This is a genomic window from Providencia sp. PROV188, assembly GCF_027595165.1.
Classification (GTDB): Bacteria; Pseudomonadota; Gammaproteobacteria; order Enterobacterales; family Enterobacteriaceae; genus Providencia; species Providencia lanzhouensis.
Genome location: NZ_CP097291.1, coordinates 1,211,101 through 1,441,786, shown reverse-complemented (window position 1 = coordinate 1,441,786; position 230,686 = coordinate 1,211,101). Strand labels below are relative to the sequence as shown.

Sequence of the window (230,686 nt, the reverse complement as noted above, 5' to 3'; positions counted from 1 at the left end):
GGCGACGTACGCTACGAGGAACCCAGTCACGGCTACGCAGTTCATCGAGCATGGATCCGCGGATCCGCTGCACAGCGTAAGTGGCAAAAGAGGCACCTAATGAGGCATCGAAACGTTCTAATGCGTGGAGTAGACCGATGCCCCCCGCTTGGATTAGGTCATCGATATCAACGCTGGCAGGAAGTCGGACTTGCAGTTTTAGGGCTTCATGGCGTATTAGAGGGTAATAACGCTCCCATAGGCTATTTTTATTAATGACACCTTCGGCAGTATATAAATCACTCACAACCTGAATCACCCTTCAAGTTTTAACTAAAGGTAGCCATTATCTGTGTTACGCGTAATTTCAATCCGCAGAGTAAGGCACTAAATCAGCCGTTATTCTTTTTATCCTAAATAAATTTGATGGAGCCCAATATTTTTTGATTCTATTTTTTGCTTTTTCTTTTGACCTTTGCCCTTACTTTTGACCTTGTTTTTGACCTTAACAATGCCAAAGCGCGCCCTAAATAATTCGTGTTGCAGCTAGGCGACGAAGGAGATTATCCCTAGGAGCATACTGAAGTATGTGACTAGGGTAATTTAGTGCAGCCAACAACGCTGCGGCGCGAAGTATGACGGGCAAAAAAAAGACCAGCAAAGCTGGTCTTTAATAAACTATAAAAGTCTAAATTAACGTAACAGGCTCAGAACACCTTGTGGAACTTGGTTAGCTTGCGCTAACACTGCAGTACCTGCTTGTTGCAGAATCTGACCACGGCTCATGTTAGAAACTTCTGTAGCGAAGTCAGCATCTTGGATACGGCTACGTGCTGCGCTCAGGTTGTTAACAGAGTTGTTCAGGTTGTTGATAGTAGACTGCATACGGTTTTGGATAGCACCTAAGTCTGAACGCAGGCTATCAACAGTTGCTAATGCTTTGTCTAAAGTACCCAGAGGACCTTTATCATCCAGAACTTTTTTCTCTGCATCAGAGAGTTCAGCTACATTTTTAAATTCAAGTTTTGCAGTAACTGCTGCAGGGGACGCTGCAGAATCAGCAGGTGTAGCTGTTACATCAGCTTTTAGAACAACATTTTCACCATCAACGGTACCAGTTATGTAAGCTTTGGTTTTATCTACTGCACCTGTAGTAGCATCAGTTTGGTAGTATACTTTTGCCCCTTCAACATCTTTACCACCAAATTTGATTCCATCCAACCCAGCTTTAGCGGCTGTTAATGCATCAGCTTCTGCACCGTCACCTTTAATATCTGCTGCAAAATCACTTGCTGAAACAGCTGCGCCCATCTTGCTTGCACTTGCATCAAAATTATTCAGACCTAATACTTTGCTATCGATTTTTTTCAAGTTAATAGCGATAGTTTCAGAATCGTTAGTACCAACCTGAATTTTCATTGAAGTATCTTCGCTAAGAACTTTCACACCGTTAAACTGAGTTTGTTCAGAGATACGGTTGATCTCGTCCATACGCGCAGTAACTTCTTTATTGATAGAATCGATATCGCTCTTAGAGTTAGTGCCGTTTTGTGCTTGAACAGTCAGTTCACGAATACGTTGTAAGTTATCGTTGATTTCGTTAACTGCGCCTTCAGCGGTTTGTGCGATAGAAATACCGTCGTTTGCGTTACGTGCAGCTTGAGTTAAACCTTTAACGTTTGCAGTGAAACGGTTAGCGATTGCTTGACCCGCAGCGTCATCTTTTGCGCTGTTGATACGTGAACCAGAAGATAAACGCTCAATCGCAGTACCCAGTACGCCTTGTGAACGGTTTAAGTTGTTCTGAGTAGTCAGAGACAGAATGTTAGTGTTAATGACCTGTGCCATAATGTATGTCCTTTATTATTCAATATAATACAGTGTTAATACTCTAAATAATTCGTGCTGTATCTAGGCGGCCAGCGAAGGTATCCCTAGGAGCATACTGAAGTATGTGACTAGGGTGACTGAGTGCAGCCAACACCGATACAGCGTGAAGTATGACGAGTATTCTGTTAAGAAATTTTGTCAGCAAATACATTATCGGCGGCACCCAAAACCCCTTTAGCCATTTTTATAAAAATTTTTCACGTCTATTGGCAAAAGCGCACTGGAATCAGCTTTTTTCAAACTAAATTTTTTATTAAACCCTTCGATTATGGTTAATGTCCTTATCATTTTTATTCAATAAGCCTAATTACCTGCTTTTTACGGTTTAACTCCTTCCATTATTATTTCGCAGAATAGTCTAATATTTTTCCCCAATTCGCCGATAAAGGACTAAATACGAATTTATTTTCAGGGTTTATATTCAGGAGAGATTTATGGCAGGCATATCTACACTCGGTATCGGGGCTAACTTAGACTTAAATGTGCAAATGGATCAATTAGAGGCAATGGAAAGGCGCCGTCTCGACCCATTAACACAACAGAAAGCCAGCTATGATGCGCAAATCAGTGCATTTGGTAAAATGCAATCTTCATTAGAAAAACTGAAAAAAGCAGCGGAAGATCTCAAAAAATACGAAGATATCAGCACCACCAAAGTGAGTGGTGAATATAAATCTTTTGATGTGAAAACCGATGGTAAAGCGGTTGCTGGTGTACATGATATTAAAGTCACCCAACTGGCTAAAGCGCAAACTATTGCGACCAAAGGACACAGTGATAATAAAGAATTACTGGGTAGTGATGCCAAAGAGCGTACCATCACCATTACTCAGCCTTCTCAAAAAGAAGCAAAAGATAAGATTGTTATCAAACTTGACAATGAGAGCACCTCATTAGTTGAGATTGCTGATGCCATCAACAAATCGGATAAAGGCGTTTCTGCATCCGTTATTAAAGATAAAGATAACCAATACCACCTCGTTGTTACCGCGAAAAAAGCAGGTACTGATAGCCGTATGAGCATCAGTGTTGACGGCGATGATAAATTAGCGAAAGTACTGAATGTCGAGTCAACCTTGGTCGATGGTAAAGTCACGATTGTTGATGAAGCCAGTAGTGGTATGGAACAAAAAGTTCCACCACAAAATGCGCAATTAACTATCGATGGTTTTGACCTTGAGTCACAAACTAACGAAGCCAAAGACCTGTTTCCTGGTTTAACTCTGTCTTTAAAGAAAGAGAGTGAAGATGGCAAATCAGACCATTTAATTATCTCTGAAGATATTGAGCCAGCTAAAGCGAAAATCAAAGCCTGGGTGGATGCCTATAATGAGTTCCAAACCTTAGCCAAAGAGCTCACTAAATATACCCCAACCGAAAAAGGCACGGCACCCGATAAAACCAATGGCCCATTAATTGGTGATTCAACTTTACGCGGTATTCAAAGCACCTTACGTAACCAAGTTCGTACCCCACAAGATAGCGGTGAATTAAACCTGCTGAATAAAATGGGGATTAAACAAAAACTGGACGGTACGTTAGAGATCGACAGTAAAAAACTCGATAGCGCCATAAAAGATAACCCATCAAGCGTAAAAGTATTCTTTGCTGGTGACGGTGAAAAAACTGGATTTGCTACCGAAAACTTTAATTTCTTAAAGGATACCTTAGATAGCAAAGAAGGCACGCTGCATACCGCCACTGATGGCGTACAGAAGAAAAAGAAAAGCATCGATAAACGTATCGAGCAAACCAATAAACAAATTGAAAACACCATGGATATCTATCGACGTCAGTTCCAAAACCTCGATAAGATGATGAGTTCACTGAACAGCACAAGCAGTTCATTAGGCAGACTTTTAGGTTAACCGCATGTATCAACGTAAAGCTAATCAAGCCTATCAGCAGGTCAGTTTGGAGAGTGAAATCGCCAATGCGACCCCGTATCAACTGATCCAAATCCTGTTTAAAGGGGCCTTAAGTGCCCTTAAACGGGGGGAAATTTTTATGGAGCAGGGAAACATTGCTGAAAAGGGTAAAGAAATCTCAAAAGCAATCGACATCATTGACACGGGATTAAAACAATCGCTAAATTACGAGGCTGGTGGCGAACTTGCTGAAAATTTAGCAAGTTTGTATGAATACATGACGCGGCAATTGCTCCGCGCCAACATAGAAAACAACGTGACTTATGTCCAAGAAGTTTACCAATTACTCTCCGATATCGCCTCTGCATGGCAACAAATCGGTGCAAATGTGGATGAAAGATAACCAGGTGGACAATAAAAATCCTCTCTATTTACTTGAAATATATCGTAATGTCTTAATATTAAGTGAAAACTTAGTTTCGCTCGCACAATCAGGGGAATGGGAGTCATTAATCTCCCGAGAAACTGAATATGTCCTTGCCGTTGAGAATTTAACGGCTTTGACTCAAGAATATGAGCAGGAACAACCTATTACTGACGACTTTGTGCAGTTACTACACCAGATCATTGAAAACGAACGAGTGACAAAAGAACACTTACAAAATCATTTGAATTTTTTAAGTAAAGAAATCAAACAGCTCGACCAACAAAAGGTATTGAATAATAGCTACGGCCAATTTGATCAACCCGATGCTCCAAGGGTTATTAAACCTCTCGAGTAAACGGTAAAGTGTCAGGCAGTTAACCTGACGCTTAACTTAATAGGACAACCCAATTGGCACAAAGCACGCAATAGCAGCTCCCCGAATCACACTTGTTGGGTCTCGGGAAGCCGTAAAATAGATGAGAACTTACTGCTGTTTTAATCTTTGCTGCTTTTTGAGCTTTTTCAACAACATATTGCGCTTTAACGTGGATAAGTGGTCAATAAACACTTTACCGTTTAAATGGTCAATTTCATGTTGCATGACAATCGCTAAAAACTCGTCACTGTCGACAACAAACTCCTTGCCGTCACGGTCAAACGCCTTCACCTTCACACGCAAAAAGCGTGGCACATCTGCGTAAACATCCGGTACGGATAAACAACCCTCTTGATAGCTCGTCTCCCCTTCGCTCTCAATAATTTGTGGGTTGATAAATACCATTGGCTCATTACGTTCTTCCGAAATATCAATCACCATAATGGCTTTGGTTTCGGCGATTTGCGTTGCCGCCAACCCGATACCGTTGTCAGTGCTGTACATGGTTTCAATTAAATCATCGACCAATATTTGTACTGCTGCGAAATCCGTAACGGGACTGCACTGAATACGCAATCTTTCATCTGGAATTTCAATAATTTCTCTTACTGCCATAGCTAAAATCCTGTTAATTCAATTACTTTTACTCAAGCCCATGTGTTTTTACTTAAACCTATGCGTTAAAGTATCACCCTTTTTTTGCCCACAAAAGATGCAAAAAATGGCAAAGTGGCTTGGAGATGAAAATTTCACAGAAAAATAACATGATCTAAGACAAAATACATCTGAAATCACCAGAAAATTCTCCGTATAACCCCTTTCTACAGGCAAAATCCAACGTATTTGATTGAGATCAGACAATCCGTATAAACAAGTATTTGTAAATTTTTCATGGTAAACCGACCAAAATATAAATCTGAATTAACACTGATTAGATAGCTTAGCTATAATTTTATTTCGACTTTCTATTTAATACTGTTTTTAACAGAAAAATTACATGGGATAAGCCGAGTTTTGTTTGCTGATGCCTATTTTCTTTGAATACATAACCCAACGTAAGCTTACATTTTTAATAATTAATCATAATTCTTACCTTTGCTTTGCTCGCTGTTTAATTAATGATGAAGACCTGTTCGATTTTGTTACTCACATTTCTAATCTTAATAAATGGAGTTCTTATGAAATTAAAACCGATTATTGCCGCCCTGATTGTGATGTCCACCACTGCTGCTTTTACAGCTCAAGCTAACTCAACGGCGCCTGTTGCAAAGCAAGCTGTTAGCGCAAAAAAAGCCAATGCCTATGAAGAGATTATGATTGATAAAGTCTGGGTAACCACTCAAGCTGTCGATCAAGATAAAAAAGAGGTGCCTGCAACAGATAAACAAGTGGCAAACTTCTTTGGGCTTGCAGAGTATTACCCAGATGGTACTTTTAAGATGCTAACCCTTGAGGGTTCGCCAAAAATGCAGGGTGATTGGTCATTCAGCGAAGATGGTAAAACCCGCTCATTAACTGCAAAAGATGACAAAGGTGAAGTCCTGTTTACTCGTGTAGTTGAAAACGTGACCGTGACACCGGAAGAATATACTTACCGAATTTACCCATCACAGGATGATAAAACCAAATATTTTGATATCGTCCATAAAGTGAAGAAATAGCTTATACCATGATTGGGGAATGTATTTAATATTCCCCTATTTCTCAGTTATTAGCTTGATAAAAATTAATTTTTAAATTACTTTAAAGCATCCCAGAATTACACTTCATTCCCATCATCAATTCTATTGTACTAATCTTAATCCAACACGATTTTCCCGAACCAATTAAATTAAAAAACAGATTTTACCCACCAAAACATATCTCTTATTATTCTCTCCCGAACATAAGTATCGACTTATATAAATCTCGATATTTATTCCTTTTACGTTATATGGATATTTCGTTATGAAAAAAAAACTATTAAGTGCTGTTAGTATAGCTATAATTTCTTCATTATCTACTCAGTCATTCGCAATAGCTAATAACTATCAAGAGGCTATAAATGCCCCTTATGATTACCCTGAGCACCGATATGAGGATAATAGAACCACTTTTGAGTTCGAAAATGATAAAAAACTTAATGATAATATTAATAAATATACTGAGATAGCCGAAAGCATGGCGCCTGTTGTTGATGTTCTAGCGTATGCAATCGAAACATCATCACCATTAATTAAAAAATTATCCTCATTAAAAGAAAAAGAGCCTGCTATCTTACCCCCTATTACTTTAACTAACTCATCAATATCAGAAAATCCTCTATCCAGAGCCCCAAAGAGTAACCTTGCCCATTTAGAGAATAAAATCGAAGATAATAATCATGCAATTAATTTATTAAACATGTCTATTAATGATTTAAGCCAAGAAAATAATAATCAAGAAAAAAACATAGCTGAAAAAGGAAATTCCATTAAGAAATTACAAAGCTCTTTATCTGATTTAGAAAAAAAACTTTGATGATAGTGACATGAAGAATAAAAAATATGTTGATGATGAAGTTTTTAGAAGTGAAGCTATTACAACTTTATTAATTGATGACACAAACAAAAAACATGAAACAGATACCAAACAACTGAATATTGCCATAGAAAAGCTCGATAAAGACATTAGAGAAAGTGATCTAATTACAAGCCAATTAATTGAAGATGCAGAAAAAAATAGTAAAGCTCATGCTGATTTAATTTTACGTAATCAACAAATGCTTAATATCGACCGTTTTGATAAACTCGACAAACAAGAAAAACTTCAAACACAGCAGCTCAATCAAATAAATACCCGAGTTGACCAAATGGAAAGTAAAATCCACCAAACAGCTCGTGATGCAAATGCCGGTATTGCTTCAGTTGCTGCAATGACCAATATTCCTTACACCACCAACACACGTTTTAGCGCCGGATTAGGCTTAGGTAATTTTAAAAATGGTAACGCCATCGCAGCTGGAGCTCAGTATCAAGTTAAGCAAAACTTAAATCTGCGTAGCTCTATTTCCTGGAATAACTCGGATAGAGCCGTTCTCGGTGCAGGTATTGCTTACGGTTGGTAATCTTTAACCAATAACTATCTTTATTCTTCTCGCCATATTTATTAGCATCAATGTAAATTGATGCTAATTTTTATTTAACGATTAATTATCAATATCCCTATTCAATTTTCCAAAATTGAATTTAATTCACCGTTCTCACTTTTAACTCATACATTATGTCTTTTCTCTGTGCTGATTATCCATCATTTAATTGCAACAATTAAAATCCCTCTATACAATGCTCTGCTTTCTCAAATTCTTATTTATAAAGTCATCATTGTGAAACTACTTTTTTCTCTGTCATTAACGACTGCAATTCTTTCTGGGTTATGGGCATGGGTTGCTGATGTATTTGGCTTGATCAGTTGGGCGGGATTTTTAGGATGTACCGCTTATTTTGCCTATCCGAAAGATGGTGTGAAGGGTTTGCTGGTGACAGCATTAACAGCGCTAAGTGGTGTTGTTTGGGGATTAGTTATTATTCATAGCGATAAATTCACCCATGATCTGCCTAATTTTGCAGGCTACTTTGTGACCACAGTTATCGCTTTTGTCATGTGTTTTCAAGCCCAAAAATCGTGGCTTGCCTATATTCCAGGAACCTTTATTGGTGCCTGCGCAACCTTTGCAGCACAAGGAAATTGGCAATTGACTATCCCGTCGCTTATTGTCGGCGTTTTATTTGGCTACGCCATGAAGCAAAGTGGTCTCTGGCTAGTCAAAAAACTGGATAGAACTTCCTGATGTATAACGTAAACCTATTTTTAATCAGAAATATCTAAGCGACTTATAAAAATGAGGGTAATAATTACCCTCTTACTATCAAAAAAATTTACATTTTATTTATAGGATATTGATGCTGCACTGATTTTATTTGATGAACAGCTGGTTATTTTAATATTTGAATTTGATAAATATGCAGTATTCATCAGCTGGAACATTGCTCTACCATACTCGTTCCCAACCGATTCCAATATAGATATTTCCTTTGTATCCGCATCTCCATCACGTAGAGTTATTGTAAAAAAAGCCCTTTTATTAAATACATCTTGCTCACCTAATGTAATAGTAGAAATTCTTTTTTCTTTGTTGAGGTAGGCATTACAATTATCTGAAAATGCCTTATTTATAATATTCTGATTTGCCATTGAAAAACTTGAAGACAACACACAGACTAATAAAATTATTTTTTTCTTCATGATATAAATCCTATTTTGTGAAGTTATTTTTTAAATGATTTAGACACCCTGATGAATAAGAAAAAATAGTATGAACTGATAAATCTGGAAGAATAGCCATATACACAAAACCATCATCATCGAAATTTAAATTACAAAGAAAATAGTCATTAGTTTTATATTTGTATCCAGATGCTGTTTCTATTTCAACAGTCCAGTAATCAAAATGAGATAAAAAACCGGTCTCATATGGGAATGAATGTCCTAATTTAGTTGTGCTCATATTTTTTAGGTTACTGTAATCAGCAGTAATATTAAGCATACTATGAGGATAGTCTGTAGAGTGCGTGACACTAACAGATTTTAGCTCCTGCAAAGAGCAGTTCATCACATAGAAATAACCAGTATGGCTAGTTGCAAGTGATTTTTCTATTACGTTATCCATTTGCCTCCAATTTTTATTAAAAAATTAATTATGGCAACCACCTGAATTTGAGAATTTTATAAACAATCTAAAATCTTTTGCTATATTAATAATCACAATGCCATTATCCCAATGTCGTATATTACAGGCTTGTTTTCTATAAGATATAGTTTTTCCTGTTGACATTTTGAAATCAACATCCCAATAATCCGTATGACTCCATGCCATTACCGTGTATGTAAATTCACATCCAAACTCAGCCATTTCCAAATGCTCTAGCTTATCAATTCGTTGTGTCGATTTATTACCTTTCAATCCTGAATAATAACTAACAACAATAGAATTAATAGTTTCACCGCTACTATTTAATATAAAGAACGCACCTTTTTTAATAACACTTTCGTACTCCTTTTTATTGATAATATTATCTCGCCCGTGATTTTCACTAATATCATTATCATTCATAACATACCCATTATTATTGAACTCATAAAATAAACACTAGTTTAGTGTATTACCCATTCACCCTACATGAGTAAGAAATAGTTATATTAAAAATGACAAAAAGAAATAATAATAGATTAACTTATTTATTGATGCTTACTTCGCAATTTAAAAACAAATAAAAAACGCAGGCATTGCCTGCGTTTCGTATCAATACATAAATATTAAAGAATGATAATCACACAGGCATTGACATGATCTCTTGATACGCTGCTACCAGCTTATTACGCACCTGAATGCCCATTTGTAGGCTCAAGCTGGCTTTTTGCATATCGACCATCACATCATTTAATGAAACATCCGGCTTACCGAGGGTAAAATCTTGCACTTTCTGCGCAGATTGTACACGGGTTTCATTGATTTGGTTCACGGATGCCACTAAATGATCGGCAAAACCCACCGGCTCTACAACGGGTTTGGTATTATGTGCAGCTTGAGTTGCCACCACATTTAATTGGGAAACCACCCCTTCAATCGCTTGAATCGTCATTCTGTTCTCTTCGGTTAGTCGATAAGTTGAGCAAAAAATTGCCGTCACGAATTTTAGTTTGCCTACCCTACCACACCGTTTTTTACTTGAAGCCGATAAATAACACCAAAATTATAGGCTGATTCCGTCATTAGATTGCATCAAGACAATAAATAATAGCAGCGTAAAAAAATGAGGTTACGAAGAGGGAAATAAGATTGTTTCACCAAACGTATATTCATCCGTTTAGTTTGCATAGCAGGGAATATTTATGAGTACCGCATCTAAAGATACGGGGGAGGCCAAAAAAGGTTTTGCCTCACTGATCGAAAGCATCAAAGCCGACCCTAAAATACCATTAATTATTGCCGGTGCTGCTGCGATATCTATTATTGTCGCCCTGCTCCTCTGGTTTCGTAGCCCTGACTACCGTGTGCTACTGAGTAATCTGAGTGCAAAAGATGGTGGCGATATTGTCGGTCAATTGACCCAGATGAACGTCCCTTATCAAATCGCGGATAACGGCAGCGCTATTCTTGTGCCTGCTGATAAAGTCCATGAATTACGTTTGAAACTGGCGCAATCAGGTTTACCGAAAGGTGGCAATACCGGTTTTGAACTGCTTGATAAAGAACAATTTGGTATCAGCCAATTTAGTGAGCAAATCAACTATCAGCGCGCCCTTGAAGGCGAGCTGTCTCGTACCATCGAATCCCTCAGCCCAGTTCAAAGCGCCCGAGTCCATTTGGCTATCCCTAAACCAACCTTATTTGTCCGTGAACAAAAACTGCCGACCGCCTCGGTCACTGTCGGTTTATTGCCAGGCAGAATGTTGGATGAAGGGCAAATTAGCGCTATCGTTCACATGGTTTCCAGCAGCGTGACCGGCTTAACTGCCGCCAACGTGATCATTGTCGATCAAACGGGTCGCCTGCTGACCAACAACGACAACAGCCAACAATCTGCCAATAGCGCACAAATCAAAATGACTAAAGAGATGGAGGCTCATCTTAAAGAGCGCATTGAAGATATTCTGTCGCCATTAGTCGGTCGTGCCAATATTCACGCGCAAGTCACCGCGCAAATGGATTTTTCAAAAGTTGAGCAGACTTCTGAAGAGTACAAACCAAATCAAACTCCTGATGCCGCTGCGGTACGTTCTCGCCAGAATAGCGAAAGCCTACAAAACAGTAATGGCGGTCCAAGTGGCGTACCGGGTGCCTTATCTAATCAACCTGTTAGTGCACCAAGCGCACCGATTGATGCTAATAAAGAAAGCACCGATGGAAAAACCGCAGGGAATACCCGTAATGGTACTCTCAATACTCAGCGTGATGAAACCACAAACTACGAAGTGGATCGCAAAATCAGTCACACACAGCGCCAAATTGGTGTCGTTGACCGACTGTCTGTTGCGGTGATCGTCAATTACCAATCCCAAGAAGGTGAGAAAGGTCCAGAAATGAAGCCGCTCCCACCGGAAATGTTACAGCAAATTGATGCATTAACCCGTGAAGCGATGGGCTATTCTGCGCAGCGTGGCGACTCCATCAATATCACTAACTCCTTATTTACTGACGATACGCCAGTGGTTGAAGAGCCATCGTTATTGAATAACCCACAGGTGATTGGTCAAGCTTTAGATTACGGCAAAATCTTGCTGATTGCGTTGATTGCGTGGTTTATGTGGCGCTTTGGTATCAAACCTCAGTGGGTGAAATATCGCAAAACCCAACAAGCGCAAATTGATGCTGAAATGTCCATTGCCAATGCATCTCAAGTTAAAGCGCCGTTCGTGGTGGAAGAAGAAATTAGTGAAGATATGGACGAGAAAACCCGTCGCCGTCTTACTCGCCAACGTGTTAGCGCTGAAATTCAAAGCCAGCGTATTCGTGAAATGGCAGAGAAAGACCCACAAGTTGTGGCAATGGTTATCCGTCAGTGGTTAGGAAAATCCCAATGAATTTAACTGGAACAGAAAAAAGCGCCGTGATGTTGATGACACTCGGCGAAGATCAGGCAGCTGAAGTGTTTAAGCACCTGAATCCCAAAGAAGTTCAGCAATTGAGTATGGCGGTGTCCAACATGCGCCAAATCTCCAACAACGAACTGGCGGAAGTGCTCACCGAGTTTGAAGAGTCGGCAATTCAGTTTGCCGCCTTAAATATCAACACCAACGACTATCTGCGTTCGGTGTTGGTCAAAGCCCTTGGGGAAGAACGTGCTGCCAGCCTGTTGGAAGATATTTTCGAGAAGCAAGAGACCACCTCGGGTATCGAAAGCCTCAACTATATGGAGCCACAAACGGTTGCCGATATTATTCGCGACGAGCATCCACAAATCATCGCCACAATCTTGGTTCACTTAAAACGCAACTTAGCGGCCGATGTTTTAGAACTGTTCGAAGAGCGTCAGCGTAACGACATTATGCTGCGTATCGCAACATTTGGTGGTGTTCAGCCAGCCGCATTAGCTGAGCTGACCGAAGTTCTGAACAACCTGCTAGACGGTCAGAACCTCAAACGCAGCAAAATGGGTGGCATAAGAACCGCGGCAGAAATTATCAACCTGATGAAAAATCAGCAAGAAGAAAGCGTTATCGATGCCATGCGTGATTACGATGGTGAGCTGGCTCAGCGCATTATCGACGAAATGTTCCTGTTCGAAAACCTTATCGAAGTGGACAACCGCAGCATTCAGCGCATTCTGCAAGACGTGTCTACCGACTCGCTGGTTATTGCCCTCAAAGGCAGCAACCAAGCTCTACGCGACCATTTCCTCAACAATATGGCAGCGCGTGCAGCCGAGATTGTTCGCGACGACCTGGAATCTCGAGCACCAGTCCGTATGTCACAAGTGGAAACCGAACAGAAGGCTATTCTGATGATTGTTCGCCGCTTAATGGAGAAAGGCGAAATCGCGATTGGTGGTGGAGACGACGTGTATGTCTAATACATCCAAAAATAATCAGCAGTGGCAGCCTTGGCAGTTACGGGAACTTAATCAATGGGATCTGAATTCATCGGCTATTCCGCCGTTGAATGACGTTCCTGAGCCAAACACGCCGAAAGTCCCCTGCTTAGAGCCAAAAGAAGTGCTCGAGCAGATCAACTTGCTGGATAACATCAAAGAGGATGCCCAGAAAACGGGCTTTCAACAAGGCTTTGAAAAAGGTCAAAAAGAGGGTTATCAAGCTGGTTTTACGGAAGGCTTACGTTCTGGAGAGCAGCAAGGGAGCGAGCAAGCCCTCGCCCTTCAGCAACCGGTAATTGAAACGTGGCAGAAACTGTTATCAGAATTTCACTATTCGCTAGATACTTTTGACACCGTCGTTACCACCAAATTACTGCAAATCGCGCTAACTGCCGCGAAGCAAGTTTTAGGGCAATCTACCGTGTGCGATGGCACCGCGCTATTAGAAGAAATTAGCCATTTAATGCAACAAAAACCAATATTTGCGAGCCAGCCTGAACTGCATGTGAACCCGAATCATGTGGCGCTTATCGAACAACACTTAGGCTCATTGTTAGACTTGAATGGCTGGCGCTTAGTCGCCGACCCAAGCCTGCATATGGGTGGCTGTCGCGTGGTCGCTGAAGATGGTGAAATTGATATGACCGTAGCCACTCGCTGGCAAGAATTATGCCGCCTGTATGCACCGGAGAGCTTGTCATGACTGCGAGACTCGGCCGTTGGATAGCGTCTCTTGATGACTTAGAGTCACGCATGAAAGGCATTCCGATGGTACGCCGCTATGGACGTTTGACCAAAATTACAGGTCTCGTGATGGAAGCCGAAGGCATTAAGATGCCTTTAGGCGCCACCTGCTATATCGAACGCATTATTAATGGTGGCACTGACGAAGTTGTCTGCGAAGTGGTTGGCTTTAACGGCTCTCGCATGTTGTTGATGCCGCTCTCCGACCTCGAAGGTATTTCCCCGGGGGCGCGCGTGTATGCGCAAACTTCGGGAGAAGACGGACAAACGAGTCGCCTGCTGCCACTCGGCAATGAATTACTTGGGCGCGTATTAGATGCCCAAGGCACTCCATTAGATGGCAAAGGACCACTGGAAACCAAACAACGGGCGCCGCTAATCACACCATCCATCAACCCGCTAGAGCGTACACCAATTCACGATATTTTAGATGTGGGCGTACGAGCGATTAACTCGCTGTTAACTGTCGGTCGCGGTCAACGTATGGGGCTGTTTGCAGGCTCTGGCGTCGGTAAAAGCGTCTTACTCGGCATGATGGCGCGTTTCACTCAAGCGGACATTATTGTCGTTGGGTTGATCGGTGAGCGTGGGCGCGAAGTTAAAGACTTTATTGAAAATATCTTAGGTGCTGAAGGGTTACGCCGTGCCGTTGTCGTCGCCGCGCCGGCTGATGTTTCACCGTTACTGAGAATGCAAGGGGCATCTTACGCTACCCGCATCGCAGAATATTTCCGTGATCAAGGTAAAAGCGTATTGCTTATCATGGATTCACTCACACGCTACAGCATGGCACAGCGTGAAATCGCGCTTGCTGTCGGTGAACCTCCGGCAACCAAAGGCTATCCACCGTCCGTGTTTGCAAAATTACCTGCATTGGTTGAGCGTGCTGGTAATGGTAAAAACGGCGGTTCGATTACAGCCTTTTATACCGTATTGACCGAAGGGGATGACCAACAAGACCCGATTGCCGACTCCGCTCGCGCTATTTTAGATGGGCACATTGTTCTGTCACGCTCATTGGCAGAATCTGGGCACTACCCTGCCATTGATATTGAAGCATCCATTAGCCGTGCAATGACGGAGCTTATCGCTAAAGAACATTATCGCAAGATCCAGCGCTTTAAACAGCTCACATCCAGCTATCAACGCAACCGTGACCTGATTAACGTCGGCGCTTATGCCATGGGCAGCGACCCAATGCTCGATACCGCAATTCAGTATTACCCAAGAATGTCGAAGTTTTTACAGCAAGATATTGATGAACGTTGTGATTATCAAACCGCTTGTGAACAACTGGCTCATGTTGTTCCCAATGAATAACGAGGAATGCGATGTCCAATAGTCATGCATTAGCGACCTTACTGAGCTTAGCAGAAGATGCCTCAGAGGAAGCGGCTAAAGTCCTTGCTCAAGTCCGCCAAACGCACACGCAAATGGCGGAGCAATTGCACATGTTGGAAAACTATCAGTCGGAATATCGGCAGAAATTAAACCAAACGTTGCACACGGGCATGGACTCGGACAAATGGCAAAACTATCAGCAATTTCTTGTGACCTTGGAGCTAACTATTGAGCAGCAACAGCAACAGTTAACGCTCTGGGAACAACGTGTCAGTGACGCCAATCGTCATTGGCAAGAAAAACAGCAACGCGTCAATGCGTTCGATACCTTGATCCAGCGTGCAGAACACACTCAAAGCCAACGTCAAAATCGCTTAGAGCAGAAACAGATGGATGAATTTGCTCAACGCGCGACTTTACGGAGAACCCAATAAATGGACGTCAATGCAAACCTGTTACCGGTCCCCCCTACCGCTAACTCCGCGAAGGAACAGCCGCGAGACAAGCAGATTGATGAAAATCAAGCACCTGCCGTACCCTTTCAGGCAGTTCTTGAAAACCAGCAATTACCAGAAAAAAATAGTGATAGCGCCCCAACGTTTAATGGCACTGCTAACGAAACGCCTTTGAATCAACAGATCAGTGAGCAAAAACAATCTGATGCAGCCACTGCCGCCTCAGAAAAATCCACTGACGCGCCATTAGCAACGGACAAAATCGCGACCACAGAAAATCAGTTAACTCAAAAACAACAAGCTGAAAATACCTTAGCGCAGCTGAATTTCCGCCGTGACCTCAATGCACAATCACCACTACAAGCGGAGCTATTAACGGGTAAACAAAGCGAGGAACACGCCTTAATTAGCCAATTAAAACAAGCCATGGATGAGCGTATTCAAACGGCCGCTAACCCGCAAACCAGTGCGGAGAAATCCTCTGCAACTCCGTTCACTCAAACACTGCAACAACTGACAGATGTGGCGCGTAACGTGACGCCATTTGATGATAAAACCTTGGCTGGAGCACAATTGCAGCTCGCCGGGGAAGCCGATGAACCGACACTCGCTTTAATGAGCAAAAAAGAGGTCGGTGAGCGTCGCGATCAAGCGTTATTTGCACTGGATAATCCACGCACAATCCCAACAAAAGATCTGAATCAAGATGCGATGTCGCTCGGTAAAAAAGCGCCAGGCACAGAATCATTGTCACAAATCGCCAGTGCAACGGCTGAAAATACCCAGAATCTTCAAAACAGTGCTAAAGGGGCTTTTAGTGTTCAAACTGAAAGCAGCGCATTTAACAATACAGCGACGCCTTCTGTAACGCATGTAGCCGGTATTATGGCGACACCATCTGCCACACCAATGCCAACGGCAACGCCTGCAATGCCAACGCCAACCATGAACCTTGCTGCGCCATTTGGTACTGAAGCTTGGCAACAACAACTTAGCCAACAAATGCTGTTTTTCTCTCGCCAAGGGATTTCTCAAGCGCAAATTCGCTTACATCCTGAAGAGTTAGGTTCCCTAAATGTGCATTTACGTATCGAAGATAATCAAGCCGTGATGCACTTTGTTTCTCCACATAGCCATGTTCGTGCTGCAATGGAAAGCATGATGCCAGTCCTGCGCAGTGCATTGCAGGAAAGTGGTATTCATTTAGCGCAAGGCTCTGTGGGGCAAGATAATTTTAGCGGTCAATCAAACGCGGAACAGCAATCTCGCCAACATGATGGGCAAATTCAGCCAACCCATCCAACAATGGGCACGGTTGGTATCAGTGAATCTCATGCCAGCGTGAGTGGGGTTAAATTGCCAACACATCAAGGTGGAATTAATACCTTTGCCTAAGAAATAATCTAATGGCGGTAATTTCAGGTCTAAAGCGTCGAGTTACCGCCTTTTTGTTTCGTTTTTCACTCCTTTAACTCTTCCCAATCTAGGGATAATGCTAGAGATCATAAAGTATAAAACTCCGTATGGGTTTGGCATTTACAACAGGAATTTTGCAACATGTCGTCTTCACGCAATCAATCTAAACGTTCGAACAAAGGGTTAATTTTACTGTTTGCCCTCATCGCCTTAGCCGGTGCAGGTTTCGGTGGTTACAGCTGGTGGACGACAAAACAAGAGGCGCAGGAGACTGCGAATGGGGAAGAAAAACGCCCCAATATGCCTCAACCGATTTTTATGGAGTTAGAACCGTTTACCGTTAACCTGCCAGGGGTAAACAATGCGGCAGATCGCGTGCTCTATATCCACATCACCTTACGTCTAGCGAATGAAAAGTCGCGTAAGCAACTTCATGAATACCTACCAGAAGTGCGTAGCCGCCTACTGTTATTGCTGTCAGAACAGCAATCTAAAAACATGGGCACTAACGAGGGTAAGTTGCAATTAATGAAAGATATTAAGGGGACACTCACCCCTACCCTGATCCCAGGCGATACCGATCAGGATATTTCAGACGTGTTATTTACTACTTTTATTCTGCGATAAGACCCATGAGCGATAATATTTTATCTCAGGCTGAAATTGATGCGCTACTCAATGATGACGCGCCATCAAGCGAGCAGCCATCCACGGATCTTCAAGGCAAAGACAACGTTCGCCCTTATGACCCGAATACCCAACGTCGGGTATTTCGCGAGCGTATGCAGTCCTTGGAAATTATTAATGAGCGTTTTGCCCGTCAGTTTCGTATGGGGTTGTTTAACATGTTGCGCCGGAGCCCGGATATCACGGTTGGCGCCATCAAAATCGAACCTTATCATGAATTTGCGCGTAACTTGCCAGTTCCAACCAACCTAAACTTGATCCACATGCCACCGCTTCGCGGCACCGCATTGTTCACTTTCGAACCTGCGTTAGTGTATATCGCCGTGGATAACCTGTTTGGGGGAGATGGTCGATTCCCTGTCCGTTCTGAAGGCAAAGAATTTACCAATACAGAGCAACGTATTATCAACCGTATGCTGAAGCTGGCTTTAGGCGCTTACCGTGATGCGTGGAAGCCAATTGCTGACGTGGAAGTCGAGTATGTGCGTTCTGAAATCCAAGTTAAATTCACCAACATCACCACTTCCCCGAACGATATCGTGGTGACAACCCCGTTCTTAGTGGAAATTGGTAATACCGTCGGTGAGTTCAGTATCTGTATTCCTATTGCCATGATTGAACCATTGCGTGAACGGTTAATTAACCCACCAATGGAGCAAGGGCATCAAGAAAATGAAGCGTGGGTAACCAATTTAGTCACGCAAGTAAAACGTTCAGAACTTGAACTGATTGCCAATTTGGTTGAGATCCCGCTGCGTATTTCTCGCTTACTGCAATTGCAAAAAGGGGATGTGCTCCCTATCGAGAAACCTGACCGTCTTATCGTCAATGTTGATGGCGTGCCAGTATTAACCAGTCAATACGGTACCCAAAACGGCCAGTATGCGCTGCGTGTGGAACATTTGATTAATCCTGTTTTAAACACTCTAGATGAGGAAAGTACCAATGAGTGAGGCGAAGAATTCTCTTGATGCATCAACCAACCACAATGAAGAGGATCTGTGGGCTGAGGCGCTGGAACAGCAAAAACAAGCGGAATCCGCCTCCGCAGGTATGCAAAATTTTGATAATTTCGACGGACAAAATCCATTAAATCAATTATCTGATGTCGATATGATCATGGATATTCCAGTTCGCCTATCGGTGGAACTGGGTCGCACCAAGATGACGATTAAAAAATTGCTGAGCCTGTCTCAAGGTTCTGTGGTTTCTTTAGATGGCTTAGCCGGTGAACCATTGGATATCCTGATCAACGGCTATTTAATTGCCCAAGGTGAAGTGGTCGTGGTGTCTGACAATTATGGTATTCGTATCACTGACATCATCACACCATCAGAACGTATGCGCCGCTTGAGCCGTTAAAAATGTCTGACGAAACAGCCACACCTTTGCAAACCGAGGCATCCTTGCAGACACCAGCTTCACAGATTGATTCGGCGCACACTCAAAAGCCTTTTTTGACCAGCACCGTCAGCAGCGAAGGTAACTCTGCACAAGCTATCAACCAAAATGATAGCTTAGCACAGATTTCAGGGGCACTTGGCGGGATCATTTTACTGATCTTACTGGGTGCATGGCTGTTTAAGACATTTGGGTTTGGACGTAATCCGCTTGTTAAGCAGCAACTGATTAATGTGAAAGGTCGTTGTACTCTGGGTGGCAAAGAGCGCGTTGTCGTGGTGGAAGTGAATAACGAATATTTAGTGCTGGGCGTCACATCACAATCCGTGAATTTGCTGCACCAGTACCCTGCACCACTAGAAAATGATGTTGTGAACTTTGCCTCTGAACCGTTAACGTTTCAGTCGATTTTCAAGAAAAAACAGGATGCTGCTAACGCTGTGGCACCTGAAAAACAGTAACCGGAAGCGCCCATGTCACCTTTAAAACCTGCTGTCATTATCAGCGCTCTGTTACTTGTTCTGCCACAATCTGCCTCTGCGGCATTGCCTGCCGTGATCAGCCATACATTGGCCGATGGTGGTCAATCCTGGTCGTTGCCCGTTCAAACGTTACTGTTTTTAACCTTGCTGGGTTTTATCCCTGCAATGTTACTGATGATGACCAGTTTTACCCGTATTATCATCGTATTAGGGTTACTCCGTAACGCCCTAGGTACACCGTCAGCGCCACCAAACCAAGTCTTATTGGGCTTAGCTTTATTTCTCACATTCTTTGTGATGTCCCCGGTTGCCGATCAGGTTTATCGCGAGGCATATCAACCTTTTAGCGAAGATAAAATTAGCCTAGAAACCGCATTAGAAAAAGGCACTGCGCCACTGCGTACCTTTATGCTAGGGCAAACTCGGGAATCTGATTTAGCGCTGTTTGCGCGTATCGCCAAAGTGGGTGATATCCAAGAGGCCAAAGATGTGCCAATGCGCATTTTAATTCCGGCGTTTATTACCAGTGAGCTAAAAACGGCATTCCAGATTGGTTTTACTATCTTTATCCCATTTTTGATTATCGACTTAGTGGTTGCCAGCGTATTGATGGCGTTGGGGATGATGATGGTGCCACCTGCAACGGTTTCATTGCCGTTTAAGCTAATGCTATTTGTGTTAGTCGATGGCTGGCAGTTACTACTCGGTTCCCTTTCCCAAAGCTTTTTTAATTAGGAGCACATATGACACCTGAATCTGTAATGGCAATGGGAACGGAAGCGATGAAAATCGCATTGATGCTGGCGGCGCCTTTGCTGTTAGCTGCTCTAGCAGCGGGTTTAATTATCAGCCTGCTACAAGCGGCTACCCAAGTAAACGAAATGACATTATCGTTTATTCCTAAGATTTTATCGGTAATTGCGGTATTAATCATCGCGGGACCTTGGATGCTAAACCTGCTTACGGACTATATCCGCACATTGTTTAGTAACTTACCGTTTATCATTGGCTGATCATGTTAACCATTACCAGCGAAACCCTCACGCTATGGTTAAGCCAAGGTTTTTATCCTTTTGTTCGCCTGTTAGCCCTGTTTGGTACCGCCCCGTTTTTTAATGAAAAACAGGCTATCAGTAAGGTACGTATCGCCCTCGCCTTTTTTACCGTTTTAGTCATTTCTCCACAATTGCCTGTCGCAACCATTCCACTATTTTCAGCGATGGGATTATGGGTGTGTGTACAACAAATCGTGATTGGTGCCGCCATGGGATTAACCATGCAGATGGCTTTCGCCGCGGTACGTCATGCGGGGGAAGTGATTGGTTTACAGATGGGGCTGTCATTCGCGACGTTCTTTGACCCGACCGGCGGTCCCAATATGCCGATCCTTGGACGAATTTTAAATTTAATCACGCTGCTGCTGTTTTTGTCGTTCGATGGGCATTTGTGGCTGATTTATATTCTGACAAACTCATTTGAGCTGATCCCTATCCAAACCGCCCCTCTTCACCGTGATGGTTTTTGGGTATTTTTGCAATTTGCGAATACCATTTTTATCAATGGGTTAATGCTCGCCCTGCCGTTTATTACACTGTTTTTAATTCTCAACTTGTCCCTCGGTATTCTAAACCGAATGACGCCTCAGTTATCGGTGTTTGTGGTAGGTTTCCCTCTCACATTAACTATTGGTATCAGCATGTTGGGGCTGATTATTTCTATCCTACCACGCTATACAGAACGCCTGATCCATCAAGCGTTTGAGCAGCTGTCGTTGATGTTTAATTTGTGGGTTTGATATGACCTACGGACTTCTAAGCAGCAGGTCACTCAATTAATGTTAGCCATTCATTTTACTCAATCTACTAGCTTTCAAAAAAGTCATTTTCGTCTTCTAGCTCTAATATAACTATCTCCACCGACGTATTACTTCGCTCTTCTATTTCGTAAGCTCTGCGATATTCTGGATCTTGTATCCATTCACTATGTAACTCAGCATGCGTTTTCATTTCTTCCTCCAAAAATATTGAAATAAAGCATAATTAGTTAGTTTGATAAATTTTGAATTTTTATTAAAATGACATAACATTAAATCACCTTTAATTTACATATAAAAACGAATCTAAAATTTTAGTTTGAAAAAAAATAATAAATATTGCTAGATTTATTTCACTTAAAATTAGCGCTTTCCGATATAACCATTAAATTAGGGAACATATTTATGATGTTAAATAGAATCACTATATTTATTAATCAATTAATTTACCCTGCTATTGGTACACGTTACTCTCGCCAAAATTACGAGCATACAATCAAATTAATAGGACACTTAATTGAAAATGATCCTGACAATCCACTAGTAGAAATCATGTATACTATCATTGAAGATTATGAAGAAAATGCTGCTCAATCTTCTAACTTTAACAATATGTTGAAAACTGAACCAAGCCAGAATCTCATAGCTTAATAAAAATTAAAATCCATTTAATTCTTCATCAAAGAATATTTATTTTCTATACATTAACCATACTGTTAATAATTATTAAATTTTCTCATCATCAATTACTGAGGGAATATTAATTTCAGTCCGTTTTACCCTATTTCTATAGGGTCGCCATTCATAGCAACAACAATGTTTGAATTCTCGACACTTACCATTCCCTGTTCCAGCCTAGGTCTTCACTTAATGTTGAACCTCGCTCTACGACACGAAGCTCCAATTCTAAGGAGGCAAGAATTTTAAATAACGTTCCAAGTCTTGTTGACTCCGGTTTGCTTTCAAAATCAGAGACCGTGGCCTGCTTAATTCCCACTAGTTCAGCAATTTCTGCCTGAGTCAATTTACTTTTTTTACGATGTTCACGAATTGTAGTAGATAGCATAACGGGAGTTGTTATTTTCATTTTACCTCCGACATAGTCATTTTTTATCCCCGCAAGAGATAAAAGAAAATTATCCCTTATAGGGGATAAATCAAGAATATCCTCCGTAAGGGATAAAATACGTTCTATGGTGATAAATATAAAAAAGTTATATCGGGTAATTAACTGGATGCGCTATTCATGTTTTTTATATTTATACATCTAAGCTGCCTGTATGGCAGTGAAAATTAACTCGTCTAGCTGCGCTGCTGCATGACTTTCCTAAACTGCCTGTACGGCAGTGAATATCCGTTCTCGCTCTCGCAGCCAATTACTCTGTTTCTAAGCTGCCTACACAGCAGTGAACAACAGTAGCTTGTTTATTAAATAACAAAAACAAAGGTCAAATTCATCGTGACAAATACTATAAGCCAACAACAGAAAAATAAACTCTGTTATTTCGAACGAGAAAAGCGGAAATATAGATTGGAATATAAATATTAAAACGCTAAAAAATTAGGCGAGAAAAATCAGAAGGGAAAATTGAAAATAATCTCAGAAGAAAACCCGCACCCGATACACATGCCACTGCTACAGGGTGCGGTAAAAATCAATTAACGGCCACCAAATAATGACATGCTGTTTAGATCTTTGAAAATATCTTGAGAAGCTTGGAACATCGCCTTCTCTTTATAATAATCCGTTGTGGCTGCGGTCCAGTTAGTCTCTAACAACTCACTTTTACGTGCCGAATTCTGGATTGAACGGGTATCCGCTAAGAAATCAAGTTTATCAATTTCTTGCAGCTGCAAACCCTGCTTCGCTTCGATATTGGAAATTTGATCCAATGCCGCTTTGATACCACGGTTAGCCGTGTCCATACCCGCTTGCGCTCTATCTAAATCCGCTTGCGGTGCATTTTCTTGTGGAATGCCCAGCGCTTTGATGCCTTCGTTCAATGCTTTAAACACATTGACCATACCCGCACCATCAGTTTCAAACACTTGTGCGCCTGTGAAATAGGTAGTCATTTCACGCTCACTCGCAACGTTCTGAGTGATAGGCTTATCGCCACCGTGATACAGCACCTCACCGTCAGCATCAATTTCAAATGGCGGCTTATCGGATTTAAAACCTGCAAAAATATAGCGACCATTACCGTCGGTGGTGTTACCCAGTGCAACCAATTGATCTTTTAGACCAGTCAGTTGCTCAGCCAGTGAGTTTCGGTCTTTATCACTCAGAGCACCTTGGTTAGAGGCTTGAATGATAGTAGTATCGATTTGCGTCGTGACATCCGTCATTTGAGTCAGAATACTCATTTGCAGCGTCATACCAGTTTTAGCGAAACCACGGCTGGTCACATACTGCTGGTTACGGTTTTCAGACTGGTTAATACGCACGGCTTGGGATGACGCTTGCGGGTCATCCGAAGGCTTATTTACGCGGTGTCCTGAAGCTATTTGGCTCCCTGCCTCCATCCAACGAGATTGGGCGCTATTCATGTCCTGCAAGCGTTGATGGAAAATCATATTGGTACTTAAACGCATCGCTTAAATCCTTATTAAATTCTGATTAAAACCCAGTATTTTTAATTAATTAGAACGCACGCATTAATGCATTGAATAAATCATCAACCGTCTTTAATACCTGAGCATTAGCATTAAAGAATTGCTGAATTTTTTGCATCTGAATGCTCTCTTCATTCATGTTGACCCCTGAAATTTCTTGCTCTTGGCGATAGAAACTTTCGGTCATTTTATTCTGGGTTTCAGAATCAATTTGCGCTTGCTTAGTGCGGCTTCCCACATCATTGACTAATGTTGCGTAAAAATCAGAGAACGTCGAGCCACCATCAATCAGTTTTTGATCTTGCAGCTTAACTAACTCTTTGATGTTTTCGTTGTCTCCTGGGCCACCATCTTTGCTGCCTGCTTTTGCAAACTGCGAAGAATCCGTCACTAGCGTTGACATACTGTTAATCACGCCATTCATCGGTTTAACGACGAAAGTATCTCCTTGTGCAGGAGAATTGGTCGTGATTTTGAGTTCAATACCTTCAAATTTCAGTGAGCCTGGAGTGCTAGTATCAACTTTGACGTCAACGCCATCCGGTAAACGGGTCACATTCCATTTGCCGCCATCAAAACGCATTTCATAGTTTTTGCCCGTCACTTGAGAAACATCGCTGTAACTCAGGTCAAAGTCAGTTTTGCCGGTATTGTAGGTGTTGCTGACCACAGAGCCTTTACCAATCGCGAAAAAGTCTTTGCCAGTTTCGCCATTAGAGTCAAAGCCTTTTTGATGAATTTCATTAAATTTAGTCGCGAAAACTAACGCTAATTTATTGATTTTTTGATAAGCAGGGTCGAGAACTTCTTGGCGTGAACGCAAAATACCGCTCAATTCACCGCCTTTGAACGCTTCGTCAGGGATTTCACGAACTTGGTCATTCGCCCCCACAAAACCAATACTAAAACGGCTGTCATCTTTTGAAGATGGCACCGCTTCTAAGCGGTTAGCTTTTTCGCCCGTGACTAACGGTAAACCGTTGGCAAAGGTCACGTTGTAGTTACCATTTTGCTCGATAACTTTAACGCCAACTAGCGAGTTAACTTCATTCACTAAGCGGTCACGCACATCCAGCAGGTCATTAGGCTCTGAACCACTGACGGAGCGCACGCGCGCGATTTGTTGGTTTAATCCCGCAATTTTTTCTGCGTAGATGTTGATATCTTTCACCTTATTTTCAATTTGGCGGTTGATATCACGTTCCATCTCTTGCAGTTGCTTATCAGCTTCTTTGAATTGAGAAACTAACGCGTTGGATTGACCTAAGAAAACATCAAGCAGCGTTTTGTCGCTCGCATCACTGCTAGCTGCATCCAGCGCAGTAAAGAAGCTTCCGATGCTACCAGACAAGTCTTCGACATCGTTTGTCAGCAAATCATCAACTTTGTTGCAGTTTTTCACATACGCTTCGAAATCACCGCTACGCGCGCGGGATTGGCTATATTGCGCATTAACAAATTCATCAAACTCACGGCGAACATGGCTGAAATAGGTGCCGTTACCAAAATAACCATTAGGTGTCATCGTACCGGGATTCTCCCCGAAAACAGCACTTTGGCGGTGATAGTAACCTACGCCGGCGTTCGCTAAGTTGTTAGAAATAACACTTAACCCGCCTTGCGCAGCGTTCACACCACTGAGCGCATTATTCATTACATTGTTCAGCATAAGCTTTTCCTATTCTTGGGACTGAGCGCTTTGATTGGCTGACTCAATCTCAGCGCTAGCCACTCAAAATTTTTCACTTATTTATTTATCGGAAAATTGGCGCAAATGTTTAGCGCAAACTTTGATTTATTGCGACACTTTAAAAGATATCGTTTAAGTCGATGTTATAAGCTTGAATAGCCCGTGACGCCGAGGTATTCGCCACACTGCCCGAACCACGAATCTGGTTAATTAACGTGATCAGTTTGTCTGAATATCCGGGGTCAGTCGCATATCCCGCTTTATGAAGTCGACGTGCGGCAATTTCAGGGGTTGCGGCGTGTTTAACGTCTTTATAGCGAGGATTTTCCGTTAACAGGCTGATATAGTCGGAAATCGCCTCTTCATAGGAACCATAAACACGAAAATCATCGCGCATTTTGATAGTTTTGCCGTTGATCACTTCCGTGGTCATAATATTCGTGACCGGTCCTTGCCAATTTTTACCCGCTTTAATACCGAATAAGTTATGGCTGGTTTTGCCTTCCGCCGTCAAAATTTCGCGTTTTCCCCAACCGCTTTCTAATGCCGCTTGCGCCAGAATTAAGAAATGAGAAATACCGCTTTTTTCACTGGCATTTTTAGCAGGCTCAATCAGTTGATTGATAAAATTGCTGCTATTGAGTGATAAGGATTTGATTTGCTTAAATGGCGATGCCAGTGCATCCCCCATGGCAGGAGCGAATCGTCGTACCATTTGCTCTAAAGCAAACGGCGGTAACGATTGTAGATCCTGCTCATTGAGTGGCATAAAAGCGCCTTGTGCAGGTGAACTTGGCGATTGGTCACGGGTCAGTTGCTGATACATCATTTCCCCAAAACCAAGCCCTTTTTGGGCAAGATCTTGGGCAATTTGCTGGTCGTACATACTGGTCATCATGCGCGTTTGGTCACTGGAAAACATGCCATCCTGCGGTAATGCTGAACGCATACTCTTGAGCATCATTTCCACAAATGTCGCTTCCAGTTGCTGCGTCACTTGACGCAGCCCTTGTTCTGGCGATTTGTTTAATTCGCCTTTTAAACTGGTGAGCGACTGGACATCATACGCAGCCCCTTGTAATAACTGCATATCGCTCATTAGATGATCTCCAATTTCGCACGTAAGCAGCCAGCACTTTCCATCGCTTGCAGAATAGACATCAAGTCTGTTGGCGTTGCCCCTAACGTATTGAGCGCTTGGATAACTTGGTTAAGCTGAACGCTTGCATTCACTTTCTGTAACGCCCCACCTTGCTCTTTCACGCCAATATTTGTGTTACGAGTGACCACCGTTTGTCCACCAGCAAATGGCGTATTCGGTTGGTTAACTTGGGTTTGACGGTCAACCGTGACAGCTAAGCTACCGTGCGCGACCGCACAACTGTCTAAGGTAACACTGCGGTTGATCACCACAGAGCCGGTGCGTGAATTCAGGATAACTTTGGCTTCTGCCATCGGTGTGCGCACGTTCAGCTCTTGAACTCGTGATAAAAAGCGGACTTGGTCCGTGTTATTTGCAGGAACGAGTAATTGAACAGTTCGTGAATCTAATGCGCGTGCTGAACCCATTCCACCCAGACGGTTAATCGCATCTGAAATGTCTTGCGCTAATGCGAAACTGTCTTCGTTAAGTTGCAGGTTGATAGCACCACTTTGCCCAAAGCTACTGGCCAGTTCACGCTCAATCGTTGCACCATCCGTAATACGCCCACCATTAAGCTGATTGACTTTTACACTGCTTCCACCCGCGCTAGCCCCTGCGCCGCCCACTAAAACGTTACCTTGCGCCATCGCGTAAATTTGCCCATCAACCCCTTTTAATGGGGTCATCAGCAAGGTTCCACCACGTAAGCTTTTTGCGTTACCCATTGAGGAAACAACAACATCCACCGATTGACCAGAGCGACCAAATGGCGGCATTTTCGCCGTGACCATAACTGCGGCAACGTTTTTCAGCTGCATGTTGGTGCCTGGTGGAACGGTAATGCCCATTTGGGACAACATGTTATTTAAACTTTGAGTGGTAAAGGGCGTTTGCATGGTTTGGTCACCCGTTCCATCCAATCCAACCACTAAACCATAACCAATTAATGGGTTATCTCTCACCCCTTGTACTGTGGTGAGATCTTTAATTCGTTCGCTGTAGGCAGGAGCAACAAATAGGCTCCCGAAAAGGCAAACAAATGAAATGAGAACGAATAATTTGTTTTTCATTGATTTTTCTCGGCTATTAGCTGACGGATATTCACTTAGTAAGGGGATACATTTAAGAAGAAACGCTGTAACCACCCCATTGTTTGGGATTCGTTAATATAGCCATCACCAACGTATTCAATCCGAGCATCAGCCACTTGCGTGGAACTTACATTGTTATCTGCGCCAATCGTGCGCGGGTTCACCACGCCGGAGAAACGAATAGATTCCGTTCCCTGATTAATCGCAATGCGTTTTTCACCCACGACATGCAAATTGCCATTTGCTAATAACTGGTCAACGGTCACTGTAATTGTGCCTTTAAAGGTATTGTTGGCATTTGCGCCACCTTTACCGTTAAAATCGCTGTTTCCCTTCACATCAATTTCTGTGTTGCTACCGCCTAACCAACCTTGCATAAATCCAGGCAGAATCGCTGCCAAAAATCCGGTTTTTCCGCTACGGTTTGCATTTGCCGACGAGTTTTTACTCGCACTCACGTTCTCTTGTAGGTTGATCGTTAAGATGTCGCCAACGTTACGTGGTCTTCTGTCTTCAAATAGCGGCTGGTAGCCGTAGTAAGCAGGTTGAGCACTTTGAAAAATAGCACCGTTAGGAGCGGGTGCTGTGGGTGCAGTCGGTACTGCACTGGTTTGTGTGTCCACCAGCGGGCGTGGCTTAATATGTGCACAGCCATTTAATGTGACCGCCACTGCCGCAACCAAACAGACGGATTTTATGGTCTGTAACACTGTTTTTTTCCGCTTAGGAACAATACCGTTTTCAATCATCATGCGACTCTTTTGCTACTGGATACCTTTGTCATCACGAAAGGCAGTTCACAATGTTATTCATGAACTGCCATCCTTACTTACAGCTGTGTCAGACGTTGCAGCATTTGGTCTGATGCAGAAACTGCCTTGCTGTTAATTTCGTATGCGCGTTGAGTTTGGATCATGTTCACCAACTCTTCGGCAACGTTAACGTTTGAGGTTTCTAACATGCCTTGATACAGCAACCCTGCGCCATTAGTACCCGGAGCACTCTCATTCGGTGCACCTGAACTTGCGGTTTCCATATACAGATTTTCACCCATGCTTTCTAAGCCAGCATCGTTAATAAAGGTGGTTAACGTGATTTGACCGATTTGCTGTGGTTGGTTATCCCCATACACGGTGACAGAAACCGTACCATCACGGGCAATACTCAAGCTGTTGGCGTTTTCTGGGATCATGATCGCCGGAACCACTTGATAACCGCTCGATGTCACTAACTGACCATCTTGGTTACGCTGCAAAGCACCATCACGGGTGTAAGCATCAGTACCATCTGGCATTTGAACGTGTAAAAAGCCTTGACCTTTGATAGCGATATCCGTGGTCGTGCCAGTTTTGTTTAAGTTACCTTGGCTATGAATACGTACGGTCGCCACTGGGCGCGCACCTGTACCCATTTGTAAACCTGATGGTAATGAAGTTTGTTCTGAACTCATCGCACCCGGTTGACGGATGTTTTGGTACAGTAAATCTTCAAATACCGCACGTTGGCGTTTAAAGCCATTAGTGCTGACGTTTGCCAAGTTGTTGGAAATCACGTCAAGGTTAGTTTGTTGAGCATCAAGCCCTGTTTTTGCAATCCATAAAGAGCGGATCATAGTCATTCCTTACTAACATTTGCCGACTAGCGGCTAGCTGTTAGTGATTAACTGATAGTAAGTAGTTGATTGGCACGCTGCGCATTTTCGTCTGCGCTGTGGATCACTTTCATTTGCATTTCAAAATGACGAGCATTGGCAATCATAGAGACCATGGCTTCAGCGGCATTGACGTTACTTCCTTCAATCACGCCAGAAGTCACGATAGCACGCTCGCTCATGGGTAATCCTTCGCCATTCGCTGCTTGTGCCTGAGGAGATAAATGGAATAATCCATCTTCGCCACGGACTAAGTCTTGCGGCTGCGCTTCAACCACTTTGAGGCGGCCAATCTGTCCCAACATGGTTGGTGGATCGGTTGCCAGCAAAGCCGTAATGGTGCCATCGTTACCAATGGTTAATTCCGCGTTAGGTGGCACGTTGATAGCCCCGCCATCCCCTTGCAACACACGCTCACCAATCATTAATTCACCGTCTGGCGAAATTTGGATGTTACCGTTGCGGGTATACGCCTCCGTGCCATCGCCTAAAGCGACTGCCAAAAAGTGTTTATCATTCAACGCAACATCCATCGGTCTACCGGTATAGTTCAGTTGACCTTGGCTCATATCCGCACCCGGTGTTGATGCAACAACTAGCGTACGCGTCTGCTCGGTATCACCGTGAATAGGCACCGCGCGCATCGCTGACAGTTGAGCTTTAAAGCCCGCTGTTGAAACGTTCGCAATGTTATTCGAAACAATACTTTGGTTTTCAAGCGCATGACGCGCCCCGCCCATTGCGGTATAAATGACATGATCCATCGCCAGCCTCTAGGATTAACGTAAGTTAACCAGTGTTTGTAACATCTGGTCTTGGGTCTTAATGGTTTGGGCATTGGACTGATAGTTACGCTGCATTACGATCATGCTGATCAGTTCTTGGCTCATATCCACGTTGGACGATTCCAGCGCACCACTGGTCAACTTACCGAATTGACCTACACCCGGAACGCCATCCATTGGGTTACCAGAAGCATTTGATGCCGCCCAAACGTTACCACCTTGGGAAACCAAACCGTTCGGGTTAGCAAATGCGGATAACGCAATTTGACCCACAACACGTTTTTGTTGGTTGGAGTAGTTAGCAACAATCAGACCGTTATCTTCGATTTTGAAGGTGGTGTATTCACCGGCTGGGTAGCCGTTCACATCGATAGCACTGACTGAAGATTCGCTCACTTTTTGTTGACGAGTTTTGCCCAAATCGACTTGTAGAGTACCATCATTCGCACCATTTAAGCCTTTGAATGGGAAAGCAAACGTTGTTGGTAATTGAACCGTAGTATCTGGGTCACCAGGGTTTGGACCTTTGACTACTTTTTCAGTCATTAGCTTACCGTTACCGTCAAATTCTAGCTCCCCCAGCTTTTCAGCTTTGGTTTCACTAGAATCTTTAGCGTATGCACTCCATTTGTTATCTGCATCCTTCACAAAATAAACAGAAATTTCATGGGTGTTACCTTGGCTGTCATAAGCTGTCATGGTCGTGCTGAAGTTATATGTCGCGATATCATCAGGCTTGTTTGGATCAAAAGGCTTATCTTTAACTTTATCTTCTGAGTTCAGGTTGATGGTTAACTTAGCTAAATCAGATTGCTTCGCATCCATCATATCCGTTGGGATATTCATTCCAGCCGGAACACCGCCGCTTTGCACAGTGATGTTACCTTTCTCATCCACGCTTGCCGGATACCCAGTCACTACCATGCCTTGGTTGTTGACTAAGTTACCGCTTTTATCACGCAAGAATTGACCGTCACGGCTGTAATAAACATCACCGTTTTGGTCTTGAACGCGGAAAAACCCGTTACCGGAAATCGCAACGTCGGTTGCTCTATCAGTACGGGTAATTGGACCATCTTTGAAGTTTTGAGTGACCGCTGCGACGTTCACACCTAGCCCAACACCGGAGCCGGCAAACATATCAGCAAACGAGGTTGTTGCCCCTTTAAAACCGTTAGTTGCGGAGTTGGCAATATTGTTACCAATCGAGTCTAGCCCCGCTGATGCTGCATTTAAGCCACTGACTGCTTGTGAAAAAGACATATTTTCTCCATGAATATTTGGGGAATAAAAGTTTGGGGAATAAAATTAAGATGCGGGATACACTTTAAAGATGCTGCTTAGTGGCACACTTTGCCCTATTCCAACATCCAGTAATGGTGCATCTGAGCCAGGTGTGACACCATTGACACGGGTATAACCGAGTTTGGTGACCTCAATTTCAGACCCCATCCTGACGGCTTTCACATCAAAGAAATATTTCCCTTTCGGATCGGCAACCACATTACCGTTGTTATCGCGACCATCCCATGCCATATCGTAAATATCGGGTTTCACTTCTGAGTCATAGGTGATAGTGCGGATTACGGTGCGGTTTTTGTCTCGAATGGTAATTTCAACGCTATCGGCCATCTTCGGTAGGAAGAAGCCAAATGGCGATGAAATGTAATCAGTTTGCGGCTCTTCAGTACCTTCTCCGCCTTCATTACCCTCTGTTGCGCCAAAATTACTGAGCCCAAAATTAGATGGGCTATTCGCGCTAATCACATCGTCAGGTAATGGGTTCGCTGGCTTAGCTACATTGCTATTTTCGCCACTACTCTCTTTTTTCAGGGGTGCCAGCACAATTTCATTGCGCGGGATAAGCACCCCTTTGCCCACGAGTTGCGTTGCCTGTAATGACTGCCCAGACCCTATCTGTTGCGAAATCCCTGTCACACTATCACTGAGCTTATTCATGCTCTCAAGTGTAGCGATTTGAGCTAGTTGCCCCGTTAAATCCGCGTTATCCATTGGTTTGGTCGGGTCTTGGTTTTTCATCTGCGTGACAATCATGGTTAAAAATGTGTCACGCATATCATCACTTTGACTTTTCTTTGGAATGTTACTGGCTGCAGCTGCTGGCCCAGCAACTGTGTTATCCAAAGAATCATTCATTGATGCAGAAATTCCCATTGCGCGCCTCCGTTACTGACCTAGCGTTAAGGTTTTCTGTAGCAATGTTTTTGCGGTATTCATGACTTCTAAGTTGGCTTGATAGCTGCGCGATGCGGAGATCGTGTTGATCATTTCACCTACGGTATCGACGTTAGGCATCTTCACGTAGCCTTTTTCATCTGCAAGAGGATGACCGGGCTTGTATTCCATACGCGGAGGAGCAGGATCTTCGATTAATTCACTCACACGAACGCCACCGACTTGATTGCGACCTTGTGGCGCCATTTGAAAAACCACTTGCTTCGCACGGTACGGTTCACCATCAGGACCCACCACACTTTCTGCGTTCGCCATGTTACTCGCGCTAACGTTTAGACGCTGAGATTGCGCGGTTAATGCAGAAGAGGAGATATCAAAAATACTGAGTAGACCCATAACCCTTACCCTTGTTGTAGAACGGCCAACATACTTTTGACTTGGCTATTGATGAATGTAAGATCGGCTTGATATTTCAATGTGTTATCAGCAAATTGGCTGCGCTCAACATCCATATCAACCGTATTTCCATCCATTGAAGTTTGATAAGGCACACGATATTTCAGATCCAATGCAGCAGGCTTCATATCATGTCCTTCAATATGCCCTTTGGCTGTCACTGCCAGTGAAATACCCTTTCCTTTCACCACGCCTTTATCCATCGCTTGTTGTAATTGACGATTAAAATCAATATCACGCGCTTGATAACCAGGGGTATCCGCATTGGCGATGTTAGAAGCCAAAACAGTCTGTCTTGCTTCTCTTATGGACAAAGCCCGTTGCTGAAAAGCAAAGGTGGCATCTAATTTATCAATCATGGTTTCCTCAATGGATTTAAGTTAATTCCTAATCGATTTAGACGAAAATTAAGAATTTTTTAATTGCAGTTTTTATAAACGCAAAGTTTGAATATAGAAATTCGATGCTCATATTAGCTGGCAGATAAAAAATCTAATGGCGAGATAAAGGCAAAATAATTGACCTATTTGCCTCATTCATTATTGACGATGTAGGTAAACTTCAAGGGTAAAAAGGTATGGGATGAAAAAGGAAATGGGATGATGAAAACTGTTTTTTCAATTAAATATATTTTAATTATCAGTATATTAAATCTATTTTCTTTTTCTGCGCAAGCATCTCTCCCACAAGATATTGACCAGTATTTCCGTAAAATTCATGGAAAGCAAAATAGCGTTTCAATTGAAATAAAAACCCCAATTGATAAATGGCCAAATTGTGATAAGCCGCAAATTGGCTTACCAAGTGGGGGTCGTAATATGGGAAATATCTCACTTCCTGTGCAATGCGATAAGAAAAAACAGTATTTACAGCTGACGGTGAATGTCACTGGGCAATATTATGTTGCCACCCGTAATATTCAACGGGGAGAAACCATTGAATTTGTGGATATTGGCACCAAAAGAGGGCTTATTCACCAATTGCCATCTGGGGCATCTACCGACAAGATGGCGCTGCGTGGCACGTTAGCCCTTCGCAATATTACCGCAGGGCAGACGTTTACTAGCTCAATGGTTAGGCGCCCTTGGGCTATTAAGGCGGGTCAAACCGTGTATGTATTTGCCACTGGCAATAACTTTTCCGTTAAATATGAAGGTCGAGCCATTAATAATGCCGCCATGGGTGAAAATATTCGAGTTCGACTTATCAATGGGCAAGTGGTTAATGGTGAAGCTCAAGAAAATGGCAGTGTTCAAGTAGCGCTTAACTAACTTAATTTAAAATTAAATCATCAAGTTATAGCGTGATAATTTTCTGTTTTTGAAGTGAATTACAGGTATAATTTTTGCAATTCGTCTGAAGTAGTTAAACATGCAGTTAATTATCAGAATTTATATCGCGATTTAAGTGAAATTACCTATCTCATTGGTAATTTGAAAGCTAACCGAATATTAAAGGTTCATTAATATCTGCCGATAACCTTCTATATCAAAAATATCGGGAACAGGAAAAATACTATGGCTATTGAGCAAACATCTGCAATCTCTGCCTTGACTCAGGTAACCACTCGCGATCCACAAGAAACCGCAGCGCTGGTTCGTGAGAAAAAAGTCTCCGCAAATGAAGCCGTTAAAGAAAGCTCTTTTGCACCGAGTGAGTTACAAAAGAAATTACTTCAACCTCAAGCTTCTGATATTGATGTCGCTAAAGTTGAAAAAATCAAACAAGCCATCAAAGACGGCACGTTAACCATGGATGCAGGTAAAATCGCTGATGGTATTTTACGTGATGCCCATGAATGCATGCTTTCTATGAAATAAACTGAACGACTATGAACGACGAATTATTACTACTATTAGAACAGCAGCTTGGTCATTTGCAATCACTGGAAATTGTGATGAAGAATGAAGAGTTATTATTGGGTTACCATCGTGTGCCACCTTCTCCATTTCAGGAAACGACGGAGCAAAAACGTTTTTTAGTTGCCGCTATCAGTCATGGTGAGAACCACCGTTTACAATTGGAAGAGCAAGCAAAAATCGTTGCACCTTATGAAGGTAACCCAGTGCTCAACCATACTTGGAATACGATTAAAGACCTAACGACCCAACTAAAAGATTTAAATTATCGTAATCACCAAATGCTTCAACTGCATATTGAGCTGAATGCACAACGTCTAAATTTTGTGAAAAAGCATAATAATCAGTCAACTTACGGTGCCGATGGCTTAGAATCTAAACGCCCTGCGTTAGGAAAGAAAATTTCAATTTAGATTTCTGACTAAACCTGTTTTCCTCGCCCCCATTTTTATCTGGTTAAATGATCAGAGTCTTTTGGTTTATTAAATTTAGTCTTTTGGTTTATTAAATTTAGCCTTTTGGTCGATTAGATTTCACCTTTTTTGCTTTTATTCTCGCCTCAATACGTTTCACAACATCTCCATCTGTAACCCCGATTTTCTCTAGTCCTTTAGCAAATTCCAATAATTCCTTCAATGTGTCTGCCATGTTCTTTACACCATGATTATGTATAAGGTATCGATGCACATTAATGATTAATATCTAACATTTTTCGGCTCATGTTAGTGAGACTTGATGCTGTTCGCAGCGTTCGGTTTAAAGTCTGCAAAGACCTTAACTGTGCTTTTGTATAAAACTAATGCACGAAAAAATAGGCAGTGAGTGAGGAGTTATGACACTCATCTCACTACACTGCCTATTGTGATACTTATTTGCGTTTCGTTAACTTGAAATCAATCGACTGTTTATGACCCACTGATCATCGATGTCATTCTAATCTTACGGTGATCTGTCATTTCTAAATTGGACATCACCACTAATTGCGGCAAACTACGACGCAGGAAGCGAGATAAAATCAGCCTCAGGGCATGATTCACTAACAATACGGTTGGCGCCCCCATCGCTTCTTGATGCCCCACTGCTTCTTCAGCTTGAGTTTGAATAAACTGGGCTAAGTTTGGCTCTAAGCCACCGCCATTCTTTGCGGCTTGTAGCAGGATTTGCTCTAACTTCGCATCCAACCCAATCACTTGGATCTCTTCAGCGCTACCAAACCATTGCTGGGTAATGGCTCGTCCTAAAGCAATACGTACCTGAGAGGTAAGGTAATCAGTGTCTTTTTGTTCACCATTTTCACCTGCCATTTCAGCCAGCGTTTCAATAATGGTGCGCATGTCGCGGATCACCACATCTTCCATGAGTAGGTTTTGTAAAACGCGGTGCAAGATGGTCAGTGAAATGGTGTCAGGGATCAAATCATCCGCCAGTTTTGGCATCTCTTTTTTCACTCGGTCATACAACATCTGGGCTTCTTGGCGACCGAACAGAGTGCTCGAATATTGCAGTAAAATTTGGTTAAAGTGCGTTGCTACCGCGGTACTTGCAGAAACGACGGTATAACCTTGGATTTGTGCTTGTTCACGTAAATCGTCATCGATCCATATTGCAGGCAGACCAAACGCAGGTTCTTTAGTCATATCTCCTTGTAAAGTTCCCGCCGCATTACCCGGATCAATCGCTAAGTTACGTCCAGGTTGAGCTTCTCCGCGCCCCACCTCAGCCCCTTTGATAAGAATGCGATATTCACATGGGGATAACTCTAAGTTGTCGCAAATATGTACCACCGGAGGTAAGTATCCGACTTCCTGAGCAAATTTCTTACGTAACCCACGAAGTCGACCCAATAGCTCCCCTTGTTGATCGTTATCAACCAACGGAATTAAGCGATAACCGACTTCCATTGCCAGTAAATCTTCTAACTGCACATCATCCCATGTTGCTTCGACCACTTTATTGGCTTCTTGGAAATGTTGCGCTTGGCTATCATCCATCACTTTTTCTGGGTTACGTGAGCGTTTTACCAGATACCAGCCTAATGCAGCCAATGCCGCAGTAAACAGTAGGAAAACAAAGTTAGGCATCCCTGGAATAAGACCAATCAACCCTAACACCCCAGCACTGAGCCACATCACGCGCGGATTATTGAACAGTTGAGTGACCATCTGCTCACCGACATCTTCATCGGTTGCAACGCGAGTGACGATAACCCCCGCTGCCGTTGAAATGATCAATGCTGGAATTTGGGCAACTAGACCGTCACCAATGGTTAATAAGGTATAAACGCTCGTTGCATCACCGAGGGTCATATGGTGCTGACCCACACCAACAATCAGACCACCGATGACGTTTATCACCATGATCATAATTCCGGCGACAGCATCACCACGGACGAATTTACTCGCACCGTCCATTGAACCGTAAAAATCGGCTTCTTGAGTGACTTCTGCTCGGCGTTTTTTCGCTTCATCATCATTAATGATACCGGCGTTTAAGTCGGCATCGATGGCCATTTGCTTACCGGGCATACCATCAAGCACAAAGCGAGCACCCACTTCGGCGATACGCCCCGCACCCTTGGTGATAACCATAAAGTTAATCAGAACCAAGATAATGAAAACAACGATACCAATGGCAAAGTTACCGCCAACCAGGAAGTGACCAAAAGCTTCGACAACACGCCCAGCAGCATCAGGTCCAGTATGACCATCCAGCAAAATAATACGCGTTGAAGCGATATTCAAAGATAGGCGCAATAAGGTTGCGAACAGCAAAATGGTGGGAAATGCGGCAAAATCCAATGTCCGTTTGGTGAACATCGCCACAAGCAGAACCATAATGGACAGAGCAATGTTAAAGGTGAACAACAAATCAAGCAAAAATGCCGGTAATGGTAAAACCATCATCGACAGAATCAGTAATATCAGCACGGGTCCAGCGAGGATTTGCCACTGAGTTCCTTGTAAGTTTTTCGGCAATTTTAAAAGTGCAGCCAAATTAGCCATCGCGATTGTTATCTCCAGCAAAATCCAGCGTCGGTGGCACTGGTAAATTCTTCGGTTTCTTTGGTTTCAGGCCACCTTCACGACGCCAACGGCGTAATTGGTAAACCCATGCTAAAACTTCTGCTACCGCTGCATACAGCGCAACAGGGATACTTTGTCCAATCTCCGCATGACGGTATAACGCACGCGCGAGCGGTGGAGCTTCAAGTTGTAAAATGCGGTGCTCTGCACCAATTTCTTTAATACGTTGAGCAATAACTCCTGCGCCTTTTGCCAAAACTTTCGGCGCCCCCATTTTTTTATCGTCATATTTTAGGGCGACAGCGTAGTGAGTCGGGTTAGTAACAATCACATCCGCACTGGGGACATCTGCCATCATTCGGTTACGCGCAATCGCTCGTTGTTGCTGACGAATTTTGGCTTTAATGTGCGGATCACCCTCTTGCTGCTTAAATTCGTCTTTAATTTCTTGGCGGCTCATCCGTAACTTTTTCAAGTGGGAACGAAATTGATAAAATACATCAAATGCCACCATCGGGATTAAGAGAAAGACAATTAAATAACCTGCAAAAATTACCTTCTCTAGTGCATTCGCTAATGCCGTTGTCGGTGGTTCCATCACCAAATGGAGTAGTGAAGGCCAACTTTGCCAGAGGAAAATGGATGCTCCTAACCCCACAAACAGTGATTTTAATATCGCCTTAAACAATTCAGATAAGGCATTCATAGAGAAAATTCGTTTTAATCCTTTGATTGGGTTTAATTTTTTCAAATCAAACTTAATCAATTTGCTATTAAATAACAGCCCACCCACCAGTGACGAAGCAGAGATCCCCACCAGCGCTAACCCCCCGATAATTGGGAGTAGAGCAAATAACGCCTCACTAACCACCCTCCCCAAATAACTGAGCATTAACCCTGTGTTTTGCAGGTAATGCCCGTCAAAGATAAATCCTTGGCGCATGATTTGTCGTAACTGGTTTGCCAAATGCCCGCCACTTAACCACAGCAAACTGACTCCAGCCAACATCATCATGAGGGAGCTTAATTCTTTGGAGCGAACAATTTGCCCATCATCTTTCGCTTTCTGCTTTTTATGGGGCGTGGGTTCTTCTGTTTTTTCTACATCACTTTCGTCGGACACGTGACTTCCAAAAAATTAGCCTATACGCATAGTCGCTATAGCATGACAGAGTGTAAAAAAATCAATGGTGGAAAATAGACGTAGTTCGCAGGGGTTTTTTGGCTATTGAGCAATATGGCAACAACTTTGCGAAGCGCTTCGCAAAGAGGCAAATGAAAGGTAACAAGAGAAAAAGTCAAAAAGGATGACCTAAAAAATCACTTCCTATAATACCCGTGCTGTAAAATGGGGTATATTGACAGTATCAATATAAAACACTCTATTTATAGCAGGTGATATTCGTTATGGCTTTGATCCCTAAAAACTATGCTCGCTTAGAAAGTGGCTACCGTGAAAAAGCACTCAAGATTTATCCATGGATATGTGGACGCTGCACACGGGAATTCGTTTATTCGAATCTAAGAGAATTAACTGTTCATCATATCGATCATGATCATACCAATAACCCTGAAGATGGCAGTAACTGGGAATTATTGTGTCTCTTCTGCCATGACCATGAACACTCTAAGTATACAGAAGCCGACCAGTACGGAACGAATGTGGTTGCGGGTGAAGATGCACAAAAAGATGTGGGTGAAGCCACTTATAACCCGTTTGCAGATTTAAAAGCTATGTTGAATAAAAAGAAATAACTTTATCTCTGTTTTGTTTGCGCAGGTTTGAAAAGCTATTCAAGCCTGCGTTAATGCCCTATTAATATCCTCTTTTACCACCTCAACATTCCTCTCCCTATTCCACCATTATAATTTCATTTCTCGGCACGCTATCCAGTCATTCGTCAGCAATTGCAACTTATTCATGACCTAACAACACGCCTTATCATTCCATTATTTGATACACGTCATCAACAAGCCGCCCTACCGATTCGACTTAACCCGATTATTAATATTGAAGGACAGCCCTATGTACTTATGACTCATTTGATGTCAGCTATCTCTAAGTCCATGCTAGGAAAAGAGATTATTTGCATTGGGTACTAAAGAGATAAAATCAAAAACGCGATCTACTGGTCGATGGGTTTTGATGAAAAATTGCTAATAAAATAATGATGCACAACTACCCTAAATAGTTTGAGCCATAGCAAGCAGATAAACTCAGCCAATAACGCTATAGCTCAAAATATCTCGAAGGAGCGAATTAGAAACCTAATTCATCTAACAGATCATCCACCTGTGACTGTGATGCCATCACATTCACACCTTCTTTATTAATCTGAGGACCATTGAGCAGGCTTTCACTTTGAGTCTTCACTCGCATTTCTGGTGGTGTATTTTCCATCAGCAACGCTAGTAGCTGTTTCTCTGCTTCTTCAACCACTTCCATCATTTTTTTGACGACTTGCCCCGTTAAGTCTTGGAAGTCTTGCGCCATCATGATTTCTAATAGTTCAGCTTTCGTCACTTCGCTATCTTGGATAACTTGTCCCAAAAATGCTTGAGTGGAGCCGCGTAACGCTTCAGAGACTTCACCGGACGCCGCCTCTTCCCACTGTTGCTGCAACGCAATCGCATTTTTGTTCATTTCCACTTGCAGCGGCTTGATAACATCAATGCCGTTAAGTGTTTTTTCTGCCGCTTGGGCTGTCATTTGCGCAATATAACGCAGGCGGTCTTTACCGTCTGGAATACTTGCTACTGCCTGCTGAACGCTTTTCTCTAAACCCAACTCACGCATACTTTCACGTAAGGTTCGCATCAGAGTTCCAATACGTGTAATGACGTGTTTTAGATCTTCGTTGCCAGTGCCATTACGACTGCCATTCATTGCTACTTGTTCAATCATCACTGTCTCCTTTACCGCCCGCGATTATTGCAGCCCCATTTTTTCAAACACTTTATTTAATTTTTCTTCGAGGATAGCTGCGGTAAACGGTTTCACAACATAGCCGCTCGCACCAGCTTGTGCTGCCGCAATAATATTTTCTTTTTTCGCTTCTGCGGTCACCATTAAGACAGGGATATGTTTAAGTGCATCATCACCACGAATGGTTTTGAGTAACTCTAAACCATCCATATTTGGCATATTCCAGTCAGCAACAACAAAATCAATATTCCCAGCACGGATTTTTTCGAGGGCATCAACGCCATCTTCCGCTTCTTCAATTTTGTTAAAACCAAGTTCTTTTAATAAGTTACGGACGATGCGACGCATAGTAGAAAAGTCATCGACAACCAGAAAGCTCAGATCTTTAGCGGCCATAACCACTCCTTCAAAAATACAATGATAAATAAACTGTCACCACTAAACGGTGACAGTAGAAAGTTTTGTTAATACGCTTGGGGCAATTTTCAGTAGATCCAGCACTTCATCTGCGGCATTCATTTCGATTGCAGCACGCGGCATACCAAATACGACGCAACTACTTTCGTTTTGAGCATAAGTGAAAGCCCCTTGTTGACGCAGGTTGAGTAAGCCCTTGGCGCCATCCATTCCCATTCCGGTCAGCAAAATACCAATACATTTACGTCCGACATGCTTAGCGACTGAGTCAAATAGCACATCGACGGAAGGACGATGGCGGTTAACCGGCTCGCTCTGTTCCAACACCACTTGATAACCTTTGCCTTTATCGGCAATCAACATGTGTGAATCACCCGGCGCAATATAGGCGCAGCCTTTTTGCAAAATCTCATTGTGCTCCGCCTCTTTAACTGTAAGTGCACACAGTTTATTTAAGCGTTCAGCAAAAGAGCGAGTGAAGCCTGCTGGCATATGCTGAGTGATCACCACTGGCGGGCATTCTCTTGGCAGCATCTCTAAAAATTGGCGGATAGCTTCTGTTCCACCAGTTGAGGCTCCCACGGCTATCACACGGTTGTTGCACACGTATGGCGTCAGCGGTTTAGCGAGAGTTGTCGGCTCAGCAACTTTTTTCTCTGTACGAGCAAAACGGTTACGCTGCGACATTTTAGACATTGCCGCTGCGCGAATTTTTTCACCGATCATATCGCGATAACTCATCATGGTTTCGCGAATACCAATCTGTGGTTTTGTCACAAAATCTACGGCGCCCAGTTCTAAAGCCTTTAATGTCACTTCAGAGCCTTTAGAGGTTAATGTGGAGACCATAACGACCGGAATTGGATGCAGCCGCATCAATTTCTCTAAAAAATCAATGCCATCCATTCTCGGCATTTCAACATCGAGGGTGATAACATCTGGCTCCAGTTGCTTAATTAAGTCCCGAGCAACATACGGATCTGGCGCTGTGTCGACCACTTCCATATCAGTGTGACTGTTGATAATTTCACGCATTAATTGGCGCATGAGTGCAGAGTCATCGACGCACAATACTTTTATTTTTTTCATTGTCCTCTCCTCGCCGACGCTAAGCTGTAGACGGTCTGCCCATTGATCACAAACTGTTTTGTCAGTTGCGAAATATTTTCAGAGTGACCAATAAACAATAAGCCATCCGGCTTGAGCAGTGGCGCAAAGCGCTCTAGCAGTTTTATCTGCATTTCCTTGTCAAAATAAATCATGACGTTGCGGCAAAAAATCGCATCGAAGCGATGTTGTAATTGCCAATCGCCTTCCGTCAGGTTTAAGTAACGAAACTCAATCATGTTGCTAAGTGCGGGCTTTACGCGAGCAAACCCTTCGTACTCACCCACCCCTTTCATGAAGTAGCGCTGCCGTTGCAGTGCTGTCAGGGTTTTGAGTTCTTCGATTCGATAGATCCCTTGTTTCGCTTTCTCTAATACTTCCGTGTCAATATCACTGGCAACGACCTTGGCATTGACAGCGTTGGCTCCCAGAACATCGCTCACTGTCATGGCGATAGAATAAGGTTCTTCCCCTGTCGAAGAAGCCGAACACCAAATATTGATATTGCTATTTCGACGGCTTTTTAAAAAATCTGTCAATGTCGCAAAGTGGTGAGGCTCTCGAAAGAATGCCGTTAAGTTTGTGGTCAGTGCGTTGATAAATGCTTGCCATTCCGTATTCAACGGTTCACGCTCTAACATCCGTAAGTAATCAGAAAAATTGTCGATATTACAGTCACGTAAGCGCTTTAATAAGCGGTTATAGACCATATTTTTCTTATTCATCGTAAGGACTATTCCAGACTTTTTATGAATAAATCGACAAACCCGACCAAACTCGTCATCAGTCAAAGGTTCTATCTGTGGTACTAATAGCATCGTACTTGTCGTCCTATTCAATAAAAACCGGCGAGGCAGCCGAAAGTGGCTGCCTAACTATCATCGTCTAACTTATGCGTTGTCTAACTAACCGCCTCTCCCTAGTTCAAGTTATCTAGATTGAGAGTTCATTATTCACGCTATCGCATGAATACCCATTACCGTCTAACTCGGGTCGACTGTTCTGGTAATTCGAAAAATTCCACAGTCTCGACCAAATTATTGGCTTGGTCTTCAAGTGCTGCTGTCGCACTGGTTGATTGCTCTACTAATGCGGCGTTTTGTTGTGTAACAGAATCCATTTGGCTTACTGCAATCGCAACTTGCTCAATACCTCGGCTCTGTTCATTCGATGCAGACGCAATATTGCCCATTAATTCAGTCACTTGGTTAACAGCGGCAACCAGTTCATTCATGGTTTGACCTGCTTCATTCACCAACTGAGAGCCCTGGTTCACACGCCCTACTGACTCGTCAATCAAGCCTTTGATCTCTTTCGCCGCTTCAGCGCTTCGTTGCGCTAATGCGCGAACTTCACCTGCAACTACCGAGAATCCACGACCTTGTTCACCCGCACGCGCCGCTTCTACTGCAGCATTTAATGCAAGGATGTTGGTCTGGAAAGCGATGCCATCAATGACACTGATGATGGCGCTAATTTTCTGAGAGCTATTAGAAATGGCAGTCATCGTGTCAATCACACCTTCCGTGATTTCACCGCCTTTTGTCGCTGTGCGCGATGCACTCACTGCAAGTTCGCTAGCTTGACGCGCATTATCGGCGTTTTGTTTCACTGTCGCAGTTAACTCTTCCATACTCGCTGCCGTCTCTTCTAACGAGGCGGCCTGCTGTTCTGTTCTTGATGATAAATTATTATTCCCTAAAGCAATCTCACGAATACCCGTATACATTTGGTCTGTATTAGAACGAATAGAGGTGACAGTTTTTGCCAATGATTGCTGCATGACTTTTAATTTTTCGAATACATCACCGATTTCATCACGGAAATTAATTTCAATATTCTGATTTAGTTTTCCTTCCGCAACGTGCATAAAGTGTTCACTCATGCTGTTTAATGGTGAAATGACTTTACGTTTTAACCACAGATGCACAACGGCAATCACACCGAAAATAATGACAATGACGGTAAAGAATGAAACCCATGCAAATTGGTTATAAAATCTTGCATCCGCAATAGAATCATTACTTTCATCATTTAAAACAGAGAGATAATTATTAATAACACTGATTAATTCATCTTGGTTTTGTTGTGCAGGCAGATTGATATAAGCCGCAACATCGTTGTTATCAAGATTGCCTTTCAATGCGTTTAACGTGACGACAAAGGCATTAAATTTCTCTTCCAATGCCGCTAAGTTTTCTTTTTCGCTTAGCACTGGCTGAGTTTTGAATTCGTTATACGATTTGTTAGCTGAAATTAAGTAGTTATCGAAAACAACGCGGGTTTCTTCGATTAATGGAACGTGGTCGCCTACTTTCATCAGTAAGGCAATTTGAGTCAGGCTATTACGTGCCTGCATTAAGTTTTTGCTGGTCTCTTCCAGTAATGCGCGTTTTTTAGAACCCATATCGATTCTTTCTAGCGCGTTTAATTCGCTGTTAACGATGCCAACAGAAACGCCGCTTGAGGTTAACTGCATGCCACAAAATAAAATCAGGAGTAAGTATAAGCTCACTGAAATTCGGATATTCTTTCCTAACATATTTAATCCCCTACTTATGCCAGCCAAAAATTTGGCCCTTTTTTAATTATCGAGCTTAAACATATAAAAGCGCTGCGAGAGAAACTCTCACAGCGCTCGAACAGATTTACCCTTAAAAGGTTTCCCAGTTATCGTCATCTTTATGATTTTTCGATGCGATTTTGGATAAATCTGGTGTTTTAACAATATTAGATACTGTTCTTGGTGCAGGTTGTGCGTTGCGTACTTTTGCTTGATCCATTGCAGGTAAACGGAAAATGGAGATCAACTGGGAAAGCTTAGCGACTTGCTCTTCCAGTACATTTGCAGCAACAGCGGATTGCTCAACGAGTGAGGCGTTTTGCTGAGTTACTTTGTCCATCTCTTCCACGGCAATACTCACTTGAGCAATACCTTTGCTCTGCTCATCAGACGCGGTTGCGATGTGCGTCATGATGTCAGTAACACGTGTGACTGAGTCGACAATTTTTGTCATTGTTTCACCAGCATCTTCTGCTTGGCGAGCCCCTACGTCTGTTCTAGAAACAGAGTCTTCAATCAAGCCTTTGATCTCTTTTGCTGCATCTGCGCTGCGTTGAGCAAGGCTACGAACTTCATCGGCAACCACAGCAAATCCACGGCCATGCTCACCAGCACGCGCCGCTTCAACCGCAGCATTCAATGCGAGGATATTGGTTTGGAAAGCAATACTGTCGATAACAGCGGTAATGTCAGAGATTTTTTGCGAGCTATCAGCAATGTTGCGCATGGTATGAACCACGTTAGACACCACTTTGCCGCCTTCTTTTGCAATAACAGAAGCTTGGCTTGCAAACTCGCTAGCTTGATGAGCATATTCAGTGTTTTGCTTAACGGTTGCTGTCAGCTCACTCATGCTAGCAGACGTTTCTTCTAAGCAAGCCACTTGCTGCTCGGTACGTGAAGATAAGTCATTGTTACCCGCTGCGATTTCAGTGGTTCCCTGATAGATAGTTTCACTACCATCCAGTACACCACGAACCGTATTGATCAGCTCTTGTTGCATGTGCTGAGCACCACGCGCTAACTCACCAATTTCATTGTTCGCTGAGGTATCAATTTTTGGCGTTAAATCCCCTGAAGCGAACACTTTAATGCGCTCGATCAGCGTATTTAATGGCTCAGTGATCCCTTTACGCACATAGCGATAGCTAATCACGCTGATCACTGCTAACAGTACGGATAAGATAACCAGCAAATACAGTGATTGGCGGTAATTGGATTCTGCATTCACGACTTCATTTTCAAAATCTGAAGAAATTTCAGCAAAATAGAGGCCAAATTGCTCTTCAAATTTGGCTTGTAACCCTGACGTTCTATGCGCATAGAAGCCGTTTAAATCCCCCTTCTCTGCATATTCCGACAGTTTGGTTAATGCAACACGATAATCCTCATAGGATTTTAGTAAGTTATCAAATAACCCCTTATCCACATCTGCGTTTGCCATCAACTTTCTGTAGCTGTCATACGCTTCATCGGCAGCTTTAAATTTACCTTTTGCTGAAGCAATAAGATCCGCAGCAGAGGCATCATCTTTAATGCTTAACTCTTCTAATAAATACGCGTTAATGGCGCGGTTTAAGTCAGAACGAGCTTGCAATAGATTGACCCAGCTTTGAGTCAGAACGAGTCTTTGGCGTTGGAGAGAATTCAAATAATTAATACTGTCGCTGTTATCGCCGAGTTTGGTAAACATCAAACCACTTGATACCAGCTGCAATAAAATAAATACAAAAATAACGGACAAAAGTCCTGATACGATTTTAATTCGACTGTACATGGTGTTTTACTAACATAGTGTTGTTGTAGTTTGGATATCGGACAGTTGCTCAAAAACTTTAGTCATTCACTTACCATTTTTGAGCAAATTATCAGCGTATTTAACGCATCTAATGACTCGTTATTCCGCGATATTGTCGATTAACGCCATCTCTTCACTGGTCAATAATTTTTCGATATCAACCAAAATCAACATACGTTCGCCTACTGTTCCTAGACCGGTCAGATACTGAGTGGATAATGTCACCGCGAAATCTGGCGGTGGTGCAATTTGCTCTTCATGCAACACCAGTACATCGGAAACACCATCAACCACAATTCCCACAACTCGGTCTTTTAAGTTCACAACGATGACGACGGTGTTGTCGTTGTAAACAACGTTTTCATGGGAAAACTTAATGCGCAGATCGATGATCGGAATAATGACGCCACGCAGGTTGGTGACACCTTTAATAAAGTCAGGAGTATTCGCAATACGAGTCACTTGCTCATAACCACGAATTTCCTGCACTTTTAAAATCTCGATTCCGTACTCTTCTTCACCAAGCGTAAAAATGAGGTAGCCTTCGCCATTCTTTTCTTCTTCAAGCTTGTTTAAATCGTCATCTAACATAGACATGGTATATAACCTCTATTTAGTGCATTACTGGTTGAGAAACAGGCTGTTTCTTATTAATCAAAATGTTGTTGTTCATTCTCTGCAATTCTGCGACGTCTAAAATCAGCGAAACAGAACCGTCGCCCATGATGGTTGCAGCGGAAATTCCCGGAATTTTGCGATAATTACTTTCGATATTTTTCACCACGACCTGCTGCTGCCCCACCAGCTTGTCAACCAATAAAGCGAAACGATGCCCCGCATTTTGGATGATCAGCGCGATACTATTGGCAAGATTTGGTTCGGCATTTTTGATAGAAAAGACGTGATGCAATTCGACCAGTGGTAAATATTCACCGCGAACGAGCAGCATTTTTTCTTCACCGGCAAGGCGATAGATATCCTCTGGACGTGGCTGTAATGTGCTAATAATTGCACTAAGTGGCACGATAAACACATCGTCAGAGACTTTGACTGACATACCATCAAGAATGGCTAAGGTTAATGGCAGTAAAATCCGAATGATGGTGCCTTTACCTTCTGTGAAACCAATTTGAATACGTCCGCCCATGTCTTGAATGTTTCGTTTAACCACGTCCATTCCGACACCACGCCCTGAAACATCCGTCACCACTTCGGCAGTAGAGAAGCCCGGCGCCATGATCAACATCGCGACTTCATCGTTGGTCATGCCATCGTGAACATTCATACCTTGAGAGCGAGCTTTTGCTAAAATTCGTTCGCGGTTTAGCCCTGCCCCATCATCACGCACTTCGATACAGATATTGCCGCTTTGATGTGCCGCAGAGAGCGTTAATGTTCCCGCTTCAGGCTTACCATTTGCCAAACGAACTTCTGGTTTTTCAATACCATGGTCGAGACTGTTACGGACAAGGTGATTCAGTGGATCGACGATGCGTTCGATAAGGCTCTTGTCTAATTCGGTTGAGCTACCTTCCACCTTTAGTTCGATTTTCTTACCCAGCTTAGAAGCAATATCGCGCACCATACGTGGGAAACGGCTGAAAACATAATCCATCGGCATCATACGAATGGACATAACTGACTCTTGCAGAGCGCGTGAGTTACGCTCTAATTGAACGATAGAACTGAGTAAATCTGCATATTCGTTTTGGTCAACTTGTTGGCTATGCTGAGTCAACATTGACTGGATGATTACCAGCTCGCCGACTAAGTTGATCAGTTGGTCAACTTTTTCAACTGCAACACGAATACTGCTTGAATCCCCTTTGGGCTTCGCTGCAGCAGCTTTTTTAGTGGCTGCGGATGACGATGCTGAAGATGATGATGTCGAAGATGGCGCTGACGTTGGTGCCGCAACAAGTGTAGATGTCGGTACAACCGCTTGAGGCGCTTCAACTGGATCGGCAGGTGCTTCAACCATTGCTGCCAACTCTTCCACCGTTGCTTCCAGCTCTTCGAGAGTTGCAGCAACTTTACTTTTCTGGTTACTACCTTGTGTTGCACGCTGGCACTCTTCAAAACTGATTTCGCTGTGCTGGATTTGAGACTCATCCACGACGAAACACAGTACTCCACAGATATCTTCGATATCCGTATTGGTCCCTAACCACGCTTTTAAGCTGGAATCACTTTTTTCAGAGCCAAATAAGCTACCGAATAAACCTAGTTCATCCGCTAATACATCTACTTCCGTCGATTTCAGACCGTTTAACGTAATGATGAAATAGTGAGAAAATTCGTTATTTGTCAACGCAGCATGAGTTTGCATCGCGGTTTCTGACGAGGACTCTTCTGTCGCAACATCGTCAGCCACAACACAGTCAGTCTCTTCGGTACTCATGCTAACAAGAGCGGCAACCTCTTCCGGGCCGACTTCGCTGACATCATGTTCAATGCTTTTGAGCACATCACAAATGCGTTTGAAAGTCTCATCATCCGGTAATGAGTCATTTTTATAGGCATCCAATTGGGACACCATCACGTCTTTTGCATCTAAGAAAACGTCAATAATATCTGGCGTTAATGTCAGCTCATCATGACGTGCCTTATCGAGCAAGTTTTCTAAGGTATGCGTGGTGTTTTGTAGATGAGTGAAACCAAAGGTTGCCGCCCCACCTTTAATTGAGTGGGCACTGCGGAATATGGCATTGAGCTGCTCGCTATCTGGGTCAATAGGATCAAGCTCAAGCAAATGCTGTTCCATATCCCTAAGCAACTCATCGGCTTCATCGAAAAATGTTTGATAAAACTCGGTAATATCCATGCTTTTTATCCAATTTCGCTTAAGTTTCACTTAACACTGACTGCCGGATAAGTCCGGCAGTAGTGAGATTCGGGTGATTATGGTTTTTGTCATTACTGTTTATCGGGTGACTTTGTCACCTTCACAGTCACAACATCACTGTTTGCCGGTATTGGCACATCTTCTGGGCCTTTTTTCAGCACATCGTTAATCGGTGTTGCGCCATCGTATTCATGTAAAATTTGATTTGTTTCATCTTCATTCAATACGATGATGCTGATCCGCCGGTTGACGGGTGCTAAGCCGTTTTCTTTGTCTAAATGGATGGATGAAGCCATCCCTACTACACGTAAAACTTTTCGCTCATCCATTCCCCCCATGATCAGCTCACGGCGAGAGGCATTGGCTCTATCGGATGAGAGTTCCCAGTTGCTGTAATAGGCTTCGCTGGCATACGGCAAGTCATCCGTATGTCCTGAAATACTAATGCGATTCGGGACATCATTGAGTAGTGGCGCAATGGCACGCAGAATATCGCGCATGTAAGGCTCGACGGTAGCAGAACCCACTTTAAACATAGGGCGATTGGCGCTATCTACGATTTGAATTCGTAAACCATCGTTGATCATGTCAATCAATAAATGGGGTTTTAATTCATTCAAACGCGGGTCTTGTAAAATCGCTTGCTCAAGATTTTCTTTTAATTTTTCAAATCGATAATTCGCATCACCGGAAATGATGTCATTTGGTTCTGGCATCACGTCACCATCACGAAAAATCGGATCTTTTCCACCACCGGGAATGGGGTTAGTGGCATCTCCGCTTTTCGTTCCTGGGTTGATGGCAGTACTGAGCGGAGTACGAAAATACTCCGCTATCTTGGTTAATTCTTGAGGACTGGAGATGGAAATCAGCCACATAACCAGAAAGAATGCCATCATCGCAGTCATAAAATCAGCGTAAGCAATTTTCCATGCTCCACCGTGGGCATGCTGCTGATGACCGCCTTTTTTCTTAACACGAATAATTTGAGGGCCATTGGCTGCCATTAGCGATTACTCCTCAGTAGTTTCTGTTGCGCGATTACCGACTTTGACTTCACGGACTTTGTCTTCCAGCTCAAGGAATGATGGTCTATCAACGCTAAATAAGACTTTACGACCAAATTCAACCGCAATTTGAGGGGCATACCCTTGCAACGAAGAGAGGAAAGTGACTTTAATACACTCCATCATTTTTAATTGTTCGCTACTGCGCTGACGAATTAAACTAGCCAGTGGCAAAATAAATCCATAAGCCACTAAAATACCAAGGAAAGTTCCTACCATTGCATGAGCAATCAAGGCGCCCAATTCACCCGCAGGTCGGTCTGCAGCTGCAAGTGCATTCACCACACCTAGAACAGCCGCCACGATCCCGAACGCAGGCATGGATTCACCCACCATGTTCAAACCGGATGCTGGTACTTCATTTTCTTGACGGAATGTTTCTAGCTCTTCATCCATTAATGCTTCGATTTCATGGGCTTGTAAGTTACTTGTCACCATTAAACGTAAATAATCCACGATAAACATCATGGCAGTTTGATCTTTGAGAATGCGAGGATACTGAGAAAAAATCTCACTCTCTTGCGGGTTTTCAATATCTTTTTCGAGCGCAAGTAGACCTTGTTGACGAGATTTATTCAAAAGCTGAAATAACAAAGCCATCAAGTCCATTGACATGGCTTTGTTGTAAGAAGAGCGACGGAAGAGTCTTGGTAATACTTTGCATAATGCAACGATGGCTTTACCACTGTTACCCACAACAAATGCGCCTAAACCAGCCCCTAAAATAATGACAAACTCAGCTGGTTGGTACAGCGCGCCAAGATGACCACCGACCATGACATAGCCACCGATAACGGCAGCTGTAACAATGATATATCCGATGAGTATTAACACAGTATTCCCTTTCACTCCGTTGGTTAACAGATGGCAGTCAAAGGGAATATGAGGAAGGACAGGCAATAAAATTGCCTGTAAACCAAATTAATCCAATTACATTACCGCTTTGGTAATGCCATCTTGTCGATATTCCGTAATATCGGCGAGATGCTCGGAAAGTTTACGTTTTTTTATCGCTCGTGATGGAGGCTGGCACAAGCTACACGTAAAACTATTTTCAGGAATGTGGGCATAGGTGATAAATGAACCACTACAGCAATTGCAATCGGAACTTTGCAACATGCCACTTTCCACAAAACGAACTAATGTCCATGCACGGGTTAATGCCAAAATTGGCTCGTCTCCAGTATTGGGTGAACACTGCTCTAGATAGAGTCGATAGGCTTTGAGAATAGCATCAACCCCTTCACATTGACCGGTTTTCAGTAAAAACTGATAGGCGTTGTAGAACATGGATGAGTGAATATTTTGTTCCCATGTCATAAACCAATCGGTTGAAAAAGGGAGCATCCCTTTTGGTGGTGGGCAACCTCTGAGTTCTTTGTATAAACGCACTAAGCGTCCGCGACTAATTTGAGTTTCGCTTTCTAACATCTGCAGGCGAGCCCCAAGAGAAATCAATTCCATTGCCAAACGAATATCATTAGCTTCCTTGACAATACTTTTTTCAGCTACGCTACTCATCTTTTTCTCGCTATATCTGAATCGGACTCATTATGCGTTTGCAATAATCGGGTAGAAAGAAGGATACCCGTATGAATTTGCTGCAATTCATCAACTCGAGAATCTCGAGTAAGCTTTTCAATCGTGTCGCTGTTTTCAAATCTAAATTGACAGATTAGCTGATTTGTTTCCGCTAATTTAACCAATTGAGGTAAAGAAAGTTCTGCTAAAGTGTTTGCCATTGAATCGGAAATCCCGAGACGGAACATGGCAGTGGCTTTTTCCTGGGCGATAAGCTTTTGAGCTAAAAGCAAATATGAAAGATTAATATCGTATATATGCTTCAGAAAATCAGTGGTAGAGCTCATTTTTTTATACCTTTCGAATAATTATTAACATCTGCATGAAGAAAGAACAAATATCAATTTGAGCCGAATGTGTTAACCAAAGTTTTAAATATGAAAATAATTAAAGCTGGATAGTGTAGTCCATTACTATCCCATGAGGTCCATTGAAATACCCAGTTTGGAGTATATAAACACACAGGTTCAAACTTAAATTAAATATATTTCCTGATTACCTACAACAATAACGAGTGGCTAAAAAGTTAGCATTTCCTGTAAATCTCAGAATATACCGATTTCATTATTAGCCGTTAATTATTATGCACCACTAAATTAACTATTCAAGACACTTATGTTTCTTTTTGGTCTATCGGGATAATTATCCATCTATATATTAACAATTCTTTATTACAACTATATCTTAATCCTACTTATCTCAAATATTCACAACATTTAGATTTTTCATAAGTCAAATACTAGCATTTTAAGTAAAAAACTCACACATATGAGGGAATTTATAAGCGATAAACACTAAGCATAACGAAAGAGCCTACATATTGATCTAAATCAATCTTTATTACTCTCGTAAAAATGCAATTCGTTTAAAGGCTTAGTAATATCGGTAACTTAGGAATAAAAATTAAACATTATTTTTCAATGTGTTTAATCAAAATTACAAATCTTAATCAAATTAATTCAATTTTTTCCTGCCAAGATTAAAGTTAAATTTGTCATACATATTATTATTCCATAGTAAATTTATATTAATTAAATTTAACTGTATTAATATTAACCAATAGCAATAACATTAAAAATTCTAATTAAGACCATTTTATATACAGACAATACCATTAAAGATTTCAGATAAAATTGTCATGAATTTTCATCGAGCATTGCCATATTAATAAGCAATATTGTTATTTTTGTATGACAAACTCATTTTAATTAAATTAACTTTTCAAACATTTGATTAACCTATTTAGCTATTATTTTTTGCATAAAAAATTCAAGCCACAGCATTAGTTAGCGCACTGAGTTATTGATAAAAGGAAAAAATAAAAAAAACTAAGCACCATTCTCCTAGCGAATTTATAAACAATAAGATGGTCATCCAAGTTCACTACATCTATGTGTAAATAAGCAAGACCTGCTTCGAAAATATGACTTATGTAAATAAGTAATTTAACTTATTACCCCCGCGTACATATCGCTGTTTATTTACCAGTTAGTAACAATGAATGATAATATCATTATGTTACTATATACTTTTATTTTAACAAATTACTTAACCACAATGACAACATTACGTATAACTGCTTATTCGAATTAAGATACATATACGTTTTCATATGTTTTATTTAAAAAATTATATGATGACTAAAAGGGTAAAATTGGCATATTGATACTGAGGTGAAGGGTGGATAAAATATTGTTAAAACTGGGACTTGGCTCACAAAGAGGTGATGAGGTTACATCATGGTTTCATTATGAAACAGGCTTATTCTTTAGCCAATCAGGCATAAAATCGGTAAAAATGTTCGTTCTCCAAACTATCGCTATCCATTTTTCATTTTATTAACATGCAACCCATTGTCTATTCTGTGACGCTTTGTACTATTTATCTTATAAAGAAATTAATTTTTGAGGTTTACTATGTTTAATTATTTAGCAACAGTTGAATTTGTCGAAGATGAAGGAGTATACGAAATTAATTTTTGTGATTTTCCCGATATTCAAGGCGTGACTTATTGCGCAGAAGATGTCGAACTAGAGGCTCAAGAAACATTACTCGCCACACTTTCGGAGCTAATCACATTAAGAAATCCGATTCCTCTTCCCCAAAATTCGGTCACTAATGCGTTTGCTATTCATTTACCTGTATTGAGTTGCTTAAAAATCGCACTACACAATGCCATTCTTGAAACTCAAACTCCGCGGAGCAAACTTGCTCGGACACTCAATATCAGCGCTCAACAAATAGAGCGGTTACTTGACCTACAATATGCATCAAAAATTGAAGCGCTCGAACAAGCTTTATTTGTCGTGGGATATGACGTGAAAGTGACCGTTAGCCCTATCGTTTAGAAATAACCAACGAAGATAACGGTTAAAAAGAAGAAAACTCGTGGCATTTTCAGTTAAAAAATAAGCTATATCACTCTTATATATATCCAATACCCCAACTGTCATTATTTAGAATTAAGTATTTGGTACATTTCATCTTATTCTGCTATTTTTATTTTCAGGTTAATTTTTCGTTAATAGTGTTAATAACCTAGGAGGATCCGTTGGTTAAACCAGCGGTCTCTCAGCCATTTGTAAATTTTCTCTTACTCTAATTGAGATTTATGTCACAATATTTCGAGCAAACACAGCCTCAAACTTAAAAAAATAGTGTGGGCTAATATCACAATGACAATCGGATAAATAACAATATGGAAGAAAATGCAGCGACAACCACCTCTCGGCCATCTTCTGACCGAAATCAACTAAAACGTAGCCTCAGTAACCGTCATATTCAGTTAATTGCCATTGGTGGGGCCATTGGTACAGGGCTATTTATGGGGTCAGGAAAGACCATCTCCCTTGCGGGTCCCTCTATTATCTTTGTCTACATGATCATCGGCTTTGTGCTGTTTTTTGTCATGCGAGCCATGGGGGAATTACTGCTATCCAACCTGGACTATAAATCTTTCAGTGATTTTTCTGCGGATTTAATCGGTCCATGGGCTGGCTTTTTTGTGGGATGGACTTACTGGTTCTGCTGGGTGATCACGGGAATAGCCGATATTATCGCGATCACCTCGTACGTCAGTTTCTGGGTGCCTAATTTCCCGGAATGGGTGACTTCATTTATCTGTGTTGCCACCCTACTGACGCTTAACTTAGTTTCTGTTCGACTATTTGGTGAACTGGAATTCTGGTTCGCGATGATCAAAATTGTCGCCATTGTGACACTAATTGCCGTTGGCGGTACGTTGATTGCGATGAATTTCCAATCACCGGCCGGGCATACTGCATCCTTAAGTAATATTTGGAACGATGGCGGAATGTTCCCAATGGGACTCAGTGGGTTCTTTGCGGGATTCCAAATTGCTATTTTCGCCTTTGTGGGAATTGAGTTAGTGGGAACCGCCGCAGCGGAAACCCGTGATCCTGAAAAATCCCTGCCGAAAGCTATTAACGCTATCCCGATTAGGATCATTGCTTTTTATGTGTTATCCCTGATTGTGATTATGGCTGTTACCCCTTGGCGCACCATTTTGGCGGATAAAAGTCCTTTTGTGGAAATGTTCGTGCTAATCAGCCTGCCTGCTGCTGCCAGTATCGTGAACTTTGTGGTACTTACCTCTGCGGCTTCATCAGCAAACAGTGGTGTTTTCTCCACCAGCCGTATGCTGTTTGGGTTATCTAAAGAGGGAGATGCGCCAAAACAATTTAGTCAGTTATCGAAAAAAGCAGTACCCGCAACAGGCCTAATTTTCACCTGTATCTGCCTAAGTTTCGGTATTGTTTTGATCTACTTTATTCCCGATATCATGCATGCATTCACCTTAGTCACAACCGTGTCTGCGATTTTATTCATGTTTATCTGGAGTATGATTTTATTAAGCTACCTGAATTTCCGTAAGAATCGCCCAGAAAAACATGCCGCATCTCGCTATAAGATGCCTTGGGGTATTTTTATGTCGTGGGTCAGTCTCGCCTTCTTTGCTTTCATGGTGGTGTTATTAGCGTTCCAACATGACACCCGACAAGCATTAATTGCGACACCACTGTGGTTTGTTATTCTGTTTATTGGCTACCAAGTCGTAAAACGCCGTAAACCACGTTGATTATTTGACGAATAAGCAATTAATAAAAATAAAAGGCTGGAAGGTTTCCCTTTCAGCCTTTTTACTATCGATAACCAAATCTATCTATTATTTTGTATTGTATTCAGCTTCTGCTTCATCAAAACGGGCTTGTGCTGCTGCGCTTGGCGCCTTAGTTATCAAGCTGATAACAATGATAGCGATAGTCGCAAAGATAAAGCCCGGGATGATTTCATATAAACCTAACCATTTGAATTTCATCCAAACTAATACTGTTACCGCACCGACAACCATCCCGGCTAATGCACCAGTACGTGTCATACGTTTCCACATAACAGAGAGTAAAACGACGGGACCAAATGCGGCACCAAAACCGGCCCACGCATTACTCACCAATCCTAAGACTTTGTTATTTGGGTCTTGGGCAATATAAATTGCGATCGCCGCGACTAACAGCACCATTCCACGCCCTACCCATACTAGCTCTTTCTGGCTCGCTGATTTGCGGAAAAAAGGTTTGTATAAATCTTCGGTCAATGCGCTGGCACATACTAATAATTGGCAACTTAATGTACTCATTACCGCCGCCAAAATCGCAGACAGCAAGATACCCGCAATCCATGGGTTAAACAGTAATCCGGCTAATTCCATGAAAATACGTTCGTTATTTTTCATTACAGAACCTGCTAATGCAGGATTATTTTCAAAATAAGCGATACCAAAGAAGCCAACAGCAATCGTTCCACCTAAGCATAATGCCATCCATGTCATACTGATACGGCGTGCTGAACGGATCGTGCGATGTGAATCTGCCGCCATAAAACGCGCCAGAATATGCGGCTGCCCAAAGTAACCCAGTCCCCAACCTAACAATGACAAGATGGCAACAAAGTTCATTCCCTTAAACATATCAAGATATTCAGGGTTTTTAGCTTTAATGACTTCGATTGAAGTATCTAACCCGCCAAGGGATAAAATCACGACAATTGGCGTTAAGATCAGGGCAAAAATCATCAATGATGCTTGAACAGTATCCGTCCAACTTACCGCTAAGAAACCACCTAAGAAAGTATAAGCAATGGTCGCCAATGCCCCTAACCATAGCGCTTTGTCGTAACTAATATTAAAGGTGCTTTCAAACAATAAGCCCCCCGCGACAACTCCTGATGCACAATAGATAGTAAAGAAAACTAAAATAACAACCGCAGAAATAATACGTAAAATCTTACTATTATCTTCAAAACGACTTGTAAAATAGTCTGGCAACGTTAAGGCATTATTATTTTTCTCGGTTTGTACACGTAAGCGCCCTGCAACAAACAACCAGTTCAGATAAGCCCCTAAACATAAACCAATCGCAATCCAGCTTTCAGAAATCCCAGCGAGGAAAATAGCGCCTGGTAAACCCATCAATAACCAGCCACTCATATCTGAAGCCCCTGCAGATAATGCGGTTACCACACTACCTAAACTTCGTCCCCCTAGAATGTAATCATCAAAGTTTTTCGTTGAGCGATAGGCTAAATAGCCGATCAATAACATACCCGTGATATATACGATGAACATAATGATCATCGGAGTGCTTACAGTCATCCTGTCGTCTCCATAGTGCGTCTATTTTGTCGTTATCTTTATAATTTTCTTTGATAACTTTTAATCTCAAGGTGTTGCACTTAATTGCACAATTTTGCGTTTTTTGATGCACACCTTATCTATGTTGTGATTGTTTGTGTTGCAATAACTCAATAACTTTGCCACATCATGCTAGACAGACTCAGATGCTTTTAACAAGAAATTAACTATTTTTTGTTCAATAAATAAAAGACACATCACAAATGTTAAACTTTTAAGTCAAATTCTTAATTAAGCGTTTAACTTGCCACCATCTTAAAAGAGAAATCAATATATTGATTTATAAGTAAATTATAAAAACCCAATCAATGGGCATCATAAATCACTCATAAAAATAAGAGTTGTTTCACATTTTCTTCACATAACACATTAACAATGTTGCACAAAGTTGCAACATCATCATAATGGTGTGTAACTTTTGGTATTTAACACCTGTGAAAAGGAAGGAATTAAGATGAGTAGCACAACAACTATGGGTGTGAGACTTGATGAAGAAACTCGTGACCGCATTAAAGCCGCCGCTCAACGTCTTGATCGCACATCCCATTGGCTTATTAAACAAGCTATATATAATTATTTAGAGCAACTCGATAACAACCAAATTATACCTGAATTATCAACGGTTTTGGATACAAAAGATCAGCATTCTGGTGATGAAATTTCGTCTCCTGAGACCCTTTATCAGCCATTCCTTGAGTTCGCTGAGCATATTTTACCCCAATCCGTAAAACGCTCCGCAATTACATCAGCGTACCGCATTCCTGAAACTCAAGCCGTGCCTATGCTTTTACAACAAGCTGAGCTGCCTCCAGAGCAAGCTGATGCGGCTCATAAATTGGCTTACTCCATTGCAGAAAAACTGCGTAATCAAAAAAATGGGGTTGGTCGTTCAGGCTTAGTTCAAGGGTTATTACAAGAATTTTCGCTGTCTTCTCAAGAAGGTGTGGCATTAATGTGCCTTGCCGAAGCGCTATTACGTATTCCGGATAAAGCCACTCGCGATGCGCTGATCCGAGACAAAATCAGTACGGGTAACTGGCAATCTCATGTTGGCCAAAGCAGCTCGATGTTCGTCAATGCGGCAACATGGGGGCTTTTATTTACAGGTAAATTAGTCTCTACCCACAATGAAGCCAAATTATCGACATCGTTAAATCGCATTATCAGTAAAAGTGGTGAGCCGCTAGTACGAAAAGGCGTGGATATGGCAATGCGCTTAATGGGTGAACAATTTGTCACCGGCGAAACCATCGCCCAAGCCCTTGCCAACGCACGTAAATTGGAAGACAAAGGTTTCCGCTACTCCTACGATATGCTGGGTGAAGCCGCTTTAACCGAGAAAGATGCCCAAGATTATATGGTCTCTTACCAACAAGCGATCCACGCAATTGGTAAAGCATCGAATGGACGCGGTATCTATGAAGGACCGGGTATTTCCATCAAATTATCGGCACTACATCCGCGTTATAGCCGCGCGCAATACGATCGCGTGATGGAAGAACTGTACCCGCGCTTACTTTCTTTAGTCTTGCAAGCTCACCAATACGATGTTGGTATCAATATTGATGCTGAAGAAGCAGATCGCTTAGAAATTTCTTTAGATTTACTCGAAAAATTGTGTTTTGAGCCGAAATTAGCAGGCTGGAACGGTATTGGTTTTGTCATTCAGGCTTACCAAAAACGCTGCCCATTTGTTATCGACTCAATTATTAATTTAGCCGAACGCAGCCAACGACGCCTGATGATCCGTCTCGTAAAAGGCGCTTATTGGGATAGCGAAATTAAACGTGCGCAAATTGATGGCTTAGAAGGTTATCCAGTTTATACACGCAAAGTGTATACCGACGTTTCTTATATAGCTTGTGCTCGTAAATTACTGTCTGTACCTAATTTAATTTACCCACAATTTGCGACTCATAACGCACATACATTATCAGCTATCTACCAAATTGCAGGTAAAAACTACTACCCAGGTCAATATGAGTTCCAATGCTTACATGGCATGGGCGAACCATTATATGAACAAGTCGTTGGTAAAGTGGCTGACGGTAAACTGAACCGACCATGTCGTATTTATGCTCCAGTAGGTACCCATGAAACCTTATTAGCATACTTAGTACGCCGCCTCTTAGAGAACGGGGCAAATACTTCGTTTGTTAACCGAATTGCGGATGCCACGATCCCATTAGATGAATTGGTTGCTGATCCGGTTAAAGATGTTCGTGAATTGTCTAAAACTGAAGGGCAAATTGGCTTACCACACCCTAAAATTCCATTACCGCGCGACCTATATGGAACCCGTCGTGTTAACTCAATGGGCTTAGATTTATCTAACGAACACCGCTTAGCATCACTCTCGAGCGCATTACTCAATGCTGCGGCACAAGAAAAAATCGCGGAACCACTGCTGGGTGGTGAATTTGTGGCACAACAAGCGTTACCTGAAGCTGTCGCAATTATCAACCCAGCCTGTCATCGTGATATCGTTGGTAAAGTACGCGAAGCCAGTGAACAAGAAGCTGAACATGCGCTTGATATCGCCACTGATGCGGGTGCGATTTGGTTTGCAACGCCACCATCTGAACGTGCAGCTATCCTGTTACGTGCAGCTGACATTATGGAACAACAATTGCAGCCATTATTGGATGTGCTGGTGCGTGAAGCTGGGAAAACTTACGCGAATGCGATTGCTGAAGTGCGTGAAGCGGTTGATTTCTTAAACTATTATGCAACTCAAGTTCGTGAAGATTTTGATAATAACACTCACCGCCCTCTTGGCCCTGTTGTTTGTATCAGCCCATGGAACTTCCCATTAGCCATTTTCTCAGGACAAATCGCAGCGGCATTAGCCGCAGGCAACACTGTGCTGGCTAAACCGGCGGAACAAACACCATTAATTGGTGCTATTGCGGTATCCATTATGCATCAGGCGGGTATTCCTCGTGATGTCCTGCAATTTTTACCAGGTAAAGGTGAAACTATCGGTGCAAAATTAGTAGGCGATCAACGCGTTCGTGGCGTGATGTTTACTGGCTCAACCGAAGTCGCGGGCTTATTGCAGCGCAATATTGCAGGTCGCTTAGATGCTCAAGGTCGCCCGACGCCACTGATTGCAGAAACTGGTGGATTGAATGCGATGATTGTTGATTCTTCCGCTCTCACAGAGCAAGTCGTCACCGATGTCGTCGCCTCTGCATTTGATAGTGCCGGTCAACGCTGCTCTGCATTGCGTATTCTTTGTGTTCAAGAAGATGTCGCTGACCGAACAATTCGTATGTTAAAAGGTGCGATGGAAGAGTGCCGGATGGGTAATCCTGAACATATCTCCACTGATATTGGTCCTGTTATTGATAGTGAAGCCAAAGAGAATATTGACCAACATATTCAACAAATGCGCAGTAAAGGCAAAATCGTTTTCCAAGCCGTCTATGCCGATAGCCAAGATCAGCAAGAACAGGCAGAAGGAACCTACGTTAAGCCAACGCTGATTGAGTTAGATAATATTGGTGAGTTGAAGAAAGAAATTTTCGGACCAGTTCTGCATGTTGTTCGTTTCAAACGTGATGAGTTAGAGCAATTAGTTGACCAAATCAATGCGGCTGGTTATGGATTAACATTAGGTGTTCATACTCGCATTGATGAAACCATCAACCAAGTGGTCGCTAAAGCGAAAGTGGGCAACTTATATGTTAACCGTAATATGGTCGGTGCTGTTGTCGGAGTGCAACCATTTGGTGGTGAAGGACTTTCAGGTACAGGACCTAAAGCCGGTGGACCGCTTTATCTCTACCGTTTATTAAGCGAGCGTCCTGAGAATGCAGTTTGCCAAACACTGGAGCAGCAAGACAGCCATTTACCAATGGATGCAAGTGCTCGCGCTGAGTTACTCGCACCATTTGAAGCATTCTCTGCATGGGTACAAAAACAGAAAACGGATGTTGAGCAATCCATAATTGAACAATCTACGGTTGAACAATTTGCGCGTTTAACGCAAGCCGGTACAACACGTTTATTACCAGGACCAACAGGTGAAAAGAACACCTACACCTTACGTCCACGCGGCACTATTTTATGCCTTAGCGATAATGAGCGTGATTGTTTGACTCAATTATCTGCTGTGCTCGCAAGTGGTTGTCAAACATTGTGGGAAAATAGCGAACTGCACCAGAAGCTATTTAAATCACTGCCAGAAAAAGTTCGCAAAACTATCTCATTCACCAAAGATTGGCAAAACACAGTGGAGCCAATTGAAGGTGTGATTTATCACGGAGATTGCGACCAACTGAAACATGTTTGCGAAGCGATTGCCAAACGTAAAGGACCGATTATTTCTGTTCAAGGCTTTGAGCGTGGTGAAACTAACTTGCTCATTGAACGCTTAGTGCATGAACGTTCTTTAAGTGTGAATACTGCCGCAGCGGGTGGTAATGCAAGCTTAATGACTATCGGATAATAAGCAAAAGCCTGAGTTTTTCAGCCCAGAATAATATAGGCTGATTAACTCAGGCTCTCTCTTAGCAATAACCCCTTGAACTACATTCATAATATTCTATTTCTTTATCATTAAATCCGAATATCCACTTACTTTTTGTTTTTTGTCATTCTTATTTATCTATAAATTTAATTAAATAGTTCCCATTAATTTTTATCATTATATATTAAGTATTAGCTATAACAGTTGATTAAGTTTAATTCCAAATCTGTTCAATTTATGTCATTTATACTGACTATTATTCAAAAATAAAAAAGGTGCCCTATTGGACACCTATTTGCCTATTTTAGTATTAAAAATAATCGTATAACCAACTATTTTTATTAACTTAAAATATTATTAGTTTTTTTCTGACTGCCAGCTTAAATACTGCTCATATTTACGTAGTGCAATATTGTAGTTGCTAAATGCTGAATCAGTCATTTTATCGCTCAACTGTTCTTGAACTTTACTTGCGGTAAAATCTTTCATTGAAAAGTTAGAGGATGACAGCAGTTCATCTAAGCGGCGCAGACGAACAACGTACTCGCGGACGGTGCTATGACTCATTTCTGTCTGTAAGAACAAATACTGTTTAAAAGACATAATATCGAAATAGTCTGTATTGCTATTACAGAAAATTTCACTACAAAAACGACAAAGTGCTGTAAATTGCCCTTGAAGTTCGCCCCAAGCCGCTTCATCAACCAAATCGGTCATGTCAGCGATAGCTTCTTTATTCAAGATACCATCGTTGAAAACGAGGGAGATACGATCAAGAGTTTTATTACAGTGTGCACAATGAGTTTGGCTGTGTTTAAAATCTTTAATATAACGACTCAACGGCCGTTTCTTTACAATAGAAGCAGACATAATGGTAAAGCCCTGTGTGTAATTATAAAAATAAAAAGTAACAAGATAAATCCGGTTACATACATACCATGCCCATAGCATTAATGATTGTCTGCTATGTTGCATATCGAGATAAGCGTAATTGCCTTATCTCATTTTCTTACTTTCCCTTTGTAAGGTGGATCCTTCTGGGAATGTAATGTAAGAAAATTTATTTCCCTTTGTCCGAAGCATTCTAACCTGTCTAAAACACTTTGGCGAATTTCTTATGAGAGTAATTTTGCATGTAAATTTGACCTAGCGTCAACCTAACGAACCTAATCGTTGTTAACCTAAATAGCAAAGTTTTATCACTTAAAGAACCAAGATTCGAAAGGAGGCCCCCCTTGGAGGCACAGACTTTACCTGATAACCCCCTAAAGGTTCAAAGGAAATTTAATTTAAAAATCAATATTATATAGTGAAAAGCATTTTATTGATAAATTTGTGATACAGCTCACTTTTCACTTCTATAATCGCATTTTAAATGTACAGCCATTAATTCTATAAATATTCGATAATTCAGTTTTATAAGTGAGGTGTAAATTATTTTTTACACTACTTCTTAATTTTAATTATTTTTACTGTATATGAAAAAAAGTTATTAGTGTCATTAGAAAAGTTATAAGGAGTTTGATTTTCTCCTATTATATACAATTTTTAGTTACTTCTACTTAACGTATTTTTTACAAAATGGTTTACTACTCGCTAAGTATTTTATGCGGTTATTCTTATTTCATGAATAAGAGAACTCAATATCAATTACGTATTTATACCAATTAATAATAATCCATTCTTATTTTTCGCACGTCATAATAAGCTAACATAAAGCACAATAGATAATTATCGCTACAAAAGTCATTTATAAAGTATAACTATTTATATTAAAGATTAACCATTTGAATTAATTATCAATTTCCTTTTTAGGATTTGTTACATTGATAAAAGAAGATCCTCTTATATACTTAATTTGCTTTATATATAAATAATTTTAATAAGGTTGATTATGAAAAAGATGATTTTAGCTTGTGGACTGGGTTTATTGGCATTGACAATCACTGCGTGTTCAGAAGAAGAGAAAAAAGGTCAAGTTGCTGGTGCAACTGAAACTTGTAACGCTTACTTCGCTGAAGTTGATAGCTTAATTGCTAAAGCTTCTGAGAACCCACAAGCCAAAGCTCAATTAGATGCGATGAAAGGTCAGTTAGAAGAAGGTAAAAAGCAAGTTGCTGCTTTACCTAAAGACCAACAAGATCAAGCTTGCCAGCAAGGCATTGATGCAATGAAACAAATGAAAACAGCTTTAGGTCTGCAATAGTCTTTCCTACTCTGTTAAAAAAAAGAGCCTATATGGCTCTTTTTTTATTGTACTGTTTTACTAAAGTAATGTGACTTGAGCAGACTATAACCAAGTTCCAAAGCGTTTAATATAAATGTGCTTCATCCCTTGTGCTACAAAACAATAACTCACTAATGTCAGCACTAACCAAGGGAAATATTCCATTGGTAAAGGCTGCAAGCCAATCATCGTACCAAATGATGAGAACGGAATATAAAGTCCAAGAGCCATGATAATTCCCGTTGTCAGTAACACGGGTAATGCAGCCGTGCTTTGAATGAAGGGAATTTTTTGTGTTCGTAGCATATGAACGACCAAGGTTTGCGACAATAATCCCTCAACAAACCAACCAGATTGGAATAGTGCTTCATGAGCTACACTATTGGCTTGGAATACATACCACATCAAAGCAAATGTCGTGATATCAAAAATGGAAGATGTTGGACCAATCCAAATCATAAATCGTCCAATATTTTTCGCATCCCATTTACGTGGACGTTTTAAAAATTCTTTATCCATTTTGTCCCAAGGTAATGCTAATTGGGACATATCGTACAGCAAGTTTTGAACCAGTAAATGAATAGCTAGCATCGGTAAGAACGGAATAAATGCACTCGCAATAAGAACAGAAAATACATTTCCAAAGTTAGAGCTAGCGGTCATATTTAAATACTTAATAATATTCCCAAACGTTTCTCTTCCTTTGATAACCCCTTGTTCTAATACCATCAAATCCTTTTCTAACAGAATAATATCCGCAGACTCTTTCGCAATATCGGTACCCGTATCTACAGATATTCCTACATCAGCATCCCGTAAAGCGGGTGCATCATTGATCCCATCCCCTAGGAAACCGACAGTATGTCCATTTGCTTGCAGTAGTTTTAGGATCCGAGATTTTTGTAGTGGGGTTAATTTGCAGAAAACGGAAACTTGCTCAACTTTCGTTTTCAGCTCATCATCGCTCATTGCCTCGACTTCAAGACCAGTCATTATCTCATCGATATTTAAACCTACATCATGGCAAATTTTTTCAGTGATCACGGCATTATCACCCGTAAGCACTTTGACCATCACGCCATTTTCTCTTAGTGCAGCAATAGCCGAAATTGCACTCTCTTTTGCAGGATCTAAAAATGTAAGAATACCTTGTAACTCGAGTTGTTGTTCTGCTTGAGCCGATAACGGTAACAAAGCTTCAGCATCATTCAATGAACGCGTTGCCAGCAGTAATACCCGGAACCCCTGTTTATTATAGTCACTGACCAGCTCCGCAATCCTAGCTTTAGCTTGGTCATCCAATAAGACGGAGTGTCCATCTTGCTGATAACTATGACAAACAGCCAACATTTCTTCCGCTGCCCCTTTACAGATCAATAAAGCTTCACCTTCAGGGGTTTTTACTGTGACGGATAATTTTCGGCGAATAAAATCAAATGGTAGTTCATCAATTTTTTGATAAGCCTTCAACTGCTCGACTTTATCATTGCCACGTCCACGTCGAATAATTGCCTGGTCCATCATATTTTTGGCACCACTTTGATGGAAACTATTCAACCACGCCAATTGCAAAATTCGGCTATCTTTTTGCCCATTACTGTCGAGATAATGCTCTAAAATGATACGATCTTGCGTCAATGTTCCCGTTTTATCGGTACATAGCACATCCATCGCACCAAAGTTCTGAATAGCATTGAGCCGTTTAACAATAACCTTGTGCTTAGACATGGCTATCGCCCCTTTTGCAAGGTTTGAGCTCACTATCATCGGTAACATTTCAGGGGTTAATCCCACCGCAACAGCCAGTGAAAATAGTGTTGCCTCAAACCAATCACCTTTAGTGAATCCATTGATTAATAAGACAATCGGCACCATTACCAGCATAAAGCGGATTAGCAACCAACTCACACTATTCACACCGCGATCAAAAGCAGTTTGAGCTCGAGTTCCCACAATCGATTTGGCCAGCGAGCCTAAGTACGTTTTGCTCCCCGTTGCAACCACTATGCCCCTCGCCGTTCCACTCGTTACATTGGTGCCCATCAAACAGATATTGGAAATTTCAAGTAATTCATTTTCTGTCGGTGATGCGGGTTCCAAACTTTTTGCGGACACATTTGCGAGAGTGTCATATTTTTCAACTGGGATAGATTCCCCCGTTAAAATAGCTTGGCTGATAAATAGATCTCGGGATTCCACCAGTTTTAAATCCGCAGGAACCATGTCTCCAGCTGATAATAAAACGATATCCCCTGGCACTAAGCATTTGATTGGTACCTCTTTGCGAATAGAACGTCCCGTTCTATTGTCGCGACGGTATACCGTTGCTGTGGTTCTTACCAAGGATTTCAAGGCTTCTGCCGCTTTATTGGTTCGATATTCTTGCCAAAAGCGCAGCAATCCACTTAATACAACCATCGTGACAATGATGATAACGCCCGTTAAATCAGTCTCTTCACCTTGACGCTCAGGGATCACGTAATCAGTAAAGAAACTCACAATCGCGAGGATCATTAAAACAAAAATAAATGGGTTTTTAAAAGAAGTGAGTAATTGCTTCCAAGCAGGAGGTGCTTTTTCATGAGCAACTTCATTTTCCCCCTCGACGACTAGACGGTCGAGAGCCTCATTTTCAGACAACCCCAGAAGGTTAGTTTGATATTCATTGAGAACCTGCTCAATGTGTTTGCTCGCTTGTTCGCCAACAATGAATTTTTGGCGTGCAGGGGCTTTTGCGCCTTTGCGCTGATGCCTTATTTCAGTCATAACGTTATCTCAATAGAGTACAGTTGTACTTTTTAAACGCTATCTGACTGAAAATATTGTATTTTAGCCAGATAGCTCCTGTTTATATCTCCAAGACGGGGGGTGCTCGTCCATTTCGGCTCCTTTAATCAGTTAATTTTTAGCAATCAAGCTGGTAGCTCGGATGCCACTTTCCAATTGATAGCACTGACACTTTGCTCAAGACTAATCCGGCAAACCAATGCTTCTATCTCTTTTTGCTCGACTGGCGTGGCAAGAAACTCTGCACACACCTCCAATTGTTCTGGTTTCAATGTATCTGCGCTACTCAATGACTGTAAGCGAATATGCAGGCCATTAATGGCTTGTAAAATCAACGTTCTAACAAGGATTTCATCACCTTGGTGACACATCACACGAATTTTATAACGTTGTTCAACATCCAATGCCTGCTGTTGCGGTTGGCGATTAATTTTTGCTGCAGCTTCACGCAATAGAATATTTGCGCATAAAATCAATAAGGTAGCTATTGTGGCCAGTGAGTATTGCCCTAACCCACATAACACACCAATTCCGGCTGAACACCATAGTGTTGCAGCAGTATTCAGACCTCGAATATTCATGCCTTCACGCATGATCACTCCAGCCCCTAAGAAGCCGATACCTGACACAATTTGTGCAGCAATTCGACCAGGGCTATCAGGTGAAGTTGTCACTGAACTCAAAATAAATACGGCTGCTCCCGTTGCAACCAATGCATTCGTACGCAATCCAGCCATTCTTTGACGCCATTGACGCTCTGCGCCAATTAATGCGCCAAGGCACATTGCAGATAAAAGATTTAATATATCCGGTGTGAAAAACATAATGATCCCTCCATCAAATAATGGATAACAATTAATGGGCAGAATAAAAAGCCCATGCCAAATTGCTGAATAAATAAATATTCAGTAATTAATGGCTATTGCCCGGAGGGAATAGAGAATAAATATAAACTTGCATGATACACACTCACTGCAACAGTGACTATTTCATTCGGAAAATGAAAAATTCTTATATAAATCAGGGAGTATGAGTGATAGAAACATCAGACACCGCCCGCCGTAGTGGCAAGCAGCTAATAGAAGAGATTATTAATTACTTGCCAATTAAATTAAATTTTTATTACAACTCTGACTGTCCAAGTAATTTATCTCCAATAGATTAATTGTGAGCTGAGTATAGATGCGGCTAATTATTAAGTAAAGATTTAAATGTTAATTATTTTTACACTATATTTTTTATTTTTCAGAAACGAAAAAGCCCGTCCTTAAAAAGGACGGGCTTTAGAAAATCAGTTAAGCAATTAGCTTAGATAGCAGTTACGTTAGCAGCTGCTGGGCCTTTTGCACCGTTTTCAATGGTGAATTCAACTTGCTGGCCTTCTGCCAGAGTTTTGAAACCATTGCCCTGAATGGCAGAGAAGTGGACGAAAACGTCTTTGCTACCATCAGCTGGAGTGATGAAACCGAAGCCTTTAGACTCGTTGAACCACTTAACTTGACCTTTCATTTTGTCGGACATTTGACTTTTCCTATATAACATCAAAAAAACTTGCCTTTTGGCATATATGGGCCAGAGTCAGCTATTTAATCAGGGAAACACCAAGATGAAGCGTCACGGTAAAAGGCTATCTGTGATAACTTTTTTCTTTAGAACACACTAACTCAGTAATCATACATCAAATAGGACTGCTAAACAGGCCGATGCACATTAACTCATGACTTTGAGATAATAGCAACTATTTTATACATTCAATTCTGAAAATATTGCTGTTTTTTTCGATTCCGTCACTTTTAGGCGGAATTATGTTAACAAAAAAACTGCATTTTATTGATATTTTAAAGATTTCTTTTAAATAAAACCCTCTCTAAACCTCAAAAGTCGACAGGATTAATCCCAGACGATGACAATCCAGTTAAATATTTTTTTTAACTGATATATAACAATTCATTCCCTCCGTGATACCCTCCTAGTATAGATATCTGACAGAGAGTCACTTACCATGGATATTATCAAACAAATACTTATAGATGATTTAGATGCCATTAATCAGCGTGAGCAACGTGATGGCAAACCTTACTTTAATAGCCAATTTCTCGCCAATCATCCTTATTTATGTATTGGCATGATTGCAGCCTATTTACCGCTTGCCGTGATCTTATGGTACGCACCCTACTTTGGTCCTTATTGGACACTTGGTATAACCCTCTTATTTATTATACTTGCTAGCGTTCTGTTATTTGACATTAAGCCTGTCTACCATTTCGAAGATATTGGCGTACTTGATTTGCGTGTTTGCTATAACGGTGAATGGTTTGTCACTGAAACCGTATCTGAGGACGCGTTAAATAAAATTCTTAATTCTCAGGAAGTCAGCTCAGCAATCAAGCAAGAAATTTCTCGTTTATTAGCATTAAAGGGCAACATCTCCTTTTACGATATTTATCATATTGCTTACCCTGAGGTTTCTTTGCCGACACAAGTTACTTTAGCCGCTCAAAATTAAAACATTATCAATAATATAGCGTAGTTTTTATTCGTAATGAGTAGTGATTGAGCAATTAGATTTAATTTCTATTTTTATCGTTGACAGGTCGAGGTGATATCGTTAATATTCGCCTCGTTCTCAGGAACAACCCAATTCCTCCATAGTTCAGTCGGTAGAACGGCGGACTGTTAATCCGTATGTCGCTGGTTCAAGTCCAGCTGGAGGAGCCAAATTTAAAAAGCCCGCTAAGATTAATTCTTGCGGGCTTTTTGCTTTCTAGCCGTTCTTCTGCCTTTTCATTCTTTTTCACCCTATTCCCGACTACTTTTATTTATTCCTGCTCTACTCATTAATAGAACAATCCTTATGACTTATGTGCAGTTCAATTTTAGCTGCACCGCTTAAAACAGCGGGTAAATTCCTGAAACTCTATAAATAAGGCATAAATAATCACCAAATTGTTTACTTAACAACCTGTTGAACATTTTTTTTAATTTTATGCTTTACAACCGAGTACGGGGTCGGTAATATGCGCCTCGTTCTCAGGAACAACCAATTCCTCCATAGTTCAGTCGGTAGAACGGCGGACTGTTAATCCGTATGTCGCTGGTTCAAGTCCAGCTGGAGGAGCCAAATTTAAGAAGCCCGCTCAGGTTAATCCTAGCGGGCTTCTTGCTTTCTAATTCTGCCATTTTTATCTTTCCTACTAATCCCTTATCAAAGATAATTTTTACACATTAAAATTACTTTCCAATCTTAATCACATCTTTTTAACTGGCTCTTTTTTCAGCTATTTTTGACTTAATTTCTTTTACATCTGATCAGTTAGATCAAAATTCTATCGATTCGTGCAGATAACAGGCAAACAAACTTATTTTATCATTTTCCCCTTTGACATTAGCGATTCAGAACGCTACTATCCTCTGCGTGTTAAGGGAGTTCCTCCATAGTTCAGTCGGTAGAACGGCGGACTGTTAATCCGTATGTCGCTGGTTCGAGTCCAGCTGGAGGAGCCAACTTAATCTTTCCTTTCTCTGTTTTATTCTGTTTAAATTCCTTTATTTTCCAGTACGTTAAAAAACTCCAAAGAAAAATAATTTCTATATTAATTGTCCTTGATCATAGCTATTTAATCGTTTTCGTTTTATCATTCTTTCCCGGCTTGAGCATCTGCTCATCACTTCCCCCCCTTATTGGAGCCGGTTTAATGACAACTGTAACTACCCTAACGATCCGCCGCCCTGATGATTGGCATGTTCATTTTCGCGATAATGAAATGTTAAATACAGTCGTGCCGTTCACAAGCCAATTTTTTGGTCGTGCCATTGTCATGCCTAACCTTGTACCCCCTGTTACCACGGTAGAAGCCGCAAGAGCATATCGTGAGCGAATTAAACAAGCGGTACCTGCTGGGCACCAATTTACACCGTTAATGACCTGCTATTTAACTGACACAACTGATGCTGATGAACTAATTCGTGGTTTCAATGAAGGTGTATTTACGGCCTGCAAATTGTACCCCGCGAATGCCACAACAAACTCTAGCCATGGCGTGTCTGACATTAAGAAAATCTACCCTGTTCTTGCTGCCATGGAACAAGCTGGAATGCCATTACTCATTCATGGGGAGGTGACCGCCAGCCATATCGATATCTTCGACCGTGAGGCGCTGTTTATCGAACAAGTCATGCTGCCATTGCGCACTCAATTCCCTCAATTAAAAGTGGTTTTTGAGCACATCACAACCAAAGAAGCCGCACAATATGTGTTAGAGGCTAACGAATTTACAGCGGCGACCTTAACACCACAGCATTTGATGTTTAACCGCAACCATATGTTAGTTGGTGGTGTACGACCGCATCTGTATTGCCTGCCGATTTTAAAACGTAATGTTCATCAAGAAGCATTACGTGCAGCTGTTGCTTCTGGTTGCGATCGCTTCTTCTTAGGTACCGATACTGCGCCGCATGTTCAATCCCGTAAAGAGACATCCTGCGGCTGTGCAGGCGTATTTAACGCTCCAACCGCATTAGCTGCCTATGCAACCGTGTTCGAAGAATTAGGTGCTTTCGCGCATTTCGAAGCATTTTGTTCACTAAATGGACCTAAGTTTTATGGATTACCTGTCAATGAAGGTCACATTACACTGACAAAATCTGAGAATATAACCTGCGAATCTATTGCTTGTGGGACAGATAAATTAATCCCATTCTTAGCGGGTGAAGATTGTGGTTGGACTATCAAAGTAAGCTAATAACATTATGATGTGGAAAGGTTTTATCCTTTTCACATCTTCTTTTTAAAGAATCACCGGCTATTTTTTTAATTTTCACCAAAATTCACAAAAAAATAGTTTTACTACTACCATATTAAAAAAATCTTCTTATACTAGATATAGCTCGTTCTGAGTCACCTGCTCTTAGTCAGTAATAGATATTTACTATTTATCACGATGTTTGATTAGGAGGTCTAAATGAATAGAAAAAGCGATGTAATCCAAACTCACCCTGTTGTTGGCTGGGATATCAGTACTGTCGATGCCTACGATGCGATGATGTTACGTTTACATTACCTCCCTGAACAGAACAATAGCCTGGATAGCGCAATAGTTGATAAAACCATGTGGCTGACAACCGATGTAGCCAAACAGCTGATTAATATTCTTCAGGCTGGAATTGATAAGATTGAGTCTGGCGAATATCTTGAATCTGATTTCAAAACTCATTAGCAGGTAAAAAGAATGGATATTTGTCTCATAACAAATATCCATTCACTATCATTTAACCACTCCAATTTACATCATTAATAAATTAAATTTTTCTGCTTATTATTAAAGATAAAATAGAAACTATAAATTATGAATTAATTGCAAATACAAGCGGTAATTTATTATTTTTATTATTACTTTATTGACTTCAATATCGATTCCAATTTATTGTAATACTCTTTTCGAACAAGGATGTTCCCTATGAGAATATTAGTTATTGATGAGTGTTATTATACCCGCCTTGGTATTACCGAATATTTATCTTCTAATAGAAAATTAAAGTTCATTAGTACAGGGTGCATTAATGAAGGGATTGAATATATCAATAAATACTCGCCCAGTATTGTTTTGGTAAATTTAACTTACTATTGCCATTACTCGAGTTATTGCCCAACATTGAAAACTCTACTAAACAGAACCAGTAGCATTCGATTCTATATCTACATCAATGCCGCATACCCTTTAACAGACAAGCCTCTGTTACTAAAAGATAATTTTTTCATCATGTCAAAAAATATCATGACTCAAACATTGGATAAAGTTATCACTGATTCAGAGCAAATAGAAAAAATAACTAAGCTTGCTAATAATAATGACTCATCCATCTTTACTATGAAAGAACAAAATATAATTAACAACTGGATGAATGAAACCCCTAATCATATTATCTCTAGAAAATTAGGCATAAGTAACAGCACCGTTTATTCACAAAAACGGCATATTACATCAAAAGTATTTGTTAAAAACAGAATTGAACTATTTTTTATTTATAATGTTTTTAAGTATCTTTATTAAAATAAAAAGCCCTTTTAAAAGGGCTTTCTTCATTTAAAAATAATATTACTTTTCGCTATTTAATAATCCATCCGCTAAACGATGGCGGGATTTATTAAATATTTTATTACTCACTTCTCGACCAGCACGGCGAGCACGCTGCTCATCTTCAGGCAGCTTCATCTCTTCGGTACACGCATGGCTGCAGCAGCCTTCATATTTTTCAGCACAGCTTGGGCATTGAATAAACAGTAAATGGCAACCGTCATTTTTGCAGTTAGTGTGAGTATCACAAGCTTCCCCGCATTGATGGCAATGCGCTAAGGTATCATCCGTAATACGCTCACCCATACGGTTATCGAACACGAAGTTTTTACCTTTGAAACGTAGCGGTAAGCCTTGTTCTTTCGCTTTTCGTGCATATTCAATGATCCCGCCTTCCACATGATAAACATTCTGGAAACCGTTATGCAGCATGTAAGCGCTCGCTTTTTCACAGCGGATACCGCCCGTGCAATACATCACCACATTTTTATCTTTCTGGTCTTGCAGCATTTCAACCGCCATTGGCAGTTGGTCTCTAAAGGTATCTGATGGCACTTCAATCGCATTATCAAAGTGACCCACTTCATATTCATAGTGATTACGCATATCAACGAAGATAGTGTCTGGATCATCAATCATCGCATTGACTTGCTCGGCTTTTAGATACTGCCCAGTATTCGCAGGATTAAAAGTTTCATCATCAATACCATCCGCAACCACACGATCACGGACTTTCATGCGCAGTACCCAGAAGGACTTACCATCATCATCAATAGCAATGTTCAAACGCAGGTCATTTAAGGCTGGGTCTGTTGCGTAGATAAGTTCCCGCAATACATCGACATTGGAGGCCGGTACGCTAATTTGTGCGTTGATCCCTTCTTTGGCAATATATACTCGACCAAATACGCTCAACGCTTTGAATTGTTGGTACCATTCATTACGAAATGCTGTAGGGTCTTGAATATTGAAGTATTTATAAAAAGAGATTGTGGTACGCGGCTCAGTTTCAGCCAACATACGTTCTTTAAGGATTTTATTCGAAACTTGGTTGTGTAACACTGGCATGGTGTTCGCTTTCCTATGTAATACTTTGATATAAAAAAGATTTAAATCACCAGCAAAGAATTGCTCGTTAATTTTGAGTTATTATCCCTTTTATTATGTTAATAAAAAACCCTTTATTTGAAAGGTTATTGTTAGGGGAATATATTGTGATGATTTATTAGGGGAAATAATTCTTTTTAGAAAAGAAAAAAGGGAGGGCTCCCCCTCCCTGGCATTTGCCGAAGTTACGATGGGTAAACCGCATCGTAGAGCGCAATGTCAACTGCTTTAGGGGTACTTCCCTACTCCGCTATGCAGAACAGAGTAGGTCAGAAACCTCTTTACTGCTTATATTACTAACTACACTTTACTACTTACACTTTACTAACTTACAACCTACTGGATGGACTTCTGTCTTAACCAATTAACTCGATACGAGCTGGCAAACCTTGTCTCACGGAGGCGCCAGATACCCAATCAAGCCATGTATTTGCCACTTCACGAGTCGGGTCTGCGAACCCTAAATCATTCAAGTTAATACCTGAACCATTTGCCGCATTCATCGGCATGGCTTCACCGTCTAAATAGTGTTGTTTTGCACCCATTTCGGTGTGGCCATAACCATGTTCAACGGCGAGAACTCCCGGCATAACCCCATCGAGCACACTAATTTGAGCCTCAGCATGGCCACCCGGTGTAGTGATCTTGATCCAATCCCCATGTTTAACGCCCATTTTCGCTGCATCATCAGGGTGAATAGCTACCAAGTTAGTCGGTTTCACATGACGCAGACGCTCAATCATGGTTGTGGAACTGCTCATCACATGAGATTTAAATGACATCATTTTCAATGGCCACTCTTTCTCTGGGAATACCGCATTCACATCTTCACCGTTTGCCATACGCGGTGGATAGTAGGTCGGGCAACCACTAAAACGCTCACCGGTGATCGCATGACGGTTAATCGCCACCGTAGGGTTCCAAATTTGTAACCCTTTTTTCCACTGTGGACCCGTCCCTTCGCCATCCCACGCTTTCTCATAAGGTGCGAATCGACCACCGCGCGTAAAAATATATGCAACACGGCGAACTTCTTCAGGTTTCAATGTGCGAGTAATTTGCGGCATGATACGTTCGACACCACTGATCGTAATGTCTTCTGTTGCCGCCTCCGGTACCGGTTTTTCACCTAACCAAGCCATATTAGCCGCCACACGCAGATAGTAATCTTCCGCGGTATTTAACGGATACATATTGCCATCCATATCTGCAATCACATTGTCACCAAAACCCGGTAAATTTAGTTCTTTAGCAACTGCGATACAGAATGACTCCATAGAAACAGGCTGGCCGTCCGCTGTTTTCGCCGTGCGGGACTCAACAATCGGCCAACGCGCAGTACTCGCTTTCACCTGAACACCTGACCATGGTGCACTGAAACCCCAGCTCTCGAAGTTATGGGTATCTGGCACAATGTAATCCGCTAACGCGGTCGTCTCATTCATGAAAGCATCAATACCAATAATCAGCGGTAGATGTTTGGGATCTTTCAGCTTCTCTTCCATCACCTGACGAATACCCGCAATACCATAAACTGGGTTCGTCATATTGGTGATCCACGCCTTCAGAGAATAAGGATATCCCATCAATGCTGAAGCCAACTGTTCAGTTAACTGACCTTTCGCAAACGGATACCAAGGTGCTTTCGCTGGGTACGGTTTTTCACCTGCCGCCACCCTTGCTTTAAATTCATCCGACTTTTCATACACTTCATTACTGCGAGATAGCACCACACCCTTCGGTTTCACCTTGCCTTTGTAGCCTGCGATATTGTAGCGAGGACCATCATTTTCCCCGTTAAATTTACCGCCACCGACAGAAACACCACCTTTTAAGTTTAAGTTACCAATCAACGCATTAAGCATAATCACAGACCATGCTGTATAAAAACCATTGCCACTCATCATGCCACCGTGAGATATCACCGCCGCTTTTCTGTCATAAGAGGTTAATGCTTTTCCTAATGATTCAATGGTTTTTACAGGGACTTGGCAACGCTGACTGTATTCTTCCAGCGTCATGCGATCGGCGGCTTCTTTTAAGCATTGGAAGCTTGATTTCACCGTCACTTCACTACCGTCATGAAGCGTGACTTGGCGAGTCACAAACAGCTCTGCATTTGTCACATCGTCCGCCAGTTTCAGTTCGCCGCTTGCATCCTGAACCAAATAGGCTTTTTTCTCATCCTCACCCTCTTCAGCCGCTACACCAGTTAGGTGAGATTGCTGTAACAAATTACCCGCCAGAGGATGAGAATCATCGGTGATGACTAGATGCGTCGAGTTTGTCCAGCTTTTCTCGCCAGCCGCTTCCATGGATTTTTCACTTGGCACACTCAGATAAGCGGCGTTATAGCGGTTATTCTCGATAATCCAGCGGATCATCCCCATCACCAACGCCGCATCAGTACCCGGTTGAACAGGCACCCAGTGACCATGGTCATTGGCTAGTGTGGTGGTCAATGGTAGAGCCGGAGATACCACCACATAGTTAAACGAATCACGTAAACGAGCACTCGCTAGCTGGCGACCTTGACGTTTAAATGGGTTACCTGATTGCGCTGGAGATGTTCCAATAAACAGCGCGAAACGGGTATTATCCCAGTCTGGTTTGACGTGGGCGTTTTTATCCAAGTCATCCATCAACGCACCAGAGCCTGCACGATACGCTAAACCGCAGTAAGCTCCGTGAGCACCAAAGTTTTTGCTACCAAAAGCGTTTTGTGCAAAGCGACGAATAAAGCCATCACGGCCATCATCCCCGGCGTTAGTCACCAGTAACTGGTTGGCTTTGGGTCCTAATTTCGGTTGAGCCGGATCCAGCGGCGTTTCTAAATCACGGATAGCACGCAGACCATCCACATGACCTTCACCAAATAAATCCCCACCTTCAACCACTTCTTTGATTAACTGCTCAAAACTAATACGTTCCCACTTCCCTTCACCGCGTTTACCAACACGCTTCATCGGTTCGAGAATACGTAATGGACTGGTTAACCCTTCCATTAGCGTTGCACCACGAGCACATGCGGTTGAACGATGCTCTAATCCACTTTCGCCGCCCATTTTGGCGAATGCAGTGGATAATGGCATTCCATATGGAAAGTGTTTCTCATGGGATAGAGGGTGGTATGGGTTCCCCGCAATTCGCAAAACTTCATTCTTCGCACTGTCCACACGGGCTCGAATACCGCATTGCGTCCAGCAACCGAAGCATTGTGTCATTGAAACCACTTGCGCAGGGTTCTCTTTCCAACCACCAATCGCCGTTCCTTCAGGAATAAGCGAGTTACCATTGATGCGATCCAGTGTCACTTTGCCAGAAGTGCCATCCACTAAACCATCTACAGCACGTTTGGCAACTTCACGATAGCTCGCCCCAAAAAGAGCAAGACCACCGACAACTAAACCACCTTTAAGCCATTGACGTCTTGAGAATTTAGCCATGTTGCACTCTCCCCGCAAACCAGCGAACACCTTCGCGAACAATAATTGTTAATGCAATCCACAATCCAAATGTACCGACAATCGCCAGTAGTCCATCATTACCTAATGGGAAATGGTATGGATTGGTGATGATGTTGTATTTTGGTACCGCTTGAATCTCCATCAGGAAAATCCAACGTAATACCCACGCTAACGCCATAGACACTAACGCTAAAACCGTAATGTAAGGAACGGAGCGAACTGCTTTCACATTACTCAGCGCCATCACAAACGTGATTACCCACAGCGCGCATACGCCCATTAACATCCACCAACCTGGGCTTGTGACATCTAACTGTTGACGAACTGCAATTCCAGATGTGGTATCACCAGAGATCCACAGTGCAAAACAAACAGCAAACAGGAGTAACGTAATCACTTGAAAACGCGCTAAACGATTTTGATATTGCGGTTCACGACGCGCACCTAAGCTAATCAGCGCTGGCAGCACTTGCATCGCACTTAAGAACATCAGCACGGGCATCCACCAGCTAAACCAAATTGGGCGAGCCACTAATACAGAAGCTTCACGACCGGTATATAGCAGTAAACCAATAGATGATAACGCACTCAGTAACGCTACCCAGCGGGTCGCTTTATACTCTTTCTTCCAAATCAATTTGACCAGCAGCGCAACAAAGTACAACCCAACAAACGTGGTAAACAGCGGTAGCAACACCGAACCCCACCACATCCAAGACCACATTGTTGGATGTGCATAGAAGTGCCATACACGGGCGGTTTGGTGCAGGTCAGCCGTTAATGCTAACGGCGCCGTGATCCCCATCGTGATAGCAATAAACACGGCAATCATTTCTAATCGACCGTTTCCACTGCGATTTTGCCAATGAAGATAGCAGGCATACAGCACCGCACAGGCAGCAATCCCAATAAAGAAAAAGTATTGCACCGCCCAAGGAAGCCAGAAAAACTCTTGTGGCTGTGCCATGATTTCGGAAATATAAGTCACTTGTTCGCTCATCAGAACACCTCCTGCCATAATGCCGGTTGCCCTTTACCTTGCAACGGTTCTACAAACGCATCATCCAGCCCTAAATAAAACACCTGCGGCAACGTACCACTTTCCGGTTTCAAAACTTTGATTTGCGCTTCGTGCTCAGAAAGCATCTTACGAATAGTGCTATTCGGGTCTTTTAAGTCACCGATAATGCGCGCGCCACCCACGCAAGATTCGACACAGGCTGGCAATAAACCAACTTCTAAGCGATGCGCGCAGAACGTGCATTTATCTGCAGTTTGTGTTGAATGGTTAATAAAACGCGCATCGTACGGACAAGCCTGCACACAATACGCGCAGCCTACACAACGCTCATTATCAATCACCACAATGCCGTCTTCACGTTGGAACGTTGCTTGCACTGGGCAAACAGGCACGCAAGGTGGATTATCACAATGGTTACACAGGCGAGGCAGTAGAACGTTAGTGAACCCTTCTTCCCCTTTTAGGGAGACCTGATATTGGTTAACCGTCGTTCTAAATTGACCTTGAGGTGTTTGGTTTTCGACAGAACAGCTGACAGTACATGATTGACATCCTACGCAACGGCGTAAGTCAATCAACATGCCATAGCGTTTCTCAGGGTTACCTTCACGGCGAGTTGGGGAAAAACTTAACCCTGCCTCGGCGATTGGGATCAGCGATGCCCCGGCAGTGACGGCCCCAATCTGTTGTAGGAATTTTCGTTTACTCAGATCCATAATCGGCTCCAGTATTGACATTGCTAATGCGAAAATAAAAGTTAATAATCAATCTATTATTGGTTTATCTTACGTATTGGTAACACCGTGTTACCGATGTCTGATAACCACTAAATTCTTATTTCTCTTTAAAATCGGTGTGTTATCTTTGTGCTACTCTAATAATTCTGAGTTCATAGTAAGAAGAAAAGCCTTGCGCCCCTATTGTGGTTTTCCACATACCCGAAGGGATCTTGATCTAACGCAACGAATAAACCTCAAATGTTAAAAAAAACGTCTATGCCGTTGTATCACATACTTTTAATGACCCTGCTGTTATGGTGCATTCCGGCGGGTGCGGCGCAATGGACAATCGGTGTTCTCGCCCTGCGAGGACCGAGTTTCACTCAGTTGCACTGGCAACCTTTAGTCGACACCCTCAATGAGTCCATCCCGGGTGAACGCTTTACCCTGCAACCCCTGAATCTTGAAGAGATGAAAGAAGCGATTTCGAATCGCAAAATTGACTTTTTACTCACTAACCCTGCTCAATTTATCCAACTCGATAACCGCTATCATTTACGCTGGCTGCTCTCTTTACGCTCGGATGTGGAGCCAAACAGTACGACGCGCAACGTGATTGGTAGCCTTATTTTGGTCCGTGGAGATAGCGACATTCACAGCGCGGATCAGCTCATTGGCAAAAAAGTCGGCGCAATATCTCCCGATGCATTTGGGGGATATCTATTAGGTTATAAAGTGTTAAGGGATTTAGGGTATGACACTGAAAAAGACTTTCGGATGCAGTTTTTGGGCTTTCCCGCGGATGCGCTGTTATACGCTTTACGGGATAAATCCCTCTCTGCGGCAATTGTCCCCGTCTGTTTATTAGAAAATATGGACAGTGAAGGACTGATTGATAAACACCTATTCCGTCCGCTTGTTCAAAAAGAGAGCGCGTTACCTTGCCTAACGAGCACCGAACTTTACCCCAATTGGTCATTCGCCGCGTTAAGCGAAGTTCCTGACAATTTAGTGGATAAAGTCACCAAAGTTTTGCTATCTGGCGATACGCCTAATATGCGCTGGGGAGCTCCAGCATCCATCACACAAGTAGAAAACTTACTGCGCGACGTTAACCAACACCCACAGCAACGGGAAATTTGGCAAGATATTGTCAGTTGGACAATTCAACACCAAATTACCATCGGCATTATCGCCTTAATATTCTTATTGTTGGGTATTAACCACGTCTGGATAGCCTTCTTGGTTCGCCGTCGTAGCCAACAGCTAGAAGTCGCACATAACCGCCTACGTCAGCAAGAAGCTAATCTACAAAAAGCTCAACGACTCAATATATTAGGTGAAATGGCTTCTGGGTTTGCCCATGAATTGAATCAACCATTATCCGCAATTCGAAATTATGCCCAAGGCTCTATTTTGCGATTGAAGAAAGAGTCGGAAAACCACCCTCTTCTTGGTGCGATCAGTAAAATTGATGAACAGGCTCAACGGGGTGCTGACATTATTCAAAACCTGCGTTTATGGGCAGGAAAACCGGGACAAGAATCCTGTCTGACACTACGCCAGCAATCCGTCAAACAGACCATTAATCATATCTGGCAACTGTTGCAAGTTGAGCAACATTTCCCAACCGTTAGGTTGCAATTACCCGAAACTCCCGATGTCCAGCTCTTGCTACCAGATACCTTACTCGACCAGCTGCTCTCAAATTTAATCAGTAATAGCCTACAAGCGGGCGCCACCACATTAACCTTTGGCTTTCACTTTGCCGATGGACGTTTTTTACTTGTATTACAAGATGATGCCGGTGGAATGCCTGACGAGCAGCTTAATCAAGGGATCATGCCATTTGCCACCACTAAACAGGAAGGGCTGGGACTCGGATTGGTGATTTGCCAGCGATTAATTCAAAGCCAAGGTGGGGATATTCGCATTGAAAATCAACATAATGATGAAGGTAAGAATGGGCTGCGTGTGACGCTAATTTTTAATTACTCGAGATAATCAGAATATAGCGCATGTTTTGCCACACAAAAGATAACATTCCCAATAACTATATGTGACAATGTTATGGATACCATTTATATAAGCAAGATACTTATACAAACAAGAAATAAGCCACGAGGTATGAATTAATGCCAGTCATTCACCTTGTCGACGATGACACCGATGTCACTGATTCCTGTCAATTTTTACTCGAAACGCTCGGCTATAACGTTACCGTATGGAACGACAGTGAGCAGTTCATCCAGCAAGCCCCTCTGCATGAGGAAGGTATTGTATTGCTCGATATGCGTATGCCAAAATTTGACGGGCGCCAAGTACATCAATACCTGAAAGAGCAGCAAAGCACCCTCGCGGTGATTTTCCTTTCTGGTCATGGGGATATCCCGATGGCGGTTGAACAGGTGAAATTAGGCGCTATCGATTTTTTACAAAAACCCATTGATAGTCAGCAGCTTGCCGAAACCCTTGAGCAAGCTCGCTTACAAACTATAAAAGCCACTGAACGCACATTGATTAAACAGCGTTATGAAACCTTAACGCCGAAAGAAAAAGACGTTTGCACCTATGTGCTTCAAGGGCTAATTAACCGTGAAATTGCAGAAGTCGCTTGCGTATCTGTGCGAACCGTTGAAGTACATCGCTCACGAGTGATGGAAAAAATGGCAGTGAGAAACCTTGCCGAATTAATGAGCACCATGCAAACAGCACAACTTTTTGCGGGTTAATTTGATATCATTCAGATTAACAAGCTATTTTTAATTGAAATCCACTTAAGTAGAAACCGAAAAAACAATGATCCCAGCACCAAAGTTTGAAAAAAGTTTATTACATCCTCGCTACTGGCTAGTTTGGTTTGGCATTAGCGTGCTCTACCTGCTCGTCCTGCTTCCTTATCCCGTCATTTATTGGATAGGTACCCGTTTGGGGCGTTTCTCCAAGCGCTTCTTAAAAAAACGTGTCCAAATTGCCGATCGTAATCTGCAATTGTGTTTTCCTGAGATGAGCCAAGAAGAGCGCCAAAAAATGGTGGATAAAAACTTTGAAGCCGTCGGTATGGGTGTTTTCGAAACGGGAATGGCGTGGTTCTGGCCTGATTGGCGAGTGCGCCGCTGGCTTAAAGTTGAAGGTCGTGAAAATATGCTCGCCGCTCAAGAAACCGGCCGTGGCATTATTGTGTTAGGCGTCCATTTCTTAACGTTGGAAATCGGCGGTCGTGCATTTGGTATGTTGAATCCCGGCATTGGTGTTTATCGCGCTAACGATAATAAACTGATGGACTGGCTACAAACTCGTGGACGTTTGAAATCCAATAAATACATGCTCGACCGTAAAGACGTTAAAGGCATGATCCGCGTATTAAAAGAAGGGGAAATTTTATGGTATGCCCCTGACCATGATTACGGTCCTAGAAACAGTTCATTCGCGCCATTATTTGCGGTAGAAAAAGCGGCAACCACCAATGGCTCACAAATCTTATTATCTCTTGGCAATCCACTCGTTGTACCATTTTCAGCTATCCGCTTACCCGATGGTAAGGGTTATAAATTGCTGATCCAGCCGGCCGTAGATAATTTCCCTGTAGACGATAATGTCGCCACCGCAACGATGATGAATCAGGTCATTGAGAAAGAAATTTTACGAGCGCCAGAGCAATATATGTGGATGCACCGCCGTTTTAAAACGCGTCCAAAGGGAGAACCTTCCCTGTACGGCGATTTAGATAAAATCCACCACCGCTAGGCTGCCTATTCCCGAAATTTTTCGCATTGAAGCAGGCAGTTATCCCAAAATAGTTCGTGTTGCAGCTAGGCGGCAAATGAGTGGATCCCCAGGAGCATACACAAGTATGTGACTGGGGTGCGCGAATGAAGCCAACAACGCTGCGGCGCGAAGTATGAAGGGAGTGCTCCCAAAATAGTTCGTGCTGTAGCTAGGCGGCAAATGAGTGGATCCCCAGGAGCATACACAAGTATGTGACTGGGGTCCGTGAATGAAGCCAACAACGCTGCGGCGCGAAATATGAAGGGAGAACATGAAGAAAAGTACTTACTGGAAAAAAAACCTCTACATCGTCTGGTTCGGCTGCTTTCTAACGGGCGCTGCCTTCAGCTTGATCATGCCTTTTCTTCCTCTGTATATCGAAGAACTTGGTATTACTGACCATGGCTCTTTGAATTTATGGACTGGTGCCGTTTTCAGTATTACCTTCCTATTTTCCGCTATTGCCGCACCTTTTTGGGGGCGCCTTTCTGACCGCCACGGTCGTAAATTAATGTTGCTGCGCTCTGCCCTTGGGATGGCGATTGTCATGGTGCTGATTGGCTTTGCGCAGAATATTTGGCAACTTTTGGCTTTACGGGCGCTTTTAGGCTTACTTGGCGGGTTTGTCCCGAATGCCAATGCGCTAATTGCCACCCAAGTCCCCGTGAATAAAAGCGGTTGGGCGATGGGTGTCTTGGCAACTGGCGCGGTGAGCGGCGCATTGATTGGTCCACTGATTGGTGGATTACTTGCCGACCAATATGGCTTGCGCCCAGTATTCTTTATTACCGCTAGTGTGTTGTTTATCTGCTTTTTTGTGACACTTTTCTACGTCCGTGAGCGTTTTACCCCCGTTTCACGCAAAGATGCTCTGACCGGAAAACAAGTTTTTGCCTCTTTACGTAATAAAAACTTAGTGATCAGCCTATTTTTCACCACCATGATCATCCAAGCATCGATTGGTTCGATTAACCCAGTGATCACCCTGTATGTTCGGGAGCTTTCAGACTCAATTGATAATCTTGCTTTTATCAGTGGGATTATTGCATCCATTCCCGGCGTTGCTGCACTGATTAGCGCCCCTATGCTCGGTAAACTGAGCGATCGCATTGGACCTGACCGTGTTTTATTAGCCGTACTTGCCGCCTCAATTTTTGTTCTATTTCCGATGGGGCTCGTCAGCAGTTATTGGGAATTAGGCGCTCTGCGCTTCTTACTCGGCGCCCTTAACGCCGCGCTGTTACCCGCCGTACAAACCTTAATTATTTATAATATTTCTCACCAAATCACTGGGCGAATATTTAGCTACAACCAAGCATTACGCGATGTAGGTAATGTCACGGGTCCTTTAATGGGTTCCTTTGTTGCAGCAACATACGGCTTTAGAGCCGTGTTCTTCTTCACCGCCGTATTAGTGTTGGTCAACCTCATTTACTCTTGGCTTATCATTAGGAAGCAATCCGATGGTTTAAGAGCATCTCCCTCTAAAGAGTAATGTTAATGTGTCCCTTTTACGCCAAAACATAACTTTTTATTATCTTTTCCACGAAAAGTTTATAAGCGCAAAAAACATTTTGTAACTCATTGTTTTTAATTAACTTAATCGATTCAAAAAACATTCTTTTATTGTCAATAAAAATCCGTTATTCTGTGCCCCCTTATCGTAAGAATGAGAGTTACATCGAATTTTCATCTTAAAACTGACTTTCTTACGATAAATTCATTCTGCTTATTAGCAATTTTATAATAATGTATGCCGAAAATATGTTTGCAACACAGCATTAACATATCAATAAAAAACAGTGATGGAGTTTCTGCTCCACATTCACAATTCGGCACAACCTCTTAAGTCACAACGTATTGGAGTTCACAGATGAGTCATTCTGCGACTAAAACTAAAACTTTTTTCGGGCATCCTTACCCGTTGAGTTCGCTTTTCCTCACCGAAATGTGGGAACGTTTTTCTTTCTATGGTGTTCGTCCTCTTTTAATCCTCTTTATGAGTGCAACTTTGTTGCAAGGTGGCATGGGGCTGCCGATTGAACAAGCATCTGCTATCGTGGGTATCTTCGCGGGTGGTGTTTATATCACTTCATTACCGGGTGGCTGGCTCGCGGATAACTGGTTAGGTCAGCGTCGTGCCGTTTGGTATGGTTCTTTGATCATTGCATTGGGTCACTTGTCGATTGCGCTGTCTGCATTATTTACCAATACATTCTTCTTCGTGGGACTGCTGTTGATCGTATTAGGTACCGGTTTATTTAAAACCTGTATCACCGTAATGGTTGGAACCCTGTATAAGAAAGAAGATACGCGTCGTGATGGCGGTTTCTCTCTGTTCTACATGGGTATCAATATGGGTTCATTTATTGCCCCATTAATTATCGGCCCATTACATGAAAAATACGGCTGGCATTTAGGTTTCGGTTTAGGTGGTTTGGGTATGTTAGTTGCCCTGCTTATCTTCCGTTTCTACGCGATCCCACAAATGCGTCGTTATGACAAAGAAGTTGGCTTAGATTCCACATGGAATCACCCTACCGTTCAACGTAAAAACGTCGGTAAATGGGTTGCTGTTGCCATGGCTGCACTGGCTGTACTGGTGGTGTTAATCAATAATGGCACTATTCCATTCAACCCTTCAGTAATAGCAAAAAGCTCGGCTTACATTATTTCTACGTGTGTGGGTATCTACTTTATTTTCATGTTCTTCTGTGCAGGTTTAAACAGCAGTGAGCGCTCTCGCTTACTGGCTTGTTTGATTCTGTTAATTGCTGCGGCGTTCTTCTGGTCTGCATTTGAACAAAAGCCAACATCATTTAATATCTTTGCGCGTGACTATACCGATCGCCAATGGGGTAACTTCGAAATCCCAACCATTTGGTTCCAATCAATCAACGCCTTATTTATCATTCTGTTAGCGCCTATTTTCAGCTGGTTCTGGCCTTCTTTGGCTAAGCGTAATCTGAACCCAAGCAGTATGACGAAGTTTGTGATTGGTATCCTGTTCGCTGCGGGTGGTTTTGCGGTCATGATGGTTGCAGCTAACCACGTTCTGGCAACACAAACTGGCGTTTCACCATTCTGGTTAGTCGGCAGTATTTTATTACTAACTTTAGGTGAACTGTGCTTAAGCCCAATTGGCTTGGCAACCATGACATTACTTGCACCACAGAAAATGCGCGGTCAGGTGATGGGATTATGGTTCTGTGCAAGTGCGCTGGGTAACTTAGCAGCAGGTATCATGGGTGGTAATATCCGTAAAGACCAACTGGATTCAATGCCAGACCTGTTCTCCCACGTTTCTATCGCACTGGTTATTTGTGCTGTTGTGCTAGCGGCCCTGATTATTCCTGTCAGAAAAATGCTGCAAAACGCAGATAAAAACGAAGCAAAAGCGAAATAATATTATTCGTTATTAGATAATCGTTGTTGGCGTAATAATCTCAAAAATTATTGCGCCAACCTCTCCTCAATACTGCAAATCTCGTGCTACTCTTCCCTCACTTTTCTAATCATAATGCGTTATTTCCTTTCAAGGATCTTTTACGATGAGCACACTGTCTGTTCCGGTTTATTATGTCGATGCGTTCACTGATACCCTATTTCATGGCAATCCGGCCGCTATCGTTTTACTTGATGAGTGGCTTCCTGATGACAAGCTTATCGCTATCGCCGCCGAAATTAACTTATCTGAAACGGCTTTTCTGGTAGGTGAACATATCCGCTGGTTTACACCGGTGATGGAAGTTAAATTGTGTGGTCATGCTACCCTTGCCGCTTCATATATTTTGAACCAGTTTAAGCAGCACCCAGCAAACCCTATTGTATTTCAGTCCTTATCTGGAGAACTGACGGTTCATAAAAATCAAGAAGGCTTCACATTAGACTTCCCTATTTTAGATTGTGAACCTGCCGATTTAAGCCAATATCCACAATTAAGCGAGATCCTCGGAACCCCTATTTCTGAACTGTATTTAGCCAAAGATCGCTATATCTGTTTTGTTGATTCACCAGAACAAGTGCAGAATTGCCATCCCGATATGTTGCGTCTTGCACAATTACCTTTGCAGGGATTAACCATTACCGCGAAAAGTGCTGATAGCCCAACTCACGACGAACAATGTGACTTTGTCTCTCGCTATTTTGCGCCAGCCAAAGGTGTTAATGAAGATCCCGTCACTGGCACCTCTCACTGTGCGATTGCTCCTCTTTGGGCTAAACGCTTACAGAAAAACCCAGTATTAGGTCACCAAATTTCTGCACGTGGTGGAAAAATACACTGCTTAGTTGAACAAAATCGCGTCAAAATGACGGGAAAAGCAACACTCTTTTTAGCCGGAACGATTCACTTTTGATTAATCACTGTATTTATTTGTGATCAGGATTACACTTATCGGCAACATTAATGATATGTACATTAATGTTCCGGTAAGTAATTATCTTTCCCGGTTCAAGTTTTTAAATAGTGAGAATTCAAAGAAAGTAAGGCTTAAATATGCGTTCCGACGTTGATGATGTAATCAAACAAAAAATTGAACAATCTGTTACCCATGTTTCTAAAGTGGTATTCCCAACCACCACTAACCACCATAGCACTCTGTTCGGTGGGACTGCATTAGCATGGATGGACGAAGTTTCCTTCATTACCGCGACCCGTTTTTGCCGCAAAAGATTGGTAACCGTCTCCACAGAAAAAATCAATTTTACCCACCCTATCCCATCAGGCACCATCGTTGAATTAGTCGGGGAAGTAATCCGAGTTGGTCGCACTAGCCTTACCGTTAATGTCTCTATCTTTTTAGAAGATATGTACGCTGAGGGACGAGAAGAAGTGATCCACGGACAGTTTAATTTCGTGGCTATTGATGAAAATGGCAAACCAACCCCATTATTTGAACAGTAATCACGGATCTCTCTTTACCACCATTCATACTGGTAAATAAAAAATGTGCGCCCGATCATTAAGATAGAGCGCACATTATTCATATTCTCGACATTAAGCGAATGCTAAGAATGGAGAGATACACAGTAAAATTCCGGTAAAAATAATCAGATATAAAGAAATACCTTTATATTTATGCAACATAGGGACTTTATAGACTAAATACGCTGGAATTAAACAACCCACCATCCCGAAAATTGGACTACAGATTGATGTGAAGCTCAGCACTGGTGCGTTCAGGATAATAGCTCCCCATGCTAATAGCACAGCAAAAATCATAATGCCGTTCTTCACCCAATTTTCATTAATACGCTCAACCGGCATAATACGTTGTAATATGTTCATCACAATGCCTTGAGTGGCTTCACGGAAACCTAAATAAACCCCAAAGAATGCGGTCATGACGGCAAAGATATTTAGCATGACGCTGACGACAGTCACCCAACCACCTGGGAAGAATTTCGCTGCGATAGCCAATGCAGAAATATTCTGCTCGTAAGCTTTCACCGCTTCATCGTGCCCCATAGCTAATGTGAATGATACTGCGTAGAAAAAGACGGTACAGAATAAAACAATAAACGCGATATTCATTGCACGCAGAGCTTTATAACGAGCCACTTCACGGTTCACGTTTTGGCTACGGAATGAAATCACCATTGGGCTTAATGTTTGAATAAACAGAATCGATGTTAATGTGAAAGGTAGTGTGATGACTGCCTCTTTGAATAAGCGACCAACAGGCGGCAATGAACCCACATTATATAAGTGCCACATCCCGACCATGGAAATACCCAATGCGGCAACCACAAATAATTTAGTCAGAACCATAAAGCTTGAAAGCTTAAATAGCAGTTTTTCACCGCGAGAAGAAATGGCGACTAAAATACAAATCAGAACCAGACCATACCAAGGACTTTCAGATAATAACCCATCCGTTACACCAAAAGTCTGAAAATATGATGCACTGTCATTCGTGATTGCCGTTGAATAAACAAACATCCAAATTACCAGCATAATAAAATAGAGTGCCCCAAGCAGCATACCCCAGTTTTTACCTAGATATCCGCTGATCACACTTGGATAATCTTTACATTCTGGTGATTCCGCCAGCGTATTAATAAACAGACGCTGAAACAAATACATTGCAGGATAACCGACAACGGATGATAGCAAAAATACCCATAAACCCATCAAGCCAACTTGTACGGGGAGAAAAACAATCCCCGCACCAATCGCCATCCCGATACTCATAATCACCCAACCAACATCTGTGCCATCAAACTTAGTGGCAGCACGCCATTGTTCTTGTGTCATGCCTGCACGAGAAGCCGCCGTAGAAGCTTTTCCATCATCGACATTATCTATTGTAGGGATCGTAGCCATAATTACTCACTTAATATTGTTGAACTCTTAAAAGAGAATTTTTTTTGTTTTAGATGCGACTTAAGTGGTTATTTCTTTCAATAACCTTAATTATTTGCAGGCTATTATAATGATTCCATCATAGAGGATATGTGAGAGAAAAATTATCTCTTTATTAACCTATAAAACCCCCAATAAAGAGAATATTTTTCTCTAAAAAGAGCAATCCGACGTAAATATCTCTATCTATCGACGGAAATAATCCCTATTAATTGTTTTTAGACGCGATAATTATAACCCTTTGTTTTTAAAGGTGTTAGTCTTTTAATAACCCATAAGTGATTATTAACAATTCCAACAATTATCCTTTTATTTCGTGCTAAACATCACAAGACACCATGATAACCACTACTATTCTTTGCAATAGTTCCGTATTTTGTATTTCTATTGTTAATTTTCGATATAAATAACTAGTTCGTTATTAGGAGTAATATTTAATTTTTACTCATTTATCGCGTCAAAGAGAATCACCGCGGGCTTATAATGAAGAAAAATATTTTGAATATTCACCCCTGAGGAGTAAAAGGCTCGTTTACTCTGTATTTTTGATGGGGCGTTGATATTTATAAATTATAGAAGTAGAGTATTTGATGCGTTGATGGTTATATCCTGTAATTAATAACTGTTAACACCGTTTCGAGTTTATCTTGAAATAAGGATATTCATAGCCAACTTAAGATACGGAAAGCCTTATGTTACGATTATTGACCTTTATTTCTTTATTTATATTTTCAACAAATTTAACTTTTGCAGCTCCTGTTCCTCCTGAAGTCATTAAGCAAATTGAACAACAAGCACAAAAAGGGGATGTGAAAGCTCAAGTTATGCTAGGCATTGGTTACTATGTTGGTAACGAAATTAAGCAAGATTATCCGAAAGCAAAGAAATGGCTTACGATGGCTGCCAATAAAGGCAATGCGGACGCTCAACTATTCCTAGGTGATATGTATCTTAATGGTAATGGCGTTCAATCTGATTTTGAAACAGCTTATGGTTGGATTGAGAAATCGGCGAATAAGGGAAATCCTGAAGCCATAAACTATATGGGTCAATTCTATTACCAAGGTGCTGGCGTAAAACAAAATTATCTCGTGGCTTTTGAGTGGTTCCAAAAAGCAGCCGATAAAAAATTTCCACCTGCTGAATATCAATTAGGAAAAATGCTACAAAATGGTGAGGGAACTGAGTTTAATGAAAAACTCGGCGCTGAATATATTAGTAAAGCGTGTAAAGGCGGATTAAAACCAGCCTGCCCAGAACCAGAAAAAGAAACCATAAAACCTAAAACGACTAAAAAATAATATTCTATTTGAATGCGGTAATACTCCCCTCATGTATTGCCGTTTTTTTATTGTCATTATTTTTATTATCCATTTTTTTATTCCCGCCAATTGCGTACTCCCGCTCACATCATTTTTAACCCAATTCAGTTAATATTAATTTATTAACAATCAATATGAAAAATGGTTAAAATGTTCTAAACTTATAATATAAAAGAAAAAAGGAGATATTATGTACAATACAATTTTAGTTCCTATTGATGTTACCGAAGACGACCTCACCAAAATGTTAGTTCCGCATGTTAATGCCATGCAAAAACTAAACAATTCTACCGTTCATTTTTTAGCTGTGACTGCACCAATTTCCAATTATTTACGCTATGGCGGCACTATTTTGCCAGGTGACTTCCCGGATGATCAAAAACAAGCTGATATCATTCTGAAAGAGCTACAAGAGAAAGTTAAACTGTTCTCTATCCCTGCAGATAAAGTGCAAGTAAAAGCGGTTGTAGGTTCAGTTAAAGATGAAATTTTGGCAACAGCTGAAGATATTAAAGCCGATGTGATTTTACTGGGCTCACGTCGCCCAAGTATGTCTACCTACTTATTAGGCTCCAATGCGGCTTCAGTTGTACGTTATGCGAAAACGAGCGTATTAGTGGTTCGCTAATCCATACGAAGGGTTAATAACCGCAGAAAGCTCTATTTTAACTCGTCGAATGGTTAGGGTTAAAGTTTGTTACACTAAAGGGCAATTCCATACAATTTATAAGCCCATTTATTCGACATTTAAGGTAAATTAGAGGCTCATAAACATTTTCGTGACTATTTCACACCCTGCTCCTCAGAGCAGGGTTTTTTATGCCTCATCCAGGCATTATTGACAGTTAGATATCACTGTTTCAACGCCGATTTCATCACATTTTCAAAATCTTCCCATGAACAATACCCATTTTTATCTATCGGGCAATTTTTCAATTCAAGGGTAACGTGTTTTGGCGGCGTTGCTAAAGAGAGATAAGCATTGTCTCGCAACTGATCTGCAGTTTGATACACATACTCAATCTTCACATAGTCCTTTGTCTCTTTTTTATCTGTCCAACGCTGGAATACCAATTTACCGCCAATCGGTGTGTGCTCATATTGATCAGGTAATTGGTACGGTTTGAAATCCATCGCAGATAATACTGAAGCAATATTTGAATCATGTCCCACTAAGAAAATGAATTTAGCCGTTTCGCCTTTATTGACAGAAACAAAGCCTTTATCCATATAACTCAGAATTGGATGTGCCACATTTTTTGCGATGATTTTCGGTGTAAATAACGTTTCTTGATAAGCATTTTTTAAAGTATTCAGCTTTTGCCATTTTTCATCACTATTGACCATTCCCCATGCTACATCTTTTTCAGGGAAGCCTTCATAATATTGCAGGTCAATTGCATCGACGGCAGAGTTCGCCATCTTCAACGGTCCACTCACACCCGGTTCTTTATCTGCTTCAATGATAAAACTGTTCTTTGGTGTGGCTAAATTACACAGTTTATCCGTCGCGCACTTCTTCGAATCTTTAATATTGAGAACATTGTCCAGCTCATCATAACCTGGCTTCAAGTTTAACCCTTTAAGGTGGGACTCCATCGCTTCAAGTGCTTGTTTTTTAAATTCAGGGGAGCTATTCGTAATGATAGGATTAAACACGGGATCCATCGTACCAATTTCCGGTTTATGATGGATATTCACTTTACAACCAGGGAATGCCCCCGCAGTAAAGAACTGCGCAGTTGCAATCGTTCGCTGTAGGCTATTCGTGTAAATATAGATATCATCGCTGCTGGTTGGACATAATTCATTCACAAATAATTTATTGCTATCGAGCCACTCTCTAAAATAGTGCCCCATATACACTTCGAGCGCCCCGCCCTTTGTCGTTAAATAGCCACTTTCTGCATCCCATGCTGGCCACTTTTTATCGGTTATTTCTGTCAGGATCCCTGTATTAACAATAGGAGTACGTAAATTATGACGGCTTAGAACTAAAACTTGGTCTAATTCCATATTTTGTGCATTATCTGTACTTGCCAGAGCGGGGGCTATTGGTGCTAATAACGCCGCCGATAAACACACTGTTAGCATTTTATATTTCATCAGCATACTCCTACCATAGTTTTTAAATTGATTAACATAATCAAACAATAAACACTGCAATAAAATAAAGTATAGTGCTTATATGAATTTCGGAAACATATCCTCTAATAATGAAGCAGTTATCTTTTTTTTCTGCGATTAATATCCCAAAAATGCTCCTTAACTAAAATAACCATCAAATATTGACATTAACTAGCCATAATTTAAGATGAATTTTCACTATAAGGATAAAATGCAATGAATATTCAGCCCGCCACTGTCGAACATTACGATGAGATCATTCATCTTTGGGAGGCTTCTGTAAGAGCAACTCATGATTTTCTGCCAGAAAAGAACATAGAAATGCTAAAAACACCCATTAGGGAACAATACTTACCTAATTTGTCTGTTTTTGTGACTTTTGATCCTAACGGCAAAATAGCGGGCTTTTTAGGTACTGGTGAGAATCGTCTAGAAATGTTGTTTATTTCCCCCCTTGCAAGAGGGACAGGCATTGGTAAACAACTCCTGAATTACGCCATTAAACACTTAGATATTAATGAAGTCGATGTGAATGAGCAAAATTCGCAAGCAGTTGGTTTCTATCAACACATGGGATTTGTTCAATATGCTCGTTCCGAACTTGATGGGGAAGGAAATCCGTTTCCTTTACTGCATATGCGATTAACCAAATAACGACAGATTATTATAGATAGTGGCTATTCATCACTGTATTCACCAGAAAGTGATTAAATACGTCATACTGACTCAACGTAAAAGGCGTATTTAAGCTTAAAATTTCCAGCTTATGAGGCGCATACTGGGCGTTATAGCATGGATGGTGATGGACATAGTCATTTCTGACAAAGCCAGTTTTTTCATAGAAATGAAGACGTTTTCTTGCAACTTCATCGACTAATGGGTCTATCTCCAACACTATCTGTGGGTACAACTGGCACAGTGCGGTCAACGATTTTTGGCCGTAACCTGACCCACGAATATGTTGGTCAATCGCAAAATGTTCAATATAGAAAAAGGCATCAATAACCCACCCACCGATAAATCCAACAAACTGATTATTGTCTGTAATTTTATATAAATAATATTGCTCTAGAGGGAGTAATGCCGCTCGCCCTGCATAAGAACGTTTTTCATGGTCAGGAAATGAAATATCGTATAGCGCATTAATTAATTCATTATCGTGTTTATCATTTGCAGAAATTCTTACCAGCTCAACCATTTCCCCTCCTAAATGACTCAATACAATCAACCTCAAATAAGACATTCTTTAAACATAAAAAAGCCACTGTCATTGTGTAACCTTCTCGGTAACGTCAACAACAGTGGCTTATATTACTTAATTGACAGCGAAATTACTGGCTTTTTTCAGCTTCCGCTTTGGCTTCTTTCGCTTCAACATCGCGATACCAACGTGGGTGATGTTTCTTCGCCCAGCGACGGCTAACTTTACCTTCAATCATGCCGTTGATAGATCCTTTAACCCAAAATGCCATATACATGTGGATTAAAATTGCATGGATCAGAATAATTGCCGCTAATGCATGAATCAAAATACTCCAACGCACCATCCAGATTGGGAATAAATGCGCGAAATAAGGTCGCCACATGATAATTCCGGTAACCAAAAGTACAAAAATCATACTCATGATACTCCAGAACATCATTTTTTGACCGGCGTTGTATTTGCCCACATCAGCCACTTTATGTTCGTTACCTTTGAGAACTTGCACAATATTCAGTAGCCAAGGAATATCTTTTCTATCTGGGATATTGTGTTTTACAAAGCGCACAAACATAAACATCAGCACGACGAAAATAAGCACACCGAAGAAAGGATGCAAAATTCGTCCCATCTGTGGCGTACCGAAAGTTTCAGTCAGCCACTTCAAGGTTGGGAAAAACAGTGCAATACCCGACAATGCGACTAAGAAGAAGCTGATAACCACTGTCCAGTGGCACGCTCGGTCAATAAATTTAGTCCGAACGATCATTTTGCTCTTTTTACTCATGGTCATCTTTCTCCTCTTCATCATCCACTTCTTTATTTGGACCAATACCCACATAGTGGAAAATCAGCCCTGCAAATGTGGCGATAAAGCCCGCTACCGATAATGGTTTCAGGATGCTTTGCCATAGATTAATTGGTGTATCAATCTGTGGGTCTTTTGGTAATCCATGATAAAGCTCAGGTTTATCCGCATGATGTAGCACGTACACCACATGAGTTCCCCCAACACCTTCAGGATCATAAATGCCAGCTTGGGCATAACCCCGTTTTTGCAGTTTTTCAACACGCTCCGCGCCGTATTCCAGCATTTCGTTTTTAGTACCAAAACGAATAGCACCTGTCGGGCAAGTTTTCACGCAAGCCGGTTCTTGCCCCACGGCAACACGGTCAACACATAATGTACATTTGTACACACGATTATCTTTTGGATTTAATCGAGGAATGTTGAACGGGCAACCCGCGATACAGTAACCACAACCAATACAGTGTTCCGATTGGAAATCCACAATACCGTTAGCATATTGAATAATCGCACCCGCAGATGGGCATGACTTCAAGCAACCTGGATCGGTACAGTGCATACAGCCATCCTTACGGATAAGCCATTCCAATTTGCCTTGCTCACTGACTTCGCTAAAACGCATCACCGTCCAAGATTTGGCACTTAAATCGGTTGGGTTATCGTAAACCCCAACGCAGTGTCCTACCTCATCACGGATATCATTCCATTCTGAACATGCCACCTGACAGGCTTTACAGCCGATACAGGATGACACGTCAATCAGTTTGCAGACTTCAAATTTATCGTCACGCGCCTGTGGTGGAGGCGTAATGCTATTGGTCGCGGAACGTTTAATAATGTCTTGAGATTGCATGGACATAGTTCCCTCCCTTACGCCTTCTCAATGTTAACTAAAAACGCTTTATACTCAGGAGTCTGAGAGTTAGCGTCCCCCACAGATGGCGTTAACGTGTTGGTAATAAAGCCTTTTTGCGTTTCACCCTCAAAGCCCCAGTGAATAGGTAGACCCACTGTTTCAATCGGTTTACCGTCAACCATCAGGGTTTGCAGACGTGGTGTTACCACGGCAATCGCTTTAATAAAGCCGCGTTTACTGCTGACTTTAACCTTATCACCCAAAACGATACCTTTGGCTTTGGCTAAGGTTTCACTGATTTCCACAAACTGCTCTGGCTGAGCAATGGCGTTTAAGCGCGCATGCTTGGTCCAAGTATGGAAATGCTCCGTTAAGCGATAAGTGGTTCCGACATACGGGAATTCCTTATGATCTCCAAGACGTTTCTTGTCATCTTCAAAAATTCGCGCAGCAGGGTTAGAGACCACATTTGGATGCAATGGGTTAGTTCCCAATGGCGTTTCAAATGGCTCGTAGTGCTCAGGGAATGGACCTTCTGCCATCTTATCAATCGCAAACAGACGACCTAAACCTTCTGGCTGCATAATAAATGGCCCAGTACCGACTTCTGGTGCCGATGCGTTAAAGTCAGGAACATCGTTTCCGACCCACTTCTTACCGTTCCACTCAATCAGAACCAGATCTTTATTCCATGGCTTACCTTTGGTATCACAAGAGGCACGGTTATAGATAACGCGGCGGTTTAATGGCCATGCCCATGCCCAACCCAATGTATTACCAATGCCGGATGGGTCGCTGTTATCGCGATTCGCCATCTGATTGCCTTTTTCGGTCCAACTACCCGTGTAGATCCAGCAAGAAGATGCCGTTGAACCATCCGCGCGTAGCAGAGCGAATGAATTCAGAAGCTCGCCTTTTTTCGCTTGTAAGTTGCCATCAGCATCATATAAGTCGACCAGTGCAACCCCGTTGTTCTCTTTCGCCACTTCTTCCGATTCAGGATGGAATTGACGTTTATAATCCCAACGCATTTGCAGCAATGGTTCGCGACCTTTACCACCTTCTTGTTCATACATCTCACGGATTTTGTGCAAAATACCCGTTAAGATCTGACCATCGTTACGCGCTTCACCCGGGGCGTCCGCCGCTTTCCAGTGCCACTGTAACCAGCGACCGGAGTTAGCAATGGAGCCATCTTCTTCCGCAAAGCAGGTTGAAGGCAGACGGAAAACTTCCGTTTGAATGGAAGCAGGATCAACGTCGTTCATTTCGCCGTGGTTCTGCCAGAAGTTCGCTGTTTCGGTGGTTAATGGGTCAACCACGATTAAATATTTCAGCTTACTTAAGCAGCTAACCACTTTGTTTTTATCTGGGAACGAGGCAACTGGGTTAAAGCCTTGGCAGATGTAGCCGTTGACTTTATCTTTGCTCATCATGTCAAAATACTTCATAACATCATAAGCTTGATCCCATTTAGGTAACCAATCAAAGCCCCATTGGTTCTCTGGTTGAGCCGCATCACCGTAGAATGATTTCATCAAGCTGACGAAGAATTTCGGATAGTTGCTCCAGTAGTTAACCTGATTGGGTAATGTAGCTTTTGGCGTATTCGCGGCTAAATAGCTATCAACATCTAACTGTTTTTCTGATGGCAGCGTTAAATAGCCCGGAAGGCTCGTCGATAGCAGACCTAAATCTGTTAAGCCTTGAATGTTTGAGTGTCCACGTAGCGCATTCACCCCACCACCACAAATCCCCATGTTGCCTAAAAGCAACTGGATCATCGCCATGGTACGGATGTTTTGCGCGCCCACTGTATGCTGAGTCCAACCTAATGCGTACAGGAATGTCCCCGCTTTATCTGCGGCGCTCGTGGTTGCCAGAATTTCACACACTTTTAAGAAGTCTGCTTGTGATGTACCACAGATCCGTTCAACCATTTCAGGGGTATAGCGGGAAACGTGTTTTCTTAGCAGATTCCAAACACAGCGCGGATCTTGCAGCGTGTCATCACGTAATGCATGACCATTCTCATCAAACTTATAGTTCCAACTGGTTTTGTCATAACGACCTTTTTCAGCGTCATAGCCACTGAATAAGCCATCGTTAAAGTCAAAATCATCTCTAACAATCAAAGATGCGTTGGTATAGTTCTGAACGTATTCTGAATTTATTTTATTATTTTCAATAAGATAAAGTAGAACACCAGAAAGGAAGGTAATATCCGTTCCTGAACGAATTGGCACGTAATGATCGGCCACCGATGCGGTACGCGTGAAGCGCGGGTCTACCACAATCAAGGTTGCATCATTATTGTTTTTCGCTTCAATCGCCCAACGGAATCCGACAGGGTGAGCTTCAGCGGCGTTACCGCCCATCACCACAATCACATTGGCGTTTTTAATATCAACCCAGTGGTTGGTCATCGCACCGCGACCAAATGTTGGAGCAAGACTTGCTACCGTTGGTCCGTGTCAGACACGCGCTTGGTTGTCGACCGCTAACATACCGAGCGATCGTGCGAATTTTTGGGTTAACATCCCCGTTTCATTGCTAGCCGCAGAGGCGCAAAGCATCCCTGTTGATAACCAGCGATTGACAGTGGCACCTTGTTCATTTTTTTCAATAAAGTTGGCATCACGGTCATCTTTCATTAAGCGGGCAATGCGCGTAAAAGCATCGTCCCAGCTAATGCGTTCCCATTTATTCGAGCCTGGTGCGCGATATTCAGGATAACGTAAACGACTGTCACTACGAATGTAATCCAGTAACCCCGCTCCTTTCGGACACAGAGCACCGCGATTCACTGGATGATCGGCATCACCCTCGACGTGGAAGATGGCAGAGCGAGCATTCATTGCCCCATCACCCATACTATAAATCAGCAATCCACAACCCACGGAACAATAGGTACAAGTATTACGCGTTTCTTTCGAACGCAATAATTTATTTTCACGTACATTAGCCATTGCCATTCCTGGCATAAAACCTAACGCAGCTACAGTTGTACCTGCCATCCCGCCGGCGCAGATTTTAAAAAACTTTCTGCGACTGACGTTCATTATTAACCTCTTTTTATTTTTGTATATTCGCGGGAGAGAATATCAGTCACTTGTAATTAGATATTGCCTAAAATCAATGAAAGTGAAAATAAAGGTTAATTAATGTCATTTAGGTAGTTAATTAGCCATTAAAAATACCACTTAATGGGTAATTATTGTTAAATTGATTTGGATCAATTAGATAAATTATTTGAATTAAGTAACAAATTAAGTTAAATAAAGATAATGCAAATGAATTTTAATTAGATTAGAAAATGTTTTCTATATTGTGGTTTATACCTACATTAAAATAGATAACCAATCCATATATTAAGCTAGATATTTAAAATTAACTTAATATATGGATAATTATTATTTCCAACCGCTAATAATAATACCTGCACCAAGTAAAACCACCAGCGCACCAATCCAATCTGTAGCGGCAAGGGAAACACCATCAACGACTTTTAGCCAGATCAATGCCGTCACAATATAAATGCCTCCATAGGTTGCATAAATACGTCCGCTGGCTTCAGGGTGTAACGTTAACAACCAAACAAACAGCATTAAACTGAGTACGGTGGGTACTAACAGCCAAATACTTCCCTGTTTTTTCATCCATAAATAAGGGAAGTAGCAACCTAAAATTTCTGCTATCGCAGTTAAAAAAAATAATCCAATAATTTTTAATGACATAAAAATATTTTCTTCTCAATAAAATCACTATTTATGCCACCTAATAATAGGTGGCATATTGTTTAAGCTTGCTTAACAAATAGCAGAGATACACGTCTTGCAATAGGCAAAACAAATAATACTGTTGGGAATGCAATCATCCATGAAATAGCCCATGAACTAATCCAAGGCTCATAAATTTCGGAGGTGAATCCTAGCGCACGAAGAGTACTTATTAGTGAAACAATACCGCTCATCACCAAAGATAAAAAGAAAGGCACCAGAAAAAATAGGGCTCTCATCGGAAGTTTAGGTATACCTAATACATAATTACGGTCTTGATATGACATACAGTCTCCATTAATCAGCGGATACACAACAGCATATAACTGTTGGTACAACAAAGTTATATGCGTTGATTAACGTAAACGCTTACGAGTCTTAGAGACCAATTGAGAATCATTCTAATCTTTAGATATACTTTGTCAATATACCTTTTTACACCTGCCCTAATCCATTTTATGCAGATTATCCTGATAAGGAATTAAGCACTTCACTATTGCAAATTCTACCTATCCATTTATTATACGCCGTATAATAAATTAGAGCGAGAATACAGTGATGACGACTGGACATGTATTTATTGCAACCAGCATTGATGGCTTTATAGCCCGTGAAAACGGCGATATCAGCTGGTTACTTCAATTAGATTCAACCGGTGAAGATCACGGTTATGATGCATTTATTGCCAATATTGATGTGATTATTATGGGTAGAGGTACCTATGAGACAATAAAACATGTTCAACCTTGGTTTTATAATCGTCCGGTCATTGTGCTATCAAAAGTACTCGCTCAAGAAACTATCCCTGAAGAATTAATAGGAAAAGTACGCTTCATTGACCTATCCCCTAAAGAAGTCATGCAGATGCTAAAAGTAGAGGGATATCATCATGCCTATATTGATGGCGGGAAAGTAGTTCAATCTTTTATTTCTGAAGGCTTGATTCATGATCTTATCATCACTCGAATCCCCATTTTATTAGGTTCTGGTCGCCCATTGTTTGGTAAAATTCCTAACGATATTCACTTATACCATACACAAACTAAAACCTTTAATTCTGGATTTATCCAATCCCACTATGAAATAAAACAATCCTCGGATGAAGGCGAATAATGATGGATAAAGCATTGGTAGCAATAACACGAACGGTAGGACGCCCAAATAAGAAACAACCAAAAATATCAGCGGAGGCAATTGTCAGTGCAGCAATAATATTTATTGATTCCCATGGATTCTCAGCACTCAGTATGCGAGCGCTCGCTAAAGAAATGGGCATTAACCCCATGACAATTTATTACTATTTTGAAGACAAAGAGTGTTTAGTCAAATCGATTGCTAACCATGTTTACGCTAAGGTAATGCCTTGTTTATCGAGAACACCCATCGAACAAATCAAGCACCTCTTAACTGAATACCGAGAATGTATTGTTCGTTACCCTGAATTAACGTTATCAATATTTAATCACCCAAATGCGTTTCCTGAAGAGGCACAGCGGATAACCAATACTCTAATCGAGCTTGCGATAGAATTAAAATACTCTTTAGAGCAAGCCACGCTCTGGATACATATTTTAATTGATTTTACTCATGGCGCTGCACTCGCTGTATCAAATAGGAACAATATGGATAATTACGTCAGCGATATAAATTATTACCACCAAAGTATTGATGCTTTATTATATAATTTAAATAATGACTATATTTAATAACATAGCTAAGATACTAAACAACGGTTTTGAATAATATTATTTATTAGTTAGTTAAATAATTTATTCCCATTTCAATTAACGTTTTCAGGTATATTTCTTTGCTCACATAAACATTTAGAATATTTAATTTAATTAAATAGAGAAAATATGAGTAAAATTAATACATATATTACAAAAACGTCTATATTCCTCCCCGGTGAAGCCGTTGATAATAAAAATATAGAACATGTTTTAGGTTATATTGGTGAAAAGGCATCCCGTTCCCTTCGAATTGTGCTGAAAAGTAATGGAATCAAAAAACGCCATTATGTCCTCAACCCTTCCTCTGGAGTGGCTAATTTTAACAATCCACAAGTTACTGCAAAATCCATTCATGGATTAGTTGATAGTGATTTTTCCCTCAATGATATTGAATGCCTAGCCACAGGCACGACGCTGCCCGATCAACTAATGCCAGGTCACGGCGTCATGGTTCATGGGGAACTTGGAAATAAACCCTGTGAAGTTGTTTCAACATCCGGCATTTGCTTAGCAGGCTTAACTTCGTTGAAATATGCTTATTTGTCCGTCAGTTCTGGAACAACTACCAATGCAGTTTCAGCCGCATCAGAAGTTGTCTCTCCCGTTTTACATGCACGTAATTTCCAAGCTGAAAATGAGGCATTGGTCGAACAATTAGTACAGCGCCCAGAAATTGCTTTTGAAAAAGACTTTCTACGTTGGATGCTTTCCGATGGCGCCGGTGCATTCTTGCTGAAAAATCAACCTAATCCACATAGCTTATCATTACGCATTGATTGGATTGATATCTCATCGTACGCGAATGAAATTCCTGCATGTATGTATGCTGGGGCAGAAAAAGACAGTGACGGAAAATTAATTAGTTGGAAGCAGTTGAAACAAGAAGAATGGATTACACGGTCAATTTTTTCCATTAAACAAGATGTACGTTTACTTAATGAAAATATCATCGCCTTAGCGCTAAAAAAACCACTACAAAAAGTCATCGAAAAATATGGAATTTCAGCAAATAATATAGACTGGTTCCTTCCCCACATTTCATCCGAATATTTTCGTCAACCGGTATCTGAATGCTTGACTGACCTCAACTTTGCGATCCCTCAAGAGCGTTGGTTTACCAATCTCTCAGAGCGAGGAAATACTGGCTCTGCCTCAATCTACATCATGATCCATGAATTATTACATTCAGGGCGTTTAAATAAAGGCGAAAAACTCTTATGCTTTGTTCCTGAAAGTGGTCGTTTCTCTGGTGGATTTATGCATCTAACCGTTGTTTAATTCACTGTTATTAAAAAAAGATATGCTAACTACCTGTTCAAATGGACAATTAAGAATAAATGCAAAAAACTAACTTCTGATAGATAGGTCGTAGAAAAACTACGACCTTGGTAATATTGAGCGGTCTAACTTATTTTTTCGTCGCTAAAATTACACTAGATGCTTTGACAATAGCGGTAACTTTACTGCCTGCCTCTAATTTCATCTCTTCAATGCTATTATTTGTCACAACGGCAGATAATTTCGTTCCGGCATTCGTTGTCAAATGAACCACAGCATTCACACTACCTGTTTCAATCCCATCAATACGTCCACTGAACTGGTTACGAGCCGAAAAAAGATACTCGTGCTCATCCGAAACTAAGACAACCCATGGCGCCTTAATAATCGCAACAGCCTGCTTACCTTTTGCCAAGCCTAACAACTGAGTGCTATTTTTCGTGATCACCGCAGAAATTGTTTCACCATTACCTAAGCTTAAAACCACTTCATCATTAACGGCACCAGCCACAACTGATTCGACCGTTCCTGTAAGCTGATTACGTGCTGAAATTGACATAGAAAACCTCATTTAATGGAAGACGAGTGAATATTGAAACGATAGTAAGCTTTTTAAATATTGTTTACAAACGACTCAATCTTCTCATTTTCACAAATGAGCAATGAATCACAACTAAGGCTTCATTCGATAAGTCTATTATTTTACTGAAAAAATTTAGTTCTCAATTTAGCTGTAACGCATCTTTACTTTATTAATTTGCAGAGCAACCTGTTGTAAACGGCGCTTTTGTGGTTAAAGCCGCTATCGCTTCACGATAACAAAGCTCCAGTTTTGCTCGGCTATCTGCCGTAATATCAAGATCCACCAAATAACCATCATTAATACCGTAGATCCAACCGTGAACCATAATATCCTGCCCTCTTTTCCAAGCAGATTGTAATACGGTGGAGTGGCCCAGATTATAAACTTGCTCAATCACGTTCAATTCACATAAACGATTAATACGTTCTGTTGGTTTAAGCTCACCTAACATGCGGCTATGTTTAAACCAAATATCTCGAATATGCAGCAGCCAATTATCAATTAAACCTAATTCCTTATTGTTAATCGCAGCCTCAACACCACCACAGCCATAATGCCCACAGACAATAATATGTTCCACTTTGAGCACATCAATAGCATATTGAATAGCAGATAAACAGTTGAGATCCGTGTGAACCACCAGATTCGCTATATTTCGATGAACAAATAGATCGCCAGGGCCAACTTTAATTAATTTTTCAGAAGGTACTCGGCTATCGGAGCAACCAATCCATAAAAATTTAGGTTGTTGGTCTTTTGATAATTGTCGAAAAAAGCTAGGGTCTTGTTCTTTAATCGACGTTGCCCATTCCCTGTTATTCACAAATAATTCTTTAATTTTATCCATCGCCATGTGGCACGCTCACTTACAAATCTTGCTATATATGATATTTCAAACGTGTTTATCAAAACGTAGTCAATTTAATTAATATACCTAAATTTACCAGAAGATTACTCTCAATCGGTTAATATGCAAAAAAACACCTCATAACCAATGATAGCCTCTACATTAAATTCGTCATTAATTTGCTTATCTTTCGCTTTATTCTTCTGCTATTTGCATTTTTAGCCAAAATGCTTGCTGGCATGCGTTAAAAAACTCTTTTCTTTGAGGTAAAACAGAACACCCCGCAGAATCAATAACTTGCCAAATAATCCAACACTCAGGACATTGGCTATCATTATCGGGAATAGATAATTCGATTTCTTCAGAGCATTGAAGAATAACCCCATCATGAAATCGCCACTGCCGGATAATTTGCATAACTTCCGACTGAGCATCTTGCTGGCGCTGATCAAAAATAACTTCACATGCGGCCTGCTTTTTCATGGTGCCTAATATGTATTTTGCTAACATAGTTTCGTTTTTTTCATAAAAATATCATGCCAATCGCATGCTTAAACAACCTTTATAAACACCTAAAAATCTTAACTCCGTAAAATAATTAGATATCAATTACAAAGTCTAAATAAAACCTAAAAAATACCGTTAATCCTATATCCTCAATTAAACTTAAATTATACGTTACTTTATCATTTCAAAAACGAAAGGTTTGTTATGTTTAAAAAATTACTTTTATCGATCATTTTAAGCGGTACGGTTGTTTCTGGCGCTATGGCCAATTCGGCCTGTTTACCTGTGACTAATCAAAGTTTAACGAAAAGCGGTTTGCCAACCCCTAAAAATAGCACCTCTTTTGCAAACTACACAGAGGTCACTAATAGCGTTTTCAGTGCCATAACTAAAGATATGACCTCAGAAGAGAGAAATGATGTAGTGTGCACCAAAGATGCCTTTAGCTATTCTATCTATATGTCTAATGAGCAGAAAATCGCGAAGGTATGTGAAACAAAAAGCGGCTGTGATGATTTAAAAACCATTTTCTTGGTTATTGCTAACATCGATATTAATGAAGGAACGGAAGCAAAATTAAAAGCGGCAATGGCAAAAGCAGGTATTACAGAAACCAACATTAGAGATACTCCAGCAAAACTAGAGCAATTTATAGGTCAGTACGAAACACAGTTTACCCAGCATTTTGGCGATTTAGAGTAAGGTTACTTTCCAGTCAAACCTAATATCGTTGAAAAATTAAAAAAGAACGGCTGCATTGTTTTGATTTAATCTTAACTTTCTGTCGATACAAAAAAGCCCTCAATATGAGGGCGTTAGTATTTTTATATCAACATTAATGTCAATAACAAACTGTACTTAGAAACGATACAGGCTAAATGCTTTCGGGTTAATGATTGGCTCTTTACCTAACAGAATATCTGCGGTCATTTCAGAGGAAACTGGGCTTTCAGTCATACCCCAGCCAGTTGCTGTGTTAATAACAAGACCTGGATATTCCTTGACTTCAGAAATAATTGGGTTTTCATCTGGTGCGATAGCCATCGCTCCGCTCCACTGGTCAATTAATTTAGAGTCTTTAAATGCAGGGAACTCAGTTTTCAGTTTTTCTAGAGATGAATTCAGTTCTGGTAAGTCTGGTAATGCCGTCATATCACGGTTTTTCTCAAATGGAGAAACTTCATCTAATTTCCAGCTGGTCTCTTGGGTAAACGAGTTAATCAGCTGTTCGTTTAATGAAATATGAACAGGGAAGTCTGGCAATGCTAACAATGGCAGATATTTATAGCCATAAGTGAAGGATTCTTTAACAACAGGTGCCACTATCACGCGTGGAGAAGTTGCATAGGTTCCATCGGCTTGTTCACGGAAGTAAATATTGCCTGGCAGAGCAACGTTTCCACCCGGTGCATTTGGTGCCGCGCTAATCAATTGTTGTGATTGATAAGCTGGTAATGTTGGAACATCTACACCCAGGTTTTGCATGAACAGACGAGACCAAACACCACCCGCAACAACAACTTGAGAAGTTTTGATTGCGCCTTTTTCAGTCACAACATCAGAGATCACACCCGCTTGAGTTTCTAAGCCACGCGCTGCACAGTTGGTATAGATTTTAATACCAATTTTCTTCGCGTATTCTGCCATAACGAATGCAGTAACTTCCGCATCGAAACTACCAGAATCTTCTTCGAAACCTGCAATTTTCCAATCAGATTTAGCACCACGAAGACGCTGATTTAACTCGCTTCCTTCGATCATGCGTGTTTTGAATGGAATATCAGAGCCAACGTTTTTATGGCGCTCATCCATCCACTGGCGAACGTGAACCAGATCTTCTTCATCCAAAGGAACTTCTACACGGCCTTGAGTACGGTAAGTGGTATCAACACCCACCTTCGCATTCATATCACGCCAGCGATGTTTGCCTAAATGGTGTAATAAGAAGGTTTCATCGGTCATTTTGTATGTAATTGCCTGACCATAGAATCGAGATGATTGCTCTCCCGCAATGTTCCCTTTTTCTACAATCACGACTGATAACCCACGCTCAGCAAGGTTAATCGCCGTCATAACACCTAAGATACCAGCCCCAATAACAACAACATCAGATTGCTGTGGCAATGCGCCAGGCGTTCCTTCAACAAAACCAACACGTGGTTTACCCGGAACAAATCGCCCTTCACGAGTCAACATCGGAGTTAAAATACCGGCTCCCGCTGCGACAGCGACTACAGAACCACCAATAATAAATTTTCTTCTGGTTATTGCCATTTCGACACAATTCCTTATACACGATCAATATTACTTACCTAACAATTTCACCATTTTATATTATTTGTTAATCATTCGTAAACTATTAGTAAATCATGTTTATTTTATGTGTAATCCCACTTTTTTGTCTAATTACTCAGTTAAAAATAAATAAAAACTTCATTTGTTAATTTTCAAAAACCTCATTATTCCATTGAAAACAATTGATTTAATGGTGTTTTTTCGGCGAAAATAATAGCCCTTTGATTTTAAAGGAAAACACATAATAATCCATCATTTTTAGATTATTATTCATTAGCAACTAATGCTTATAGTTATAAAATAATCTCACTTAAAGGCTAACATTATTTGATTACAGCTAAATAACTCACTATTTTGGTAAGAAAAACAGATTTTATGAGTGGCGTATGGGCGCTATATATTGGTATTGCAGAATAGAAGTTGAACTTCGTAAATGATGACTACGATACAAAAACGTTAAAAGCGACTTTTCTCATCAAAACATCTATCAATACTTCAAATCATTTAACTCTAATGCCAATCGAACCATCATTGCGTTATGAAGTAGCACTCCCTTCACAATAACTTCTCGACGTTCAACTATTTCAAATTGATGATTTTTAAAAAATTCTTCAGCTGATAAGCTGACATATGACCATAGCTTGTTGATGCTTTTCGTATTAGCCACTTCAACAAGTTTATTCATAAGTGCGGCACCAATTCCGCAGCGAGGCTTCATAACAAAAAAATGGTCAATATACCCGTCATCTTGAAGATCTGCATATCCAACAATCTCTTCATCAATATATGCAATAAACGGCTTTAATATGTCCATTTTGCTTTGCCAATGCTCACGCTCATATAAATCAGGCGCCCAAGCTTCAAGCTGTTCTTCTGTATAATATGCAGCTGCAATACGATGAACTGAGGTATAAAATATTTCATGCAGTTTTTCTGCATTCTGAGATTGATAAGGCTTTATTTGAATTTTCATATAAATCAGATAGTCACACCTTCAATATCCTTTAAAAACAAGACATTACCCTACACCACTAGGGATGGTGTATTTTAATTCCATTTTCGGGCTTGCGCTTAAACATAATCGTCGTGGATTCAAGAATACCACCAACCGATTGAGCGAAATCAGGAATTTCACCACTTATCTGCCATCCAAGGGAATTATATAAGCTAACCGTTATCCCTTTAGTATTGGTATCCAATGTTAAAAGCCTCAATCCTAAGTTCCATGCAACTTGCTCAGCCTCTTGCATCAATTTTCTTGCAAGTCCTTTACGCCTATATTCAGGTAACACCAATAACTTACAAATTTCTCCTCGGTGTTTACCATTTGGTTTTGCGCATAATTCAAGACCAACAACCCCAACGATTTGATTGTCTAGCTCTGCTGAGATCAGCTTAAAACTATTCGTTGATAACGAATGATTGACGTCAATCCAATAGTTTCTCATCTCATTAATTTGAGCTTCTGCATCAGTATATCCAACACTTGCACCGCCAAGGACGCACTTATAAAGTACGTTAACAAGCTCATCGATTCTATTTTCACTTAGTTTTTTATCATAGCAATTAATTATCATATTGAGGCCTCAAATTAGAGATACCATTACACAGAATATAATTAGATTTAACTATGTCTTAATTAGATTTGATTGTAACTAGAATTCAGTGGATTGGTTTGAATTTCCCAGATAATTTGGTGTTAGTTTAAGTGTAGAGGGCTGAATTAATAGGGAATGTACAATATCTTTTGGCTTGTCACGCTTAATTGCTTTATTGGCTAGTTCCATAAACCGCCAGTATTGCATAGCGAAATAGTAGCGATTTAAAACGGTATCAGTAAACGTCGGTAGAATGAAATTTTGCTAGAGTGTTTGATAAACTTTGGAATTTATTTGGAATTGAAAGATTTCAGAGACTTGATTAGAAGTGAAGATGGCGGAGGAGGAGAGATTCGAACTCTCGGATGGTTTCCCATCGGCGGTTTTCAAGACCGCTGCCTTCAGCCGCTCGGCCACCCCTCCGCAATGACGAGCACTATAATCATCTGCGCTTTCAATGTAAACCCCTAATTTGTTCGTTCGCTTTAAAAATAGACGCACATTGATTCAATGGATGAAATTATCAACATTTTTTCCTATTCCAACAGGGTTTACTTGGGTTATTGCTGGTTTTTTGCTAAATTTGCGGTCTACTTTTGTTTGGATAGAAATTAAGTATGTTGGTTTTTAATAATCAAGAAATTGAAACAGACTCGCAAGGCTACCTACTTGATAGCCAACAATGGAGCGAAGATCTTATTCCATTACTCGCTGCGCAAGAAGAAATTGAACTCACTGACGAGCATCTCGAAATTATCCGTTTCGTTCGTGCATTCTATTTAGAATTTAATACATCACCAGCGATCAGAATGTTAGTTAAAGCGGTTTCTCAACAGTTTGGAGAAGAAAAAGGCAACAGCCGTTATTTATATCGACTGTTTCCTCAAGGTCCTGCGAAGCAAGCGACAAAACTTGCAGGTCTTCCTAAACCCGTAAAATGCATTTAAGAACCTGCTAATCATTTAAGAATACATTAATAGCGGACGGAAAAATCCGCTATTGGTTCTGTATGCCAATTTTCACTAAAGTAGTGATCGATTTTAGCACCCGGAGGCCCGCCCGCTTTCAGCCAGTCATCGACAAACTCAATATCCTGCTCGGAACCATAAATAGCTAGTTTCACACTGCCATCATCCCGGTTATAAACAAAACCTTTGACCCCATTTTGATTCGCCCAATGATAGGTTTGGTAACGAAACCCAACACCTTGGACTCGTCCATAAATATAGAAATAACGACCTGTTGCTGTCATATAAGCCTCCGATGTCATTACTTAATCAATTAAAACCCTTTGGCACAGTTGTTTTTTATTCATTCAGCAGATAATCTGATTATTGAGGCACTGCTTTTCGTTATTACTTAAAGACAGTGTATTGCGTTATGAGTAATTGTCCACACATTGGCTTGAAAACGCACAGCACTGCCCACATGTAGTTTACAGCACAAGCAAGGCTTTTAAGGAGGTCGCTATGATGATCACCAGTAAATATGGAATCGGGCAACAAGTCAGGCACAAACTTCTCGGCTACCTTGGGGTAGTTGTTGATGTTGACCCTGAATACTCGCTCGACCAACCACATGATGATGACATTGCATCCAACAGTACATTACGCGATCTGCCTTGGTATCATGTCGTCATGGAAGATGATAATGGGGAAGCGGTTCATACTTATTTAGCAGAAGCACAGATTACTTATGAGTTGACTGATGACCATCCGGAACAACCTTCTATGGATGAGTTAGCAGAATCGATAAGATCCCAATTACAAGCTCCGCGTCTACGTAACTGACCATGAACGCAATCCAGTAAAGCAGCCCACCAGCTGCTTTATTTTTTTACATTACCGTCGATGAACTCGCGATACTTATTTTTCCAAACCTAACGCTGGAATTTCTTGTTTAGGACATTTATCCATCACACACTGTAATCCCGCATTTACAGCAATCTTTTGTGCCTCTTCGCTAATAACCCCTTTTTGCAACCATAGAACTTTAGCTTTAATGGCGACGGCTTCATGAGCAACGCCGACTGCAGCATCTGCATTTCTAAAAACATCAACCATATCAATAGGGTTAGGGATTTCACTCAGTTGTGCATAAACTCTCTGCCCTAATAACGTTTGCCCCGCGAGCTTCGGACTCACCGGAATAACCTGATACCCTTGATGTAAGAGGTATTCCATGACTTCATAGCTTGGGCGGTCTGTACGGTCACTCGCGCCAACTAATGCAATCGTCTTAATGCTTGTTAGAATTTCAGCAATTTCTTGATCTCTCATCAAAATATCTCCCAAAATCAGTAAACTATTCATATGCATTATGATATATGTTGTACATCTTTGTTCACTCAATTTTTAAGATGCGTGACAACTATTTATTGTGATGCAAATCTTGTTTAAGGGAACCTCATGGAATCTACCACCCGAAAAATCGCAGCTTCAAAAAATATTGCCTTAGTTGCCCATGACCACTGTAAATCATCCTTACTCGGTTGGGTAACCCAAAATAAAACGAAATTAAGCTCACACAAACTGTTTGCAACAGGTACCACTGGGAGCTTAGTCAATAAAGAAACCGGTTTACCCGTTACTGGCATGTTGAGCGGCCCAATGGGCGGTGACCAACAAATTGGTGCCATGATTGCAGAGCAGAAAATCGACCTACTCATTTTCTTTTGGGATCCGTTAAATGCCGTTCCTCACGATCCAGATGTCAAAGCGCTTCTGCGATTAGCCACTGTATGGAATATTCCTGTTGCCACTAACCCTGCTACTGCTGATTTTCTGATTACCTCTCCTTTCTTTGATGGGGAAATTGATATTGTGATCCCTGATTATCAAAGCTATTTAAATAAACGCACTAATTAATAGTACGCCTGAAAATAGTCGTAAATAAATAAAAAACTGCGCCATCAGTATACTCAATGGCGCAGTTTTCATTTTTAAGCTCTGAACTTTAATAAGCGATTTTTAAGGTTTTTTCTGTCTAGGTACGCCCATTTGCCTTAGCTCTTCAACAAATTCGGATGGATTATCAGGGTTATACAATAACCATGCTTGTTGCTTCGCTCTCGTCAATGCCACATAAAATAGTCGTCGCTCTTCCGCATGTTCAAAATGTTCAGGTTGCGGCAGCAAAGCGTCTTCAATAATCGACTCCCGCGCAGGCGCTGGGAACCCCTCTTTGCCACCATTTAAACCACAAATAATGACATGATCCGCTTGTTGACCTTTCGATGCATGCATGGTCATAAATTGAATTTTCAATTTCGGCCAGCGTGTTTCCGCTTTATTAAGAATTTCCGGTTTTAAATAATGGTAACGAGCCAAAATTAAGATATTTTCATCATCTAAAACATAACCACTCATTTTATCCAGCAAACGCTCTAGCGCATCTTCATACAATAAAACAACTGATTTCTTATTACCTTTTGTTAGGCTATTTAATGGCTTACCTAACTGGCTTGGGTTCTGTAACACAAAACGATTCGCAACATCACCAATGCGCTCATTAAACCGGTATGTTGTATCTAATGCGCATAAATCCCCTTCACCAAAATGCGTTTTAAATGACGTCGTCAAATCCAATTCAGCGCCACTAAAGCGATAGATTGCCTGCCAATCATCACCAACCGCAAATAAACAGGTTTGCTTATTTTGTTGGCGTAATGCATGTAATAATTTGGCTCTCAGTGGCGAAATATCTTGGAATTCATCAACTAAAATATGTTTCCACGGGCTAATAAAACGCCCTTTTTCAATAATATTGACCGCTTGATGGATAAGACCGGAGAAATCAATCGCACCTTCATCTTTGAGAGCACTCTTCCAAGCTTTCAATAACGGAGCCATTAAACGAATTCGTTTTTGGAATAGCGCACGAATTTCTTCCCGCGTATTGTCGACCATCTCTTTTTGGCTACCGCCATGAGAGCGGATCAAACTCAACCAGCGCTCTAGTCGAACGACCACTTTGCGACTAATTTTTTCATCATTCCAAAATTCACCGTCAGGAATATTCCACTGTAATTCTTCTGACAGCCACTCTCGCCAACCTTTCGCTTGGGCTTTTTTACTGTAGCACTGCTCTCGCCATTCATTCAACAAAAGAGATTGGCGCTTTTCGGTATCCGACTCTAACGCACTAATTATCGGTGACTTATTGCTACCTTCGCGGATAATCTGCAATGCAAGTGCGTGAAATGTCTTCGCCTCAATCTCTTTTTGTTGTAAACGAGATTGAATCCGCTCATTCATCTCTTCCGCAGCTTTACGTCCAAACGCCAATAATAAGATTTGCTCAGGTTTAGCCAGTTCTCTTAATAGAAGCCACCCAGCCCTTGCAACCAGCACCGACGTTTTTCCGCTGCCCGCTCCCGCTAAAACTAAAACATTATCTTCGCCATTAATAACTGATAATGATTGAGAATAATTTAATGGAGAGGATTCAATATGTTGGAAAAAATCATCATAGCGTGTTAGAACTGACTGGCACCAATTCTGATTATTTTGCTTGCGGCATTGTTCACTATTCGTTAGCCACTGCTTGCAAAATTGGTAATGTGCGGCACAGTTTTCAAATAAAGGCATTCGAACGAGGGGTAAAGGAAGTGATGAAAACTGCTGAGTGATCCTTTCTTTTATCGACTGCAAGCTACGTAAACTTAACCACGCATCTTGCTGAGTTTGTTGTAAAATCGACTGGGTTAAAGACGTCAATACTTGAGCACTGACCTCGCTCATTTCAACGCTCCATTGCTGCCATTTTTCATTCAAAAAATGGTAGAAACGCTGAGTTTGTTTCCACTCTGTACCGTGCAAACGAACGACTTGTTCATCTAAAACTTCAAATTCCAGTTCCCCCCAGACGATCCCACGCTTACAGCGAATATCGACTAGTTCATTGAAGGGAATAAGATATTGATGGTTTTCACCACTAACTTCGATGCCTGCATTAAGTAAGCGAACCTGATTATAGGGATGCTGAGCCAGGCGCTGTCCAATCTGTGTTGATTTCAGTTCCATACGTTCTGCACCTGTGTGAATCATTCGTGAAAATAATCAAAGCATAATTGCTAATAGTTTTTTATTCTACGTAAACACGTTATTCTATATAGATAAGGATTTGTCTTACCACTGAGGTACTTTGTGCTAACGCTGCTAACCAGTTATCGTCGTGTGCTCTATAACAGCCATATTTTATATTATACCCGAATCTTAATTGCGCTGACAGGCACAACCTTGGTTCCATGGCTTTTAGGCCTAGAGCCTAAAGTCACGATCCCTTTAACTCTAGGCGTTGTCGCTGCCGCACTCACTGACTTAGATGATAGATTGACTGGCAGAATAAAAAATTTAATTATTACTTTATTCTGTTTTTTAATTGCCTCAGTCTCTATTGAATTACTTTTTCCTTACCCTGTTTTATTCTTTTTTGGGTTAGCATTCTCAACCTGCGGTTTTATCTTACTTGGCGCATTAGGGCAACGTTATGCCACTATCGCTTTCGGTGCCCTGCTAATTGCAATATACACCATGCTTGGCGTACCTATTTTTGATACTTGGTACATCCAGCCAGCGCTCTTATTAACTGGCGCCATTTGGTACAACATTCTCACCCTTATCGGGCATATCCTGTTCCCTGTTCGCCCACTACAAGATGCCATTACGCAATGTTATCAGCAGCTTTCGGCTTATCTTGATGCAAAGGCAAACTTATTTGATCCTGATCTTGAAGATGACTATCAGCAATCAGTCTATGATTTAGCCTTAGTTAACAGTACGTTAGTCAGTACAATGAATCAGGCAAAAATATCGCTACTCAGTCGATTAAAAGGCGATAGAGGTCAGCGAGGCACGCGTAATACATTGCAATATTACTTTGTCGCCCAAGATATTCATGAACGAGCTAGTTCATCACATATTCAATATCAACAGCTTAGCCGCCGTTTGCGCCATTGTGATATTTTATTTCGCTTTCAACGCTTATTAACCATGCAAGCAAGAGCCTGCCAGCAGGTCGCTCAATCCGTTTTATGGCGCAAACAATATCAACATAATCCGCGCTTTGAGCGTACATTTACGTATATTGAAAACTCCTTGCAGCTACTCCAACAACAATCTCCTGAATTACATGAAATCAAAGCATTACGAAACTTGCTAAAAAATCTCAAAGGTATTGATGTCCAACTAAAAGGCTTAAGCTTAGGCCAAGCTTCTTGGCAGCAAAATAATAAGCAAATTGAACAGTTATCTGATGAATCAGTCTCGGGTATTCGTGATGTATTTGCCCGCTTCAAACATCATTTAACCCCCAAATCCTCGCTGTTTCGTCATGCAATCAGAATGTCAGTCTTGCTTTGTACTGGATACTTGATTATTCAATTATTTGATTTAGAACGCGGTTATTGGATCTTACTCACTAGCTTATTTGTATGCCAACCCAACTATAATGCGACTAAGCGCCGTCTAGCATTACGTATTACAGGCACGTTATTAGGGATCGCCATTGGCTTACCTTTACTCAATATCGTGCCATCCATTGAGGGGCAACTCACCCTAATCGTTATCACCGGGTTACTGTTCTTCATGTTCCGTAGCAGCCAATATGCTCAAGCAACACTATTTATTACATTACTGGTGCTATTTTGCTTCAATTTACTCGGTGAAGGTTTCGAAGTCGCATTACCTCGAATAATCGACACTCTAATTGGCTGTTTTATCGCATTACTTGCCGTCAGTTTTATTTGGCCTGACTGGAAATTTCGACAGTTACCACAAGTAGTTCAGAAAACGATGGATAGCAACTGCCGTTATTTAGACGCTATTTTGCAGCAATATTATCAAGGTAAAGATAATAGCTTGGAGTACCGTGTTGCAAGGCGTGACGCCCATAATAATGATGCAGAATTTGCTTCAATTGTTTCAAATATGGCATCGGATCCTAAGTCATACCAAATTACGCAAGAGCAAGCATTCCGCTTACTGTGTTTAAACCATACATTACTAGGCTATATTTCAGCACTCGGTGCCCATCGAGAGCAAATGCAAAACGAAGCGAATCTCGCCTTATTAAATGATGCAATCTGCTATATCGAATCGTCTATTCAAGTCACATCCTTAGATCCCGCAATTATTGACGAAAAATCAGAGCGTCTAAGAGTGAGCTTACTGAATCGCATTGACCGTGCATCCAGCGATGACGATGAGAAAACTGTCTTGATCATGGAACAAACTAAATTACTGGTTGAATTAATTCCTGAAATAAAATCAATGATTAAACAGATTAGCTTGTCATAAAATAAACTGATGAGCGGGCATTAAAACCTATTAATGGTCATGCCCGCTGATTTGAAAGAATCAAAATTAGTTCATGCTGTTAAACCAGTTAATGAGCTCCTGCCGAGTTCGAGAAGGTAATACTTCACTATGGCAACCCTCAATAGCCGCAGCCAATCCAATCAACTGTTTTACACTTGGTATCAGCTTCCCATGCTGTTTTAGTTTCAAGAAACACGCTTTAGCACCAATCATAATGAGGTCTTCAGCATGGAAAATCCCAATTTTCCCAAGCGCCCTCTCCATTGCCATATTCATATTTGGCAAGTCCTTGATGCGTACCGCCGCCGACTCTCTTTGTTGGGTTTCTTCCATGGCTGAACGGTAAGCTAATTCAATGATATGACTCAATATTGATGGGTTACACCAGGCCTCTTCCGGAAGTTGGTAATAGCGCATCTCTAGAGGTATACCTCTTTTACTGTATACCAACCGTTCAAACCCAACTGATTCAAAATAGCTACGAGAAAACAGGCACCCACGAACATAGAAATGTCCATCCAATACTAACCCCACCAGTGCATTATCAATACACAAACAGTATCCACCGAAATGGTTTTTCTTTTTTAGTACACCAAACTGACCCAAAATTTGTTGTAAAAGGGAACTTCTTTCATTTTGTAATGACACTTTTTCATCTCCTTATGAATAAAAAAACACAATCGTCCTTGAGCTTCAAGCAATAAAAAAACAACTGTTTTTACATATAATTATGTTTAATCAATTTTAAAGTTTCAGTTAAAAATGCCAAGTATAACTCGCATAAAAACCACAAAGTTGCGAAGCGCTTTGTAAAAATAGCCTTGATATTGTATAAATATACAGTTACTGTATGTTCATACAGCACTTATCTCCATGAAACATTGTACTACATGTAAAATTGTAGCGAGGTGAATTATGAGTATTTCTACTTGGAATAGCGCAACAACACATTCTCTTAATCATTTTACTAATGATAGCTTCACGCATGACCAGCTTACGCATAGCAATTTAAGCAATGCAACCCCAGCAATGAGTTTTGCAAATGGCTCAATGCAACAAGGCATGGTGAGCGAGCTAGTCTATAACGAACAACACCCAATTATGGATTACATCTTGCTACCCATGTTGCGCCAGTTCGGTATTCAATCACGTTGGCTATTGTGGCTGAGCCCAGATAAAAAACTGAGTAAACACTGGTTAGAGCAAGCGGGTTTACCCACCAACAAAATCATGCAATTTAACCAAGTTAATTCAATTACGACCATTGATGCCATGGAAAAAGCATTAAGAAGCGGTAATTACAGTGTCGTATTAGGATGGTTGCCAGAAATAAATGAGCAAGATTTTATTCTTTTACAAAATGCGGCAGAAGCAGGTCATTCGATGGGATTTATTATGAGACCAGAAAAAACATATAATACAAGCTCAGCGGATATTAGACATCAAAACCTTTTAAAGATTCACGCCAATAACATTCACTAAACAATAATAAGATTTTTCTTACGAAATTTTACATTCATCAAGATAATTATAAAGAAATATATTTAAACTCTTTAAAAACAATAAGATGCGTTTATTAACAACAAAATGGGTAATATATTTATCTCTCTGATTTCAACGGTAAAAAAAGACTTTTTTTAACCTTTATTGCTTACCATACTTGTATCTTTTGGAGTTCGTTGTAGACTTTAGCCTGTTAAGCTCATGACATTATTTTTTTACTTTTCGTAAATTTTTGTGGATAATGTCAGCTGAACCTAGCAATTAAATTGAACCAATGGCAAATAATAAGGCTCACGAAGCCAAGCCAATATTGGATGATAACGAGGCGTAAAAATGAAAAAGACAGCTATCGCGGTAGCAGTGGCAGTGGCAGCATTTGCAACTGTTGCACAAGCAGCTCCAAAAGATAACACTTGGTACACTGGTGGTAAATTAGGTTGGTCTCACTACGAGCACGCTAAATTTACTTTTGAAGATGCTGCTGGAGATGAAACTTCAGTTGGTACTGGCAAAAAAACTCGTGACCAATTAGGTGCGGGTCTGTACGCAGGTTACCAATACAACCAGTACATGGGCTTCGAAATGGGCTATGACTGGTTTGGTAAAATGAAGTACAAAGGTGACAACGCAGGTAGCGTTTCTTCAATGGGCGTTTCTCTGACTACCAAACTGAGCTATCCAATCATGGATGACTTAGACGTTTATACTCGTCTGGGTGGTATGGTTTACCGTACAGAAGCTAAAGTTAACGGCGTTGGTAAAGAAACTGACACTGGCGTTTCTCCAGTTTACGCACTGGGTCTTGAGTATGCTATCACTCCAGAATTAGCTACTCGTTTAGACTACCAGTGGGTTAGCCGCATGGGCGACAAAGACAACATCGGTGTTAGCCCAGATAACGGCATGCTGAGCGTTGGTCTTGCATACCGTTTCGGTCAAGAAGCAGCTCCAGTTGTTGCTCCAGCAGTAGTTGCTGAGCCAGCAGCTCCAGTTGTTGAAAACAAACGCTTCACTCTGCGTTCAGACGTTCTGTTTAACTTCAACAAAGCGACTCTGAAACCAGAAGGTCAGCAAGCACTGAACGAACTGTACAACGAACTGAGCAACATCGACCCAACTCAAGGTCGCGTGCTGGTAGTTGGTTTCACAGACCGTATCGGTTCACAAAACTACAACCTGCCACTGTCACAAAAACGTGCTCAGTCAGTAGTAGACTACTTAGTATCTAAAGGCGTTCCAGCAAGCGCAATCGCTGCTGAAGGTCGTGGTAAAGAAGATCCAGTAACTGGTAACAAATGTGACGCAGTTAAAGGCCGTGCAGCTCTGATCGAGTGCTTAGCGCCAGACCGTCGCGTTGAAATCGAAATCCAAGGTACAACTGAAGTTGTAACTCAACCAGGCGCTTAATTTATAGCCCTAGTTTGAATTTCGAACTGAATATAAAAAGCCCCAATTTATTGGGGCTTTTCTTCATCCTTAGAAAGAAAGATCATCACAATAATCCATTTGTTCAACTATAGATCGTTACTCTTTCTCCGACTTACCTAAGATCGCTTGAAGATCATGCTTCAATAAGCTCATTTGGCTCTCATACTTATCTTTATGTTCCGCATCTTCAATTAACTGAATAATCGTCTCTGATAAGGTTTTATTCCGTTTTACTGCCAAATTAGATAGTCGTTGCCAAACCGAATAATTTAAATCAATCGACTTTTTTCGAGTATGTGGATGCTCAGCATTAAAGTGACGTTTACGACGCGCACGAATACTCTGTTTCATTCGGTTATCTAATTGAGGGGACATATGATCTGCAATCCATTTCAATACATCCACAGGCGTATTTTCCAGCTTTAACAACAGCTCAATTGCCTCTTGCTCCGCACTTCTTTCTATATATCGGGTAATAGGCTCCCCACTTCTCGCTTTATTGACTAGATATTCCCATTTCCAGCCACATTCAAGATTTTCAAGCTGCTGATATTTCATATTTTTTCCCGAAGAAAATCGTACCTATCATTATATTAGCAATAATATAAGAAAAATGCTCAAAGTGGATTTCATTTAATCGACTATCCATTGATTAACACAAAGAAAATAACAGTAAATAAAAAAATAGTGTACAATTCGCATCCACACGTTAACAAACCACTAAAATCGCATGTCCACTTTTGAACACATACTTCTTATCTATGGGATTGGAGGAGTATGTTCAGCGTTATTCGCCCTGCTAGTAACCAAAGATCCTAGTTTTTGCATGAGATTATTGAGCGCACTTCTTATTGGCTTTACATGGCCACTGAGTTTACCCGTCGCACTCATGTTTTCTTTATTCTAACTCGATATTTCGACAAATATTGCTGCAAGATTAGCGTTCAAAGGCTAATATAACAATCTTAAGCCGAAAATATTTTAAGGTAATAAATTAGCCTGAAATTGTATATAAAACAGACGGTACATAAATAAACTCAGGCATATGCGCCCTGCTGATTGGCAGGCATTTATTGATAACCATACTAATAGCAGATAATTATAGTGATCAGTCAAGAATTAACATGGCAAGGCCTAACTCCTAACTTATCGTCTTTTCAGACAAAATTTGTCTCTTCAGCGACGTTGACTCCGGCAACATTGGCTGATATTCAACCAAGATTATTCGATGGGATGCAGCATTTCATTCGTGAATATGCTCAAACGCGCTTTATGTTCATCAAGTCTGACGAAAGTGAAGAATATCTCAAACTATTTACTGACGCTATCACCCCACTATTGACTAAAACCCAATTTATTAATGGTGACTATCAATTATCTGAAGATAAGCAACGATATCAGTGGCAAAACGATGTTACTGGTCGTTTTTCCTCACATGAAAAAATCGCTTACCGCCACTGGATTGAACCAGAACAACTGTTCGGCTATATCACGCCAAATCAAAATCTAGTCCCAGGTTTGCTACACCAAATTAACGGTGGAGTCCTCGTTATTTCTGCAACCGCGTTGGTCACTCAGCCATTACTGTGGACTCGGCTAAAAAATATGGTGACTCGCCGCCAATTAGAGTGGCTGCCACATAGTGAAAATCAAACCTTACCGATTGAAATTGAGCCTCAGCCGCTTGAACTTAAAGTAATTGTTGTCGGTGATAGACTCATATTAGAAGAGTTTGAGTTTGCAGCTCCTGAGCTGTTTGATTGTTCAATATATACAGAATATGAACCTCTCATGTTTTTCGAAGACGAAGAACAATTAAGCTTATGGATGAATTTCATTAAATTCATTGTCAACAGTAATCAGCTACCAGAAATTGCTGCTGACGGCTGGTCTGAATTTATTTTGCAAGCGACGCGTTGTTGTGAAGACAAATACAATTTGCCACTTGATATTAATTGGCTAACTCGCAATTTAACCAATGCAGCTCAATACGTTCATGAAGGCTATTTAACGGCTGAATCATTCTCTCAAGCCGAAGAAAATCGTTTATGGCGTCATTCTTTCCTTGTTGAGCGCAATCAAGACGACATCCTACAAGAGCAAGTTTTGATTAAAACTGAAGGGGAAGTTGTTGGTCAAATTAACGGGCTATCTGTCTTACAGTATCCGGGATACCCTGATGCAATTGGTGAACCATCACGGATCACTTGCGTGGCTCATCTAGGCGATGGTGAATTTACCGACGTCGAGCGCAAAGCAGAATTAGGTGGCAATATTCATGCAAAAGGCATGATGATTATGCAGGCCTACCTAAACTACGAATTAAAATTAGAGCAACCTCAGCCTTTCTCTGCCTCTATTGTATTTGAACAGTCTTATGGTGAAGTTGACGGTGATAGCGCATCATTAGCTGAACTGTGTGCCTTAATTAGCGCATTATCATTGCAGCCTATCGACCAACAAATTGCCGTCACTGGTGCGGTTGACCAATTTGGCTATGTTCAACCGATTGGCGGTGTTAACGAAAAGATTGAAGGATTTTTTGATATCTGCGATAAGCGTGAGCTAACAGGTAATCAAGGTGTCATCATCCCAATGTCTAATGTACGCCATCTATGTTTGAAACAAGAAGTTATCGAGGCAGTCAAAGAAGAGAAATTCCATATTTGGCCTGTCGAACATGTTGCTCAAGCAATTTCTCTCTTAACGAAACAACCTTACTTTGAACAACAAGTAGAAGGTGATAACGTACACTTGTTAGCTTTAATTCAAGAACGCATAAACCAAGCAAATTCACCGGATAAGTCTAGATTACCTTGGTTTTTAAAGTGGATGGGCTAAGTAAAGATTGAGTAAATATTAGCTGATCGGAGTTGTTCAGCGTACAAGTGTAAGCTATTCTGTTGACCTACACATAATAAAGGCTATCTGAAGATCATGGTTGATAAACGCGAATCCTATACAAAAGAAGATTTAGAGGCTTCTGGAAGAGGCGAATTATTTGGGGAAAATGGTCCTCCATTGCCATCAGGTAATATGTTGATGATGGATCGCATCATCAAAATGACCGAAGATGGTGGTACATTTGATAAAGGCTACGTTGAAGCTGAACTGGATATCAATCCAGATTTATGGTTCTTTGGTTGCCACTTCACGAATGACCCTGTTATGCCTGGTTGCTTAGGTCTTGATGCTATGTGGCAACTGGTTGGTTTTTACCTCGGCTGGTTAGGCGGCGAAGGTAAAGGTCGTGCGTTAGGTGTCGGTGAAGTGAAATTCACTGGACAAGTATTACCGACCGCAAAAAAAGTCACTTACCGTATTAACTTTAAACGTGTGATTAACCGTAAGTTAATTATGGGATTAGCAGATGGTGAAGTTCTGGTAGACGGCAAACTGATTTATGCTGCAACAGACCTGAAAGTCGGCTTATTTAAGGATACAAGCGCGTTCTAATCGTAGCTTGCCTTAAATGCAAACCTCCGCAAATGCGGAGGTTTATAATTTCAAGGGGATGGTATTAAATTGTGCGTCTAATTAATTTCCGCAAAATAATTTAATGATCCTCGTTAAATGACCAATTAAACGGCTACTGCCGCTCTATCCTCCATCGCTTTTCGCCAACCACCTAGCCAATGCGAACGGGCATCTACTGCCTGATAAGGACATAATTCTTTGGAACGTCCGGTTAAACCTGCTTGATAACCTCTTGATAACGCTCTTTCTAAACGGTCTCGCTTCTGTCTTTTCATGCCTTACTTCCCTCATCATTTAAATGGAAAAGAAAACAGCATCTATTTTTTGTTAATAGATACACTATACAAATAGCGCCCGTCCATAAGAAATGCAAGTAAAGAATTTCATATTATTGTCATAATTATGATAAATGTGACCTACATTTCGAGATAATCACAACCTACTGATATTCAAATGATTAAAAATAAATTCATTATTTATCAGTTAATTAAGATTCATAATATCCACTTTCAAAATGAAAAATAATAAAAAAATGCACTACGTTTTACCGTAGCGCATTCATTTCACAACAAAATCATTATCAAATTATGGCTTGCTTATCTCTTGAGCAATATCTGCCGCCACTTTTTGCCAACCATTCGCTAATGTTCTGACTAATTCAGGATAACCATCTTCTTGCTGTTCTAATTGGATATCAAAGTTGCGGCGTACAACTTTGTCGCCACGCATCAATGTCCAAAATCCCTGCACTAACACTTTCCCATCATAACGACCATTAAATGCCGTTAGAGTGATATCTAACGTCTCAGGTGAGTTCTGCAAAGGTTGTAATGAGATAAATCTATCCGGTAGAGCAGAAGATAGCTCACGCACCATTGATTGCCCTAATTGTTGCTCTAACGGACTTGCCCATAAATGCGCACTCGCATTTGAATAAGCAACATCGGACGTTTGGTAAGTTATCCCATTTGATGTCAGCACATCCGCCAGCGTAATACGCTGTAACCAGATTTGTCCTTTATCCATCACGGCCACAGATTGAACTTCAGGGGCCTTCATCGGTAATTGATAATACATTTTTTCTGGGGTGCTACTACAAGCCGCCAGGAGAAAAACGCCTATCGCTAATAGATATCTCATTATTTTTTCACTCCTTTAGGCACAACGTCCTTGCTTGGTTCTGCTTCAAACACGAGCGCATTGCTCTTATTATTCAGCGTGCGCAGTAGTGGTTGTACTTCACGCAGTACTTGATCTAAACGCTGCATATCATCAACCATCTTATTATAAGCTGGTGAGCCTGGTTGGAAGCCTTGCATCGTTTTGTTTATCTCTTTCAGTGATTTTTGCATGTCAGCAGGTAAACTCTGGAACTCTTTGCTAGACATCAATTTATTCAACTGTGTAAACATCACATTTGCTTCTTGAACCAGTTTTTGACCTTCAGCTAATGTTTGCGTTGTTTGTTTCAACATAGGCTCAATTGGCATATTGTTGATTTTATCCAGTACGGCAATCACTTTCTGTTGGATCTGCGCTAAACCACCACTGTGTGTTGGAATAATTTTATAGCCAGCAATAACATAAGGACCTTTGTACTCTGGCACATCTGGAATAAAGTCGAGGTCGATATACAGTGCACCCGTTAATAAATTACCGGACTTTAACGAGGCTCTTAAGCCATTTTTCATCGCCAGATTCAGTTCATTTTTCAGGTTAAAATCTTTACCAACATCCTTAGAAAAACGCTCTGGTTCGATATGAATAAGAACAGGAATGCGGAAGTTATTATCCAGTGATTGATCCAGACCCGCCGTATAGAATGGCACTTGTGCCACTGTACCTAAGCGAATACCGCGGAATTCTACTGGTGCCCCCGGCTGTAGACCGCGTACAGAATCAGAGAAGAACAGCACAAAATCTTGGTATGTGGTGTATAACGAATCTTGAATACTTGATTGAGTATCAAACAGTTCGAACTGTGCATTCTCTTTAACTGTTTCTCCTGGTACCCACCCTTCAGGCACATCAAAACTCACGCCACCAGTTAATAATGTCGCCACCGACCCCATAGAAACATGTACCCCTTGGGAAGACATATCAAAGGCAATACCGCTATCTTTCCAGAAACGCACGTTGCTGCTAATTAACTTGTCATACGGTGCATTGATAAACAGCTGATAACGCATATCGCGTTTATCCATATCAAAATTACTGGTTTCAACGGATCCAACACGATAACCACGGAATAATACAGGGTCGCCAGCATTTAATTGCCCTGCTTTGTCGCTGGTTAAAATAATCCGTTTACCTTTAGCATCAGGGGACGCCAAAGGTGGCGTATCTAATAACGTAAACTCAAAATGTTCTTTTGCCGCTAATCCCGGCTGCAGTTCAATATATGCCCCTGATAACAGAGTACCTAGCCCTGTTACCCCATCACGACCTATCGTAGGTTTCACTATCCAAAAGGCAGAATCAGAGCGCAGCAAACCTTCCATTTCAGGATTCAAGCGGGCTTTAATAATCACGCGGCTAAAATTAGCATCGAGGGTGACGCTTTCAACCACCCCAATATCCACGCTACGGCTTTTAATTTTGGTTTTACCTGCTTCAACCCCTTCCGCACTGTAAGTGATTAACGTCACTTCTGGGCCTTGATGGCTGAAATGGTAAAACATGATCCAAGCACCGATGAGTAGAGTCACAATCGGGATCACCCAAACCGGTGACCAGCTCTTTAACTTACTCACTTTAGCATTGGCCTGTGGTGTTTCTTGATCTGTCACCCTGCGGCTCCTTCTTGTTCAACAGTCTTAACTGCATCTCTCTTTTCACAACGATCCCATGTTAAGCGAGGATCAAATGTCATTGCAGCAAACATCGTTAAAATCACCACTACACCGAAGAAAATAACTCCCAGTGCCGGTACGATGTTCATTAGCTGCCCCATTTGAACCAATGCAGTCAAAATGGTAATCACAAACACATCGATCATTGACCAGCGACCAACATACTCCACCAGCTCATAAATAAAATGCATTCGATGAGGATCACGGTTACCAAACCCTTTAGAGTCGAGGCATAGCCACGCTATACCAATCATTTTCAAGGAAGGCACCATAATACTGGCAATAAAAATAATCATGGCGACGGGGAATGAACCATCTTCCCAAAGAAGGATCACACCATCCATGATAGTAGAAGGCAACCCACTACCTAAGGCGTTTGTTGTCATCACCGGCAGAACGTTTGCGGGAATATAAAGCAAAATAGAAGTTAACAATAATGCCAAAGTCCACTGCAAACTTTGCTTTTTACGTACGCTACCATGAGCATGGCAACGCGGACATTCATGTTGGTCTGCTGGCAAAATTGCCGTACAAACTAAACATAAACGCACATCTTGGCTAATTCCTGTTTTCCCAACAATCAGCGGCTTATTGAGTTTGGGCGCCTCTTCAATTCGGTTCCATAACCAATGTCGATCTAGGCACTGGAACGCTCGCACTTGCATCATACAAAATGCGCAATAAGGGAGAAAACTCATCCCAATGCCAATATCACCATAAGCAATTAACTTAACAAAACTAACTAATACCCCCGCCAAAAAAATCTCCGCCATACACCATGATTTCATCTGAAAGAGAATTCGGGTTATAAGCACTTTGATTGATTTGGGAAGGTGAACCTGCAGCCCTAACAAGATGATAGTCACCATGCAAAATGCAGGAATAATCAAAGAAAATAGGAGAAAAAACAGCGCTAAGCCGCTGTAACGCGTCCCCATAATAATCTCGATGATTTGAAACATGGAGATTTCATTCTCAATGCCTGCTGCACTCATTTTTACAAATGGGAAAAGACAGGCAATTACCAACATAATTAATGCACTAAATGCATATGCTGCGGGTTGCCTGTATGGATAACGCCACTTGGATATGAGTGTTGTTTCACAACGCGGACATGTGGCTTTATTTCCTTGTTCCAATTCAGGAACAGCAACCATCATGTCGCACTGTGGACAGAGCACATGTTCATGGGACTCATGAGAACACAAGGTGTTTTCTCTCCTTTTGATTCAAGCCGTCATATCAACCGTTTTTCAACAGCTCTAGCTCCTGCCAACGATCAAACGCCTGTTCTAACTCTTGTTCTTTAGCGGCAAGTTCAGTTAACGCTTGCTCAGTCACATCATGTGGCTGATTAAAGAAATCTGCATCGCCAATTTGTGCTTGAAGAGTTTCAATTTCCCCTTCAAGTTGCTCTAATTTCGCCGGTAATTGCTCTAATTCACGCAATAAATTATAGCTAAGCTTATTTGCACGTTTAGGAGCTTCTTTTGGCTTAGCTTCTTTTTCTGGCGCAGCTACTTTACTGGTTTGCTCCGATTTCAGACGTACGGTTTGTGCTCTTTGCTGTTGAGCATCATTATAGCCCCCCACAAAGCGGTTAATTTCGCCGTTACCTTCGAAAATCCAGCACTCTGTTACGCTGTTATCCACGAATTCTCTATCATGGCTAACTAATAAAACGGTACCTTGATACCCATCCACCAGCTCTTCCAGTAACTCTAATGTTTCAACATCAAGGTCGTTGGTTGGTTCATCGAGGATCAGCAAGTTACTTGGTTTTAAGAATAAACGCGCTAATAATAAGCGGTTACGCTCACCACCGGATAACGCTCTTACAGGCGTCATCGCGCGTTTTGGCGGGAACATAAAGTCTTGCAGGTAACCCAATACATGACGAGGTTTACCATTAACCATGACCTCTTGCTTACCTTCCGCAAGGTTATCCATAACAGTTTTATCTGGGTCGAGTGCTGCGCGGTGCTGGTCGAAATACGCAACTTCAAGTTTAGTCCCACAGTGAACGCGTCCACTATCTGCTTGTAAATCGCCGAGCATTAAACGTAACAGTGTGGTTTTACCACAACCGTTAGGTCCCACCAATGCAATTTTATCGCCACGCATCACTTGCGCAGAGAAATCCTTCACTAAAACTTTATTATCAACTTGATAATTAACGTTTTCTAACTCAAATACAATTTTACCGGAACGCGCTGCTTCACCCACTTGCATACGCGCAGTGCCCATCACTTCACGACGTTCCGAGCGTTCTACTCGCAATGCTTTCAGCGCACGAACACGGCCTTCATTACGGGTACGACGCGCTTTGATCCCTTGGCGGATCCAGGCTTCTTCCTGTGCTAATTTGCGATCAAACTCCGCATTTTGCATCTCTTCAACACGCAGCGCTTCTTCTTTATTGATCAGATAATCATCATAGTTACCCGGCCAAGAAGAGAGCTGACCACGGTCTAAATCGATAATACGGGTTGCCATATTACGAATGAAAGAACGGTCATGGGAAATAAAGACGATGCTACCTTGGAAATCTTTCAAAAAGGTTTCTAACCATAAAATGGTTTCAATATCTAAGTGGTTAGTCGGCTCATCTAAGAAAAGCACGCGAGGATTGCTGACCAAGGCACGTCCTAATGCCGCTTTACGCAACCAACCACCAGATAATGAAGATAACTCCGCATCCGCCGGTAAACCCAGTTTTTTGAGCACATCATTAATACGCGAGTCTAATAACCAGAGATTTAAGTTATCCAGAACCTCTTGTAAATCCGCCAGTTTATTTAAATTTTTCTCACTTGGATCAGACTCCACCAGCTTAGCAACATGGTGATAATCTTTTAAATATTGTGCTTGTTCAGCAACACCTTCGGCCACAAAGTCAAAAATAGTGCCTTCCACGTTACGCGGTGGATCCTGCTGTAAGCGAGCAACAATTAAATCTTGTTCATAAGTTAATGAACCATCATCCAGTGGCTGCTCTTTCGTCAAGACACGCATCAGGGTCGATTTTCCTGCCCCGTTGCGACCCACTAAACAGACACGTTCATTATCTTCAATATGAATTTCAGTATTGTCTAACAGAGGCGCATCACTAAACGCGAGGTATGCACCCGATAAATTAATCAAAGCCATTAATTCTGTTCCTTACTCTGCGTGGCTAATTAACCAGCAGTTGTGAATTTGACGGTTACGTGCGAAGTCTTCTGACAGTGTCTTAGCGGTGATTTCTTGTGCTTTTAGGCCAAGTTCAGTCAGTGCTTCGAGATCCATTTTGAATCCGCGCTTGTTGTTGGAGAACATCACGGTACCACCGCGACGCAGCATACGTTTCAAATGGGTGATTAATTGCACATGGTCACGTTGAACGTCAAAGGTTCCATCCATACGTTTCGAGTTTGAGAACGTCGGTGGATCGATGAAAATCAAGTCAAATTGCTCATCAGTATTGGCTAACCAATTCAAACAATCCGCTTGCATTAAACGGTGCTGGCGACCTGTAAGCTGGTTGGCTTGCAAGTTTTTCTCTGCCCACTCTAAATAGGTACGAGACATATCCACAGAGGTTGTGCTCTTCGCACCACCTAGCCCCGCATGAACGGTGGCAGTACCGGTGTAGCAAAAGAGGTTTAAGAAGTCCTTACCACGGCTCATTTCACCTAACATACGACGAGCAATACGGTGGTCGAGGAATAACCCAGTATCCAGATAGTCAGTTAAGTTAACTAACAATTTAGCGTTATATTCATTCACTAAAAAGAAATCATCTTTCTGTGCTAATTTTTCGTACTGTTGTTTACCTTTTTGGCGCTGACGCGTTTTCAATACTAATTGATTCGAGGTTAACTCAAGGACATTCATTGTCGCGGTGATCACATCGAACAGGCGCTGACGCGCTTTACGCTCATCAACGGTTTTTGGCGGTGCGTATTCTTGGATAACGACTTTGTCGCCATAAATATCCACAGCCACATTGTATTCAGGTAAATCTGCATCATATAGACGGTAGCAATCAACACCTTGCTGCTTCGCCCACTTCGTCAGTTTTTTCTGGTTTTTACGTAAACGGTTAGCAAAATCTGGTGAAATTTCCGCAATAGTTTCTGATGGCGTTTCCGCTAATTGATAGTTTTTCTGTACACAATCCAGTGGACCATTTTTCGCTTTAAATTCACGTTCAGAACGTAATTGTAAGCAGCTTAATAATTCAGGGGATGCACTGAAAATCGATAAACGCCAGCCTGGGAAACGCGCTTTCACAATACGACCAAATTGGCTATGTAATGCGATTAATGCCGGTTCACTTTCCAGACGCTCACCGTATGGTGGGTTACTGATAATGGTTCCCTTGATATCCGTTTTAACTGGATTTTCCAACGCCGCTGCATCACCATGATTGAAAGTGATTAAATCTTGCAATCCTGCACGACGAGCATTGGCACGCGCCATATCCAGCACACGCTTATCAATATCAAAGCCATAGAAACGGGAAGTGGTATCTTTCAAGCCTTGGCGGAAACGTACCTGAGCTTCCGTGACAACTTCACGCCATAATTCAGGGTTATGTTTCAACCATGCATTGAATCCCCAATGCTGGCGATATAATCCCGGCGCTCTATCTGCGGCAATCATTGCCGCTTCAATTAATAGTGTTCCAGAACCACACATAGGGTCGACCATTGGAGTATTTTTCTGCCAACCTGAACGGCTAATAATTGCTGCTGCTAACGTCTCTTTTAATGGTGCTTGTCCGGCAAGGTCACGATAACCACGAATGTGCAGTGAATCTCCGCTCAAGTCGAGTGCCACACTTGCGCGTTCTTTATTTAAGTAGACGTTAATACGAATATCGGCTTCTTGGCGAGCAACATTCGGGCGCTGGTCTAATTTACGCACAAAGCTGTCGACGATGGCATCTTTCACTTTCAATGCCCCGTATTGGCTATTGCGGATCTCTTCGTTGGTTCCAGTGAAATGCACCACAAATGTGTCATTCACATCGAAGATTTCAGACCAATCAATCGCTTGAACACCCAGATATAAATCAAGGTCGCTATAGACATCGAAATCATTCAGCGGTAATAAAATACGGGATGCCAGTCGACTCCACAGCAGACTTTGATACATCACACGGTCATCAGCCTGAAAATAGACGCCCCCTTGTGCCACTTTGCACTGGCTAGCACCTAGCGCTTCCAATTCAGTTTTCAGTAGTTCTTCCAGGCCTCGAGCTGTGCTGGCAAACAGAAAATTCATAGTATTTATTACCGATTTCGATGAAAAATTGTTGCGCATTATAGCTAATCTCATGCACTTGTCATAAAGTTGCTGCACAACAATTATAGGATTAAAAAATGATTACGCTTTCGCGCCTGTATACACACCCAGTCAAGTCAATGAGGGGCATTCGTCTATCTCATGGTTACGCTGATATCAGCGGATTGACGTTTGATCGTAACTTTATGGTCACCACATTAGAAGGTAAGTTTATCACTGCGCGTAAATATCCGCAGATGTTATTATTTACCCCAGCTATGCTCAATAATGGGCTTTATCTAAAAGCACCTAATGGTGAAAGCGCCACCGTATTGTATCAGGACTTTAATGAGAAGCAGAGTCCTACAGAAGTTTGGGGCAATCATTTTCATGCACTTATTGCACCTGATGAGATAAATAGTTGGTTAAGCAGCTTTTTTGACGAGCCAGTCCAACTAAGATGGTTAAGTCCTGAACTATCTCGTCGAGTCAAAAAGCACCAAGACGTTCCCTTATCTTTCGCCGATGGCTACCCATTTTTACTTATCAATGAAGCCTCAGTACAAGAGCTACAACGCCGCTGCCCTGCCAGCGTAAAACTCGAACAATTTCGCGGTAACTTAATTATTACCGGTGCTAAGCCGTTCGAAGAAGATAGCTGGAAACGCATTCAAATTGGTGATGTGATCTTTACCTTAGATAAGCCTTGTAGCCGCTGTATTTTGACCACGGTCAGCCCAGAAAAAGGGATCAAACACCCCCATGCAGAACCGCTTGCTACACTGCAAACCTTCCGTATGGATGACACCGGTGATGTGGATTTTGGACAAAATGCATTAATCGAAAATACGGGGATTATCCGCGTAGGAGATACCCTCACTGTATTAGAAACTAAGCAGCCAAAACAGTATCCATTACGCGATAGAGAAGCGCCTATTACTCAGGCTACAAAGCCAACTCCAACCACCGTAAACCTAGTTTTTGAAGAGATAGAATATAGTGGAAACACAGAGCATGTGATCCTTGAACAGCTTGAATCTCACGGGCTTTCTATCCCTTATTCATGCCGCGCGGGAATTTGTGGACGTTGCCGAATTTCACTGCTTGAAGGAGAAGTCACCCCACTAAAACAAAGCGCTATCAAAGATAATGGGGATATTTTAGCTTGTAGCTGTATTCCCAAAACTGCCATCAAGCTTGCTTTTAATCAAGCTGATTAAATAAAAATAAAGCCTCAACTAAGAAAATAATTTTTTAGTTGAGGCTCTTAATTAAAGATAAATTCTTCCCATATTCTTCAGCTTCATTTATCGTAAAAATTTTATCATGCCTATTTTTCATTTTATTTATTTTACATGGAAAACTTTATTCCGCACATAAGTAATCGAAATACGAATATGATCATCAGTGATCAATTACATAGCATTTCCATATAATAGACGCTTGGTTCTCGATTGATAATGCATCATTCGATCGTTCATGATCTTAATTGGATCACAGAATCGTAAAGTACGATCCGGTAATTCTAATGATGGCTCAGCTAATAAACATAAGCTTGCTGAGTGACCCGCTTCTGCAATAATAAATGTTGAATAAACATTGGTATTTTCTAAGCACACTTGAATTAACTGACCACGTTCTGGCGTACTCATAAAATGGAAACTGGAAAAATACCAACTTTTTGGCATTTGGGGCTTTAAGAAGCGGTAAGCAACTAGGCTATTTAAGACTAATTCCGCTCTCTCTTCATAACTAATATTTAATCTCTTGGCTTGCTCATCAAATAAATAAAACTCTGCTGCATCTTCAATACTAAAAGGCATTTCATTTTGCGCAGAAACAGTCAACATTTTAGCTGGAAAACAAGACCGAAATATCATGCCGTTGGCGAGATCTAACATCACTCTGTCATGGTCACGATCAAAATACCAACGCCAATGATCATCAGGTTTAATATTCATAAACGATCCTTTAGCGATGTTATAAGCAAATAAGCTTTGTTTTGGATCCTTTATTAAGATCCCTTTAAACATATCTCTGTTATATCCTAAAGCTTAAAAGAAAAAGATACACGACAGACTGATCAATATTAAGCAAACGTCAATGTCGGCTTTTTTAAAAACGAATTAATCAGATGAGCGAAAACTATATAGTGCACAACTACACGTATAACTTGTCATTTAATGGATATAATTTATGTTCAATCTTAATATAGGATAAAAGGGGGAATAAATAAACCCCCCTTGTATAATTAATCACCATTTTTTAGATGTGATTAACAATATCCTTTATTAATTTTGGTCCGTGGTAAATAAAACCAGAATAAATTTGGATTAATGATGCCCCTGCTTCCATTTTTTCTCTGGCTGCAGTTAATGAATCAATACCACCAACACCAATAATTGGTAACTTTCCATTTAATTCACGGGAAATAAGTTTAATGACCTGGGTACTTTTTAATTGCACCGGACGACCACTTAAACCACCCGCTTCATTACAGTAATTTAAACCTTGAACTAAAGAACGATCCAATGTGGTGTTCGTCGCAATAACGCCATCAATATTATGTCTCACTAAACTGTCAGCCACTTGCACAATTTCTTCTTCAGTTAAATCCGGTGCAATTTTGACCGCAACAGGAACATATTTCTGATGGAGTGATTGCAATGCTAATTGCTTCTCTTTGATGCCACTTAATAAATCATCCAGCGCTTCCCCATATTGTAATGTGCGTAATCCAGGGGTATTTGGTGATGAAATATTAATCGCGATATACCCTGCGTGGGCATACACTTTATCCATACAAATTAAATAATCGTCTTTACCATGCTCAACGGGCGTATCTTTATTCTTACCAATATTAATCCCGATAATCCCGCCGTAGGTTGATTTTTTAACGTTCTCAACAAGGTTATCAACCCCTTTATTGTTGAAACCCATGCGGTTAATAATCCCTTCCGCTTCAACAACTCTGAATAATCTTGGTTTGTCATTTCCATCTTGAGGACGTGGTGTAACGGTTCCAATTTCTACAAAACCAAATCCCATAGCACCAAACGCATCAATGCACTCGCCATTTTTGTCGAGTCCTGCGGCTAGGCCTAATGGATTTTTAAAGGAGAGTCCCATACAGGTAACGGGTTTGGTTGCAATGGATTGACGAAGGAGGAATTGGAGAGGAGAGTGGTTTAAACGCTGAAGCTGACGAAACGTTAATTCATGGGCCTTTTCAGGGTCGAGCTGAAACAGTGCCTTTCGGGCAAGGTGATATAACATAGCTATTAACCTACTTTCTGTCTAAGTACGATTGAATATGCATTTCTCTACACGACACACTCAAACTCAGCGCGTGCAAAAATACCCCCAAACCTGTTTTACCAAATAGGGTTTGTGAGTATACAAGTGAGATTGGCTTGATAAAACGGCACATATGCTACCCCAACTGTGGGGTAATAATCCATGAAAATATCACTAAAAGTGCTAATTGTTTTGATCTTCTACCATAAAAAAGCCCTTAGACTCGAAAATCTAAGGGCTTACATGCATTTATTCTCAGAATTAACTGCCTACTATCCTAAGAATTAACTTTCTAGCGCTTTAGTTATCTTCTCAAACAGATCCCCAGAAAGGTTTTCTAACCCTTTGAGTTTTTCCAGAACCTCACGCATTAAATCTTGGCGCTTCGCATCATAACGTTTAAAACGGATTAATGGCTCAATTAATCGCGATGCCACTTGTGGATTGCGAGTATTCAGATCCACTAAGATCTCATACAGGAATTGATAACCGCTGCTATCTTCTGCGTGGAAGTTCACCGGGTTGCCTGCTGTAAATGAACCCACTAATGCACGAACACGGTTCGGGTTAGTCATGCTAAATGAGCGATGATTTAATAATTCACGTACTTTTTCCAGAGTGTTTTTAGCTGGATTGGTGCCTTGCAGCGTAAACCATTTATCCATCACCAAGCCATCATGGTGCCAACGATCGTCAAAATCTGACATCAGCTCAGCGTGACATGGCAAGCCCGCTTCGTTTGCAGCGGTTAATGCCGCGAGTGAATCGGTCATATTATCCGCACTGCGATATTGAGCTTCCACCAGCTTATTCGCTAACTCACGATCGTCCGCTGCCGCCAAATATTGCAAGCATGTATTACGCAGTGAACGCAGTGCAATATCACCGTGATCTACACGATACCCATCAATTTTAATCGAACGATAAACAGTTAAGAATTCATCGTGCATTTCATTTGCTAGCGTAGAGTGGATAAAATCAATCGCGTTATGGATTGCCACAGGATCAATAACGGTAAACAGCTCGGCAATTTCATTTTCTGAAGGCAGAGTCAAAATTAAAGCAGCTAATGCAGGGTCAATATTGTCACTGAGCAATACAGCGCGGAATGCATCCACAACATGCTCAGGCAGGACCAGCGCTTCCCCTTTATGCAGTTTTTCCACGTTAATTTTGGCATAGTTATTAATCAGTTGCTGCGCCGCATCCCAGCGAGAAAATTCATTACTCGCATGCTGCATTAAAAATGCCAATTGTGCATCTGTATATGGATAATCCAATTTTACTGGCGCAGAAAATTCACGTAATAAAGAAGGCACTGGGCGAGAAGTCACATGGTCAAATACAAAATTTTGTGACGCTTGAGTGACATTTAAGACTGAGTTCACCAAGCTTCCATCACGCTTAAGTGGGATCACTGCACCATCTTCACCGTACAATTCGATATCCAATGGAATATGCAGAGGCTGTTTTTCTGCTTGGTCGGCAGTTGGTGGCGTCATTTGGCTGACATGCAGCGTATATTGTTGCTTCTCTGGCGAGTATTCATCACGAACGGTCAAAACTGGCGTTCCTGATTGGCTATACCAGCGACGGAACAGGGACAAATCCACGTTCGATGCATCTTCCATCGCCTGCACGAAATCATCACAGGTTGCAGCGCTACCATCATGGCGATGAACATACAGCTGGATCCCTGCTTGGAACATCTCTTCTCCAAGCAAAGTGTGGATCATGCGGATAACTTCAGACCCTTTTTCATACACTGTCAGTGTATAAAAGTTGTTCATCTCGATCACTTTTTCAGGGCGGATCGGGTGAGCCATTGGACTTGCATCTTCCGCAAACTGCGCCGCCCGCATGACTTTGACATTATTAATACGGTTAACTGAACGTGAACCTAAATCAGAGCTAAATTCTTGATCTCGGAATACGGTCAACCCTTCTTTTAAACTTAATTGGAACCAGTCACGACAAGTAATACGGTTGCCTGTCCAGTTATGGAAATATTCGTGACCAATCACAGATTCAATATTCAGATAATCTTTATCTGTGGCAGTTTCGCTTTTCGCTAAAACGTACTTCGAGTTAAATACATTCAGACCTTTATTTTCCATTGCACCCATGTTGAAGAAATCAACGGCAACAATCATATAAATATCAAGGTCATATTCTAAACCGAAACGCTCTTCGTCCCATTTCATTGCATTTTGCAGGGATTTCATAGCCCATGGCGCACGGTCTAAGTTGCCTTTATCAACAAACAGCTCTAATGCGACTTTGCGACCAGTGCGAGTCACAAACTCATCGCGTAACACATCAAAGTCCCCTGCGACCAGTGCAAATAAGTAACTTGGTTTCGGGAATGGGTCTTCCCATTTTACCCAATGGCGACCATCGTCCAATTCACCTTCCGCGATGCGGTTACCGTTAGAAAGTAAATAAGGATAGCGAGATTTGTCTGCTGTAATTTTGGTGGTGTAACGCGCTAAAACATCGGGGCGATCTTGGTAATAAGTAATGTGGCGGAAACCTTCTGCCTCGCACTGAGTACACAAAGCTTCACCAGAAACATATAAACCTTCTAACGCACTGTTTTTCTCAGGGCTAATCTCATTAACAATACTCAGTGTAAACGCCTCTGGTAGCGATTCAATGATAAGCTTGCCTGATTCTTCTTTATAGTTTGTCCACGCTTTACCATCGACTTCAAGGCTAATAAGAGTTAAATCTTCACCAAATAATTCTAAGGTGGAAGATTGCGGATTAAGGCGTTTCACCTTACTGATAGCGGTCACTTTGGTTTTGGCGGGATCAAGGTCAAAATCAAGGAATATTTCTGTAATTGTATAATCAGGTGCTTGATAATCTTGACGATATTTCGCTTGTCTTAACTGAGTCATAGGTAACCTTTTTATTCGTTATATCCGTGTCATAGTCTCTTTCTACTGTATACAATACTATAAGATGAACTAATGTGAATGGACTTGAGAAACATTTTCATCACAAATTGCGATATTTTTCTATTATTTCCCATCAAATTTATGAGAGTAGTATCCAACTTTGTGGGCATGCGGTTTGCCTGTTGGTGCTATAGATCTATTAAATCTAAATTTACATGTTAGTATCATTCAGTGATTATTGTTCTGAGTATGTTATCGAACAGTAAATGAAGATTCGTTTAGAATAATGACCACGTTGAACGCGTTTAACTCAACAGTTAATTGGGTGGATTAAAGTTGAATTATCTTCCAACAACATACAGATAGAATAAAACTTCTATCTTTTGTTAAAGCGGGTATACTTTTTCAACTTTAACGATTTAGCAATTAGTCAGCTCCGCGAGGAACTCTGCGCGCATGAATTTAGACGTAACACCGATTATTACATCACTGCTGGATACCGATGCTTATAAGCTTCATATGCAGCAAGCCGTTTTTCACCGCTACAACCAAGTTCCCGTTGTCGCTGAATTTCGTTGCCGTAGCAGTGATATTTTAGGTGCCTATGCCAATGAGATTGAACAACAGATTCAATTGATGGCACAGCTTTCTCTTTCGGATGATGAATATCAGTACCTGCGTACTCTGCCCTTTTTCACCGAAGACTACCTCTCGTGGCTAAAAACATTCCGCTTTAATCCTGAGCAAGTTGTCGTCAGCGTCGCTGATAATGGTCAACTGGCCATACGCATCAGTGGTCCGTGGCGCGAAGTGATTATGTGGGAAGTGCCACTGTTAGCGTTAGTGAGTGAAATTGTTCAACGTGACAGACACCCTACCATTACCGCTGATGATGCCGTTAACCAACTGCACAAATTACTGGAGCTATTTTATCAAGAAGCCAGCGAACGCCAATTGAATCTATCGGGTTTTAAGTTGATGGATTTCGGTACTCGCCGCCGTTTTTCCTATAAAGTGCAAGCGGCTATCGTGGGTATGCTCAAGCAAGAATTCCCTTATTTAGTGGGTACCAGTAACTACAAATTGGCTCGTGAATTGGGCTTAATGCCTGTAGGCACTCAAGCGCATGAATGGTTCCAAGCTCATCAACAGATAAGCCCTGAACTCGCCAATAGCCAACGTGAAGCCCTACAAAGCTGGCTGGATGAGTACCCAAATCATCTAGGTATCGCCCTCACCGACTGTATTACGATGGATGCTTTCTTGCGTGATTTTGACCGCGAATTTGCTAATCGTTACCAAGGATTACGCCACGATTCTGGGGATCCTATTGAATGGGGTGAAAAAGCCATCGCCCATTATCAAAAATTGGGCATTGACCCACTGAGTAAAACGTTGGTGTTCTCCGATAATTTAGACCTGCAAAAAGCCTTAGAGCTATACCACTATTTCCATAAACGGATCAATTTAGTGTTTGGTATTGGCACAAGACTCACTTGCAACATTCCGAACGTGGTACCGATGAATATCGTGATCAAGCTGGTGGAATGTAATGGCAAGCCCGTTGCTAAATTATCCGATAGCCCAGGAAAAACCATCTGTGAAGATGATGAATTTGTGAATCAGCTACGCAAAGCCTTTGACCTTCCTAAAATGGAAAAAGCCTGCTAAAAACAAATTAATAACCCGATAGCGATTTTTTACTTGTTTCCTGCCAAATGGCAAGTAACATAGCAGATTACCCCTGAAATATGGGATTTCGGAAAAGATGTCGGGTTATCGCTTTTTCTTATCGTGAGTTTTCTTCTTATATAGTGTTTCTTTGTAAACCCTTAAGCAGTCAACCCCAATAACGCATACTCGTCATCTCATATCGTTAATATTATTTAAAAGAGAGTAATTTTTATGATCGTTGCGCCTGTAGTCGATGTACTGCAAGGCCGTGTGGCGGTGGGCTCTGAAGTCACCGTTCAAGGCTGGGTACGTACAAGGAGAGATTCAAAAGCTGGTTTTTCTTTCCTCGCCGTTTATGACGGTTCATGCTTTAACCCATTACAGGCTATCATCAATAATAATTTATCTAATTATAATGACGAAGTCCTGCATTTAACCACAGGCTGCTCTGTGGAAGTCACCGGTGTCGTGACCGAATCTCAAGGTCAAGGCCAATCTTTTGAATTGCAAGCAACGTCCGTGAAAGTCGTTGGTTGGGTCGAAGATCCTGATACTTACCCAATGGCAGCCAAACGCCACAGCGTCGAATTTTTACGTGAAGCCGCTCACTTGCGCCCACGCACTAACTTAATCGGTGCTGTTGCACGTGTTCGCCACACATTAGCGCAAGCTCTGCATCGTTTCTTTGATGAACAGGGTTTCTTCTGGGTTTCTACCCCACTTATCACTGCATCAGATACTGAAGGTGCGGGTGAAATGTTCCGTGTTTCTACACTGGACTACAACAACTTGCCACGTAATGACAAAGGCGAAGTGGATTTCAGCGAAGATTTCTTCGGTCGCGAAGCCTTCTTAACGGTTTCTGGTCAGCTGAACGGCGAAGCTTATGCGACTGCATTAAGCAAAATCTACACCTTTGGTCCAACTTTCCGTGCTGAAAACTCCAACACCAGCCGCCACTTGGCTGAATTCTGGATGTTAGAGCCTGAAGTTGCATTTGCTGACTTAGATGACATCGCAGGTCTTGCTGAAGAAATGCTGAAATATGCATTCAACGCGGCATTAACCGAACGTCGTGATGACCTTGAATTCTTTGCTGAACGTGTCGATAAAGACGTGATTAACCGTCTGGAACGTTTTGTGAGTTCTGATTTTGCTCAAGTTGACTATACCGATGCGATCAAAATCCTCGAAACCTGCGGTCAGAAATTCGAAAACCCAGTTTATTGGGGTGTCGATATGTCTTCAGAACATGAGCGTTACTTAGCAGAGCAGCACTTTAAAGCGCCAGTTGTGGTTAAAAACTACCCGAAAGATATTAAAGCTTTCTATATGCGCCTTAATGAAGACGGTAAAACCGTTGCTGCGATGGATGTCTTAGCCCCTGGCATTGGTGAAATCATCGGTGGCTCTCAGCGCGAAGAACGTTTAGATAGACTGGATGCACGTTTAGAAGAAATGGGCATGAATAAAGAAGATTACTGGTGGTATCGTGATCTGCGCCGTTACGGCACCGTGCCACACTCCGGTTTCGGTCTTGGTTTTGAGCGTTTAATTGCTTACGTCACTGGCGTCAGCAACGTACGTGAAGTGATCCCATTCCCACGTACCCCAAGAAACGCGGCATTCTAATGACTATTGCCCGTTATACGGCTTAAATGGTTATTCATATCGGGTCACTAAGTGGCCCGATATTGTTATCTCTACTGTTTATTATTAACTATTGGCCCTGATTGAATATTTTGAGAGCACTGTCACAGTTTTCCTTTTACTACCCTATTTTTTGCTTTTTTATTAACGATTCCTATTCCGACTAAGAATAATCTGCTTTAAGCGTGTTCCCATTCTTATTTGTCAGTACACTTTTCCCTCATCAATGAATGATATCGTTCGAAAAAAGTTCAATTTGTCTTTCAAAAAAGTTCCCTCTTTTTTGTAAAATTTTTTCAACTGGTAGGATGAGTGATTATTTTTTACTCTATTTTTTACATTTAGAAACACCTTGTTACCATTTGTTTCAGAATCTTCGTTTTTGTAGCATTTTGGGGGTAGATAAATTTATCTACCAATGGAACACTGGACGCCGACTAAAGACGACACTAATCTCTCATAAATAGTTCAAAAGAAATTTATGGATTATTTTTGGCAGTGGCAGGTGTCCGAATAACACCAATGAGGGTAATAATAATGATGAAACGCAATATTCTTGCAATGGTTATCCCAGCTCTGTTAGCTGCTGGTGCAGCAAACGCAGCTGAAATCTACAACAAAGACGGCAACAAATTAGACCTGTACGGTAAAGTTGACGTTCGTCATTACTTTGCTGATGCTCGCGTTAGCGAAGACAGCAACGCTAAAAGCCAAGACGGTGACGATTCACGTGTTCGTTTAGGTATCAAAGGTGATACTCAAATCACTGATCAACTGACTGGTTTTGGTCGTTTCGAGTGGGAAACTAAGACTAACAAAGGTGAAGTTAACGCAGAAAACAAAAACCGTTTAGCTTACGCTGGTCTGAAATTCAAAGATTTCGGTTCTTTCGACTACGGCCGTAACTACGGTGTTATCTATGACACGAACGCATGGACCGACGTTTTCCCATTATGGGGCGGCGACACTATGGCTCAAGCTGACACGTTCATGACTTCACGTAACCGTAACTTAGCGACTTACCGTAACAACAACATGTTCGGTTATGTTGATGGCCTGAGCTTCGCTCTGCAATACCAAGGTAAAAACGGCGACCAAAACAAATCAGGTACTAAAAACGTTTACGAAAATAACGGCGACGGTTACGGTTTCTCTACCGCTTATGACTTAGGTTGGGGCGTGACTCTGGGTGGTGGTTACTCTAACTCTTCCCGTACACCAAACCAAAACACTACAACAAGTGGTGCAACTGGCGAACGTGCTCAAGCATGGAACGTTGGTGGTAAATTTGATGCTAACAATGTTTACTTAGCAGCAATGTACGGTGAAACACTGAATACTACTCGCTATGGCAGCACTGATACAATCGCTAATAAAACTCAAAACGTTGAATTAGTGGCTCAGTACCTGTTCGACTTCGGTCTGAAACCATCTTTAGGTTATAACCAATCTAAAGGTAAAAACCTGAATATGTATGGTGCAGATAACCACGATTTAGTTAAATATATCTCTGTAGGTTCTTACTACTACTTCAACAAAAACATGTCTGCAGTTGTTGATTACAAAATCAACCTGTTAGATGAAGATGAATTTACTAAGAAAGCTGGTATCAGCACTGACAACGTAGTTGGTCTGGGCTTAGTTTACCAATTCTAATTATCAGTTAACTGATAATCTGAAAACAGTAAATCATGTTTTTGAAAGCAGCGCTCCGGCGCTGCTTTTTTATTGCTCGCATTTTATTCCTCCATCATCGAATCGGCTAACCCTCTTATTTGTTAATAATCCCACTAATTAGATTAACTCACTGGTCTATACTCAATTTTTGGTTAAATTTGATGTAATGGCTATCTAGCTCACAAGATCACACCAATTTTTAGTAAAACAATTGGCAAAAACCCTCTTCCAAGTTACTCTGATAGCTCGACATTTTCCGTTGTACCTCTTTTCAGCTAAACCACAGAGTTTTGGAATCGACAATATGTTTGAGAAAATCATTTCTGCCCCAGCTGACCCTATCCTCGGTCTTGCTGATAGTTTCCGTGCTGATCCTCGCGATAACAAAATCAACCTCGGTATCGGTGTCTACAAAGACGAATCAGGTAAAACCCCTGTTCTAGACACCGTCAAAAAAGCAGAGAAATTCCTGCTAGACAACGAGAATACCAAAAACTACCTCGCGATTAGCGGAATGCCGGAGTTTGGTCGTGTCACTCAAACGCTGCTGTTTGGTGCTAACCATGAAATCATCAGCTCACAACGTGCTCGTACGGCGCAAGCACCAGGTGGTACAGGTGCCCTGCGTATCGCAGCCGATTTCATTGCTAAACAAACTAACGCAAAGCGTGTTTGGATCAGCAACCCAACGTGGCCTAACCATAAGAATATTTTCGAAGCAGCTGGTTTAGAAGTGCTGACTTACAATTACTACGATGCAGCCAACCACGGTATGGACTTTGCTGGCATGCTAAACAGCCTGTCATCTGCGGTTGCTGGTGATGTGATTGTTCTCCATGGCTGCTGCCATAACCCAACTGGTATTGACCCAACGCCAGAGCAATGGACTCAACTGGCTGCTCTGTGTGCTGAAAAAGGGTTATTACCTGTATTCGACTTCGCTTACCAAGGTTTTGCGAAAGGTTTAGATGAAGATGCAGAAGGCTTACGCATTTTCACCAAAAACAACCCAGAAATGATTGTTGCCAGCTCATTCTCGAAAAACTTCGGTCTGTACAATGAGCGTGTGGGTGCTTGCACCATCATCGCCAAAGATAGCGATAACGCAGAGCGCGCATTTAGCCAAGCGAAAGCGGTTATTCGTGCTAACTACTCCAACCCACCAGCACACGGTGCGGCGGTGGTTACCACTATCCTGTCTGATGAAACATTAAAAGCTGAGTGGATCCAAGAACTGACCTCAATGCGCGAACGTATTAAACGTATGCGTCAACTGCTGGTTAAAACATTGGAAGAGAAAGGCGCTAAACAAGACTTTAGCTTCATCATCAACCAAAATGGTATGTTCTCCTTCAGTGGGCTAACTAAAGAGCAGGTAGAGCGTCTACGTAGCGAATTTGGTATCTACGCAGTAAGTTCTGGCCGCATCAACGTGGCTGGCTTAACACTGGAAAACATGGTTCCGCTGTGTGATGCTATTGTAAAAGTGCTTTAAGATTCAATTTGGAATCTGATGAATTGCAAAACACCCCTTAATGGGGTGTTTTTTTGTTTTTACATCAATAGGAATTACAGAACGTTAAGAAAATACTCCGTTGTCGACACCGCGCCCCAATGAGGCACTGGCGAATTCTTTTTAGATTGATTTTCCAAATTGCTTTCATGCTCAATCCGCTGCTCTGCAAGCAGTTGAACCAAACGATCAATCTTTAAATCCACATTCTGTTGTGAGAGTTTCTGATGATTGTTTATGTGGCTCACCTGCGTCACATTAGCCATCGAGCCTTGGTGATTATTATGGCGTAGCGTGACCGTTCTTCCGCTGTATGACTGATAGGTTGTCTCCACAATAGTAGGAGATACTTCCTGATAACGGATAGCATCTATCTTAAAGTCAATCAGAGCCACTTGATTACGCCCTTCAAAATCATGAATGGCCACATTTCCTTGCCCATGACCACTCACAATGTAGAGATCATCGCCTTTCTCGCCGGAAAGCTTGTCATTGCCAGTTAACGAAATCAGAACATCTCGCCCCATACCTTTTGCCAGTAAAGTATCATCACCTTCCCCACCATACAGAACGTTCTCACCATCAAAGCAAATCAGTTTATCATTCCCATTCCCACCCTTGATCACGCGCCCTTGGGAGGATTCATCAACAATTTCATCATCGCCATCTAACGTATCTATCAAAAAGTGTTCGCTAGGTGTTTTTATTAAGATGGCATCATTTCCTGTGGTTTGTTTCAATGGTTTAGCCATTCCCTTTAATGTTTCAGCTAATTCACTCACTGGCTTCCAGGTTGCTAATCGACCAGACTGTTTAGCTAAATCCTGTTGAGCGGATAAGTAGTCTACTAATGGTGTCATTCCATTTTTTGCCGAAGAGAAATATTCCGCATCTAATTGCTCATAGTGATGCACAGTAACACTAGCGTTGCTGCCATCGGTTGGCGGTTTGATTTTGACGATTTTTCCCGCTTGAGAAACATAAAGGTGATACTGTATTTCCCCTGAGGCATCCTTAATCACTTGTGGTTTAAAGTTAATTAGATGGATGTGGTTATCACCGAGATTGTCTTCTAAATAAACAGTACCAGAATGGTTTCCATCAATAACATAGTGGTCATTCCCCGCCTCCCCCATTAAGGTGTCATTTCCTTGACTTGACAACAATAAGTCATCGCCTTCACCACCACTCAAAAAATTGTCTCCGGCGCCACCATATAACACATTATTACCATCAATAGCTTTGATATTGTCATCCCCTTCACCACCTATCAGTATGTAACTGGCTAGGCTTCTATTGATAATAATGTCATCGCCATCTTTCCCATCAATGATATGCCGCTCAGACAGATAGCCTACTGGTAAAATAATTTCATCGGCACTGTCACTACTCTTAGAAACAGGTTTCAGTGGCATAAGGCTCTGAGTCTGCAAATCTAATGAAAACATATTGCTGTTTCTATCCTGAATCAAAATAACATCGGTCAATTTGTCATCAACATTGACGAAATTAATCGCTAATTGCCGCTGACCGAATTTATCCTTGCTATATAGCGTTAACCCCTCCATTGACAATGCATAACCATTATCGGTAGGCAGAAGTAAGATGACTTTATCATCTGCCGTAAATTGCCCATTAACCGATGCAAAATCAAAGGTGATTGTCGAACGCTCATCTTCCGCATGTACGATTTGATAGGTATCTATTCCGCGGCTGGCATGAATGTAACTTCCAGAACTAATCAGTGATAATAGATTGTTCTTATCATCCCCCTGATACACCAAATTCTCCGCTCGCCCAACTGGCGTAAACCATCCCCAACTTGGAGCTATATGATGGCGATTTTGGTTGATGGTAATGGCGTTTAACGTTTCATCAATTTTGACTGATTTACCATCCGAACTTGTGAGTTGGTCATTTTCTTGAATATAGCTAATATTGAAGAATTGAGTCGGCATCCCTTCATCTAACACTTTGATCTGGCTGGTCATCACAAAACCATCTTTCGTATGTAACCGATAAGTATGGTTGGCTTTTTGTTGACCTTGGCTCACCGTAGTCACGTTATTCAAGACAATCGTTACCGAACTCTCAACATTGCTGTAAGTAAAATCATCCACCTTGGAGCTAGGCAGCGAAATGACGAGATACAAGTTATTATCTTGAAGATAGACCTGTTTTATTTCATTCAGTGAATACGCTAGGCTAACAATGCTTTGAGATTGGCTGGACTCATCAATAACCACTTTTACGTGATACTGTTGATGGTTATGTTGGTAGATTGGGTTAAGCGTCGTTTTTGTTTTGACTGCTTTTAGTTTCCTATCCCAATAACGGTTCGTCAGATAAAGATTATCCACATCCGTCGTCCAATCAAAACGTCGGATATGGTAACTATCATCGCCCTGACCGCCCACTGCCGTTCCTTGGGTTAAAATCAGTTTATCGTTACCACCTTCCCCAATAAGTAAATCTTTACCCAATCCACCATCAAGAATATTAGCCATATCATTGCCACGTAACCGGTCATTGCTATTTCCTTTGATGAGGATATTCTCGATACTTTGTAAATGGGCAACCGAAATAAATTGATGTGTAAACTGATGTTTATAGTGCAAACTATTTAACGCTAAATTGGCATGGACATCGTAACCTTCAGGTAAGCCATCGACCACGACAGTGTCTTGTCCTTGCTGACCATCTAGGTACTTTGTTGGTTTATTATCATCACGGGAACGAAGTGACGTTAAACTACTGTCCCGAATATAAAACAGGTCGTCTTTATTTCCCCCCGCAAAATATTTCTCCCCAGAAAGAACTTGGAAGGCATTTTTTTGTTCTTGATGGCCGATAAGCAAGTCATTGCCATTCCCTGTATTCCAACTCGTTCCTCGGCTATGCGGGTTCTTAAGATAAAGGCTAATACCTTTTTTATTATTAACTAAATGCTCACTTTCTAGTCGCTCATTTTCTTGCAATATCTGCTGCCCTAATACACCAAACTCCCTTTTTTTTGAATAGAAGCTCAACTGCTCAGGGTTCGATTTATCTAATTGATCTTTTAACGATAATGTAACGTCACCACTTGATATACGATGACGAGTTTGAAATTCATCAAGTAGTGGATTATTGTAGGCGGAATTTAAATAATAGCGTTCGTGGGTTGGCACACTCCCTGTACGCTTTTGGTCTATAACCTCTTTAGCTTTTTTACGCGGGCTAAAATTTTTCCTCAGATTCCATCCGTGATTAGCATAAAATTTTCTTAAATTTCGATACCATGTAGTATCTCTTATTACCTGATTTGCCAAAATAAAATCGACTTCCTCCGCAGTGAACGATGGTGCACCTTTTTGTGTATAACGTAATCCCCAAGTGTGCATACCATGATATTCATTTGCTAGAGTCCCATAAAAATGATTACCGTAGTCGTCAACTAAATAATATCGGGGTTCATTTTCATAAGTGGGTTTCTCTATAACCGTCAAATGATGATCAAAACCGGCTTGTAAAATACCGTTTCTAAACTGTGCAAGATCCATTTGCCACTCTTGTTCTTTAAATGCATTGATATATAACTGGGTACTCATTTCTTGTTGGCTACGTAACGTGGGCTCTAGTCCTAACGCCCCACGAATCCCTTCTTCTAATTCACGATCCCAATCAATATCAATCACTGCTTTAATATTTTCGACAGCACGAACACCGTTATAGATCCAGCCACCAACAAGTAAGAACCCCCCAACGACTAATCCCGCCACAGGGACAGTGGAAGCGCCTACGAGTACAGCAATAACCGTGACACCATTCACCACCGCACTAACAATCGAAAATGACGCATTAACAATTAAATCTTGGCGCTGCTTAGGATCAGTTACACTATCTAACTTAGAAAGATTATCGTAGGCTTGATAAGCATCGATACCCATCCCAACTAAATTGAAAATAACGACAACACCTGCCGCGACCCTTGCCCTAACTAAAGAAGTCGTACCTTTATTTGAAGCAACATTTAACATTAATGGCTGTATTATCATGTCGCCATAATTAAAAAAAGCAGAGCCACAAAGTAAATACAGCTGCTTCTCTAACTCTTTAGCTTGTTCAGCAGTGATATCTGGATTATCCAATCTATTTAAAATTGAATAAGCCCCTATGAGGCTCTGGATAGCCCCGGCCCCCCCCATGCTTTGCCCAAAGCGATTAGCAATCCGGTGAAATAACGGTAATTGCATACCTACCTGCCGAAGTTTTTTTAATGTAGATGATGAAATAGCCTCTTGTTGAATATCTACATCATTTGCTAAATATTTAAATTGTTTTTTAAGCAGTCCAGACTCATTAAAGTTTGCATCACGTTTCACCAATTGATAAATATCCCCTGAACTTAATTGTTCATAAAATATCTTTATAAACGCAATATCATCTTTATTCCCGTCCATTAACGTAAAATACATCGCCAATTTTTCAGGTGAAAAGCGTATATTCTTATGCAGATTAGGTAATGCCATATCTCCATGAGAAATAGGCTTTCCATCTATTGTCGCGCCGAGATGCTGTAATTTAGAAAAGGCTATTTTTTCTCCATTTAATTCAACCCAACGATTTTGGGTCGAATTAAACTCCGCCTGTTCCATAATTAATGTTCGCTGATTTAACGGTTCAGATAGCGCCTCTTTCAATTCACTATCTTCAAGATTGATAAATTGAAGATCGGCTCTAAAATCGCCATCGCTAGTTAACTGAAATCCTGCCGAAGCTCCCCGAGAAATAGATTGTCCATCAGCAAGTTCTATCGTTTGATTAAAATAGTTTTTTAAATGTTGTTTAAATTGATGCTTTGCTGTCTGAAGAGAGGCATTTTCACTGGTAAATTGGATGCCTTGAGGGTCAAATAAACTAAATTCATAAACACCATTGCGTTTCACGTAAATAACGGTATAGCTGGTCATTTTCCCTTTCAAGAATACAATCCCATTTACCGAGTCAGCCTTAGTGAAAAATAGTGTTGAGATTGATTGATCAGCAATCGTGACCCCACTATTTTTAACTCGCGTATTTATATCCTGCTCATATTGCTGTATTTTATCCAGCAATACCTCACCAGAGTCCGTTAAAATACCTTGTTGTTTAGCCCATTCAAGTTGTGCTTTTTGCTCTAAGAAATTTCTCGCGGCATAACTGTCTGTCAGATGATATTCAATGGCATATACAGCACCTAAAGTTTGGTCGATAGATTGAGCCGGCTTATCTGAGCGAATTATTCCATGATTAATTAAACCGCTATGATATCCCGCCTCCATCTGGTTTTGATAATTCAATAACTGATTATATTGTTTCAAACGTTGAGTTTGGCTATTTTCATAAGCATCTAATGCCTCTGAAAATGAAAGCCCTTTCAGGGACGCGTTTTCCCCATCAAAATGATTATCACTAATCTGGCTAAGCCCCTCTAATTTATCACTAAAAAGCATAAATTTATTATGGTCAGTAACCAAATCTAATATTTTTCCTTTATCAATCCCATCACCTGCAGGAAATAGAGATTTAAGTAACTCAATTGAGTGGTCACTCAGATTATTTAATACCGACAAATCATTTTTAATGGCTAACAGCAACCTTTGCATTTTTATTGCTTGTCGCGGGTGAGACAATTGCAGGTCCGGCTCAGTACTCTCCGATAACCATGAACGTAGCTGAGTTTTATCTTTGTTCAGCGATTGGTTATATTCTGCATTGACGAACGGGTCGTGAAGTGCAATTTTGAATTTTCGTTGGTCAAAATTCCCGTGCTCATTCGTAAAATCGTCTGCTAAATAAGGATGGTCTGTCAAACGGATCGCGTTGAGATCCTGTTCTCCTAGTGCTACTTTTTCAAACAACGCTTGAATTTGTTGCCCTTTTGTTGTGGATGACGCTCCTCGCTCATGAGTAAATTTCGACAACACCTTAGTCTCGAACCCATGCTGTTTTAACGTCGCTTCAAGCTCAGAAGTAAAGCTGCGATGTTCCGCAGCCTCGGTGATCATCCCCTTACTCATGGAGTGATATAGAATATGGTCTGGTGCCGCGAATGGGTATTTTTGTTTAACCGCAACTAGTCCTGAAACCAAGTTTATATTTGATGTACGTAAGGTTTCACCATCACCTATCAGCAGCCAATCCACCTTTTTTTGGCTCTCTACTAATGAGGCAATCGAAGCCTCACCGTATTCAATAGTCCATTTTTTCGCCTCTGCATCCATTTGAAAAATCAGCGTATTATATGGATTTTTCGCTGCCCAACTTTCTGCAAGTTGGCGACCATTTCCATCACCAGTAAGGCGGATAATGACCGTTAAATTTGAGTCTGTGACAGTCGATGTCGGGCTGGATAGTTTTTGTATACGTGTTTTATCAACCATTTTCCATAATGGGATAGACGTCATTCCTTCTTGATTTAATTTTTTCGTAAAATCACGATAGAAATTATCGGGTAATTCCCCACCCATTTTTTTTAACTCGCCGACAAATAATCGGTAAGCTTCAGGGTTATAAATCACTTTCTTCAAGAGATTGAGATCTAAATTTCGCGTATCAGGATCCCTAAATGCAGAGAAATGGTCAGGTTCGGTATAGTCGTTTAATTGGCTTATGGATAATTCGCCACGGCGCACTTCATTGATAAAAAACAGTGTGCTCGATTGCCGATTGACACGAATTTGCTGTGTTTCAGGGTGATATTGATAAACAAACTTATAGCCATCGGTACTCGTGGATTCATTAAGATCACCCGTTGGCGCAATAAATTTTGTTCCTAGATAATCATTATTAATATTCCGATTATAAGCCGTTACTGGCATATGCATATTATGTTCGGCAAATAGGCTGACAGCTTTCATCGCAAAGTTTTCATTAACGCCTCCACGACTTAAATTACATCCTAGCATCACCAATTTATCGGGATTATGAGTATTTGATATTTGGCGCTTTAAATACCGCAGGCCATCAACATACTGCTGCGCAGATTTCCCTACATACGTTGTCGGCTGATGCTGGCCGTAATATTTACCGTGTCCCACCGTGATCCAACGTACTTTTCCTGTTTTTAGCCGTTCGACATCCCCTTGCAACACTTTGTATTGCTTGGTTTGTATATCAAATTGCACCACCATTGAATCATCGGGGTGTTTAGAAAATGCGTACGCCGTCGACCATGCAGAGATATCATCCCCTCCAAGCTGAATAATCACATTGTAATCATACTTCGTCGGCTTTACGGAACTGATCATTTCCGTATTTTGTTTTTTAGCCTCTTGATATCGCGACATAGGATCCTGCCACTGATCAATTGAGTAGGTTGTCGGAGATCGCTCCCCGGCGAGGAACTCAGAATGATTCTGCGTCATATGCTGAAGATAAATATCATCAAATCCTGTATCTAATTGAGCGACGGGTTTGCCGAGTTGTCGCTCCATTTCATTATCGTAGTGCTGACGCTGTTGGTGAATTGCCGCAACATCCACATTAAGCTCGAATTGATTGGCTAAGCTTTTTTTCCGCGCCAACTCAGCACGCCCTTCAATAAAGCTGCTTGATATTTTTTTTTGGGGATCAAAATATTGCTTAAGATCCCCTATACTCCATTTTTTATTTAATGGAACACGATAACCTTGGTTGATTAGTAGCTGCTGAAAATTTGATAGTTCTTTTACATTATAAATAATAATGGCGCCAAAGGCGTTCATCGGAAAATAGATGGATATCGCTTCGAAGAAACCTGTTAAGGCATTTCGTATCTTTAATTTTTTAGGTGGGAAAAACGTAATCGGAAAGTTTTCTTTCATGACACTTGCCGGGTTTGCATCATCCGCACCATGGTGAATTAACTCCATACCATCTGTGCGGCCAAGCTCCTTGTTTAGCTTATTTTTGATCTCTTTAATTCTGTTATTAGTGATGCCATTGTCCCTACCTTCATACTTATTATATTCCGCTTCATTGGTATATAACGCTTTCTGACGTGGAGTTAGCTCATCATAATTCACACTGGCTTTCCATTCTGCCCAAGTTGGCATTTCACTCACTTTGACATAGTGTTCCAGCTCTGAAATTGGGAAAATAATACTGAATAAATCATAATCTGCGGTCATGGCTTTCCCCGTTTTAGGGTCACCAACAACATAAAGTGGTTTAATTTCACCATTATCTTGATAATATACTTGCCAAGTATCCACTCCATCTCGAGTTAATTTTTTCAATATAAAATGGAATTCACTTCCATCAAGAACAGAAGTAACCTGAATATCGCCATTTTTATTTATAGTCGTTGGTGATGAAATGGTTTTATATTGTTGGAGTTCGTTAATACGCTCAGATGTTATTTCCAATATCACCGAAACACCCTTGCCTTCCGCCAGCGAATCTTGGACATAACTATTATATTTTTTGCTTTCTGCCCGTCCTGATGATTTAGCAAATCTCTGTTCGACAGGTATAAATCCTGAGTGAGGTCCCCAATCTGCACTCTTTCCTTTTATCGCCAGCCCTTTACTACTATAGTGACCGGATTGCATCAATGAACTCGATTTCTCATCTACCGGACGAAAACCAATAATAATATTCTCTCTATCTGCTACTAGTGAAAAAGCTTTTTGGTGCTCAATGGGTATCCCGATATTTTTATTTTTTTCCGGCGTTGATAATGGTTCAAGTTTTAAGTTGATATTCGCGTAATTATGACTACTGGCATGAAGACTTGGTGCGGAAGTTACTACATTTTTTAATTTAATCACATCAAAGTTACTGCTAACGGAATACACTTTGCTTTCGTTTTGAGAAATAACGATATCACCTGATATTTTAGATAACGTTTCCAGATTATCATTTATTCGTGTTTTCAATTCTGCCACATCGAGTATATCAGTGAAGATAAAATATTTTTTCCCATTTAAATCCGCTTTAATTTTAACAAATTCATTCTCTAAGAAAAATTCTTGATATATCAACTTATTTTTTTTATTGTTATCGAGATAAACAGTTTCTTTCCCTTCAGCTAAAAGCAAGCTTTCTGTCAGCTTAATATTCTCAATATTAAGATTTTTTAAAGGTGCTCTTTGAAATTCATTTTTATAAAATGATGAGTAACCGATACCAAAATCACCGTTTTCCTTTCTTAAAAAACCGTAATAATCTGCCTGTTTATCAACAAAGTCGATAATAAATGCCTTGAAGCTTGCTTCGTCATAGTATTTAAAAATACCATAATTAGGATCAAAGAAATTGTAATCCCATGATTGCGTTTTCTGGTTGTAATTTACTACCAATGCCATGGAATGATTTACAGCCTTAAATTCAAACAATAATATTTCTTGACTTTTATTCGTATGGCTAGAAATTTTATGAATAAATTCACTGAGGTTAATTTCGCTACGATAGCTCTCCCTACCGTTATAATTATGATTATCTAAATCTAATGAAACTCCGTTTTTCCTATTGTTTTCTTTTTGAATTTTATAGTTATCAAAATCAAGACTCTTTAAGATCATCTCTTGAGAAAAATTCGCATCGTTAATATCAAAGTTTTTCGCTATTTCATTTTTCCGGCTAGAAAATCGTTCATGAAACTGCTTGAACCAAGGGTCTTGGGCCAATGGATTATTACGTTTCTCAATCTGGCTAAATTCGATTTCCAACGCATCGTAAAATTGATGTAATTTTATTTTTTGAAGCTCTTTAAGATTATCTGCATACTGTTGCTTATTTTTATTTTTTTCACGATATTTTTTATATGATTCGATACCTTCATCAATCGAATGACTCATATATTCCAGAAAAGACTTCCCTTCAATTGGCGTAACATACCGATACGATAAATTTGCATGAATAACGGATGAATCAGTTTCGATTCTATGAGTATATATCACATCTTTTAAATACTCATTGAATAGTACACTTGCGTGCATTTTTAATGATTTAGCTCTGACTTTATCATAAGCATTTTTATATTCTGTTTTATCATCGATAATATTTATTAATTCATTTAACTTATTAAGATAATCGTTCCCTTGGCCTATTGAACTATAAGATAAGAACTCATTTGAAAACCCATAACAGTAGCCATCTGACATGGAATAATCCACACCATCCCATGTCACCATTTTTTTTAAGTGACTCAACCTACTTTGCGATTTTTCGCCTCTGAAAAAATTCGCGATTTTCCCTTTGTTATCAAACTCTTTTAAATTAATTAATAACGTTTCTTGTGAAAATCTCAACTCAATATTTGGCTTTGGCATTTATACCTCATTGTTAAAATCAATATATTCTTTAAATTAATAAATAAGCAACTGATTACCTATTTATTAAAAAATACCAAAGATAATTAACAGAATAAAACCGAAGAAATATAATTAGGATATAGTTTATTTTTTTATAAATGAGTTTTAAATTTTTATACAAAAAAGCCCCAATTAAGAGGCTTTTATAGGAGGTTTTTATTCAAACATCATTACCAAACCGGTAATTCATCTTGTAAGAAAGGATTAGAAATACGCTCATACCCTAATGTGGACATAGGACCATGCCCTGGAATAAAGTGATAATCATCACCAAGAGGTAGCAATTTATTTTTAATCGATGCGATAAGGTCTTGATGGTTACCACGCGGGAAATCACTGCGCCCGACACCACCTTTAAATAACACATCGCCCATGGAGATGAGTTTGTCAGCATGGTTCACAAAAACAATGTGACCGGGTGTATGGCCAGGGCAATGCAGCACATCAAATTGAATATTTCCACACGTGATGCTATCCCCCTCTTCTAACCAATGATCTGGTGTGAAATCAGGGCAATCACCAATATAAAACATCGCATTTTGCTCAGCGAGATTTTCAATCCAGAAAGCATCCTCTTTCTGCGGACCATAAATCGGTACACCGAAATGTTTTGCAAGGGGGGCTGAGGCGCCAATATGGTCAGAATGACCGTGGGTAAGTAAGATTTTTGTTAATGTTAATCCGCGGCTTTCAATGGCGGCAATCAGCTTTTCAGCCTCACCACCAGGATCAACAATCACTGCATTCATTGAGGTTTCATCCCAGATAACCTGACAGTTTTGCATAAACGGGGTTACTGGGATAATAGTATATTTCATCGAACAATCACTCCATAATCTGTGTCACCTATGCACAGATTACCATGTTCTCACTGGACCTGTATCGATATGAATGAAATTGCTTTTCGGATAATAGCCCACACCGCCAGCACTCATTTTTAATGCCGCTTTACGGATGTTACTTAGCTGCAAGCCTTCAATATGGAAATCCATCGCTTGCCCACGGGTATGGTAGCTTTGTTTAGCCACACCAGAGCTCTTACGACGCAATGCATTATTCGTTTCTAATGAACGGTAACCTGAAATCAGCTGAACTGGCTTATTGGTTCCCATCATCATTTGCAGTAAATAAATTTGGTCAAATAATTTAGGATCAATGGTTTTCACTTTATCGCAGCGATAATCACGGAAAAGGTGATTTAAGCGAGCTAATTCAGATTTATTATAACGGCGACCATCGAAAAATTCGGTCTTTAAAAACTCACCTGTATTTAAGTTTTGAAAACGTAAAATTCTTGGGCGAGGTGTACTCATTGCAGCAAGTACATGATTAGGTAATAGTCCCAGACCGATTGCGGCAGCACCAATTCCCAACCACTTTCTGCGGTTTTGATCAATCATATCCATAGGTGATAACTCAGGTGTTAATTATTCAGTAAATATACATTTCAACTTCATCAGTCTAGCAAAGGATATTTAGCTTTAATGTATAATTATGTAAAGAATTGCGTAAATTAAGGAAAATCCATCACTTTTATGCAAAAAGGTGAGTGAAATCACTTATAACATGCCGATTAAGACGACTTTAATTCCTTACTGCGTATGATATGTAAACACAATGCATTCAATATATAAATATATTAAAACGGAATTGTTAGGAAGATTTAGGAATTAATGCAGGAAATAGCATCGAGGAGCCTAAGCCCCTCGAGTAATAGTCACTATTTTAAAATTACTTTGATTGCAGGCAGATATTTTTCTGCATTACCAATACTGCCATCATATTGATAAATATCAGCCCGGTATTGCGGTTGGTCATCTTTATCAACCCACGCAGTTTGATAGTAAAGGTACACAGGAATACGGTCAGGAATATTCACATAACGTGTTGAACCTTCTTTTAATGCCCCATCAATGCGAGTCTGAGCCCAACCTGCGTCACCTAATAATATCGTCGCTAGCTCACTAGCCTTATTTACACGAACACAGCCTGAACTAATTGCTCTGGCATTTTTATTAAACAAACTATGGTTCGGTGTATCATGCAAATAAATCGCATCTGAGCTTGGCATATTAAACTTATAACGCCCTAAAGAGTTACTTGAGCCTGGTGCTTGACGAATGCGATAAGGGAAATTCGCTGGAGTAATATTTTCCCAGTCGATTGTATAAGGGTCGATTTCATAAGCATCTTGCCCCCAACCTGAATAAACCGTATAGCCTTTGCGGCTAAAGTAGCTTGGATCCATTTTACCTTTCGGCGCAATATCCTTGCGCGCCAAACTGGTTGGCACACTCCAAGGTGGGTTAATCACCACATTATTCAGTGCGCTGCTCATAATTGGCGTTTTACGATCTGCACGCCCAACAATCACTTTCGAATCCAAAATGATGTCGTTATTCAGATAAAAATCCAATGTGTACGCAGGAATATTCACCAAGATTCCTGTACCACTACTTTCCGGCACAATCCGTAAACGCTGAATATTCAGTGCCATCAGCCCCGCTTTTTGTTTTGGCTGCATATTGAGCCAAACACGCGTGCCTTTACCAATCACACCGTCAGCTTCTAAACCATATTGAAGCTGAAATTTTTTCACTGCATCCACTAAGTCATCACTATACACACGGGCATTGGCGGTGACTTTATTGATCTCTTCTGGCGGTGCGGATGCATCAACGGCTTCACCAACCGCAGAGGCTTCCAATAATCCATCTCGCACTAAAATCTCACGGAGCGTAATGACATCATCACTGGCTTGACCCGGTTTTAATGCCTTTGTACTTGTAATTTCTAACGTATCTTCCGGCAATGCGAGCTGTTTTAGCATCTCTTTGCGCATCGGCTGATACATCGCGTGTTTCGGTGCTTGAGCCTTCACCCACTCACCCAGGCGATGTTCAGATTCAGCCTCTAACCACGGTTTCATTTGTGCTGCAGTTGGTGCGATAATTTTATAAGGACGGCTGGTGTATAACCAATATTGTCCCGTTGACTCAACAGAAGAAAGATATTGTAAATACCCCAACATAGCGTCGGATAAAATAGCATCACGCCCCATTTCGCTCAGCTGGCTATTTTCCAATGAAACTAACCATTCGCTAAATTGAGGTTGGAAACCCGCTAAGGCAAGCTCCGCTAATTGCTGTTGAAACTGGCTAATTGCCGTTTCATCTTGCCATAACAATTGCATTTGCCTGTCTGCATAAATTTTTGCCAACTGGTCCGCAAACACCAATTTTGTTTCTACAGGCAAAGATGCGTTAAGCTTTTCCAAGCTCTCTTTTGCCGTGACTTTACTCACCTCTTCAGCAACAACTGATTGAGGTTGTTGAATTTCCATACTGTTTTGCTGCGTATTTTCTGCTGCGGAAAATGCAGGGAACTGCATCGCCATCAGCCCACATAATACTGAGATCTGCAGAGCTTTCACTCTTCTCTTTGCCATACATCCACCTTAAAGTTACTACATGGATAACATTATTTTTTTATTATAGTGACACTATTTGATTATATTTAACTCTGAGAAGAATGTTATAGGAATTGACTAATTTTGTCTTTATTGATGAAAAAAGTTATTGAGGTAGGCTATCTAAAATGAGCACTATTTATAAAAACAGCATGAGAAATAGAATTGTTTGCATTTTCCACCAAAACTAAACGATATAACATATCAAATATTGACGTCTTTTATTCTCTCAATAGAATTAATTTAATATAAGTTATATTAAATCGCTGGAATATGTCATCAATAAATAAACACTATTTTGTTAGTTAAAGGCGAATAATCACCTTTAACTAACTTTTTATCGAATATTAATATTCGGAATTGATAACAACTTCCTCACCAAAGCGACCTGCTTTTGGCAACGGTTGGTAAGAGGAGTTTGAAGCTCGGAGAATACGAATCCCACGAATATCTAACTCATGAGCCGCAGCAATATCCGCATCAGCATCACCATAATAGATAGTTAATTTATGGTCACGCATCCAGCTTACTTTATTATTTTTACCGGGTTCATCACCAGCGAAAATGACTGAATTCATTTTATCTGCAGGAATTCTTAAGCCTTCTTGCACATATTGAGTCACAGTTTCAGTTTTAGTCTGTGTACGACCTGTAATAAAGTAAACTTTATCACCGCGTTCTAAGTGCATTTTAACTAAATCGATGCCCACTTGTTTTGGCATACTGAATTTATCCCACTCATTATTCATTTTTTCCCAGAATTGAGGGTTTTTCAGGTAGCTAAAATCATTTGGGGAGAATTCAAGTTTTCCACGGTAAAAACCTGGGCTTGAGAATAAAACGGTGTCATCAATATCAAAACCCACCGCCATTGGTGCTTTACCTTCTAAACTCTGTTTAATTTGCTCAACAGAGACCCAATGAACCGGTTGTTGTGCCGCTAATTCCGCAACTGTCACTCCAGTACTGACTGTTTCTGGCATTGGAATTTTGGCTTGAGATGTTGCCGTAAAACTCAGCGCTAATACAATTGCACTTAGCGTTAGTGTGATTTTCTTCATGTTCGATCCTTATAATAGTTTTATTTCGTGATTAACTACTCACGGACTGCAATGATAAAAGTTTTCATTACATAAAAATGAGATTCAAATCTCATTGCGGTCATCTATTAATGATTTAAAGGGAAATGAAGATAATAAAAATAAAGAAATTAAAAATGCAAAGATAATAAAAAACCGACACAGTTTCCTATGTCGGTTTTATTATCTACAAAAAATCAATTATTGAGGTAATGCTTGTGGAGCCGGATTATCCTGACCAAAACCTTTTAACCCAACAACGTGAACGTGTTCCGTATTACCAGTCACTTTACGCACCAGTTTATAGGTGGTTCCTTTCTCTGGGCTAATGTTTTCCGGCGCAGCGATAATAAGCTGCATTTCCAGTCTGTCACATAACTCAAATAACGTGGCGATAGACTTCGCATCCAAACGCGCCGCTTCATCCAAGAACAGTAAGCGACATGGAATGATATCTTTCGCACGCAGTCGGCGGGCTTCTTCTTCCCAGCTCTGGACGACCATTACTAAGATAGACATCCCCGTACCGATCGCTTCCCCCGTTGATAACGCCCCACTTTCTGCTTTTAACCAACCATCAGAGCCGCGGTTAACTTCAACTTCTAACTCTAAGTAGTTACGGTAATCTAACAGCTCTTCACCAATGGTTTGCGGCAGGCGTTGCCCCATATCCATCTGTGGGTTCAGGCGTTGATACAGTTTCGCCATCGCTTCAGAGAAGGTTAAACGTTGGCTAGTAAACAGGTCTTGGTGCAATTCGCTCTCTTCGGATAGCACGCTCAACAATAAGGCATGGCTTTCACGAATATTCACATTCAATCTAACCCCTTTAACCTGACCAAATGCCACCGCTTGTAGGCCTTGGTTCAGCATACGAATACGGTTTTGCTCACGCTGGATAGTTTTACGAATGATATTCGCCACACTCTTCGAGCTAATTGCCAGTTTTTGCTCACGGGCAGTTAACTCTTCGGTCAGACGCGCTAACTCAATTTCCATCTGTTCAATCGCATCGATTGGGTCATCAGTACGAATAATATCTTGGCGAATGCGCTCACGCAGATGTTGGTACACTGCGATAAAGAACTGAATTTTACGCTCAGGATGTTTAGGATCTTCAGACATGCGCAACACATCACGCAGATGTTCGTTATCCGCCACCGCTAAACGCAGCGCTCCTAACGCTTTATCCGACATCGAACGTAAACTATCACCATCGGTATAAGCCAATTCGCGACGATGCAGACGACGCTCAACGCCATTATCTTTCACCAAGCGCATCACCGCACACCAGCCCGCTTTCGCCATCACGACTTGCTCACGGATTTGGTAATAATCTTTTTCCAGCTTACGCAGACGTTTTTGCAGGTTATCCATTTCCGCTTCACATAACGTCAGTTGTTTTTCTAACTGGTTGATGCGGCTACGGTTTGCCATAACAGATTGATGTAATTCATCACGGCGAATGCTGGCACGCTCTTGTGCATCTGGGTCCGCTTTCACGCCCATTTCTTGCATTTCTGCTTCAAGTTCTTTCAACATTTCTTGCTTGGTGTCGAATGAACTGCGCAGCGATGCCAAAACTTGATGATATTGCGTGCTTTGTGCTTGTTGCTGGCGTAATAGCTCACGGGCACGAGTTCTATCGGCTTCCGCATGCTCTAAACGCTGGCGCAATTTTTCATTCAAGTCCGCATTTTCGTTGACCATCCCCGTCGAATCACTGTAGCTAAAGTGCGCGCGACGCTGTGCCACTTCCACCAAGGCAAAGGCTTGTTGCTTCGCATTTTGCTGGGTATGTTTCGCCAATTCATAATCTTTACGCAGTTGATCATGTTGCTCAGGATCACTGAGTAATACCGTCACAATCGGCTCTAACTTCGCCAGATTGTTACCGTGCTTATTGATGAAATGTGCCGCTTCTTCAGCTTCTGAAAGCTCCTCTCGGATCTCTTCAACGCGATCCACCAGCGTTTCATCCATCAACAAATTCACTTGCGGCAATAAACGGTTTAATGCCAGTAGGTTTTCTTTGCCTTGAGCGAACTGTTGGCGTTGTTGCTGGGTCTGTTCTTCAAATTGGTTCAGTCCACGCTCTAATTCAGTACGTTTTTGATTTAATGTACGAATTTCAGCTTCAGGATCCGCTTCAAACGCCACTGAAATATGCTGACCGATAAAACGGCTAAATGCTTGGTGAGCACGCTGAATTTTTTGCACGTCAAACGACAAGGTCGCATAACGCTCAGCCAATTCATCACGCTCAGCACTCAGTGACTCTAAATGACTTTCACGGGCAGCACGACCAAATAGCGGTAACTCTGGGTAGCGAGAATAGCGCCATTGACGCTCCGATGAACGGACTAATACAGCATTTTCAAACTCTTGGGCATCAAAAACGCTGTCATCAAATGAAGATGGATCCCCTTCGATAAAGTACACATCATCAGGGCAATCTTGTAAATTTTCTAGCTGCTCGCGAACCACAGCCAAATCTTGTACCACAATACCGTGACGCGCTGGGCCGTACAATGCAGAGAAATACGCCGCATCTTCAATGGTAATATCATCGTAGATTTCAGATAACAGTACGCCATTAAAGCGCTCTGCCAGTGCCAGCATACGACCATCTTCGGCACCACTTGGCTGGCTTAAACGTTCGATTTGCTTATCAAGGTCACGGCGCTGCGCTGCGACTTCATCACGTTCAACCGTAATTTCCCTTTCTTGCTCAAGAAGTTGCTGCATAAATTCAGTCACTTCAGTGCTATTTTCGAAAGTTTCACCTGATTGTTCATTGAGTTGAGTCAGTGCTTCTTGCGCCATAATCCACGCAGGTGCTTTAGCGGAAAGCTGGCTGATACGCTGGCGAATTTGCTCCAACTCTTGGCGCATTTGCATGCGTTTTTCGCCGCTCTCATTAACACCAGTACTTAACTCTTCTTGCAGAATTTCTAACTCTGCCATCAAGGCATCAAGCTCATCCGGCTCAACACTTTGGCCATAACGTTTACAGAATTCGCTCAGTAATTTTTCTGCATTACGCTGGCTGTCTAAATGCTGTTGCAGTTCAGATAATTGCATACGCAGCGGCTGAACACGCTCTGCTAAATGTTGTTGCGATGACCAGTCGCGCAGTAATGAACGCGCTTGCGTGTATGCATCCCCACGGCTCACATCACCTAACATGGTTTTCACCAGTTGATACGCTTGCTCAAACTGGCTATGCGCCGCATCCGCAACGCTCATTTTTTGTTCTAATGCGAGTAAGGCTTCTGTGGCTTGCTGCTCTTTGGCTTCAAAGGTTTCCAGCCATTCATCGATGTTTTCAATGGTAAGATCAGGTAGCTGGCAGAGTTCGCGAGCACGGTTTAAGGCATGAAGTGCTTGTTGATATTGAATCGCACGAGTTTGCTGTACATCAAGCGCTTGCTGGTAATCTGCCAGCTGGTTTTTCAGCTCATCCACTTCAATTTCAGCCGCTTGAGCACGGGCATCAAGTTCTTCGTGTTTCTCTGTGGCTTCTGCGACGACTTCGCTCTGTTCTTCAAGACGATAAGTGAGCTCTTCAATATCAGCTTGGTAGCGGTCAATTTTTTCTTGATGACGTAACGCCGCTTGCACCAGATTTAAGTGGTCACTTGCCGCTTGGTAGTCCGCTTCGATTTCCGTTGATGCTTCGTTTTGTTCATTTAATTCACGCGCCATTTCCACACTACGAACTTGCTCAACGCGTAGTTGTTTACGGTTGCTATACAGTTCGTTTCGGGCAGCTAAAGCCGCATCTAGGTGAATTCGACGCTCATTTGAGTGGCGCATATAGTCCGCAGATACATAGTCTGTGGCTTCGCTGATCAAATGTTTGAATAAATCACGGTCAGATTGTGTTACGCGGATGGCTTCCAGTGTTAAACGGTTTTCACGTAATGCCGCTTCCATATCTTGGAATGCTTTACGTACACCGCTGTTTTCCGGTAATAAATAATCACGTAGTGAACGAGTGATTGCACTGGAAATCCCGCCATATAAGGAAGCTTCAATCAAACGGTAATATTTACTACGATCGCCCGCTGAACGCAGGCGTTTTGGCAGTACACCCAATTCAAATAATACTGAGTGGTAGTCCGTGATCGAATTAAATTGCTTAAATTGGATGCCTTCTTGTTTTTCTACGCGCTCTTTCAGGTCATTCAACGGAATAACCTTAGCTTGGCGCCCTTCAAACACTTCCGTTAATACTTCCGTTGGCACAGTGGCTAATGGCACGCCTTGGATCATAAACGGTTTGATATCGACTTTTTTATCGCGTCCTGCTACTTGCTGTAAGCGAACACCGACCATAACTCGTTGATGTTTAGAGTTTAACACATCCAGTACGGCATAACAGACACCAGGACGCAGCTTTCCGTGTAGACCTTTATCACGGGAACCCGAGGTGGCTCCTGCTTCTGTGGTATTACGGAAATGCAGTAATGTTAAGTCAGGGATCATGGCGGTAATAAAGGCCGCCATGGTGGTGGATTTACCCGCACCATTTCCCCCAGACAGGGTGGTAACTAATTCATCAAGGTCAAAAGTACGAGCAAAAAAGCCGTTCCAGTTCACCAGCGTCAGTGAGCGAAATTTTCCGCGTTCAATCATTCTTGTTCATCCTCTTCACTGTCAGCCAGATCTTGACTCTCATCCGTTTCGTCTTCATCACTGTCTCTTAGCGACAATTCCCCTTCAAGAGAGACCGCTTCACCATCACGGATCATGCGTAATTGTGCTTCTTGAGGATTATCGCCACTACGTACATCCGCACCAAAGCGGAATACAGACTCATTAATAATAAATTTGCTGGAGTCATTTTGCAGGAAATAGACCATACCTAAACGGCGTAAACGGTTTAAGGAGGTTCTCAGTTTTTCCTGTAATTTTTGTTTATCAAGGTCTGAACCTGTGGAGCGTTGGTTAACAAATTTCAGTAATTTGCTTTCGTCGGCCAGCGACAATAATTCTTCAAACAGCTCTTGAGAGGTAAAGACCCCTTGGTTGGTTAGACGCTCAGGACTCAAATAGAGGTAGCACAGAATTTTACCCACCATCATGTCCAGTTCAGACAAAACAGAACGGGGAATTAAAGTGCTTGAGCGAGGACGCAAATAGAAAAAGCCTTCTGGCGCCCGGATCAGTTCAACATTATAACGAGCATAAAATTGCTCTAACGATTCCTGAAAATCCATTAAAAATGCATGATTATCAAGATCATCAATACTAATATGGCGACCAGCACGCAGTTGGCTGTCCAGCTCAGGAAAAATAGGGTTAGCTAGTGCTTGAGCCAGTTTAACTGGCATAAATTGTTCAATATTTGTCGATGACATGTGCCTGTACCTTGGCTCCGTGATCATTAATAGCGCGCCATTCTGCCGGTAATCCCGCCAGATCAGCCTCTGCGATACCTAGTTTTACAGCCTGATCGATAATAATACGCGCAACATCAAAATGGCGTTTCTGCGGGTATTGCGTCAGATAACTCTGTAATACGTGACTGACATCCAGCGGTTTGTTATCCGTTTTATAGAACGCAAGTTGCGCTTCGATTAACGCCGCTAATTGGTCATTAAGTTCACTGAACTCTTCAAATTCCAGATCAGGTGGGAGTTCCCCCATCACTTCTTGATCATGAAGTGCCAGCTCCTCATCACGCATATCAAAAAGCCTATCCGCATTGGCATAGGTGAGTGCCCAAGGGCTATCGAGGTACTGCTGTACAGATTGACGTAAACGTTGAGAAAATATACGGTTTTTATCCATATCAATCGCTGTACGGATAAATTTGTGAACATGTCGGTCGTAACCAATCCATAAATCAATGGATTGCTGCCCCCAGCTCACAATACGGTCTAGCTTGTTTTGCAAATCAAAGATTAGTCGGTCGACCATTTCCGAGAACTGCGGCGCATTCATATTCGCTTCTTGAATACGCAGTAAGTTTGCCTGTAGCTTATCGCCAGCTGCTTCTAACGTGTCTTGCAATTCTCTTAATGTACCGGACGTTTCAGAAAGTAGCTGTTCACAGTTGGCAATCGCTGCCTGCCAGTCTTGGTTTAAAAGTGCAGCAATATCATCTTTAACGCTGTTTTGTTGCTCGTCCATAATTCGCTGTGACAGGTCAATACTGTCAAAAATTTCAGCGACTGAATATTTTAATGGCGCAAAAACATGGCGGTGCCAATAAAATTCATCACCACCTTCTTCGGCTGATTCCGCTGCACGTTGTAGCTCTCCCGCGACAATCGATAACTGCATCGACAATCTTAATGTCGAAAATTCGCGTTGACGAATATAGTAATCACTAATGCCAATGCCGAGTGGCGTTAGGCGATAAATCGCATTTCCTTCGACAATGTCGCTGGCAAAGCGGTTAAATATTTTTTGGCGAACCATGTCGTTGATGGCGTTGTTCGCTCTGACAGCCAGTGATTCGGTGGTTTGTTCGAAGCCTTTGCACACTTCTCGAAACGCATCCACCAGCTCCCCTTCACTCATTTCACCGTTCACCCGCTCACTGTTAAGTACTGCGACGGCCAGCAAAAATGCTAGGCGCTCTGCGGGTAGGGAAATCGCAAAATCATTTTTTCGTGCCCAAGACACGAGTTCAGGGACGGTCTGGGAAAAATCACTCATAAATCGTCCTTTTGGGTTTGTTTGCGTGCCATGACATGAATATATCGCCCCATGCTAATATAGGGTTCTTCACGACAATATTGTTGCTCAAGCGCCAATAACGCTGGAAAGTCTTTTTGTTGTAATTGTCTACTTTGCAAATAATCATGGAACACTCTGACGCCACTTTTGCCTAAAATATCCATACCACAACCAATAAGCCACTCATCAACCTGTTGAGGAAAAAGCGGGTTCTGTGGCGATAATGAACGTTTGCGACGACGCTGGATATGAGGAGTTGCGAGATGAAAATTACCTAAAATTGCATTACGCATCACCAAGCCATTTGCATTATAGAACATGACAGAAAATATGCCTTCCGGCCTGATAATCTCTGCCAGTTGCTCTAATGCATATTTCTGGTCGCTAATCCATTCAAGTACCGCATGAAACAAGACAAAATCAACTGGTTCATCAAGGTGTTGAGCAATATCTTGAACTGCGCAGTGAACAAAGCTGATATTCTCGCTAATTCCTTGTTCATCAGCAAGCACCGATGCCCGTTCTAACATTTCTTCGGATAAATCGCAAAGAATAACCTGATGACCCATTGCAGCTAATTGACGAGAAAAATGACCTTCTCCGCCGCCTGCATCTAATATACGTAATGTTTGACCTTGAAAACGCGTTTCCAGTAACTGGGTCAGATCTTGCCAAACTACCGCTTCGCGAATTTTTCCTTTTGTCGTTCCATAAATATTTTTTGCAAATTTATCGACAATATCATCAAAGTTGCGGTCTGCCATCTGCGTTCCAATTACCTATCATGAGTTATTTACAGCATATCAAAACCAAGAATTATAACAGATAATCTAGCTGTTTTTGCATAGTACTTTATTTTGTATCCGATTTATTTTACATGGCATTTTATTGCTGATGCAGCTACATTTGACCCTATTCGCTTACATTATCTTCATAACAGGCTTTCTATGTTATTTCTGCTTAAAAAATACCTTGGTTCACTATTAATGCCTCTGCCCTTATTATTGATTATTGGGGGAATTGGACTGATTTTATTATGGTTTACCCGCTGGCAAAAAAGTGGAAAATCCTTGGTGACATTAAGCCTTGTTATCATCTCGCTATTAGGGCTACAACCCATTTCTGATCGGCTACTGGCGCCCGTTGAAGGCCCTTATGATAAACGTTATGAGCTTATCACCACGAATCCACCTAAAGAGATAAAATATATTGTGGTTTTGGGCGGCGGGTTTACCTATAACCCAGACTGGAGTCCTAGCTCGAATTTGCTCAGTAACAGCTTGCCTCGAGTCACTGAAGGGGTACGTCTTTATCTGCAGCATCCCGGCAGCAAATTGATTTTTACTGGCGGTAAAGCCAGTAGCCCAATCAGTAGCGCCGAAGTCGCATCCATGGTTGCTCAATCTTTAGGAGTTCCAGCGACAGATACAATCCCGCTAACCGAACCGAAAGATACGCAAGAAGAAGCCTATGAAGTGGAAAAAATTATTGGTAAGCAGCCGTTCTTGTTAGTGACTTCAGCGAACCATTTACCCCGTGCGTTGAAGATGTTTACGAGTCGTGGAATGCAGCCTTATCCAGCCCCAGCCAATCAATTGGTGATCACCAGCGATTTGAATCCTTGGGAGCGCTACATTCCTTCCGCATTTTATTTTAGCCACAGTGAACGAGCATGGTATGAGCTCATTGGTTCAATTTGGTGGCACTTAAAACCCGATAATACCCAGCCACTCGAAGATAATCAGGCGGAGTAAATACAAAGGGGAAACTTATTCAGTTTCCCCTTGTTTTATCAGACCATTATTCACACTAGAAATTATGGCTGAAATTCTTGTCTTACCAATTCGAGATCTTCTGGTGTATCCACCCCTGCGCCCGGTGCCTTTTCAGCAACCGCCACATGAATTTTCTCACCATACCAAAGCACGCGAAGCTGCTCTAGCATCTCGATTTTCTCTAATGGGCTAGCATCCCACGCGATATAACGACGAATAAAGCCAGCGCGATAAGCGTAGATACCAATGTGGCGCAAGAAAGTATCACCGATGGTCTCTTTACTCTTTGCAAATTGGTCTCTATCCCACGGAATTGTCGCTCGAGAAAAATAAAGCGCGTAACCGTCTTTATCCATCACAACCTTCACCGCATTCGGATTAAAGGCTTCTTGCGCACAATGAATAGGGACAGCGAGTGTTCCCATATTTGCCTGACTACCTTGCAAATTATGAGCGACTTGGCGAATAATTTCTGGTGGGATCAGCGGTTCATCACCCTGCACATTGACAATAATTTCGTCATCGGAAAAGCCGTAAGTGTCAATCACTTCAGCCAAACGTTCCGTGCCAGATTGATGATCGGGATTGGTCATACAAGCTTCTCCACCAGCTGCGATGACCGCTGCAGCGACATCGGGGTGGTCAGTTGCAATAATGACTCGACTGGCGCCTGATTTAATCGCTTGCTCCATGACACGAACAACCATCGGTTTACCGTGAATATCTGCTAAAGGCTTACCCGGTAATCGTGTTGAAGCGTAACGCGCAGGAATAATGACGGTAAACATAGGATTACAGTCCTTCGTCTAAAGCAACTTTACGCGCTTCGTTCTCAAGTAAAACGGGGATACCATCACGAACAGGAAAAGCGAGATGATCAAATTTGCAGATTAATTCGAGGTTTTCTTTGTTGTAACTTAGTTTGCCGTGACAGGATGGGCAAGCAACAATTTCAAGTAAACGGTGATCCATGTTTTCTCCCAAATGGATTTAAACTCACTTGGCGTCAGGATATCACATGCAGGTATCACCGTTAACTCTATTCTTGCTTATTAAGATCTCCTGCGAAGAGTGAGAGGATAGTGCAGGAGAAATATTTCTGTTAAGAATTCAATTAGTAAGCGATAACGTCTCTTGCCGTTATGCCATCTGAATTACGAGTAACAGAGAACTCGACGTTTTGACCTTCAGATAAAGATTTTATTTTTTTATTCGCAATTGACTTGGTTGTTACGAAAATATCATCGCCACCATTACGAGGTGAAATAAAGCCGTAACCTTCTTTTGCGTCAAACCATTTAACTTGGCCCATATGTAATTGAAAATTCATATTAAAACTCCTTCTTGTTCCGAGAACAATTTTTATATTTGTATCATTACTCTCTACACGTTATTCCATTTATTTTGCTGAACTATTTATTTCGATCAGTTCATTCTGACCTATCTATTCAATTCAATCTATTAACAATAATTAAGAGTAATTAACTTAACCAATTTATGCATCAAATGTTTATGCATATCTTATAACGACCCAAGTGTAGGTTTCAGGCACCACACATTTACCGTGAACTTAACAGTCTATTTTGACATTATGATGACAACACGAAATAGTAGAGTAAGTAGTGTCTTGCGAGGATAAGTGACTAACTCAAGAACGGGTCGTAAAATTAAAGCTAGCAAATAATCCACTTATTAATGTATTGCAACTTGGTACATAATAAGTAGATCTGCATCACATTGCAGGTATTATTATCTGAAATTAATCCTAAAAGCAAGCTGTTTTATTTCAGATAAGTGATTTTATTTCACTTAAGATTCGTTTTTCGCCTATTTCATCAAAATGCGCTTTCACAGGAAGATACCACCAATTGGTCTGTGCGAAGGAATGGCATTTAACAGCATCCTTTTCAGTCATCAGTAAATTTTGATTTGTTTCAGCTAAAGGAGCAAGTTGCTGCTGGCTATAAGCTTGATGATCAGAAAACGCATGAGTATTAATGAGTGTTAATCCCTTGCTTTCTAAAGAAGAGAAAAAACGAGGTGGATGACCTATTCCAGCCATCGCAACCACATTGTTAAGCTCAGTGATCGAGATTTTTTCGCCTGTAACGAGGTTCACTGCCATATCCCCTTCTAGGGACATCAGTGTTTCATTCGAGTTAGGAACACCACCATTTACAATCATGGCGTTCACTGTCTTTAATCGCCCTGCACGTTCACGCATTGGTCCCGCGGGTAACCACCAGCCATTACCAAAACGACGCTGCCCATCAATGACAACGATTTCATAGTCACGTTGCAATGCATAATGCTGTAAACCGTCGTCTGTAACAATAATATCTAATTGAAAATTATCGAGTAATGCTTTAATGGCATCACTACGTTTTGGAGCCACCGCAACAGGCGCATGAGTACGATGATAAATCAAAACTGGCTCATCACCTGCGGCTGCCGTCGTTGTCGTTTGGTCTAACACTAGTGGATAATGGTCAGATTGACCTCCATATCCACGAGAAACAACCCCAACACGAACACCTTGTTTCATGAGCGATTCAACTAGCCAAATAACCACAGGGGTTTTTCCATTTCCCCCTGCCGTTAAATTTCCCACGACCACAACAGGTACAGGGGCTTTCCATGAGCGAAATAATCCGGTTTTATAGCCAATATGACGTACTAACGTTATCACTCCATACAGAAATGATAATGGAAGCAACAAAATATAAAGCCATGATTTACCGGACCAAATTCGCTCAATCATTCTTAAATTGGATCCTATGTAATTGCGCGTATGCCCCATTTTTCGCTAATAGCGTTGAGTGGTCACCACGTTCAATGATATGACCATCTTGTACAACCAAGATTTGATCCGCATTTTCAATAGTGGATAAACGGTGAGCAATGACTAATGAAGTTCTATTCTTCTGTAATTCATCTAATGCAGCTTGAATTGCACGCTCTGATTCAGTATCCAGAGCGGATGTTGCTTCATCTAGAATCAAAATTGGTGCATCACGTAATAATGCACGAGCAATTGCAATACGCTGGCGTTGACCACCGGAAAGCATCACACCATTTTCACCAATCATCGTATCTAAGCCATTATCCAGCTTTTGGATAAAGTCCATGGCATAAGCCATTTCAGCGGCTTTTTCAATTTCTGCTCGGCTATATCGCCCATCTGTCGCATAGGCAATATTATTCGCAACAGTATCGTTGAATAAATATACATGCTGGGAAACCAGAGCCACTTGGCTACGCAATGACTCTAAGGTGTAATCACGAATATCATGCCCATCAATACGGATACTGCCCTTATCGATATCATAGAAGCGAGTAATTAAGTTAGCGATGGTCGATTTACCTGAACCCGAGCGTCCCACTAAAGCAACGGATTTGCCTGCAGGTAGCGTAAAAGAAACATCCTCTAGTGCAGGGTGCTCTTTGGTTTGATAAGTAAACGTGACTGAGTCGAACTCAATATCACCTTTCACTTGAGTCAGAACTTTCGTTCCTTCATCTTTTTCTTTTTCAGTATCTAAAATCGCAAATAACGTTTGGCAAGCTGCCATTCCACGCTGGAATTGCGCATTAACGTTAGTTAGAGACTTAAGTGGGCGCATTAACGCAAACATGGACGAGAAAACAACACCTATCGTACCTGGTGATAATTGCTCTTTAATTTCAGGGAAGCTTGCTGCGTACAAAACAAACGCTAATGCAAAAGAGGCAATCATCTGAACAATAGGGTCAGAAATAGCTGAGGCGCTAACCATCTTCATATTTTGACGGCGCATATTATTGCTGACTTTATCAAAACGTTCAGTTTCGACTTTCTGCCCACCAAAAATGAGGACTTCTTTATGCCCTTTAAGCATCTGCTCAGCGCTAGTCGTCACATGTCCCATACCCGTTTGCATGTTTTTGCTAATTTTACGAAAACGCTTAGAAACTACTCGGATGGTGATAGAGACGACAGGGGCAATAGCAATCAAAATCAACGACAATTGCCAGCTGTTATAAAACATAATACCAAATAACGCGATGATATAAGTTCCTTCGCGAATAATGGTAATGAGGGCACCGGAAGCCGAAGATGCAACCTGCTCTGAATCATAGGTAATACGCGATAATAAAGTCCCTGTGGATTGCTGGTCAAAATAGCTCACCGGCATTCCCATCATATGACCAAATAATTTGCGGCGCATACTCATCACTACTTTTCCTGACACCCAAGAAACGCAGTATGTAGAGACGAAACTTGAAGATCCACGCACGATCATCAAGCCCAAAATTGCCAACGGTAACCACTTCAATGTGTTGTTATCCGCTTTACCAAAACCGTCATCTAATAATGGTTTCAATAAAGAAATCATAAACGCATCACCTGCGGCGTTGATGATAAGAGCAATTGCTGCAACAACTAATCCAATTTTAAAAGGAGCAATGGTTGGCCATAGGCGCTTAAATGTTTGCTTTGTCGATAGGTCTTGATCATTCATGCTTTTATTACCAGACTTAATGTAAGCGCACTATTCTACAAGGGAAATTGGCGATCACCAAACCACAGATGATACCAACGTGGATTAATTTCTTTTCTGTAACGCAAAATTTCCATTTTTTCTTTTTTAAAACATATTGTTACCTGCCCCTCCTCCGCCGTATTTAGCCACTGAATATTCTTTTTAGCATAGCGCAAATAGACTTTATCTGATGGAATTTTCCATGGGCTATATCTCGCAGAGGAAACTAATGCCAACGTTGGCTGTACTTTTCGTATAAATAACGGTGTAGAAGATGTATTACTCCCATGATGAGGAACAAATAAAATATCCGCTTTGAGCTGCCCATCATTTTGTAATACTAACTTTTTTTCACCTTGTTTTTCCAAATCACCCGTAAGCAATAGTCGCCGATGCCCATCACTAACCTGAATGACACAAGAGTCATTATTGTGCGATATCTCAGCTAATTTCTCGGGCCACAATACTTCGAACCTTAACATTCCCCATTGCCAACGTTGTCCTTGATAACAAGGAAGATGATTGAGCTGACCAAAACTGCTACGTAGATTTAACCATGGATATGCTTCAATTAAATCGGAGATACCACCAGTATGATCAAGGTGATTATGACTTAAGATTACGTTAATAGGCGTGATTTGATGATGCTTTAAGAAAGGGATAATTTGCCGTTTAGCGTTGCTTCCATCACGCCAGCGGTTTCCCGTATCATATAAAACCCCTTGTTGATTTTGCACCATAACCACAGCAAGCCCATGCCCAATATCCAACATGGTTAAGCACCAGTCATGCTCTTCGTGCTGGCTTTGGCTCTTAGTGAAAAATAATAAAAAACCAATGCAACTTAATAAACCAAGGTAATTTTTATACCAACCAAATAATATAATAAAAGCAAATACCCAACAAAAAAACACGGTGTAAATAGACATTGTGTTAATTTCAATCCAAAACCCGCTTAAATATGTCAGCGGCCTTAGCCCAAACTCAAGGATATTATCTATTAATCCGAAAGCAACATTATGCCAAGCGCTAAGAGGCAACAATAGCGTGCTAAAAATAACGGGTACTACTCCCCAAGTAATAAGAGGAACAAACCATAAGTTTGCAAATAAGCTCATGACATTAATGCCGTTAAACAGCAATACTTGAATAGGTATTAGTAAAATCAATAAACCAATTTGCAGATGAATTAGTGGCACTATTTTTCCCATGATTGGATGACAACTCAACGTAGACGAAATGGGAAAAACACGAAACCAATACAGAATAGCTAATACAGCAAAGCTTGATAACCAAAAGCTATCGGAAAGGATGGCAAGCGGATCAAACAATAAAATCCCAGCAATACTCCATAACGCCCATTGCCACGGAAAACAGAAAAATGGCTGCTTACGAACATAAATCCAAAGTAACAATGCAAATACAGCGCGAGTTGCTGGAATCGCAAAATTCGACAACCAAGCATAGAGTAAGGCAAATATAACGCCTGAAAATAATGGTAAATTCTCACCTATCCATTTAACGGGTAGAAAAAATTGCAATAAGCGAGCGCATAAGTAACCAATTAAATAGGCGATTCCAATATGCAATCCAGAGATTGCGATCAAGTGTGTCAATCCTGTTGATTGCAATAATTGTATATGTTCGACAGAAAGCCGTCCTCTTTCCCCAAACATTAACGCATAAATAATTCCATGATTTTGTCGTGTCGAAAGTATTTCACGGAACTGGTCAATAATTTTTTGCCGTAGAGAACATTGCTGACCAACTTGTACAGCTTGTTTGACTTTTAGTGTACCGATGACTCGTTGAGCAATGAAATGCCTTTGCAGATCAAATCCGCCCTCATTCAGAGAAGCATGAACTGGATTTAGCTTGCCAACAACCCTCCATTGCTGCCCTGCACATACTTTTTCATGATTATTTTGTTTTAAATTCAATGAAGCATAGAGCGGAGGAAAAATTCGTATTCCATCGACTCTGTCTATTCTCGCTCTCTTTTTAGCATCATCCTGATTGAGTGGGATGCTAACAATCGTAATATCCCATTGCCGATGAGCACTACTTAGAAAGTCGATTTTCTTTCGCACTTCAACACCATGCCAGCAAGCCCAAAGGAACCCCGCGCCCATTAATGCCAAAAATCGAATGCGCTTATTGCGCCAAATAATAACCAAAGTGACTAGCAGAATAATGCCGACCACTAAATAGTGACTAGAACTAGGAATATTTTGCAAGAAAAGTAGCGGTAACGTACCGATAATCAGTGCAATAGAGGCTTCTGTATAAGAGAGCGTATTTTGGTAATACTGGCTATAGTTTCCCATTGACCTTAAACCTACCTACGATTATTCCTGTGCAGATAAGTTAAAGGCATCCTCAGGGATTCAATAACCCTGTAAGTAAAAATTTAAAGCGTGATTCCAAAATGATGTGTAATGCAAAAGAATTAAAAAATTGAGCTGCGAAGCGCTTCGCAAAAATAGCCACAAATGATGGATTAATTAAGGTATTCGAGAAAAATATAGGGAAAATTGAAAGGGTAGATTGTAGAAATAAAAAAAAACAGCGCTATATCAATATAGGCGCTGTTTTATAGTAATAATTAAGATTTACAGTCGATTATTGGCCGTAAATATTTACACGGTCGCGTAACTCTTTACCTGGTTTAAAGTGGGGAACATATTTACCTTCCAGTTCCACTTTATCACCTGTTTTTGGGTTACGGCCAACACGTGGAGCACGGTAGTGAAGAGAAAAACTGCCGAATCCACGGACTTCAATACGCTCGCCTTCAGCTAACGTATCAGCCATATGCTCAAGTATTTCCTTTACAGCTTCCTCAACGGTTTTCGCTGAAAGATGAGACTGCTGGCTAGCCAGTCTTTCAATTAATTCAGACTTGGTCATAGTACCTCCCTAAACTACCGATACAAAGGGGTAACCGAAGTTACCCCCACTTAATTATTCGCCTTTAGCTGCTTTGAAAGCTTCAGCCATTGCATTGTTGCCAAATGCAGTATCTTCTTGCTTGTTCACAGCTGCGACAGCGTCTTTCTCATCAGCTTCGTCTTTAGCGCGAACAGACAGGTTGATTACACGGTTTTTACGGTCAACACCAGTGTATTTAGCTTCAACATCATCACCAACGTTCAGAACCAGAGTTGCATCTTCAACACGGTCACGTGAAGCTTCTGATGCACGCAGGTAACCTTCAACGCCCAGAGTCAGCTCTACAGTTGCACCTTTAGCATCAACTGCGATTACTTTACCAGTAACGATTGCGCCTTTCTTGGTTGCTGCCAGGTAGTTGTTGAATGGATCTTCAGCTAACTGTTTAACGCCCAGAGAGATACGCTCACGCTCTGCGTCGACTTGCAGAACAACAGCTGCGATTTCGTCACCTTTTTTGTAGTCACGAACTGCTTCTTCGCCTGCAACGTTCCAGGAGATGTCAGACAGGTGAACCAGGCCATCGATGCCGCCGTCCAGACCAATGAAGATACCAAAGTCAGTGATTGACTTGATCTTACCTTCAACACGGTCGCCTTTGTTGTGAGTCTCAGCGAATTGCTGCCATGGGTTAGATTTGCATTGTTTCAGGCCTAAGGAGATACGACGACGTTCTTCATCGATATCCAGAACCATAACTTCAACAACATCACCAACGTTAACAACTTTAGATGGGTGGATGTTTTTGTTAGTCCAATCCATTTCTGAAACGTGAACCAGACCTTCAACGCCTTCTTCGATTTCTACGAAGCAACCGTAGTCAGTCAGGTTAGTAACGCGACCAGTCAGTTTAGTACCTTCTGGGTAACGTTTAGCGATTGCGACCCAAGGATCTTCGCCCAGTTGTTTCAGACCCAGAGAAACACGAGTGCGCTCACGGTCGAATTTCAGAACTTTAACATTGATTTCATCACCAACGTTGACGATTTCGCTTGGGTGTTTAACACGTTTCCAAGCCATGTCAGTGATGTGCAGCAGGCCGTCAACACCGCCCAGATCAACGAATGCACCGTAGTCAGTAAGGTTCTTAACGATACCTTTAACTTCCATGCCTTCTTGCAGGTTTTCCAGCAGTTGATCGCGCTCAGCGCTGCTTTCAGATTCAATTACAGCACGACGAGAAACAACAACGTTGTTGCGTTTCTGATCCAGCTTGATTACTTTGAACTCAAGCTCTTTGCCTTCCAAGTGCGTAGTATCACGAACTGGGCGTACATCTACCAGTGAACCTGGTAAGAAAGCACGAATGCCGTTCAGTTCTACAGTGAAACCACCTTTAACTTTACCGTTGATAACACCAGTTACAGTTTCAGCTTCTTCGTAAGCTTTTTCCAGCATCAGCCATGCTTCATGACGTTTAGCTTTCTCACGAGACAGAATAGTTTCACCGAAACCATCTTCTACTGCATCCAGAGCTACATCGATTTCGTCGCCAACTTGGATTTCCAGCTCACCCTGAGCATTTTTGAACTGTTCTACTGGGATAGCAGATTCTGATTTAAGACCTGCGTCTACCAGGACTACGTCTTTATCGATAGCAACTACTGTACCGCGTACAATAGAACCAGGACGAGTTTCAATATTCTGCAGGGATTCTTCAAAGAGTTGAGCAAAAGATTCAGTCATATTAATGATCTTCAAGTGTCTTATATTAACGTCCATCTAGCATCCCGCCAAATGGGGTTGTTTCACATACCCCACAACATTCCTTGTCGCAAGGTTTTAACCATGCTAGAAAATAACCAGCATGGAGGTAATTGCGTATATTATCTAATTATAAGCTAAAATAAAGCCTATTATCACGATAATTGTAGAATTTTTTTCGCGTAGGTGCGTGCTTTTTCAATAACTTCCTCAATAGACATACTTGTGGAATCCAGCACTAACGCATCTTTAGCGGCAATAAGAGGAGCAACCGGACGGTTACGATCCCGATAATCGCGCTCTTGAATTTCGGTCAAAAGTCGCTCAAAGTTAACATCAAACCCTTTCTCCTGCAACTGCTTCATCCGGCGATGAGCTCGCTCCTCGGCGGAGGCATCCAGAAAAATTTTCACTGGCGCATCAGGAAAAACCACCGTACCCATATCACGACCATCAGCGATTAAACCGGGCATCATTCTAAATGCTCGTTGGCGTCTTAACAGTGCTTCTCGCACACGTGGGAACGTGGCTGTTTGAGATGCGGTGTTCCCGACGGTTTCTTGCCTAATTTCATTAGACACATCTTCACCTTCGAGAATAACTTTTAAACGATTTTCTTCAGGTACAAAACGCACATCTAAATTTGCAGCTAAAGGCACTAAAGCATCTTCAGATTGAATATCGACGTGGTGATGCAGAGCCGCTAACGCTAATACGCGGTAAATCGCACCAGAGTCTAATAATTGCCATCCAAATTCATTTGCTAATGCTTGGCAAAGAGTACCTTTACCCGCTCCGCTTGGTCCATCAACGGTGATTACAGGGGCGATAGCCACCATAAAAAATCTCCTTTCCTGCAAATAGCTTCAGCTACCCGCAATTAAAATCTGTGGGAGTATTATACCTACTCATCGATATTGTGAAATACGCAGGTGAGTTTGTTACAAATAAAAATAGATGAAGGTAAGGAAAATGAAAGGAAAAAATTGGTTGATAACACATTGATGTTAATCAACCAATCCAATTCAGTTAGTGACTTAATCGTGCGAGTTGCTGGAAATAATCAGGGAAAGTTTTTGCTGTACAACCCGGATCTAGAATCGTCACAGGGGTATCGGAAAGCGCTACCAATGAAAAGCACATTGCAATACGATGGTCATTATAGGTTTCGATTTCAGCGTGTTTTATCTGGGCTGGTGGTACGACACGGATAAAATCATGCCCTTCTTCTACTTCCGCGCCCACTTTACGCAGTTCGGTCGCCATTGCATATAAGCGATCTGTTTCTTTTACTCGCCAGTTATAAATATTACGAATAACTGTCTCGCCCTTTGCAAATAGAGCGACCGTTCCGATAGTCATCGCTGCATCTGGAATAGCGTTCATATCCATATCAATGCCGTTCAGAGTGCCACGCTCACATTCAACGTAATCATCCCCCCAGCGGATAATTGCGCCCATTTTTTCCAAAACGTTAGCGAACTTAGTATCACCCTGTAAGCTATTACGGCCGATCCCAGTGACTCGGACTACGCCGCCTTTAATCGCTGCTGCGGCTAGGAAATAGGAAGCGGAAGACGCATCCCCCTCGACAAGGTACTCACCCGGGGATACATACTGCTGCTGACCTTTAATCACAAATTTTTGGTATTGATGATTTTCAACATCCACACCAAAGGTTTTCATTAATGCCAGCGTAATGTCGATATACGGCTTGGAAACCAAATCACCCGCAATAGTAATTACCGTGTCCTGAGAAGCTAAAGGCGCTGCCATTAGTAATGCGGTTAAAAATTGGCTAGAAACTGAGCCATCTACGGAAATATTCCCACCGATAAAGCCGCCGTTTAAGCGCATCGGAGGGTAATTTTCTTGTTCAAGATAATCAATATCAGCACCGCCTTCTCTTAAGGCATCAACTAAGTGACCGATTGGGCGCTCTTTCATTCTAGGCTCGCCTGTCAGCACAATATTATTTGCGCATAATGACAGTGCTGCTGTTAATGGACGCATCGCGGTGCCCGCATTACCTAAAAAGATCTCAAGCTCACCTTGATGAGATAAACAGCCATTTATCCCTTCAACTTGGCAACGAGTTTTATCTTCAGATAATTGATATTTAACACCTAGTAGGCTTAATGCATTCAGCATATGGCGAATATCATCACTGTCTAATAAGTTAGTCAGTACCGTGGTGCCTTTTGCCATGGCGGCTAATAGAAGTGCGCGGTTGGAGACACTTTTTGACCCCGGCAGATTAATGGTGCCATTAATTGAAGAAATTGGTTGTAATGTCAGGGATTGCATGAAAAGTGATTTCTCCGATGTGATTTGCTACTTTTTTATCGTTATTTAAATTAATAAGCCGACTCGTTCTTCCTGAGCAAATCGGCTTGACTACTAGTACATCATAAATTAGGCATGATGGCGTTCAAAATCAGCCATAAAGTCGACTAACGCCTGAACACCCGCCAGCGGCATTGCATTATAAATAGATGCGCGCATTCCGCCTGAAACCTTGTGGCCTTTTAGTGATAATAACCCTTGGTTTTTAGCATCTTCGATAAATGTTGCATCCAATGCAGGATTTTGCATTTGGAATGGTACGTTCATCCAAGAGCGGTTTTCTACCGCGACGCGGTTAATATAGAATTCACTGTCATCAATTGCGCTATACAGTAACTGTGATTTTTCATAGTTACGCTTTGCAATTTCCTGCAATCCGCCTTGCTCTTTTAACCATTTGAAAACCATACCCGCTAAATACCAAGCAAAAGTTGGCGGAGTATTGAACATGGATTCATATTGCGCAAGTATCGTGTAATCGAAAACAGATGGCGTTTGAGGTGAAGCTTTGCCTAGTAGGTCTTCACGAATGATAACCAGCGTTAAACCTGCTGGACCAATATTTTTCTGTGCACCGGCATAAATCACACCATAGCGACTTACATCGATAGGTTTAGATAAAATCGCAGATGAATAGTCAGCAACAATAATTTTGTCCGCAGGGAAATCAGGCTCTTCATGGATAGCTAAGCCACCAATGGTTTCATTCGGGCAATAATGAACATAGGCTGCATCTTTGCTTAATGGCCATTCGCTCATTGGTTTGATGCTGACAACACCGTTATTTTCTTGAACGACATCAATAACATTCGGTGTGCAATATTTTTGAGCTTCTTTGGCTGCCGATTCAGACCAATAGCCACTGACAATGTAGTCAGCTGTCGTTTTATCGCCTAACAGGTTCATTGGCAGTGTAGCAAAGTGAGCACGAGCACCACCATGACAGAATAAAACTTTATAGTTATCAGGGATATTTAATAAATCGCGTAAATCTTGTTCTGCTTCTTTCGCAACTTCAATAAAATCCTTCCCGCGATGGCTCACTTCCATCACAGAAACCCCTAAACCTTTCCAGTTACAAAATTCTTGCTCTGCACGGCGCATGACTTCAATGGGTAACATTGCCGGCCCTGCGCTAAAATTATAAACCTGACTCATTGACCTTACCTACCTTCAATATTGTTAGTTAACATCACTCAGATACCTAAAGTTGTATCATTCCGTGCCACTAGCTGCAACGGTTATTACGTATCGATGACAAAAACAAAAGGTCAAATTTGAAGGGTAAAAAAAGAAAACAATTTTGTTAATAGCGTCACAGAATCAGCTACCGCAATTTTATGAAGTAATGTGTGCTAAAAAGGGGATAAAATCTCGAATCTGATTTATTTTGTAGTCGGGGATTTAATGATGAAAAGCGGGCGATTACCACCCGCTTTAAAGACAATAATTAGCTAATGACTTTACTGACGATTTCAATCGCTTCTTTCTCAATCAAGTGAAGATGTTCTTCACCACGGAAGCTTTCACAGTAAATTTTGTAGGCTTCTTCAGTACCTGATGGGCGAGCGGCAAACCAACCATAGTCAGTCATGATTTTTAACCCACCAATTGATGCACCGTTGCCCGGAGCCGCCGTTAAACGCTGAGTAATTTTATCACCCGCAAGTGTGCCTGCTGATACCATTTCTGGCGACAATTTGCTTAACTTAGCTTTCTGCTCGTGGGTCGCTTTCGCTTGGATACGACTGTAGATTGGTGCCCCAAATTTTTCAGCGAGTTTATTATAACGCTGCTGAGGGTTTTCCCCTGTTACTGCTGTAATTTCTGCAGCAAGCAGACATAAAATAATTCCGTCTTTATCCGTCGACCATGGCGTGCCATCAAATTTTAAAAATGAAGCACCAGCACTCTCTTCACCACCAAAACCAAGGCTGCCGTTAAATAAACCATCCACAAACCATTTAAAACCGACAGGCACTTCAATGAGTTCACGGCCAATATCATTAACAACACGGTCAATCATGGCGCTGGAAACTAACGTTTTACCTACAGCAACTTCTTTGCCCCATTGAGGGCGGTGCTGGAATAGATAATCAATAGCAACAGCAAGATAGTGGTTAGGATTCATTAACCCGCTTGGGGTAACAATACCGTGGCGATCATAATCCGGATCGTTCGCAAATGCTAAATCAAACTTTTCCTTCATGCCCAGCAAGCCTGCCATCGCCCAACGAGATGAACAGTCCATGCGGATCACACCATCGTGGTCTAATGGCATAAAGCGGAATGTTTGGTCTAGCTGGTCATTAACAATTTCAATATCTAATTGATAATACTCTGCAATTTTTTTCCAGTATTCAATACCGGAACCACCCAGAGGGTCGACACCGATTTTTAATCCTGATTTTTGGATAGCTTGCATATCCACAACTTCGCCGAGCGCACGAACATATGGCATCACCAGATCTTGTTCTGTTACAAAACCACTCGCCATTGCATCAGCAAAATCTAAGCACTTCACGCCATCAAGATCGGCTGCAAGTAACTGATTAGCATTCTGCTCAATAACCGATGTTAAATCTGTATCTGCAGGACCACCGTTAGCTGGATTGTATTTAATTCCGCCATCTTCTGGTGGATTATGGGATGGTGTAATTACGATGCCATCGGCAACATCTTGATGTGCATTGTTATAGCTTAAAATTGCGTGGGAGATAGCCGGAGTTGGGGTAAAACCGTTATCTTCTTGAACAATAACATGAACTTGGTTAGCTGCTAATACTTCAATCACCGACATAAAAGCCGCTTCTGACAAAGCATGGGTATCTTTACCCACATAACAAGGTCCTGTTACTCCTTGCTGCTTACGCAGATCCGCTATCGCTTGAGCGATTGCCAGAATGTGATTTTCATTAAAGTTGTTACGCAGCGAACTACCACGGTGCCCAGAAGTCCCAAACTTGACGGCCTGAGAAGACACATCGGGATCTGGCTGTTGGGTATAATATTGAGCCGTTAACTGAGCAACGTTAATCAAATCACTTTGAAATGGAAGCTGCCCTGCTCGTTCATGAATTGCCACTTGTTATCTCCCAAAGCACTGATGCTTAGCGTGAAACACCAGTGACTTCACAATGTTTAGATGACTATCAAGGTTAGATAGCATTACTAAGATTAGATAGTATTTACCAAAGTTAAATCGTATTGCCGACTTTTTCGATGACATTCGCTGGGAAGTTCATCTCTTGCATAATCGCATCAATCATACTGCGCTTGCGATTAGTGTTGGTATTGGTGATAACCCAATACGGCGTGCCCGGTATATGGCGAGGTTTTGATTGCTTGCCCGCAGCCAGTAGTGTTTGCTCATCACCAGCAAAATAAACACGGGTACGACCATGCATGGATTCTGTTGCGCTCTCAAAGCTTTTCGCATCTAAGCTATATAGCGTTGAAAGAATTAGCATAAAGCGATCAATTGCCTTATTTTTTTCTGCATAAGCATCAGATAATAATAATTCTCTGATCACTCTCACAGGGTTTTGAGCAACCACCTTGGTATTCATCACCGGCACATCTTGTGACGCTAACGGTGCTACACTCACTTCTTTTGCGGGTACTGGCTGCTGCGCGGATTTGAAATTTAGCATACGGCGTAAAATATCCGATGCACTTTCACCGATATGCTGTGTGTGACTTGCAATATAGCGGTAAAGCTCTTCATCAACTTCTATCGTTTTCATTTTTTCCCAGTACTTTCTTAATCTAAAATTCGCGCCAGATTATAAGCCAGATTTAAAAAAAACAAAACAATTAAAATTTCAATAACTTAAAACAAACAACGAGTTAAGTTTCATGGGATTTCAGTAGGTTACCTTGTTATGATTATACAGATTTGGTTTTTTGGCATCACCATGCCATGATAAGTCTTCAATCTGACAAACAACATCAATCGTAGTCCAAATATGACCGAATTACTCAATTATACAATCCATAAACCTGAAAATCCGATCACCGTCACCCCCGTCGTTTTGATCCATGGACTCTTTGGTGACCTGAATAATTTAGGTGTTTTAGGTCGTGACTTACAAAACTATTTCAATACTATTCAAATCGATGTACGCAATCATGGTGACTCATTTCGTTCTGACGAAATGGAATACCAACAAATGGCCGAAGATGTGATTTCACTCGTAAAATCCCTTGGTTACGACAATGCCATTCTTATTGGACATTCTATGGGTGGAAAAATTGCCATGGCTGCCAGTGAAATAGCACCTGATTTCATCGAAAAAATTGTGGCCATCGATATCGCACCTGTCGCTTACAACGTTCGCCGCCATGACGAAATTATTGCAGCGCTAGAAGCAACAACTCAAGCGCACGCTAAAACCCGTCAAGAGGCTAGCGGCATTATGCGCAAATTCATTCCCGAAGAAGGTGTCATTCAATTCTTACTAAAATCCTTTAAACAAGGTGAGTGGAAATTCAACCTTTCGGCAATCAAAGCTAACTATGAAAAGATCATCGGGTGGAAAACGGTGCCTGCATGGGATAAACCCGTGTTACTGATCCCCGGCGGAAACTCACCCTATGTTCAAGCCGAGTACCGCGACAGCATTGCAGCTCAGTTTCCTCAAGCCAAAGCTTGGGTGGTTGCTGATGCTGGGCATTGGGTTCATGCCGAAAAGCCGGAGCATGTACTACGAGCGATTCACCGATTTTTAGCTATTCACGACTAATCTATCCGCCTTGACTCCCACAATCCTGATATTGAATATTCAAATCTTCAATATCAGGATAAAAGACATCCACTAAATATATTCATATTCAAATAATAAGACGAACTTCAATACACTTGTAATTATGATGACTGTATTATCTACCTTGACTAAATAATTATATTTTTCAAATCGATATATACACAGACATTATTAAATATACAGGATGATGAATATACACAATGGAAAGTGTCAAAACACAATCAACATTATATTTTATTAGCGTTATTGCAAAACTTTCTGGCGAAATTGATTATGATGATTTCAAACAGAAAACAGAGAATATAAATCAAATTCAAGATTATATTAAAACAATAAAAGATAATTATCAGATTAAATGCAAGAACAAGCATCAGCGCGATAAAAGTATCACAAAACTACCATCCCCTACCATTCTTTATGATAACAATGGTCATGCTTTTCTGTTAGCTAATCATAATCAAGAACAAGTACTCATTCAGCGTTTTGGTCATCCTGCGCCTGAAATATGGAGCCATGAAGAGCTACAGAAAAATTGGAATGGGAATTGGCTTCACGTCAAAGTTAAACAAGGAAAATTCGATATTTCATGGTTCCAAACGGAATTTATGAAGTACCGTACAATCATCACTTGGGTATTAGTTTTCTCTTTTATTTTACAAATATTAGCGCTAGCCGCCCCCATTGTGATGCAGGTTATTATGGATAAGGTACTTATTCATAATAGTTTATCAACCTTGGATGTTTTAATTTTCGGTTTAATCGTCGCGGCGATTATTGAAGTCATCTTAAAAGGGCTGCGAGAATATATTTATAATCATACCGTCAATCGAATTGATATGACGTTAGGATTAAAGTTAGTTAATCACTTATTGCACCTGCCTATTTCATTTTTTAAAAATCGACAAATTGGTGCCATTGTTACTCGAGTTAAAGAATTGGAAACTATTCGCGAATTCTTAACCAGTAGCTTTTTCACTCTGTGTGTCGATGTTCTGTTCTTGTTCGTTTTCATCTATGTAATGAACTTGCTTTCCAGCACCCTCACCTTACTTTTCCTCTGTTCTATTCCCTGTTATTTATTGGTTGCTTGGTGGCTCACACCGAAAATTGAAGCCGCAGCGCAGCAACAGTTTGCCAATATTGCAGTGAATACCTCATTCTTGACAGAAAGCGTTAATGGGATTGAAACCGCCAAGAGCTTATCCATTGAACCGAGCTTTACCCGTCGTTGGGATAAACAAACGGCAGATATGAGCCAAACCAATTTTGTGTCTGGGCAAATCAGTTCACGCTCTGAACATATTGTCATGGTCATTGAAAAGGTGACGAGCGCTATCATTTTATGGGTTGGCGCATCTGAAGTTCTTGCACTGCAATTGACTATTGGGCAATTCATTGCCTTTCATATGATGGTCAACCATGCAAACCAACCCCTCGTGAAATTAGTGAAATTATGGGGAGATTATATTCGTACCAAAGTGGCGGTCGAAAAGCTGTCTCAAATCATCAATCTTCCGCAAGAACAGAGCAAAAAAGGAAATGAATCTCGACTCAGTGGCAATATTCAATTGCATAACATTAGCTTCCGTTATCAACCTAATATGCCGACCGTCCTCAATAACTTTAACCTTTCAATAAAAGCCGGGGAAACCATTGGTATTGTAGGCACATCAGGCTCAGGGAAAAGTACTCTCGCTCGGCTAATTTTGCGTTTATACACCCCAGAAAAAGGGGGAATCTATCTTGATGGAACACCAATTACAGCACTTAGCCTTGCTTCCCTAAGGCAGCAAATTGGTATTGTTTTGCAAGAGAATTTTCTATTTCATCAGTCTGTTTTCGACAACATTGCTCAAACTCGCCCTAATGCCTCGATGGATGAGGTTGTGAATGCCGCAAAAATGGCGGGTGCCCACGATTTCATCCTTAAACTACCAATGGGCTATGACACAATCTTAGCCGAAGGCGGTTCCTCTCTTTCTGGAGGGCAGCGCCAACGCATCGCCATTGCCAGAACACTGTTATCGGATCCGAAAATCATTATTTTCGATGAGGCCACCAGCGCCTTAGATGATGAATCCCAAGCTATCATCCAAGAAAATATGCAAGAAATAGCCAAAGGACGTACCGTAATTACTATTGCCCACCGCCTTTCGACGATCCGTAATCACCAGAGAATTATCGTAATGCAGCAAGGGCAAATTGTTGAGCAAGGCAGCCATCAACAATTAATCGAGAACAATCAATTCTATACACATTTATGGACGCTTCAGCAGTCTCTTAAATAATGACACGGATGTTAACCATGAAAAAAAAACCAGCGCTCTCTCGCTATAACAGTTTTCTACCTGCACATTTAGCTATTCTAAAAACACCGCCTTCTTATTTGGCATTTACCATAGCCATCAGTATTAGTGTTGGTATTTTTATCGCTATTGCTTGGTCTTATTTTGGCAAATTAGATGTTCAAGCGACTACTCAAGGAAAACTCATCGTTTCGGGTCGCACCCAAACCATTCAAGCTTTTGAATTAAGCCGCTTACAGCAAATTCACGTTGAAGATGGGCAACAGGTAAAGCAAGGGGATCCACTGCTCAGCGTTAAAGTATTAGGCGTAGACCAAGATATCCTTAGTCAGCACTACCAAAAAAACTTTCACGCCAGTGAAGAAATGATCCACCATGCCCTACTCAACCAGCAATCCATTGAAATTTCTGCTTATTACAGCCAGTTATCAGCTGCTGAGCAAACTCAAGCACAACTCAGCTATCAAACCATTAAAAAAGAGTATGAAACCTTACTCAACGAAATAACCAATGAAATTCAGCTTAATCGCGTTAACTTTCAAGCAAGAGAACGAGAGTTAAAAGACATCAATATCTTAATGAATAATATTAAAAAACGGCTCGATGCGCATACCGCCCTGAGTCAAAAACAGTTAATCAGTCAAAAAGAATTTTTAGAACAGGAGCGCGAATTACTGCTCGCAAGAAAAGAAAAAACCACCAAACAATCCGAACTCTCTATATTAAATAGCCAACATCATGCTTTGCTCGAAAAGCAAGATAGGATTAATGCGCAAAAACACCAAGAATGGCATGAGAAATATCAGCAAGCTAAATTCAAATTTGTTTCTCTTGAACAGGAATTGATTAAAAACCAAGAGAGAAATCAGCTTGAAGTTATTCGTGCTCCAGTAGATGGGACCGTGCAACAAATTGCGGTTTATACCCTTGGAGCTGTATTACAACCAGCACAGCAATTGATGGTTATTGTGCCCAATAATCATGTGCAATTAGCTGAAGTCAAAATACTGAATAAAGATATCGGCTTTATTCAAGAAGGTTTAAAAGCGGATGTCAAAATTGACGCCTTCCCTTATACCCGCTATGGGACTATCGAAGGCGAGGTATTGTCCATTTCCCGCGATAGCACGCAAGATGACAATCTAGGTCTCGTCTATTTAGCGCAAATTGGTTTAAGCAGCAAACAGCTATTGGTGGAAGGCGAGCAAATTGAAATGACTCCAGGCTTGTCTATTGTCGCTGAAATAAAAACAGATAAACGACGATTAATTGACTACCTATTAAGCCCAATTAACGAATATACCGCCACAGCCATGAGAGAGAAGTAATCGATGGAACAGCAAAATAACAATGGCTTGGAAGCCTTAATATGGATTGCTAATCATTTTCAAAAAAATGTCACTCAAGAACAATTAATGCATGCCATTGGTATGCAGAATGACTCCCCCACAGATTTTGAAATTAGACAATGTGCACAGATTATTGGTTATGAAACAGAGCTCATTTCTCTCACTCGACAACAGATGCAGGATATTCCATTACCTGCTTTGGTGTTGATTAATCAACGCTGGCATATTATCACCCAAAATTCACCACTCACCGTGATTTCTCCCAAAGGAGACGGTGAGGAATCATGGGATAAATCCACCGAATACAATTACTCCGTCATTTTAATTAAAGAGCAGTTGGAGAAAGAACAAAAAAGAGCGTTTGGCATCAGTTGGTTTATTCCATCTATTATTCGCCAACGTTTTAAACTCAAAAATGTCTTTATTCTTGCCGCAATTGTGCAATTTTTTGCGCTGGTAAGCCCTCTACTATTTCAAAACTTAATCGATAAAGTGCTTGTCGGGCGCAGCTTGCCTAATTTACATGTTATTGCCTTAGGAATATTAGCCATTGCTATTGCAGAACCTGTTTACAGCTTTATTCGTAATAAAGTTTTTAGCCATACAAGTACACAAATTAGTGCTGAACTTTCGGGAAAAATTTATCGTCATTTAATGGCACTGCCGCTTAATTACTTTAAATTAAGATCCACAGGTAAAATCATTGCACGTGTCCGTGAATTAGCCCATATACGCCAATTTTTGACTGGCTCAACACTGATGCTGTTTATTGATTTTATCTTTGTCATCCTTTTTATCGCTGTCTTATTTTCGTATAGCAGCCTGATGACATGGACACTAGTAGGCTCTATGGGGGTCTTTTTTGTTTTGTGGATGATATTAGGTCCAATCATTCGTCAGCAGACGGAAAAATCCTACCAAGCCGATGAAAACGGGCTTACATTTTTAACTGAATCAATAACTGGTATCGAAACCGTAAAAACAACAGCAACTGAAAAATACTTTTTCCAACGTTGGCAAAAATTACTCAGTCAGCAATTGAGTCAAGGTTTCAAAGTTTCCATGCGTAGTGTGGTGGCAACACAGTTAATGACGTTAGTTAGTAAAGTGACTACCGCTATTCTACTCTGGCTTGGCGTTAATGAGGTTTTGGCTGGAAATATCACGCCAGGAGAACTTGTCGCTTTCAATATGTTAAGTGCTCACGTTACTCAGCCTATTCTACGCTTTGCTCAAATTTGGCAAGACTTCCAACATACCATTATTTCTCTGCGTCGCGTTGGTGATATTCTTGATAAACCTATTGAAAATGAACGACAAGGCATTGCCAGCTCAAGCACCATTCAAGGGGAAATTGAGTTTCAAAATATCCGCTTTCGCTATCAACCTGAAACCCCTGAAGTGCTAAGTAACCTGACGTTATCCATCAAAGCCGGGGAATTTATTGGTATCACAGGGCCATCTGGTTCAGGAAAAAGCACCCTCACCAAATTGTTACAGCGGCTATATATTCCTCAACATGGGCAAGTTATTGTGGATGGAATGGATTTAGCGGTGACAGATACTGTCGCGTTACGCTGCCGAATGAGTGTCGTCCTTCAAGAAAGCACCCTTTTTGTAGGAACAATTGCAGAAAATATCCGATTAAGTTACCCACAAGCGAGCGAAGAGCAATTAGTCCATGCTGCAAAATTGGCTGGAGCCTATGAGTTTATTATGTCTCTGCCTGAAAACTTTAATTATCATTTATCTGAAAAAGGGTTAAATCTCTCTGGCGGTCAACGTCAGCGTATTGCTCTTGCTCGAGCCTTAATTACTGAACCTGATATTTTAATTCTCGATGAAGCCACCTCTGCGCTGGATTACGAATCAGAATCTGCCATCATGAAAAATATGCCGTTAATCACGCAAGGCAGAACTGTGATTAGCATTGCGCATCGTCTCAATACTATTATGAACGCCGATAAAATTTACGTGATACGAGATGGTGAAGTCGCCGAAGCGGAAACTCATCAGAACCTTCTAAAACTGAATGGCCTTTATGCCAATTTATGGCAACAACAGACGCGTTAACCTGAAGAAAAAAGCATCACTTACTCTTTGGGTGATGCTTTTTTCTTAAAAGTGCTTTTTTTTTAATCTATTAGATGAATTAGCGGGGTATGCACCTATGGTACTAGGGGTTCAGCTAGGGTATCATTGCCCGCTGAATTACTGGCACACCCCTTCCGTTAGCAATAGTAGATATGGCAAAAGAACAAACTGACCGCACCACACTGGATTTGTTCGCAGAAGAACGCAGGCCTGGGCGACCAAAAACTAGCCCGTTGTCGCGAGATGAACAATTACGAATCAATAAGCGAAATCAGCTAAAACGAGACAAAGTCAAAGGGCTACGTCGAGTTGAGCTGAAATTAAATGAAGACGCTGTCGCGGTCTTAAACCAATTAGCTGAAGAGAAAAACATAAGCCGAAGTGAGCTAATTGAAGAAATTTTGATGGCTCAACTTGAGCAGGTTAGTGAGACAATTGATCGCTAGCCGTATCTGGGTAAATCACACAAATTTGACAGACTAACACTGTTTTTTTCGCCAAAATAAGGCGCGAAATTTTACCTATTTTCGTTCTATTTTTAGTTCTAGCAGAATCGGTAATTTATACTCTCTACTAGAAAAACAAGAGGTTAATCACTTTATGGCAGTTATAGGCATTTTCTTCGGAAGTGACACAGGTAACACAGAAAATATTGCCAAAATGATCCAAGAAAGATTAGGCAAAGATGTTGCAGAAGTTCACGATATTGCTAAATGCAGCAAAGAAGATATCGAAGCGTTTGATATCCTACTTCTTGGCATCCCTACGTGGTACTACGGTGAAGCTCAGTGTGATTGGGATGATTTCTTCCCAACATTAGAAGAAATTGATTTTGACGGTAAGCTTGTCGCACTGTTTGGTTGTGGAGACCAAGAAGACTACGCAGAGTATTTCTGTGATGCGATGGGAACTATCCGTGACATCATTGAGCCGCGTGGTGCAGTGATCGTCGGTCATTGGCCAACTGAAGGCTACCACTTTGAAGTTTCTAAAGGTATGGCGGACGATAACCACTTTATCGGTCTTGCTATCGATGAAGATCGTCAACCAGAACTGACTGAAGAGCGTGTTGACGCTTGGGTTAAACAAATCTCTGAAGAGATGTCTCTGGCTGAAATCCTTGGCTAATAATGACATAGATTGTCAATTAAAAGCGGGAACCATTCGATATGATGGATTAATCTTCCTATCTAATGGACTCGCTTTTAAGAACGAATCAAAATAATGAGACAATGCATGGTTTCTATTTTTATTTTCCATGCCTATAATTGTAAATCAGTTTAGAAGACAACTGGATTTTTGTTAAAAACGTCTCATTATTGTTAAATTTATGATTTAAAATACAGGACAAGCCCGCATGACAGACAATAATAAAGCATTGAAAAATGCAGGACTCAAAGTCACTCTTCCAAGATTAAAGATTTTGGAAGTACTTCAGGAGCCTGAGTGCCATCACGTCAGTGCGGAAGATCTCTACAAAAAGCTGATTGATATTGGTGAAGAAATCGGGTTAGCCACTGTTTACCGCGTATTAAACCAATTTGATGATGCTGGTATTGTGACTCGTCACAATTTCGAAGGTGGAAAATCCGTATTTGAATTAACTCAGCAACACCACCATGACCACTTGATCTGTTTAGATTGTGGTAAGGTTATCGAATTCACTGACGAATCAATCGAAAAGCGTCAGCATGACATCGCTGCTCGTCACGGTATCAAACTCTCTAACCACAGTTTATATTTGTACGGTCACTGTGCTGAAGGCGATTGTCGTGAAAATAGTGCTGCGCACGAAGCTAAATAATGACTTAATCAGGCGCGAATAACTAAAAGCGCGCTTTATTTAATGAATCATTTAATGTTAATTATACCCACTTAATGTTTATTAGTGGGTATTTTTATTTGAACATACTTAACATTTCCCTATTTCTGCTCTTTAGCTGAAAATTAGCGACTATTTTTTAAAAATACATAGTTTCATTTCTTCAGATAAAACCAAAATCATCCTCTATTCTTTAATTTGTTATGTGCTATTTTAATTTATACTAATTATCAAATTTGTGTGTAAGAGATTAAGGAATGAAGAAAACATATCTGTTTTTGAACATAAGTTTTTTCTTCTGGTTTCTTACTTTGATAGCGTGGTTTTTTAGATATACCATCGTGGCATCCGTTGCCTTTATATCTTCGATCATTTGTTTAGTTTTATACTTCAATTACAAAAAGGTTAGTCGCATGTTCAATAAAAAACAAAGCAAACCAGAACCCACTCCCACTATCAATAAAGAAGAAATCATGCAGCAAATTGCTGAGGAAAAAATGCAAGTATCGTCACCAATGATCAGCGAAGAAAAAACCAATACTATCATCGCCAAAGATGTTGTATTTGAAGGTAATATTACCTCCAATGAACAGGTTCATATCTATGGCACAGTCATTGGCAACATTGCTGGTAAAAATAATACCGTTAAAATCATGCAAAATGGTCAAGTTACCGGCAATATCACCAGCAATGAGTTGTGGGTAAACGGTAAAGTGGAAGGGGAATGTATTTCAGAAACCATTAGTATTGATACTAATGGTGAAATCTACGGCACGATTCGCTATTCAAATTTATCCATCAAAAAAGGCGGAATTTTTTCTGGTTTAGCAGAAGTCAAATCTGCGGTTAAATCAGAAGGTAATGTTGCCGTATTTAAAGAAAAATCCAAACAAGGAAAACCAGAAGCTCAAACACCTGACGTGGGTTCTTTATAATTAAATTTGTTAAATAGATGATATAGAATTGCTCGATAATAACTGATTTACCTTATTTATAGGTATTTATTGTCGAGTTATTTTGATTATACAAATTAACTCATCCCCAAAAGAACACGGCTTATACGTAATAAAAATAGAATAAAGGCGACATCTCTGCCGCCTATTATTAAATATTAATATTGTTCAAACATCTCTTGGATTTTTTTCGGATCTTTCGTTTGTGTTAATGCTAATTGCAGTAACACACGAGATTTTTGTGGATTCAATCTTTCAGATGCCACAAATCCATATTCGTTATCATTCACTTCTGCATTTCGCGTTGTATAGCCTGTCGGTACCCGACTAGAACGCACCACGACAACATCCTCTTTCGCTGCATTAGCTAATGCATCAAAAATAGTTTTATACATATTCCCGTTACCAACACCGGCACTCACTATACCTTTAACACCTTCTTCTCGCAGTGCTTTTACTGGTGCTGAAGATGCATTCGCATAGTTATAGACAATGCCCACTTCCGGTAATTTATCTAATTTGCTCACATCAAAAACAGGTTTATCCCCACGCGGCTGAGGCGCTTGATAATAGGTAACCTTACCATCATGAATATAGCCTTCTGCCCCCGCATTCACAGCATCAAAGGCTTGAACTTCTGTTGTGCTCATTTTCATAACATTGCGACCTTGGATCACTTTGTCATTCATCGCCATCAACACGCCACGCTCTCCCGCTGATTTATCAGATGCTAATACGACGGCATTGTATAAGTTCAATGGGCCGTCAGCGCCCAAAGCCGTGGAAGGACGCATTGCCCCCACCATCACAATCGGCTTTTTACAGGCCGTGGTTAAATCAAGGAAAAAGGCCGTTTCCTCCATGGTGTCAGTACCATGGGTAATCACAAAACCATCGGTTTTATTGCAATCTTGATTAATTTTTTTTGCGAGAGTTAACCAAACTTGATCATTCATATCTTGAGAACCGATATTCACCAGCTGCTCACCACTCAGGTTAGCAATTTTTTTAGTCTCCGGTACCGCATTAAGTAAAGAGTCAATTCCTACTTTCCCAGCTTGGTAGCTTGAACCTGTTGCTGATTCTCCACCACCCGCAATGGTTCCGCCCGTTGCCAGCACCATAATATTCGGTTGTGCAAATGCTGATGCGGCAAACAGTGAAACCAGTGTGGCTAACAGCGCTTTATTTCGGTTTTTCATCCTATTTTCCTTTAACTAAAATTAACGAGCATAATATTAAAAATAAACTCACGTTATTATGTGGATTTAATCTGAGAGTTTTGTGATCGACTTTGTCATTTTAGTAAATTTTAATTTTTCGCTATTTTTCTGTCTTGAATAAAAAGCGTGAGCACTAGGCAAAAAGTCCGTATCATAGCGGCTATCTGAAACAAGCCATTTACAAGTGACTGACAATGAGCCAAACATTTATTCCCGGCAAAGATGCCGCACTCGAAGACTCCATTGATGCATTCCAAACCAAACTGAAAAATTTAGGATTCGATATCGAAGAAGCCTCTTGGCTGAATCCGGTTCCAAATGTTTGGTCCGTTCATATTCGTGACAAAGAGTGCCCGCTGTGCTTTACCAACGGTAAAGGCGCAAGTAAAAAAGCGGCTTTAGCCTCTGCTCTCGGTGAATATTTTGAGCGTTTATCCACCAACTATTTCTTCGCAGATTTCTATTTAGGTAAATCCATCGCTGAGGGGGATTTCGTTCATTATCCTAATGAGAAATGGTTCCCGTTAACTGAAGATGATAGTCTGCCAGCAGGTTTGCTGGATGAGCGCTTGGTTGCTTTCTATGATCCTGACAATGCACTCGCAGGAAGCCAGCTGATTGACCTGCAATCAGGTAATGAAGAACGCGGTATTTGCGCCCTGCCATTCACACGCCAATCTGACAACAGCACCGTCTATATTCCAATGAATATCGTCGGCAACTTGTATGTGTCTAATGGAATGTCAGCCGGAAACACAGCAAACGAGGCTCGTGTACAAGGGTTATCCGAAGTGTTTGAGCGCTTTGTTAAAAATAAAATTATTGCCGAAAGCATTAGTTTACCAACGATCCCTACCGATGTGATGGCTCGCTACCCTGGTGTCGTTGCAGCGATTGAAACGTTGGAAAACGAAGGCTTCCCTATCTTCTGTTACGACGCCTCTTTGGGTGGCCAATTTCCAGTCATCTGTGTGGTGCTGTTTAACCCACAGAACGGGACTTGCTTTGCCTCTTTCGGCGCGCACCCTGATTTTGGTGTTGCCTTAGAGCGTACAGTCACAGAATTGCTGCAAGGTCGTGGACTGAAAGATTTGGACGTGTTTAACGCCCCAACCTTTGATGATGAAGAAGTCGGTGAGCACACAAACTTAGAAACCCACTTTATCGATTCTAGCGGTTTAATTAGCTGGGATATGTTTAAAGACGATGCGGATTATCCATTTGCAGATTGGAGCTTTAAAGGCACCACGACAGAAGAATTTGCAACGTTAATGGCAATCTTCAACAAACTTGACGCAGAAGTGTATATCGCAGATTACAGCCATTTAGGTGTGTATGCCTGCCGTATCTTGGTGCCAGGTATGTCAGATATCTATCCTGTAGAAGATTTGCATATTGCCAACAATGCAATGGGTGCTTACCTTCGCGACACCATTATGTCCCTCCCTGATAGTCAGTGGGAAAAAGAAGATTATCTTGCTCTCATTGAACAGTTAGATGATGACGGATTAGATGACTTTACCCGTGTGCGCGAACTATTAGGTTTGGCTGTTGGTAAAGATAATGGCTGGAGCAATCTACGTATTGGCGAATTGAAATCAATGTTAGCCTTAGCGGGTGGAGACCTTGAACAAGCATTGGCTTGGGTTGAATGGACACAAGACTTCAATAGTTCCGTATTCACGCCAGAACGCGCTAACTACTACCGCTGCTTACATACTCTGCTGCTACTTTCCCAAGAAGAAGAAAGAGAGCCAGCTCAATACTATCAAGCTTTTGTCCGTATGTATGGTCAAGAGGCGGTAGATGCGGCGTCAGCAGCAATTGCGGGTGAATCAAGCTTCTACGGATTATGGTCAATTGATGAAGAGCTCAAAGCATTACCTGCTCATCAAGGGCTTTTAGCAGCTTACGAAAAGCTACAAAAAGCGAAGCGTGCTAATGCTTAATTAGAAAACCTCCCACCAAATCCATAGGCTTGGTGGGGGTTTAAGATGATTTGAGATAAAAGCCTCTGGGCTTTTATCTTTACTTAAGCAATATTTAATTTCAATCACATAATAATTATCGAAATTCATTAACAATCATCTGTAACATTTTACTTATCGAGAGCGTTTTGAGCTGTTTTATAAAATTTTTTTATAAAATTTAAAAAATATTTTTCATTTTAAAATCAAATAATTAGATGAAATTTTGACGTTTTTTATACTGTTTCCACCCCGTTCTCTCAACACTTCATGATCCACATCAAATTTATCGTCACACCCGTTTGTTACTATAATTGCGTGCTATAATTAATCAACTTTGTAAGAGAGTGTTAGTATGAAAGCTGACAACCCTTTTAATTTATTATCTCCTGCTGTCATGGCGCAAGTTGCTGATGATGCAGGTGTTTATAAAACGAACAAACACCCAGCTATTACCTACTTGTCAGCATTCACTGCTGGTATCTTTATCTCTATCGCTTTCGTTTTCTATATCACTGCAACGACAGGTGCAGCAAGTGCTCCTTACGGTTTTACTAAACTGATTGGCGGTATCTGCTTCTCCCTTGGACTAATGTTAGTTGTTGTATGCGGTGCTGACTTATTTACATCCACTGTTCTTACCATCGTATCTAAAGCAACAGGCAAAATTACTTGGGGAAAAATGTTCCTCAATTGGTTCAACGTTTATATTGGCAACTTAATTGGCGCACTGTTTTTTGTCGCTATTATTTGGTTTGCAGGCCAATATGCTGCGGCGAATGGGCAATGGGGGTTAAACGTTCTTCAAACGGCTAACTACAAGTTGCACCATACTTTTGTTGAAGCTGTCTTTTTAGGTATTTTAGCTAACTTAATGGTTTGCTTAGCAGTTTGGATGAGCTATGCCGGTCGTAGCCTAACTGACAAGCTGGTAGTATTAGTTCTGCCAATCGCAATGTTTGTTGCTAGTGGCTTTGAACATAGCATTGCAAATATGTTTATGATCCCTCTAGCTATCATGATTAAAGAATTCGCCCCTGTTGAATTTTGGTCAAATATCAACATGGCACCAGAACAATTTTCTAACTTAACAGTTGGAAACTTTATTACCGAAAACTTAATACCAGTAACTATCGGAAATATTATTGGCGGCGCAGTGTTAGTCGGCCTAATTTACTGGTTAATGCATCTACGTAATAGCGAAAAACATTAATCGAAATTGGTTAATATACTCGGTATTACAAGTACACAAAGATTTATTAAGATCCCTCAAAGATCCATTGTTAAAAGGTAAAAGTATCATGTCCGAATTAAATGAAAAATTCGCTTTAGCATGGCAAGGTTTTAGCCAAGGTGACTGGCAGAATAACGTCAACGTCCGTGACTTTATTCAGAAAAACTATACTCCGTATGAAGGTGATGAATCTTTCTTAGCAGGCTCTACTCCAGCGACTGATAAGCTGTGGGAAAAAGTCATGGAAGGGATCAAAATCGAAAACCGCACTCACGCGCCAGTTGATTTTGATACAGACGTTGCATCAACAATCACTTCCCATGATGCAGGTTACATTAGCAAAGACTTAGAAACTATCGTTGGTTTACAAACTGACGCACCTCTGAAACGTGGTCTTATCCCGTTCGGTGGTATCAAAATGGTTGAAGGTTCATGTAAAGCTTACGATCGTACTTTAGATCCTAGCCTGAAAAAAATCTTCACAGAATACCGTAAAACCCATAACCAAGGTGTTTTCGATGTTTATACTCCAGACATCTTAAAATGCCGTAAATCCGGTATCTTAACCGGTTTACCAGATGCTTATGGTCGTGGTCGTATCATCGGTGACTACCGTCGCGTTGCGCTGTACGGTATTGATTTCCTGATGAAAGACAAGTTCAACCAATTCACCTCTCTGCAAGAAAGATTAGAGAAAGGTGAAGACCTGCAAATGACTATCCAACTGCGCGAAGAAATTGCTGAACAGCACCGTGCACTGGGTCAAATCAAAGAGATGGCTGCTAAATATGGCTACGACATCTCCGGTCCTGCAACTAACGCACAAGAAGCTGTTCAATGGACTTACTTCGGTTACTTAGCCGCTGTTAAATCTCAAAACGGTGCAGCGATGTCATTTGGTCGTGTATCTACGTTCTTAGACGTGTACATCCAACGTGACTTAGAAGCAGGTAAAATCACAGAAGAACAAGCGCAAGAACTGATTGACCATTTAGTCATGAAACTGCGTATGGTTCGTTTCTTACGTACTCCTGAATACGATGAGCTGTTCTCTGGTGACCCAATCTGGGCAACAGAATCACTGGCTGGTATGGGTCTTGATGGCCGTACTATGGTGACTAAAAACACTTTCCGTTTCCTGAACACACTGTATACCATGGGCCCATCTCCAGAGCCTAACATGACTATCCTGTGGTCAGAAAAACTGCCAATGAACTTCAAAAAGTTCGCAGCAAAAGTGTCTATCGATACTTCATCTGTACAGTATGAAAACGATGACTTAATGCGTCCTGACTTCAACAATGATGACTACGCAATCGCATGTTGCGTGAGCCCAATGATTGTTGGTAAACAAATGCAGTTCTTCGGTGCTCGTGCAAACTTAGCGAAAACTATGCTGTACACCATCAACGGTGGTGTGGACGAAAAACTGAAAATGCAAGTCGGTCCTAAACATGCTCCAATCATGGACGAAGTTCTTGATTTCGATACCGTGATGGACAAAATGGACCACTTTATGGATTGGTTAGCAACTCAGTACGTCACTGCGCTGAACTGCATCCACTTCATGCACGATAAATACAGCTATGAAGCAGCACTGATGGCACTTCATGACCGTGATGTTTACCGTACAATGGCATGTGGTATCGCAGGTCTATCTGTTGCAGCTGACTCACTGTCTGCTATCAAATACGCAAAAGTTAAACCAATTCGTGACGAAGATGGTATTGCTATCGACTTCGAAATCGAAGGTGAATACCCACAATTTGGTAACAACGACCCACGTGTTGATGATATCGCTTGTGACTTAGTAGAACGTTTCATGAAGAAAATCCAGAAACTGCCTACTTACCGTAACGCGGTTCCAACTCAGTCAGTTCTGACCATCACTTCTAACGTTGTGTATGGTAAGAAAACAGGTAACACCCCTGATGGTCGTCGTGCTGGCGCTCCATTCGGACCAGGCGCTAACCCAATGCACGGCCGTGACCAAAAAGGTGCGGTTGCATCACTGACTTCAGTGGCTAAACTGCCGTTTGCTTACGCGAAAGATGGTATTTCTTATACCTTCTCTATCGTTCCAAATGCATTAGGTAAAGACGACGAAGTGCGTAAAACTAACTTAGCGGGTCTGATGGATGGTTACTTCCACCATGAATCCTCTATCGAGGGTGGTCAGCACTTAAACGTGAACGTTATGAACCGCGAAATGCTGTTAGACGCAATGGAAAACCCAGAGAAATATCCGCAGCTGACTATCCGTGTATCAGGATATGCAGTGCGCTTTAACTCTCTGACTAAAGAACAGCAGCAAGACGTTATTACTCGTACTTTCACCAGTACTCTGTAAGACTTTGCTAAGATTCTATAACGTAAAATAAATAAAAGGCCCCTCCCATTGGGGCCTTTCTATCTTAGTCAAAGATAACAAATTATAATTCTACATTCTGTGAGTTCCTGCTATGTCAACAACGCAAAAGACTATTCCAACGACTGAAATTTCGACCACCTCGCCACCTGCGACGTTTGGGCGAATTCACTCCTTCGAATCCTGTGGTACCGTCGACGGACCAGGGATCCGCTTTATTGTCTTCTTTCAAGGCTGCCTAATGCGCTGCCTGTATTGCCATAATCGTGATACATGGGATACCCATACCGGTAACATGGTCACTGTTGATGAATTAATGAAAGAAGCCGTCACTTATCGCCATTTTATGAACGCTACAGGTGGTGGTGTAACCGCATCTGGTGGTGAAGCTATTTTACAGGCTGATTTTGTCCGTGATTGGTTCCGCGCTTGTAAAAAAGAAAACATCCATACCTGTTTAGACACTAATGGATTTGTTCGTCGTTATGACCCCGTCATTGATGAGCTGATGGAAGTCACTGATCTTGTCATGCTTGACTTAAAACAGCTTAATGATGAGATCCACCAAAAACTCGTGGGTGTTTCCAATCATCGCACCTTAGAATTTGCTCGCTACCTCGCTAAGCGCAATCAAAAAACCTGGATCCGCTATGTCGTTGTCCCAGGCTGGAGTGACGATGACCACTCAGTCCATATGCTCGGTGAATTTGTCAAAGATATGGATAATATCGAGAAAATTGAACTGCTCCCTTACCATGAGCTGGGTAAACACAAATGGGAAACCATGGGTGAAGAATACAAACTTGATGGCGTGAGACCACCGTCAAAAGAAGTGATGGAAAGAGTAAAAAGCATCCTCGAAAGCTACGGCAAAAAAGTCATGTACTAATTAAAATGAGGCTTCCTTCGGGGAGCCTCATTATTATCCCTTCTTCTACACCATCCTACCCGCTTTCATAATCCTGCCTACTCTCACGCAACCAGATTACTCTGCTTTGATAATGTTGAGTTTTTAGGCATAATCCCCAAGTTAAATTTAATTTATAAATCAATAGCAGCATAACACTATAATAAACATTGCTGATTCATCACTACGAATAGGTCATTTACCATGAACAATGAACACGATCATGTCGATAACAACATATCACCTGTAACGCCAGCACCTGAAACACCATCACCTCAAGAGCCCGTTGATAGTTTTGTATTTACGCCTGAGCCTCGCGCCGTTCAAGCAGGAGAAGGCGTTGAATGGATTAGCCAAGCGTGGGCACTGGTCAAAGAAAAATTAGGTATGTGGATCCTGATTAACGTTGTCTTTTTCCTGATTATCTTTGCTATGGCTTTTCTACCCATTGTCAGCATGTTTGTGAGTTTTGTTACTCCCGTTTTCGTCGGGGGGATCATTGCAATTTGTGAAAACCAACGCAAAACTGGCGAAGCGGATATTGGCTTGCTTTTCTCTGGGTTCCAAAAGAAATTTGGTGAGCTATTTGCTATTGGTGCCATAAACTTTGCAGCCAATATGGTCGGAATGTTAATTGCTTTTCTGATTGCTGGCTCGGCCATTTTTAGCTTAGTAATGCAAGCTGACCAATACGATGGTATTTCGGATGCAGCCTTGTTTGCATCAACTGGAACATTTGTATTTGCGGGCATTATCATGGCATTAGCTAGCTTATTTGGCACTGCACTAACGTGGTTTGCTCCCGCTCTTATCATGAATCATGATTTCAAAATTGGCACATCTATCTCCGCCAGCTTACAGGCAGTGAAGAAAAACCTATTACCCGGCTTCTTATTCTTCCTGATTGCCATGGTGCTAATGTTTGTCTCCATTATCCCATTCGGCTTAGGATTATTTATCTCAATGCCAATTATGTACGCAACTTACTACAGCACGTACCGCAGTATCTTTTTTACCGATACTAAACAGTCACAGACCAGTTCATTGATTGTGTAATTAAAGCGGACGAGACTCACTAATTTCTTTGGAAGTTTTGTACTGAGCTCATCAGCATTGACTAAAATTATCTCCTGACACCTCAGGGTTGAATTACGACGATGAGGTGTTTTTTAATTACTAAAATCAGTAAATAAAACCATTTATAACAAAAAGTTAATCAGTCAAGCCATTATCTAGAATTAGGACTAACTTTTTTCCACTCCTTAAAAAATATTGGTTAGTATCTCGTCGTCAACCGCTCGGGATAAGGATCGATATGTCTATTCACTTAGTTTCTAAACCGCATGATTCTGCATTCAAAGGCTTTATGACTAAGCTTGGTAATGCAAGGGATTTCTTCGAGGCCCATTTACCAAGTCGTATTACACAATACTGTAATTTCGATACTTTAATACTAACGAGTGCTTCATTTATAGATAAAACGCTGCGTTCTCGCTTATCTGATTTGCTCTATAGAGTCGAAACAAAACAAGGTTCGGGTTACTTCTATCTATTAGTTGAGCACCAATCGACTCCAGATAAATTAATGGGCTGGCGCTTAATGCATTACGCGTTCTCCGCAATGAATCAACATCTACAACACGGTCATCATGCTTTACCCCTTATCGTCCCTATTCAGTTTTATCATGGTGATCCGTCGCCTTACTCTTATTCACGCTCATGGACAGACTGCTTTCAGTGGTCAGATTTAGCCCATGACCTTTATTGTAATCCCCTACCACTGATTGACGTAAATGCTGTCAGCGATGATGAAATTCTTACCCACCGGAAGGTGGCTGCAATGGAGTTAGCTTTCAAGTATTCAACCCGACAGGGTGACATTGTTCTGCTATCTAAACGCTTAGCACATGTGATTAAAGAAAATGAAAATCATCGAGATGATGTGATTTTAATTATTAACTATCTATTTAGTGTGATGGATTCCACTGATTACACCCAAATAGTACAGGCTTTAATCAATCAAACTGAAAAATATGAGGAAACTATTATGAATATTGCACAGAGACTCAGGGATGAAGGAATGCAAAAAGGTATAGAACAAGGCATAGAGCAAGGCATAGAGCAAGGTATAGAGCAAGGTATAGAGCAGGCGAGAAAAGAAGAAATAGTTAATACTCGTCAACGCATGAGGTCACTGGTCATAACGAGTTTAAGCCTGGGACTCAGTATTGATGTTATTAGCCAAATTTCGGGATTGTCCCATTCAGAAATTCAAGTGTTGAGCTTGTAACTTAACCACTTATTTTTACAATAAAAAAGGCTGAACCCAGTCTAAAACCAAGCTCAGCCTTCAACATCAAATATATCAATTAGCCGATATATTCTAAGCCTTTCATATATGGACGTAAGACTGCTGGCACTTCAATACGTCCATCCGCTTGCTGATAGTTTTCTAATACAGCAACCAGAGTACGACCAACCGCTAAACCAGAACCATTCAATGTATGAACCAGTTGGGTTTTCTTGTCGCTCTTACCACGGAAACGCGCTTGCATACGGCGAGCTTGGAAGTCCCACATATTTGAGCAAGAAGAAATCTCACGGTATGTATTTTGCGCTGGCAGCCAAACTTCTAAATCATAAGTTTTGCGTGAACCAAAGCCAATATCCCCAGTACATAGCAGCACTTTACGGTATGGCAGTTCCAGTAATTGCAGAACTTTTTCCGCGTGACCGGTTAACTCTTCCAGTGCCGCCATTGATTTCTCAGGATGCACGATTTGCACTAATTCAACTTTATCAAATTGGTGCATACGGATAAGGCCACGAGTATCACGGCCATAAGAGCCCGCTTCTGAGCGGAAACATGGTGTATGAGCCGTCATTTTCAAAGGAAGTGAATCTTCATCTAAAATTTCATCACGCACCAAGTTAGTTACTGGCACTTCCGCAGTTGGGATCAGTGCATAAGTGCTGCTATCCGCTTCTTCTTCCAACGGTTTAGTGTGGAATAAATCTTCACCAAATTTCGGCAGCTGACCAGTACCATACAGCGTGTCATGGTTAACTAAATAAGGAACATACAGCTCTTGATAACCATGTTGTTCAGTATGTAAATCCAGCATAAATTGCGCTAATGCACGGTGCATACGCGCAATTTGACCTTTCATCACAACAAAACGAGCACCTGTCAATTTCACTGCCGCTGGAAAATCTAAACCACCAGCCAGTTCACCTAAGCTCACATGATCTTTGACTTCAAAATCATATTGGCGAGGTTGCCCCCAACGAGTGATTTCTAAGTTTTCTGAGTCATCTTTACCGTCAGGCACTTCATCATCAGGAATATTCGGGATACTTAATGCAATATCACGGATTTCTTGTTGCAGCTTATCTAACTCTGCTTTAGCAGCATCCAATTTTTCGCCTAATTGGTTCACTTCCAGACGCAATGGCTCAATGTCTTCACCACGCGCTTTCGCTGCACCAATAGTTTTCGATCGCGAGTTACGGTCTGCTTGCAGGGTTTCAGTTTCAACTTGTAAAACTTTGCGGCGTTCTTCTAATTCACGCAGCTTTTCCACATCAAGGGTAAAACCCCTGCGAGCCAGTTTTGTAGCAACCGCGTCTAGCTCCGTACGCAGTAAATTTGGATCGAGCATGCTTATCCTGTGATTTTGTTAGTCAATTGTGAGAGCGAATATAACGCGCTCCGGCGTTATATTTAGAATATTTTATTGCTTTATAACCTTACCGCATTGACCCGATTAGCGATAGCGTTTTGTTGTGCTAATTTGATCTTGTTGGGCTAACCAGTCGAGTTTTTCAGCAATTTTGCCTTCTAGCCCGCGTGCCGTTGGGTAATAGTATTGCGTCGCTTTCATCGGTTCAGGGAAATAATTTTCACCCGCCGCGTAAGCATTAGGCTCGTCGTGAGCATAACGATACTCTTTACCGACACCTAACTCTTTCATTAATTTGGTAGGGGCATTTCTTAAATGTTCAGGAACATCATAATCTGGCTGCATTTGAGCATCTTTAATTGCGGCTTTATACGCGGTGTAAACGGCATTACTTTTCGGTGCGCATGCAAGATAAACAATGGCTTGAGCGATAGCTCGCTCCCCTTCCGCCGGGCCTACACGAGTAAAACAATCCCATGCTGAAATCGCCACTTGCATGGCTCGAGGATCGGCATTCCCGACATCTTCAGAGGCAATCGCCAATAAACGACGAGCGACATACAGAGGATCACCGCCCGCAGTAATAATCCGAGCATACCAATAAAGTGCAGCATCGGGAGCTGAACCACGAACTGATTTATGCAACGCAGAAATCAAATCATAGTAACGGTCACCCTTATTATCGAAACGCGCTGCGCGTTCACCACTCACTTCTTTGAGCAACTCGGCAGTTAACACTCGTTGACCTTGGTTATCTGCCTCCGCCATATCCGACATCATTTCCAGCAGATTCAATGAGCGCCTTGCATCCCCATTAACCAAGTCAGCGATCATTTTTCGGGTACTATCTGGAAGAACGATATTTTGTCCACCTAAACCCCGGGTGCTATCGCCCAATGCCTGTAACAGCACTTCTTCAATTTCACTACTTTCTAAGGATTTTAATAGATAGACTCTTGCGCGAGAAAGTAGTGCCGAGTTGAGTTCGAATGATGGGTTTTCGGTAGTCGCACCAATAAAAGTGATGGTACCGTCTTCAATATGAGGTAAAAAAGCATCTTGCTGGCTTTTATTAAAGCGGTGAACTTCATCCACAAACAAAATGGTTCTTCGCCCCGCACTGCGATTTTGGCGCGCTTTTTCGATAGATTCACGGATCTCTTTGATCCCTGAAGTTACCGCAGAAATGCGCTCGATATCCGCTTGTGCATAGTGACCAATAATTTCAGCCAAAGTAGTTTTCCCCGTTCCCGGAGGTCCCCACAAGATCATTGAGTGTAAATGACCCGCCTTAATCGCACGTGGTAATGGTTTACCTTCGGCAAGTAAATGTGTTTGACCAATATATTGCTCAAGCGTTTCTGGCCGCATACGCGCAGCCAGAGGTTGGAATTCATTTTGTGAAAAATCGAGAGATAAGTTACCCACGAGACCCTCTTTACTCCCTAGATATTAGTGAGCGCGAGAACGCTGGTCATCCAATGTGACCCCTTTTGGTACTGTAAATTTGAATTTACTTGGGTCAACTGGGCCATTTTTTTGCTGTTTTAATTGATAGGCGCTGGTTTGTCCGTCTTGTTCAACCGCAGCAAATTTCTCAATCGTCCCTTGTGGGTTAACCGTAATAGAGAAACTTTTTAATGTCCCGTTAGATTGTTTTGGTTTCAGATCAAACGTATTGCCCTGTTGGACAATAGAATACTGTTTCCAATCCTGCGGATTGTTGCGAGTTAATAGCAGGAATGGCGTATCTTGGGTAGCATCAGCTAAGTTTGTCACCGTCACTTGCTCAACAAATGGGTTGTAAAACCACAGGTTTTTACCGTCTGATACCAGAACACTTTCATCCGGCGAAGTCATATTCCAGTTAAATAAGTTAGGGCGTTCAATCCACAAGTCACCGACACCCTCTTGGATAAGATCACCTTCTGGGCTAGTTACTTTCTGAGAAAAGCTCGCTTGGAAGCTATTCACTTTACTCAGTCGATCTTGAAGGTCTTGACTCGCATCTGCCAATACTTGACCTACGTTTAAACTCAGGGCTAATGCACCTAACAACATCATTTTTTTCATCGAGAAAAGACCTTAAAATTAATACCACAAGGGGCGTATGTCTTTATACACCCCTTGAATTAAACCAGCAATTAGCACATGAAATATTAATATCCCATTGATGGCGGGGCTAATACTTCTCGGTTTCCATTATGCCCCGGTTCACTGACAATCCCTTGATCTTCCATTTGCTCAACAATCCGAGCTGCACGGTTGTAACCGATACGGAATTGACGTTGTACACCGGAGATGGATACCCTTTGTTTTTCAACAACAAATTCGACAGCTTGATCAAATAACGGGTCGAGATCCTCATCACCATTATCTGAACTTCCACCGCCTTCACTATCATCGCTACATGTCGTGATGCTATCAATATATTGCGGTTTCCCGCGTGCTTTCCAATCATTTACGACAGCGTGAACTTCTTGGTCACGGACAAATGCACCGTGAACACGCACTGGAATCGATGAGTTTGGTGGCAGATACAGCATATCCCCCATACCCAGCAGTGATTCAGCACCACCTTGGTCAAGAATAGTGCGCGAGTCAATCTTACTCGATACCGTAAAGGCGATACGCGTTGGAATATTGGCTTTAATTAACCCAGTAATGATGTCAACCGATGGACGTTGGGTCGCTAAAACGAGGTGGATACCGGCTGCACGCGCTTTTTGTGCTAAACGAGCAATCAACTCTTCCACTTTCTTCCCTGCGGTCATCATTAAGTCCGCAAATTCGTCCACCATCACCACGATATAAGGTTCTTTTTTCAGCATTGGATGTTCCATATCCATACTGTCGCCAGGCTTCCAGAATGGATCTGGGATTGGGCGATTCATATCCGCTGCCGCTTTAATTTTGTCGTTGTAACCCGCGAGATTACGTACGCCTAATGCTGACATCAGTTTATAACGGCGTTCCATTTCATTGACACACCAACGTAGCGCATTCGCTGCATCTTTCATGTCAGTAACGACTTCAGTTAACAGGTGCGGGATCCCTTCATAGATAGAAAGTTCCAGCATTTTCGGGTCTATCATAATAAAGCGAACATCTTCAGGCTTCGCTTTATATAAGATACTCAGGATCATCGCATTGACCCCAACCGACTTACCGGATCCCGTTGTACCCGCCACTAATAAGTGCGGCATTTTTGCCAAGTCGGCAACAACCGGATCACCTTCGATATCTTTCCCTAAAACAATCGTCAGCGGCGATGGATTTTTTCTAAAATCATCACAGTCTAAAACTTCACTCAAATAAACGGTTTGGCGTTTTTCATTCGGTAACTCTAAACCAACATAGGGTTTACCTGGAATCACCTCAACAACACGAACCGCTGTTGTCGACAATGAACGCGCAAGATCTCGAGATAACGTGGAAATTCGAGCTGCTTTCACTCCCGGCGCAAGATCCAACTCAAAACGGGTGATTACGGGACCTGGAGAGAAGCCAACCACTTCAGCTTTAACCCGATAATCGTTCAAGCGTGCTTCAATTAACCTTGCGGTTTGCTCTAATTTGAACATATCCACTGGCTCTTCTTGCTCTGGTGGACTCGCCAGTAGGTCAAGCGACGGCATTGGCGTCGTTGGTTTCGGTAACGGTTGGTCGTTACGTACTAAGAATGGGTGGAATAAACTATCCTGCTGTGGCTGCTGTGGCTGCTGTGGCTGCTGTGGCTGCTGTGGCTGCTGTGGCTGCTGTGGCTGCTGTGGCTGCTGTGGCTGCTGTGCTGCAGTTTGAGGCTGCCCCGCAGGATGAGCAACAAATTCATTTCCATTATTTGCCGGTGTTATTGGCTGTTCTTGCGTTATCGAATGTGCTTGCACTGGCGGTTCGGTAAATGACGGCATAAACAGCGGCGCTGCAGGTTCATCATCGACTAAATCATCCACCGGCGAGAAACGCTCAAATGCCGATAATGGCGTACTTAAATCAATTTTAGGTTCAAAATCATCCAGATCATTATCCTGCTCATGCTCATCATCAGCATGGGCAGTAAAGCGATGGATATCTGAAGGTGAAGTTGGCTCTATTTGCTTTGTAGGCTCAAAAGCTGGCGTAAATGCTGGAGCAGAAGCCCAACGATGTTCAATTTCTGGCTGAGTAAACGTACTCGCAGGCATATAATCTTGATGAGTTTCTGGCTCTGGCGCAATATCTGAAGCGGCAACAGAATCAACCGCAGGCTGGTTAACCTGGAATGCAGCGTCAAACTCCTGCATATCCGTATCTGGCTCGCCGTAGCGTTGACGTTGCTGCTCTAAGAATTGAACGCGCAACAACCTTTCTTGCTCTAGCTCATCATTAGTTTTCACTTCATTTTCAGGTTCTTCAGTCGCAGACCATTGCTGATATACCTGCTCACGCTGAGAGGCCTCTTCTTGACGACGTTGAAGCTCTGCATCACGCTGAGATGGAATACGAATACCATACAGCTCACGGCGAGTCGGTAAACGAACTGGATTTGGACGAGGTAATTCTGGCTCCAGATTCTTTTTCACTTGCGCGTGGCGTTCCATCGCTGCAATCGAAATACCCGCAGCTGCTAACGCCGCAGGATCGGCAACACGGCTAGTTACCGAGGATTCACTCACGTCAGGGCTTCCCATATCAATGGTTGGCTCTAAAGGCGTAAACTGTGGCGATGTAAATACTGGGGCTGTAGGCTTAGACTCAAAAACAGGTTCCGGAGCAAAAACGGGCTCAGGCGTAAATGTTGGTTCTTGAGGCATAACAGGCGCAGGAGAAGATGCCTGAGTCGGTGCCACTTGAGGCTGATAATCATCAGGCACTTCAAAATGGTAAGTTTGCGGCTCTTTGGTCGCTGAAGGCTCTTCTGTCGCGGAAAATGTCGGTAAAGCTGTATTTTCTGCTGGTTGAGCAATAAAGGTAGGCTGCTCTGCCAAAGAAGCGCTTGGCTGGGCTTGCTCAATAATGGATTGCGGCGCAGCCGTTAATAGAGGATCCGCCATAACCTGTGGCTCAGTCGCAAGCTGCACATCCTCAGAAACGAGCTCAGAGACTGTTGGGGCGGAAAACAGAACATCATCCGCATCAAATTGTTGGTTTTCATCATTTGCTTGATGTTCAGCGATTTGAGCACGCTGTAGCGCCTCTTCCGTCTCTTCAACATCATAATCGTAGTCATCAAGTTCATCACCACGGGCACGGTTTGTTAGCAATGTGATAGGAAGTAATATCCCTGCCCCTATTTTTTCTGCGATCGTCAGCCAAGACCAACCCGTGAATAGGGTGAAACTGATTGCCCAGAGGAATAACAGCGCCAAGGTAGCGCCCAATGAGTTAAACCACGGCATAATTGCATTACTGAATACACTACCAATGACCCCGCCAGAGGCGAAGTTGGGTAAATCATCAAAGTTGAGCGCGGCTAAACCACAAGATGAAAGGATCAGCGCTAACCCGCCAATGAGGCGTAAAGAGAGCGAGAAAAAGTCAATATAGCGGCGTTGGCTTTCATAGTGATAAATTGCCCAACACCCGAGTAACAATAATGGCGGGATCGCAAACGCGAGAATACCAAATGCAGAAAACAGGATATCCGCACTCCATGAGCCAATACTTCCCCCTAAATTTTTAACGGGGGCATCCCAGTTAGTTTGCGACCAACTCGGGTCAGAAGGATTAAAACTCCATAGCGCGACCATAAGAAAAATCGCACAGAGGCAGATTGCCAACAAAATCACCTCTAATAGCCGTCTGCCGCTACTGAGCTTTTTAAATTTGATGTACTTATCTTCGGTATATTCTTGGCTCATTATTGTTTCTTTACTGACTGATGTTCTTGCTTAATACGTGATTATCCTATGATTATTCTAACACTAATCCCCTAAACGCGCCTGCATTAAGACGATTAAGACAAATTATCACACCATAGAGACCATAAGACTCAGTATTTCATCTTACGAATAGGGTTTCAAACTCTATTTAAGGTCAAAATTCTTAATTGTTTATAGCTTTAAAATCAATAAATTGAAATGAAAATTTCTGACTAATTTTGAGTCTATCGCAGACAGTGACGAGAGAATGTTCGAAAAAGAACCATTGGGAGAATTAAAGAGAAAAATCATGGTGCTTAAAAACGGAACAACGCTGAGTAAACCCAGCGTTGAAACAGCAGTGCGACAACAATGCAGATTGCTGTGCAGGAATGATGCACACAAAGCGCAATTAGCGAGTTTTAATCACTAAGCGGTTGCTTTGTTTCACTTCTTCCATAACTACGTAGGTACGAGTGTCATTTACACCCGGAAGGCGTAATAACGTTTCACCTAGCAGTTTACGATATGCGGACATATCTGGCACACGCGTTTTCAACAGATAGTCAAAGTCACCGGAAACGAGGTGACACTCTTGAATTTCTTCAAGTTTTTGAACTGCTGTGTTGAATTGTTCGAACACATCTGGCGCGCCACGGTTTAAAGTGATTTCAACGAAAACCAGCAGCGATGCATCTAAATAATGTGGATTCAACAGTGCGGTATAACCAGAAATGAAACCCTGTCTTTCAAGACGACGAACACGCTCTAAACATGGCGTTGGAGATAAACCAACACGCTTAGATAGTTCAACGTTAGAGATACGCCCGTCTTTTTGCAATTCGTTCAGTATATTCCTGTCAATACGGTCAAGGTCTTTGCCAGGACGCTTTTTATTGTCAATCATCTCTTATCTCTCTTTCTTTAATTGTTATTTTCTACATCTTATAAAACGGCACCATCTATACGTCAGTCTTCCTAAGCGGACTAGCGGGCGTGGAACCTATTCTATTCGTCATAACTGAAGTTCTCGTAAACCGAAACATATTTACTTTTGGAGCGGCTTACAATCGTCGCGACATTGCTTGAATGTGTGACGTAAAGTTAATTTTCCAGTAAGAACAAAAATACGCCATTTCCATTGACCTGCTAGATAATTAACTCTTAGATAGATGTTTTCGCAAATGCGCAGCCGATTGTCAAAGTAAATGAATAAAAATCAGTACAAGATTTCGGTTTTTTTTTCAGTAAAACGTTTCGCAGACGCAATTCAAGATAATTCCTAAAATTACCGTTTCGTGATTAAAGCACTTTCCCTCTCATTTTTTAACTCTTAATTGGTATTACCTATCAGAAAAATTTGTCCCCTCCACATCAATGAATGGTTAAATCACTTTTGTTACCCCCCTATTTCTCCTACAATCGTCCTTATGCTTTTTTGAGACTAAAAAGAGGAATTCATGAGCACAACCACACATCGTAAGTTAATCATTTTAGGTTCAGGCCCTGCAGGTTATACCGCAGCCGTTTACGCAGCTCGCGCAAATTTACACCCTGCACTGATTACTGGGGTGGAAAAAGGCGGCCAATTAACCACAACCACGGAAGTTGAAAACTGGCCGGGTGATCCTGAAGGTTTAACAGGTCCAGGACTCATGGAACGCATGCATGCTCATGCGGAAAAATTCGAAACTGAAATCATCAACGACCACATTACAAAAGTGGATTTCCAGCAGCGCCCTTTCCGCCTGTTTGGTGATGATACAGAATATACGTGTGACGCATTGATCATTGCGACAGGCGCGTCTGCTCGTTACATCGGTCTACCATCAGAAGAAGCATTTAAAGGTCGCGGTGTTTCTGCTTGTGCAACTTGTGACGGTTTCTTCTATCGTAACCAAAAAGTTGCGGTTGTCGGTGGTGGTAATACTGCCGTTGAAGAAGCGCTGTATCTTTCTAATATCGCGTCTGAAGTACATTTGATTCACCGCCGCGATAGCTTTAGAGCGGAAAAAATTCTAGTTAATCGCCTGATGGATAAAGTTGAAAATGGGAACATCGTTCTGCATACCGACAATACATTAGACGAAGTTCTGGGCGATGATATGGGCGTTACAGGCGTTCGTTTACGTTGTACCAAAACCGATAAAACAGAAGATGTTGCTGTTATGGGCGCCTTTATTGCTATCGGCCATAGCCCTAACACCGCAATTTTTGACGGTCAGTTAGCCTTAAATAATGGCTATATTAAAGTGCAATCCGGCACCAACGGTAACGCAACTCAAACATCCGTTGAAGGAATTTTTGCTGCTGGCGATGTTATGGATCACATCTACCGCCAAGCAATTACTTCAGCCGGTACTGGCTGCATGGCAGCATTAGATGCGGAACGTTACCTAGACGGGTTAGCAGACAAGAAATAATTTTTTAATCTAAAAATAGAAGCCCCATTTTTGCGTTGTCGTTCATTAAGTTCGCAGCGAAATAGAATGGGGCTTTTTATTTATTCCTATTTTAAAAATAAAGCGCTATTCCATTCTGAATTAGGAGCAAGTTTATATTCCTCTTTTTACCCCATGCCTATACTCAATTTAATTATCTTGTTCATTCAAATAAGGAAGTGACATGGAGCCTCAAACGCAAAAAGAGCCCAACTTTATGGGTTCACTTAATAAGCTGGCGTATTTCATTGTTATCTTGCTATCGGTTATTCAAGGAATTGTCATCACCGCCACTCTTGATTATTCCATAGAAATTCCATTAAGCCCTACATGGGCTTATTTACCCATGATGTTGGCTATTTTTGTTCCTTCGGTTATCAGCTTTCTTATTACCAATGCCAAGCAAGCGGTGTTTTATTTCAATATTATCCTAACGATTGTGCTTGTTTTTTGGATCAATACTTGGCAAAGCCTTGATATTGGTACTTCTGATAACAATGACCCATTCCTCTCTATTACGACGCTCACTGTCCTGATTTTTTTCATATTGCCTTGGATGCAAAACCGCCAAGCCACAGGAACCTGGAAAGCTGATTACAGCTGCTTAGTCGGGCACTATTTCCGTAACACCTTATTTGGTCTTTTCGCCTGTGCCATTGGGGGCTTACTAGCGCTGATTGTCAAGCAAGCCAGCTTTTTATTCGGCATTGTCAATCTATCAACACTCAGCCAATTTCTTGGTCACTATATTGTCCTTTGGATAGCATTTTTAGTTGGTTTTAATACTAGCTTGCTCTTTTTACGTTCCAAATTGGTGATGCAACTGAACAACATCGCCAAATATTTCTCGCAATTTTTCCTACCCTTACTCAGTTTAATCGCCGTAATTTTCTTAGCTGGCTTGGTTGTATCCATATTAACTGGTGTGCATTACACAGCTTCAGAGCTAGGTTCTGGCACCATGCTTTGCTTTGTGATTTTAAATATTATATTTATTAATGCCCTTTATGGCGATGGCACAACCCAATTCCAATTTAAACCTATTATCAATGGCTTTGTACTGATCAGCATCGTTCTACTAAATGCATTTTCTGCACTTTCTCTGTACGGTATTTTCGTTCGTGTTAGCCAATATAGCTGGAGTGTGAGCAGGCTATATGCATTTACTATTGCACTATTTTTAGCCCTGATTATTTTAGCTTACAGCATCACAATCATAGTAAAACAACGCCGCTGGGCATTCTCCCTCGGTAGGATAAATAAGGTCGCTATTCTAGGTTTAATCGCCACAATCTTAGTCATTAATAGCCCTATTGGTGATTTCCAACGCATTGCGGTCAACAGCATTATGGCGGCTGTTGAAAAAGGCAAAATTAAAATTAACTACGATTTATCTTATGACTTAGAGAAATTAGGAGTGCAAGGAAAAGAGGCGTTAGCAAAATTGGAGCAAGACCCTGATACGAAAGCACAGCTCAAAGTTGGCGCTTACTCTGATGTCCCTAAACCACTTAAAGACGTTCTTATCATCGCCAAAGGCAGCCAACCATTGCCACAAAGCTGGTTTGATATGGAGGACGGAATCCGCGACGCATGGAATTGCACCAATTATTACAGTAATTATGAATGCCTTGGATTTATGGCCGATGCAAACAACGATGGGACTGACGACGTGGTGATGTGCTACTCCATACCCGAGTCCCTTGATTATGAATGTACTATTTGGCAGTCCGCGGATAACACATGGAAATTAGTGGATACGCAAAGAGAGGTATTCGATGATATGCAATTCAAAAAAACAGCATGGGATAAGCTACTCAACAACCAGTTTATGTTGAAACCAAAAACCTGGTTGCAAATTGTTCCTGAATAACACACAAAAATCCCCCAAAATTATTTCAACCTAAAATGTAGGTGGCTTAACAATTATAAATTAAGCCACCTTATTTTTTCTTTGTAATAACGGTAACATCCTCTGTTAGTTCAAATTTAATTATATTACGCCCATATAATTTACCTTTATAAAACATATCGATAACAAAAATTGTTCTATTCAAATAACTGGCTTTTATTATGTAACATATCTGATGGAAGCTGTTATGATAGGCAAAAATTCGGTTAGATTTGATGACAAAGTCAACTATCTTAACTGCACTCAATAACATGAAAACTACACCTGCTAACTAAATCATTATGGATAAATCAAGACAGACTGAATTGGTGCGTTGGTTAAAGCAACACAGCGCTCCTGCTAAGCGTTGGCTCCGAATTTCTATGCTATTAGGCATAGTCAGCGGTTTATTAATTATTGCGCAGGCTTGGTTCCTCGCTGTGATCCTTCAAGCCCTCATGATGGACCACATTCCACGAGAGCAACTCCTCACTGACTTTGCATTATTAATTAGTGTCTTTATTTTACGCGGTGTTGTTCACTATCTTCGTGAACGCGCGGGCTACCGATGTGGACAAGTTGTCAGGCAGCAAGTCCGCGGTATGGTATTAGATAAACTGCAAGAGTTAGGCCCTGTCTGGGTCAAGGGTAAGCCAGCAGGAAGCTGGGCAACGATTATTCTTGAGCAGATTGAAGACATGCAGGATTACTATTCTCGCTATCTTCCGCAAATGTATTTAGCCACCATCATCCCAATCATGATCTTGATTGCCATCTTCCCATTTAACTGGGCAGCTGCGCTGATTTTATTTGCAACCGCACCGTTAATTCCGATTTTCATGGCGCTGGTAGGACTCGGTGCTGCCGATGCTAACCGCCGTAACTTCCTTGCCTTAAGCCGTTTGAGTGGTAGTTTCCTCGACCGTTTACGAGGATTAGACACCCTACGCTTATTTTTCCGTGGCAAAGCTGAAGTCTCCCAGATTCGTGAATCCACCGAAGACTTCCGTTCTCGCACCATGGAAGTGCTGCGTATGGCATTTTTATCGTCGGGAGTCTTAGAGTTTTTCGCATCAATCTCCATTGCAGTTGTCGCCGTTTATTTCGGATTCTCTTATCTTGGAGAGTTAAGTTTCGGTAGTTATGGTCTGCCAGTCACATTATTTGCAGGTTTCCTTGCGCTGATTTTATCCCCAGAATTTTTCCAGCCGCTGCGCGACCTAGGCACTTACTATCATGCAAAAGCCCAAGCAGTAGGCGCCGCGGAATCTCTGGTGACCTTACTCGAAAGTCAAGGTGACGAACAATTACCACAAGGCGATAAGGTAATTGATGAACAACCTATTCGCATTGAAGCCAAGCAGCTAGAAGTTCTCTCCCATGATGGCACTATCCTAGCGGGTCCTCTCGATTTCACCATTGAGCCGCAACAACGCATCGCCTTAGTAGGTCAAAGTGGTGCGGGTAAAAGCTCCCTATTAAACTTATTACTTGGCTTCTTGCCTTACCGTGGTTCCATCACTATTAATGGCAATGAGCTCAATCAATTATGCCCTGAACAGTGGCGTGCTTTGGTCGGCTGGGTTGGGCAAAACCCACATTTACCTGAACAAACGTTGCAGGAAAATATTTGCCTAGGAAAACCCAATGCAACTGAATCAGAAATTCAGTCTGCGATCGAAAAAGCCTATGTCGCGGAATTTTTGCCAAACTTACCGGATGGGTTAAATACTCGCTTAGGTGATTTCGCAGCACGTCTTTCTGTTGGGCAAGCCCAGCGTGTCGCTGTCGCTCGTGTACTCTTAAAACCCTCTCGCTTGTTGCTATTAGATGAGCCAGCTGCCAGCTTAGATGCTCACAGCGAACAGCGCGTGATGGAAACATTGAATCAATTATCTGAGCAGCAAACCACGTTATTAGTGACCCATTTACTGGAAGAAACCATGGATTACGACCAAATTTGGGTCATGTCTAACGGAAAAATTATCCAGCGTGGTGATTACCAACAACTGAGCCAGTCTGAAGGTGCTTTTGCCCAGTTACTCGCTCATCGCCAAGAGGAGCTTTGAAAATGAAAGTGTTACTCCCCTTCTTAGCCCTCTATCGCCGTCATTGGTTTTTGATTTCCTTAGGGATCATTCTGGCGATTGTCACGCTGCTTTCCAGTATTGGTCTTCTCACGTTATCGGGATGGTTCTTAGCTGGTGCGGCTATCGTCGGTGCACCGGGGATATTTTTCTTTAACTATATGTTGCCTGCGGCTGGGGTTCGTGGTGCGGCTATTTTCCGTACCGCAGGACGCTACGCCGAGCGCTTAGTCAGCCACGATGCGACATTTAAAGTTTTAGCACATCTGCGCGTGTTCGCCTTCAGTAAGGTATTACCGCTCTCTCCGGGTGGGATCAGCCGTTTCCGCCAAGGAGATCTATTAAACCGACTAGTTGCGGATGTCGAAACCCTAGACCACCTTTACTTGCGTGTTCTCTCGCCGATTGTCAGTGCTTTCTTTGTCACGTTTATCCTGATCATTGGTTTAAGTTTCCTTGATCCTCGCCTTGCATGGACATTAGGTGGCGTTATGCTGTTCCTGCTGTTTACGATGCCATTTGTATTTTATCGTGCAGGTAAACCGATTGGACGCGAACTGACTGAACTGCGCGGAAATTACCGCACAGTATTAACTTCAGCATTGCAAGGTCAAGCCGAATTAGCCTTGTTTGGCGCGACTGCGCGTTTTCGTCAAAATTTATCAAACATCGAAAATTCATGGCAAGGTCGCCAGCAGCAACAAGCGGCACTGACAGGTTTATCTCAAGCCATCATTCTGTGTGCATCAGGACTAACCGCGACCTTGCTTTTATGGATGGCAGCTGAACATGTTGGCGGAAATACACAACCCGGTGCGCTGATTGCCTTATTTGTTTTCTGTGCATTAGCCTCGTTTGAAGCCTTAGGGCCTGTTGCCGTCGCATTCCAACATATGGGGCAAGTGATTGCCTCAGCCACTCGCGTTTCTCAGTTAATGCATGCAAAACCGGAAGTTAGCTTTGTCAGCCAAGGCACTACGCTCGATTCTCTTGAGAGCCTGACCATCGATAACGTCACATTCACTTATCCAGAACAGCCTTTCGCCGTATTGAAAAATGTCTCCTTGTCGATTAAACAAGGCCAACACATTGCGTTATTAGGGAAAACGGGCTGTGGCAAATCCACTCTGCTTCAATTGCTCACCCGCGCTTGGGATGTAGACAATGGCGTGATATCGATTAATGGTCAACCAATTCAAGCTTATAGCGAAGAAGCGCTACGTAGCGTAATGTCTGTGGTTCCTCAGCGCGTTCATGTGTTCAGTGATACCCTGCGCAACAATTTACTATTAGCCAACGAACAAGCCTCAGATGAGCAACTTTGCGATGTACTCACCCAAGTGGGCTTAGATAATTTATTGGATAATCAACTAAAATTAAACGCATGGATGGGTGAAGGCGGTCGTCAATTATCAGGAGGTGAGCAACGCCGCTTAGGTATCGCTCGTGCCCTTCTGCACAATGCGCCACTTATCTTAATGGATGAGCCAACCGAAGGGTTAGATGCGCATACTGAACAGCAAATTCTTAGCTTGCTCAAACAAAAATGTGCTGACAAAACGCTACTGGTGATCACCCATCGTATGCAAGGGTTAGAACAAATGGATACCATTTGTGTGATGGATAATGGCGAAATTATTGAGCAAGGCTCACACCCGGCATTGTTAGCTGAGCAAGGTCGTTATTATCAGTTCCGTCAACGTCATTTGGTTCAGCAAACTCGCTGAGGTGCACCATGTACCAATTGGACGATGATTCATACCTGTTCCCGCCCGTGTCTGAAGCGATGCGGGAACCTAATGGGTTACTGGCGATCGGCGGTGATTTATCATCTCGACGCTTACAAGCGGCTTACTATGATGGCATTTTTCCGTGGTTTAACCCAGGTGAAGTCCCATTGTGGTGGTCTCCTGATCCGCGAGCAGTCTTGAAAGTGGGCGACCTGCATATCAGCCGTTCCATGGTCAAGACATTAAAAAAATCCCTTTATCGCATTACCATAAATCATGCGTTCAAAGAGGTGATAGCGGCTTGTGCTGTACGCAAGGAAGGCACGTGGATCCTACCCTCTGTGCAAGCGGGCTATCTCGCACTACACCAAGAGGGACACGCCCACTCTATTGAGGCGTGGCATGGTGATCAGCTGGTGGGGGGCTTGTATGGCGTGAACATGGGGCACCTGTTTTGTGGGGAGTCAATGTTCAGTAGAATGAATGATGCATCCAAATGTGCTTTTATTACATTCTATTTTCATTTTTTGCGCTATAATGGGCAACTTTTTGATTGTCAGGTACTTAACCACCACACCGCTTCACTTGGCGCGACGGAGATCTCCCGCAGGGATTTTCTGCATATTCTTTATCGGTGGCGTGACCTGCGGATTGACCCAGCATGCTGGTTACCACAGTCAATTGATTTACCTCAATCATTTGAAAAATCACCACTTTTTAAGCGATAGAAAGTGGCAACACAGTAATTTTATCCCCAACTATTTTAAAGAAAGATCGCTTTAAAATGCGACACTTCTTTACTTAGTGTGGGTTTTTGGGCATTATCTTGCCCGTAAAAAATCACGGTTATTAGACTTAGAGGATTAGATGGCCAAAGAAGATAATATTGAAATGCAGGGAACCGTTTTGGATACCCTGCCAAATACAATGTTCCGCGTTGAACTGGAAAACGGTCACGTCGTGACTGCGCACATCTCTGGTAAAATGCGTAAAAACTACATCCGCATTCTGACAGGCGACAAGGTAACTGTAGAGTTAACTCCTTACGACCTGAGCAAAGGCCGCATCATTTTCCGTAGCCGCTGATTTTCGATTTTCAGGCAAGGCCTGACAAGACCACAGGTGCCTAAGACACCTGTGGTACTAGTTATTGTCAGATTACAGCATCCTCTGGAGAGGCCTTGTGTACGCTACTGAAGCTGTATGTCAGTGTGTGACTCTTTTCATCAAGCCCGATACTCACCGAGCCGCCATTTGTTAACGAACCAAATAACAGTTCATTTGCCAATGGTTTCTTCAGGTTGTCCTGAATGACACGCGCCATAGGTCGGGCACCCATTGCTTTGTCATACCCTTTCTCGCACAACCAACGACGAGCTGCTTGGCTGACCTCAATCGAGACACCCTTCTCATCCAACTGGGCTTGCAGCTCAACAATGAATTTATCAACCACTTGCGTGATGATATCCATCGACAGCGCATTAAACCAAATAATGCCATCAAGACGGTTACGGAATTCCGGTGAAAATGCCTTTTTAATTTCAGACATCGCATCCGTACTATTATCTTGCTCTGCAAAGCCTATCGAACGGCGCTGAGTTTCTTGTACCCCTGCGTTGGTAGTCATTACCACAATAACATTACGGAAATCCGCTTTACGTCCGTTATTATCCGTCAGCGTACCGTGATCCATCACTTGCAGAAGAATGTTAAACACATCAGGGTGCGCTTTTTCAATTTCGTCCAATAACACGACGGAATGCGGATGCTTAATGACGGCATCGGTCAGTAAACCACCTTGGTCAAAACCAACATATCCCGGAGGAGCACCAATCAGTCGGCTAACTGTATGGCGTTCCATATATTCGGACATATCAAAGCGCAGCAGTTTCACATCCAATGCTTTTGCCAGCTGCACGGTGACTTCCGTTTTACCCACGCCAGTTGGTCCTGCAAACAAGAATGAGCCAACAGGTTTATGTTCTAACCCTAAGCCTGCGCGATTCATTTTAATCGCCTCAGACAGCGCCTCAATCGCTTTATCTTGTCCAAAGACTAACATCTTCAGGCGTGAGTCTAAGGTTCTCAAACGATCTTTATCGCTAGAGGAAACCGTTTTTTCTGGAATACGCGCAATACGCGCCACCACAGTTTCGATTTCAGGTACACCGATGGTTTTCTTGCGCTTGCTTGGCGCCACTAAACGGGTTCTAGCTCCCGCTTCATCGATAACATCAATCGCTTTATCCGGCAGATGGCGATCGGTAATGTATTTCACCGATAAATCCACCGCCGCCTGAATAGCTTTCGCGGTGTAGCGCACATCATGGTGAGACTCATATTTCGGTTTCAATCCATTAATGATACGCACGGTTTCTTCAGGGGTAGGTTCCACAATATCAATTTTTTGGAAACGTCGAGCCAGCGCTCTATCTTTCTCAAAGATATTGCTGAATTCTTGATAGGTAGTAGAGCCAATCACCCGGATACGCCCACTTGATAACAGCGGCTTAATCAAGTTTGCAGCGTCTACCTGTCCACCCGATGCCGCACCAGCACCGATAATCGTATGAATTTCATCGATAAACAGAATGCTTTTCGGGTCTTTTTCCAACATTTTCAGCAGCGCTTTAAAACGTTTTTCAAAATCACCGCGATATTTAGTACCTGCCAACAATGAGCCGATATCCAGTGAGTAGATTGTGCAATCTTTCATCACTTCAGGCACATCATTTTGCTCAATACGCCATGCTAAGCCCTCGGCGATCGCCGTTTTACCTACGCCGGATTCCCCAACCAATAATGGATTATTTTTACGGCGACGGCACAACACTTGAATGGTACGCTCTAATTCAGCCTGACGTCCTACCAGCGGGTCGATATTCCCTTTCTTAGCCTGTTGATTTAGATTGGTGGTGAAGTTATCCATATGGTCTTCTGAGACCGGTTGCTCTTCACTTGGCGGTGTATTGTTTGCGGCATCATCCTCCGATGAAGAAGAATCTTCACCTTTAATGGTACCGTGGGAAATATAATTAACGACATCAAGGCGGCTAACATCATGCTTACGTAATAAATAAGCCGCCTGGGATTCTTGTTCGCTAAAAATTGCCACTAGCACATTCGCACCAGTCACTTCGCTGCGTCCTGATGATTGAACATGAAAAACAGCACGTTGCAGTACGCGCTGGAAACTCAAAGTCGGTTGAGTGTCTCGTGTATCATTCTCAGGTAATAGCGGCGTAGTTTGGGCAATAAAATGTTCGAGTTCTTGTCTCAGGGCAACCAAGTCGACCTTACAAGCCTCTAAAGCTTCACGCGCAGAGATATTGCTCAATAATGCCAGCAATAGGTGCTCCACAGTCATAAATTCATGGCGATTGTCTTTCGCTCTGGTAAAAGCAACATTTAGACTAAGCTCCAATTCTTGATTGAGCATAAGCACCTCCCAAAATTGATATTAAGACTCTTCAGACTTTCTCTATAGTACACAATAAAGGATATTCATGTTCCCTTGCAAAAGCATTGACTTGAGCGGCTTTTGTTTCTGCAACTTCAGCAGTATAGACACCGCAAATACCTTTACCTTGAAAATGTACATCTAACATTATCTGTGTAGCGCGTTCTTCATCAAAAGAAAAGTATTTTTGTAACACCTCAACAACAAAATCCATCGGAGTATAATCATCATTATTTAACAATACTTTATACATCGATGGTGGTTGCAGCGTCTTTTCAACTTCATCTTTAAAAATTGTGTCAGTTTTAAATGTGCCCAGAAAATCACTCATTACTTTCGTGCTCAGTCGTGTTGCTCAGTGTGGAAATTCAATTTAAGCATAGCCTTTATTATCAATGATATCTATTCACTAAATAGCAATTCAATAAAGCTAAGCCATTAAAAATACTTTGTCTTCATTTTGGTACTGAATTCTCAATTTATCCCAGTGTACCATGGGCTGATAACTAACTTATAGCATCTAAATTTTGTGATATACGTCAAAAAATTTAAAATTTCACGAAAAACGCTCATCGGATTATTTTCAGTTTATTCAAAAAGCCAAAATCCGACTCTTGACCAAATATCCCTATTCAATACAGTATGAAATGCGAGCGATTAACTTCGTATTTATACCTAGTTTGCATGTGTATTTTATGCATGTATATAAACAGTCAGTAGCAAACTTGAAGGACAGAAATATGAATACAGGTACGGTTAAGTGGTTCAATAATGCCAAAGGTTTTGGTTTTATTTGCCCAGAAGATGGCGGAGATGATGTATTTGCACATTATTCCACAATCCAGATGGATGGTTACCGGACACTCAAAGCGGGTCAAAAGGTCAGCTACACGCTTATGATTGACGGACCTAAAGGCGCGCATGCTACCGCCATTATCCCAATTATCGAAAGTGGTGAAGCGAAAACAGAATAAGCTAGGGTAATAGAGCACAGTTAATTATTTTTAAGGGGTAAATAATTAACTGTGGCTATTCCAAATTAACGACGTTCTAAATTAAGACAGTCTGCAACAAATATTATTGTTCATCCGTTGCCTGCAAATGATGCATATCACCATACAATTCAGTTAATAACTGATATTGCTCTTCATCATAGAACGCGCATTGCCCTTCACCGAAAGCTTTTGCGACTTCAATCATAAATTTCACAGTCGCAGCAATGTCTACTTCATGGCTGGCTCCCGTTGAACAACCCGGTACAACAGTTTCAGTGCAAATGGCGACACCAACAACCGGAACCGTCGTTGAAACTGCTGGTTGCATAATACTATTGAGGTGATGAAGCCCATTGCCATAAGGCGTGATATCTTGGATAGATAGCGGGAAAGTCACTGCATTTTGTCCGCTACTCCACTCCATTAAACGCAATAGATCCTCAGAAACAGGTAGGATATACCCCGATTTAACCGTCGGTGATAGCGCATAACCCTTATGGTTAATTAAGCGATTTCCTTTGGTGGTATCCACCGATAAAATTGCATCAGCTTCAGGGATCCCTTCATGAAGATTCATCGTTGCGTCTTCAAGGGGGGAATCCATAAAATCGACGGGTGTATGCGGACGAGTTGGCGCATTTGGACAGATATGCGTTGTAATGATCACATCCCCCTGTAATGCATCTCCTCTTTGCTGCATTTCAGCCAATTTTAATCCCGTTGTGATGGCAGCAATTGCGCCATCCGCATCAGAAACAACCCCAATGCGCGAAGGCCTGGCTCCCAATCCACCTAAACGCCCGATGATCCCTAACGTTGGTGCATTCTTACCTTGGGACTTGCCTTGTAAACCCGGAATGGTGATTCTGACGAAATCGCTTTGGCCTTTTTGATCGACAACCGTCGTTGAAATGACTTGAACTGAGGGGAAATCCTGGAACAACTGAACAACATCATGCCCACTAACATTCGCACAATCGAGCAGCTCATAAACGCACAAAGTTTGCTTTAGAGTCATTGTACTTCCTTTAATTCTAATTATTTTTTTTAGAGTTTTAGAGTAAACGGGCACCAAAGGAGCACCCGCTTACTCTGAATACCCCTTAACTAAAGACAAAGGGTATATTTCCTGATGAAGGCGTATTCACGCACTTTGAATGGTATTTAATTATTATTTACTGCAACTACTCATTACTGAACTTTTACTACTGATACTGCTGTATATCACAAGGTTTTTTGACTACTTGGTACTACGCTCTAACCAATAAGGATCCCCAACCATACATCCTAGGTAAGAAGCCTTACGGTAAAGATCTTGGGACAACTGCACGATAATCTCATCGGTCATTTGCGACGCAGGGAGACTCAAACACAACGCATACAACGTATTTTGTGAAGGGTCATATACTGTACTGGATACAGAAGCGACACCGGCAACTGACTCATTGACTGAAAACTCCCAACCTCGTTCAGTGATCACGCTAATGCGCTCATTTAAACTAGCTCGAGACTCTTCAGGCTCTAAATTAATTAAGTTTATGCGCTCATTTATCGGCAAACGTGCTAATAATGCGCGCCCCGTTGATGTGCCACCAATAGGTAAACGCGTTCCCGGCTGCGTAACCACTTGCAGCATGCTATTACCAATTCGTGCATGAACAACACGGACTTTATCTTCATCTAACGCAGATACATAACTGGTAAACCCCGTATCTTTCGTCAAACTGTCTAATGCTTCTAACGCCATATCAATTAAATGGTTCATGCCACGAGCTCGGTGGGCAATCTCCATAATCAACAAACCTGGACGATAAATCGGCGCGTTATTTTTCTTTTCGAGTAACCCAAGTTCTGCCATCTGCTTTAACAGACGTGACGCGGAGCTTTTCGGCATCGATAATTCATTGACCAACGTGGTGACCGTTAGCTCATTACCTGAGCGTAAAAATAGGCGATACACGTCGACAACACTTGTTAAAATACTCATACCTGAGTTTCCTGCACTAGCAAGCCATAATCCAGAGGCTTTCTATCTCTTAGATAAGGCACATTTAAACGCGTATATGCCTGAAGACGAAAATCAATCTCACCAACTAACAACTGTTCTTGTTCGCAAGATGCCTCACACAAAACTTGCCCACGCGGGCCCATAATTTTACTGCCACCAAATAGGTGTAAATCTTCTTCATGCCCCCAGCGATTGACCGCTAGAAGATGCGTGCCATTTTCTAAAGCACGACACGCTGTATTAATGTCCCACATATCGCGGTCTTGAATACACCAGGCAGAAGGCGCAATCAGTAACTCAGCGCCTTGTAAAGTGAGGATCCGCGCTACTTCAGGGAAGCCCATGTCGTAGCAAATCATCACACCAATTTTACCGATTGGCGTATCAAACACGGGGAAAGTATCCCCGTTTTTGAACCACTGTTTTTCAATACCAAACGCATGAACCTTACGAAATACACCGCTGATATTTTCACAGCCGGGATTCCATACACCCACTGAGTTATACACTTCACCTAGACGGCTACCGCGTTCGGCAAATCCCGCTACAATCGTGATATCTAAGCGGGAAGCCAATTGACTAAACATGCGATATGTTTCGCTGCCGTCAAAATCGCTGAGATCCCATAATTGAGTAGATAATAGATCACCACGATAACCGGTTGTGGCTAACTCAGGGAAACAGATAAGTTTTGCCCCTTGCGATGCCGCTTGTTCGCATAATTGCGCCATGCGTTGCAAATTACCCGTCTTATTCCCTAGCTCAGAATCGAACTGAGCTAGCGCAACTTTAACTCGGTTATCAGTCATCCATTTGCCCTCAATCTAAATGAGAAACTTGGCGGAAGTGAATGCCTTTTTCGCCTCGGAATGCCGCTAATAAGCGCATACCAATCCAATAAGCCACCGCACCAACCAGCAAAGAGTTCAACGCTGGGACACCAATATCTGCACCCAAAGGTCCTAGAGCAGAAGTTCCCCAACCAACAACGACCGCACAGCACCATGCCACTAAAGTTACTGGGTTATACGCTTCACAACGCGTTGGTAAAATGCCTTGTTCTCGGGTGATATCCAGCTCTTTTCTGTCACGTTTTAACAAGTAATAATCAACAACCATAATACCCGCGACAGGCGGAATCGAAATACCAAGATAAATTAAGAAACTAATAAAGTTATCTAAAATGCCTAACATGGAAGCCACAGTACCAAAAATACCAATAATCCATGTTAAATAACGGCGGTCAAAACGCTTATTAAAAATAGCGTTCAACAGTGTGGAGAAGCCGAGTGATGAAGAGTAGAGATTGATATCATTCATTTTAATTGTTGAGAAGATAACAATCGATGCACCTAGCAACCCAGTTAACGCCATCATCAAATCAAAAACTTGGCTTGTGCGTAATGCTAAAGCCATTAATACCGCTATCATGTTGACGAAAAGCTCGCCACAGAATGTACCAATCAACGTCATCCAGAACACATCTTTCGGCTTATGCATAAAGCGACTGATGTCTGGTGTTGTTACAGCAGAGATGATAAAACCACCCGCAACCATCGTAATTGCAGCTGGCATTGTCATTAAAGGCCCGGCAGGTTCAGTGGCATTAATTAATAAACTAATGTCCTGTCCCGATAATAAATTATAAGTTGCCCAACCTAGTGCGAATAAAAATAGCGGTGTTGAAATATTCGCGGTAATAGATAAAAAGCGATACCCATATACCGTAATAATTGTCACCGCAATGCCTGTAATAAGCGACCAGGTCCCTGGTGTTAGCACGTTAGTCGCTTTATACATACCATCCGCGAAGAAACCATTTTGGACACCGAACCAACCCATTAAGGAGATAGCAATGGCACCTCCAATTAATGCCGATCCTAGTTTTCCAAAACCAGACCACCGAGACAGTAGACTGATTGACATTCCTTCACGGCAAGCTGCCGCTCCGAGACCCCAACTGACGACCTGTAAAATTACAGAACCGAGCATTGTTGCCCAAAACGCCTGCCAAAACGTTAATCCATAACCAAGCGCTGCACCTAGCATCACTTGCGAAACGCAAGCGAGTGAACCGATACGGAGGATCAACACTTCATAAAACGGTCGACGAGCACTTTGCGGTACCCGCGCCAGAGAATAATCTTCACCTGCTTTATTTGCCATTTTTTATCCTGCTGTGTATGAGTCTTTACTTGTGATTTTTTGGCTTTTCGCTAAAGTTCCATTTAACGGAACTAGGTTTCATTTATTCTACAAGACGAATAATATCCACGATCGGTACTAAATCGCAAGTAGAATTTACCTTTTTGATAGCTTTTTTATTATCGGTTATTTAAATGGTAGGAGAAATAGGAGGGGGTAAAAACAAAATAAGCTGTAAATTAATAGGTTAAAAAAACCACATTTGATTAGAGAAATTTCACAAAATGAGTGTTCATCGATAGATAATTCTAATTTAGACACGCAAATATAGAGTAAATTATCTTTTCATTGCCGTTAATCTCACAAAATATTCGACCTAAACAGCTATTCACTAATTATTTTATCTAATAAATTGCCTTATTCGTGAGAAAAAAGTTGTAGAGATCCCCCCTCTACAACTTTTCAAATAATCACTGATGGATAAATTACTCTCTTGCTAATGCATCAATCGGATTTAATCTCGCCGCATTTCTCGCGGGTAGGAAACCAAAAATAATCCCAATCGCCGTTGAACAGGCAAATGCACTGACAAGTGCAATTGGATCAAATGCAAATGTCCAGCCTGGCAGCGCCATTTGAGCAATCAGACTGACGCCATAAGATAAGCCAATTCCCATTAAGCCACCGATAAGACACACTAACACCGCCTCAATAAGAAATTGCTGCATCACATCCATCGTTCGAGCACCAACCGCCATACGAATACCGATTTCACGGGTTCTTTCTGTGACAGACACCAACATAATATTCATCACACCAATCCCCCCAACCACAAGGGAAATGACAGCGACCAAAGTCAAAAAGAGCTGCATAGTTTGGGTGGTTTTTTCCGCTGTTTTGACCAATGTATCAATATTATAGGTAAAAATATCCTTCTTACCGTGACGCAAAGTCAGCAAACGGGTCAGTTGCTGCTCAGCCACTTTCGCATCAATGCCATCCTTCACTCTAACCACAATGCTGTCATAGTAAGAACGGTTAATCAGCTTACTGTTAATTGTCGTGTCGGGTAAAAACACTTCTAGGCTTTTACTGGAACCAAAAATTGACTTTTGTTCTCCTAATACACCAATGACAGTGGCGGGCATATTTCCGATGAGCAATGTCTCACCCACGACATTCTGTTTGTTCGGAAAAAATCGTCGTTTCGTATTACCGTCAATCACCACCACAGGCGCACGCCGATCAAGCATATCCTGAGTAAATCCCATCCCTTCAGCGAATTTATTACCATAAACTTGGAAATAACCTACCCCCACTCCTGCGACTCGAGCCACCGCATCTAAATTCCCTTTACGTAATCGAGCTGAGGTATCAATGGAGCCAGTCACCGACTGAACATAAGGCTGCTGAGCAATGGCAGAAATATCAGAGGATTTCAACGCTTGCCGGTTTTCTGGGTCATCGCTGCCAAAATCTTTTCCGGGATACACCGAAATTGTATTGGTACCAATCGATTTAATATCATTCAATACCATCCCTTTGGCCGCATCGCCAATTACCATGATGGATACCACTGAGGCAATACCAATCACAATTCCCAGCATCGTCAGCAAGGTGCGCATTTTATTCACTACCATCGCGCGCCACGCCATCAATAAAGCTTCACTAAATCGGCTAACCCATTGCCCTAATGGATTTTTCTTCATCGCGATTTTTGCCGGAAACTCAGCTTTCTTCGTTGCTAACATACCTGAATCATTGATGATTTCGCCATCTTTGATTTCAACGATCCGCTCTGCTTGTTGCGCGACTTTCGGGTCATGGGTAACGATGATCACCGTATGCCCTTGGGCACAAAGATCTTTTAAGATCTTCATGACCTCTTCCCCCGAATGGCTATCCAGCGCCCCCGTCGGCTCATCCGCCAAAATAACCTGTCCGCCATTCATCAGAGCGCGAGCAATACTAACCCTTTGTTGCTGCCCCCCCGACAATTGGCTTGGGCGATAATGAACTCGTTCACCTAAGCCTAAACGTTGAAGTAATTGCACCGCCCGTTCCTGTCGCTGAGACTTGCCTGCTCCGGCATAAATAGCGGGGATTTCAACATTTTGCTCAGCACTCAAATGGCTCAGTAAATGGTAACGCTGGAAGATAAAGCCAAAATGTTCACGTCGTAATTGTGCCAATTGGTCATTATCCAATGTCGCAATATTTTGACCTGCAACGAAATATTCCCCTGATGTGGGTTTATCCAAGCATCCCAAAATATTCATCAACGTCGATTTTCCCGACCCTGACGCACCGATAATCGCCACCATTTCACCGGCATTTATTTTCAACGAAACATCTTTGAGTACGGTGATCTCCTGCTCACCCGCAGGATAGCGCCGCGTAATATTATGCAGCTCCAGTAAAGTCGTCATCATTACAATTCCGTATCGCTGCTGCGACCGACGATGACCTTATCCCCTTCTTGCAACCCTTTAATCACTTCCACTGAAACATCGTTACGACTGCCAATTTCAATGTTTCTCTTTTGCGGTATCCCATCATTCAAAACTTCCACTTCATAAACTTGCGGAGTGACTTCGTTTCCTAAAGCGAGCAAGGGAAGGAGCAGCACATTTTTATGGGACTCAAGCTCAATCACCACTTGTGCGGTCATTTGTAGCTTTAAAAGATGTTGAGGGTTTGGCACTTCAAAACGGGCATAGTAGAAAATCGCATCGTTAATTTTTTCAGGGGTCGGTAGGATATCTTTCAATTTTCCTGCGAATTTTTTATCCGGAGCGCCTAACACGGTAAAAGACGCACTTTGCCCTGGCTCAAGGTAGATAACATCCGCTTCGGAAACTTCTGCTTTGACCAACATAGTATCCAAATCAGCGAGCGTTAAAATCGTTGGTGCCTCTTGGGCGGCAATTACCGTTTGCCCTTGTAATGTTTTGATAAACGTCACAATACCATCCATTGGCGCTGTAATTTGGGTGTATTTCAGATTCGTTTTTGCGGTATCTAAAGAGGCGCGATTACGTTTAATCTGCGACTGATACGTGGCCACCTTCGCTTTATTCACTTCCACATCGGTTCTGGCTTTATCCAGCTCTTGCTGAGCCACCGCTTGTACTTTTGAGAGGCTTAAATGGCGTTGGTAAGTCACTTGTGCAAGCTTTAATTCAGCCTGAGCCAATGCCAAGTTGGATTCTAATTCATGGATAGTTTCTTGAGATTCAGTGACTTCGTTTTGCGCTTTTTGCGGGTCAATAACGGCAAGCAGATCGCCTTTTTTAACGGTATCACCTTCTTTAACGTACAGTGTTTGCAGTTGACCGCTAACCTGCGCCCCCACATCCACTTTACGTACAGCATCTAATTTACCCGTCGCCATAACCCGCTTATCGAGATCGCCACGAGTCACATCAACCGTTTGGTAGCTCTCTGGTTGCTGGTTACCAAGAAAAAACCATGCGGTAACCAGCGCCGCGAGTAGGACAAATATGCCATAAATCCATTTTTTTCTTGATGCTGCCTTCATTAACTCTGTTCCTATTTTCAATCAGAGGGCCGCCCCTCTCTTGAAAATAAGATAGCTGAATAATTATCACTCTTCACTAAACAGATTTAAGATTAACTGCAATTTATATTAATACGCCTTACCGCGTGCCAACCATGCGACTCTTGAGAACATATTTCTCAGAGCTAATGGTACAGCTTCAGGGCCTAATTCAGCGGCACGGTTTACTGTCGCCAGCGCTAAGTCAGGTTTTGACGTCCGTGCAATCGCTTTTAAAATCACGCGGCGAGTGGATACTCGAGCATTTTCAGGAATTTCTGCAATTTCATGGTACAAACCTTGAAACCCTTCGCGATACAGAAAATGTTCCATATCCGGTGCAGGCAACATGGTTAACCGGTCTCTATCTGGCGAATTAATTTTGTTGGCGTAATGCGTCGCCGTTGCGGCATATTTTCGCCCTGCTTCATCCCCATCAGTTAACACATGCCATTCAATGCCCATTTTATTGGCAAATTTTAATAAAGGTTTTAAGCCACTTTGTGCAAAAGCAATTACCTTAATGCCTTCTGTTTCGAAGAAATAATTACACTGCCTTGCAAATTCACTCATTAGCCAAATTTCCGTTTCACCTTCAACCAGTAGCCAACAACGGGCAAATAATGCGGAAGGTCGATTAAAGCGGATATGGAAAGAGATTTTACGTAACTCTTCAGCACTTAAATCCTGCGGGTTCAAACGATATGCAGACACTTTATTAGTATCACGGACAAGACGGCATAAGCTGTCAATTGGCGCTTGGGAAAGTAAGTCACCAGAATTGGTTGTGGTGATCCGCTGCAAGGAGAATAAACTAAACAGCCCCCACGCAATAGACAACATAATAGGGTGTAACCGTGTTTCAGGGTCTTCCACAATAATAATTGGGCGAGCATGTTTATCCAGCTCAATATTCCCTTTAGATTGCAGTAACGATGAAAACATCCCTAAGATAATCAGGCGAATATTACGTTGATTCGGCTTCGCTATTAATCGATTAATATTATCCAATGCCTGCCACCCCCGCTTACGAGGCTCGATACTAATCATTGGATTATCCGTTTTCACCATATGACCGCTTTTCCCTGAAAAATAGTGGCTCAGCAATTGCTGCATCGCGTCCACCCCATCTTCAAGGTCATTATCACTTAAGCGTTCAGGATTATTCACCAGCGCCATCGTCAATTCTTTAATCTGATGATTAAAGTTTTCACGGAAATTGTTGCTTCCGCTGACTATCGTCTCGGGGTTTATACTATTTAAGAAACGCGCATCTCGTAAGCGAATTACGGGATATAAACGGACAATTTCTTTAATATACTTACCCACATTATCAAGGGATAATTTATTACCCCCAGAATTTAAGAAGCACTTATCTACCGTAACGCTGTTATCATCTTTTAGCTCCGCACTTACTCGGAATAAAATATGTTTTAAGTCATCCCCATTATCGACCCAAACAGAAGCTAGATTTTG

At 41.7% G+C, this 230,686-nt stretch carries 193 protein-coding genes and 4 tRNA genes (2 of these 197 running past the window's edge); 87 read left to right on the top strand and 110 right to left on the bottom strand.

Annotation, left to right across the window (positions count from 1 at the left end):
• A protein-coding gene (locus M5X66_RS06400; RefSeq protein WP_132494683.1) for an RNA polymerase sigma factor FliA crosses the window boundary here: on the bottom strand, positions 1–286 show its 5' end (the start). The gene continues 431 nt to the left of window position 1, outside the view; only the first 286 of its 717 coding nucleotides appear in the window; the start codon lies at positions 284–286; its stop codon lies off the left edge, out of view.
• A gap of 386 nt (positions 287–672) precedes the next feature.
• A complete protein-coding gene (locus tag M5X66_RS06395) occupies positions 673–1,827 on the bottom strand; it encodes a FliC/FljB family flagellin (RefSeq protein WP_270103947.1) in 1,155 nt (384 codons plus the stop codon).
• Between the two features lie 476 nt (positions 1,828–2,303).
• On the opposite strand from M5X66_RS06395, the gene fliD reads away from it, so the two are divergent.
• From fliD to fliT, 3 genes are read left to right on the top strand one after another with little or no spacing between them, the layout of a single operon-like run.
• On the top strand, positions 2,304–3,737 hold the full coding sequence (fliD, locus tag M5X66_RS06390) for a flagellar filament capping protein FliD (protein ID WP_270103946.1): 1,434 nt from the start codon (positions 2,304–2,306) through the stop codon (positions 3,735–3,737).
• 4 nt (positions 3,738–3,741) lie between these two features.
• Complete coding sequence (gene fliS, locus M5X66_RS06385) at positions 3,742–4,140, top strand: flagellar export chaperone FliS (protein ID WP_006657543.1); 399 nt, start codon at positions 3,742–3,744, stop codon at positions 4,138–4,140.
• Positions 4,130–4,519 carry a flagellar protein FliT gene (gene fliT / locus M5X66_RS06380; protein ID WP_036951364.1) on the top strand — a complete coding sequence of 130 codons (390 nt, stop codon included), beginning with the start codon at positions 4,130–4,132 and terminating at the stop codon, positions 4,517–4,519. The genes fliS and fliT overlap by 11 nt, the downstream gene beginning before the upstream one ends.
• A gap of 129 nt (positions 4,520–4,648) precedes the next feature.
• Here the strand turns inward: fliT and def are convergent, their stop codons facing one another.
• Positions 4,649–5,155, bottom strand: a complete 507-nt coding sequence (def, locus tag M5X66_RS06375; RefSeq protein WP_270103945.1) for a peptide deformylase — start codon at positions 5,153–5,155, stop codon at positions 4,649–4,651.
• Positions 5,156–5,718: 563 nt separating this feature from the next.
• Between def and M5X66_RS06370 the strand changes: the two genes are divergently transcribed.
• The 4 genes from M5X66_RS06370 (at position 5,719) to M5X66_RS06355 (ending at position 8,348) form a co-directional block, all read left to right on the top strand.
• Positions 5,719–6,201 (top strand): DUF4822 domain-containing protein, encoded by a 483-nt coding sequence (locus tag M5X66_RS06370; protein ID WP_270103944.1) that lies wholly within the window; start codon positions 5,719–5,721, stop codon positions 6,199–6,201.
• Positions 6,202–6,487: 286 nt separating this feature from the next.
• Positions 6,488–7,039 carry a hypothetical protein gene (locus M5X66_RS06365; RefSeq protein WP_270103943.1) on the top strand — a complete coding sequence of 184 codons (552 nt, stop codon included), beginning with the start codon at positions 6,488–6,490 and terminating at the stop codon, positions 7,037–7,039.
• 10 nt (positions 7,040–7,049) lie between these two features.
• Positions 7,050–7,625 (top strand): YadA C-terminal domain-containing protein, encoded by a 576-nt coding sequence (locus M5X66_RS06360; protein WP_270103942.1) that lies wholly within the window; start codon positions 7,050–7,052, stop codon positions 7,623–7,625.
• Between the two features lie 258 nt (positions 7,626–7,883).
• On the top strand, positions 7,884–8,348 hold the full coding sequence (locus M5X66_RS06355; RefSeq protein ID WP_270103941.1) for a DUF1097 domain-containing protein: 465 nt from the start codon (positions 7,884–7,886) through the stop codon (positions 8,346–8,348).
• 95 nt (positions 8,349–8,443) lie between these two features.
• On the opposite strand, the gene M5X66_RS06350 is transcribed toward M5X66_RS06355, so the two are convergent.
• The 4 genes from M5X66_RS06350 to fliE all read right to left on the bottom strand — a co-directional run bounded on the left by M5X66_RS06350 (position 8,444) and on the right by fliE (position 10,200).
• Complete coding sequence (locus M5X66_RS06350; RefSeq protein ID WP_154600292.1) at positions 8,444–8,803, bottom strand: hypothetical protein; 360 nt, start codon at positions 8,801–8,803, stop codon at positions 8,444–8,446.
• A 10-nt stretch (positions 8,804–8,813) separates the two neighbouring features.
• Positions 8,814–9,227 (bottom strand): hypothetical protein, encoded by a 414-nt coding sequence (locus tag M5X66_RS06345; RefSeq protein WP_270103940.1) that lies wholly within the window; start codon positions 9,225–9,227, stop codon positions 8,814–8,816.
• A gap of 24 nt (positions 9,228–9,251) precedes the next feature.
• A complete protein-coding gene (locus M5X66_RS06340; protein ID WP_036951375.1) occupies positions 9,252–9,671 on the bottom strand; it encodes a hypothetical protein in 420 nt (139 codons plus the stop codon).
• Positions 9,672–9,888: 217 nt separating this feature from the next.
• Positions 9,889–10,200, bottom strand: coding sequence for a flagellar hook-basal body complex protein FliE (gene fliE, locus M5X66_RS06335; RefSeq protein WP_036951378.1), 312 nt, complete (start codon positions 10,198–10,200; stop codon positions 9,889–9,891).
• Between the two features lie 250 nt (positions 10,201–10,450).
• On the opposite strand from fliE, the gene fliF reads away from it, so the two are divergent.
• From fliF to fliR, 13 genes are all read left to right on the top strand, one after another.
• Entirely contained in the window at positions 10,451–12,142 is a 1,692-nt protein-coding gene (gene fliF / locus M5X66_RS06330) for a flagellar basal-body MS-ring/collar protein FliF (RefSeq protein WP_132494667.1), read from the top strand.
• Positions 12,139–13,131: a flagellar motor switch protein FliG gene (fliG, locus tag M5X66_RS06325; protein WP_006657530.1), complete on the top strand. Its 993-nt coding sequence runs from the start codon at positions 12,139–12,141 to the stop codon at positions 13,129–13,131. Before fliF ends, fliG begins: the two co-directional genes overlap by 4 nt.
• Positions 13,124–13,855 (top strand): flagellar assembly protein FliH, encoded by a 732-nt coding sequence (gene fliH / locus M5X66_RS06320; RefSeq protein ID WP_036951383.1) that lies wholly within the window; start codon positions 13,124–13,126, stop codon positions 13,853–13,855. Before fliG ends, fliH begins: the two co-directional genes overlap by 8 nt.
• The gene (gene fliI / locus M5X66_RS06315; RefSeq protein WP_270103939.1) at positions 13,852–15,216 is read left to right on the top strand and encodes a flagellar protein export ATPase FliI; all 1,365 of its coding nucleotides are present in this window, start codon (positions 13,852–13,854) and stop codon (positions 15,214–15,216) included. Before fliH ends, fliI begins: the two co-directional genes overlap by 4 nt.
• Before the next feature lie 11 nt (positions 15,217–15,227).
• Positions 15,228–15,671 (top strand): flagellar export protein FliJ, encoded by a 444-nt coding sequence (fliJ, locus tag M5X66_RS06310; RefSeq protein WP_036951388.1) that lies wholly within the window; start codon positions 15,228–15,230, stop codon positions 15,669–15,671.
• The gene (locus M5X66_RS06305) at positions 15,672–17,087 is read left to right on the top strand and encodes a flagellar hook-length control protein FliK (RefSeq protein WP_270103938.1); all 1,416 of its coding nucleotides are present in this window, start codon (positions 15,672–15,674) and stop codon (positions 17,085–17,087) included. It begins immediately after the preceding gene.
• Between the two features lie 162 nt (positions 17,088–17,249).
• Positions 17,250–17,735: a flagellar basal body-associated protein FliL gene (gene fliL / locus M5X66_RS06300; protein WP_036951392.1), complete on the top strand. Its 486-nt coding sequence runs from the start codon at positions 17,250–17,252 to the stop codon at positions 17,733–17,735.
• 5 nt (positions 17,736–17,740) lie between these two features.
• Positions 17,741–18,748, top strand: a complete 1,008-nt coding sequence (gene fliM, locus M5X66_RS06295; RefSeq protein WP_036951396.1) for a flagellar motor switch protein FliM — start codon at positions 17,741–17,743, stop codon at positions 18,746–18,748.
• Positions 18,741–19,157, top strand: coding sequence for a flagellar motor switch protein FliN (gene fliN / locus M5X66_RS06290; RefSeq protein WP_036951399.1), 417 nt, complete (start codon positions 18,741–18,743; stop codon positions 19,155–19,157). The genes fliM and fliN overlap by 8 nt, the downstream gene beginning before the upstream one ends.
• Positions 19,158–19,159: 2 nt before the next feature.
• Positions 19,160–19,657 carry a flagellar biosynthetic protein FliO gene (gene fliO, locus M5X66_RS06285; protein ID WP_036951402.1) on the top strand — a complete coding sequence of 166 codons (498 nt, stop codon included), beginning with the start codon at positions 19,160–19,162 and terminating at the stop codon, positions 19,655–19,657.
• 12 nt (positions 19,658–19,669) lie between these two features.
• Positions 19,670–20,413, top strand: a complete 744-nt coding sequence (gene fliP, locus M5X66_RS06280) for a flagellar type III secretion system pore protein FliP (RefSeq protein WP_036951405.1) — start codon at positions 19,670–19,672, stop codon at positions 20,411–20,413.
• Positions 20,414–20,421: 8 nt separating this feature from the next.
• Entirely contained in the window at positions 20,422–20,691 is a 270-nt protein-coding gene (gene fliQ, locus M5X66_RS06275) for a flagellar biosynthesis protein FliQ (protein ID WP_036951410.1), read from the top strand.
• 2 nt (positions 20,692–20,693) lie between these two features.
• A complete protein-coding gene (fliR, locus tag M5X66_RS06270; protein WP_036951417.1) occupies positions 20,694–21,473 on the top strand; it encodes a flagellar biosynthetic protein FliR in 780 nt (259 codons plus the stop codon).
• A 67-nt stretch (positions 21,474–21,540) separates the two neighbouring features.
• On the opposite strand, the gene M5X66_RS18670 is transcribed toward fliR, so the two are convergent.
• A complete protein-coding gene (locus tag M5X66_RS18670) occupies positions 21,541–21,684 on the bottom strand; it encodes a hypothetical protein (RefSeq protein WP_195848038.1) in 144 nt (47 codons plus the stop codon).
• A gap of 212 nt (positions 21,685–21,896) precedes the next feature.
• Here M5X66_RS18670 and M5X66_RS06260 point away from each other — a divergent pair, with 212 nt between their 5' ends.
• Complete coding sequence (locus M5X66_RS06260) at positions 21,897–22,142, top strand: hypothetical protein (protein ID WP_270103937.1); 246 nt, start codon at positions 21,897–21,899, stop codon at positions 22,140–22,142.
• Positions 22,143–22,326: 184 nt separating this feature from the next.
• Here M5X66_RS06260 and M5X66_RS06255 read toward each other — a convergent pair whose 3' ends face one another.
• The 12 genes from M5X66_RS06255 to flgB form a co-directional block, all read right to left on the bottom strand.
• Positions 22,327–22,578: a helix-turn-helix domain-containing protein gene (locus tag M5X66_RS06255; protein ID WP_154600295.1), complete on the bottom strand. Its 252-nt coding sequence runs from the start codon at positions 22,576–22,578 to the stop codon at positions 22,327–22,329.
• A gap of 572 nt (positions 22,579–23,150) precedes the next feature.
• Positions 23,151–24,086, bottom strand: a complete 936-nt coding sequence (flgL, locus tag M5X66_RS06250) for a flagellar hook-associated protein FlgL (protein ID WP_036951436.1) — start codon at positions 24,084–24,086, stop codon at positions 23,151–23,153.
• A gap of 49 nt (positions 24,087–24,135) precedes the next feature.
• Entirely contained in the window at positions 24,136–25,776 is a 1,641-nt protein-coding gene (flgK, locus tag M5X66_RS06245) for a flagellar hook-associated protein FlgK (protein ID WP_036951438.1), read from the bottom strand.
• Positions 25,777–25,915: 139 nt separating this feature from the next.
• Positions 25,916–26,896, bottom strand: a complete 981-nt coding sequence (gene flgJ, locus M5X66_RS06240; RefSeq protein ID WP_036951441.1) for a flagellar assembly peptidoglycan hydrolase FlgJ — start codon at positions 26,894–26,896, stop codon at positions 25,916–25,918.
• Positions 26,896–28,011, bottom strand: coding sequence for a flagellar basal body P-ring protein FlgI (locus tag M5X66_RS06235; protein ID WP_036951445.1), 1,116 nt, complete (start codon positions 28,009–28,011; stop codon positions 26,896–26,898). Before M5X66_RS06235 ends, flgJ begins: the two co-directional genes overlap by 1 nt.
• A gap of 35 nt (positions 28,012–28,046) precedes the next feature.
• On the bottom strand, positions 28,047–28,781 hold the full coding sequence (locus M5X66_RS06230; RefSeq protein ID WP_036951448.1) for a flagellar basal body L-ring protein FlgH: 735 nt from the start codon (positions 28,779–28,781) through the stop codon (positions 28,047–28,049).
• Positions 28,782–28,861: 80 nt separating this feature from the next.
• Positions 28,862–29,644 carry a flagellar basal-body rod protein FlgG gene (gene flgG, locus M5X66_RS06225; protein ID WP_006657513.1) on the bottom strand — a complete coding sequence of 261 codons (783 nt, stop codon included), beginning with the start codon at positions 29,642–29,644 and terminating at the stop codon, positions 28,862–28,864.
• Between the two features lie 47 nt (positions 29,645–29,691).
• Positions 29,692–30,447, bottom strand: coding sequence for a flagellar basal body rod protein FlgF (locus M5X66_RS06220; protein ID WP_036951450.1), 756 nt, complete (start codon positions 30,445–30,447; stop codon positions 29,692–29,694).
• Positions 30,448–30,462: 15 nt separating this feature from the next.
• On the bottom strand, positions 30,463–31,731 hold the full coding sequence (gene flgE / locus M5X66_RS06215) for a flagellar hook protein FlgE (protein ID WP_036951452.1): 1,269 nt from the start codon (positions 31,729–31,731) through the stop codon (positions 30,463–30,465).
• Positions 31,732–31,776: 45 nt separating this feature from the next.
• A complete protein-coding gene (locus M5X66_RS06210; RefSeq protein WP_036951454.1) occupies positions 31,777–32,643 on the bottom strand; it encodes a flagellar hook assembly protein FlgD in 867 nt (288 codons plus the stop codon).
• A gap of 12 nt (positions 32,644–32,655) precedes the next feature.
• A complete protein-coding gene (gene flgC / locus M5X66_RS06205; RefSeq protein ID WP_036951457.1) occupies positions 32,656–33,060 on the bottom strand; it encodes a flagellar basal body rod protein FlgC in 405 nt (134 codons plus the stop codon).
• Between the two features lie 5 nt (positions 33,061–33,065).
• Positions 33,066–33,479, bottom strand: a complete 414-nt coding sequence (gene flgB / locus M5X66_RS06200; protein WP_006657508.1) for a flagellar basal body rod protein FlgB — start codon at positions 33,477–33,479, stop codon at positions 33,066–33,068.
• 240 nt (positions 33,480–33,719) lie between these two features.
• On the opposite strand from flgB, the gene flgA reads away from it, so the two are divergent.
• The 3 genes from flgA to M5X66_RS06185 all read left to right on the top strand — a co-directional run bounded on the left by flgA (position 33,720) and on the right by M5X66_RS06185 (position 35,392).
• Positions 33,720–34,391, top strand: coding sequence for a flagellar basal body P-ring formation chaperone FlgA (gene flgA / locus M5X66_RS06195; protein WP_036951461.1), 672 nt, complete (start codon positions 33,720–33,722; stop codon positions 34,389–34,391).
• A gap of 246 nt (positions 34,392–34,637) precedes the next feature.
• A complete protein-coding gene (flgM, locus tag M5X66_RS06190; RefSeq protein WP_036951464.1) occupies positions 34,638–34,940 on the top strand; it encodes a flagellar biosynthesis anti-sigma factor FlgM in 303 nt (100 codons plus the stop codon).
• An 11-nt stretch (positions 34,941–34,951) separates the two neighbouring features.
• Entirely contained in the window at positions 34,952–35,392 is a 441-nt protein-coding gene (locus tag M5X66_RS06185) for a flagella synthesis protein FlgN (protein ID WP_036951468.1), read from the top strand.
• 97 nt (positions 35,393–35,489) lie between these two features.
• On the opposite strand, the gene M5X66_RS06180 is transcribed toward M5X66_RS06185, so the two are convergent.
• From M5X66_RS06180 to flhB, 3 genes are all read right to left on the bottom strand, one after another.
• Positions 35,490–35,627: a hypothetical protein gene (locus M5X66_RS06180; RefSeq protein ID WP_154634672.1), complete on the bottom strand. Its 138-nt coding sequence runs from the start codon at positions 35,625–35,627 to the stop codon at positions 35,490–35,492.
• 257 nt (positions 35,628–35,884) lie between these two features.
• Positions 35,885–37,981 (bottom strand): flagellar biosynthesis protein FlhA, encoded by a 2,097-nt coding sequence (flhA, locus tag M5X66_RS06175; protein ID WP_036951472.1) that lies wholly within the window; start codon positions 37,979–37,981, stop codon positions 35,885–35,887.
• A complete protein-coding gene (gene flhB, locus M5X66_RS06170; protein ID WP_036951475.1) occupies positions 37,974–39,125 on the bottom strand; it encodes a flagellar biosynthesis protein FlhB in 1,152 nt (383 codons plus the stop codon). Before flhB ends, flhA begins: the two co-directional genes overlap by 8 nt.
• Before the next feature lie 284 nt (positions 39,126–39,409).
• On the opposite strand from flhB, the gene yajD reads away from it, so the two are divergent.
• Positions 39,410–39,757, top strand: coding sequence for an HNH nuclease YajD (gene yajD, locus M5X66_RS06165; RefSeq protein ID WP_006657500.1), 348 nt, complete (start codon positions 39,410–39,412; stop codon positions 39,755–39,757).
• Between the two features lie 153 nt (positions 39,758–39,910).
• Positions 39,911–40,105: a CcdB family protein gene (locus tag M5X66_RS18855; protein ID WP_154609430.1), complete on the top strand. Its 195-nt coding sequence runs from the start codon at positions 39,911–39,913 to the stop codon at positions 40,103–40,105.
• 157 nt (positions 40,106–40,262) lie between these two features.
• Here the strand turns inward: M5X66_RS18855 and M5X66_RS06160 are convergent, their stop codons facing one another.
• From M5X66_RS06160 to flhD, 12 genes are all read right to left on the bottom strand, one after another.
• The gene (locus M5X66_RS06160) at positions 40,263–40,907 is read right to left on the bottom strand and encodes a protein phosphatase CheZ (protein ID WP_132494647.1); all 645 of its coding nucleotides are present in this window, start codon (positions 40,905–40,907) and stop codon (positions 40,263–40,265) included.
• 24 nt (positions 40,908–40,931) lie between these two features.
• Positions 40,932–41,324 carry a chemotaxis response regulator CheY gene (gene cheY, locus M5X66_RS06155; RefSeq protein WP_036951481.1) on the bottom strand — a complete coding sequence of 131 codons (393 nt, stop codon included), beginning with the start codon at positions 41,322–41,324 and terminating at the stop codon, positions 40,932–40,934.
• A 42-nt stretch (positions 41,325–41,366) separates the two neighbouring features.
• Complete coding sequence (locus M5X66_RS06150) at positions 41,367–42,434, bottom strand: protein-glutamate methylesterase/protein-glutamine glutaminase (RefSeq protein ID WP_036951484.1); 1,068 nt, start codon at positions 42,432–42,434, stop codon at positions 41,367–41,369.
• The gene (locus tag M5X66_RS06145) at positions 42,431–43,270 is read right to left on the bottom strand and encodes a CheR family methyltransferase (RefSeq protein ID WP_036951486.1); all 840 of its coding nucleotides are present in this window, start codon (positions 43,268–43,270) and stop codon (positions 42,431–42,433) included. Before M5X66_RS06145 ends, M5X66_RS06150 begins: the two co-directional genes overlap by 4 nt.
• 158 nt (positions 43,271–43,428) lie before the next feature.
• Complete coding sequence (locus tag M5X66_RS06140; protein ID WP_036951488.1) at positions 43,429–44,994, bottom strand: methyl-accepting chemotaxis protein; 1,566 nt, start codon at positions 44,992–44,994, stop codon at positions 43,429–43,431.
• Positions 44,995–45,106: 112 nt separating this feature from the next.
• Entirely contained in the window at positions 45,107–46,792 is a 1,686-nt protein-coding gene (locus M5X66_RS06135; RefSeq protein ID WP_036951493.1) for a methyl-accepting chemotaxis protein, read from the bottom strand.
• Positions 46,793–46,912: 120 nt separating this feature from the next.
• Complete coding sequence (cheW, locus tag M5X66_RS06130) at positions 46,913–47,410, bottom strand: chemotaxis protein CheW (RefSeq protein WP_006662059.1); 498 nt, start codon at positions 47,408–47,410, stop codon at positions 46,913–46,915.
• A 16-nt stretch (positions 47,411–47,426) separates the two neighbouring features.
• Positions 47,427–49,637, bottom strand: a complete 2,211-nt coding sequence (gene cheA / locus M5X66_RS06125) for a chemotaxis protein CheA (RefSeq protein ID WP_108479570.1) — start codon at positions 49,635–49,637, stop codon at positions 47,427–47,429.
• A 92-nt stretch (positions 49,638–49,729) separates the two neighbouring features.
• A complete protein-coding gene (motB, locus tag M5X66_RS06120) occupies positions 49,730–50,665 on the bottom strand; it encodes a flagellar motor protein MotB (RefSeq protein ID WP_036951498.1) in 936 nt (311 codons plus the stop codon).
• A 6-nt stretch (positions 50,666–50,671) separates the two neighbouring features.
• Positions 50,672–51,559: a flagellar motor stator protein MotA gene (gene motA / locus M5X66_RS06115; RefSeq protein ID WP_036951501.1), complete on the bottom strand. Its 888-nt coding sequence runs from the start codon at positions 51,557–51,559 to the stop codon at positions 50,672–50,674.
• Positions 51,560–51,655: 96 nt separating this feature from the next.
• On the bottom strand, positions 51,656–52,246 hold the full coding sequence (gene flhC, locus M5X66_RS06110) for a flagellar transcriptional regulator FlhC (protein ID WP_036951503.1): 591 nt from the start codon (positions 52,244–52,246) through the stop codon (positions 51,656–51,658).
• Entirely contained in the window at positions 52,243–52,593 is a 351-nt protein-coding gene (flhD, locus tag M5X66_RS06105; RefSeq protein ID WP_036951507.1) for a flagellar transcriptional regulator FlhD, read from the bottom strand. The genes flhC and flhD overlap by 4 nt, the downstream gene beginning before the upstream one ends.
• A gap of 1,629 nt (positions 52,594–54,222) precedes the next feature.
• Here flhD and M5X66_RS06100 point away from each other — a divergent pair.
• The gene (locus M5X66_RS06100) at positions 54,223–54,654 is read left to right on the top strand and encodes a hypothetical protein (RefSeq protein ID WP_036951513.1); all 432 of its coding nucleotides are present in this window, start codon (positions 54,223–54,225) and stop codon (positions 54,652–54,654) included.
• Positions 54,655–55,004: 350 nt separating this feature from the next.
• Positions 55,005–56,405: a D-serine/D-alanine/glycine transporter gene (gene cycA, locus M5X66_RS06095; protein WP_154600298.1), complete on the top strand. Its 1,401-nt coding sequence runs from the start codon at positions 55,005–55,007 to the stop codon at positions 56,403–56,405.
• 87 nt (positions 56,406–56,492) lie between these two features.
• Here the strand turns inward: cycA and putP are convergent, their stop codons facing one another.
• On the bottom strand, positions 56,493–57,977 hold the full coding sequence (gene putP, locus M5X66_RS06090) for a sodium/proline symporter PutP (RefSeq protein WP_036951523.1): 1,485 nt from the start codon (positions 57,975–57,977) through the stop codon (positions 56,493–56,495).
• Between the two features lie 493 nt (positions 57,978–58,470).
• Between putP and putA the strand changes: the two genes are divergently transcribed.
• Positions 58,471–62,469 (top strand): trifunctional transcriptional regulator/proline dehydrogenase/L-glutamate gamma-semialdehyde dehydrogenase, encoded by a 3,999-nt coding sequence (gene putA / locus M5X66_RS06085; RefSeq protein WP_132494633.1) that lies wholly within the window; start codon positions 58,471–58,473, stop codon positions 62,467–62,469.
• Between the two features lie 378 nt (positions 62,470–62,847).
• Here the strand turns inward: putA and fliZ are convergent, their stop codons facing one another.
• On the bottom strand, positions 62,848–63,360 hold the full coding sequence (fliZ, locus tag M5X66_RS06080) for a flagella biosynthesis regulatory protein FliZ (RefSeq protein WP_132494631.1): 513 nt from the start codon (positions 63,358–63,360) through the stop codon (positions 62,848–62,850).
• A 1,024-nt stretch (positions 63,361–64,384) separates the two neighbouring features.
• On the opposite strand from fliZ, the gene M5X66_RS06075 reads away from it, so the two are divergent.
• A complete protein-coding gene (locus tag M5X66_RS06075; protein WP_006657479.1) occupies positions 64,385–64,696 on the top strand; it encodes a DUF5339 domain-containing protein in 312 nt (103 codons plus the stop codon).
• An 84-nt stretch (positions 64,697–64,780) separates the two neighbouring features.
• Here M5X66_RS06075 and mgtA read toward each other — a convergent pair whose 3' ends face one another.
• The 3 genes from mgtA to cspE all read right to left on the bottom strand — a co-directional run bounded on the left by mgtA (position 64,781) and on the right by cspE (position 69,025).
• Positions 64,781–67,483, bottom strand: a complete 2,703-nt coding sequence (mgtA, locus tag M5X66_RS06070) for a magnesium-translocating P-type ATPase (RefSeq protein ID WP_270103936.1) — start codon at positions 67,481–67,483, stop codon at positions 64,781–64,783.
• A 146-nt stretch (positions 67,484–67,629) separates the two neighbouring features.
• Complete coding sequence (locus tag M5X66_RS06065) at positions 67,630–68,328, bottom strand: MgtC family protein (protein ID WP_036951537.1); 699 nt, start codon at positions 68,326–68,328, stop codon at positions 67,630–67,632.
• Between the two features lie 484 nt (positions 68,329–68,812).
• Entirely contained in the window at positions 68,813–69,025 is a 213-nt protein-coding gene (cspE, locus tag M5X66_RS06060; protein ID WP_004909801.1) for a transcription antiterminator/RNA stability regulator CspE, read from the bottom strand.
• Between the two features lie 481 nt (positions 69,026–69,506).
• Between cspE and M5X66_RS06055 the strand changes: the two genes are divergently transcribed.
• The 7 genes from M5X66_RS06055 to M5X66_RS06025 all read left to right on the top strand — a co-directional run bounded on the left by M5X66_RS06055 (position 69,507) and on the right by M5X66_RS06025 (position 73,554).
• On the top strand, positions 69,507–70,010 hold the full coding sequence (locus M5X66_RS06055; protein WP_036951540.1) for a YlaC family protein: 504 nt from the start codon (positions 69,507–69,509) through the stop codon (positions 70,008–70,010).
• Positions 70,011–70,146: 136 nt separating this feature from the next.
• Positions 70,147–70,222 (top strand) — tRNA-Asn (locus M5X66_RS06050).
• Positions 70,223–70,549: 327 nt separating this feature from the next.
• Positions 70,550–70,625: transfer RNA gene (locus tag M5X66_RS06045), tRNA-Asn, on the top strand.
• Positions 70,626–70,932: 307 nt separating this feature from the next.
• Positions 70,933–71,008: transfer RNA gene (locus tag M5X66_RS06040), tRNA-Asn, on the top strand.
• A gap of 191 nt (positions 71,009–71,199) precedes the next feature.
• On the top strand, positions 71,200–72,246 hold the full coding sequence (pyrC, locus tag M5X66_RS06035; protein WP_036951541.1) for a dihydroorotase: 1,047 nt from the start codon (positions 71,200–71,202) through the stop codon (positions 72,244–72,246).
• A gap of 219 nt (positions 72,247–72,465) precedes the next feature.
• Positions 72,466–72,720: a biofilm formation regulator BssS gene (gene bssS, locus M5X66_RS06030; RefSeq protein WP_036951542.1), complete on the top strand. Its 255-nt coding sequence runs from the start codon at positions 72,466–72,468 to the stop codon at positions 72,718–72,720.
• A gap of 240 nt (positions 72,721–72,960) precedes the next feature.
• Positions 72,961–73,554: a LuxR C-terminal-related transcriptional regulator gene (locus M5X66_RS06025; RefSeq protein ID WP_036951544.1), complete on the top strand. Its 594-nt coding sequence runs from the start codon at positions 72,961–72,963 to the stop codon at positions 73,552–73,554.
• Between the two features lie 45 nt (positions 73,555–73,599).
• On the opposite strand, the gene trhO is transcribed toward M5X66_RS06025, so the two are convergent.
• The 4 genes from trhO to ttrB form a co-directional block, all read right to left on the bottom strand.
• On the bottom strand, positions 73,600–74,646 hold the full coding sequence (trhO, locus tag M5X66_RS06020) for an oxygen-dependent tRNA uridine(34) hydroxylase TrhO (RefSeq protein WP_154600300.1): 1,047 nt from the start codon (positions 74,644–74,646) through the stop codon (positions 73,600–73,602).
• Positions 74,647–75,041: 395 nt separating this feature from the next.
• A complete protein-coding gene (gene ttrA / locus M5X66_RS06015) occupies positions 75,042–78,131 on the bottom strand; it encodes a tetrathionate reductase subunit TtrA (protein WP_154610108.1) in 3,090 nt (1,029 codons plus the stop codon).
• Positions 78,124–79,170: a tetrathionate reductase subunit TtrC gene (ttrC, locus tag M5X66_RS06010; RefSeq protein ID WP_108479564.1), complete on the bottom strand. Its 1,047-nt coding sequence runs from the start codon at positions 79,168–79,170 to the stop codon at positions 78,124–78,126. Before ttrC ends, ttrA begins: the two co-directional genes overlap by 8 nt.
• Positions 79,152–79,889: a tetrathionate reductase subunit TtrB gene (ttrB, locus tag M5X66_RS06005; RefSeq protein ID WP_108479563.1), complete on the bottom strand. Its 738-nt coding sequence runs from the start codon at positions 79,887–79,889 to the stop codon at positions 79,152–79,154. Before ttrB ends, ttrC begins: the two co-directional genes overlap by 19 nt.
• 261 nt (positions 79,890–80,150) lie before the next feature.
• Here ttrB and ttrS point away from each other — a divergent pair, with 261 nt between their 5' ends.
• The 7 genes from ttrS to M5X66_RS05970 all read left to right on the top strand — a co-directional run bounded on the left by ttrS (position 80,151) and on the right by M5X66_RS05970 (position 88,566).
• On the top strand, positions 80,151–81,896 hold the full coding sequence (gene ttrS / locus M5X66_RS06000) for a tetrathionate respiration histidine kinase TtrS (RefSeq protein WP_036951556.1): 1,746 nt from the start codon (positions 80,151–80,153) through the stop codon (positions 81,894–81,896).
• A 131-nt stretch (positions 81,897–82,027) separates the two neighbouring features.
• On the top strand, positions 82,028–82,624 hold the full coding sequence (gene ttrR / locus M5X66_RS05995; protein ID WP_036951558.1) for a tetrathionate respiration response regulator TtrR: 597 nt from the start codon (positions 82,028–82,030) through the stop codon (positions 82,622–82,624).
• A gap of 67 nt (positions 82,625–82,691) precedes the next feature.
• A complete protein-coding gene (locus tag M5X66_RS05990) occupies positions 82,692–83,639 on the top strand; it encodes a Kdo(2)-lipid IV(A) acyltransferase (protein WP_108479562.1) in 948 nt (315 codons plus the stop codon).
• Between the two features lie 292 nt (positions 83,640–83,931).
• Positions 83,932–85,155, top strand: a complete 1,224-nt coding sequence (gene mdtG / locus M5X66_RS05985; RefSeq protein ID WP_108479561.1) for a multidrug efflux MFS transporter MdtG — start codon at positions 83,932–83,934, stop codon at positions 85,153–85,155.
• 378 nt (positions 85,156–85,533) lie between these two features.
• Positions 85,534–87,066 (top strand): peptide MFS transporter, encoded by a 1,533-nt coding sequence (locus tag M5X66_RS05980; RefSeq protein WP_036951563.1) that lies wholly within the window; start codon positions 85,534–85,536, stop codon positions 87,064–87,066.
• 145 nt (positions 87,067–87,211) lie between these two features.
• Positions 87,212–88,018: a PhzF family phenazine biosynthesis protein gene (locus M5X66_RS05975; RefSeq protein ID WP_154600303.1), complete on the top strand. Its 807-nt coding sequence runs from the start codon at positions 87,212–87,214 to the stop codon at positions 88,016–88,018.
• A 140-nt stretch (positions 88,019–88,158) separates the two neighbouring features.
• Entirely contained in the window at positions 88,159–88,566 is a 408-nt protein-coding gene (locus M5X66_RS05970; RefSeq protein WP_036951567.1) for an acyl-CoA thioesterase, read from the top strand.
• A 93-nt stretch (positions 88,567–88,659) separates the two neighbouring features.
• Here M5X66_RS05970 and M5X66_RS05965 read toward each other — a convergent pair whose 3' ends face one another.
• Entirely contained in the window at positions 88,660–89,988 is a 1,329-nt protein-coding gene (locus M5X66_RS05965) for an amino acid permease (protein WP_036951569.1), read from the bottom strand.
• Between the two features lie 731 nt (positions 89,989–90,719).
• Between M5X66_RS05965 and M5X66_RS05960 the strand changes: the two genes are divergently transcribed.
• Complete coding sequence (locus M5X66_RS05960; protein ID WP_036951571.1) at positions 90,720–91,328, top strand: tetratricopeptide repeat protein; 609 nt, start codon at positions 90,720–90,722, stop codon at positions 91,326–91,328.
• A 211-nt stretch (positions 91,329–91,539) separates the two neighbouring features.
• Positions 91,540–91,977: a universal stress protein gene (locus M5X66_RS05955; RefSeq protein ID WP_036951577.1), complete on the top strand. Its 438-nt coding sequence runs from the start codon at positions 91,540–91,542 to the stop codon at positions 91,975–91,977.
• 224 nt (positions 91,978–92,201) lie between these two features.
• Here M5X66_RS05955 and agp read toward each other — a convergent pair whose 3' ends face one another.
• Positions 92,202–93,455: a bifunctional glucose-1-phosphatase/inositol phosphatase gene (gene agp / locus M5X66_RS05950; RefSeq protein WP_154600304.1), complete on the bottom strand. Its 1,254-nt coding sequence runs from the start codon at positions 93,453–93,455 to the stop codon at positions 92,202–92,204.
• 237 nt (positions 93,456–93,692) lie between these two features.
• Here agp and M5X66_RS05945 point away from each other — a divergent pair, with 237 nt between their 5' ends.
• Positions 93,693–94,130 carry a GNAT family N-acetyltransferase gene (locus M5X66_RS05945; RefSeq protein WP_154634008.1) on the top strand — a complete coding sequence of 146 codons (438 nt, stop codon included), beginning with the start codon at positions 93,693–93,695 and terminating at the stop codon, positions 94,128–94,130.
• 10 nt (positions 94,131–94,140) lie between these two features.
• On the opposite strand, the gene M5X66_RS05940 is transcribed toward M5X66_RS05945, so the two are convergent.
• The 6 genes from M5X66_RS05940 to M5X66_RS05915 form a co-directional block, all read right to left on the bottom strand.
• Positions 94,141–94,674 carry a GNAT family N-acetyltransferase gene (locus M5X66_RS05940; protein ID WP_036951585.1) on the bottom strand — a complete coding sequence of 178 codons (534 nt, stop codon included), beginning with the start codon at positions 94,672–94,674 and terminating at the stop codon, positions 94,141–94,143.
• A gap of 133 nt (positions 94,675–94,807) precedes the next feature.
• Positions 94,808–95,464 (bottom strand): formate dehydrogenase-N subunit gamma, encoded by a 657-nt coding sequence (gene fdnI, locus M5X66_RS05935; RefSeq protein WP_036951972.1) that lies wholly within the window; start codon positions 95,462–95,464, stop codon positions 94,808–94,810.
• Positions 95,457–96,344, bottom strand: coding sequence for a formate dehydrogenase subunit beta (gene fdxH / locus M5X66_RS05930; RefSeq protein WP_165906918.1), 888 nt, complete (start codon positions 96,342–96,344; stop codon positions 95,457–95,459). Before fdxH ends, fdnI begins: the two co-directional genes overlap by 8 nt.
• An 11-nt stretch (positions 96,345–96,355) precedes the next feature.
• Complete coding sequence (gene fdnG / locus M5X66_RS05925; RefSeq protein WP_154600307.1) at positions 96,356–99,403, bottom strand: formate dehydrogenase-N subunit alpha; 3,048 nt, start codon at positions 99,401–99,403, stop codon at positions 96,356–96,358.
• Between the two features lie 351 nt (positions 99,404–99,754).
• Complete coding sequence (locus M5X66_RS05920; protein WP_036951590.1) at positions 99,755–100,078, bottom strand: YnfA family protein; 324 nt, start codon at positions 100,076–100,078, stop codon at positions 99,755–99,757.
• 62 nt (positions 100,079–100,140) lie between these two features.
• Positions 100,141–100,407, bottom strand: a complete 267-nt coding sequence (locus M5X66_RS05915; RefSeq protein ID WP_036951591.1) for a DUF2798 domain-containing protein — start codon at positions 100,405–100,407, stop codon at positions 100,141–100,143.
• A gap of 271 nt (positions 100,408–100,678) precedes the next feature.
• On the opposite strand from M5X66_RS05915, the gene M5X66_RS05910 reads away from it, so the two are divergent.
• The 3 genes from M5X66_RS05910 to M5X66_RS05900 all read left to right on the top strand — a co-directional run bounded on the left by M5X66_RS05910 (position 100,679) and on the right by M5X66_RS05900 (position 103,128).
• Positions 100,679–101,233, top strand: a complete 555-nt coding sequence (locus M5X66_RS05910) for a dihydrofolate reductase family protein (RefSeq protein WP_036951593.1) — start codon at positions 100,679–100,681, stop codon at positions 101,231–101,233.
• Positions 101,233–101,826, top strand: a complete 594-nt coding sequence (locus M5X66_RS05905; protein WP_154634434.1) for a TetR/AcrR family transcriptional regulator — start codon at positions 101,233–101,235, stop codon at positions 101,824–101,826. Before M5X66_RS05910 ends, M5X66_RS05905 begins: the two co-directional genes overlap by 1 nt.
• Positions 101,827–101,976: 150 nt before the next feature.
• Complete coding sequence (locus tag M5X66_RS05900) at positions 101,977–103,128, top strand: beta-ketoacyl-ACP synthase III (RefSeq protein WP_270103935.1); 1,152 nt, start codon at positions 101,977–101,979, stop codon at positions 103,126–103,128.
• A 130-nt stretch (positions 103,129–103,258) separates the two neighbouring features.
• Here the strand turns inward: M5X66_RS05900 and M5X66_RS05895 are convergent, their stop codons facing one another.
• The 3 genes from M5X66_RS05895 to M5X66_RS05885 all read right to left on the bottom strand — a co-directional run bounded on the left by M5X66_RS05895 (position 103,259) and on the right by M5X66_RS05885 (position 105,068).
• Positions 103,259–103,687: a TOBE domain-containing protein gene (locus tag M5X66_RS05895; protein WP_036951599.1), complete on the bottom strand. Its 429-nt coding sequence runs from the start codon at positions 103,685–103,687 to the stop codon at positions 103,259–103,261.
• Between the two features lie 193 nt (positions 103,688–103,880).
• Positions 103,881–104,564: a carbonate dehydratase gene (gene can, locus M5X66_RS05890; RefSeq protein ID WP_036951600.1), complete on the bottom strand. Its 684-nt coding sequence runs from the start codon at positions 104,562–104,564 to the stop codon at positions 103,881–103,883.
• Between the two features lie 189 nt (positions 104,565–104,753).
• The gene (locus M5X66_RS05885) at positions 104,754–105,068 is read right to left on the bottom strand and encodes a hypothetical protein (RefSeq protein ID WP_036951602.1); all 315 of its coding nucleotides are present in this window, start codon (positions 105,066–105,068) and stop codon (positions 104,754–104,756) included.
• Positions 105,069–105,269: 201 nt separating this feature from the next.
• On the opposite strand from M5X66_RS05885, the gene M5X66_RS05880 reads away from it, so the two are divergent.
• Positions 105,270–105,767 (top strand): hypothetical protein, encoded by a 498-nt coding sequence (locus M5X66_RS05880; protein WP_154600309.1) that lies wholly within the window; start codon positions 105,270–105,272, stop codon positions 105,765–105,767.
• Between the two features lie 156 nt (positions 105,768–105,923).
• On the opposite strand, the gene M5X66_RS05875 is transcribed toward M5X66_RS05880, so the two are convergent.
• The 4 genes from M5X66_RS05875 to M5X66_RS05860 form a co-directional block, all read right to left on the bottom strand.
• Entirely contained in the window at positions 105,924–107,339 is a 1,416-nt protein-coding gene (locus M5X66_RS05875) for an NAD(P)/FAD-dependent oxidoreductase (protein ID WP_036951608.1), read from the bottom strand.
• Positions 107,340–107,847: 508 nt separating this feature from the next.
• Positions 107,848–108,333: a GNAT family N-acetyltransferase gene (locus M5X66_RS05870; RefSeq protein WP_036951611.1), complete on the bottom strand. Its 486-nt coding sequence runs from the start codon at positions 108,331–108,333 to the stop codon at positions 107,848–107,850.
• Between the two features lie 58 nt (positions 108,334–108,391).
• Entirely contained in the window at positions 108,392–108,937 is a 546-nt protein-coding gene (locus M5X66_RS05865; protein ID WP_036951614.1) for a GNAT family N-acetyltransferase, read from the bottom strand.
• 356 nt (positions 108,938–109,293) lie between these two features.
• A tRNA-Ser gene (locus M5X66_RS05860) sits at positions 109,294–109,381 on the bottom strand.
• 194 nt (positions 109,382–109,575) lie between these two features.
• On the opposite strand from M5X66_RS05860, the gene M5X66_RS05855 reads away from it, so the two are divergent.
• Complete coding sequence (locus M5X66_RS05855; RefSeq protein WP_036951672.1) at positions 109,576–109,905, top strand: TusE/DsrC/DsvC family sulfur relay protein; 330 nt, start codon at positions 109,576–109,578, stop codon at positions 109,903–109,905.
• Positions 109,906–109,931: 26 nt separating this feature from the next.
• On the opposite strand, the gene M5X66_RS05850 is transcribed toward M5X66_RS05855, so the two are convergent.
• Positions 109,932–110,210 (bottom strand): acylphosphatase, encoded by a 279-nt coding sequence (locus M5X66_RS05850; protein WP_036951674.1) that lies wholly within the window; start codon positions 110,208–110,210, stop codon positions 109,932–109,934.
• 217 nt (positions 110,211–110,427) lie between these two features.
• Between M5X66_RS05850 and hspQ the strand changes: the two genes are divergently transcribed.
• Entirely contained in the window at positions 110,428–110,748 is a 321-nt protein-coding gene (hspQ, locus tag M5X66_RS05845; protein WP_270103934.1) for a heat shock protein HspQ, read from the top strand.
• Positions 110,749–110,823: 75 nt separating this feature from the next.
• Here hspQ and M5X66_RS05840 read toward each other — a convergent pair whose 3' ends face one another.
• Positions 110,824–111,237 (bottom strand): CoA-binding protein, encoded by a 414-nt coding sequence (locus tag M5X66_RS05840; protein WP_154637429.1) that lies wholly within the window; start codon positions 111,235–111,237, stop codon positions 110,824–110,826.
• A gap of 129 nt (positions 111,238–111,366) precedes the next feature.
• Here M5X66_RS05840 and M5X66_RS05835 point away from each other — a divergent pair, with 129 nt between their 5' ends.
• A complete protein-coding gene (locus M5X66_RS05835) occupies positions 111,367–111,825 on the top strand; it encodes a methylglyoxal synthase (protein WP_154637430.1) in 459 nt (152 codons plus the stop codon).
• A 102-nt stretch (positions 111,826–111,927) separates the two neighbouring features.
• On the opposite strand, the gene helD is transcribed toward M5X66_RS05835, so the two are convergent.
• A complete protein-coding gene (helD, locus tag M5X66_RS05830; protein WP_270103933.1) occupies positions 111,928–113,982 on the bottom strand; it encodes a DNA helicase IV in 2,055 nt (684 codons plus the stop codon).
• 123 nt (positions 113,983–114,105) lie between these two features.
• On the opposite strand from helD, the gene yccS reads away from it, so the two are divergent.
• A complete protein-coding gene (gene yccS / locus M5X66_RS05825) occupies positions 114,106–116,256 on the top strand; it encodes a YccS family putative transporter (protein WP_159075029.1) in 2,151 nt (716 codons plus the stop codon).
• 66 nt (positions 116,257–116,322) lie between these two features.
• On the opposite strand, the gene M5X66_RS05820 is transcribed toward yccS, so the two are convergent.
• Positions 116,323–116,925 (bottom strand): TfoX/Sxy family DNA transformation protein, encoded by a 603-nt coding sequence (locus M5X66_RS05820; protein WP_036951681.1) that lies wholly within the window; start codon positions 116,923–116,925, stop codon positions 116,323–116,325.
• A gap of 267 nt (positions 116,926–117,192) precedes the next feature.
• Here M5X66_RS05820 and sulA point away from each other — a divergent pair, with 267 nt between their 5' ends.
• Entirely contained in the window at positions 117,193–117,759 is a 567-nt protein-coding gene (gene sulA, locus M5X66_RS05815; RefSeq protein WP_036951683.1) for an SOS-induced cell division inhibitor SulA, read from the top strand.
• A gap of 354 nt (positions 117,760–118,113) precedes the next feature.
• Positions 118,114–119,187, top strand: coding sequence for a porin OmpA (ompA, locus tag M5X66_RS05810; protein WP_036951685.1), 1,074 nt, complete (start codon positions 118,114–118,116; stop codon positions 119,185–119,187).
• Between the two features lie 117 nt (positions 119,188–119,304).
• Here ompA and matP read toward each other — a convergent pair whose 3' ends face one another.
• Positions 119,305–119,766 (bottom strand): macrodomain Ter protein MatP, encoded by a 462-nt coding sequence (gene matP / locus M5X66_RS05805; RefSeq protein WP_108478890.1) that lies wholly within the window; start codon positions 119,764–119,766, stop codon positions 119,305–119,307.
• 172 nt (positions 119,767–119,938) lie between these two features.
• Between matP and M5X66_RS05800 the strand changes: the two genes are divergently transcribed.
• From M5X66_RS05800 to fabA, 3 genes are all read left to right on the top strand, one after another.
• Positions 119,939–120,115, top strand: coding sequence for a GhoT/OrtT family toxin (locus M5X66_RS05800; protein ID WP_071992149.1), 177 nt, complete (start codon positions 119,939–119,941; stop codon positions 120,113–120,115).
• 197 nt (positions 120,116–120,312) lie between these two features.
• Positions 120,313–122,049 carry a Lon protease family protein gene (locus tag M5X66_RS05795; RefSeq protein ID WP_270103932.1) on the top strand — a complete coding sequence of 579 codons (1,737 nt, stop codon included), beginning with the start codon at positions 120,313–120,315 and terminating at the stop codon, positions 122,047–122,049.
• Positions 122,050–122,145: 96 nt separating this feature from the next.
• On the top strand, positions 122,146–122,664 hold the full coding sequence (gene fabA / locus M5X66_RS05790; protein WP_036951692.1) for a bifunctional 3-hydroxydecanoyl-ACP dehydratase/trans-2-decenoyl-ACP isomerase: 519 nt from the start codon (positions 122,146–122,148) through the stop codon (positions 122,662–122,664).
• Positions 122,665–122,789: 125 nt separating this feature from the next.
• Here fabA and rmf read toward each other — a convergent pair whose 3' ends face one another.
• The 6 genes from rmf to rlmKL form a co-directional block, all read right to left on the bottom strand.
• A complete protein-coding gene (gene rmf / locus M5X66_RS05785) occupies positions 122,790–122,960 on the bottom strand; it encodes a ribosome modulation factor (RefSeq protein ID WP_036951696.1) in 171 nt (56 codons plus the stop codon).
• Positions 122,961–123,270: 310 nt separating this feature from the next.
• The gene (gene pqiC / locus M5X66_RS05780; RefSeq protein ID WP_036951698.1) at positions 123,271–123,825 is read right to left on the bottom strand and encodes a membrane integrity-associated transporter subunit PqiC; all 555 of its coding nucleotides are present in this window, start codon (positions 123,823–123,825) and stop codon (positions 123,271–123,273) included.
• The gene (gene pqiB / locus M5X66_RS05775) at positions 123,825–125,474 is read right to left on the bottom strand and encodes an intermembrane transport protein PqiB (RefSeq protein ID WP_036951701.1); all 1,650 of its coding nucleotides are present in this window, start codon (positions 125,472–125,474) and stop codon (positions 123,825–123,827) included. The genes pqiC and pqiB overlap by 1 nt, the downstream gene beginning before the upstream one ends.
• Complete coding sequence (pqiA, locus tag M5X66_RS05770; protein WP_071992150.1) at positions 125,471–126,745, bottom strand: membrane integrity-associated transporter subunit PqiA; 1,275 nt, start codon at positions 126,743–126,745, stop codon at positions 125,471–125,473. Before pqiA ends, pqiB begins: the two co-directional genes overlap by 4 nt.
• A 34-nt stretch (positions 126,746–126,779) precedes the next feature.
• Positions 126,780–128,687: an ABC transporter ATP-binding protein gene (locus M5X66_RS05765; protein WP_036951705.1), complete on the bottom strand. Its 1,908-nt coding sequence runs from the start codon at positions 128,685–128,687 to the stop codon at positions 126,780–126,782.
• Between the two features lie 12 nt (positions 128,688–128,699).
• Positions 128,700–130,808 (bottom strand): bifunctional 23S rRNA (guanine(2069)-N(7))-methyltransferase RlmK/23S rRNA (guanine(2445)-N(2))-methyltransferase RlmL, encoded by a 2,109-nt coding sequence (gene rlmKL, locus M5X66_RS05760; RefSeq protein ID WP_154600316.1) that lies wholly within the window; start codon positions 130,806–130,808, stop codon positions 128,700–128,702.
• Positions 130,809–130,906: 98 nt separating this feature from the next.
• Between rlmKL and M5X66_RS05755 the strand changes: the two genes are divergently transcribed.
• Entirely contained in the window at positions 130,907–132,028 is a 1,122-nt protein-coding gene (locus tag M5X66_RS05755; RefSeq protein ID WP_036951710.1) for a YcbX family protein, read from the top strand.
• Between the two features lie 195 nt (positions 132,029–132,223).
• Here the strand turns inward: M5X66_RS05755 and M5X66_RS05750 are convergent, their stop codons facing one another.
• From M5X66_RS05750 to pepN, 3 genes are all read right to left on the bottom strand, one after another.
• On the bottom strand, positions 132,224–132,769 hold the full coding sequence (locus tag M5X66_RS05750) for a cell division protein ZapC (protein WP_154600317.1): 546 nt from the start codon (positions 132,767–132,769) through the stop codon (positions 132,224–132,226).
• A gap of 304 nt (positions 132,770–133,073) precedes the next feature.
• On the bottom strand, positions 133,074–134,084 hold the full coding sequence (gene pyrD, locus M5X66_RS05745) for a quinone-dependent dihydroorotate dehydrogenase (protein ID WP_154609501.1): 1,011 nt from the start codon (positions 134,082–134,084) through the stop codon (positions 133,074–133,076).
• A 305-nt stretch (positions 134,085–134,389) separates the two neighbouring features.
• Positions 134,390–137,008: an aminopeptidase N gene (gene pepN, locus M5X66_RS05740; RefSeq protein WP_108478896.1), complete on the bottom strand. Its 2,619-nt coding sequence runs from the start codon at positions 137,006–137,008 to the stop codon at positions 134,390–134,392.
• A gap of 456 nt (positions 137,009–137,464) precedes the next feature.
• Here pepN and pncB point away from each other — a divergent pair, with 456 nt between their 5' ends.
• From pncB to M5X66_RS05720, 4 genes are all read left to right on the top strand, one after another.
• On the top strand, positions 137,465–138,679 hold the full coding sequence (pncB, locus tag M5X66_RS05735; protein ID WP_270103931.1) for a nicotinate phosphoribosyltransferase: 1,215 nt from the start codon (positions 137,465–137,467) through the stop codon (positions 138,677–138,679).
• A gap of 234 nt (positions 138,680–138,913) precedes the next feature.
• Positions 138,914–140,314, top strand: coding sequence for an asparagine--tRNA ligase (asnS, locus tag M5X66_RS05730; RefSeq protein ID WP_154600320.1), 1,401 nt, complete (start codon positions 138,914–138,916; stop codon positions 140,312–140,314).
• Between the two features lie 555 nt (positions 140,315–140,869).
• Positions 140,870–141,988, top strand: a complete 1,119-nt coding sequence (locus M5X66_RS05725; RefSeq protein WP_270103930.1) for a porin — start codon at positions 140,870–140,872, stop codon at positions 141,986–141,988.
• Between the two features lie 325 nt (positions 141,989–142,313).
• Positions 142,314–143,504 (top strand): amino acid aminotransferase, encoded by a 1,191-nt coding sequence (locus tag M5X66_RS05720; RefSeq protein ID WP_108478899.1) that lies wholly within the window; start codon positions 142,314–142,316, stop codon positions 143,502–143,504.
• A 74-nt stretch (positions 143,505–143,578) separates the two neighbouring features.
• Here M5X66_RS05720 and M5X66_RS05715 read toward each other — a convergent pair whose 3' ends face one another.
• The 9 genes from M5X66_RS05715 to cmoM form a co-directional block, all read right to left on the bottom strand.
• Positions 143,579–153,799 (bottom strand): anthrax toxin-like adenylyl cyclase domain-containing protein, encoded by a 10,221-nt coding sequence (locus M5X66_RS05715; RefSeq protein WP_270103929.1) that lies wholly within the window; start codon positions 153,797–153,799, stop codon positions 143,579–143,581.
• 212 nt (positions 153,800–154,011) lie between these two features.
• The gene (locus M5X66_RS05710; protein WP_036951731.1) at positions 154,012–154,659 is read right to left on the bottom strand and encodes an MBL fold metallo-hydrolase; all 648 of its coding nucleotides are present in this window, start codon (positions 154,657–154,659) and stop codon (positions 154,012–154,014) included.
• Between the two features lie 39 nt (positions 154,660–154,698).
• Positions 154,699–155,247 (bottom strand): YcbK family protein, encoded by a 549-nt coding sequence (locus M5X66_RS05705; RefSeq protein WP_036951733.1) that lies wholly within the window; start codon positions 155,245–155,247, stop codon positions 154,699–154,701.
• Positions 155,248–155,561: 314 nt separating this feature from the next.
• On the bottom strand, positions 155,562–157,289 hold the full coding sequence (ldtD, locus tag M5X66_RS05700) for a L,D-transpeptidase (RefSeq protein ID WP_036951735.1): 1,728 nt from the start codon (positions 157,287–157,289) through the stop codon (positions 155,562–155,564).
• Between the two features lie 368 nt (positions 157,290–157,657).
• Positions 157,658–158,371 carry an acid phosphatase AphA gene (gene aphA / locus M5X66_RS05695; RefSeq protein WP_036951738.1) on the bottom strand — a complete coding sequence of 238 codons (714 nt, stop codon included), beginning with the start codon at positions 158,369–158,371 and terminating at the stop codon, positions 157,658–157,660.
• A 219-nt stretch (positions 158,372–158,590) separates the two neighbouring features.
• Entirely contained in the window at positions 158,591–163,030 is a 4,440-nt protein-coding gene (gene mukB / locus M5X66_RS05690) for a chromosome partition protein MukB (protein ID WP_270103928.1), read from the bottom strand.
• Positions 163,027–163,755, bottom strand: coding sequence for a chromosome partition protein MukE (gene mukE / locus M5X66_RS05685; protein WP_036951742.1), 729 nt, complete (start codon positions 163,753–163,755; stop codon positions 163,027–163,029). The genes mukB and mukE overlap by 4 nt, the downstream gene beginning before the upstream one ends.
• On the bottom strand, positions 163,736–165,061 hold the full coding sequence (gene mukF / locus M5X66_RS05680; RefSeq protein ID WP_036951744.1) for a chromosome partition protein MukF: 1,326 nt from the start codon (positions 165,059–165,061) through the stop codon (positions 163,736–163,738). The genes mukE and mukF overlap by 20 nt, the downstream gene beginning before the upstream one ends.
• Positions 165,058–165,846, bottom strand: a complete 789-nt coding sequence (cmoM, locus tag M5X66_RS05675) for a tRNA uridine 5-oxyacetic acid(34) methyltransferase CmoM (RefSeq protein ID WP_036951748.1) — start codon at positions 165,844–165,846, stop codon at positions 165,058–165,060. The genes mukF and cmoM overlap by 4 nt, the downstream gene beginning before the upstream one ends.
• 183 nt (positions 165,847–166,029) lie before the next feature.
• Between cmoM and elyC the strand changes: the two genes are divergently transcribed.
• Positions 166,030–166,836 carry an envelope biogenesis factor ElyC gene (elyC, locus tag M5X66_RS05670; RefSeq protein ID WP_036951750.1) on the top strand — a complete coding sequence of 269 codons (807 nt, stop codon included), beginning with the start codon at positions 166,030–166,032 and terminating at the stop codon, positions 166,834–166,836.
• A 62-nt stretch (positions 166,837–166,898) separates the two neighbouring features.
• On the opposite strand, the gene kdsB is transcribed toward elyC, so the two are convergent.
• From kdsB to seqA, 13 genes are all read right to left on the bottom strand, one after another.
• On the bottom strand, positions 166,899–167,645 hold the full coding sequence (gene kdsB / locus M5X66_RS05665) for a 3-deoxy-manno-octulosonate cytidylyltransferase (protein WP_036951753.1): 747 nt from the start codon (positions 167,643–167,645) through the stop codon (positions 166,899–166,901).
• 4 nt (positions 167,646–167,649) lie between these two features.
• The gene (locus tag M5X66_RS05660; RefSeq protein ID WP_036951756.1) at positions 167,650–167,829 is read right to left on the bottom strand and encodes a Trm112 family protein; all 180 of its coding nucleotides are present in this window, start codon (positions 167,827–167,829) and stop codon (positions 167,650–167,652) included.
• Positions 167,830–167,971: 142 nt separating this feature from the next.
• Positions 167,972–168,187: a cold-shock protein gene (locus M5X66_RS05655; RefSeq protein ID WP_036951758.1), complete on the bottom strand. Its 216-nt coding sequence runs from the start codon at positions 168,185–168,187 to the stop codon at positions 167,972–167,974.
• Between the two features lie 456 nt (positions 168,188–168,643).
• Positions 168,644–169,618, bottom strand: a complete 975-nt coding sequence (gene lpxK / locus M5X66_RS05650) for a tetraacyldisaccharide 4'-kinase (RefSeq protein ID WP_154609467.1) — start codon at positions 169,616–169,618, stop codon at positions 168,644–168,646.
• The gene (gene msbA / locus M5X66_RS05645) at positions 169,611–171,359 is read right to left on the bottom strand and encodes a lipid A ABC transporter ATP-binding protein/permease MsbA (protein ID WP_036951762.1); all 1,749 of its coding nucleotides are present in this window, start codon (positions 171,357–171,359) and stop codon (positions 169,611–169,613) included. Before msbA ends, lpxK begins: the two co-directional genes overlap by 8 nt.
• A 35-nt stretch (positions 171,360–171,394) precedes the next feature.
• Entirely contained in the window at positions 171,395–173,617 is a 2,223-nt protein-coding gene (locus M5X66_RS05640) for a DNA internalization-related competence protein ComEC/Rec2 (RefSeq protein ID WP_270103927.1), read from the bottom strand.
• 385 nt (positions 173,618–174,002) lie between these two features.
• Entirely contained in the window at positions 174,003–174,290 is a 288-nt protein-coding gene (ihfB, locus tag M5X66_RS05635; RefSeq protein ID WP_006657810.1) for an integration host factor subunit beta, read from the bottom strand.
• 54 nt (positions 174,291–174,344) lie between these two features.
• Positions 174,345–176,018, bottom strand: a complete 1,674-nt coding sequence (gene rpsA, locus M5X66_RS05630) for a 30S ribosomal protein S1 (RefSeq protein ID WP_006662163.1) — start codon at positions 176,016–176,018, stop codon at positions 174,345–174,347.
• Positions 176,019–176,191: 173 nt separating this feature from the next.
• Positions 176,192–176,875, bottom strand: coding sequence for a (d)CMP kinase (cmk, locus tag M5X66_RS05625; RefSeq protein ID WP_036951769.1), 684 nt, complete (start codon positions 176,873–176,875; stop codon positions 176,192–176,194).
• 190 nt (positions 176,876–177,065) lie between these two features.
• Positions 177,066–178,343 carry a 3-phosphoshikimate 1-carboxyvinyltransferase gene (gene aroA, locus M5X66_RS05620; protein WP_108478909.1) on the bottom strand — a complete coding sequence of 426 codons (1,278 nt, stop codon included), beginning with the start codon at positions 178,341–178,343 and terminating at the stop codon, positions 177,066–177,068.
• Positions 178,344–178,451: 108 nt separating this feature from the next.
• A complete protein-coding gene (gene serC / locus M5X66_RS05615; protein WP_036951774.1) occupies positions 178,452–179,540 on the bottom strand; it encodes a 3-phosphoserine/phosphohydroxythreonine transaminase in 1,089 nt (362 codons plus the stop codon).
• A gap of 292 nt (positions 179,541–179,832) precedes the next feature.
• Entirely contained in the window at positions 179,833–181,467 is a 1,635-nt protein-coding gene (gene pgm, locus M5X66_RS05610) for a phosphoglucomutase (alpha-D-glucose-1,6-bisphosphate-dependent) (protein WP_270103926.1), read from the bottom strand.
• 112 nt (positions 181,468–181,579) lie between these two features.
• The gene (gene seqA, locus M5X66_RS05605; RefSeq protein ID WP_036951779.1) at positions 181,580–182,128 is read right to left on the bottom strand and encodes a replication initiation negative regulator SeqA; all 549 of its coding nucleotides are present in this window, start codon (positions 182,126–182,128) and stop codon (positions 181,580–181,582) included.
• A gap of 222 nt (positions 182,129–182,350) precedes the next feature.
• On the opposite strand from seqA, the gene ybfF reads away from it, so the two are divergent.
• The 8 genes from ybfF (at position 182,351) to M5X66_RS05565 (ending at position 191,654) form a co-directional block, all read left to right on the top strand.
• Entirely contained in the window at positions 182,351–183,127 is a 777-nt protein-coding gene (gene ybfF, locus M5X66_RS05600) for an esterase (RefSeq protein ID WP_270103925.1), read from the top strand.
• Positions 183,128–183,348: 221 nt separating this feature from the next.
• Positions 183,349–185,436 (top strand): peptidase domain-containing ABC transporter, encoded by a 2,088-nt coding sequence (locus tag M5X66_RS05595; protein WP_154609466.1) that lies wholly within the window; start codon positions 183,349–183,351, stop codon positions 185,434–185,436.
• A 17-nt stretch (positions 185,437–185,453) separates the two neighbouring features.
• Positions 185,454–186,782 (top strand): HlyD family type I secretion periplasmic adaptor subunit, encoded by a 1,329-nt coding sequence (locus M5X66_RS05590; RefSeq protein ID WP_230083340.1) that lies wholly within the window; start codon positions 185,454–185,456, stop codon positions 186,780–186,782.
• A gap of 3 nt (positions 186,783–186,785) precedes the next feature.
• Positions 186,786–188,876: a type I secretion system permease/ATPase gene (locus M5X66_RS05585; RefSeq protein WP_270103924.1), complete on the top strand. Its 2,091-nt coding sequence runs from the start codon at positions 186,786–186,788 to the stop codon at positions 188,874–188,876.
• Positions 188,877–189,049: 173 nt separating this feature from the next.
• A complete protein-coding gene (ybfE, locus tag M5X66_RS05580; protein ID WP_036951793.1) occupies positions 189,050–189,343 on the top strand; it encodes a LexA regulated protein in 294 nt (97 codons plus the stop codon).
• A 154-nt stretch (positions 189,344–189,497) separates the two neighbouring features.
• On the top strand, positions 189,498–190,025 hold the full coding sequence (fldA, locus tag M5X66_RS05575; RefSeq protein WP_036951795.1) for a flavodoxin FldA: 528 nt from the start codon (positions 189,498–189,500) through the stop codon (positions 190,023–190,025).
• Between the two features lie 229 nt (positions 190,026–190,254).
• The gene (gene fur / locus M5X66_RS05570; protein ID WP_036951797.1) at positions 190,255–190,701 is read left to right on the top strand and encodes a ferric iron uptake transcriptional regulator; all 447 of its coding nucleotides are present in this window, start codon (positions 190,255–190,257) and stop codon (positions 190,699–190,701) included.
• 431 nt (positions 190,702–191,132) lie between these two features.
• Positions 191,133–191,654, top strand: coding sequence for a bactofilin family protein (locus M5X66_RS05565; protein WP_230082503.1), 522 nt, complete (start codon positions 191,133–191,135; stop codon positions 191,652–191,654).
• Positions 191,655–191,830: 176 nt separating this feature from the next.
• Here M5X66_RS05565 and ansB read toward each other — a convergent pair whose 3' ends face one another.
• Complete coding sequence (gene ansB / locus M5X66_RS05560; RefSeq protein WP_036951803.1) at positions 191,831–192,874, bottom strand: L-asparaginase 2; 1,044 nt, start codon at positions 192,872–192,874, stop codon at positions 191,831–191,833.
• A 215-nt stretch (positions 192,875–193,089) separates the two neighbouring features.
• Here ansB and ycaO point away from each other — a divergent pair, with 215 nt between their 5' ends.
• The 6 genes from ycaO to M5X66_RS05530 all read left to right on the top strand — a co-directional run bounded on the left by ycaO (position 193,090) and on the right by M5X66_RS05530 (position 201,661).
• A complete protein-coding gene (ycaO, locus tag M5X66_RS05555) occupies positions 193,090–194,844 on the top strand; it encodes a 30S ribosomal protein S12 methylthiotransferase accessory factor YcaO (RefSeq protein WP_108478917.1) in 1,755 nt (584 codons plus the stop codon).
• Between the two features lie 373 nt (positions 194,845–195,217).
• The gene (gene focA / locus M5X66_RS05550) at positions 195,218–196,075 is read left to right on the top strand and encodes a formate transporter FocA (protein WP_036951809.1); all 858 of its coding nucleotides are present in this window, start codon (positions 195,218–195,220) and stop codon (positions 196,073–196,075) included.
• An 88-nt stretch (positions 196,076–196,163) separates the two neighbouring features.
• Positions 196,164–198,446 (top strand): formate C-acetyltransferase, encoded by a 2,283-nt coding sequence (gene pflB, locus M5X66_RS05545; protein WP_036951811.1) that lies wholly within the window; start codon positions 196,164–196,166, stop codon positions 198,444–198,446.
• Positions 198,447–198,558: 112 nt separating this feature from the next.
• A complete protein-coding gene (gene pflA / locus M5X66_RS05540; protein WP_036951813.1) occupies positions 198,559–199,353 on the top strand; it encodes a pyruvate formate lyase 1-activating protein in 795 nt (264 codons plus the stop codon).
• Between the two features lie 222 nt (positions 199,354–199,575).
• Entirely contained in the window at positions 199,576–200,427 is an 852-nt protein-coding gene (locus M5X66_RS05535; protein WP_036951815.1) for a BPSS1780 family membrane protein, read from the top strand.
• 259 nt (positions 200,428–200,686) lie between these two features.
• Positions 200,687–201,661, top strand: a complete 975-nt coding sequence (locus M5X66_RS05530; RefSeq protein WP_270103923.1) for an Rpn family recombination-promoting nuclease/putative transposase — start codon at positions 200,687–200,689, stop codon at positions 201,659–201,661.
• A 79-nt stretch (positions 201,662–201,740) separates the two neighbouring features.
• Here the strand turns inward: M5X66_RS05530 and serS are convergent, their stop codons facing one another.
• The 5 genes from serS to lrp form a co-directional block, all read right to left on the bottom strand.
• Positions 201,741–203,033, bottom strand: a complete 1,293-nt coding sequence (gene serS, locus M5X66_RS05525) for a serine--tRNA ligase (RefSeq protein ID WP_132494457.1) — start codon at positions 203,031–203,033, stop codon at positions 201,741–201,743.
• Positions 203,034–203,138: 105 nt separating this feature from the next.
• Positions 203,139–204,482, bottom strand: a complete 1,344-nt coding sequence (locus M5X66_RS05520; protein ID WP_036951822.1) for a replication-associated recombination protein A — start codon at positions 204,480–204,482, stop codon at positions 203,139–203,141.
• 24 nt (positions 204,483–204,506) lie between these two features.
• Positions 204,507–205,127: an outer membrane lipoprotein chaperone LolA gene (lolA, locus tag M5X66_RS05515; RefSeq protein WP_036951825.1), complete on the bottom strand. Its 621-nt coding sequence runs from the start codon at positions 205,125–205,127 to the stop codon at positions 204,507–204,509.
• Positions 205,128–205,213: 86 nt separating this feature from the next.
• Positions 205,214–208,897 carry a DNA translocase FtsK 4TM domain-containing protein gene (locus M5X66_RS05510; protein ID WP_442959375.1) on the bottom strand — a complete coding sequence of 1,228 codons (3,684 nt, stop codon included), beginning with the start codon at positions 208,895–208,897 and terminating at the stop codon, positions 205,214–205,216.
• A 409-nt stretch (positions 208,898–209,306) separates the two neighbouring features.
• Complete coding sequence (gene lrp, locus M5X66_RS05505; protein ID WP_004918089.1) at positions 209,307–209,801, bottom strand: leucine-responsive transcriptional regulator Lrp; 495 nt, start codon at positions 209,799–209,801, stop codon at positions 209,307–209,309.
• A gap of 553 nt (positions 209,802–210,354) precedes the next feature.
• Here lrp and trxB point away from each other — a divergent pair.
• From trxB to infA, 6 genes are all read left to right on the top strand, one after another.
• Entirely contained in the window at positions 210,355–211,317 is a 963-nt protein-coding gene (gene trxB / locus M5X66_RS05500; RefSeq protein WP_132494451.1) for a thioredoxin-disulfide reductase, read from the top strand.
• A 202-nt stretch (positions 211,318–211,519) separates the two neighbouring features.
• Entirely contained in the window at positions 211,520–213,208 is a 1,689-nt protein-coding gene (locus tag M5X66_RS05495; protein WP_154637441.1) for a DUF7057 domain-containing protein, read from the top strand.
• Between the two features lie 320 nt (positions 213,209–213,528).
• Positions 213,529–215,295, top strand: coding sequence for a heme ABC transporter permease/ATP-binding protein CydD (cydD, locus tag M5X66_RS05490; RefSeq protein WP_108478925.1), 1,767 nt, complete (start codon positions 213,529–213,531; stop codon positions 215,293–215,295).
• A 2-nt stretch (positions 215,296–215,297) separates the two neighbouring features.
• Positions 215,298–217,040: a heme ABC transporter ATP-binding protein/permease CydC gene (cydC, locus tag M5X66_RS05485; protein WP_270103921.1), complete on the top strand. Its 1,743-nt coding sequence runs from the start codon at positions 215,298–215,300 to the stop codon at positions 217,038–217,040.
• 8 nt (positions 217,041–217,048) lie between these two features.
• A complete protein-coding gene (aat, locus tag M5X66_RS05480; RefSeq protein ID WP_036951842.1) occupies positions 217,049–217,771 on the top strand; it encodes a leucyl/phenylalanyl-tRNA--protein transferase in 723 nt (240 codons plus the stop codon).
• Positions 217,772–217,910: 139 nt separating this feature from the next.
• Positions 217,911–218,129: a translation initiation factor IF-1 gene (infA, locus tag M5X66_RS05475; protein WP_004244560.1), complete on the top strand. Its 219-nt coding sequence runs from the start codon at positions 217,911–217,913 to the stop codon at positions 218,127–218,129.
• A 67-nt stretch (positions 218,130–218,196) separates the two neighbouring features.
• Here the strand turns inward: infA and clpA are convergent, their stop codons facing one another.
• Both clpA and clpS read right to left on the bottom strand, forming a co-directional pair.
• Positions 218,197–220,482, bottom strand: a complete 2,286-nt coding sequence (gene clpA / locus M5X66_RS05470; protein ID WP_036951845.1) for an ATP-dependent Clp protease ATP-binding subunit ClpA — start codon at positions 220,480–220,482, stop codon at positions 218,197–218,199.
• A 31-nt stretch (positions 220,483–220,513) separates the two neighbouring features.
• Positions 220,514–220,834 (bottom strand): ATP-dependent Clp protease adapter ClpS, encoded by a 321-nt coding sequence (gene clpS, locus M5X66_RS05465; protein WP_036951847.1) that lies wholly within the window; start codon positions 220,832–220,834, stop codon positions 220,514–220,516.
• A gap of 409 nt (positions 220,835–221,243) precedes the next feature.
• Between clpS and cspD the strand changes: the two genes are divergently transcribed.
• Positions 221,244–221,477, top strand: a complete 234-nt coding sequence (gene cspD, locus M5X66_RS05460; RefSeq protein WP_036951850.1) for a cold shock domain-containing protein CspD — start codon at positions 221,244–221,246, stop codon at positions 221,475–221,477.
• 103 nt (positions 221,478–221,580) lie between these two features.
• On the opposite strand, the gene M5X66_RS05455 is transcribed toward cspD, so the two are convergent.
• From M5X66_RS05455 to M5X66_RS05425, 7 genes are all read right to left on the bottom strand, one after another.
• Entirely contained in the window at positions 221,581–222,516 is a 936-nt protein-coding gene (locus M5X66_RS05455) for a DUF1177 domain-containing protein (protein WP_108478965.1), read from the bottom strand.
• A gap of 222 nt (positions 222,517–222,738) precedes the next feature.
• Positions 222,739–223,485 (bottom strand): IclR family transcriptional regulator, encoded by a 747-nt coding sequence (locus M5X66_RS05450; protein WP_036983690.1) that lies wholly within the window; start codon positions 223,483–223,485, stop codon positions 222,739–222,741.
• The gene (locus tag M5X66_RS05445) at positions 223,482–224,315 is read right to left on the bottom strand and encodes a nitrilase-related carbon-nitrogen hydrolase (RefSeq protein ID WP_036951854.1); all 834 of its coding nucleotides are present in this window, start codon (positions 224,313–224,315) and stop codon (positions 223,482–223,484) included. The genes M5X66_RS05450 and M5X66_RS05445 overlap by 4 nt, the downstream gene beginning before the upstream one ends.
• A gap of 10 nt (positions 224,316–224,325) precedes the next feature.
• Positions 224,326–225,672: a purine-cytosine permease family protein gene (locus M5X66_RS05440; protein WP_154599926.1), complete on the bottom strand. Its 1,347-nt coding sequence runs from the start codon at positions 225,670–225,672 to the stop codon at positions 224,326–224,328.
• A 464-nt stretch (positions 225,673–226,136) separates the two neighbouring features.
• Positions 226,137–228,080 carry a macrolide ABC transporter ATP-binding protein/permease MacB gene (macB, locus tag M5X66_RS05435; protein ID WP_154609409.1) on the bottom strand — a complete coding sequence of 648 codons (1,944 nt, stop codon included), beginning with the start codon at positions 228,078–228,080 and terminating at the stop codon, positions 226,137–226,139.
• 2 nt (positions 228,081–228,082) lie between these two features.
• Positions 228,083–229,192, bottom strand: a complete 1,110-nt coding sequence (gene macA / locus M5X66_RS05430; RefSeq protein WP_036951860.1) for a macrolide transporter subunit MacA — start codon at positions 229,190–229,192, stop codon at positions 228,083–228,085.
• A 108-nt stretch (positions 229,193–229,300) separates the two neighbouring features.
• Positions 229,301–230,686, bottom strand: the 3' portion of a protein-coding gene (locus tag M5X66_RS05425; protein WP_036951861.1) for an ATP-dependent nuclease. The gene runs 279 nt beyond the window's last position; only the last 1,386 of its 1,665 coding nucleotides appear in the window; its start codon lies off the right edge, out of view — the gene reads right to left on this strand; the stop codon is at positions 229,301–229,303.

Excerpts from the sequence above, each read along its gene's own strand:
- M5X66_RS06395 (WP_270103947.1), bottom strand. The coding sequence starts at position 1,827 with ATGGCACAGGTCATTAACACTAACATTCTGTCTCTGACTACTCAGAAC.
- fliD (WP_270103946.1), top strand. The coding sequence starts at position 2,304 with ATGGCAGGCATATCTACACTCGGTATCGGGGCTAACTTAGACTTAAAT.
- fliS (WP_006657543.1), top strand. The coding sequence starts at position 3,742 with ATGTATCAACGTAAAGCTAATCAAGCCTATCAGCAGGTCAGTTTGGAG.
- fliT (WP_036951364.1), top strand. The coding sequence starts at position 4,130 with ATGAAAGATAACCAGGTGGACAATAAAAATCCTCTCTATTTACTTGAA.
- def (WP_270103945.1), bottom strand. The coding sequence starts at position 5,155 with ATGGCAGTAAGAGAAATTATTGAAATTCCAGATGAAAGATTGCGTATT.
- M5X66_RS06370 (WP_270103944.1), top strand. The coding sequence starts at position 5,719 with ATGAAATTAAAACCGATTATTGCCGCCCTGATTGTGATGTCCACCACT.
- M5X66_RS06365 (WP_270103943.1), top strand. The coding sequence starts at position 6,488 with ATGAAAAAAAAACTATTAAGTGCTGTTAGTATAGCTATAATTTCTTCA.
- M5X66_RS06360 (WP_270103942.1), top strand. The coding sequence starts at position 7,050 with ATGAAGAATAAAAAATATGTTGATGATGAAGTTTTTAGAAGTGAAGCT.
- M5X66_RS06350 (WP_154600292.1), bottom strand. The coding sequence starts at position 8,803 with ATGAAGAAAAAAATAATTTTATTAGTCTGTGTGTTGTCTTCAAGTTTT.
- M5X66_RS06345 (WP_270103940.1), bottom strand. The coding sequence starts at position 9,227 with ATGGATAACGTAATAGAAAAATCACTTGCAACTAGCCATACTGGTTAT.
- M5X66_RS06340 (WP_036951375.1), bottom strand. The coding sequence starts at position 9,671 with ATGAATGATAATGATATTAGTGAAAATCACGGGCGAGATAATATTATC.
- fliE (WP_036951378.1), bottom strand. The coding sequence starts at position 10,200 with ATGACGATTCAAGCGATTGAAGGGGTGGTTTCCCAATTAAATGTGGTG.
- fliF (WP_132494667.1), top strand. The coding sequence starts at position 10,451 with ATGAGTACCGCATCTAAAGATACGGGGGAGGCCAAAAAAGGTTTTGCC.
- fliG (WP_006657530.1), top strand. The coding sequence starts at position 12,139 with ATGAATTTAACTGGAACAGAAAAAAGCGCCGTGATGTTGATGACACTC.
- fliH (WP_036951383.1), top strand. The coding sequence starts at position 13,124 with ATGTCTAATACATCCAAAAATAATCAGCAGTGGCAGCCTTGGCAGTTA.
- fliI (WP_270103939.1), top strand. The coding sequence starts at position 13,852 with ATGACTGCGAGACTCGGCCGTTGGATAGCGTCTCTTGATGACTTAGAG.
- fliJ (WP_036951388.1), top strand. The coding sequence starts at position 15,228 with ATGTCCAATAGTCATGCATTAGCGACCTTACTGAGCTTAGCAGAAGAT.
- M5X66_RS06305 (WP_270103938.1), top strand. The coding sequence starts at position 15,672 with ATGGACGTCAATGCAAACCTGTTACCGGTCCCCCCTACCGCTAACTCC.
- fliL (WP_036951392.1), top strand. The coding sequence starts at position 17,250 with ATGTCGTCTTCACGCAATCAATCTAAACGTTCGAACAAAGGGTTAATT.
- fliM (WP_036951396.1), top strand. The coding sequence starts at position 17,741 with ATGAGCGATAATATTTTATCTCAGGCTGAAATTGATGCGCTACTCAAT.
- fliN (WP_036951399.1), top strand. The coding sequence starts at position 18,741 with ATGAGTGAGGCGAAGAATTCTCTTGATGCATCAACCAACCACAATGAA.
- fliO (WP_036951402.1), top strand. The coding sequence starts at position 19,160 with ATGTCTGACGAAACAGCCACACCTTTGCAAACCGAGGCATCCTTGCAG.
- fliP (WP_036951405.1), top strand. The coding sequence starts at position 19,670 with ATGTCACCTTTAAAACCTGCTGTCATTATCAGCGCTCTGTTACTTGTT.
- fliQ (WP_036951410.1), top strand. The coding sequence starts at position 20,422 with ATGACACCTGAATCTGTAATGGCAATGGGAACGGAAGCGATGAAAATC.
- fliR (WP_036951417.1), top strand. The coding sequence starts at position 20,694 with ATGTTAACCATTACCAGCGAAACCCTCACGCTATGGTTAAGCCAAGGT.
- M5X66_RS18670 (WP_195848038.1), bottom strand. The coding sequence starts at position 21,684 with ATGAAAACGCATGCTGAGTTACATAGTGAATGGATACAAGATCCAGAA.
- M5X66_RS06260 (WP_270103937.1), top strand. The coding sequence starts at position 21,897 with ATGATGTTAAATAGAATCACTATATTTATTAATCAATTAATTTACCCT.
- M5X66_RS06255 (WP_154600295.1), bottom strand. The coding sequence starts at position 22,578 with ATGAAAATAACAACTCCCGTTATGCTATCTACTACAATTCGTGAACAT.
- flgL (WP_036951436.1), bottom strand. The coding sequence starts at position 24,086 with ATGCGTTTAAGTACCAATATGATTTTCCATCAACGCTTGCAGGACATG.
- flgK (WP_036951438.1), bottom strand. The coding sequence starts at position 25,776 with ATGCTGAACAATGTAATGAATAATGCGCTCAGTGGTGTGAACGCTGCG.
- flgJ (WP_036951441.1), bottom strand. The coding sequence starts at position 26,896 with ATGAGCGATATGCAGTTATTACAAGGGGCTGCGTATGATGTCCAGTCG.
- M5X66_RS06235 (WP_036951445.1), bottom strand. The coding sequence starts at position 28,011 with ATGAAAAACAAATTATTCGTTCTCATTTCATTTGTTTGCCTTTTCGGG.
- M5X66_RS06230 (WP_036951448.1), bottom strand. The coding sequence starts at position 28,781 with ATGATTGAAAACGGTATTGTTCCTAAGCGGAAAAAAACAGTGTTACAG.
- flgG (WP_006657513.1), bottom strand. The coding sequence starts at position 29,644 with ATGATCCGCTCTTTATGGATTGCAAAAACAGGGCTTGATGCTCAACAA.
- M5X66_RS06220 (WP_036951450.1), bottom strand. The coding sequence starts at position 30,447 with ATGGATCATGTCATTTATACCGCAATGGGCGGGGCGCGTCATGCGCTT.
- flgE (WP_036951452.1), bottom strand. The coding sequence starts at position 31,731 with ATGTCTTTTTCACAAGCAGTCAGTGGCTTAAATGCAGCATCAGCGGGG.
- M5X66_RS06210 (WP_036951454.1), bottom strand. The coding sequence starts at position 32,643 with ATGGGAATTTCTGCATCAATGAATGATTCTTTGGATAACACAGTTGCT.
- flgC (WP_036951457.1), bottom strand. The coding sequence starts at position 33,060 with ATGGGTCTACTCAGTATTTTTGATATCTCCTCTTCTGCATTAACCGCG.
- flgB (WP_006657508.1), bottom strand. The coding sequence starts at position 33,479 with ATGATTGATAAATTAGATGCCACCTTTGCTTTTCAGCAACGGGCTTTG.
- flgA (WP_036951461.1), top strand. The coding sequence starts at position 33,720 with ATGATGAAAACTGTTTTTTCAATTAAATATATTTTAATTATCAGTATA.
- flgM (WP_036951464.1), top strand. The coding sequence starts at position 34,638 with ATGGCTATTGAGCAAACATCTGCAATCTCTGCCTTGACTCAGGTAACC.
- M5X66_RS06185 (WP_036951468.1), top strand. The coding sequence starts at position 34,952 with ATGAACGACGAATTATTACTACTATTAGAACAGCAGCTTGGTCATTTG.
- M5X66_RS06180 (WP_154634672.1), bottom strand. The coding sequence starts at position 35,627 with ATGGCAGACACATTGAAGGAATTATTGGAATTTGCTAAAGGACTAGAG.
- flhA (WP_036951472.1), bottom strand. The coding sequence starts at position 37,981 with ATGGCTAATTTGGCTGCACTTTTAAAATTGCCGAAAAACTTACAAGGA.
- yajD (WP_006657500.1), top strand. The coding sequence starts at position 39,410 with ATGGCTTTGATCCCTAAAAACTATGCTCGCTTAGAAAGTGGCTACCGT.
- M5X66_RS06160 (WP_132494647.1), bottom strand. The coding sequence starts at position 40,907 with ATGATTGAACAAGTAGCAATGAATGGCAGTCGTAATGGCACTGGCAAC.
- cheY (WP_036951481.1), bottom strand. The coding sequence starts at position 41,324 with ATGGCCGCTAAAGATCTGAGCTTTCTGGTTGTCGATGACTTTTCTACT.
- M5X66_RS06150 (WP_036951484.1), bottom strand. The coding sequence starts at position 42,434 with ATGAAAAAAATAAAAGTATTGTGCGTCGATGACTCTGCACTCATGCGC.
- M5X66_RS06145 (WP_036951486.1), bottom strand. The coding sequence starts at position 43,270 with ATGCTATTAGTACCACAGATAGAACCTTTGACTGATGACGAGTTTGGT.
- M5X66_RS06140 (WP_036951488.1), bottom strand. The coding sequence starts at position 44,994 with ATGTTAGGAAAGAATATCCGAATTTCAGTGAGCTTATACTTACTCCTG.
- M5X66_RS06135 (WP_036951493.1), bottom strand. The coding sequence starts at position 46,792 with ATGTACAGTCGAATTAAAATCGTATCAGGACTTTTGTCCGTTATTTTT.
- cheW (WP_006662059.1), bottom strand. The coding sequence starts at position 47,410 with ATGTCTATGTTAGATGACGATTTAAACAAGCTTGAAGAAGAAAAGAAT.
- cheA (WP_108479570.1), bottom strand. The coding sequence starts at position 49,637 with ATGGATATTACCGAGTTTTATCAAACATTTTTCGATGAAGCCGATGAG.
- motB (WP_036951498.1), bottom strand. The coding sequence starts at position 50,665 with ATGGCAGCCAATGGCCCTCAAATTATTCGTGTTAAGAAAAAAGGCGGT.
- flhC (WP_036951503.1), bottom strand. The coding sequence starts at position 52,246 with ATGAGTAGCGTAGCTGAAAAAAGTATTGTCAAGGAAGCTAATGATATT.
- flhD (WP_036951507.1), bottom strand. The coding sequence starts at position 52,593 with ATGAGCTCTACCACTGATTTTCTGAAGCATATATACGATATTAATCTT.
- M5X66_RS06100 (WP_036951513.1), top strand. The coding sequence starts at position 54,223 with ATGTTTAATTATTTAGCAACAGTTGAATTTGTCGAAGATGAAGGAGTA.
- cycA (WP_154600298.1), top strand. The coding sequence starts at position 55,005 with ATGGAAGAAAATGCAGCGACAACCACCTCTCGGCCATCTTCTGACCGA.
- putP (WP_036951523.1), bottom strand. The coding sequence starts at position 57,977 with ATGACTGTAAGCACTCCGATGATCATTATGTTCATCGTATATATCACG.
- putA (WP_132494633.1), top strand. The coding sequence starts at position 58,471 with ATGAGTAGCACAACAACTATGGGTGTGAGACTTGATGAAGAAACTCGT.
- fliZ (WP_132494631.1), bottom strand. The coding sequence starts at position 63,360 with ATGTCTGCTTCTATTGTAAAGAAACGGCCGTTGAGTCGTTATATTAAA.
- M5X66_RS06075 (WP_006657479.1), top strand. The coding sequence starts at position 64,385 with ATGAAAAAGATGATTTTAGCTTGTGGACTGGGTTTATTGGCATTGACA.
- mgtA (WP_270103936.1), bottom strand. The coding sequence starts at position 67,483 with ATGACTGAAATAAGGCATCAGCGCAAAGGCGCAAAAGCCCCTGCACGC.
- M5X66_RS06065 (WP_036951537.1), bottom strand. The coding sequence starts at position 68,328 with ATGTTTTTCACACCGGATATATTAAATCTTTTATCTGCAATGTGCCTT.
- cspE (WP_004909801.1), bottom strand. The coding sequence starts at position 69,025 with ATGTCCGACAAAATGAAAGGTCAAGTTAAGTGGTTCAACGAGTCTAAA.
- M5X66_RS06055 (WP_036951540.1), top strand. The coding sequence starts at position 69,507 with ATGGATATTATCAAACAAATACTTATAGATGATTTAGATGCCATTAAT.
- pyrC (WP_036951541.1), top strand. The coding sequence starts at position 71,200 with ATGACAACTGTAACTACCCTAACGATCCGCCGCCCTGATGATTGGCAT.
- bssS (WP_036951542.1), top strand. The coding sequence starts at position 72,466 with ATGAATAGAAAAAGCGATGTAATCCAAACTCACCCTGTTGTTGGCTGG.
- M5X66_RS06025 (WP_036951544.1), top strand. The coding sequence starts at position 72,961 with ATGAGAATATTAGTTATTGATGAGTGTTATTATACCCGCCTTGGTATT.
- trhO (WP_154600300.1), bottom strand. The coding sequence starts at position 74,646 with ATGCCAGTGTTACACAACCAAGTTTCGAATAAAATCCTTAAAGAACGT.
- ttrA (WP_154610108.1), bottom strand. The coding sequence starts at position 78,131 with ATGGCTAAATTCTCAAGACGTCAATGGCTTAAAGGTGGTTTAGTTGTC.
- ttrC (WP_108479564.1), bottom strand. The coding sequence starts at position 79,170 with ATGGCAGGAGGTGTTCTGATGAGCGAACAAGTGACTTATATTTCCGAA.
- ttrB (WP_108479563.1), bottom strand. The coding sequence starts at position 79,889 with ATGGATCTGAGTAAACGAAAATTCCTACAACAGATTGGGGCCGTCACT.
- ttrS (WP_036951556.1), top strand. The coding sequence starts at position 80,151 with ATGTTAAAAAAAACGTCTATGCCGTTGTATCACATACTTTTAATGACC.
- ttrR (WP_036951558.1), top strand. The coding sequence starts at position 82,028 with ATGCCAGTCATTCACCTTGTCGACGATGACACCGATGTCACTGATTCC.
- M5X66_RS05990 (WP_108479562.1), top strand. The coding sequence starts at position 82,692 with ATGATCCCAGCACCAAAGTTTGAAAAAAGTTTATTACATCCTCGCTAC.
- mdtG (WP_108479561.1), top strand. The coding sequence starts at position 83,932 with ATGAAGAAAAGTACTTACTGGAAAAAAAACCTCTACATCGTCTGGTTC.
- M5X66_RS05980 (WP_036951563.1), top strand. The coding sequence starts at position 85,534 with ATGAGTCATTCTGCGACTAAAACTAAAACTTTTTTCGGGCATCCTTAC.
- M5X66_RS05975 (WP_154600303.1), top strand. The coding sequence starts at position 87,212 with ATGAGCACACTGTCTGTTCCGGTTTATTATGTCGATGCGTTCACTGAT.
- M5X66_RS05970 (WP_036951567.1), top strand. The coding sequence starts at position 88,159 with ATGCGTTCCGACGTTGATGATGTAATCAAACAAAAAATTGAACAATCT.
- M5X66_RS05965 (WP_036951569.1), bottom strand. The coding sequence starts at position 89,988 with ATGGCTACGATCCCTACAATAGATAATGTCGATGATGGAAAAGCTTCT.
- M5X66_RS05960 (WP_036951571.1), top strand. The coding sequence starts at position 90,720 with ATGTTACGATTATTGACCTTTATTTCTTTATTTATATTTTCAACAAAT.
- M5X66_RS05955 (WP_036951577.1), top strand. The coding sequence starts at position 91,540 with ATGTACAATACAATTTTAGTTCCTATTGATGTTACCGAAGACGACCTC.
- agp (WP_154600304.1), bottom strand. The coding sequence starts at position 93,455 with ATGAAATATAAAATGCTAACAGTGTGTTTATCGGCGGCGTTATTAGCA.
- M5X66_RS05945 (WP_154634008.1), top strand. The coding sequence starts at position 93,693 with ATGAATATTCAGCCCGCCACTGTCGAACATTACGATGAGATCATTCAT.
- M5X66_RS05940 (WP_036951585.1), bottom strand. The coding sequence starts at position 94,674 with ATGGTTGAGCTGGTAAGAATTTCTGCAAATGATAAACACGATAATGAA.
- fdnI (WP_036951972.1), bottom strand. The coding sequence starts at position 95,464 with ATGAGTAAAAAGAGCAAAATGATCGTTCGGACTAAATTTATTGACCGA.
- fdxH (WP_165906918.1), bottom strand. The coding sequence starts at position 96,344 with ATGTCCATGCAATCTCAAGACATTATTAAACGTTCCGCGACCAATAGC.
- M5X66_RS05920 (WP_036951590.1), bottom strand. The coding sequence starts at position 100,078 with ATGTCATTAAAAATTATTGGATTATTTTTTTTAACTGCGATAGCAGAA.
- M5X66_RS05915 (WP_036951591.1), bottom strand. The coding sequence starts at position 100,407 with ATGTCATATCAAGACCGTAATTATGTATTAGGTATACCTAAACTTCCG.
- M5X66_RS05910 (WP_036951593.1), top strand. The coding sequence starts at position 100,679 with ATGACGACTGGACATGTATTTATTGCAACCAGCATTGATGGCTTTATA.
- M5X66_RS05905 (WP_154634434.1), top strand. The coding sequence starts at position 101,233 with ATGATGGATAAAGCATTGGTAGCAATAACACGAACGGTAGGACGCCCA.
- M5X66_RS05900 (WP_270103935.1), top strand. The coding sequence starts at position 101,977 with ATGAGTAAAATTAATACATATATTACAAAAACGTCTATATTCCTCCCC.
- M5X66_RS05895 (WP_036951599.1), bottom strand. The coding sequence starts at position 103,687 with ATGTCAATTTCAGCACGTAATCAGCTTACAGGAACGGTCGAATCAGTT.
- can (WP_036951600.1), bottom strand. The coding sequence starts at position 104,564 with ATGGCGATGGATAAAATTAAAGAATTATTTGTGAATAACAGGGAATGG.
- M5X66_RS05885 (WP_036951602.1), bottom strand. The coding sequence starts at position 105,068 with ATGTTAGCAAAATACATATTAGGCACCATGAAAAAGCAGGCCGCATGT.
- M5X66_RS05880 (WP_154600309.1), top strand. The coding sequence starts at position 105,270 with ATGTTTAAAAAATTACTTTTATCGATCATTTTAAGCGGTACGGTTGTT.
- M5X66_RS05875 (WP_036951608.1), bottom strand. The coding sequence starts at position 107,339 with ATGGCAATAACCAGAAGAAAATTTATTATTGGTGGTTCTGTAGTCGCT.
- M5X66_RS05870 (WP_036951611.1), bottom strand. The coding sequence starts at position 108,333 with ATGAAAATTCAAATAAAGCCTTATCAATCTCAGAATGCAGAAAAACTG.
- M5X66_RS05865 (WP_036951614.1), bottom strand. The coding sequence starts at position 108,937 with ATGATAATTAATTGCTATGATAAAAAACTAAGTGAAAATAGAATCGAT.
- M5X66_RS05855 (WP_036951672.1), top strand. The coding sequence starts at position 109,576 with ATGTTGGTTTTTAATAATCAAGAAATTGAAACAGACTCGCAAGGCTAC.
- M5X66_RS05850 (WP_036951674.1), bottom strand. The coding sequence starts at position 110,210 with ATGACAGCAACAGGTCGTTATTTCTATATTTATGGACGAGTCCAAGGT.
- hspQ (WP_270103934.1), top strand. The coding sequence starts at position 110,428 with ATGATGATCACCAGTAAATATGGAATCGGGCAACAAGTCAGGCACAAA.
- M5X66_RS05840 (WP_154637429.1), bottom strand. The coding sequence starts at position 111,237 with ATGAGAGATCAAGAAATTGCTGAAATTCTAACAAGCATTAAGACGATT.
- M5X66_RS05835 (WP_154637430.1), top strand. The coding sequence starts at position 111,367 with ATGGAATCTACCACCCGAAAAATCGCAGCTTCAAAAAATATTGCCTTA.
- helD (WP_270103933.1), bottom strand. The coding sequence starts at position 113,982 with ATGGAACTGAAATCAACACAGATTGGACAGCGCCTGGCTCAGCATCCC.
- sulA (WP_036951683.1), top strand. The coding sequence starts at position 117,193 with ATGAGTATTTCTACTTGGAATAGCGCAACAACACATTCTCTTAATCAT.
- ompA (WP_036951685.1), top strand. The coding sequence starts at position 118,114 with ATGAAAAAGACAGCTATCGCGGTAGCAGTGGCAGTGGCAGCATTTGCA.
- matP (WP_108478890.1), bottom strand. The coding sequence starts at position 119,766 with ATGAAATATCAGCAGCTTGAAAATCTTGAATGTGGCTGGAAATGGGAA.
- M5X66_RS05800 (WP_071992149.1), top strand. The coding sequence starts at position 119,939 with ATGTCCACTTTTGAACACATACTTCTTATCTATGGGATTGGAGGAGTA.
- fabA (WP_036951692.1), top strand. The coding sequence starts at position 122,146 with ATGGTTGATAAACGCGAATCCTATACAAAAGAAGATTTAGAGGCTTCT.
- rmf (WP_036951696.1), bottom strand. The coding sequence starts at position 122,960 with ATGAAAAGACAGAAGCGAGACCGTTTAGAAAGAGCGTTATCAAGAGGT.
- pqiC (WP_036951698.1), bottom strand. The coding sequence starts at position 123,825 with ATGAGATATCTATTAGCGATAGGCGTTTTTCTCCTGGCGGCTTGTAGT.
- M5X66_RS05765 (WP_036951705.1), bottom strand. The coding sequence starts at position 128,687 with ATGGCTTTGATTAATTTATCGGGTGCATACCTCGCGTTTAGTGATGCG.
- rlmKL (WP_154600316.1), bottom strand. The coding sequence starts at position 130,808 with ATGAATTTTCTGTTTGCCAGCACAGCTCGAGGCCTGGAAGAACTACTG.
- M5X66_RS05755 (WP_036951710.1), top strand. The coding sequence starts at position 130,907 with ATGATTACGCTTTCGCGCCTGTATACACACCCAGTCAAGTCAATGAGG.
- M5X66_RS05750 (WP_154600317.1), bottom strand. The coding sequence starts at position 132,769 with ATGAATATTAAACCTGATGATCATTGGCGTTGGTATTTTGATCGTGAC.
- pyrD (WP_154609501.1), bottom strand. The coding sequence starts at position 134,084 with ATGTTATATCACCTTGCCCGAAAGGCACTGTTTCAGCTCGACCCTGAA.
- pepN (WP_108478896.1), bottom strand. The coding sequence starts at position 137,008 with ATGACTCAGTTAAGACAAGCGAAATATCGTCAAGATTATCAAGCACCT.
- pncB (WP_270103931.1), top strand. The coding sequence starts at position 137,465 with ATGAATTTAGACGTAACACCGATTATTACATCACTGCTGGATACCGAT.
- asnS (WP_154600320.1), top strand. The coding sequence starts at position 138,914 with ATGATCGTTGCGCCTGTAGTCGATGTACTGCAAGGCCGTGTGGCGGTG.
- M5X66_RS05725 (WP_270103930.1), top strand. The coding sequence starts at position 140,870 with ATGATGAAACGCAATATTCTTGCAATGGTTATCCCAGCTCTGTTAGCT.
- M5X66_RS05720 (WP_108478899.1), top strand. The coding sequence starts at position 142,314 with ATGTTTGAGAAAATCATTTCTGCCCCAGCTGACCCTATCCTCGGTCTT.
- M5X66_RS05715 (WP_270103929.1), bottom strand. The coding sequence starts at position 153,799 with ATGCCAAAGCCAAATATTGAGTTGAGATTTTCACAAGAAACGTTATTA.
- M5X66_RS05710 (WP_036951731.1), bottom strand. The coding sequence starts at position 154,659 with ATGAAATATACTATTATCCCAGTAACCCCGTTTATGCAAAACTGTCAG.
- M5X66_RS05705 (WP_036951733.1), bottom strand. The coding sequence starts at position 155,247 with ATGGATATGATTGATCAAAACCGCAGAAAGTGGTTGGGAATTGGTGCT.
- ldtD (WP_036951735.1), bottom strand. The coding sequence starts at position 157,289 with ATGGCAAAGAGAAGAGTGAAAGCTCTGCAGATCTCAGTATTATGTGGG.
- aphA (WP_036951738.1), bottom strand. The coding sequence starts at position 158,371 with ATGAAGAAAATCACACTAACGCTAAGTGCAATTGTATTAGCGCTGAGT.
- mukB (WP_270103928.1), bottom strand. The coding sequence starts at position 163,030 with ATGATTGAACGCGGAAAATTTCGCTCACTGACGCTGGTGAACTGGAAC.
- mukE (WP_036951742.1), bottom strand. The coding sequence starts at position 163,755 with ATGTCATCGACAAATATTGAACAATTTATGCCAGTTAAACTGGCTCAA.
- mukF (WP_036951744.1), bottom strand. The coding sequence starts at position 165,061 with ATGAGTGATTTTTCCCAGACCGTCCCTGAACTCGTGTCTTGGGCACGA.
- cmoM (WP_036951748.1), bottom strand. The coding sequence starts at position 165,846 with ATGGCAGACCGCAACTTTGATGATATTGTCGATAAATTTGCAAAAAAT.
- elyC (WP_036951750.1), top strand. The coding sequence starts at position 166,030 with ATGTTATTTCTGCTTAAAAAATACCTTGGTTCACTATTAATGCCTCTG.
- kdsB (WP_036951753.1), bottom strand. The coding sequence starts at position 167,645 with ATGTTTACCGTCATTATTCCTGCGCGTTACGCTTCAACACGATTACCG.
- M5X66_RS05660 (WP_036951756.1), bottom strand. The coding sequence starts at position 167,829 with ATGGATCACCGTTTACTTGAAATTGTTGCTTGCCCATCCTGTCACGGC.
- M5X66_RS05655 (WP_036951758.1), bottom strand. The coding sequence starts at position 168,187 with ATGAATTTTCAATTACATATGGGCCAAGTTAAATGGTTTGACGCAAAA.
- lpxK (WP_154609467.1), bottom strand. The coding sequence starts at position 169,618 with ATGATTGAGCGAATTTGGTCCGGTAAATCATGGCTTTATATTTTGTTG.
- msbA (WP_036951762.1), bottom strand. The coding sequence starts at position 171,359 with ATGAATGATCAAGACCTATCGACAAAGCAAACATTTAAGCGCCTATGG.
- ihfB (WP_006657810.1), bottom strand. The coding sequence starts at position 174,290 with ATGACCAAGTCTGAATTAATTGAAAGACTGGCTAGCCAGCAGTCTCAT.
- rpsA (WP_006662163.1), bottom strand. The coding sequence starts at position 176,018 with ATGACTGAATCTTTTGCTCAACTCTTTGAAGAATCCCTGCAGAATATT.
- cmk (WP_036951769.1), bottom strand. The coding sequence starts at position 176,875 with ATGGTGGCTATCGCCCCTGTAATCACCGTTGATGGACCAAGCGGAGCG.
- aroA (WP_108478909.1), bottom strand. The coding sequence starts at position 178,343 with ATGCAATCCCTGACATTACAACCAATTTCTTCAATTAATGGCACCATT.
- serC (WP_036951774.1), bottom strand. The coding sequence starts at position 179,540 with ATGAGTCAGGTTTATAATTTTAGCGCAGGGCCGGCAATGTTACCCATT.
- seqA (WP_036951779.1), bottom strand. The coding sequence starts at position 182,128 with ATGAAAACGATAGAAGTTGATGAAGAGCTTTACCGCTATATTGCAAGT.
- ybfF (WP_270103925.1), top strand. The coding sequence starts at position 182,351 with ATGACCGAATTACTCAATTATACAATCCATAAACCTGAAAATCCGATC.
- M5X66_RS05595 (WP_154609466.1), top strand. The coding sequence starts at position 183,349 with ATGGAAAGTGTCAAAACACAATCAACATTATATTTTATTAGCGTTATT.
- M5X66_RS05590 (WP_230083340.1), top strand. The coding sequence starts at position 185,454 with ATGAAAAAAAAACCAGCGCTCTCTCGCTATAACAGTTTTCTACCTGCA.
- M5X66_RS05585 (WP_270103924.1), top strand. The coding sequence starts at position 186,786 with ATGGAACAGCAAAATAACAATGGCTTGGAAGCCTTAATATGGATTGCT.
- ybfE (WP_036951793.1), top strand. The coding sequence starts at position 189,050 with ATGGCAAAAGAACAAACTGACCGCACCACACTGGATTTGTTCGCAGAA.
- fldA (WP_036951795.1), top strand. The coding sequence starts at position 189,498 with ATGGCAGTTATAGGCATTTTCTTCGGAAGTGACACAGGTAACACAGAA.
- fur (WP_036951797.1), top strand. The coding sequence starts at position 190,255 with ATGACAGACAATAATAAAGCATTGAAAAATGCAGGACTCAAAGTCACT.
- M5X66_RS05565 (WP_230082503.1), top strand. The coding sequence starts at position 191,133 with ATGTTCAATAAAAAACAAAGCAAACCAGAACCCACTCCCACTATCAAT.
- ansB (WP_036951803.1), bottom strand. The coding sequence starts at position 192,874 with ATGAAAAACCGAAATAAAGCGCTGTTAGCCACACTGGTTTCACTGTTT.
- ycaO (WP_108478917.1), top strand. The coding sequence starts at position 193,090 with ATGAGCCAAACATTTATTCCCGGCAAAGATGCCGCACTCGAAGACTCC.
- focA (WP_036951809.1), top strand. The coding sequence starts at position 195,218 with ATGAAAGCTGACAACCCTTTTAATTTATTATCTCCTGCTGTCATGGCG.
- pflB (WP_036951811.1), top strand. The coding sequence starts at position 196,164 with ATGTCCGAATTAAATGAAAAATTCGCTTTAGCATGGCAAGGTTTTAGC.
- pflA (WP_036951813.1), top strand. The coding sequence starts at position 198,559 with ATGTCAACAACGCAAAAGACTATTCCAACGACTGAAATTTCGACCACC.
- M5X66_RS05535 (WP_036951815.1), top strand. The coding sequence starts at position 199,576 with ATGAACAATGAACACGATCATGTCGATAACAACATATCACCTGTAACG.
- M5X66_RS05530 (WP_270103923.1), top strand. The coding sequence starts at position 200,687 with ATGTCTATTCACTTAGTTTCTAAACCGCATGATTCTGCATTCAAAGGC.
- serS (WP_132494457.1), bottom strand. The coding sequence starts at position 203,033 with ATGCTCGATCCAAATTTACTGCGTACGGAGCTAGACGCGGTTGCTACA.
- lolA (WP_036951825.1), bottom strand. The coding sequence starts at position 205,127 with ATGAAAAAAATGATGTTGTTAGGTGCATTAGCCCTGAGTTTAAACGTA.
- lrp (WP_004918089.1), bottom strand. The coding sequence starts at position 209,801 with ATGATTGACAATAAAAAGCGTCCTGGCAAAGACCTTGACCGTATTGAC.
- trxB (WP_132494451.1), top strand. The coding sequence starts at position 210,355 with ATGAGCACAACCACACATCGTAAGTTAATCATTTTAGGTTCAGGCCCT.
- M5X66_RS05495 (WP_154637441.1), top strand. The coding sequence starts at position 211,520 with ATGGAGCCTCAAACGCAAAAAGAGCCCAACTTTATGGGTTCACTTAAT.
- cydD (WP_108478925.1), top strand. The coding sequence starts at position 213,529 with ATGGATAAATCAAGACAGACTGAATTGGTGCGTTGGTTAAAGCAACAC.
- cydC (WP_270103921.1), top strand. The coding sequence starts at position 215,298 with ATGAAAGTGTTACTCCCCTTCTTAGCCCTCTATCGCCGTCATTGGTTT.
- aat (WP_036951842.1), top strand. The coding sequence starts at position 217,049 with ATGTACCAATTGGACGATGATTCATACCTGTTCCCGCCCGTGTCTGAA.
- infA (WP_004244560.1), top strand. The coding sequence starts at position 217,911 with ATGGCCAAAGAAGATAATATTGAAATGCAGGGAACCGTTTTGGATACC.
- clpA (WP_036951845.1), bottom strand. The coding sequence starts at position 220,482 with ATGCTCAATCAAGAATTGGAGCTTAGTCTAAATGTTGCTTTTACCAGA.
- clpS (WP_036951847.1), bottom strand. The coding sequence starts at position 220,834 with ATGAGTGATTTTCTGGGCACATTTAAAACTGACACAATTTTTAAAGAT.
- cspD (WP_036951850.1), top strand. The coding sequence starts at position 221,244 with ATGAATACAGGTACGGTTAAGTGGTTCAATAATGCCAAAGGTTTTGGT.
- M5X66_RS05455 (WP_108478965.1), bottom strand. The coding sequence starts at position 222,516 with ATGACTCTAAAGCAAACTTTGTGCGTTTATGAGCTGCTCGATTGTGCG.
- M5X66_RS05450 (WP_036983690.1), bottom strand. The coding sequence starts at position 223,485 with ATGAGTATTTTAACAAGTGTTGTCGACGTGTATCGCCTATTTTTACGC.
- M5X66_RS05445 (WP_036951854.1), bottom strand. The coding sequence starts at position 224,315 with ATGACTGATAACCGAGTTAAAGTTGCGCTAGCTCAGTTCGATTCTGAG.
- M5X66_RS05440 (WP_154599926.1), bottom strand. The coding sequence starts at position 225,672 with ATGGCAAATAAAGCAGGTGAAGATTATTCTCTGGCGCGGGTACCGCAA.
- macB (WP_154609409.1), bottom strand. The coding sequence starts at position 228,080 with ATGACGACTTTACTGGAGCTGCATAATATTACGCGGCGCTATCCTGCG.
- macA (WP_036951860.1), bottom strand. The coding sequence starts at position 229,192 with ATGAAGGCAGCATCAAGAAAAAAATGGATTTATGGCATATTTGTCCTA.